The organism is Selenomonas sp. WCT3 (assembly GCA_900100835.1).
Classification (GTDB): Bacteria; Bacillota; Negativicutes; order Selenomonadales; family Selenomonadaceae; genus Selenomonas_A; species Selenomonas_A ruminantium_E.
Genome location: FNCM01000005.1, coordinates 1 through 215,898, shown reverse-complemented (window position 1 = coordinate 215,898; position 215,898 = coordinate 1). Strand labels below are relative to the sequence as shown.

The window sequence follows — 215,898 nt, the reverse complement described above, 5'->3', positions numbered from 1 at the left end:
CCCGTCTCGAGATGAAGTATCTCATAGAGTTAATCTAGTAAGACTCCTTGAAGAAGACAAGGTAGATAGGTTGGGAGTGGAAGTGCCGTAAGGCATGCAGCGGACCAATACTAATAAGTCGAGGGCTTAACTTTTCATCTAAAATGTTCGAATTTCTTCTGTATAGTTTTGAGTGGACATAGTTCATTCAAAGAAAATCTGGTGACGCTGGCTATGTGGTTCCACCTGTTCCCATACCGAACACAGTAGTTAAGCACATATACGCCGAAAGTACTTGTCTGGAGACGGACTGGGAGGATAGGGAGTTGCCAGTTAAATTGAGACACCTGCGGTTGTGGGTGTCTTTTTTTGTGTGCTTATGTTATAATAGCATTTGTGACTATATTTAATTTCGGGGTTTCAGATTTATGAAAAATGTGTATTCTTTGGTAGAGTATTTTTATGAGGGAAAATCCGCTCTGGATATGATTCTGCCTCAGGATGTTGTAGAAAAATATCTGCGCCGTAAAGCTTGGCATGGGGTTCACGACAATGAGCTGAAGAAAATATGGACCATTATTTCTTTGGTTATCGTTTACGTGGAGCAGCTCAATCTCTATTCCGTAAGCTCGCTGACGGTAAATGACTATCAAGAACTGGTCTATCGCTATCAGCAGGAGGACAGTGATTTTTGTCTGGATGAAACGTCGGTTATGCATCTGCTGGGGATTTTGGAAGAGTTTTATGCCTATTTACCCCGGCAGGATGATTTTGAGGACCTGACTGGGTTCATGAAAGAGGTACGCGCATCCTTTCGAAAGGGCAAGCAGTTTTCCATGCCGCCGCGTCGTTCCGCCGATGAGTTTTACAGTTCCTTGGAGCATCGGGAAGATGTTTCCGATGAAGAGATACAGCATCTCAATGCATTGATGGATGGACTGCTTCATCGCATGGATGCTTTTTTCCGCAAGCCGAAATACAAAATGGATTTAGACCGGGCGGTCATGATGTACGTGGGGCCGGATGTAACGGAGTTAGGGGATAACCTTTCTGATGAGGAAGCCCGGGCTTTTTGGCTGAGTTTTTGGGATTTTTTCTTATTCGACTATCATCTGTTGAGCTCCGATGAACCCCCGGTCCATCTCTTTTTCCAAAAGGAGCAGGAGAATTTGTCGCCGTCGGAGCGCGATATTCTGCTGGATTTGATGCAGGCGAAGTTTTCGGTGTTTTCCATTGAATATTTTGATGTGGACTTTGTTTCCTGCCGGAACCTGTTGACGGATGAAATCTTGGATTTGCCCATGCCCATTATGATGGATGACAAGGTAGAGGAATGTCTTTTGTATGGTCATATCCACCGCAAGGGCATTATGATGCTGAATTACGTCACGGTGTTGCCGGCCAGCAAAAAATTGCAGAAGCGAATGAAATCGGAGATTCTAAAGCAGTATGAACTCTTTAAATGTCAGGCGCCGGAAGCAACCATGGAGGAGTTTTTGGGACGTGAAGCCGGTGCGGTTCGGCATGCCTTGAATATTTTGGCCCGCTTTGCGCAGCTCAAGGTGGTTCATGCAAATCCCGTGGAAACCGTTGCGGAAGAGGCAACGACGGATTTGGCCATTCCTGAGCATGACCGGCAGGCACTGCATCATTTCGCCATTAAATTTGGCATGAGCCAGTATTCCGCCAAGCTGGCGCTTCGGTTATTTGAGGATTATTGTGCCGTATCCGGCTGCCCCTATCGGGAAATGAATCCATCGATTCTTATTACGGCAGCGCTGCTGAAGTTTGCGGAAATAAATGGTACGGATTTATCCAGTTTGCCAGAGATTGTCAGCTTCCTGGGAGCTGCAATGGACGACGTGCTGAATTGTATGGTGGATATGCGGGAGAAGCTTGGCTGCTCGCTGTTTGACCCACGTTATTTATCGGAAGAGGGATTTATCCGGTCGATGTATTTTGAATGAGCCTAGCAGTATAGCAGGAGGTGCGGTGCATGGAAGAAAAAGAGCCGGAAGTAAGAGTTATGTCGGAGACGGAATGCGACGATTATGATGGGATTACTATTGATGAGAGCACTGGCAGAGAAGAGGAAAAGGTAAAGCAGACGGATCGGCTGGTTTTTCAGACTTTAAGCTGGAAGGATTTGTTGTTTGGCCGTATCAGTTGGGTAAATCGCATTGCTATTGTTCTTACGCTGCTGGCAATTGCGGCCTTTGTCATCTTCGTGTTGGGACCGCTTATGCTGGTGTTAGCTGGTGTTGGCATTGTGGTCTGGTTCATCCTCCATTTATTTTTTCATTAACGATATAAAATGCCCCGTTGACTCGCAGTTGAGTCAACGGGGCATTTTTGCGTTAGTGGAAATTAGAAGCGCAGTTTCGTTTTGATGCGTTCAACAGCGCGCAGGGTGTTCTCACGGTCACCGAAGGCTGTAAGACGGAAGTAGCCTTCGCCGCAGGGACCAAAGCCAGCGCCTGGTGTGCCGACGATATTGACTTCGGTGAGCAGTTTGTCGAAGAAGTCCCAGGACGACATGCCGTTTGGTGTTTTGAGCCAGATATAGGGAGCATTGACGCCGCCATAAGCAGTTATGCCAGCTGCCTCGAGTCCTTCGCGGATGATGCGGGCATTTTCCATATAATAGCCAACGAGTTCCTTGACCTGCTGCTGGCCTTCCGGCGTGTAGATGGCAGCGGCACCGCGCTGAACAATGTAAGCTGTGCCGTTGAATTTCGTCGTGTGACGGCGATTCCAAAGCTTGTTGAATTCCACCAGGGTTCCATCGGCAGCACGGCCTTTGACGGTTTTCGGAATGATGGTGTAACCACAACGGGTTCCGGTGAAGCCGGCGGTTTTGGAGAAGGAACGGAACTCAATAGCAACGTCCTTTGCGCCTTCGATTTCGTAGATGGAACGTGGTACATCCTCTTCGGTGATATAAGCGGCATAGGCAGCGTCGAAGAGAATGACCGACTGATTCTCGCGGGCATAGTCAACCCATTTTTTCAGCTCTGCACGGGAGAGTGTGGTTCCCGTTGGGTTGTTCGGGCAGCAGAGGTAAATCATATCCACATGATCTTTTGGAAGTTCCGGTGCGAAGTTGTTGCTGGCATCACAGGGGAGGTAGGTTACGCCTTCAAAGTGGCCATCGGCCTGCAGGGTGCCAGTACGTCCGGCCATGACGTTGGTGTCAAGGTATACTGGGTATACCGGATCCGTGATGGCGACTTTATTGTCGAGACCGAAGATTTCCTGAATGTTGCCGCAATCGCTCTTGGAGCCATCGCTGACAAAAATTTCATCAGAATCAATGGAAATACCGCGCTTGGTATAATTGTTTTCAATAATGGCGTCGGTCAAGAAAGAATAACCCTGTTCCGGACCATAACCACGGAAGGTTTCCGCCTGGGAAAGTTCATCAACGGCTTTATGCATTGCTTCGATGCAGGCTGCTGGCAGCGGCTGGGTGACGTCGCCGATACCCAGGCGAATGATATCGGCCTGAGGATTGGCTTCTTTAAATGCAGCGACACGGCGGCCAATCTCAGCAAAAAGATAGCTGCCGGCTAGTTTTAGATAGTTATCGTTAATGGTTGCCATAAACAATACCTCCTGAATAGTATGATTTCTAATATAACTTTTTAGCATATTATACCATATCAATATGCATTCTCAATAGTAAACAAAAAAATATTTTTTCTTTATGAGCGGCTTTGCCGGCATTTTGGAGATTATAATTAACATGGGTTAATATATGATAAACAAAAATAATTATTAAATATTTCTATAATAAATAGTGTTTACTTATGAAAAGGTCTCTAGTATAATATACCGTGGGTTCAGGGAGATTGTATTGTAATTGGCACGATTCAGAATAGTTAATCATATTTTTTTCTGCAGCAGCAGGAATTTGATTAAGTATGACGAATTAGTATGCCAAGGGGAATCCGATACAATCCATCTGGGTTGTGTGTCACTCTTATCTATGCTCAAAATAATCATTATTTATATTAGCAGCTTAGGTAAGGGGATGGGCACAGAAGAGTTTATGTTTTTATTTTTTAGGAAGGGAGATTTCACTATGGAAATGCTTCTTGGTTTCCTGGTGCTGCTGGCATGCTTAGTGGTGGGCGTGCGTCATGGCGGCATCGGCCTGGCTGTTGTCAGTGCAATAGGTCTTATTATTTTCACGTTTGGCTTTGGTTACAAACCAGGTACGCCGCCAGTAAGCGTTATGCTTACGATTATGGCAGTTGTTACCTGCGCAGGCTTCCTGCAGACTGCTGGTGGTCTTACGGTTATGCTGAAGTATGCTGAGCAGTTCCTGCGCAGCAACCCGAAACGCATTACGCTGTATGCACCAATCACGACTTGGTTCCTGACGATTCTCTGCGGTACTGGTCACGTCGTTTACACGATGTTCCCAATCATCTATGATATCGCTATCAAAGAGGGCATCCGTCCGGAACGTCCGATGGCTGTTGCTTCGGTTTCTTCGCAGATGGGTATCAGTGCTTCACCGGTATCTGTTGCGCTCGTTGGTTTCATTGGCTTCTTCTCGGCTGCAGGTCTGCCGTATACGGTCCTGAACCTGCTTATGGTTTCCATCCCGGCTACGTTCTGCGGTGTTGTGGTTGCAGCACTTTGGAGCTATCGCCGCGGTAAGGAACTGGCAGATGATCCGGATTTCCAGGAGCTCATCAAAGACCCAGAGTCCAAAGAGTATGTTTACGGTGATTCGGAAAGCCTTATCGGCAAAGAGATTCCGTCTTCGTACTATCATTCCATGTACATTTTCCTCATCGGTATCGTTGTTATCGCAGTACTGGGCAACTGCCCGCAGCTGTTGCCGGCCTTCCCGAATGCTAAAGGCGTTCTGAAGCCGATTTCGATGACTACGGTTATCCAGATGATCATGCTCCTCATGGGTGCAATCATGCTGTTCACTTGCAAAGTCAGGGCAAAAGATGTTGGTAACAGCCAGGTATTCCGTTCTGGTCTCGTAGCTGTTATCTCCGTTTATGGTGTTGCTTGGATGGCAGATACGTATTTCTCCAACCACATGGCATTCCTCAAGGAAGTCCTTGGTTCGGCTGTACAGAATTATCCATGGGCTTACGCGCTGATTGCGTTCTTTACTTCGAAACTCGTTAACTCGCAGGCAGCTGCCGTATCCATTGTTGTTCCGATGGCTCTGGGAATTGGTACCGATCCGGTTATCATCATTTCCTTCATCTCGGCAATCTATGGTTACTTCTTCCTGCCGACTTATCCGTCCGACCTGGCTTGCATCGGTTTTGACCGTTCCGGCACGACGAAGATTGGTAAGTACATCCTGAACCACAGCTTCATGATTCCGGGTCTTCTCGGTGTATTCACGGGCTGCTGCGTTGGTTTCGTAATCGCACATATTCTCTACTAATCATTAGCAGAGGTTAAAGAAAAAGATGACATTTGCTGATGTCATCTTTTTCGCTTATACGGGGGTGATTTCTTGATAAAAGAGTATACGTTCCATTATGGTCACGGGACCAAATCCTTTTCTATCGATGAGTCAAAGGTGATTAAAGAGATTGAGATGCCGGCTGTGAAGCCGCTAACGGATGTTAAGCAGGCGGTGCTTGATGCTATTTATCATCCCATTGGCCAGGCACCTATCAATGAGGTTATCAAACCGGGGGATACGGTTACCTTTATCTGCAATGACCCCACCCGGGTGGCGAATAGTTTCGACTTTATGCCCGTGCTGGTCAACGAGTTTAATAAGCTGGGGGTTCCCGATGAAAACATGCAGATTGTCTTCTCTCTGGGAACCCATCGCCTGATGACGGAAGAGGAAATGGCAGAAGGCGTCGGCGAGGAAGTAGCCAAGCGCATCAAGATGTTTAACAGCGATTGCAATGTTCCGGAGGATTTTGAGTATTTCGGTACTACCAGTCGCTTTACGCCAGTGCTTATCAATAAGCACATTTGCCATAGCGACCATGTTATTCTCACGGGTACTATCGTTCATCATTATTTCAGCGGTTATGGTGGCGGCCGCAAGGCGGTTTTGCCAGGCTGCGCTGCTATGGAGACCGTCAGAAATAATCATAGCTTCATGATGGACCCTAATGCTGGGCTGGGGCGGACCATCGGCAATCCGGTTTATGAGGACCAGATGGAAGGTGTGGCTCTGTGGGCAAAGGGACGCAGCGTAATCTTATTCAATGCGATTCTCGATGCGGAACATCGCTTTCTGAAAATTTTCGCTGGGGATTACATCAAGGCCCATCAAGAGGCCTGCAAGTTTGTCGATGAAGTGTACGGTGTGCCCATTACCAAGCAGGCCGATGTCACCATTGTCAGCTGCGGCGGGTATCCGAAGGATATCAATGTCTATCAGATGCAGAAAACCATGGACAATGCCGTATTGGCCACGCGTCAGGATGGTGTGGTTATCCTGCTGGCAGAATGTGAAGAGGGAAGCGGCAGCAAGGTTCTGGAAGAGACCTGCCGTGAGTTGAAGACGGCTGATGCCATTGAGGCGAAGCTGAAAGAACGCTTCGTCATTGGCGCCAACAAAGCCTATGCCATTACCCGCCTGTCGAAGAAAGCCCATTTTATCCTGGTAACGGGGCTGGATAAACAGCTGGCCAAAGACATGCTCTTTGCCGGTGCTGTTGACAGTGTGGAAGAAGCATTGAAACTCGCCGAGCAGTATGTGGGCAAGGATCCTAGCTATATTCTCATGCCGACTGGCAGCCTGACGGTGCCACTGTTAAAGGCATAAGGGAAATACAAACAAAAAGAACGCATCCATGGATGCGTTCTTTTTGTTTGTACTTATACTTCGTGTTTCTGTTTGAGCAGGTCTTTGCAGAAGTCGATGAAGGATTGAGCTGCCTTGGAAATATAACGGTCTTTTTTCCAAGCAAGACCAACGTCGACAAAAATCGGGTCGGCAAGAGGAATTGCCTTGACACCTGGCGTGTCTTCGACTACCATATCTAAGAGGAATGCAACGCCGACGCCATTGGCAACTAGGCCCTTGAGGGTGATGACCTGGTTGGATTCCAAAACGATGTTGGGCGTTATGTTTTCGGTTTTCATCTTGGTAAGAATGGTCTGCCGGAGGAAGGACCCTTCCTTGAGCATGATGACATTCGTATCAGCGATGTCCTGCAACGAAATGCTTTTTTTCTTGGCCAGAGGGCTGTTTTCCGGCACGCAGCACACGACCTGGTTTTTGGACATGGGGAGAAGCTGCAGATGATTGGAGGCGCCGGAGATGATGATGATACCGAAATCCAAGTCGTCCTGTTCTAACTGTTCCCGGATGGACATGGAACCTTCTTCATGCATGAAGATATCCAGATGGGAATACTGGCGCTGGAAGCTGGAGAAGATTTTCGGGAAGAGGTAGGCGCCCATCATTGGCGGGATGCCGATTTTGATGGTACCTTTCTGAAGCTGTTTGTAGTCGTTGACTTCTAAAACAGCATCCTGAATGTTGCGGAGGGCGAGTTCGACCCGGTTGAGGAAGACGGCTCCTTCCGGGGTCAGAGACAGTTGTTTTTGACTGCGGTCGAAGAGCTGAATGCCGAGTTCCGCTTCTAATTTCTTTATCGCTACGGTGATGTTGGGCTGCGAAACTCGCAGTCGCTCGGCAGCTCTGGTGATATTTCGCAGACGGCTTGCCATCTGGAAATATTCAAGTTGTCGTAATTCCATAGTATCGCTTCTTTCTCTATAAACTAGTTTTATTCGGTTTTTATTATATCATACTTTTCACGAATATATGATAAGATAACAAAAATTTATTATGGAAAAATAAAAAAATATTTTTTAAAGCGGTTCAGTAGGATTTTTTCGCTGAACATGGAATATATAAGTATGTGACATAAGGATGTAATGTGATTCGGGAATCGTTTCCTGTTAATTTACGGAAAAATTAGGGGGGCTATTATTTTGGAAATTTCAACTGTCATAGGTGCGGTGGGCGGTCTTATCTCCGTATTTGTGGGTATGATCATCAAGGGCGCACCGATCAGCTCATTAAATAACCCAGCCGCATTTCTTATCATCATCTGCGGTACATTCTCCTGCTTATTTACGGCATTCAACATGAATCAGCTCAAAAAGCTGCCTGGTTTGATTAAGATGGTTTTCTTCAAACCAGCCCTGCATGAAAAGGCTGAGCTGTTGAGCCTCTTCATCGAGCTTTCCCAGATTGCTCGCCGTGAAGGTATTCTGGCATTGGAGAGCAAAGTTCAGGACATTGATGATCCTTTCTTTCGTACGGGTTTGAGCATGGTCATCGATGGTATGGATCCGGACTTTGTCGGTGATGTCTTAGATGCGGAGCTGGCCGTTATGCAGGAACGTCATGCTGAAGGACGTGCCATGTTGGAGCAGGCTGGTCTGTATGCACCGACCCTTGGTGTATTGGGCGCCGTTATCGGCCTTATCGCAGCTTTGGGTAACTTGAACGACGTTAACAAACTGGGTCACGCTATCGCAGCAGCATTCGTTGCTACGATTCTTGGTATTTTTACCGCATACGTTGTTTACCTGCCTATGGCCAACAAGCTGAAACTCTTGTCCAAGGCAGAGGTTAGCGAAAAACGTATGATTATTGAAGGAATCCTTTCTCTGCAGGCCGGTGATTCGCCGACCCAGATTGAGGCTAAGCTAATGGTATTCATCCCGCAGTCCGAGCGCGAAGGGCTGAAGAAGGAGTGATTTGATGGCTAGAAAGAAACATGCAGCGCCTCATGAAGAACATGAAGGCGAGCCTTGGCTCCTGCCGTATTCTGACCTCATGACCCTGTTGCTGGCACTCTTTATCGCTCTGTTCGCTATTTCCCAGACGGACCAAAAGAAGATGTCAGAACTGTCCCAGGCCTTTAGTTCGGCTTTTAACATGGGCGGTCCTTCCTTCTTTAACCAGATGGGGCCGAATATGGGACGCCGGGCGGAGATGCCCTCGGATGAGGATAAGGGTAATCACGCTTATCTGGCGGAGAATCAGCAGCTGGAGGAAATCCAGAAAAAGATGCAGGAATACATCGAGCAGAATAAACTGGATGACCAGCTGAGCACGGAGCTTAACGAGCAGGGACTTATGATTCGCATTAAAGAGCGGGCACTGTTTCCCTCCGGGTCGGCAACGCTGGCTGGACAGGCACAGTCTATTATTCCGGTGGTAGCGGGAATTCTTTCCTCGGTACCGGAGCGGGTCGTAGTGTCTGGTCATACGGATAACGTGCCAATCAGCAATAGCCAATTCCCGTCGAACTGGGAATTGAGCTCGGCGCGTGCCCTTAATTTCATGAAGGCTTTGCTGGCCAGCAATTCTGGTCTTAATCCGAAGCGGTTTAGTGCTATTGGCTATAGTGAATATCGTCCTTTGGCCGATAATGCCACGGAGGAAGGGCGCACGAAGAATCGTCGCGTAGAAATCTTTATCGCTCGTAATTATCGGTTTAATCCGGATGAAAAGGACCCCAGCAAGCAGACGAGTTCGCCGGACACTGGCGCAGATGGGATGCCCACTAGTGGCACCACCAATAACATTCCAGCTACAAATGGCGCGGCGGGCAGCTCGATGACAGGGACAACATATTGATTTTATAAGCCGGCCTTTAGGCCGGTTTTTTTATGCAGCAAGATAGGAGGAGTATGCTTGATTTTAGGCGTTGGAACAGATATAGTGGAAGTAAGCCGTGTAAAAAAGGCGATAGCGAATCCGCGGTTCTGTGAGCGGGTGTATACGGAAGCAGAACGGCGCTATTGCGAAAGCCGTGGAATGCAGCGGGCACAAAGCTATGCGGCACGGTTTTCTGGTAAGGAAGCGATACTCAAAGCCTTCGGCACTGGCCTTCGTGAGGGAACGATGCAGGAAATTGAAATCCTGCCCGATGAACTGGGCTGTCCACAGGTCAAATTGACCGGTCAATTTGCTAGACTCGCCGACGAAAAAAAGGTGGAAAAGGTTTGGATTTCGCTGAGTCATACAAAAGAATATGCTACCGCACAATGCGTGATGGAGGGGAAGAAATGAAGGTATCGTTAAGCAAGGAGATGCGGGAAATCGACAAGGTTTCCCTGGAACAATATGGTTTGCCAGCTGTGGTTCTGATGGAAAATGCGGGACACCGCGTAGCCGAGGCCTTGGACACGATGTTAAAGGGCGTGGCCGGAAAGACGATATGTGTATTGGCAGGCAGTGGCAACAACGGTGGGGATGCCCTTGGCGCCGCCCGCCATATCCAAAATATGGGGGCCAAGGTAAAATTGTTTTTAGCTGGTGACCATACGCATTTTTCAGAAGCGGCCATGGTCATGTATCGTGCCCTTGCAGCGATGAACATTGAGATGCAGTCGCTGGAAAGTGACCGGGATTGGGACCGCCTTCATTTTGCCTTGAAGTTTGCCGATGGGGCAATCGATGGCATGTTGGGCACAGGTTTTGAAGGGGAATTGCGCAAGAAAAATCTGCGGATTATCGAAGAACTCAACAAGGCCAGCTGCCCGGTGCTGGCAATCGATATTCCCAGCGGCGTTGAAGCGGATACCGGCAAAATTTCCACGGTGGCAGTTAAAGCGGATATGACCCTGGCGTTGGGGTTGCCGAAAATCGGCCATTTGCTGAGCCCGGGGGCGGATATGACGGGGGAACTGCTGGTGGATGACATCGGCATTCCCCGTGAGCTTTTGATGGGAAATCAGATTAAGCAGAATTTGCTCGATGATGCCGTAGCCACGGAACTGCTGCCGGCACGAAATCCTTCGGCCCATAAGGGGACTTGTGGCCGCATTCTTGTGGTGGCAGGTTCCCGGGGCATGACCGGTGCTGCGGTGCTGGCCGCAACCGCTGTCCTGCGGGCTGGGGCCGGTCTTGTTACCTTGGCGGTTCCCCAGAGCGTTCAGCCGGTGGTGGAAGCAAAACTGACGGAGGTTATGACGGTACCCATTCCGGAAACGGAGGATGGCGTGTTAGGCGGCGAAGGGGCCCTTTCCTGCCTGCTGTCCCTGGCCGAATCCTACGATGCCGTGTTGCTAGGCCCGGGGCTGGGACGGGCTGACCGCACCCAGGAATTGGTCCGGATTTTTGCGGCGAAGGTCACAAAGCCGCTTATTTTGGATGCCGATGCCATTGTGGCGTTCCAGCGCCAGCCAGATGATTTGTGCAAGATGCAGCAGGTGCCGGTTTTGACACCGCATCTTGGGGAAATGGCCGGGCTTTTAGGCGTTACGGTTCCAGAGCTTCGGGAGTCGCTGGTTCCCATCGTCCGGGAGGCGGCTACAGAATACCAGTGCGTATTGGTGGTGAAGAGTGAATGCACGTTGATTGCGTACCCTGACGGGGATGTGTTCTTTACGACGAAGGGCAACGCCGGCATGGCTACGGCGGGCTCTGGTGATGTCTTGGCTGGTACGGTTGCCGGATTGATGATGCAGACGGAAAGCGCTTTGGCACCCATGCTGGGGGTATACCTCCACGGCCTGGCCGGCGATTTGGCTTACGCTGAAAAGGGGGAAGGGCTGATTGCCTCGGATATTCGGGATAAATTGCCGGCAGCCCGCCAAGTTCTGCGGAAGAATCAGCAGGCTTGATGAAACAAATGTCTTTTCAAAACGGATTACCTTTATAAAAATATTGCAGGAGAAAGAAAAAAGTTGGTTTACAACTTGACAACTGTATAGGGCGGGGCTAAAATAGAGTTACTTTGATGAAAGAAAAGGGGCTTTACTATGGCAAATGTAAACGTTGACTGGGAGAATCTCGGATTCGCATATCAGCCAATCACAAAACGTTATGTAGCGAACTACAAAGATGGCAAGTGGGGGAAAGGCGAACTCACGGAAGATGCCAATGTAGTTCTCAATGAGTGTGCTGGCATCCTGCAGTATTGCCAGGAGGTCTTCGAAGGACTCAAGGCGTACAAGACGAAGGATGGCCGCGTGGTAACTTTCCGCCCGGATATGAATGCTAAGCGCATGATGGATTCGGCAAAGCGTTTGGAGATGCCGCCGGTATCCGAGGAAATGTTTATGGAGGCAGTGGACCAGGTGGTGGCTGCTAACAAAGATTGGATTCCACCCTATGAGACGGGCGGTGCTTTGTACCTTCGTCCTTATCTTTTTGCCACGGGCCCGGTCATTGGCGTAAAGCCGTCGGATGAATATCAGTTCCGCCTCTTTGGTACACCGGTTGGTTCTTACTTCAAGAACGGTGTCAAACCAATTACGATTTGCGTCAGCGATTATGACCGTGCTGCCCCGCATGGTACGGGCAACATCAAAGCCGGCCTTAACTATGCTATGAGCTTGTATCCGTACATCCTGGCCCATGAAAACGGCTATGATGAAAACATGTATCTTGATGCCGCAACGCGGACCTATGTGGAGGAGACCGGCGGTGCAAACTTCCTGTTTGTCACCAAGGACAACAAGATTGTCACGCCGAAATCTGATTCGATTCTGCCATCGATCACCCGCCGCTCGCTGGTTACGTTAGCGGAGAAAATGGGTTATACCGTTGAGCATCGTCCTGTCAAGTTCACCGAACTCAAAGACTTTGCGGAAGCTGGCCTTTGTGGTACGGCCGCTGTCATCTGCCCTGTGGGCAAGGTGGTCAACCATGGCGAGGAGATTTGTTTCCCAAGCGGCATGGAAAAGATGGGCCCTGTTCTTACGAAACTTTATGATGAACTTCGTGGAATTCAGATTGGCACGATTGAAGCGCCGGAAGGCTGGATTCGTGAAATCAAATAAGGGTATTTTTACCGATGCAGGTCTGCTGTTTGAACAGCAGACCTTTTTTCAGCTAATTTTGAGAATTTAGGATTAAAATTTTTTGACGGTAACAAGGATTTCTATGGAAGGAACTCGAATAGTTTTTTAGATAACGATATACGACAATGGGGAGTTTTATATATGCCGTTTGATATTACAATGCCGATACAATTTCATGGAATCTTATCGACCATTGGCTGGTTCGATTTGATTGACATCTTGATTGTAGCAGCTATTTTATATAAAATTTATGTGATGCTGAAGGATACCCGGGCCATTACCTTGGTGAAGGGTGTTCTTGTTTTGTTGGCCCTTACCATGGTCTGCAGCTGGTTTGAGCTTCATGTCATTTCCTGGCTGCTGCAAAAAGCGGTAACGCTGTTATTTGTGGCTTTACCCATCGTCTTTCAGCCAGAACTTCGCCGGGCCTTGGAGCACCTTGGCCAGGGAACCTTCTTTGGCACCGCTGCCTTGCTAAATGATGAGCAGGCTCGTTCGGTGGTAAATGAATTGACAAAGGCCGTCAAGCAGCTTTCTGCAACGAAAACTGGTGCACTGCTGGTTATTGAACGGGATATGGGCCTTAACGACATCAGCGCTACGGGCATCCAGATTGATGGACTCATAACGGCAGATTTCCTCTTGAATGTCTTTATCGTCAACACGCCCCTTCATGATGGCGCTGCTGTCATTCGCGGCAATCGCCTGATTGCTGCTGGCTGCCTGCTGCCGCTAACGGAGAATCGCACCCTGTCCACGGAGCTTGGCACGCGCCACCGCGCGGCCATCGGCATTTCGGAGCAATGCGATGCGCTGGTGGTGGTAGTCAGCGAGGAGACCGGCACGATATCCGTGGCGGAAAACGGTCATATCATACGCCACCTTGATGGGGAGACCTTAAAGGCCGTTCTGATGCCGGCCTTTGCTTCACCGGATGCTGGCATCAAGGATATGGTTCGGAATTGGAGGAAGAAAAGATGATTTCAAGCCTTCGCCATATGATACAACACAATTTGGTTGCGAAAATCGTGGCCTTAGTCGTGGCCGTTGTCCTATGGGGCTACGTTATGAACGACCAGAATCCGGCAATTGAGGGAACCTATAACGTCCAGATTAAGCTGAAAAATGTGCCGGAAGGATATAAGGTTTCCCAGGAAAATGGAACGGTCAAGGTCAAAGTCCGGGGGGCGCGGTCTCTGTTCGTTTCGACCAACTCGGAGGACTTCAAGGCCTATGTTGATTTGAAAGATGCGGAAAGCGGCAAGAAGGCCTACAAGGTTCAGGTGGATACCCCCCAGGGCTTTGAGGTGGTAGATGAAAAGCCGTCGACGGTTGAGGTGACCTTGGACCGCATTGTGGAGCGCAAGGTTCGGGCTATTGTCAATGTCAATGGCGCACCGGCGCCTGGGGTGGCGGTAGCGAAAGTCAGCCAGGCAAGTTCGGAGGTCGTAGTTGAAGGTCCGGAATCGGCCGTCAACGAAGTGGAGCGGGTTATCGGCTATATCGGCCTTACGGGCAAGAACGACAGCGATTTTGACATTCAGGTGCCTCTGACGGCCATCAATGCCGAGGGCCGTGAGGTACAGGAAGTGGTGGTCAAACCGTCGAAGATGTACGTTACGATTCAGATGGCCCGGGGCCTTATGAAGAAAATCGTTACGGTTCAGGCTGCCATCGGCGATGATTTGGACAAGGGCTATGAATTCGTTGGGTCGAAGGTAGATCCGTTGAAGATTGAAATCGCTGGCAACGAAAAGGCTATCGCTGGTGTGGACACGCTGCTGACGGAGAAGATTTCCCTGGCAGGAATAACGGGAAATACCGACCGCACGGTCAAACTGGTTTTGCCGGAGGGGATTGCCGTTACCAATCAGGAGGTTGTGGTACATCTCCTGGTGAAGGAAAAGAAGAAAGAGTAAAAAGATAATATATTGGAGTGAAGGTTACAAGTGATTCGGATACGAAATTTTCAGGTGGCATTTGACGATGAATCCAGCTTGAAAGCACTTGCAGCCCGACGCTTGAAATTACCACCTCAGGCTGTGCTTGGGGTGGTAATTGTGCGTAAGGCTGTGGATGCAAGACGTTATCGCGGTGCCCCGGTGCAATTTGTTTATATGTTGGATGTAACGGTGACGGAACCGGAGAAAAAGGTTCTGCAGCGGTTGAAGCGGGATAAGAACGTGGAGCTTATCAAGCCAGAGCTTTCTACTGCACCGGCCCTGCGGACTTATTCGGCCAGGGAAAAGCGGCCAGTGGTGGTGGGCTTTGGCCCGGCGGGAATGTTTGCGGCTCTGACCCTAGCGAAAGCTGGCTGGAAGCCCCTGGTATTCGAACGAGGGCAAGACGTGGACAGGCGTCATCAGGATATCCAGAAGTTCTGGCAGGGCGGCGCCCTTGATGTCCAGTCAAACGTTCAGTTTGGTGAGGGAGGTGCTGGCACCTTTTCCGATGGTAAGCTGACGACCCGCATCAATGACAGTCATATGGCAGATGTCATCGAAGCTTTTATTGCGGCGGGAGCACCAGAGGAAATCCGCTACCTGCATAAGCCCCATATTGGCACGGACCTTTTGCGGGGAATTGTCAAAAATATCCGCTTAGAGATTATCCGCCTAGGGGGCGAGGTGCGATTTGGCAGCCAGGTTACGGATATGGAATTTAACGCCGCCGGTGCGGTTGAGGCGGTAATCGTCAACGGGGAAGAACGGTTGGCCGTGGATTCGGTGTTCCTGGGGATCGGTCATTCGGCCCGGGATACCTATCGTATGCTGCTGGGGAAAGGTCTTCGCATGGAGGCCAAACCCTTTGCCATGGGGGTGCGCATTGAACATCCCCAGGAATTTATCGACCGGGCCCAGTACGGCGAGGATGCTGGTCATCCGCGGCTGCCTGTGGCGGATTACTCCTTGACCTATAAGGACCCGGTAACGGGGCGAGGCGCCTACTCCTTCTGCATGTGCCCCGGTGGTCAGGTGGTAGCGGCAACGTCTGAACGAGGGCATGTCTGCACCAATGGCATGAGCAATTACCATCGCGATTCTGGTATTGCCAACTCGGCGCTGTTGGTGCAGGTGGGACCTGATGACTTCGGTCAGGAGGTCTTAGCGGGGATGATGCTGCAGGATAAATTAGAAGCCCTGGCCTTTAAACTAGGCGGCCGCAATTACTTTGCTCCTGTTCAGACCGTGGGGGACTTTTTAGGGGGGACTTCCGGCTCGACGCAGTTTTTGACGACACCGACCTATCAGCCCGGTGTTAAGGCCGTGGATCTTCATGACTGCTTGCCGGAGTTTATGACCAAGACCTTAGAGGGGGCACTTCCCTGGTTTGACCGAAAGATTCCGGGCTTTGCCGATAAAGGGGCTGTGATGACGGGCATTGAGGCTCGTTCGTCGGCACCTTGCCGCATCCGCCGTGACCGGGATACCTTTGTGGCTGAGGCTGCCCCGGGGCTCTATCCCATGGGAGAAGGCGCTGGCTATGCCGGGGGAATCATGAGTGCAGCAGTGGATGGACTGAAAGCCGCACTTGCATTTTTAAGCAAAAATGTGCATACTATTAAGAGTTGATACGAATTTAGAAAATTCTTATTGAGAAATAGGAGGATATACTAATGGCAAGATTATTTGGTACGGATGGTGTCCGTGGAGAGGCAAATGCGGTTTTGATGCCGGAGTTGGCATACCGCCTGGGGCGCGCTGCAACGATTTACTTCGGCCGGGAATCCGAAGAACAGCCCCTCATCATCATCGGCCGCGACACCCGTCTGTCCGGTGAGATGTTTGAGGCTGCCCTGACGGCAGGTATTTGTTCGGCTGGTGGCCGGGCAATGCTGGCAGGTGTCATCCCGACGCCGGCCATTGCGTACCTGGCTCGCCGTCATAAGGCCAAAGCTGGTATCGTTATTTCGGCATCCCACAATCCTTTCCATGACAACGGCATCAAGTTCTTCGGCGGTGATGGCTACAAACTGCCAGATGCGGTGGAGGATGAACTGGAAGAAATCGTTCATCAGCTGGAAAATGATGATAATCTTGCTCGTCCTACTGGCGATAAAATCGGCCATATCGAGTACCGCACAGATCTTTTGAACCAGTACATCGAGTTCGTTCTGAGCACTTGCTCCGAGCGTTTTGATGGCATGAAAATCGTTCTGGACTGCGCAAACGGCGCTTCCTATCAGGTTATGCCCCGCGTCCTTCGCGAACTGGGGGCCAAGGTCAAAGTTATTCATGCTCTGCCCAATGGCGTGAACATCAACGACAATTGCGGTTCTACCCATATGGAATCGTTGCAGAAGGCTGTTATTGAAAATGGCGCAGACTTTGGTATTGCCCATGATGGCGATGCGGACCGCACCCTCTGCGTCGATGAGAAGGGCCAGATTATCGACGGTGACCATATCCTCGTTATGTGTGCCCAGGATATGATGAAAAAAGGCACGCTGCCGTACAATACGGTAGTTTCCACAGTTATGGCCAACATCGGCTTCCACAAGGCCATCAAAGAGGCCGGCGGCCGGGTAGAAATCACCCAGGTTGGCGACCGTTATGTCTTAGAGAACATGATGAAGAACGGCTATAAGATTGGTGGCGAGCAGTCCGGTCATATCATCTTCTCGGATTATGCTACCACGGGTGACGGCCCCATTACGGCGCTGCAGGTGCTTTCTTCCTTGAAACGCAGCGGCCGCAAAGCGTCGGAACTCACAGCGCTGATGACGACGTATCCGCAGCTTCTCGTCAATGTCCGCGTGGCAACGAAAGAGGGCTGGGAAGAAAACGAAGCCATTAAGGCTGCCATTGATGAAGGCAACAAAGAACTCGGCAATGATGGCCGTATTCTGGTTCGCCCGTCTGGTACGGAGCCGCTGATTCGCGTTATGGCGGAAGGTCCGGACCAGTCCCAGCTCGATGTTATTTGCCATCGCATCGCCGATGTGGTCAAGAAAGAGCAGGGCTGAAATTGAGCGTTTTTAAACAGGCGCTGGTCTTTACCAGTTTTGGTGTCAGTGATGTCCGGGCCCGTCAGGCCAGTCTTGACGCTTCGGCAAAGCTATTGGCAGAGCGCTTTCCAGCCTGGGATGTCTTCCAGTGCTATACGTCAAATTTTATTCGCAAACGGCTGCAGGGACAGGGGGTGCTAATTCCGTCCCTGCCGGAGCTGCTGAAAAGCTTAGCCTCGCAGGGATATTCCCGCGTGCTGATTCAGCCCTCTCATTTGACCCCCGGCGAGGAATTTGACGGCAAGATAGTGGCTGCTGCCCAGGAAGCTGAGGGTTGGTTTTCAGCTGGTCTTATGGTCGGCCGGCCGGTCTTTGATGCGGCAGAAGATTATAAGGCGGTGCTATCGGCAATCCTTCCAGAATTTTCCCTGGAGAAGGGGGAGCAGCTGGTGTTTTTGGGCCATGGATCACCCCATCATCATAATCCTGTTTATGAACGGTTCCAGCAAGTGGTGGATGAACGCCGCCTGCCGGTTCATATTGGTGTGCTAGAGCCATCGGATACGCCCAATCTATCCATGGTCATTTCCCGCTTGAAACAGCGGGGAGCCCAGCAGATAATGCTGGCTCCGCTGCTGCTGGCGGGGGGCAGCCATGTGACCCGGGATATGGCCGGGGAGGCCGAGTCTTCCTGGAAAAGTCAGCTGATGGCTGCCGGTTTTGCAGTTCGCACCAGGCTGCAGGGCTTGGGCGAATATCCTTCCTTTCGGGAGCTTTACGTTTCGAAGGCCCAAAAGGCCTTAGCACTTAGTGGATGGTCAAAATAAGAGGAATTTTCGGATAACTTTAGGCTATGATATAAATTCAATAAAAATATTTTTATTTTGCGAAAATTCCTTTATAATAAAACTATGGTTACCTAATATTCGGCATTATAGCCCAAATCTAAATGAGGTGAGTTTATGTCACATCCAGTAACTACTAATCCATTAATCATCATGTTGATAAACATGACAGTCGTATTCTTAGTGTTGACCGCATTGGGGCTTGTGATTAATCTGATTCATGTGATTGACCCGACGAGACCAAAGGAAAAGAAGCAGGAGGAAGCACTGCCGGCAGAGCCGGTGGCAGCAGCAGAGCCTGCACCGGTGGCGGAAGCAGCAGTTGACGAGAAGGGGATTTCTCCGGAGATTGTGGCTGTTATCGCTGCGGCAATTGCCAGCTATGGCTATGGCGTGGAGCAGATTCGTGCCATTCGTCCAATCCAGCGTGATGGTTGGAAGAATTCGGGCCGTATGCGCTTGTCGAATCGTCGGTCGTAAGGCAGGGAAGGAGGAATTATTATGGAGCTTTTTAATGCATTCGCTGTATCCCTGCAGGCTGTTTGGGCTGACAGTGGTTTTTCGGCTTTTGAGGCTGGCAACGGAATCATGATTCTGGTCGGTCTGGTACTTCTCTACATGGCAATCGTTAAGGAATTTGAGCCGTTGCTCTTAGGCCCGATTGCCTTTGGCTGCATCCTGGCTAATTTCCCCCGCACGGGATTTTTTGAGGAGCCGGGTCTCATGCAGGCAATCCATTATGGCATTGCCAATGAGATTTTCCCGCCCCTTATCTTTTTAGGAGTCGGCGCCATGACGGATTTCGGTCCGCTGCTGGCCCGTCCCGTTACGCTGCTCTTAGGGGCAGCTGCTCAGATCGGTGTATTCGTTGCTCTGGTTGGTGCCATGCTTTTGGGCTTCAACGTGCAAGAGGCTGGCGCTATCGGCATCATCGGTGGTGCTGATGGCCCGACGGCTATTTACCTTTCCATTCAGATGGCACCCCATCTCTTAGGTGCCATTGCCGTAGCAGCTTATTCCTACATGTCCCTGGTTCCGCTGATTCAGCCGCCGATCATGAAGCTGCTCACTACTCAAAAAGAACGGGAAGTGGTTATGGAGCAGCTGCGCCCGGTTACGAAGTTCGAGCGTGTCTGCTTCCCCATTGTGGCTGCCATCATCATCAGCCTGCTGCTGCCGCCTATTGCTTCGCTGCTGGGCTGCCTGATGCTGGGCAACTTGTTCCGTGAGTCGGGGGTTATGGATCGTTTGTCGGATACGGCGCAGAACTCCCTGTGCAATATGGTTACGATATTCCTGGCAACAGGTACTGGTATGACCATGAACGCCCATGACTTCCTGGTTCCCCAGACCCTGTTGATTATCTGCCTGGGGCTGGTGGCCTTCATTGCCGGTACTGCCGGTGGTGTCCTCTTCGGCAAGGTTATGTGCCGCGTTTCCGGTTGGAAGATCAATCCGCTGATTGGTTCGGCTGGTGTATCGGCTGTTCCGATGGCTGCGCGTGTCAGCCAGGTAGTGGGCATGAAATCCAAACCGGGCAACTACCTGCTCATGCATGCCATGGGCCCGAACGTCGCTGGCGTTATCGGTACGGCGGTGGCCGCTGGTACGATGCTGGCAATGCTCAAATAATCGATTTGATGAAAGCTGACTGGTCAATTGACCGGTCAGCTTTTTTTTGACCGGTCAAGGGGAAGCGCCGGTGTTTGACATCGGTTATGGACAGGTGTAAAATTTTGTCATGTGCAAGAGATGCAGCAAGAATTTACGAAAAATTTGGAGGTACCTGTAGATATGCGTGGGATTTTTTATGGAATTGGCGTGGGTCCTGGTGATCCGGAACTTTTGACGGTGAAGGCAATTCGGGCCATTGAGAAGGTGGATGTGCTGATTGCGCCGAAAACGGAGAAAAAAGATGGCAGTGTGGCACTTTCCATTGCAAAACCATATCTGAAGGATGATGTGGAGATTGTTTATCAGGTATTTCCAATGGTTAAGGGCTTTGCCGAAAACAGCACGGAGGCCTGGGAGCAGAATAAGAAAGAAATCCTGGAGCTTTTGGAAGCTGGCAAGAATGTAGCTTTCCTGACCCTGGGTGACCCCATGTTCTATAGCACGTATATTTATGTGTACCGGCTGTTAGAGCATGAGGATATTGAGATCCAGACGATTCCGGGGATTCCGGCCTTTGCCGCCATTGGCAGCCTCATGGGCTATCCCATTGTGGAAGGGGATGACGTGCTTAGCATTGTACCGGCTACGGCACCGCCGGAAAAAGTGGAAAAGGCTGTACAGGCCGCTGACAATGTGGTCTTGATGAAGGTCTATAAAAACTTTGATGAGGTTACGGATATGCTGGCGCGAAATGATATGGCCAAGCAGGCGGTTCTCGTGAGCCGGGCCGGCCTTCCCGATGAGAAAATCATTCGGGATATTGAGGAGCACAAAGGAGAAAAACTCAATTATCTGTCAACGATTTTGACGCGGAAAAACTGAGGAAGGGAAGGTCATGGCATGAAAAAGCTACTATTCCTGATGCTGCTGGTGGTGGCAGCCGTTATTTCCGGGTGTGGTTCTTCGCCTAGCAACGGCGGCGCCGATTCTTCTTCCGCATATGCGGTGATAACGGATGATTTGGGACGCGAAGTAGTCCTAGCGAAGAAGCCGGAGCGCATTGTGGTGACGTCGGCCTCGTTTTTAGAGCCGTTGGAAGCGGTGGATGGAGCCAAACTGGTCGTAGGCCGGCCGGATTCTAAGACGAAGATGCCGGCCTTTGCCAAGGAGCTGACAAGCGTTGGCAAGGTCTACCAGATTGATGTAGAAAAGGTGCTGGCCTGCAATCCGGACCTTGTCATCATCAATAAGGGCATGAACGAAAAGCTGGTGGATGCCTTGGAAAGCAACGGGGTTAAGACACTGGTGCTGGATATGAAGAGTTATGAGGACGTCAAGCGTGAGGTTGGCATCTTGTCTAAGGTAACGGGGGCTGAGGAGAAAGGCGAGCAGCTAGTGGCGGATATGGATGCCAAAATAAAGGCCGTCCGGGATAAGATTCCCAAGGATAAGCGCCGGGTATCGGTCATCCATAGCACCAACCAGGGGCTTACGGTGCAGCTGGAAGGCAGCATTGCCGGTTCCGTGGCAAAGATGTTGGGCTGGGAAAATGTGGCGGCCGGTACGACTCCGCTGGAGAAGAACCCAGATGCAGCTCCCTATAGCCTCGAAACCTTGGTGGCCCAGAATCCAGAGCTGATTTTTGTTACCAGCATGGGAAAGCTGGATGCCATCAAAAGTGAGATGGACGAGGATATGAAGGGCAATCCTGCCTGGCAGTCGGTAAAGGCCGTCCGCGACGGAAACGTATATTATCTGCCCCAGGATCTCTTCCTGCTGAGCCCGGGAATTCATTATCCGGACGCGGTGGAGAATATGGCAAGATGTGTTTACCCTGAGGTATTCCAGTAATGAAGACAACAACGGAACAAACCATTCCGAAGGGCAGTCTAAAAGCGGACTGCTCATCCAAGCGGCGGATATCCCTTTTGGTGGTATTTGCCGTTTTGGCGTGTTTGGGATGTATGATAAGTGTAATGAAGGGCTCTGTGGAGATTCCCTTGCAGGAAATCCTGGCGGTTTTTGGGGGCCAAAGCATTGGCACCCATCAGCAGATTCTGATGAATATCCGGCTGCCCCGAACTTTGGTGGCCGCTTTGGTGGGCATCAATCTGTCCCTTTCGGGAGCTATTTTGCAGGCCATTATGAAAAATCCCCTGGCGGACCCGCACATTATTGGCATTTCGTCCGGGGCAGGGCTGGCGGGAATCCTCGTGATGCTATTGCTGCCGGAATTTAGCTGGCTCATTACGCCGGTGGCCTTTGTGGGCGCAATGGGGGCGGCGGTGATGATTTACCTGCTGGCCTGGAAAAATGGCATTCGGCCCATTCGCATCATCTTGGCTGGTGTGGCGGTTTCGGCTTTTTTCGGCGCGGGTATTTCCGCCATGATGATTTTCTACAGTGACCGGGTTCACAGTGCACTGATGTGGATGGTAGGGGGATTATCTGCCAGGAGCTGGCCCCATGTGGAGCTGCTTTGGCCCTATACATTACTTGGGCTGTTGCTGGCTTTTTTCGCCGCCAGGCATTTAAATATCCTCCAGTTGGGGGATGAGCTGGCCCGGGGGCTGGGCCTTTCGGTGGAAAAGACCAGGCTTTTGCTGACGGCGGTGGCGGCAATCCTGGCCGCAAGCGCCGTGTCGGTGGTGGGGCTCTTGGGCTTTGTGGGCCTCATTGTGCCCCACGCCGCCCGGCTGCTAATCGGCTCCGACCATCGCTATCTGTTGCCGGCCTGCGCTCTGTTGGGAGCGGCTGTGGTGACTTTTAGTGACACCTTTGCCCGTACGGCCTTTGCCCCGGTGGAACTTCCCGTGGGCATTATCATGGCCGTGCTGGGGGCGCCGTTTTTCCTGTTCCTGCTCAGAAAGGAGCTGTGACTATGGCGTTAACAGTTGAGAAGCTCGGGGTAAAAATCGGGCATAAAGTGATTTTGCATGACCTATCGGTTACCTTTGCGGCGGGGAAGCGGACGGCGGTTGTCGGGCCTAATGGTGCAGGCAAGTCGACGCTGCTGCGCATGGCAGCAGGACTAAGTGGCAATTACAGCGGCACAATCCGGCTGGATGGTACGGATATCCGAAAGATTTCCCGCCGGGCTATGGCGCAGAAATTGGCGATTCTTCCCCAGGGGGCAACGGTACCGGCGGATACCACCGTGCAGCAGCTGGTGGATTACGGGCGATTCCCTTATCGCAGTTGGTTCCATCCGGGAAATGCGAAAAAAGACCGGGAGGCTGTGGAGTGGGCAATGGCCGTGACGAAGGTGGAGCAATTTGCCAACCGCCAGTTGCAGACCTTATCCGGTGGCGAGCGGCAGCGGGCTTTTTTGGCCATGGCCTTGGCCCAGCAGCCCCAGTACCTGCTGTTGGATGAGCCGACAACGTATTTGGATATTGCTCACCAATTGGAAGTCATGGAGATTGTGACCCATATCAAGGAGCAGTATGGTATGACGGTTATTATGGTGCTCCACGACATCAATCACGCCCTGCAATATGCTGACGAATTGGCGGTTTTGACCAATCACAAGGTGATTGCCCAAGGGACGCCACGGGACATTTTGACGGTGGATATGCTGGCCAAGGTGTTTCATGTAAAAGCAGATATATTTACCAACAGCCAGGGAGCCGCCGTGCTCTCCCCGGTGGAGTTGGTAAAATAGGAGAATCCGCTGGCTCGAAAAGAGGTGGCGGATTTTTAGCAAGTTACAGTTTATCGGTTAGAGTAGCTTTATTCGAAGCAGCTCTTCGCCGCCGCTAGGGGCAGTGCCAACACTACGCGGGAGATGTTTTTCTAAACGAAATTTTTATCTTTAATTAGGCATCGAAAAAGTTGCAAAACGCGCTTCGCTTGAACGGTAGCAATTTTTCGACGAACGGTGAGGATAAAAATTTCGTTCTTCACGAAAAACATCAAACGCTTCGTTTATGGCACTGCCCCTAGCGGCGGCTGAGGATGTGGTGAGTTTCCTCGAGCTTCACCCTCCGAGGGTGTAGTAGCTTCGTGCCGACTCTAACCGAGGCGGCGGGGGCCCCAGTATCATAAGCGTAGCCTTGACATTCCGCGTGAAGCAAGAAATTTTTGCCTGCGTTCTCGTTGGAAAAGCAGTTTCGTCCAAGCGAAGCGCGTTTAACTGTTTTCCAACTCTTAATTAAAAGGCAAAAATTTCTTGTAGCGGGTTGTCACCGGTGGAGCGTTGGTACTGGGGTCCCCGCCGCCGGCGACTTATCTCGAACACGAACTGGGGATTGCTCCCCTGCAAACTGTAATTTGTCCGATTCATAGAAGGATAGTATCATCTTTGCTCGGTATACATTAAAACCAAAATGATTTACTAGAACGAATAAAGGTCGCAAAATATGATAAAAGTACATGTGGAATAGAAAAAAGTATTTATTTGTATATTGGTATAAGATTTTTCTTTACATTATTACTGTAAACTGTTATGATGTAGCAACAAAGAAAAATTTGAGGTGACTTCTATGCATGAGAAATCGAGCAGCTTTTCCGGACAGCTGGGATTTGTTCTGGCTGCGGCAGGTTCTGCCGTTGGTGTCGGGAATCTCTGGCGCTTTCCTTATTTGACCGCGAAAGATGGCGGCGGTCTGTTTTTGTTGATTTATTTGATTCTGGTCATGACCTTTGGTTATGTGTTGTTGTCGTCGGATTTGGCTATTGGCCGCCGGACGCAGAAGAACTCCATTCGGGCTTATCAGTCGATGAACTCCCGCTGGTGGTTCCTGGGGATTCTGACCTTTTTGGTGCCGGTGCTGATAATGACCTATTACGCCGTTATCGGTGGTTGGATTCTAAAGTACGCCGTGGCCTTTTTGACTGGTCAAGGAGGTGCGGCTGCGGCGGATGCCTACTTTGTGTCCTTCATTACGAATCCTTGGGATGCCGGGCTTTATGCGGTGCTCTTTATGCTGCTGACGGCGGTAATTGTCTATCGCGGTGTGGAAAAGGGGATTGAAAAATGCTCCCGGGTCATGATGCCCATCCTGTTGGTGTCCATCGTCCTGATTGCCGGTTATTCGCTGAGTCTCAGCTATACCGATGCGGAGGGGGTAACCCGTACCGGTATCCAGGGATTGGGCGTTTACATGATGCCGGACTTTGCCAATCTTACCCTGGGCAAGTTCCTACAGATTTTGCTGGATGCCATGAGTCAGATTTTCTTCTCCCTCAGTGTGTCGATGGGCATCATGATCACCTACGGCTGCTATGTGCGCAAGGACGTAAATCTCAATCAGTCGGTTTCCCAGATTTGCCTGTTTGACACCTTCGTTGGTTTATTGGCAGGCATGATGATTATTCCGTCGATTTTCGTTTTTTCCGGCATGGAGGGAATGGCCGCAGGCCCTAAGCTCATGTTTGTTTCCCTGCCTAAGGTTTTCGCCTCCATGGGGGCGGTGGGGCCATTCATTGGTATGGCCTTCTTCATTATGGCGGGTTTTGCCGCCCTTACCAGCTGTATATCGGTCTTAGAGGCCATAACGGCCAACTGCATGGAGATATTCCGTGCCCGCCGTGAGACGGTGACCCGGGTGCTGGGGGTCCTCTATACCGTTATCAGCGTCGTGATTGCCTTGGGCTACAGCGTGTTCTATCTGGAGGTGGGCCTTCCTAACGGCACCACGGGACAGCTTCTAGATATCATGGATTACATCAGCAATTCCTGCATGATGCCCGTAATTTCCCTTTGCTCGGCTATTCTCATCGGCTGGGTGGTGAAACCGGAATGGGTAATGGAGGAGATGGAACGGGATGGCAGTGTGATGCCGCGAAAATGGCTCTATCGCTTTATCATCCGTTACGTGGCCCCGGTGATTATGCTGATTCTCTGCTTGCAGGCCTTTGGCATTTTGTTGTAATCGAAAAGCCCCCCTATGGGATACCATCATAGGGGGGCTTTTTAATTGGAAGGAAATGGAAAAATTTCTCTTTGTCAAAAGCGGAACAATAGCGTTATAATAGGAGCGGCGACGAATTTGCAAATCGCTGGGGAAAGATAAAGGAGAAATTTTGATGAAGTGCAAAAGTATCGGGGTGCTGGTGATGGCGCTTACCGTTTTTTTTACAAATTCTGTGCTGGCGGCGGGCAATCCCTTTGCCGATGTTCCGGCAGACCACTGGGCCTATGAGGCCGTAAATAATTTGGTGGCCGATGGCGTGTTGACGGGTTACGAGGATATGACCTTCAAAGGTCATAAGGAAATTACCCGCCAGGAAATGGCCATGATGGTGGCCCGGGCAATGGTGGCAGAAAACAATGTGGAAGTGAGCAGCCGGGATAAGCAGGCAATTGTGCAGCTGGCTGCAGAATTTAGTGACGAATTAAATTCCCTGGGCCTTCGCGTCAACCGATTGGAGCAGCAGACAGACCTTGTCACTTGGCAGGGCAAGGCAGAGTATACCTATAAGCAGGCCCGGGGGGATTTACTGGCGGGCCGGGACAGCAGCAATGCCATGCTCCTGCGCCTTGAGCCGGCGGCGAGCCTTTCGGCGAATTGGCAGGTAAGGGCACGTTTGGAGGCGGCCTCGGAGCTTTCCCAGGATGAGACCGGAACGGTGACCCTAAAGCGCCTCTACGCCCAGGGGGATTACGATTCTTGGCAGATGAAGCTGGGCAAACTGCCCCTTTACACCAATGAGGAAGGCCTGCTCTGGGATGGGCAGTATTCGGGGGGACAAGCTTCTTTTGGTGGCGGCTGGAAGCGGCAGCAGGGAGCGGTGCTTACCCTGCTGGGAGGCCGGCTGAGTCCCCAGGAGCTGCCGTCGTCCCTGGGACTGGTAAGTGATGAGGCGGCCGATTTATTCGGCGTTAATCTTGATGGCACGAAAAAGAAGGGAACGGCAGGGGCCGGCGCTTATCGGCTAAAAAGCGACAGCTGGAACAAGGCTTACTTTGCTGGGGAGAATACGGCCACGATTTGGTCTCTGCATGGGGCTTATCGCTTTACCGATCGCCTTTGCCTAAGTGGTGCCTATGGAGAAAATACCAAGGCAAACCGCCAGGATACCGCCTGGCAGACCGAACTTGCCTATGGAAGATATCAGCCGGAAGCTCAGGGCTCCTGGCAGCTTTACAGTGCTTATCGCCAGCTAGGGGAAGCAGTCGCCGCTGCTGGCACTGGTGATGCCCTTCACTATGGACAGAAGGGCTGGGAAGTGGGGGCAAAATACGCTCCCTGGAAGAATGTGGGCCTAATCCTCAAGTATGGGGATGGGGAAGAAATCGATTCCCATCAAGGAGTCAAGCAGTATTTTGCCCGGGTGGAGTGTTTCTTCTAAGCCAACCATAGCGTTTTGACAATTGACTGGTCAAGTTGACCGGTCAATTTTGACAAGTCAGCGGGAATAACCCGGTGGCTTTTTTTTTTGAGAAAATTTCCTAAATGTAATTGATAATCCTTGACAATTGCTATTGATATACGTTATCATGTTTGAAGATAAGCAATATCATTTACACCCGCATCTTTGATGCGTGCACTTATTCAATTCATTTGGGAGGTTTTTCTATGACTCTTAAAGAGGGTAAAACTGGCATGACGTTAAAAATCAAGCAGATTGACGATAGCAGCTTGAAAGAACGTCTCATGACTATGGGCCTTACGCCAGGGACGAAGATTAAAGTCCTGCGGGCAGCTCCACTGGGGGACCCCATCGCTATTAGTGTCCGTTCCTATAATCTGGCCCTTCGCCGCGCGGATGCAGAGAAGGTTACCGTAGAGCAGGTTGGTTAAAAAGGAGACGATTTAGTAAAATGGCAACAATTGCAGTAGCATTAACCGGTAATCCGAATACCGGTAAATCCACGATATTTAATGAACTTACTGGCGCACGTCAGAAAATTGGTAACTGGCCGGGCGTAACCGTTGATAAGAAAGTCGGTTATGCGCGCCATCAGGACCGTGCGATTTCTATCGTTGACCTCCCAGGTACCTATAGCATTAATGCCCGTTCCCCGGAAGAAAAAATCGTCATCGATTACCTCATGAACAACAAGCTGGATTTGGTCATGGACGTAGTGGACAGCTCGAACATTGAGCGTAACTTGTTCCTGACGGTTCAGCTGCTGGAAAAAGGCATCCCTCTTTTGATTGATCTCAACATGGCCGATGATGCAGAGCGCCGCGGCATCAAGATTGACTGCCGCCGCCTCGAAGATGCACTGGGTATGCCGGTTGTGCAGACGGTGGGCCGCAGCAGCAAGAGTGCGAGAAAGCTGTTGGATGTGTTCACTTCCACGGTTATGTCGAACTACGAACCGAGCCAGCTGGTAAAGGATCACATCATCAAAGTTCAGGAAATTGAAGCCAGCAGCAAGTCCGAATCCCAGAAGCAGGAAGAAATCATCGAGGCTCGTTATGCGCTGATTGATACGGTTATCGCTCAGTCGGTGACCATGTCCAACGTGGGTCAGACTAAGTCGGAAAAAATCGATCGGTTCTTGGCTAATGGCGTTTTGGCCCTGCCGATTTTCCTGGCCATCATGTATGGTGTTTTCATGATTACCTTCGAGTGGATTGGCCAGCCAATTGCCGATGCTTTGGATTCGCTGATTAACGAAGACTTCTTGGATTTTGCCACGGACTTCCTCACCGATGCCGGTGTGGCTGATTGGATGGTTTCCCTGGTATGCGATGGCATCATCGGTGGTGTTGGCGCTGTGCTGACCTTCGTGCCGCTGATTTTCGTGCTGTTCTTCTGCCTGTCCTTCCTGGATGGCACGGGTTATATGGCCCGTATCGCTTTCGTCATGGACCCGATTATGCGCCGTTGCGGCCTCACGGGTAAAGGCGTCATGCCGCTGATGATGGGCTTTGGCTGCGGTGTTCCGGCAATCATGGGCGCTCGTGCCTTAGATTCCGAGAAGGATCGCATGGTTTCCATTCTCGTAACGCCGTTCCTCACCTGTGGTGCGAAACTGCCAATCATGGCTTTGTTCGCTGCCATGTTCTTCCCCGATAATGCCGCTAACGTGGTCTTTGCTATGTATATTGCCGGTGTCATCATGGCAATTGTTGCGGCCAAGGGCCTGGGTTCCTCCATCTTCAAAGACAAGGGCTCCACGTTCCTGCTGGAACTTCCGCCGTACCGCATGCCGGACATGAAATCGGTACTCTTGGAGACTTGGGATAAAGGTAAAGGCTACCTGGTTAAAGCCGGTACGATTATCTTTGCCGCTTCGGTTCTCCTGTGGGTAATGTCCAACTACAACTTTGATGGTCCTTGCGAAATTGACGAGTCGATTCTGGCTACCTTGGGCGGCTGGATGTCTAATCTCTTCGTATTCCATGGCTTTGCTACTTGGGAATCTGGTGCTGCTCTGCTTTCGGGTATTATGGCAAAAGAGACGGTTGTTGCAACCATTGGTGTCCTCTATGGTGCTGCTGATGTATCCACGGAAGCAGCCGATGCCGTTGAGTCTGCTGGTCAGATGATGGAGACGGGCATGGCTTCGAGCTTCACGGCATTGTCGGCGCTGGCCTTCATGGTATTCTCCCAGCTCTACACGCCTTGCGTAACGGCTCTGGGTACCATCAAGAAGGAAGCTGGCGGCTGGAAGTGGATGATTTTCTCGGCCGTTTACATGTTTGTCATTGCTTGGCTCGTATCCCTGCTGGTTTATCAGGTAGGCAGCCTGCTGGGCTTCTGATTGTTTCCGTAAATTTCAGGTTACCGAATATCTTAGTTAGGAGGGATTTATATGGCAACCTTTATCGTAGCTGCGGTATTAGCTGTGGCTCTGTTCTTTGCCCTTAGGCATATCTATCACAATTTCCATGAAGGAAAATCTGACTGCTGTGGTGCATCGGAGTGCGGTGGCAGCTGTTGCGGGTGCCATTCTGTCCCCGAAAAAAAATAATAGTCTGTCCGGCCTTGGCGTATCGTGATGATGCGTCAGGGCCGGATTTTTTATTTTTGGGGGGAGAGATTTCAGCGAGTATTCAGATGATTGTCATAAAATTATTACAAGTTACAGCAGGAGAACAATTCCTTCTGTCGAAGGGTAATGGTGTAACGAGATAACTAAATAACATCACGGGAGGTTACAGTATGAGGATCAGCAAGCTTAGAAACATGTCAAAGTCGTTGTTCTGGGGCGACAGACCTTTACCTGAGAATTCCGAGATGAAAGGAGTGATTGAGACCGACAATGGCCGTACAGGATTACTTTTGCGGCTAAAGGATGGTATGTACGTGCTGGGGACAGCGGGCAGCCTATCCAAACTGAACCAGGATAAAATTCGCCGGAAACTCAAGGAAGCATAAGGGCGATACATAGAGCAAGGGCCGCCTTCAGAAGAAGGCGGTTTTCTTATGGCGGTGTTTAAGTTTTGTGGCTTTTTTGACGATAAAATAGATAGCACAAGGATGTGGATTAGGAGGTGCTTTCTATGGATATGAGTATTGCCGCTATGTCGGTAAGCATGCATCAAGCCCAGGCCGGACAGGATATGGGAATTGCCGTTCTCAAGATGGCAATGGAGACGGCTGAGTCAGGACCGATGGAACTGCTGGAAGGTATGGAGCAGAGCCTTGACCCGAATCTTGGCGCGTTGGTGGATATCCAGGCCTAAGCGGAACAGCCCTTGTCTTTGGGGACAGGGGCTGTTTTTTTTGACGGCTTTTGCACTTTTGGGGCGTCTAGTGTAAACTAAGGATAGTTGTTTCTATTTTTTAGGAGGATTATACGATGGCAAACGTTCGAGCAGAAAAAGCAGTGGAGTATAAGAAAACATGCAATTGCGCCCAGGCGGTATTGCTGGCTTTTAAAGACGAGATGGGAAAATCTGAGGAAGAACTGCTGGCCTTGGGGTCCGGGTTCGGTTCCGGTATGGGCGGCATGGAAGCAACCTGTGGCGCTTTGTGCGGTGCTGCCATGGCAGCAGGCTTTTTGAATCAGTCGGATACTCTCACCAAGATGATGACGAAAGCCATGCTTCAGGAATTTAAGGAGAAGGCTGGTGCCACCATTTGTGGTGACCTCAAGGGAATTAAGACGAAAAAGATGCTCTGCTCCTGTGACGACTGCGTGCGTCATGCTGTCGTTGCTTTGGAAAATCAACTTTGATAGGAGGGGCTGGAATGCTTCATATTGGCAGTCATTTATCCTTTGCCAAGGGTTACAATGCTATGGGGAAGGAAGCCCTGGAACTAAAGGCGGATACCTTTGCCTTTTTTACCCGCAATCCCCGTGGTGGCAGGGCAAAGGCCATCGATGCTTCGGATGTGGAGGCGTTTTTGGCCCTGGCTGCGGCCCATGGTTTTGTGAAGCTAGTGGCCCATGCCCCCTATACGATGAATCCCTGTGCGGCGAAAGAGGAACTGCGTACCTTTGCCCGGGAGACTATGGCCGACGATTTGCAGCGCATGGAGTACACGCCGGGCAATTACTACAATTTCCATCCGGGCAGTCACGTTAAACAAGGGGTAGCGGCGGGCATTGACCTTATCGCTGCCCAGCTAAATGAAGTGCTGGTTCCGGAACAGACGACTACGGTACTGTTGGAGACCATGGCCGGCAAGGGTACTGAGGTGGGCCGAAGTTTCGAGGAGCTTCGGGCAATTCTTGACCGGGTAAATCTTCGGGATAAGGTGGGGGTCTGTCTTGATACCTGTCACGTTTGGGACGCCGGTTATGATCTTGTAGCGGATTTGGATGGGGTACTTTCTGAATTTGACCGGATTATCGGCCTGGATAGGTTAAAGGCCATCCATCTAAATGACAGCCTCAACGCTTGTGGTTCCCGTAAGGACCGCCATGCCCGCATTGGGGAAGGGCAGATTGGGCTGGGGGCATTGGTTCGTGTTATCAATCATCCGGCCCTGCGGGAGCTGCCCTTTATCCTTGAGACCCCCAACGACCACGATGGATATGCCGCGGAGATTGCGCTGCTTCGCAGTCATTGGCAGGAATGATAAAAGCCGTTGCTCGTAAAAGAGGCAACGGCTTTTCTTGGCAGGCAGGTTTTTCGGGAAGAAGGGCGAATACTGTTTAGAAACAGTAAGATTCGGATTTTGGTGGATGGGGATCTGAGAAAATGAAACTTTTAGCGTATAATATCGACGACCTGAAAAAATTGGATAGTTGTTTGGAACAGTTTCGTTTCGAGTGCCCGGAAAAGGCATCGGCCATTCTCTGTATGGTCATTACCAGTTTGAATCAGCCCCAGGAACTTGCGGCCATGACAGCCCATATCAAAAAGGTACTGCCGGAGGTACAGGTTTGCGGCAATACGACTTCCTGTGAGATTAGCAATGCAAGGGTCCATCACCACAGCCATGAGCTTTGTTTTTATGTGTTTGAATCCTCCTCGGTGGAACTTTGTTTCTACGATGGGCATAAGGAAGATTTGGCCAAGGCGGCGTCGGCAGTGGTGGAGCGGGCCAAAGCCCATGAGCCGGCGGCGGTTGGCATGATTATCACCATGAAATCCCTCCATGGGGCGGCGGAGGTCTTTCGCAATCTGCGCCACTTGCCACCGGCGGTGCCGATGTTTGGCGGAGCGGCGGATTCCTATACCGATAGGATTGACAACGTAAAGACCACTCCCACCCATGTATTTACCGACCAAGGCTGTACGGACTGCGGTTTCTTTGTGATTCTGTTCTATGGAAAGGATTTGCACATTCACATTGATTCCTATTTGGGTTGGCGTTCCCTGGGCAACGAAGTCACGGTGACGGAGCTGGAATCCGACATCAGCGTGTTAAAGGTCAACGACATAACGGTGGCGGATTTTTACAAGAAATATATCGGCGTTGCACCGGGCCCAAACTTTTTCACCTCCATCATGCCCTTCCCGCTGATGCTGAGCCGGGAGGGCCACGACATTGCCCGGATCCCCATTGGCTACGGGGAATCGGGTTCGGTGCTGTTTACCAGCAGCATCCACAGAGGGGAGACGGTGCGGCTGGCCTATGGTGACCCCATGGAAATTTTAAACCAATCCCATCAGGCCCAGTTAAAGCTGCAGCGATTCAGCCCCGAGGGAATTTTGTTGATTCCCTGCTGCGTGCGGCAGATGTATTTGAAGGATGATTTTCAACTGGAGCTTACCCCCTTTGGGGATATTGCGCCTACGGTGGGCTTTGCCTCCTATGGCGAAATACAGCGCTTTGATGACTGCGCGGAGCCCCAGCTGTTAAATGGTGCCATGCTCATTGTGGCCTTCCGGGAGGGGGGACGGGAGCAGGTGGAGCCGGAGGATCGATGGACCAGCCAAAGCGACCACATCTTCAAGGACGACCGCATTACCCTCGTAAGCGGCCTGGCACACTTCGTTTCGGTTACCACCGGACTGGAAGAAGAAAACCGGAAGCTAGAAGAGTCGCTGACCCGGCAGGAATTGCAACTGCAAAAGATACGGGAACTCAACCGGCTGTTAAAGGAACAGCAAGAGCATCTGGCCAAGGCCAAGGAAAAGGCCGAAGCAGCTAATCAGGCCAAGACCACTTTTTTATTCAATATGAGTCATGATATCCGCACGCCCCTTAATGCCATTATCGGCTTTACGGAGTTGGAGGAGCGTCATCCCGAGGCGGTGGAAGTCAATCGGGAGTATCGCAAGAAGGTAAAGCTGGCCAGCCGGCAGCTGCTGGATATCCTCGACAATGTGCTGGAAATGGCCAGAATCGAAAGCAAGCAAATCATCATTGACGAGGAGTTAAATAATGTCCGGGAGTTCTATGAGGCTTGGATTTCAGTCTTTGAAGGGGAAATGAAGAAGAAAAATCTCACCTTTACGACCAGCTATGAAGTTCAGCATCCCTATCTGTATTTTGACCGCACCCATGTGATGGAACTCTTGATGAATATCCTCAGCAACGCGGTGAAATACACCGCCAACAATGGCGAAATCTTTGCCGGCGTCCGGGAGCTGCCTGGGAAAAAAGCGGGGGAATGCATCGTTGAGACCACCGTTCGGGATAATGGCATCGGCATGTCGAAGGCCTTTCAAACCCAGATTTTTGAACAGTTTTCCCGGGAACGGAATTCCTCCCAAAGCGGCATTCAAGGCACAGGCCTTGGAATGGCCATCGTCAAACGGATTGTGGAGATGATGAATGGCACGATCTCCATCAAGAGCAAGTTAGGCGAGGGAACGGAAATCATCATTTGCCTGCCCCATCATATTGGTGAAGAACCGGAGGAGCAAGATACCGTCGACAATCCGGAAGCGGAGTTTGACTTTTCCGGGAAACGCATCCTGCTGGTGGAGGATAATGACCTCAATGCGGAAATCGCCGAGGAGCTATTAACGGCCTATGGCTTCCAGGTGGAACGGGCTTGTGACGGGGTGGAATGCGTGAATATGGTGACCAAGGCTCCGGCCGGCACCTATGATTTGATTCTCATGGACATTCAAATGCCCAATATGAATGGCTATAAGGCCACCCAGAAGATTCGCCGCCTGGATGACCCCGCCAAAGCTCAAATTATGATTCTGGCCATGACGGCCAACGCCTTTAAGGAGGATCAGCAGGACGCCATCCAGGCGGGCATGGATGGTCATATTGCCAAGCCCATTGATATCCATAAAATGTTCCAGACTATAAAGAAAGTATTGTCGTAAAAATTTTTGCCAACAAAGCAGGGGGCTTTTTGATGAATACAGCACTGACAATTGCCGGCAGTGATTCCAGCGGTGGCGCAGGGATACAGGCCGATATTAAGACCATGACCATGAATGGGGTTTATGCCATGAGCGCCATTACTTCGCTAACGGCGCAAAATACCATGGGCGTGACGGGCATCTTTAACGTGACGCCGGAATTTCTGGCTAGGGAACTGGATGCGGTCTTTGCCGACATTTTTCCCGGCGCGGTAAAAATCGGCATGGTTTCCGAAGCCGTCTTGATAGATGTCGTGGGGGAAAAATTGCAGCAATACGGGGCCCGTCATATTGTTCTGGACCCGGTGATGATTGCCACCAGCGGTGCCCGGCTGCTGGCAGAGGAGGCGGTAGCGGTTCTCGTGGACAAACTGCTGCCCCTGGCGGAGCTGGTGACGCCCAATATCCCGGAAGCTGAGGTGCTGTCGGGCTGTACCATTAAAAGCAAAGACGATATGGAACGGGCGGCGGCAGGGATAGCTGACCGCTATGGCTGTCAGGTGCTGTTAAAGGGTGGCCATAGCGTAAGCGATGCCGACGATTTCCTCTATGAACAGGGCAAGGGCCGCTGGTTCAAGGGAGAGCGGATTGATAACCCCAACACTCATGGCACCGGCTGCACGCTGTCTAGTGCTATCGCTGCCAATTTGGCGAAGGGCTATTCTCTGGAAGATTCCGTTTGCCGGGCAAAGGAATACCTATCCGGCGCCCTTTCGGCTATGCTGGATTTGGGGGCTGGTTCAGGGCCACTGAATCACGCCTTTGACCTTAGGGGAAAATTTGCGGCAGACAGCAGGACCGAAAGCTTTGACAAGGGGAATTGACAACTGCTTGCCGGCATACTATAATGTAACGCAAGAAGACACGCAATGGAGCGGCAACGTTCATTGCGTGTCTATTTTTTTATATTTTGGGAGGTTTTATTATGCGCAGTTTTCCGACTTTTGCTGAACTTGAGGTCAAACGAAATGAAATCAACAGCCGCTTTCATCGTGAGACGAAGCCCCTGCTTATCGAACGATTTCAGGAATTTGGCTTTGTGCCGGTGAACTCCAATACCAAGGAATACATGGTGCTGACGGAAGCCAGCACGGGCAATCATTACCTGCTGAACATCACTAAGTACGAAATCCGGGTGGAGTTCGAGCATGTATCCCGTCATGAAATCGTAAAAATCTGCGAAATCAGCAATCTGGCCCTGTCAGCCCATACGATTATGAACATTATCATCCAGGCCATCGACTGCTGGCTCCAGTATGGCGTCGTCATGGACTACGTAAAGGGTCAGCATTTAGGCGTCGATGGCTGATGGTCAGCGCTGGCAGGCGCGGTTTACCACCGGCAGCAAAACAAGGGCGGCGATGGTGTTGATAACACCCTCCAGGAACAGCCCCGGGGCTGAAGCCAAGCCGGCGTCAAGGCTGTTGTAGAGCAGGGCGCCAAAGGCGGTATAGCCAACGGTCATCCAGAGGGAGGCAAGAAAGAAGGCAGCGGTGGTGCGCAAAAGATTTGCGGCACCGCCGTTTAATTTCCAGGCAATCCAAGCCATGACGAATTTAATTAGGATAGTTGGCAGAATCCACAGGGGAAAGCCTCCCAGCAAATCCGAGAGAGCGGAACCTAAGCAGGCGGCCAGAAAGGCCGGACGCTTAGGCAAAAACAGTACCAGCAGAAAGATGGCTGCATCTCCAAGATGAGCATAGCCTAGGGGAATGGGAATCCGCGGGACAAAGGTGGTCAAAAAAACAAAAGCGGTCATAACCGCCGCCAGGCAGATGGTCTGGGGGGTCCACTTTGTCTGGTCAGAAAAGTCTTTTGGTGCAGAAATAAGATTGGTATTCACAATAATTCCTTCTTTCTTGTAAAAATGACAACTTTATTGTATACTTTTACTGACCATAAAGAAATATTCAAATTCAGATAGTTTTTAAGGTCAGAAAGAAAGGAAGATTGCCCATGCTGACCTATCCATTGGAGCAGGCCGGGGACATGCCCCTCTATGAATATCTATACGATTGCATCCGCAAGGACATCCTGTCCGGCCGCTTGCAGGCGGGGGAAAAGCTTCCCTCCAAGCGTGGTCTGGCGGCCCATTTGGGAATCAGCACCATAACGGTGGAAGGGGCTTATGGCCAGTTGATGGCAGAAGGCTATTGCCAGTCTGCTCCCCGGCGGGGCTTTTTTGTTTCCGCAGTGCAAAGCCCCAGCGTGGAAAAAACGGACCTTCTGGCAAAAGCCAAGGCGGAGACCCCAAAGGCCAAGCCGGAATGGCTGGCTGACTTTGTCAGCAACAGTATTTCGCCGGAGCTTTTTCCCTTTGCCACTTGGACCAGGCTGCTGCGGCGGGTGGTGGCCGAAGATGCGGAGTCCCTGCTGGCGCGGTCTCCGGGCTTTGGGGTGTTGCCGTTGCGGCAGGCCATTGCCGATCATCTGCGAAGCTTTCGGGGCCTAAAGGTATCGGCGGAGCAGATTGTCATCGGTGCCGGAACGGAGTACCTCTACAATTTACTCGTGCAGTTTTTGGGCCGGGACAAGCGGTTCTGTGTGGAAAATCCCGGTTATGAACGAGTGCGAAAGATTTACGAGGCTTGTGGGGCGGATTATGTTTTGGCAGCTATGGATGCCAAAGGGGTTCGCCTTGAGGAATTAGAGCGGCTCCAAGCCCAAGTCCTTCACATCAGTCCCTCTCATCATTTCCCCACAGGCATCATCATGCCCGTGAGCCGGCGCTATGAGCTCTTGGGCTGGGCGGCCGCGCGGCCGGAGCGCTATATCATCGAGGACGATTACGATAGCGAGTTCCGGCTCACCGGGCGGCCCATTCCCACGGTGATGGGGATTGATGTCAGCGACCGGGTCATTTACATGAACACCTTTTCCAAAAGTCTTACGCCGACAATTCGCATCAGCTACATGGTTCTGCCCGAGAAACTCGTGGAACCCTTTAAGGAAAAATTGGGCTTTTACAGCTGCACCGTATCAAACTTTGAACAGTATACCCTGGCTAAGTTTATCGGTGAGGGCTACTTTGAAAAGCATATCAATCGCATGCGGGCCTATTACCGCCGGAAGCGGGAGGAGCTGCTAGGCCTCCTCAAAGCCTCGCCAGCCGCCAAGAAGCTAAAGGTCATCGAGCACGGTTCCGGGCTGCATTTTTTGCTGCAATTTGACTTGTCAATTGCCGATAACCTATTGCAGCAAAAATTCATGGCCGAAAAAATACACATGAAGCCCTTAGCGGATTATTACGAAGGCGAGCCTCTTTCCTGCCCGCATACTTTCGTGCTGAATTATTCCGGTGTTCCTGCTGAAAAACTCGAAGCGGCGGTGGCTGCCATCAGCCGCGTGGTGATGAAATAAAAAAACTCTGTACACAGGAAGCTCTGTGTGCAGAGTTTTTTATTGGCTTTAGGACTGCGCCTCTGGGGCGAGATCCTCGCTGTTTTCTTCGGTGGGGGTGTCATACATGTTTTCTAGCCGGGCGACAGCCAAGGTGCTGACCACGTCGCCGGTTACGTTGAGGGCGGTGTGAATCATGTCGATGGGGCGGAAGATGCCGACAATCATACCCATGATGGTGGCAGGCAGCCCCATGGTGTTTAGCAGCATGACTGCCAGGACAATGCCGCTGGCCGGAATGCCCGGCGTACCGATGGAAATCATGGTGGTGATGAAGATAAACATGGCCTGCTGGGCAAGGGTCATGTCCATGCCGTAGATTTGGGCCACAAAGATGATGGTAACGGCATAATAGACGGCAATACCGTTCATGTTGATGGTGGCACCAAGGGGCAGGGAGAAGGAAGCTAGTTCGTTTTTGACATGGAATTCCTCTTCGGTGACTTTAAGGCTTACCGGCAGAGTGCCCGAGCTGCTGGTGGTGCTGAAGGCAACCAGCCAGATGCTGAGGATTTTGCGGAAAAAATCCGTCAGCGGATAGCGGGCGATGACTTTGATGATGAAGAGATAGAGCAAAATGATGACGGAGATAGCGCCTACGTAATGGGTGAGGATAAACATGGCCAGCACGCTAAAGAGGGCGGTGCCGTATTCGCCAATGCTGCAAGCTGCCAGGGCAAAGACGCCTAGGGGCGTGGTCTTCATGACCAAATCTGTCAGCGTGAACATGATTTGCGTTCCTTCGTCTACGAATTTTTTTACGGTGCTGACCTTATCCCCCAGCATGGTCATGACGATGCCGAGGAAGGCGGCGAAGATGATGACCTGAATCAGATTGCCTTCGCTTAACGCGTGCAGGGGATTGGCGGGAATCATGCTGAGAATCGTGCCGCCAACGGTCATGGGAGCCGCTTCTTTGATGGGGTCGCCCGTGGCGACAATCATATTGGCATCAAAGCCCTTGCCGGGCTGCATTAGGTTTGCCACCACGAGGCCGATAATCGTAGAGAGAATGGTGGTGATGACGTAAAAGCCGAGAATCTTCGAACCGATGCGCCGCAGTTTGCGGATGTCGCCGATATTGGCGATGCCGCCGATGATGGACAGGAAAATCAGCGGTACTACAATCATTTGAATCAGCCGCAGGAAAATATCCCCCACGGGCTGCAAAAACAGGATATCCTTCTGGAAGAGGATACCGAGAATCGTGCCGGCAATAAAGGCAATCAGCACTTGGGTTGCCAAATTCATTTTTTTCATAAAACCGTCTCCCTATAAATAACTGTCCACAATGTAAAGAAGAAGCTTTACATATGCAGCGTTTTCTTTAGGAGTATATAATACTATGAATCATGTGTCAATTGAATTGACGGATTTTGTGGCGGCAGCGGCGGTGGTTTGGTGAGAAATGCCTTTGTTGAGGAGACAAAAGCAGGATTTTTCATGGGGGTGGGCGAATTAGGCGATAGGTAATTTTGCCAAAAAGCGTATGAGGGGAGTTTTAGGATGCAGGACATAGCGGATAAAAACTATAGCAAAGGAAAGGCCAATAAGCTGCTGCGGCTGTTGGCGGAAAAATATCCCAACAAGCAGGCCGTTTACGAGAAACTCGTATATCTTCAATCGCGGCTGTCCCTTCCCAAGGGCAGTGAACATTTTATGAGTGATCTGCACGGGGAATACGAATCCTTTTTCCACATTTTAAACAATTGCTCGGGCATCATTCATGAGAAGGTGGATTATGTTTTTGGTGACCGGCTCACTCAGGAGGAGAAGGCGGAGTTCTGTACCCTGATTTATTATCCCAAAGAAAAAATGGAGCAGATAACGGCACTGCACGCCAATACACCGGAGTGGTACCGGCGCAATCTGGCCCAATTGCTGGAGCTGTCCCAGGTCATGAGTTATAAATATCCGGCGTCCCGGGTAAATGGCTTCATTCCGGACTGCTATGCCTCGGTAATCTTTGAATTGATGAATACGCATCCCACGGTGGACAGTGCCCAGCGGGTTTATTACAATCGGCTGCTCAATACCATTGTGCAGATTGATAGTGGGGCGGATTTTATCGAGGCCTTTACGGTGCTCATCAAGCGGTTGGCGGTGGACCGGCTGCATATCGTGGGAGACTTTTACGACCGGGGCAATCGGCCCGATGCGATTTTGAATCTGCTGATGGAATATCCCTCGGTGGATATCCAATGGGGCAATCACGATGTCCTGTGGATGGGCGCGGCGCTCGGAAGTGAGGTCTGCATTGCCAGTGTGGTGCGCAATTCGCTTCGCTACAACAATACGGATGTGCTGGAGCGGGGCTATGGCATCAGCCTGCGCTCCCTGTCCACCTTTGCTTCCCGGCTCTATCCCGACGAAAATCCCATTAAGGCGGCAGAGCGGGCCATGACCATCATCATGTTTAAACTGGAAGGCCAGCTCATTCGCCGCAATCCGGATTTCCAGATGGAGAGCCGGCTGCTCTTGGATAAGATTGATTTTCGGGTGTCGGCAGTTACCCTGGGGGATGGCAAACGGTATGAACTGGAAAATGCCTACTTTCCGACCATTGATGAAAATACCCAAGACCCCTATGTGCTGACGGAAAAGGAACAGGAAGTAGTTGATGATCTTAAATCCTATTTTGTGGAAAGCCTGATGCTCAAACGCCATGTGGATTACCTCTACCAGAAGGGGAGCATCTATACCCGTTTTAACGGCAATCTGCTTTTTCATGGCTGTGTGCCCCTAAATGAAGATGGCAGCCTGCGGGTGGTTAAGTTTGGCGGTCAGGAGTACAAGGGGCGCCAGTGGTTTGACTTTTGCGAGAAAATGGCCCGGGCTGCCTGGCTTCACGGGGATGAGACGGCGAAGGACTTCATGTATTTTCTGTGGTGCGGCCGCATATCGCCGGTATCGGGCCGGGAGTTTAAAACCTTTGAGCGGGCGATGATTGCCGACGAAAGCACTTGGGTGGAACCATCAGACCCCTATTTCCGCTATATTGATAAGGCCTCTGTTTGTGAGAAAATCCTGGCGGAATTTCATCTAGAACCGAAACGGGGCCATATCATCAATGGCCATGTGCCCGTGAAGGTGCGAAAAGGCGAAACGCCGGTGAAGGCTGGCGGCAAGGCCATCATCATCGATGGTGGTTTTTGCAAGGCCTATCATAAGAAAACGGGTATCTCTGGGTTTACCTTGATTTCCAATTCCCGCGGACTGCGGCTGTTAGAGCATCAGAAGATTCCCGATGTCCGGGAGGCCCTGCGGGAGAATCAGGACATCGAGTCGGTGTCGGAGACGGTGGAACTGCAGTCTTATCGGACCACCGTGGGGGATTCCGATGAGGGCCGGGCCATCAAAGAGGAAATCAGCGACCTTTATAAATTGCTGCTGGCTTATCAAAATGGGCTGTTAAAATAAAGCCGGAAAACTATCGCAGATATATTTTTGCCGCTGGCAGGAAGCCGCCAGGAAATGTCGAAGTATTACAAAGCAGGAAAAAGATTTTACGCAACTATATTGCGGTCTTTTTGCCTGGGGAAAGCCTTTTTGTGTATTAGTTTGGCGGGAGGCGGTTTTATGGCAAAACGGTTCTTTATCTGTAAGCTTTGCGGCAATATTGTCGGCGTGGTCAAAGAAGGCGGCGGAACGCTTTCGTGCTGCGGTCAGGCGATGACCGAGCTTACGGCCAATACCACCGATGCGGCTCAGGAAAAACACGTGCCGGTAATCTCGGTGGCCGAAAATGCGGTGAAGGTGTCGGTGGGGAGTGTAACCCATCCGATGACGCCGGAACACTTCATTGAGTGGATTCATCTCGAGACGAAACAGGGGGCCCAGATGGCCCATCTGACGCCGGATGATGCTCCGGAGTTTGTGTTCAATATGGCGGATGGAGATGAAGCAGTGGCAGCTTATGCCTATTGCAATCTGCATGGCCTGTGGAAAGCAGAAGTGTGACGAGTCAGGAGGATATTGCTATGAGTAAATATGCGGGAACCCAGACGGAGAAAAATCTGCAGGCGGCTTTTGCCGGAGAGTCCCAGGCACGCAATAAATATACGTATTTTGCCTCGGTGGCCAAGAAAGATGGGTCGGAGCAGATTGCGGAATTGTTTTTGAAAACCGCGGCCAATGAGTCCTATCATGCGAAGATGTGGCTCCGGGAGCTGGAAGGCATTGGCAATACGGAAGAGAACCTGGAAGATGCCGCCAACGGGGAGAACTATGAGTGGACAGACATGTATAAAGGCTTTGCTGAAACGGCGGAAAAGGAAGGCTTCCCAGAGCTGGCAATGAAATTCCGCATGGTGGGCGAAATCGAAAAACACCATGAGGAACGCTATCGGAAGCTCTTGCAAAATGTCAAGAATGGCGAAGTGTTCAAGCGAAGCGAAGTAAAGGTCTGGGAGTGCCGCAACTGCGGTCATATTGTGGTAGGCATGCAGGCGCCAAAGCTTTGCCCGGTATGTCAGCATCCACAGACTTATTTTGAAATTCAGGGGGAAAACTTCTAAGCGTGTCCAAGTGAAAAGCGGACCAGGTCAATAGTTGGCCTGGTCCGCTTTTTATTGGCGGCTGGGATTGATTTGGGCGGTGATGGCGGTTAAGATGTCGAGAAATTCCAGGGTGAGCCGGGACGGGCGGGTGGACTTTGGCAGGATGTAGCCGATTTCCATATAGTCATCCACTGCCAGGGGGCGGGCCACGATGTTGGACCCGTTTAACTCCTCGCTGATGCTGCCGCTGCAGATGGTGTAGCCGTTGAGGCCGATGACCATGTTGAACAAGGTGGCCCGGTCGCAGACGATGAGTTCTTTGTCGCAGTCTTCGGTGCTTAGAATCTCCTCGGAGAAGTAGAAGGAGTTATGGCTGCCCTGTTCGTAGGAAAGCCGCGGGAAGGGCTTTAGGTCCGCTAAGGTGACCTGGTCTTTTTGCGCCAGGGGGCTGTTCTTGCCCACAAAGACATGGGGGCTGGCGGTAAACAGCGGCGTAAAGGTGAGCTGGTTGTCCTTTAGGGTTTTGGTGATGATGGAGCGATTGAATTTGTTCCGATAAAGGATACCGGCTTCACTGCGCATATGGGCCACGTCATCGATGATTTCATAGGTTTGGGTTTCCCGCATGTGAAATTCGTATTTGTTGCCTTGGAACTGACGGATGAGTTCGACGAAGGCTTCGACAACAAAGGAGTAATGTTGGGAGGAGATGCAAAAATGCTGGCGGATGGGGGTTTTACCTGTGTAGCGTTCATGCATGAGGTCGGCCTGCTCTAGCACCTGCCGGGCATAGCCTAATAATTCATCCCCGGCAGGGGTCACTTCGATGCCCTTATTGGATCGGGAAAAAATGGTGATGCCGTATTCCTCTTCTAGGGAGTGGATGGCGGCGGTGAGACTGGGCTGGGCGATAAAGAGTTTTTTGGCGGCTTCGGTGATGTTTCCTGTCTCGGCCACTGTGACGGCGTAGCGAAGTTGTTTTAGTGTCATAAGAATCTCCTGATGAAATGTTTTGATGTAATTATACCATGGCCCATAGAAAATAACTATGGTGTGCCGATGCTTTTTCATATTTTACAGAAGCCTGCCGATTGCCTAAGATAGGTGTATACGATTCAGAGACACACCCGAAAGAAAGGATGATCGTTATGAATAAAATACAGACACCATGCCGTTATGATTTTGTGGGGAGCTTTTTGCGGCCGGCTAAGTTAAAAGAAGCCCGGGAAGCCTTCAAGGCGGGGAAAATTACCCAGCAGGAATTGGATGAAGTGACGGATGAAGCCGTTACCCAGGTGGTGGCCAAGCAAAAGGCCGCAGGCTTCCACGTGATTACCGATGGCGAGTTCCGCCGGGCTTACTGGCATCTGGATTTTATGTGGGGCTTTGAAGGGGTGGCCCATAAAGCCGGTGGCGGCGTCCAGTTCAATGGTGAGGTGGCAGAGCTGGAGGATACCTGGCTGGTGGGCAAGGTGAAAGCGAAGCAGCATCCCTTTGTGGCGTATTTCCGATTCCTCAAGCAGTTTGAAGATGAGCAGACGGTGGCCAAATACACGATTCCAGCACCGGCCCAGATGTTCCAGCAGTTCATCATTCCCCAGAACATCGAATCCACCCGGAAAATTTATCCCGATAACGAGTCTCTTATCCAGGATATTGGCAAGGCCTATCAGCAGGTCATCCGCCAGTTCTACGAGGCAGGCTGCCGGAATCTGCAGTTTGATGACTGCACCTGGGGCGCCGTGGTGGGGGATGCCGCGCAGCAGCGCTATCAGGCGCTGGGGCTTGACTTGCAGCAGGTCAAAGAACAGCTGCTGGCTGTGAACAATCTGGCACTGGCGGCAAAGCCTGAGGATATGGTAATCAATTCCCATATTTGCCGTGGTAATTATCATTCGACCTTCTTTACCAGCGGCCCTTATGATTCGGTGACGGATTACGTCTTTGCAGAGGAAAAGGTCGATGCCCTTTATCTGGAATACGACGATGAGCGGTCGGGGGGATTTGAGCCTCTGGCCAAGGTATCCCCAGACAAAAAAGTGGTCTTGGGTCTTATCACGACGAAAAAGCCGGAGCTTGAGGATAAAGCAAAGATTATTGCCAGAATCCGGGAGGCCGCCAACTACATTCCCCTGGAGCGGCTGTACCTCAGCCCGCAGTGCGGCTTTGCCTCCTGCGAAATCGGCAACAAGCTTACCGAAGAGCAGCAGTGGGCGAAATTGGCCTTGGTAAAAGAGATTGCTGAGGAGGTTTGGGTGTAAAGTATACCGAAAATAGACATTTGTCTAGAATAAGTATATTTTATGCAGAGAAAAGGTTTACTTGTAATTAAAAATACATTATGCTATAATTTTGTCTTAATGAAACATGAGTGGGATTTATCGCGTATATGTTATAGCGTTAAGTTAAATCCGGGCTGCCGATGGGCGGCTCGGATTTTGTGTAAACATGGGATAGTTTACTTTTATCAAGCAACTAAAATGGAGCAACGATTTTAGCAGGTAAGAACAGCCCTGGCTGTTTTTATAAATACTACTACATATACAAAGGAGAAGGGTAAATGGGAATCAGACAAAAGTTTATCGTGTTGGCTGGTATCGTAGGAGCGTTGATGGCTGCGGTGTCCATCATCGGCTACTACCTGGCAAGTTCGGATTTGCAGCAGAGCGTCGATAACGAGCTGCGGGCAGTTGTTGCCAAAGAGGTGTCCGATATGGACGGCTGGCTGATGGCAAAGCAGTCGTCGACGGCGCATACGGCCAATGTCATGACGGCTTACAATGGGGACAAGGCCAGCATGCAGACCAATGCGGCGCTTCAGGCGGCATCCTCGGAGGCCGATGTCATGGGCGTGACCTTGGGCATGGAGGATAAGTATTTTGCCTCCTCCACCGGTGGCAATATGACCGGTCAAAAGGACCCGACCCAGCGCCCCTGGTATCAGCAGGTGAAAAAGGATGACAAGGTGGAGTTTACCGAGGCCTATGTGGATGCCATCACCAACAAGTTGGTGGTATCGGCCATTGCACCAGTCAAGGCCAATGGTCAGTTCGTCGGTGCAGTCTGCAACGATATCGCTCTCGATGCGCTGGGGGAACAGGTAAAGAATATCGAGTACCATGGCGAAGGCCAGGGCATCATCATGGAGAAATCCGGCAACATCCTGGCAACGGCTGGCCTTGGCAAGCCTATGCAGAATTTTGCTGAAGTCGATGGCTTTGGTGAGCATTTCAAGGAAATGCAGGGCAAGGATTCGGGCTACTTTACCACGAGCAGTGACGGCCAGGATGTTGTCTTTGCCTATGCCAAAGTGCCGTCGACGGAATGGCTTATCGGCATTGCGGTGCCGGAGGATTTCGTCTTTGCCTCGCTGAAGCACATGCGCTGGGTATTTGGCCTGTTGACCCTCGTGGGCTTTGCTCTCATGATGGTTGTCTGCCAGTATTTTGCCCAGAAGATAACGCGTCCAATCCTGGGGCTTAACGAGCATGCTATGCAGCTGGCTGATGGTAATCTGCGCATGGCCGAGCTGCCGGTGGAAAGCTCCGATGAAATCGGTCAGCTCACCCAGGCTTTCAATACCATGAACAAGAACATCCGCAGTCTCATCCAGAAGATGAGCGCCGCCGCTGAGCAGGTGGCAGCATCCTCCGAAGAACTCACGGCCAGCGCTCAGCAGTCGGCAGAGGCCGCCAACAGCGTGGCCGTATCCGTCGGTGACGTGGCTCAGGGTGTCAGCGACCAGGCGGAAAGCGTGGACAATGCTAAAAATGTGGTGGAGGAAGTCGTAGGCCATATCGATGATGTGGCAAAAGGCATGGAGCATGTCAACGATCGCACGAACGAGACCAACGAAACGGCTACGGCAGGCAGCCAGCTTATGCAGGATGCCATGGACAAGATGGCCCTGATTGAAAAGGCTTCCCAGGAGTCGGCAGCCATCGTCTCTCAGCTGGGCAAGAACAGTGAGCAGATCGGTAAGATTGTGGAGACGATTTCGGCTATTGCTGAGCAGACGAATCTTTTGGCCCTCAATGCGGCTATCGAGGCAGCCCGGGCCGGTGAACAGGGCCGCGGCTTTACCGTTGTAGCTGAGGAAGTTCGCAAGCTGGCGGCTGAATCCCAGGAAGCTGCTGAGGATATCAAGCGCCACATCACGACGATTCAGAGCGATACGAACCAGGCAGTGGGCTCTATGGAGTCCAGCACGGAGCAGATCAAGCTTGGTACCGATGCGATTCGCGAGGTCGGCGAGCAGTTCGGCCGCATCATCGCGAAGGTTCATGACATCAAGGAAGAAGTCGAGAATATGAACGCTCGGGTGCACAAGGTTTCTGCCGGTGCCAGCTCCATTGTGGGTACCATGGAGGAAATCGACGAGGTCAGCAGCAAGACCGCTGCCCATACCCAGACGATTTCGGCAGCAACGGAAGAGCAGTCGGCATCCACCGAGGAAATTGCCTCGGCATCCCAGGCCCTGGCTAACATGGCGACAGAGCTGCAGGATGCTACGGCGAAATTCAAGTTCTGACAATAATTATTGATAGAAAGTATAAAAGCGTGCTATAATAAGACGTGAGATTTGTCTTTGAGGCGGGGAGCATTTCCCCACCGGCGGTATAGCCCGCGAGCCCTTGGGAGCATGATCCGGTGAGATTCCGGAGCCGACCGTATAGTCGGGATGAGAAAAGGCATGTTGGTTTTACATGCGATTTAGGCCAGCGAGAAGAGAAATCTTTTCGCTGGTCTTTTTGGTCTCAATCACAAACCTAAGATGAAGGAATCTGAGGTGATAGGATTGCAGGATGAAGATTTTATGCGCGTAGCCCTGCAAATGGCTCGCAATGCGGAGGGGCGTACCTCGCCCAATCCCCTGGTGGGAGCTGTGATCGTAAGGGAGGGCCGTATCGTGGCGGCGGGCTGGCATCGCAAGGCCGGCACCCCCCATGCGGAGGTTCATGCGCTGAATATGGCAGGAGACCTTGCGCGCGGCGCAACGCTTTACGTGACGCTTGAGCCCTGTGCCCACTATGGTCGCACGGGCCCCTGTGCCAAGGCAGTGGCCGAGGCAGGCATTGCCCGGGTGGTCATTGGCATGCGGGATCCCAATCCTCTGGTGGCAGGCAAGGGCATCAAGATTTTAGAAGATGCCGGCGTCGAGGTTACCTGTGGAGTCCTCGAAGAAGAGGCTGTGGCGTTAAACGAAGTGTTCCTCAAGTGGATTACCACGAAGATGCCCTTTGTGGTGCTCAAGACTGCCATGACGCTTGACGGCAAGATTGCAACGGCTGCGGGAGAGTCCCAGTGGATTACCAATGAGACTTCTCGGCGCCGGGTCCACGAGCTGCGGGATATTTATGATGGCATATTGGCTGGTATCGGCACGGTGTTAAAAGACGACCCGAGCCTTACGACGCGGATTCCAGGGTGTGAAGGGAAAAATGCCATCCGCATCATTGTCGACAGCAAGGCCCGCACGCCGCTTACGGCTAAGGTGGTAACGGACGGGGCGGCGCCGACTATTGTGGCGGTGACGGAGCAGGCACCTAAGGAGCGCGTACAGGCTTTAAAGGCTGCCGGTGCAGAGATTATCACGGCGGGCAGCGGCGAGCAGGTTGACTTAAAGCTCCTGATGGCAAAGCTTGGTGAGAGGGAAGTCTGCTCGGTATTTGTCGAGGGCGGCGGCCGCGTAAATTTCTCGCTGCTTGAAGCAGGCCTGGTGGATAAAGTCCATGCCTTCATCGCCCCGAAGCTTATCGGCGGGCGGGAGGCGCTGACCCCGGTGGAGGGGGAAGGCTTTGCGCGACTTTCCGATGCCGTGGAGCTTAATCGGGTTACGACGGAGTCGATGAATGGCGATATTTTGCTCACAGGTTATGTGACGCGGAGGTGAGACGTTGTTTACAGGAATCATTGAAGAGGTCGGGCATATCCGGCGCATTGGCGGCGGGCAGCTAGCCATTGACTGCCAGAAAGTGGTGGAGGATGTGGCCTTAGGCGACAGCATCGCCGTAAACGGCGTCTGCCTTACGGTGACCTCCTTTGACAAGAATCATTTCACGGCGGATGTGATGCCCGAGACGGTGCGGCGCACGTCGCTTTCGGAGCTTTCCAAGGGCAGTCCTGTAAATCTTGAGCGGGCACTGACCCTTGCCAGCCGCTTGGGCGGCCATATCGTCAGCGGCCATATCGACGGCACCGGCGAGATTGTTTCCTTTAAAGAGGAAGGCAATGCCATCCTGATGAAGATTGCGGCAGGGGCGGACCTTTTGCGCTACATCGTGGAAAAGGGCTCGGTGGCTCTCGATGGCATCAGCCTGACGGTGGCGGCCGTAAACAATACGGATTTTACCGTGAGCCTTATCCCCCATACCCGGGAGGTCACGAATCTTGGCAGCAAGAAGGCGGGCAGCAGGATAAATATTGAAACCGATGTGCTGGGAAAATACGTGGAAAAGATGCTGGCAGGAAAGGAAGAGCAGAAGAAGGCCGGCGGTCTTTCCCGGGCCTTCCTGCTGGAGAACGGTTTTTAAGTGAAGGAGAAAGATTATGGCAGATTTTGCAACAGTAGAGCAGGCCATTGAAGATATCAAGAATGGCAAAATGGTGGTGGTGGTCGATGATGAGGACCGCGAAAACGAAGGCGACCTTATCGTGGCCGCCGCAACGGTGACCCCCGAAGATGTCAACTTTATGGCCAAATACGCCAAGGGGCTCATCTGCACGCCCATTGACGGCAAGCGCCTCGATGAGCTTAACATCGGCCAGATGGTGGTCAACAATACGGATAACCATGAGACGGCGTTTACGGTTTCCATTGACGCCCATGAGACGGATACGGGTATCTCGGCTTATGAGCGCTGCCTGACCATTCGCAAGCTTTTAGACCCCAAGGCGCGTCCGTCGGATTTCCGCCGTCCGGGCCACGTGTTCCCGCTGCGCTCTGTGGAGGGCGGTGTCCTGCGCCGTGCCGGTCATACGGAGACGACCACGGATTTGGCGCGGCTGGCTGGTTTCTATCCGGCAGGCCTTTGCTGTGAAATCATGGACGACGATGGTCACATGATGCGCACGCCGAAACTCATCGAGTTTGCCAAGAAGCACGGTCTGCACATGATTACGGTACAGGCTCTCATCGAGTACCGCAAGCGCACCGAATCCTTTGTGGAGCTGGTGGCTGATGTGGATTTCCCCAGCAAGTTCGGTCATTTCCGCATCAAGTCCTATGAGAGCAAGCTGGACGGCAAATGCCATCTGGCCATCGTCAAGGGCGACGTCAAGGGCAAGAAAGACGTGCTGGTGCGCGTCCATTCCGAGTGTCTGACGGGTGATGCGCTGGGCTCCATGCGCTGTGACTGCGGTGACCAGCTCCATGCGGCCTTGGAAAAAATCGAAAAGGCCGGCGAGGGCGTCGTGCTCTACATGCGTCAGGAAGGCCGTGGCATTGGCCTTGCTAACAAGATGCGGGCCTATGCCCTGCAGGATAAGGGCCGCGATACGGTGGAGGCCAATGTGGAGCTCGGTTTTGCACCGGACCTGCGGGACTACGGCATTGGTGCTCAGATTCTGGCGGATCTGGGGCTTACCAGCATCCGGCTGATGACCAACAATCCGGCTAAGCGGGCTGGTCTTGAGGGGTATGGTCTTACGATTACCGAGCGGGTACCGCTGATGATTCATGCCAACAAGTTCGACAAGAACTATCTGACAGTCAAAAAAGTAAAGATGGGCCATCTCTTGAACGAAGAGACGTTGAAGTAAGGTTCCTATAGGAGGTAATATATCATGGCAAATGTAATCGAAGGTTTTATCACAGCAAAAGGGCTGAAATTCGGCATCGTCGTAGCCCGTTTCAATGAGTTCATCACGAGCAAGCTCTTAGGCGGCGCCCTGGACACGCTGCACCGTCACGAGGCCAACGATGCTGATATCGATGTGGCCTGGGTACCGGGGGCATTTGAAATCCCGGTGGTGGCTAAGAAAATGGCCGAAAGCGGCAAGTACGACGCCGTTATCTGCCTGGGTGCGGTCATCCGTGGCTCGACGACCCATTACGATTATGTCTGCAACGAGGTTTCCAAAGGTACGGCTCAGGTTGGCATGCAGACGGGGGTGCCGACGATTTTCGGCGTCGTGACGACGGAGAACATCGAGCAGGCAGTGGAGCGCGCTGGCACGAAGGCTGGCAACAAAGGTTCCGACAGCGCTATGGCCGCTATGGAAATGGCGAACCTGCTCAAGAAAATCGGTTAATCGCGTTTAGGAAAGAAGCTGAATTTCGATGAAAATTGGTATTATCAGTGACACCCACGGCCATGAAGGGGCTTGGCAGACGGCCTTTGACAAGGCTTTCCATGATGCCGATATGATTCTGCACGCAGGGGATGTGCTCTATCACGGCCCCCGCAATCCCATGAAGGCGGACTACAATCCGGCGGGCCTCGTGGCCAAAATCAACAGCTGCCCGGTGCCGGTCATCATCGCCAAGGGCAACTGCGATTCCTCGGTGGATGCCAGCTGCCTGGAACTTCCCGTGCAGGCACCTTATGCCTATGTGGTTTACGAGGGGCTGCGCATCATCGTCACCCATGGCGACAGCGTCATGACCGATGAAGAAAAGGACAAGATGGCGGCCCATTTAAAGGCGGATCTCTTCATCAGCGGCCACATCCATACGACGGTGCTGGAAAAGCGTGGCCAGACCGTATTCTTAAATCCTGGCTCGGCGGCGCTCTCCAAGCGGGAAGATGGCCGCAATACCTATGCGGTGCTCGAAGACCGCACAATCCGGATCTACGATATCGATACGGATGAAGTGCTTATGCAACATACGATTTAAAGATTAGCCTTCCCCAGCGGGGAAGGCCTTTTAGGAAGGAAATATTCATGAAAGACCATTTAGTAAAAGCAACGGCTGAGGGTGTGCGCATCTATGCGGCGGTGACGACGGACCTGGTCAACGAGGCCATCCGCCGCCATGACTGCTATCCGGTGGCGGCAGCAGCCCTGGGCCGCACCATGACGGCGGCGCTCTTGATGGCAGCCAACCTCAAGAACCAAGAAGCCCTGACGATAAAATTCGATGGCGATGGCCCGCTGGGCAAGGTGACGGCTGATGCAACGCCGGAGGGCTTTGTGCGCGGCTATATCGACGAACCCCATGTCAATCTGCCTCTTAACAGCCTGGGCAAAATCGATGTGGGCGGCGGCGTCGGCAAGGGCATGGTATCGGTCACGCGGTTCACGGGACTCAAGAACCCCATCACGGGCAGCACGGAGATCACCGATGGCGAGATTGCCGACGACCTCACGAAGTACCTCTACGTCTCCGAGCAGACGCCGTCCAGCGTCGGCCTGGGTGTGCTGGTGAATCCTGACTTCAAGTGCATCGGTGCGGGCGGCTTCATCATCCAGCCGCTGCCCGATGCCACCGACGAATGCATCGATAAGCTCGAAGCCAATCTGCGCACGGTAAATTCCGTCTCGCACATGGTGGAGCGCGGTCTCGATGCCAAGGGCATCATCGCGGAGCTCCTGCAGGGCTTTGATGTCAACTACATGACGACGACGGATCTGGCCTTTAAATGCCAGTGTTCGAAGGAGCGCATCAGCGAAGTGCTGCTGAGTCTGGGCAAGGCGGATCTTCAGACCTTAGTGGATGATGGCCATGCTGAAGTTTGCTGTCATTTCTGCAACGAGAAATACGAGTTTTCCGGTGAGGAACTGCAGGCAATCTTTGACGAGTCCGAAAAGCGCCGCCAGGGATGACGGAGGAAATCTTTCCCTTCGCTGGGCAGGTCATATACCTAAAGCGCAAGCGAATCAAAAACATGTACCTGCGGGTGCAAAAGCCCGCTGGCCGTATTGAGGTAACTGCGCCTCTTCGCATGAAGCGGGAACGTATTACTGATTTTTTGCGCCAGCACTGGCAGTGGGTGGAAAAAAAGCAGCAGGCCATATGGGAAAAGGCGGAGCAGAAAAAGTTGACCCGTCAATATCAGACGGGGGATAAAGTTCCCCTTTGGGGTGTCTATTATGACCTGGTGGTGCGGGATTCCGCCAGCCGCCGGGCTTCGGTGGTTTGCAAGGATTCCCGGATTATCCTCACGGTTCCAGCTTATGCAACGGTGGAACAGCGACGGGAAATCGTCAACGGTCTCTACCGCCGCCAGCTGGAGCAGGCTATCCCTAAGCTGCTGCCGCGCTGTGAGGCCGTTGTCGGCAAAAAAGCCGCCGAGTGCCGCATTCGCAACATGAAGACCCGCTGGGGTACCTGTAACATCCTAAAGGCCCGGGTTTGGCTTAACTTGCAGCTGGCCAAGTATAAGCCGGAGGCTTTGGAGTATGTCATGCTCCATGAACTTACGCATCTTTGGGTGCATAATCACGGCCCGGCCTTCAAGGCAAGGATGGATAAGGTTTGCCCCGATTGGCGGCGCATCCGGCAGGAGCTGAATCAGCTGGCAGATTTTGCGTAAAGTATACTACTAAAGTGGTAAAACACCAATAACTCCTACTACCGATGAATTGTAAAGGTGGAAAAGGTCTCTTATAATAGAGAAGCCATCGGAATGGATTAAGAGGGATGAATTGTTTCCTGGTACGTTTAGCGAAACGATTCTCCGGTGGCTGCTATGAGGCTTGGGGAAGCTGAGTGGTATAGGGGATTATATGTTTTTGGGGGCGGGCCTTTAAGGGCTCGCTTCTTTGTTTTGTGGGGAAGTTGGCGGGGCTCCGAACCGATGCGGGGATTTTCGTTATAGCAAAATAGGGATAATGGGGTTATAATAAAATGAGAATGAGAGATGAGAGAGGCAAGGGATATGCTTTATTTGGATGAAAATGAATGCCGCGTGATGACCATGGCTGTGCTGAAATGTTATGAGGCCAGCGTCGACGAATATCGCCAGGCGGTTTTTGAAGCATTGGAAAGCCTGGTTCCCTTTGCGTGCGGCGTTTCCTTTATGATGATGAATGAGGCGGATGCAAAATGCCATGTGCGGCCCCTGAGTTATAAGTGGAGCCCGGAGGCACCGGCTTTTGAAGAGATGGCCGCTAGAGCCATCCGCCTGGGGAAATCCTATCCGTACCGCTCCCTGGAGTGGCGCAAGGAGTCCCTAGTGTTTCGGGATACGGATGTGTTAAGCGAAGAATTCCTGCAGAATTCGGATTTTTACCAGCAGGTGCGAAAGCCTATTGGCATGCATTACAGCTGCAAATTGTGGCTGGTAAAAAACAATCTGTTGCTGGGGAAATTCGGATTGTTGCGGCCAAAGGAAATGGGAAATTTCACGGACTTGGAGCTGATGAAGCTTCGCTGCATTGAGCCCCATATTGCCCAGCGCTTGTATCGCTTCCATCCGCAGAACGACACGAACCAGCGAATCCGGTTGGTGTTAAAGCAGCGTTTTGGGCTAACGGAACGGGAAATCGAGATTACGAGTTTGTTGTGCCGCGGCTGGTCGAACCGTCAGATAGGCGAACGGGTGAACAGTGCGGAAAGCACTGTCAAAAAACACGTCTATGCCATCTGCAAGAAGATGAAGGAACCCAATCGCGCCTCGGTGATGTGCCGCTGTGTATTGGAAGGCGTAATGCCTAAGTGTATTTAAGGGAAAATAGAATCGAATGGTTCAGAAAAGCATGAGCCCCACCGCGATAGCAGTGGGGCTCATGCTTTTCTGATAGCGATACGATACAAATAAAGAAAGCGAAAGAGACGAGCTCTTTCGCTTTCTTTATGATATATCAGCTTCTGATATTATGCGCAAATCAGAGGGCACGCTGAACCTTACCGGAACGCAGGCAACGCGTGCAGACGTTAACACGTTTGACTTCGCCGTCAACAACAGCGCGGACACGCTGGATGTTCGGTTTCCAAGCACGTTTCGTCTTCAGGTGGGAATGGCTGACGTTGTTACCAGACAGCTGACCCTTTGCACAAACTTCGCAAACACTTGCCATGTGTTACACCTCCTTAACGTAGGAGCATAGTTACCCCTAACAACACAATACAAATATTCTAGCATAAATTCCCACAGGTTGCAAGTAGTAAACCTTGACAGCCGGAAATTATTTGATAATTTTTTCAAGCTGATCGAGACACTGGCTGAATTTGCGGAACGTGATGGCAAACGGCTCGCGGCTCGTCATGTCGACGCCGGCCCTTTGCAGTAGCTTGATGGAGTAGTCGCTGCCGCCGCTGGCGAGGAACGAAAGATAAGCCTGCTGCGCTGGCTGGCCCTGGGTGCGGACTTTCTCCGAGAGCGTCATGGCAGCCGCATAGCCCGTGGCGTACTGGTAGACGTAGAAGGGGCGGTAGAAGTGCGGGATGCGTGACCACTCAGCGCGTAGTTCATCGTCGAGCACGACGCCGTTGCCGTAATACTTCCGGTTAAGGTCCATCCAGATGCCTTCGAGTTTGTCGGCGGTCAGGGCCTCGCCGTTTTCGACGGCCTCGTGGGTGAGTTTTTCAAACTCGGCAAAGAGCACCTGACGGAATACCGTCGTGCGAATCTGCTCGAGGTAGAGGTTTAGATAGTAGAGACGTTCTTTTTCATCGGCATGTTTTAGCATGTACTCCAGCAGCAGGTTTTCGTTGGTGGTGGAGGCGACTTCGGCGCAGAAAATCGTGTATTCGGAATTGGTGTATTCCTGATTCTTGGCGCTGTAGAAGCTGTGCATGCTATGGCCCATCTCGTGGGCGAGCGTCGAGACGGCATCATAGGTATCGTGCCAGCTCATGAGTACGAAGGGGTGCACGCCGTAGACACCCCAGGAGTAAGCGCCGCTGCGCTTGCCTTCGTTTTCAAGACGGTCCACCCAGCCGCCATCAAGACCCGCAAAGAGGTCGGCAAGATACTGCTGGCCTAAGGGAGCCAGCGCTTCTTTTAAGATATGGCGGGCCTCGTCGTAGGTATACGGCGTTTTCGGCTTTTCTACTACTGGCACGTAGAGGTCATACATATGGAGCTCGTTGATGCCTAAGAGTTTTTTCTTGAGCTTCATGTAGCGATGGAGCTCGGGCAAAAACTCGTGGGTGACCTTTATGGTCTGCTCGTAGACGCTGACGGGAATATTGCCCGCATCGAGGGCCCCAGCAAGCATCGAAGGATATTTGCGGGTGGTGCTTAGGAATTGGCTGGCCTTCACCGAGGAGCTGTAGAGGCTGGCAAAGGTGTTGCGGAACGAAAGATAGGTGGTAAAGAGCTTGTGAAAGGCATCGGCGCGCACTTTGCCATCCTGGGAGCGGATGAACTGCATGTAACGGCTCTCAGAGAGGGTCGTAAGCTTGCCATCTTCGCCCAGAGTGTCAGGGAATTTCATATCCGCATTGGTCATAACCGTGTAGGTATTGCGGGCCGTGGCGCGGATTTCGCCGGTGCGGGCGAGGAAGGCCTCCTGCTCCGTGGTCAGCACATGCTCCTTGCCCCGCAAGAGGTCCTGGAAGCGGAACTGGTATTTTTTTAGGCCCGGTAGTTTATCGGCCATGGTATGCAGGGCTTCTTCGGGCAGGGACAGAAGCTCAGGCTCGATGAAGGCGCAGGCCGCCGAGGCTTTGTCTAGGAGCGGCAGGCAGCTGGCGGTATCGGCCTGATATTCCTGATTGGCCGTATCGGTATCGGCCATCATGCGCGCATAGGCAAAGACGGCGCTAAGATTAATTTCCATGGTGTCGACGGCGGTCAGGCAGTCCAGGAGCTGCTGGGGGACGGAGAGCTTTCCGGCAAACTGCTGGATGGTTTCCAGCTGACCTTCGATGGCATCCCGGGCCTTTTGCCAATCGGCGTGGGTGGCGAAAATATCATGAAGATGCCATTTGTCTGCTGCAGGAATGTCCTCCCGGCGGGCTAATTTATTTTGACTTGTCATACTATCGTCCTCTCTATTAGAAAGTTGTTCTCAATTATTATAACACATACCAAGGGGAAGCGTAATGTGGTAGAATAAGTAGATATTATATAGAAAGCATTTGCTATAGTAAGGAGAACGATTTTGACAGAAGATATTTTATGGCTGGGCATCAATGCCAAATATTCCCATACGTCCCTGGCCATTCGTTATTTGCGCGAGGCCGTGCCGGGATCGCGGATTTTGGAGCTTACCATCAATCATCAGCTTTTGGACATGCTCGGGGAAATCTATGAGCAGCAGCCAAAAGTCTTGGGGATTTCCTGCTATATCTGGAATATCGAGGTGGTAAAACGGCTGTTGCGTTTGCTGCCAGCGGCCCTTCCGGATACCATCATCATCTGTGGTGGGCCTGAGGTGTCCTATGGCACGGCGGACTTTATGCGGGAATTTCCCATGGTGGATTATGTCCTGCGGGGCGAGGGCGAAGAGTCAATCCGCCAATTGACAAGTCAGCTTTTGACTTGTCAATTTGACCGGTCAAAAGTCAGTGCCTTGCTTGACCAGTCAGAAATCCGCGGCATCGCCTGGCGCGGCGCCGATGGTGCCGTTCATGAGGGGCATGATGTGACGGTGGCAGATCTTGCTGCGGTGCCCTTTGCCTATCGCGAAGAAGAAATGGAAGATATTTGCGAGCGCATTCTCTACTATGAGACGTCGCGCGGCTGTCCGTTTTCGTGTGCTTACTGCCTGTCCTGTGCGACGGCGGGGGTTCGCTTCCTGCCGCTTGCGCGCGTTTTTTCCGAGCTTGACTTTTTCGTGCGCCATGATGTGCGGCAGGTAAAGTTCGTCGACCGCACGTTCAACGCCAAGAAGAGCCATTTCCTGCCGATTTTGAAATATTTGCTGGCCCTGCCGGATTCGTGCCGCACGAATTTTCATTTTGAGGTGGCCATCGACTATTTAGACGAAGAAGTGCTGACGGTGCTTAGCCAGCTGCCCAAGGGCCGCGTGCAGCTCGAAATCGGCATCCAGTCCACGAATGAGCAGACGCTCAAGGCTGTCTCCCGGGTCAATCACTGGCAGGACATCAAGGCGCATATCAATCGCATCATGAGTTTTCACAATATGCATCTGCATGTGGACCTCATCATCGGCCTGCCCGGGGAAGGCATGGCGTCGTTCCAGCGTTCCTTTAACGATGTCTACGAACTGCAGACCGATATGCTTCAGCTGGGCTTTTTGAAATTCCTCAAGGGGGCAACGATGATGAATCTCGTAACCCCCTATGGCTATCAGTACATGCCCATGGCCCCCTACGAAGTGCTCGTGACCGATGCCCTAAGCTATGGGGAGATTCGCTGGTTCCACAGCTTTGAGATGGTCTTTGAGCTCTACTACAACGCAGGCCGCTGCCGCAAGACCGCTGCCTATATCATCCGGGAGCAGGAGGCGGGCGATGCCTTTGCCTTCTGGCAGAAATTCACCGACTGGTGGGAGAAAAAAGGGTTCCATAAAATCGGCCATAGCACGAAAAATCTCTATGGCTATCTGCGGGACTTTGCCTGCGAAGTCTACGCCCTCGATGAAGAACTGCTCGACAATCTCCTGCGCTTTGATGCCCTGCTGGCCGACGGCGGCCGCATCCGTCCCGAGAATCTTGGCTGGAACCGCCAGCGCTATCAGGATATCACCGCGGACTTCTGGAAAGGCGCCCCGAGCCGCGTACGCGAGTACCTGCCGGGCTATGAATTTACCAACTGGCGGGACGTCAACAAGAAGTACCATATTGAAATCTTTGGCTACCATGTAATGGAGGCAGAAGACAAAACATTGACTCGTCAACAGACGGCGGTATTGTTCGACTACACGGCGGGCGAACCAGTATGTCAAAGGATAAATTTGGAAATCGATGACAGGGCGAATAAGTGATTGGTTTTGATTGTAAAAAAGATAAATTAGTGGTGAGATATATGATAGTTTTAAGGCACTTTGTGCTGCGTGATGCGGCAGTTGTTCAGGAAAAACGATATCCTGCGAAAGCGCGGGCGGAAATTGAGCAGCTGATTCGCGAGTGGAATGAGAAGACACGTTGTGGCAGGCGGTTTGCGATGCTGGCCATTGTGCATGACGATGAAATCGTGGGGGGTTGCTCGTGGTTTGAACATAGCAAAAGCGTCGTTTCCTTCGGTGTTGACGTATGGGAAGGCGAACGGAAAAAAGGCTATGCGTTTATGGCTTTGACACAGCTGGAGAAATGCGTGCGGGAAAAAGGTTTTGCCATTGTTCAAGACCAGGTAAGGGCGGACAATGTCGCGAGCATCCGGCTGCATGAAAAATTGCAGTTTGAAACGGACGGATATGTTTATAGGAATCAAAAAGGTGGAAAGGTACTGTTGTTTTTAAAAGCACTGACAACGGCAGCATGAGCACGGAAAACAATCGCTGGGGGATAGGACATGGAACATGATATATATCGGACTTTTTCGGATTATTTGAAGGAACGCTATGGGGAAAAGGTTTATAAGCTGCCGGTGGCGCTTCCGGTCAGTTGCCCGAATCGGGATGGCTCCTGCGGCAATGGCGGGGCTGGCTGCACCTTTTGTGGTTCGATTGGTGCAGGTTATGAGAATCTGCCGGCGGATATGACGATTACGGCGCAGATTGCGGCCAATAAGGCCCATATCATCCCTAAGTATAAGGCTAAGAAATTCATTCCGTATTTCCAGAATTTCAGCAATACCTATGTGCCGCTGGAAAAATTGCGGGCCTGGGTGCAGGAGGCCGGCGCTGGCGAGGATATCGTGGCGATTTACATTGCCACGCGGCCGGACTGCGTCAGTGATAAATATTTGGCGATGCTGCGGGAGGAAGCGGATAAGCTTGGCATGGATATCTGCGTGGAGCTTGGCCTGCAAAGTGTCAACTATCATTCGCTGCAGAAAATCAACCGCGGTCATACGCTCGGGGAGTTTATCGATGCGATTTTGCGCATCAAGGCATATGGTTTGCAGTCCTGTGCACATCTTATCCTGAATCTTCCCTGGGATACGATGACGGACGTGGTGGAAGATGCCAAGGTGCTCTCGGCCTTGGGTGTCGACCAGGTCAAGCTCCATGCCCTCTACATCGTCAAGGGGACAGAGATGGCGCGGCAGTATGAGGCGGGGGAGCTTACGCTCATTTCCCGAGAGGAATACGAGGCCCGGGTCATCAACTTCCTGGAGCATCTGTCGCCGGACATTGTGCTCCAGCGCATCATCGGCCGGGCCCCGGAGACGAATACGCTGTTTTCCAACTGGCACACAGGCTGGTGGAAGATTCGCGACAACATCACCGCCACTATGGCGGCAAAGGGACAGTATCAGGGAAGGCTTTGCAAGTATCTCAATGGGCCGGCTGTAAGAAAGTTTTTGTCCGTATAAGCAGGATATTACCCGATGAATGTCTAATACCACAGTATCAACGATATGCACGGTGTTTACTGTGAAAGGGGCGATATTATGCGGGTATGGATTGAACGGATTGGGCCTTTGGGGGAAAATGAGCTTTATGCCTTTGGCCCCTCTTGGCAAGATGTGACGGGACGAGTGGAGCTTGATGCCATAGGGAATGGAATCATTCGCCGCAAGCATCAAGCCTTTTCCGAAGCGCAGCTATCGGTCATCGCTGACCAGATTGACGGGTGGATCCGTGATTTGGGCAGCTGCCAGCTATCCTGCATCAATGCGCCGGACAAAGAGAGCGGAGAACCTGAACGGCGCTGCCGTTGGAGACCGCGGGCGGCAGATTTAAGACCCTTGGAGCTTCCTATGCGGTCGGTGGAAATCGCCCCGAAGCTCGAGGACTGGTCAGGTGGCGAACAATGGCTTTAATGCAAGAACACCTCTTGGGATTTTTTCCTAAGAGGTGTTCTTTTCGTTGTGGGGAAGTTATGCTATAATGCGTAAAGTAAGTTTGTAGGACCTTGAAGATTAGGAGTAGTGTTATCGAATGAAAGTTTTTCAAAGCCTGGGCAGACAGAACCATATTGCGGGATTGGATGCACTTCGCGCGTTGGCTATTGTCGGCGTCACGCTTTTTCATATGTTTCCGGATACGGTGAAGGGCGGCTATTTGGGTGTGTCGCTTTTCTTCGTGTTGACGGGGTTTTTGCTGGCCTTCACCAGTGTGAGAAGCTGGGAGAATGGTTCCTTTTGCGTGCTTCGGTATTACGGGAAGCGGTTAAAGCGCATTTATCCGTCCCTGGTGATTATGATGCTCACGACGATTGGACTGTTTCATTTTCTGGTGCCGGAGGTCATTGCGGCAATCCGTCCCGAGGTGGAGTCGGTACTCTTAGGCTATAACAACTGGTGGCAGATTGAGCAGAATGCGGATTATTTTACCCGCATGGCTAATGCGTCACCCTTTACCCATTTGTGGTTCCTTGGTATCGAACTGCAGTATTATCTGCTATGGCCGGTATTGTTCTTTGTTTATATCCTCTGGGCCAGTGTCTTTGGCAAGCGGAGCGGGGCGGTATTCTTTGCCCTGCTGGGGCTGGCGGCAGCTTCCTTGATGCCCCTTCAGTATGAGCCGGGCATGGACGTCACGCGTCTTTATTATGGAACGGATACCCGGGTATATGCCCTGCTATTGGGGTCGGCCTTGGGATTTTGGCGCGGAGGAATGAAGCCGGCGGGCTTGCGGTTCCGCGCAGATGGCGGTTACAGCTGGTTAAAATATTTGGCCTTTGTCGGGATTCTCATGGTGACCTTTCCGGCTTTTGCCCTAATGGATGGCCAGGCAGCGTCTACTTATCAGTGGGGGATGCTCGTGATGACGCTGCTATTTTGCTGGCTGATTCAGCTGGTGGCCGATAATCGATTGGAACTTGGCCGCGGCCTTGACCAACCGGTACTGTGTTGGATTGGCCGCCACAGTTATGGCATTTTCCTTTGGCAGTATCCAGTAATCTTTTTGTTCAATCGTATGGGCTGGACGAAATGGCCGGAGTATTGGGTGCTGGAACTGGCGGCAATTGTGCTGTTGACGATTTGGTCCGATGCCATCGTGGCCTTTTTGTTAAAGCAGAAGAAACCGGCTTTGGGCCGTTCCTTTATCGTGGCCCAGTGCGTATTTTTCCTGATTGTCACCATGCCAGGAGTGGCTCTTATGGGCTACGGCGGTTATGGTATTGTGGCCTCGTCGAATCAGAAGACCTCAGAGCTCAAGGCAAAGCTTGAGGCACAGAAAGCCGTCCAGGCGGAGGCCAATGCCCGCGCGGCTGCAGAGGCAGCAGAACGGGCGAAAAAACAGCAGGAGGACCAGGAAAAAATGCTGGCTCAGCAACTGACGGGAGTAGCCTGCATCGGTGACTCGGTGTTGTTGGGGGCTTCGGGGGATGTGCGCAAGGCCCTTCCCGGAGCGATTGTGGACGGCGAGGTGTCCCGCTATGTAGGCGGCGGCATTCCTGTGGCGCAGAGCTTGGCGGCACAGGGGCAGTTAGGAAATGTAGTCGTCGTTGCATTGGGTACCAACGGGCCAATCGCGGGGCAGGAGCGCTATGAGTCGCAGACCAAGGAATTGCTCAGGATTCTCGGAACAGAGCGCAAGATTTTCTGGGTCAACATCTATGGGCAAAACCTCACTTGGCAGGATACCAACAATACCTATCTTAAGCAGGTGGCCGCTACCCATCCCAACGTCACGATTGTTGACTGGTATGGGGAAGTATCTAAGCATCCGGAATGGTTGTCCGCCGATGGCATCCATCCCAATGACGCTGGCTGTGCAGCTTATGCCCGCATCATTCGGGAGTGCCTGGAGCGGACGCTGGCCGCTTCGATAGCCCAGTAAAAAAATCAGCAGATTATTCTGACAAAAGTATTGCTTTTCTTCGAAAGAACATTTATACTGATGGTAGATAGAGGGATAGATGTTCGATAGGAGGAACCTAAAATGAAGAAGGCATTTGTCGTAGTGATGGCTGTCTTGTTCATTAGCCTTGGGGGAATGAACGCCGAAGCAGCCGAGAAGAACTGGAATCTCGTGGAAGTGACTGTTACGGTTAAAAGCGGCGATACGCTGGAGAGTATCGCGCGAGAATATATGAAGAAAAATACCTATGGGCCCCGGGAAATTCATGAATTCATCGATGGCATCCGGGAACTCAATGAATGGTTGCTGAAACGGGATATTCGTACGGGAGATACGTTGCGGATTAACTATTGGGAAAAACGAAACTAAAAAGGATTTGGGACGAAAAGTCCCCGACCCTGCGAAGTGTTCGCAGGGCCGGGGACTTTTTTATCGTTTGTTATTTGGCAACTTTTACGTTGTAACCATAGATGGTCTTCCAGTCATCCCGCATGGATACCGGAATCCAGCCATTCTTCTGGCAGTCTGCTTTCATTTTGTCGGCTTTTTTGATATTGCCGAGGTCGTCTTCCAGATCATCGCAGCAGAGCGAGAAGGCTAGTGCCTTATACTTGTTCTTGCTGATGGTGTAGTTGAACATGGAAGCATCACCAGAGCTGTTGCCGAAGGCGAGAACCGGCTGGCGGCCGATTTCGCGGGCAATGTTGGATACTTTGTTCATCTTGACATCCTTGAGGACAAACTGTCCACGGACCAGCGTGTCTTTATCTTTATCATAGACGTATTCCAGACCGTCCGTATTGCCCTGCCCGGAAGCAATGGTCATGATGTCCGTGCCGATGAAGTGGTCGCGTTTAATGGGCAGTACGCCGTCCATCAGAACGCGCTGAGCATCACGATCGGAGCCGGATACAATCCAGATATCAAAATCGTTTTCTTTGAGGTAGGAGACAACTTCTGCCATGGGCAGGTAGAACTCCTCGCCACGTTTGAGGTTCGTGAGGCCTTCGGCTGGCGTTTCCATGAATTTCTTGACGAAGGCGTTGTATTCCTCCTGGGTCATGCCAGCAAATACGGAAGCTTGGGATTTTGCCTCCTTGCCTTCCATGTCCTCTGGAATCGACTGGTTTTCGATGGCCTTTTTGACTACCAGCGCATATTCACGGTCTTCTTTGGAGGGGGTGTAGGTCGGGTCGTTAAGGGCGCGCTCCAGGTACATCATCCACTCGAAATAGCAAGGGGTGCGTTCACCGAGCAGCGTGCCATCCATATCGAATACGGCAATGCGGTCTTCCTCTGGAATGTAGTTTTTGCTCTTCTTGTTGGTTACGTCTTTGACATAGCTGGTGAGAGCTTTGAAGGAAGCCGAATCCTTATTCCAATATTGGAAGTTGCTTCCGTTTTCCTTCACACTGATTTTGGCGATTTCGGCGCGGCTGGCAGCATCGACATTCATGCTCATGCCAGTTCCTACGACAAAACTCATAGCTACCAGTGCTGCACAAAGTTTCTTCTTGTTCATAGAATTTCCCCTTTCTTCTAAAACGCTCAAGAATCACAAATGTGTAATGGTGAGAGTGTCCCCATTTACCCCCGATTTTCTATATTCGCTTAGAAATTGAGAAATCCTCCTAGTAAACTATGGAAAAATTGCGAAAATGAATCAGGTGGTTTTGATGTAATCCTGTAACATGAAATTTCCAGGCTCGACAGGTGCTTTTGGACGTTCTGTCGAAATGTATCGTCAGAAAAGACAATCCGATTCGTATCGGTGGAGGCCGGTAGGAGCTCAAAGGAGGCATGGATATGTGTGACCATGATAAGTTGGAACGAAGGTTAAATGAGTTTTTCTCGGAGCGGCATTTTGAGGAGTGGATTCCGGAGCCGCGAATTGAAAGCTTGGAGACAGGACTGCGGAACTTTGCCCATGAGTTGGCATTGGCTTTAGATGGGACAGAGGCAGCGGAGCATCCTTTGGAAAAAGCAGCGATTGCTGCCGATGCCGTCGATGAAATCATCAGCGGTCACTTGCGGGGAAGAACTCCACTGGCCTTTGCGACGTTGGCAGATGAGACCAAGGCATTGCTATGGGCAGAAATTAGCCTGCTAGATGAACTGATGCCCCGCAGTCATCAGATTTCGCCCAACTGGCTGGAGAAAAATCTCTATCCGGAGTGTCGGCGGTATGCAGCCTTTTAATTGTTTTTTATCTGATTTTTAGCTGAAAGCCATAAACATCTAAGAATTTCGGTTTACCCTAAAAAAGGAAATTTTTGACAGTCGGATTAGGCCGCTGTCGGTAGGCCGAAATGGCAGAAAGAGGGATGTTTAATGGATGATAAGAACGAACAGTTACAGCAGGAGGCGGAACGGCTGGCTTTAAAGGTCAAGGCCACGGAGGAGGAAGGGGCGGAAGCGCCTGCAAAGTCATCAGGAGGTTCCAAGATTTTGCGCGGACTGGCCAAGGGAATATTCTGTTTGGCGTTGAGCCTGCTTATGATTCATGTAATCAAGCCGATGTATTATCAATACATCGATGCCTCGGCGGCGCAGGAAATGACCGACGGGCAGAAACAAGAGGCGATGGGATTGCCGCTAAAAATGACCAAGCCCCCCAAGGGCAAAAAGAGCACTTGGAGCCGGGAAGAACTTCGCTGGATGGCGTTTATGGACATCAAACTCGACGAATTAAAAGCCTGTGTGAACGAACGAAATGAGACGGGAGCCCAGGAGTACAACAAAATGGCAAGGGATTATAATGAACGCTGTGGAGAGTATTATTATAAAGAGTCCGATTTGAAGGCTGTTCGTCTGGAAGTGGAAAAATACCGCGATCAGATTAAGCAAAAGACAAGGGAAGAAGTGCAGGCGAAAGGCTGGGATAAACCAGCGAAAAAATAATGTTTGACAAATCAAACACTCGATGCTATACTAATATTCGTTGATGACGCATGTTTGAAAGTCATTTTGCCGGAATGGCGGAATTGGCAGACGCAGCAGACTCAAAATCTGCCGTTGGCAACAACGTGCCGGTTCAAGTCCGGCTTCCGGCACCATTAGTGCTATCAAGGCCTCGCGATGTTTTCGCGGGGTTTTTTTTCGTGCTTTTGGCAGGGATTGTATGGCCAATCGTGTTTTGACCGTTCTGAAGGGCAGATTAATCTGCCCTGAAACGGTCTTATACAGGCGGGCGGCTGACAAGTCGATTTTGACAAGTCAGCCGTCCGCCTGTTATGAGCTGGATTATAGTTTAGGTGATTTTTGGTTGTCCTTTGCAGATTTTGGCTTAATTTGCTTATAATAAAATGGATGGATAAATATTAGACAAGGACAAAATTGTAGCTAATTTAATACGAATTGAGAAAAATATAAGCATCTCGAAATCCTTAATTCATAGGTTTTCGAGGTGTTTTTGTATTGTGGGTAATTTATGAAATTGGAAGATTTACCTTTGCAAGGAGTGGATGAATCATTGTTTGAAGCAAGGGGGTACATCAGGTAAAACAAATCGTTTGCAAGTTACAAGGGGATTCAGGGGACAAATAGGTTTGGCCATTCTATCTGATATTCGGTGGTTAACCTATCGACTTTCATGCTTATTTAATATATAATATAAGCACGAAAGTTGGTGATACCATGGAAGCAATCGCACAATTTATCGATGAATCGGGGCTCCTGTTGACCAAAGAAGCCCTTCGCGGCGGCATAAAAAAGGACACCTTTTATCGCTTTGTCGCAGATAACCACTTTGAGAAAGTTGCACAGGGCGTATATCTTTCCCCCGAAGCCTGGGAAGACAGCGCCTTCGTCCTGCACCAGCGGTGCCCACAGGCCGTTTTTTCCCATGACGAGGCACTTTTCTACTACGAGCTCATCGACCGTGAACCTATGGAACAGACCATAACCATCTATTCCGGCTATAACACCCAAAAACTCAAAGCATCTGGAATAAAGGTTTTCACAGTAAAAAAAGAATTACTTAACATTGGCCGGACGGAATATAAAAACTCCTTCGGACACATGATTCCCATCTACGACCTGGAGAGAACCATCTGCGACCTTGTACGCAATCGGAGCAGTTTTGAAATCCAGGACTTCCAGACTGCCATAAAAAACTACACCCGCCGTACCGACAGGGACTTAAACAGGCTGATGTCCTATGCCCCGCTCTTTCGTGTGGAAAAACTGATACGCCAATACATGGAGGTACTTTTGTAATGAAACTCACCTCAGCCCAGTTAAAGGGCCGACTAAAGAAGCTTGCCACCCAGCATCACGCAGATGCCCGCACTCTCATGCGCCTGTACATGATGGAACGCTTCTTGGAAAGAATCGCTGCCTCGGATTACCGGGACAACTTCATCATCAAAGGCGGCATACTCGTCACCTCCCTGATTGGTGTGGCCCTGCGTTCTACCATGGACATTGACACCACCATAAAGAATCTAAACCTATCCGATGAGGACATCCGTCGTATTGTCGATGAAATCTGCACCATTGACTTGCAGGACGATGTGAAATTCCAGGTAAAACAGCTAAGCCGGATAATGGACGAAATGGACTATCCTGGCATCCGTGTCACACTGAATGCCTTTCTCGGCAATATGCCTGTCCCCATGAAAATTGACATTTCCACCGGTGATGTAATCACCCCACGCGAAATACATCATCAGTATAAGCTGCTTCTGGAAGACCGTACCATCCTGTTATGGTCGTATAATCTGGAAACCCTGTTATCCGAAAAAATCCAAACCGTTCTTGCCCGTGGCCAGCTGAACACACGGATGAGAGACTTCTACGACCTGTACGAACTCTCCAAAATTTACCGTGATAAAATAGACGTTGCTACGCTCAAATCTGCATTCACAGCCACCTGTGCCAAACGCAATACCCAAAATCTGCTCCAGGATGCTCCTCAGGTAATTACGAAGATACAGCAGGACAATAATCTGATGGTGCTCTGGAAATCCTATCAGAAAAAATACACATATGCTATCAATATATCCTATGATGATATTATGCTTAGTCTGACACAGTTGTGGGAGCTAATAAAAGGTTAATAAGAAAAAATAAAATCTTTAGAATCTAATTCCGCAAATTTTTTGTCGAAGAAAGCGAGCAGCTATGTGAGGCTTGTTGGAATAAGATGTACGAAAGGAAACAATCAGATGAGTTCTCATGTGAAAAGGAACAATCCCCCAATAGATAAGGATACTAATAAAACAAGAGGTGATCGAATGAAAAAAATATTAGCAGCAATGACGGTAGCAATTGTAATAACGATGTCCGTTTGGGGACGAGGTGAATGCAGTCCAGTAAGTGTGCCACTCAATGATACGCGGGATATGTTTGAAATCATAAGATCATACAATAGAATGGTAGGAGTGGCAAGTTCGAAATGTGAGATTTCGTTAAGCTTTAGTAAAGTAAGGAATAATTCGAGTAAATATGTGAGCTTTAATGAATCCAACCGTGTGATGGGCGGCGTTGAGGTAAGCTCAAGTGGCGATGGTAAAGTGATTAATTATGTGGTAATGATTCCGAAGCAGAATATGAATCAAGTAATGATGGAATTAGTTCCTTATGCTATGATATGTTCCGTGTCTGATGTCATAGGAGGTAAGGATATAAAAATTATAGCAGCACAAACTAAGATGCTTGTACAAGGAAAAACAAACAAAATATTTGCTAAACCTGAAGCGGACAACCGGGTGTATTTGGTTAGCTGTCATTATATGCCTGAGGAACAATGTTATGTGTTTATGATACATGCTGGTAGCGTCGATTAAGAATCCGATTCAGGGACAAGGCCAAAGAACTTATGGATTCGGTTATTTTCATGGCCAAGCTGGGTGTGGGATGAATAAAAGATAAAAAGGAATTGATTATTATGTTAGGTAAAAAAATAATACTCTTAATGGTGGTAGTGCTGTTGAATTGTATGACGGCAATGGCTATGGCTGAAATCAAAGCAGAAGAGGTCCCCCTTGGCGTGAAGATTTATCATGCTAATATTGATGGAGTTGAGTCAAGAATCGAGATCCCCGTGGATGAGGTTTTTTATAATTTTGATTTTTATGTTTTAAAAGGTGGGTTTTGTAATGGATTGATTCCAAATGTGAAAGTTTATAATGAAGATGATATAGCTAACCCAATTGATGGGGAGAATATTTTATATCGGGAAGAATGTTGGACGTTTGTCTTTAATAAAGATACAGACAATGGTAAATATCCTGCTGTTTCTTTTTCTTGTGGTGGACGATATATTGATGCGCAAGGAAAAGCGATAAAAGACTATCCGTCAAGGGAGGTAAGTATATCGGAACCGCGTGCACAGATTATAATGGATATTAAAGAGAACGTTGTTGCATGGAACAAGGGGAAACCGAAATACAAAGTGATGTATGGTAACAAGCCATATATGTATTGGTATACTCATAGCAAACATAATCTCGATGGATAATAACAAAGGCAGTTCGAATAAATCGGGCTGCCTTCTTATTCGTAAGAATGATGTGGCTAGCCGGATAATAAAACAGATGGTTAAGAAAATTACCGTATAATATTTCTTCGCTTTGAGGGAAGCTATCTACTGTATACATCATCATGCAAATAGTTGAAAAATCTTATTCTATAAGCCAAATAAAAGGCCATTTACCCAATGTTTCGCATTTCAGTGTTTACGGCTTCAAAGCTGGTGGGCTGAATATAAATCCATTCGCCTGCTCCTCGATAATACATATTTTTATTATCGTATTCATAGAAAAATTTATTTGTATATTTATTAGTAACATTGCCGTCAAAGTCGCCTACGAGAACTTCAATGGAAATAGTATATTCTGGAGGTGCATACTTTATTACATTAACACTGCTTTTTCGGATATAAGTGTTTTGATGTATTTGGACAATATCACTATCGTCATTTAAATGTTTGGGAAAAGGTCCAGCACTGCAGGTGACTATTAATATGAGTAAAATAGAAGCTGAAAAAATAACAGTTATTTTTTTCATAATAGATACACTCCTTTGCTTTTTATTCCCTTATTCGCCGCGAAGTTTAGCTTTTTCTTTCAGTGTGACATGTAATATATCGTTGGCTAATGGGAAATCCTTTACATATTTCCGTGGCGAAGGTTGATTAGAAGAATTCATGCCACCTAGCCAATTTTGATACATATATTCACCATCATAATCTTGAAAACACCAAGTCGAATGGTCGCCTATGTTGGTATATACGCCAACATAGGTTAATCCGCTTCTGGTTCCGGAAAGCTCATCCGTTTCTATGAAAAAATTAAATCCCTTATCTGATGTAGAGCAGTAAACGCGTCCTGCATTTACCGTAGAGTAATAACAGTTAATAGTAGAAAAGAAAGCGAAACAAATGAAACAAACAATTATTCTTTTCATGGCAGTACCTCCTTCGTTACAAAATCTGTTCGTGATATGCTTTTGGGGGGATTCGACATAAGCTCAATAAATCCTGCATGTATGGGGATGAGCAGACTGTAGTCGGGGGATTCTTGAGAAGGAAATTACTGTCTTCCTATGGTATAATGTAGGTAGTACAATTACGGGAGGATGCAGGCATGGAATTTGGAAACATTGGGCAGTATATACGAGCAAGGCGCAAAGAGGTAAAGATGTCGCAGGTTGAGCTAGGGGGGAAGGTCGGCAAGTCTTCGCAGGTAATTTCCAAATGGGAGCGCGGCTATACCCAGAATGTCAGCGTGGACGATTTGGCAAAAATTGCGCAGGCCTTGGAGGTGTCGCCCGCGTATTTTTTCCCGGAGCAGCCAAATACCAAAAATCAATGCCCCTCCGTAGTGGACAAACGCCTGCAATATGTGATTGACAATTACCCGCAGCTGAATGACAAGGCCAAAGACCTTATTGATTCGGTCATTTTTATGGCCAAGCTGGGAAAACGGTGAAGAAAAAGATAGTCATATTTTTACCAAGGGACCTACTTACCGATAGTTGGTTTATATTCTTCATTTCCTGTTGCGATAAAAAGCAAGAGTGCCTTGGTAATCATATTATTGTGTAACGCAGATATAATAAAAACGAGGCTGTTTTTGGCCTCGTTTTTATCGTATTTCCTATTAGTCGTTGTCAGGTTCTTTTGGCGCAAGACCGCAGTCGTCGATGGTGACTTTGTTGCGGCCCTGGCGTTTGGATTGGTAGAGGGCGTTGTCGGCGCGGGAGTAGAGGCTGGTGAAGGTATCCTGGGGATGGGAGATGGTGCCGCCGACGCTCATGGTGACAGGGTGTTCCTGGGTGCCGTAATGGATAGCCGAGGGAACGGTGTCACAGATTCGCTCACAAAGGCGCTGAGCGTAGTCTTTGGAGGGGATGTTGGGAAGGTATAGGCAGAATTCATCGCCGCCCATGCGGCCAATGATATCTGTGTGGCGGATGTGTTCGCGGAGAATCTGTACGATATCCTGCAGGACTTTATCGCCAGCTTGATGGCCTGACGAGTCGTTGATGGACTTAAAATAATCGATATCTAACATGATAAAGGCACTTGGGATGCCTTTTTTTAGTGCAATCTGAATGAGGTCGTGAATGGCACCGCGGTTGTAGACGCCGGTCAGCTGGTCGGTGGCCGCTTTTTGTTCTAACTGTTGCTCTTTTACGGTGTTGGCTGTAACGTCGGAAAAGAATCCGGTGATGCGCAGGACTTTTAGATGGTTTTGGTCGTAAAATCTATGGCTGTTGACGCGGTAGAAGCAAGTGCGGTTGTTGGCATAGGTAAGGCAAAGCTCCTGGGTGATATCGTTTTTCTGGATTGCCTGCACGAGAAAGTGGAGGCCAATCTTTTCTAAGGGCGTATGGAACCGCTTAGAGGCTGTATGGAATGTGGGAATTGTCTCGGGCAGATGCAATACTGAGGCACAGCTGGGGGAAAGGTGCATTTTGTCGCTTATGGGATCGTAGTCAAAGACGAAGAATCCGGCCGTATGACTCATCCATAGGAAAAAATCCCATTGGTTCATACGGCGGTGATGCTCCCGATAGAGAAGTCCAGATAAAATGAGTGCGATTATTGTTAGAAATATATTGGCTTCAATCATAAGGTTCATAGTCCTTTTCTTTTTGCAGTCTCAGCTGTGCAAACCGTATTTTTCATTTGATTCTCATGATATCATAATTTTCGGGGGGAGTAAATAAAATCAAGCGGGCAAAAGTCAAGACTTTTTCTTGAATTTTTATCGTGCTATACTTTTAGACGTGTTGATTATGTCAGCTTTAGGGGTAAAGCTGATGGTTGAAAAGAAGTGGATAAAGGAGATTTGTGATGACGGTAACTACACAGGGAAAGGAACTTGCTTGCATCGATAAATTGGGGACGATGTGCGCTATGAGTCACTGGACCGATGACCAATTGCAGGACGTGCTGGATTTGCTGCGGGACTATGGCCAGAGCTGCGAACAGGATGGGTTTGAGGCTGGGTATGAAGCGGCCTTGAATGATGCAGTGGCTGCGGCGGAACGCACGGCTATGGGCTGAAATCTGACGAATTTTAGAAAAATAATTGACTATTACAAGATAATTCGCTATAATACGCTTGTTATTAAAGTGAAAGGGGACAAACTCACTATGGCAAAAGAAGTACTTAGCAAATCCGCACTGGTAGATAAAGTTGCAGAGGCAGCTGGCGTTTCCAAAAAAGATACGAAGGCTGTTGTTGATGCACTGCTCGAAACGGTAAAAGAGAGCGTTAAAGCTGACGCTGAGATCCGTCTCATCGGCTTCGGTACGTTCAAAAAAGCTCATCGTAATGCACGTCAGGGCCGCAACCCGCAGACGGGTGCTACGATTGAGATCGCTGCTAGCGATAGCCTGGCATTCAAATCCAGCGTTAAATACTAATTTTTGATTAGTAGAACGACGAAAGGGCATGACATGTTGTCATGTCCTTTTTGTGTAGCAGGATTTTTCTGCTGGCAGGGATGAGTGGATTTTCGTAGAATCTTTCATGGGAATAGAATTTGATGTAGGGAAGGAAGCAGGTTGAAAAAGTCACAGATTATCCTTGCAGCCGTCATCCTATATTTGCTTATCATGGTCATGGGCGGGGCTGCTTACTATGCCTATAGCGTCCAGCATGATGCGCGGCAGGCTAGGATTGAGCAGGAAGCCCAGGATGAGGCGGCAGAGCACAAGGCAGTCCAGGAGAAGGCTGCGGAACAGGAAAAGAAACCAGAAGAAGAGTCTAAGGAGCAGCGCACGTCAAAACGTGCAGGTTCGATGGAGGTGGAGACCCGGGGTGGTGTGGATTACTATAAGCATCCCTGGCCGGTAAAACCGCCCAGTGGCGTTTATCTGCGTCCCTTTGTAGCAGAGCGGAACGGCGTCTGTGTGTTCAAGAGCGATATTTATTATTTCTATGAAATCACGGACCCTGCGCAGACGGCCTGGATATTTGGGGACCGGCTGGCAATCCATGCTGGCGGGCAGACTACGACTTTGGAACTGGATCCGTCGAAACTTCATAAGCACATGGCCTCCGATGCGAGCTGGCTAGCGGAGAATTATGTGATGAATGCGGATAAGAAGACGCTGGCGGCCTATCGCCGCATTGCAAAGTCCGATTCGGCGTATATCGTGTATTACAAGGTGGGCGGCAAGGAGCGCCGGCATGATTTGAGTGCCCAGGAAATCAAGCGGATTCGCGAGATGGTGGAGCTTTACGATACCCTAAGTCAGCCGTGATGGTAGTGTCCGTATAGCGGTTTGACAGATACGGGGAAATCGAGTAATCTAATAGGAGTATTTTGTTTTATTTTTCTAGGAGGGATTTTTTCCATGAAAAAGACAGCTCTGCTGACTCTTGGCGCTCTGATGATGAGCTCCGCTGCAGTTATGGCTGCTCCGATTAACCAGATGGCTGCCAATGAGACGGCTATCGGTGTAGGTACGAATGAGTCCTACATTGAGCACAAAGTGACGAATAAGATGACGGTTGGCTATCAGTATGCAGACCGCGACCAGTATGGCGACCATAGAGATGCTTATCTCCAGTACGATATCGTTGGTTCTGAGGTCAAGATGATTGGCGGCTACCGCTGGAATCTGCCGGGGGACAAGGACCAGGCTTTTGGTGGCGTTGCTGTAAGCACGCCGAAGGTTCTGGGCTTTGAGGCTTATGCTTCCTATATCGCTGGCAAGGACTTCAACGAAACGACGGTGGGTGTCAACAAGAACCTGTTGTTCAATGTTGATGTTAACGTTAATTATCATAACTTCAAACCGGAATACGGCAAACGTGAAAACGGCGTTGGCGCTGGTGTAACGGTTAAGTTCTGATTGAAAATTTGAATACGAAAAAACCGCAGGGAATTATCCTTGCGGTTTCTTTGTGTCTGGATGTTAGTTCTGGGCGTCAAATAACGGCAGCGGCTCTAAGAAGATGATATCATCCCGGGAGGATGCATCGCCTTCAGCGAGTACGCAGGCCTGACCGATGACTTTGCCGCCGGCTTTTTCTGTCAGCTCCGTCAGGGCCTTCATGGAACCACCGGTGCTGATGACATCGTCGAGCAGCAGGACGTTCTTGCCTTTGAGGCGGTCGACGTCGACGCCGTCCAGGCAGAGGTTTTGAACGCCCTTCGTGGTGATGGAGATATCTTCAACCCAGATGGCGTTTTCCATATAAGCTTTAACCGATTTGCGGGCTACGATGTAGCGAGCCATGCCCAGCTCCCGGGCAAGGTCTGCGGCCAAGGGAATGCCCTTCGTTTCTGCCGTCAGGATAACATCCGTTTCTGGCGGAATCTTCTTGGCCAGTGCTTTGGCGCAAGCCAGGGTCAATTCCTGGTCGCCGAGCATGATGAAGCCGGCAATGGCCAGTTTATCCGTGACGTTCAGGATTGGCAGGGAGCGTTTGCAGCCCGCTACCGTTAATTCATAAAATCTATCAGCCATAGTACACCTCTCTTATTAATACGGAACTATTATACGCTCTTTATATCTAATGTGCAAATTTTAATGTAGGAATTCGAAACTTTGACGAAAAAAATTCAATTTTATATTGTGTATCTTGCTGGATTGTACTAAAATATTTTCATAAGACCCTTTGGGCCTTAAATTTATCAAAAAGGTCGTGTTAATGTGTTATGAAGAGTTTCAGACTCACCGAAAAAGAAATGAACAAGATGGCAGAGCGGATTCCTACACCGTTCCTGGTCGCATCGCTGGACAAAGTTGAGGAAAACTACCAGTTTATGCGCAAGCATTTGCCAAGTGCTGGTGTTTATTATGCCATGAAGGCAAATCCGACACCGGAAATCCTCAAGCTGCTGGCTTCTCTTGGCTCCCACTTTGATGTGGCTTCGGCTGGCGAGATGGAAGCGCTGGCAGAGCTTGGCATCGAGGGTTCGCGGATGATTTACGCCAATCCTGTAAAGGATGTGCGTGGCCTGCAGGCGGCGGCTGTCTATGGTGTGCGCCGGTTCACCTTTGATGACGTGACGGAAATCGACAAGATGGCCAAATACGTGCCAGGGGCTGATGTGCTGGTGCGCATCCAGGTCCGCAACAACAAGGCCCTTGTCGACCTCAATACGAAGTTCGGCGCGCCGATGGATGAGGCCCTTGATTTGCTGGAGAAGGCAGAGAAGGCTGGCCTCCATGCGATGGGCATCTGCTTCCACGTTGGCAGCCAGTCGCTGTCGACGGCGGCTTATGAAGAGGCCCTGCTCTTAGTTCGTAATCTTTTCGATGAGGCGGAAGCTCGCGGAATGCACCTTACCGATCTCGATATAGGCGGCGGTTTCCCGGTACCCGATGCGGATGGGCTTACGGTGGATCTGGCAGCCATGATGGAGGCCATCAACCGCCAGATTGACCGCTTGTTCCCGGAGACGGCAGTATGGACGGAGCCAGGACGTTACATGTGCGGCACGGCGGTCAACCTCGTGACCTCGGTTATCGGCACCAAGGATCGGGCGGGCACGCCGTGGTATATCCTCGACGAGGGTATCTATGGCTGCTTCTCCGGCATCATGTATGACCATTGGACTTACCCGCTCCATTGCTTTGGCAAGGGGGAGAAGAAGCCGTCGGTCTTTGCCGGCCCGAGTTGCGATGGCATCGATGTGCTCTATCGCGACTTTATGGCGCCTCAGCTCCAGGTGGGGGATAACCTTCTCGTAACGGAGATGGGTTCCTATACCAGCGTCAGCGCAACGCGCTTCAACGGTTTCTACCTGGCCCCGACGGTTATCTTTGAGGATCAGCCCGAGTATGAGGCACGTCAGAGCACCAGCAATGACGACGATGCCGAGGCGGCTGTCTGACTTTTGACATCTGACAATTGACATTTGACAAGTCAAACTGGCAGCAGTATAGAAAGGAAGAAATACAGAATGGAATTAGCAGAGATCGAGCATATGCTGCTGCATGCCCTGACGGAAGAATCTGTAGGGGAAAAGCTCGATGGTGCCAAATCCCAGCAGGAAGTATACGAGGCTTTAAAAACGCTGCCGTACTTCACGCTGACGATGGAGGAATTCCAGCAGGGAATCCAGGCACTCAAGAACGAACAGGCCGAAGTGCATGAGCACGAGGCCGAGTAAATGACATAGAAATAACCCCGCTACGATGTAGCGGGGCTATTTTTATGCGTGGTATCAGAGGTTTTTCTCCGTCAGAACCATATCGATGGCGTTGAGCACGTCGTCGACGTTTTCTTTTGTGATGACAAGGGGCGGCTGGAAGGCCATGACGTTGCGGCCTACGCCGTTCTTGCCGATGATGAAGCCGCGGTCTTTGAGGGTCTCCAAAACATCATCGAGGATTTCGGGGGCCTCGGAGCCGTCGGCATGGATGAATTCGGCACCGTCCATGAGGCCAAGGCCGCGGACGTCGCCGATGACGGGATGTTTCTTCTGGAGTTCGCGCAGGCCGGCTCGCAGCTGCTCACCGCGCTCCATGGCGTTCTGGGCAAGCTTATGCTCCTCGATGTAGTCGAGGACGGCCAGGGCTGCTTCCGAAGAAACCGGGTTGCCGCCGAGGGTCGAGGCGCCGGGGCGGGTATAGGTATCAGCAATCTTGGCACTGGCGATAAAGGCCGAAATCGGCGTGCCGTTGCCGAGGGCTTTGGCCATGCACATGATGTCAGGGACGACATCGTAGTTTTCGATGGCAAAGAGCTTGCCCGTGCGCGCAAAGCCCGTCTGAACCTCGTCGATGATCAGCAGCGTGTTGTACTTCTCCAGGATTTCCTTGACGCGCTGGAAGTAGCCCTTCGGCGGTACGACGCAGCCGGCGTTGCCCTGGATCGTCTCGGCGATGAAGGCACCCGGATGGCCCGATGTCGCCGTCTTGATGAGGTCTTCGATGGCGTTGGCGCAGGCGTAGTCGCATTCCGGGAATTTCTTGTTCATGGGGCAGCGGTAGCAGTTGGGGTTCGGGGCAAAGTGGATGCCGCCTACTGGCGTCGGTGCCGTGCGCCACATGGTAAGGCCCGTGACGCTCATGCCGAGCTTCGTGCGGCCGTGCAGGCCCTGGCGCAGGGAGATGATCTCGCTGTTGCCGCTGTATACTTCTGCCAGCAGCAGGGCGCCCTCGGTGGCCTCGGAGCCCGTGGAGCAGAAGAAGGATTTCTGCAGGTCTCCCGGCGTGACTTTGGCCAGCTTTTCGGCGAGGTTGACGAAGTTTTCGGTCAGGTAGATGTTGCAGACATGCTGGAGCTTATCGACCTGCGCCTTGATTTTTTCGGTGATCTCGGGATTGCAGTGGCCGCAGTTCATGACCGATACACCGGCATACATGTCGAGATATTTCTTGCCGTTGCTGTCCCAGAGGTACTGCATCGATCCCTTGACCATCTGCTGCGGGTTCGAGTAGAAATGCGCGAGGCATGGCATGATATATTTCTTTTTCTTTTCGATGATGGCCTCAGGGCCAATGTATTTCTGTTCTTCCATTTATACGTATCCTTTCTGAAGACACCCTCCGGCACATCACTACCGGAGGGCGTTTTGCTATATGGGTCAGATGGAATTGCGGCTCTGGCGGAAGCGGTAGGTACCAAGACCAAGCTCACGCGGGCCCTGTTTGAGTTCTGCCAGTCTTGACTGGTCGATTTCCTGGCCGCTGGCCAGGGCGTCAAGGGCTTCGCGATAGATTTTCGTGACCTTGCCCGTGAATTCCGGCGTGTAGTCCTGCGCCTCGATGCGGTAGGAGGCGATGCCGTTGAATTTTTTAAGATACGGATAGAGGCAGAGATCCTTGGCGAAATAGATATGGTTGCGGCCGAACTGGTCGATGCGGATGGAATGTTTTTCCTTGGCATTGTCCAACAGGGCATAGCGGCGGTCAAGTACCTCGGGGTTGTCGAGTTCGCTGTAATGGGGCAGCGACATGCCTGGGATGTTGTGGTCGCAGATCATAGACTCATAGGAGCCATGGACGATGGTCTCGACGGGAAGCTCGGAGTTTTCGACAATTTCGCGCAGCTGCTCGAAGGAGAGCTCCAGCGAGGAGCAGGCCTGGGTAAGGCCATTTTCCTTGAGGAATTTGGCGGCCAGATGATTGAACAGGTTGAAGGAGACATCGGCCTGGATTGGCAGCTGGGTGTACTGCTTGGCAAGCTTCAGCGAACCGAGGTTGCTGACCATGATGCCGTCGGCGGCAAGCTCCGGGCGGGAGGCAAGCGCCGTCAGGAACTGCTCAAGCTCGCCACATTCGCGGCGCATGGTCGTGCGCGGCGTATTGATGACGACTTTGGCCTTGCCCTTGGCATAGGCGATGATGTCGGCGTATTCGGACAGCTTCCATGGATGGAAGGGGCGGAAGGCCTCGCCGCCTACGTAGATGACATCGGCGCCGTTATCGACAGCAGCCTTTGCCGCGTCAAGGGTGTTCACGCGGACACTCAGCGTGCGGTGAGCAGCGTTCTCCTTCTGGATGTCAGCTTCTTTCTTGAGGATCTCATCCTGGAAGCCAGCTTCCTTGACGGCATCGCTGAAGAAACGCGGTTCGCGTTCACCGGTCATGCCGATATCTTTCTTGGTCGGATTGCCGAAGGCAAAGGTCGTCGTGAAGTCGCGGGCGCGGTTCTCGTAGAGGCTCTTCCAGCCTTCCTCGTCGACCTGATAGCCCATGGGGTCAGCCAGATAGGCATCGATGGCCTTGCGGTAGGTGGAGACGATGCGGCGGATGAACGGTGCCGGACGCATGCGGCCCTCGATCTTGAAGGAGAAGACGCCAGCCTGGATAAGCTGAGGAATTGAGCGGTACATGCACATGTCCTTGAGGGCCAGCTTGTAAGCGCCGTCGCTGTCCTTGTCCAGGACTTCGCCCGTTTCCTCGTCAATCAGCGAGTAAGCCCAGCGGCAGGGTTTGAGGCAGCGGCCGCGGTTGCCGCTCTGGCCGAAGACGACGCCCGAGTGGATGCACTGGCCGCTTTCACTCATGCACATGTCGCCATGCATGAAGTATTCGACCTCGATGCCCGTGCGCTCACGGAACAGGCTGAGCTCGGAAAGGGTCATCTCACGGCCGACAACGATGCGCGTGATGCCGTATTCCTTGAGCTTCTCGATGGCGTGCTCGTTGTGGGTGTTCATCATGACCGACGTATGGATGGGGATGTCGATACCCATCTCATGGACGAGCTCGAGAACGGCGAAATCCTGCACGAGCAGAGCATCCGGCTTGATTTCGTTGAGGTAGGCGAGGTACTCGCGCAGGGCCGGAATTTCTTCGTCGCTGATGAGGTTGTTGAGGGTGATGTAGAGCTTGACATCATGCTCGTGGGTATAGGCGATGGCCTTCTTGAGCATCTCGTCGTCAAAGTTGAAATCGCCTTCGTGCATGCGCATATTAAAGTGCTTGCCGCCGAGGTAGCAGGCATCAGCACCTGACTCAACACCAGCTACAAGCGCATCCCAAGTGCCCGCTGGTGCCAAAAGTTCAACAGATTTACGATTCAAAATCATAATAGGTAAAATACTCCTTTAAAAATAAATGATATCTATATATGATAGTCCTAATTCATAAGTATAACAGGAAAAGGAAAGAGCTTCAATATATATGAAAGGATAAAGCAGAAATGCCCCAAAAAACAAAAAGCCTCTGCCGCTGGGGCAGAAGCTTACAAGAGGAAAATGTCAGCTGATGGTGCCAGTCAGACTGATATCCTGGCCGCTGGCGGCTTTCCATTCGGTGTTATCTGTGTAATGGAGATAGATGACTTTGGCACGGAATTTTTGCCCGTTGTCAAAGCCGTGAAGCGTCCAGGTTCTGGTGTTTTTCAGCGTTTCGCCCGGAGCAATTGGCGATTCGCCGCTGCCGTGGTAACATGTAGCCTCATTGATACTGCTCTTTATCAGCAGGCCGTTACTGTCGAAGGCATAGACAACGATGCGATATTTATCGATGGTCTTTTCGGCATCGGTGTTGCGGATATCGAGGTGCAGCTGCGGTTCACCCCAGGAATTTTTTTTGATTTGGATTCCGTCCAGGGCGATTTGTGGCGTATTGGGGGCTGGCTGAGCTTTTTTCGGAGCTTCTTTTTGCTCCTGCTTAGGCTGCTGCTGTTGTTCTGCTGCTGTTGGCTGTGCTGCCGGGGGGTCGGCATGTTTTTTGTTATGAATTCCGATGGAGCCGAAAATAAGGATAATAAGTACGAGGATTCCTAGCATAATTTTTTTGCCTGTGGAATATGGTTTAGCTGGAATATTTTTTTTTGACGGCATAGCGGGTGGGGAAGAAAGTGTGTTGACAACTTTTGTGCCGCATTTTTTACAGAAAATGGCATTGTCGGGGAGCTGTTCCCCACAATTTTTACAGAACATATTGAAACACTCCTTTATAAAAATAAAGTCCATAGTTAAAAGTAGCATGGAAGATTAAAAATAACCCTTGAAGAACTTTAAAAGTTTCTTGGAAATCGGGAAATGGGATATTCTCGGTGGTGAGCAAAGGAATAATCTTAAGGTAAACCAAAGAGAAAACAATTAGTTGACGATACGAGCGGAGGTGTTTATAATGAAAATTGTTTGCGGGAGGTTATTATGGAACAAAACTTTTTTCGCGAGCTGGCGCGGACGTTGTCGCGCCTGCAAGGCGGACGGTTTGCTGGCGCAGTTATCATGCGGGCCGATTGGCAGCTGATGGAGGATGAATCCGTGGCGACGGCTGGCTTGGAGGTGCTAAAGGACCGGCATGGATTATTCCAGGTGCGATGCACAGCTGGAAAGGAAGTGCTTGAGGTGACGATGCTGTTAGGCCGCTATCAAAAGCAGCTGCCTGACAAGTCAAATTTGACAAGTCAATTGACCGGTCAAAATGACTTGTCAAATTGGCAGGTGGGATCGGCAGTAGTGCAGGCGTTTACGGAGGCCGTTGGCGATACGAACTGGATTCATCAAGGGGAACAGCCGATCATTCCGGGGCTTTTGCTCATGGAAAAGCTGCTAGGTGAGCGCCCGGCAGGAAAAAAGCTGCTTTCGCTGCGGTTTTATCATGCGATGACAGCCGGAACTGTTTTGGTTGACTGGTCCGCGGGAAAATTTTTCCAGCAGGAGCAAATGACGGCGGCTTTTCGTTGGCAGTAACGAGGCATTGATTTTATTTTTTGAGGATAAAGGCAGGTTTTTGACATGCAGAGAGAAACAACCATGACGTTAACAGAAGAAAAATTTACGACGCGGCAGCTGACGAAGATGGCACTTTGTTTGGCCTTCTGTTGTGTATCGGCATTCATTTCGTTTCCACTGCCGTTCACGCCGGGACTCGTGACGGCGCTGACGGTGGCGCTGACGGTGACGGCGCTCGTGCTGCCGCCAAAGCTTACGTTTATCACGATTGCGGCCTATGTGTTCTTAGGCGCGGTGGGCCTGCCGGTATTCCCGGGCGGCATGGGCGGCCTGGGCCGTCTCTTAGGGCCGACGGGCGGCTTTTACTTTGGCTGGCCGTTTGTCTGCCTGCTCGTCAGCCTGCTCAAAGGCAAGGCCATTTCATTTCGCCGTTATGCGCTGGCAGCTGTGCTCGCCGGTGTGCCGCTCACCTATGTCGGCGGCCTTATCTCGATGATGCTCGTCATGAAAGTCGGTCTTTGGCAGGGGCTTATTATGGCAGTGTTCCCATTTATCCCCGGCGATATCATGAAGGCACTGCTGGCGGCATTTATCGGCGTGCGCGTCAATAAGATGCTTGAGAACTTTTAAGCATGCAGGACGTATATGTACTCGATGTGCTGCGGACACCGATTGTCGGCAAGAACGGAAAGTTTAAGGCGATACGGCCCGAGGTGCTGGGCGCTGAAGTCATAAAATCACTGTTGCAGCGTTGCAGGCTTACGGCAGTTGATGGTATCCTCGGTGGCAATGCCGTCGGCACGGGCGGCAATATCACGCGGCTTATGGCGCTGCTGGCGGGGCTGCCCGAGGCGGTGCCTGCCTGCACCGTTGATATGCAGTGCGCGTCAGCGGCCGCAGCTATGGCGATGGCCTATGCAAATATCGCCTGCGGGCAGGGGGAGCTTTGGCTCGCTGGCGGTATGGAAAGTTCGTCGCTGCAGCCACTGCGGACGTATGCACCCGCCGATGAGCGCTATAAACTCGTGCCGGATGGTAATGGGGAATACTATACGGCGCAGTTTGCACCCGGTGATATGGCGCCCGATACGATGCTGCGCGGGGCAGAGCGGGTGGCGGCTGAGGAAGGTATTACGCGCGCAGAACTTGAAGCATGGGCAATGCGGTCGCACGCGCGCGCGGCAGCAGCTGCAAAGACTGGCGTCCTGCAGGATAGGATTGTGCCGGTTCAAGGCTGGTCGTGTGACGACGGCATCCGTCCGCGTATGAGCTGGCGGTTGCTCAGCCGTTTGCCGCTGCTTTTGGGGAAAGGCACGACACTTACGGCGGGGACGGCCTGCTGCATCAATGACGGAGCGGCCTTTGCGGTGCTGGCATCAGGGGATTATGTGCGGCGTCAGGAACGGCGGCCGCTCGCGCGTATCGTCGGGAAGGCAGCGGTTGGCGGCGATCCTACCCAGAGTCCGCGCGGGGCCATGCGCACGGCCGATGTATTGCTTGCGCGGCTTGGCTGGCGCTACGAGGATTTGCAGGCTATTGAGTTTAACGAGGCCTTTGCGGTCATTGATGTGTTGTTTGAGCGTGTGCATCCGGACTGCGTGGCAAATTACAACCGCTTTGGCGGAGCGCTGGCCTATGGTCATCCGTACGGCGCGTCGGGGGCAATACTGCTCGCGCATCTGGTGGAATCTTTGCGCTCTGCTGGCGGTGGCCGCGGCATCCTGTCGATTGCCGGTGCGGGTGGCATGGGTGAGGCAATTGCATTGGAGTTGGTAGAATGAATTATTATACGTTATTACAACATGGGGCATCACGCCAGCCGGAGAAATTGTTTCTCGTTGTGGATGGAGAGGAATGGAGCTATCAACGGTTTTTGCGGTTGGTTCGGCAGCTGACCGGTCAACTCGCAGAACGCCTGCCGCAGGGGTTGGCTGGGGCCGATGTTTTGCTGCTGGCGGATACCTTTGCCGGTCAGTTGGCGGGCTTTTTGGCCTTGCAGGCAGTAAAGATGCGGCCTATCCTGTTGCATCATGGTTTGTCCCCTGGGGAAGTGCAGGAAATCCTGCGGGAAAACCGCTTGCAGGGGCTTTTGACCCTTTCGGTCAAATCTGACAAGTCAGCTTTTGACCAGTCAAAATTTGACCTGTCATGGGAAGAAAACGCGTGTGAAAGGGTGAGACATGAGGCGCCGGATATTCTTGGGGTACTGAGCTCTGGTACGACGGGGGCGCCCAAGGTAATGTATCGTACCTACGAGAGTTGGGCGGGGTTCTTTCCCGTACAGAATTCGATTTTTCATGTCGGTCATGATTCGCGGCTCTTTTTGCAGGGGAGCCTTAGCTTTACGGGCAATCTCAATTCCCTGCTGGCGGTTCTCTATGAAGGAGGCAGCATCATTACGAGCGAGACGATGCACTGCCGCCGCTGGGGGAAGCTTATACGCGGGTGGGCGGTGGATGTAATTTACCTGATTCCCACCAAATTGCAGCTGCTGGCGGCGGCGCTAAAGGAACCATTGCCCGATGTGCAGTCCCTGTTTACAGGTTCCCAGCTTTTGAGTGCGCGCAATATCTGCGATTTACAACGGCTTTTGCCCCAGGCGCAGCTCCTTCTCTACTATGGGGCAAGTGAGCTAAACTACATCTCCTATGCGATTTGCGCGGATCCCGGGCGCGACAGCCGCAATTTGGGGCGGCCCTTCCCGGGAATTGGGGTTACGGTGCACGATGGCCTTATCTATGTGGATACACCCTATCATGTGAGTGGTGCAAAGATTCCCTTTACGGTAAAGGATACGGGCTATCTAAATGAAAAGGGAGAATTGATTTTTGAAGGCCGCCGGGATGCCTGGGTGAATAAGGGTGGCGTCAAAATCAGCATACTGCGGGTAGAGAACGAATTGCAGGCGGTGGTTGGCATCCGCGAAGCGGTGGTGTTGCCTTGTGCCGATAAGCTGCGTGGCAGTACGTTGGCGGCCTTTATCGTCCGCGATGAAGGTGCTGAGGAGTCTGCCCTGCGGCGGGCAATCCGAAAATCGCTAAAGCCGGTGGAGGTTCCCAGTGTCCTTTGTTTTCTGTCCCAAATGCCTTTAAATGACCGTGGCAAGGTAAATCGTCGTGCATTGCGAGAAAAATTGGAAAATTATTTGACAATAAGCGAAAACAATAGTAAAATAAGTGTCAGTTAAAAAAGAATATCGCGATTGGATCAGGTGTCGAAAGACTTAATAGGGAAGCCGGTAAAGTCCGGCGCGGTCCCGCCACTGTAACAGCGAGTGACTCCGCAGATATGTCACTGGAGAGGGAAAAAGCCTCTTTGGGAAGGCGCGGAGAAGCGATGAACTGGAGCCAGGAGAACTGCCTGATTGACGATCACCGTTTGACCTGCGAGCGATGGGGATGGGGATCTTGAACGATTTAGTTTAGAAAGAGTCAGGCTTTTACCTGACCGTTAGGACTGAATGTTTTTCAAGATGAGCCCATTTCCGCATGCCGCAGGGAATGGGCTCATTGTGGTATGTATTCTCGCTGTTCTTGACTTTAGGCGAAAGGTTTTTCCTCATGGAATCTTCTGTGGGGAAGAAATTGCTCATACATTTCATTCAGTTCTATGTATTGGCTGCCTTTGTTGCAGCAAGGGTCTCGATTTGTGGAAGGATCGAGACCCTTCTTTTTTTGCCTGGGCGGATGAAATGGAGCATATATTATTCTACCTTTAAAGGGGGAAATGTATATGAGTAATGAAACAAAGACACAGACAGAGTCGGAACTCGACCTGCAGGCCATCTTGAAGAAGGCTGAGCAGCAGACCGAGTTCCCCGATGTACCGCTCGACGAGTTTACGCCGCCGACGTATGAAGAATGGAAGGAGAACTGTATTACGCTCCTGAAGGGAGCACCCTTTGAAAAGAAGATGTTCACGAAGACCTACGAGGGCATCACCTTTGATCCCATGTACTTCCGCAATACCACCGAGGAAATCCTTCCACGCACGTCCTTCCCCGGCATGGATGATTTCCTGCGTGGGTCCCGGCCCAATGGCTACATCAAGTCGCCCTGGGGCATTGCCCAGGCCTGCGATGAGACGATGCCTGCCGAGAACAATGAGCTGCTAAAATACGAGCTGGAAAAAGGCTCGACGATTTACCATATCAAACTTGACCAGTCAACGCTTACCGGTCAGGATGCCCGTGAGGCGGAAAAGCCCGGGGACGAGGGCTGCAGCGTAACGACGCTGGATGACCTCCATGTATTGCTGGATGGCTTAAAGCTTGACGAGCATCCGCTGTACATCTATGCGGGGCAGACGGCCCTGCCAATGCTTTCCATGGTGGCGGCGGTGCGCCGGGCATCGGGGAAAGACATGCAGGCGGTCCGCGGCTTTATCGGTGCTGACCCCATTGGCGAGCTGGCCGAGCGGGGAACCCTGGCGGCAGCCCTTAGCGACCGCTATGACGAAATGGCGGAGTGCGCCAAATGGGCTATCGCCAATGCACCGGGCCTGCGCACCATCATGGTTCGCAGTGACGTCTACAGCCGCGGCGGTGCCAGTGACATCCAGGAAGCCTCCTATACGATTGACACGGCGGTAACCTACCTGCGGAAACTGCAGAAACGGGGGCTTTCCATTGATGAGGCAGCCAGCCAAATCTTGTTCGGCTTTTCCATGGGGGCCAATTTCTTCCTGCAGATTGCCAAGCTCCGCGCTATGCGGCCCATCTGGGCACAGATCATCGCGGCTTTTGGCGGCAATACCGAGTCCCAGCGCATGCATGTCCATGCCAGACCAGCACTTTTTTTCAAGACGGTCTATGACCCTTATGTCAACATGCTGCGCAATACCACGGAAATCTTTTCGGGGGTTGTCGGTGGTATCGACTCCTTTGAAAATGCCCCCTTTGACGAACCGATTCGCAAGGGCGACGTGTTCTCGCGCCGCATTGCCCGCAACGTGCAGATTATCCTGCAGGAAGAGTTCGGCCTCTTGCAGCCCATTGATCCGGCCGGTGGTTCCTGGGCAGTAGAAACGCTGACGAAACAGGTCAAAGAAAAAATCTGGGTGGCCTTCCAGGAAGTGGAAGGCGCCGGCGGCATCGTGGAGGCGCTGAAGGCGGGGACACCTCAGCAAGCCATTGGCGAAGTGCTGGCGGAGCGGTTCAAGAATGCGGAACTCCGGCGCGATCGCATCGTCGGCAACAACATGTATCCGAATATGACGGAAAAACTTCTCGACCCGCGCACGGAGGATTGGGCCGAGAATAAGAAACAGCGTACCCAGGCCATTGAAGCCTATCTGGCCGATATCGACGGCAAGTACCATGAGGAGAAACTGGCGGCAATGTCGGCAGCCGAAACGGACCGGGTGCCGGCGGCCATCGCAGCTGCTGAGGCAGGCGCAACTCTGCCCGAGCTCTGGGGCACACTTTCTAAGGCTGGTGACGTGCCAAGTGTCGAGAAAATCGCACCCCATCGCTGGAGTGAACGCTTTGAGGCCCTGCGTCACCGCACGGAAGAATATGCGGCGGACAAAGGCGACAACGTGCGCATCTTCCTGGCTAACATGGGCCCAATTCCTCAGCATAAGGCCAGGGCAGATTTTACCACGGGCTTTTTGCAGGTGGGTGCCTTCGAGGTACTGCGCAACGATGGCTTTAAGACCACGGATGAGGCGGCCGCCGCTGCGGCTGAGTCCGGGGCTGATGCCGTGGTTATCTGCTCCACCGATGCGACGTATCCGGAAATCGTTCCCGATTTAGCTCCCAAACTTCATAAGGCGCTGCCAGCGGCAACGGTCTATCTGGCCGGTGCCGCACCGAAAGAATTGCTCGAGACCTATAACGCGGCGGGCATCGATGATTACATTTCGGTACGGGCTAATTGTTACAAAATCCTGCAGTTCCTGCAGCAGAAGAAAGGAATGATGGCATAATGGCAGCGTTTAAGAATCCTGATTTTACGAGCATGGACCTGCGGGAGGCACCGCAGCATACGAAAGAAGAGTGGCAGAAACTCTTTGAAGAGCAGGTCAGCGCCAGCTATGACGAAATGACCGCGCGTACGATGGAGCACATTCCGGTAAAACCCTTCTATAACCATGACGAATACGACCACATGAATCATCTCGATTTTGCCAGCGGCATCCCGCCGTGTCTGCGGGGACCCTATTCGACGATGTATGTATTCCGTCCCTGGACCGTCCGCCAGTATGCCGGCTTTTCGACGGCGGAGGAGTCCAATGCGTTCTACCGCCGCAACCTGGCCGCTGGTCAGAAGGGCCTGTCCATTGCCTTTGACCTGCCGACCCATCGCGGCTACGATGCCGATAATCCGCGCGTGCTCGGCGATGTTGGCAAAGCCGGCGTTTCGGTCTGCTCGATGCTCGATATGAACATCCTGTTTTCGGGCATTCCGCTCGACCAGATGTCGGTATCGATGACGATGAACGGTGCGGTGCTGCCAATCCTCGCGTTTTATATCCAGTCGGGAATCGAGCAGGGCGTTGACAAGTCAATTATGGCGGGCACCATCCAGAACGATATCCTCAAGGAATTCATGGTGCGCAACACCTATATCTATCCGCCTGACATGTCCATGCGCATCATTGGTGATATCTTTGAATATACGACCAAGAACATGCCGAAGTTCAACAGCATCTCGATTTCGGGCTACCATATGCAGGAGGCCGGTGCTACGGCGGATATTGAGCTGGGATACACCCTGGCAGATGGGCTAGAATACCTGCGCACGGGTATCAATGCCGGGCTGGCTGTTGATGCCTTTGCTAAGCGTCTGTCCTTCTTCTGGGCTATCGGCAAGAACTACTTCATGGAAGTGGCCAAGATGCGGGCAGCCCGCGTGCTCTGGGCCAAGATCGTCAAATCCTTTGGCGCCGAGAATCCAAAATCCATGGCCCTGCGCACCCATTGCCAGACCTCGGGTTGGTCCCTTACGGCCCAGGACCCCTTCAACAACATTTCCCGCACCTGCATGGAGGCTATGGGCGCAGCCCTTGGGCACACCCAGTCCCTCCATACCAATGCGCTGGATGAAGCCATCGCCCTGCCGACGGACTTCTCGGCTCGTATCGCCCGCAACACCCAGCTCTACATCCAGGATGAGACGCGGGTCTGCAAGATCATCGACCCTTGGGGCGGCTCGTATTATGTTGAGGCATTGACCAACGAGATCATCCGCCGGGCCTGGGCCCATATCCAGGAGGTCGAGTCCCTGGGCGGCATGGCCAAGGCCATCAGCACGGGGCTGCCGAAGATGCGCATCGAGGAGGCGGCGGCCCGCCGTCAGGCCAAAATCGATTCGGGCAATGAGACTATCGTGGGCCTCAACAAATACCGCCTTGACAAGGAAGACCCGCTGGAAATCCTTGCCATCGACAACACGGCGGTGCGCCAGGCCCAGATTGAGCGCCTGGAGAAATGCCGCAGCGAGCGCAACGACGACGATGTGCGCCGCGCGCTGGAGGCCATCACGAAGGCCGCCGACAGCCGCGACAACGGCAACCTGCTGGAATGCGCCGTGGAAGCTGCCCGGGTGCGCTGTACCCTCGGTGAGATTTCCGATGCCGTCGAGAAGGTTTCGGGCCGCTATCAGGCCGTCATCCACACGATTTCGGGGGTTTATTCGTCGGAATTCACGAACAAGAGCGCGCTCGAAAAAGCCCGCCATATGGCTGATGAATTCGAGGAACTCACGGGCCGCCGGCCGCGTATCTTTGTCGCCAAGATGGGCCAGGATGGCCACGACCGCGGCCAGAAAGTCATTGCGTCAAGCTTTGCCGATATGGGCTGGGATGTCGATGTAGGGCCGCTGTTCCAGACGCCGGAGGAAACCGCCCAGGATGCCGTCGACAACGATGTGCATATGGTTGGGTTCAGTTCCCTGGCTGCTGGTCATAACACGCTCTTGCCGCAGCTAGTCGATGAACTCAAGAAACTGGGCCGTGAGGACATTATGGTGGCCATCGGCGGCGTCATTCCGGTGCAGGATTACGATTTCCTCTATGAGCACGGTGCCGTGGCCATCTTTGCCCCAGGTACCAATATCCCTGAGGCCGGCTGCAAGCTGCTGACGCTGCTCATCGACCGGGCGAAGGAGGAACTGGCGGAAGAATAGGGAGGTAATAAGCATGGCACAGAAATATTCGGTCAGCAAGCCGAGCTGGGTGCCAGAAGAAAAGGATGAGAAATTTGCCTGCTCGGTCATGGGCGGCATCGAAGGCATCAAGGACACGACCGTCGGCAATATCAATCCGGCCATCCAAAGCGGCAAGCTGCGCCCGAAACGGCGCCTGGTGCTGACGGAGGACGAGTACGTCGAGGGCGTGGCGCGCGGTGACCGCATGACCCTGTCCCGGGCCATCACGCTCATTGAGAGCAACAGCCCGCGCCATTTCAAGAAGGCCCAGCGGGTGCTCCAGCGGCTCCTGCCGCGCACGGGCAAGGCTCTGCGCATCGGCATCACAGGCGTTCCGGGTGCCGGCAAAAGCACCATGATTGAGGCTCTGGGCAATATGCTTTGCGATGAGGGGCATCGCGTGGCCATCTTGACTGTCGATCCGACGAGTTCGGTCACCAAGGGCTCTATCCTTGGGGACAAGACGCGGATGGGAACGCTGTCAAGACGGCCCGAGGCCTTTATCCGTCCGTCACCGGCCGGCGGGACACTTGGGGGAGTGGCCCGCAAGAGCCGGGAGACCATGCTGATGTGTGAAGCTGCCGGGTATGATATCATCCTCATCGAGACCGTAGGCGTCGGCCAGTCAGAAACGACGGTGCGGTCCATGGTGGATTTCTTTATGCTTGTCGTATTGACCGGAGCGGGGGATGAGCTGCAGGGCATCAAAAAGGGCATCATGGAACTGGCTGATGCCATTGTCATCAACAAGGCCGACGGGGATAACCTCGTAAAGGCTAAGGTGGCCAGGGGCGAATTCGAGCGCATGATTGAATACATCCGTCCGGCTACACCAGGCTGGCCTACCCATGCCTATCTGGCATCGGCCATCGAAAAGACAGGACTCAAGGAACTATGGGAAGTCATGCAGGCCTTTGAACAACTGACCAAGAAAAGCGGCGTATTCCAGAAACGCCGCGATGGTCAGCTGCTGGATTGGATGCACAGCATGATTGACGAGCATTTGCATAACCTGTTCCTCGAAGACCCGGTCATCAAGGGGAGAATGCCGGAGATCAAGGATGCCGTGTTGGGGGGCACGATTTCCCCGACCCAGGCGGTGGCCGAGTTCATCCGCATGTTTGATGTGCAGCGGGCGGCCGCAAGGCAGGACGATTTGTTCCATCCGCGGGAAGAGAAGGGAGGCGGCCGTTAGGCATGTATACGAAAAAGATTTACTTTTCGGGGGGCGATTTCCACGAATTGCAGGCCGTATTCACTGGCTTGCCCGGCGTCCTATCCACGCGGACAGGCTACCTAACGGGAGAGGGTAACGACGATGAGGTGCATGGCATCGAAGTCGAGTACAATCCGAAAAAAGTGGATCTCTCCATGCTTATGGATATCCTGTTCACCGTCGTGACGCCATACCGTCCCGACGGTCAAGGCAAGGCGGTGGGCAAGGCTTTCCGGGCTGGTGTCTGGTATACCGATGCCGAAGACGAGCCACATCTGCAATTTTACATGCACTTTTTGGCCAATCGCGGCAAAGCTCCGGCGGCAACAGCAGCTGGACTCACCATCAACGACCCCAACAGCAAAGCCGTGCGCAAATGCTACGCCAAAGCCACCTCGCTGAAAACCTTCCGCGAAGCCGCCGAAGAGCATCAGCAGTACTTTGCCAAACACCCCGACGCCGAATCGTTTATCGACTGGAAATCGTTTCGGGAGCAGGTACGGTATTAGGTAACAAAATAAATATGGGAAGCAATCGGTAGAGGATAAAGAGAGCCGGCAATCAGAGTAGTCAACTAGACAGCTCTGATTGCTGGCTCTTTTGGTGGGGACAGAAAACTTCTTGACGAGGGATAAAATCTTTCTAAATAGAGGAAAAAATAGTATAATTATTATCAGCAAATTATGGTTGGTTTAGTACGGCAGGAGGAATGGAAATGAACAAGACTACAATGGAATTTGTTGTTTATATGATTCATGCCTGTGCGAATATGTGGAATTTGTCCCCTAAGCAGGTTTACCAAAAACTTCAGGCAACAGGTTGCATCGACGAGTATCTTGTTCCCAATTACGATATCCTCCATACACAAGGGAGCGGTTATCTGGTCGATGATATTAGGGAATATTTACGGATAAGAGGGGTGAAGGTATGATCGTATATCATGGTTCCACAGAGATTATTCGGCAGCCTGATGTTCAGCATTCCTATCGTCCGCTTGACTTCGGGCAAGGATTTTATGTCACCACGGTAAAAGAACAAGCCATGCGTTGGGCACGAAGAAAATCTGCTTTACAGAAGGGAAAAGATGCTATCGTGAATTGTTACCAGATGGCAGATGATATTGGCGGTTTGAAGTATAAGACATTCCCTGACGATATGGTGGAATGGATTGATTTTGTATGCCGCTCTCGTGATGGTGCGCTTGATTATAAAGAGTATGATATTATTTCTGGTAAAGTGGCCAATGATAAAGTTTTTCGGGTAGTGGATTTGTATCGTACCGGCATTTGGGAAAAGGATAGGGCGTTGAAAGAAATCAAAGCATATCCTAATTATGATCAGATAGCATTTATCACTCAAAAAGCTATTGACCAGATATTGGTGTATGATTCTTACTTTGAGGTGTGAGCCATGGACGATAAAATCTTGGAACAAGTATATCAGGAAAAGCTAGAAGAACGCATCATTGCCCGAATTGCGGAAGAGAAAGCAATCCCATTGGAAAAAGCTATGAGTATCTATTACAGCAGCGACTTGGCGGATAAGATTCACCAAGGGGTAGAGGGAATCCAGTATCTTGATTATAAGGTATTAGTGCAGTTGCTGGAAGAAACAGAAGGTTAGAACTGATAACTTTGTTAAGACTGCTGCCTTAGCGGATGGATTTACAATCTATGTGCAACAGCACATAGCGTAAAATAAAATAACGCATAGACCTCTGGTATAATGGTGTTTGCTACAACCCATTTCCAGGAGAAACTATGCGTCATTACAAACATCTTACACTATATGAGAGAGAAAAGCTACTATTTCTTCGAGCCAAGGGCTATTCCATAACAGGCTGGAATACACCAGTCTCTTGGAGCATGTGAAGCACAGGCTGCTCGAATGTCAGTGGTCTCCAGAAGAAATCGCCGGACGGCTGAGAGCCGAATATGGCAAGTGCGTAATAAGCACCACGACCATCTACCGTGCAATATACAGTGGATGGCTGAACGCCCCCAAAGCCTCCACGGCAAGCGTCATAAAGAAATTGAGGCACCGTGGCAAGCGCAGGAGGAAGCGCTCCGCTGATGAGAAGCGTGGCAAAATCCAGATCAGCCACGATATTACAGAACGCCCGGTAGGAGCCGAAAACCGTTCAGAAATAGGTCATTGGGAAGCTGATACTGTTGTTGGCCAGCAAGGAAAAGCCTGCCTTGTAACCCTTGTCGACCGAAAGAGCCGCTATCTTATGTGTGGCAAGGCTGACAAGAAAAACGCTCAGGCTGTCAGCAGGACAATGATAGACCTGCTTATTGGTGCTAAGGCTCTGTCTGTAACGCCCGACAGGGGCAAGGAATTCGCCCGTCATGCTGATGTAACAGAATACCTAGATGGCCTGCCATTCTATTTCCCGCAGCCGCACCAGCCGTGGCAGAGAGGTTCCAACGAGAATACCAACGGCCTGCTTAGAGAATATTTCCCTAAGGGCAAAGACATAACAGAAATCTCTGATGACTACATACAGAGAAAAGTAGCTATGATGAACTTACGCCCTAGGAAATGTCTTAATTACAAAACACCATATGAGGTCCATTTTGAGAAAGTGTTGCACTTAGCTTGACAATCCGTCGTATATTGACGACTCAACTCCCGAATGATGATTATACGGATGTTGATAAGGAACGTGTCGTTGTAGGCTTGTTTATCATAGGAAGGATAGAACCAGCCGAAAATGATAACGACCGTATTTATGCCGTGGAAAAGGATGATTATCTCCTTTCTTTTACATTCGAGGAAGCAAAACGATTTAAGTATTGGGATATTGCAAGCACTAGCACCAATCCAGATAATTTATGGGGAAGTGGATTGTATAGAAATTTGGATGATGATATGGCGATAGAGTTTTTGAAAAAAGCCATTGATATTAAAAAGGATGTGGCAGAGAAAGAAAAGGCTAGGAAATTCCTGCACCATTATTGTGAAATCAATGGACTAACAGTTGAAGCAGTATAGGGGGAATATGTGATGAGTTACGCGGGTAAATGGGCAATTACTATAAATACGACAAAATCTCGTACTGATGGACGCAAATTGATGATGCCGCACCAACAAAATGCAGTGGACGCATTAAATGAATATTACGATATGTCTGGGACACAGAAATCTTCTCAAAGTGGACTGTTGATAATGCCAACAGGAAGTGGAAAAACTTTTACCACAATTACCTGGCTTATGGAAACTGCAATTCCTGCGGGATATCGTATAGTATGGTTTGTACATAGACAAGGTCTTGTTGAACAGGCGGTACAAGAATTTTGCAGAGTGGCACCGATTCTCTCTGAGCGTGGCATTAGCAAGATTAAAATACTGCCTGTTTCAGGTCAGCATGCCAGTATGTCGCAAGCATGTGGGTTTGATATTAATGTTTGCTCGATACTGTCAGCTGCCTCAAAGAAAGGTTGCCGATTTATAAAACGAATGCTTGGGGCTCAAGGTGCACGTAAAGTTGTAGTTGTTATTGATGAAGCACATCATGCACCAATGAATTCATACCAAAAGGTATTGGAGGTTATTAGACGTGTAAATCCTGCCATGGTGTTATTGGGGCTAACTGCAACTCCAAAACGTTTACAGGATAATCAGCAATTACTCAAGATGTTTAACGTTGAAAAGAATGTTGAAAAAAGAGGCAAGGGATTTATTTATGAAGTTACACTGCAGCAACTAATACAGTATGGATATCTTGCTGTACCACATTATGAACGTGTGGATACAGATATCCATGGTGATAGTGCATATTCATTAGACGCAAAGAGTATTGAGTTTTTTGAGAAATTTGGAGAATTGGGAGAAGGCATACTTGAGAAAATTGCACAATCTAAAGCGAGAAATATGTGTATTGTTAATCATTACCTTAAAAATAAGAAACTCTACGGAAAGACGCTGATATTTGCCATTAATCAAGAACATGCTCAAAAATTATGCGAAGAGTTTCAGAAAGCTGGAGTGTCATGTAACTATGCAATATCTAACCGCCCAGATAGTCGTGAAGTTATAGAGGATTTCCGGAGAAATAAATATAGCGTATTGATTAATGTACAGATTATGACTGAAGGTAGCGATGTTCCTGACATACAGACTGTCTTTATGACACGTGAAACTAATAGTGATACATTATTTATGCAAATGGTAGGGCGAGGGTTACGGGGCACGTATGCAGGTGGAACTAAAGATGCGTATATTGTAGACTTTCATGATAATTGGGAGTTGTTGCATTTCTGGTTTAAGCCCGAAGGATTGGATATTTTTAATATTGAGGATGAGAGTATAGAGGAAAGATTAGCTGATCAGGATCCTATAATAGAGGAATCTGATTCTGAAAAAGATGAGGGAGAGGAGAATGAGGAGGAAGAGCAAGAGGAAAAAGATGGCATTGAAGAAATTCCTGAAGAAGTCATAAAAGAAATGCATAAGATTGTTGATGAGAATTTGAAAACAAATTGGGAGGTTACGAATGAAATTCCGCATTGGCCAGTTGGATGGTATGGATTAAATAACCATAATGCAATTCTCGTAATGAACGATCAGCTGGAAGGATACCATGATATGCAGAAATTCCTTCATACGATTATTGCTGGCCGTATTTCAAGTGCGCAGATACAACAGAATTATTTTATTGAAGGTTCTATCCCGTCTGACGCAGATATGAAGAATATAATTGCACATATCAAAGAATATAAAGAAATGCCACCTTATTTCGAGCTGGCCTATATAGATGAATCAGACCCACATTCTGTAGCAGATAGCCTAGTGGATATTGACAAAAACAATATAGAAAGATTAACCAAAGAAGCACTTTTGTTGATTCGTGAATTTTATAATATGTCCCATCAAATGCAGAAGTTATATCCTACAATAGGGGCGTACAAACGAGCGATTGAAAATGTTCTTTCCGCTTACCGTCAAGCAGCTTTGATTGAAGAGGATGAGCGCAAGGAATTTAATTGCATACCTGACTATTATGATATAAATGAATTAGCAGACGAAGTATATAAGGCATATCCAAAGTTAAGGACGGCAAATTTGCAGAGCATTACTTGGAGTGAACGGGTAGTAAAATCATGGCTTGGTAAATGTTATAACCTTGGTGATAATAAATTTAAGATTCGAATCAATAAATTGCTGTCTTCACCAGATGTTAGTAGAGAGGCTATCAAGTATGTAATTTATCATGAATTGCTTCATGCGAATGGACTTTGGAATCATGATGGAATATTCCGAGATACAGAGTGGTCATATCCAGACTCTGAGATGTGGGACAGTGAACTGGATACGCTATCTGAGCGTTATAAAATTGACTATCAGAGATTGAAGAAAGAAAATAGCCCTGTGGTATCGAAATCCAGCCAGGGGGTGGGCAAGTCGTCTAATCTTACGGATAAAGATGAAATGTTCAATCCCAAAGCTAAGGGAGTGGAGGCTGGATATAAATATTGTCGAAATTGTGGGCATAAGCTTCCAGAGGCAACAAAGTTCTGCGACAAGTGCGGAGCGTCAACGCAGTATGAGTAAGATTGAGGCTTCAACATTAGGTCACTTGGGAAATGCTGAATAATAAACTTTAAGCCAGCCAGCCTCCGTCCTCCGATAATGTCCTGACAGCTATCAGTGACGGAAGGTGGGCTGGCACCTGAGGGGGGTGAGCTGCCCGTCCCCCGATAGCCAAGCGTCAACCCTGAAACCGGAGTTTGTCAAGAGAAGTGTGTAAGTTTTTTTGCCATAAGAAAAGCGGTCCGAAAGGGCCGCCTTTTCTATAGGGAAAAAGCTTAATATTGCTCGTATTTTAACATCCGTGCCTGAATCTTCTCATCTACTGCAAGCTGGTTTCGTACCATAGACCACCGCATAATGGGATGCCCCTGCCATTTTTTGTATAGCTCCAGAATACGCAGATAAAGAATCTTGCGAACGGCGTTTTCATGGGGGAATGCACCTTTTCGGGTTACTTTGCGGAAGCTGGAATTAACGCTCTCAATGGCGTTGGTGGTATACATTACGCGGCGTACGGCACTGCCGTAACGGAAAAGCTGCTCTACATGCATCCAGTTCCTTTCCCATACGCCCACAGCTCCAGGATATTGTTTCCAAGCTTCCTTGAACCGGTCAAATTCAGCAATGGCCGTTTTGAGATTAACGGCACCATAAATTTTCTTAAGCTGGGCTGTAAATCCTTTGTAATCCTTGGACGGGATATACTTGATGGAATTGCGAATAAGGTGCACAATGCAGCGTTGTACTACGACCTGCGGGAAGATGGCCTTTGCCCCTTCTTCCAGACCAGAAACGCCGTCCATGCTGATAAAAGCCACGCCTTCGACACCGCGGGCCTTGATTTCGTCAAAAATCTGCATCCAGTTGTGCTTTCCTTCGGTGTCGCTAATCCATAAGCGACGGATTTACAATCTAAGTGCAACAGCACATAGCGTAAAATAAAATAACGCATAGACCTCTGGTATAATGGTGTTTGCTACAACCCATTTCCAGGAGAAACTATGCGTCATTACAAACATCTTACACTATATGAGAGAGAAAAGCTACTATTTCTTCGAGCCAAGGGCTATTCCATAACAGGCTGGAATGCACCAGTCTGTTGGATCATGTGAAGCACAGGCTGCTCGAATGCCAGTGGTCTCCAGAGGAAATTGCTGGACGGTTGCGAGCTGAATATGGCCAATGCGTCGTAAGCACCACGACCATCTACCGTGTTTCCGCAGCCTCATCAACCTTGGCAAAGGGGCTCCAACGAGAATACTAACGGCCTGCTTAGAGAATATTTTCCCAAGGGCAAAGACATAACAGAAATCTCTGATGATTGCATACAGAGAAAAGTAGCTATGATGAACTTACGCCCTAGGAAATGTCTTAACTACAAAACACCATATGAGGTCCATTTTGAGAAAGTGTTGCACTTAGCTTGACAATCCGTCTCCTTTATGGACTGGGAAGTGAAATGATGATAAGTGAAGGGAAAATACTTGGGGTGAGTGATGATATGATTAAATTGTTTATAAAACTTTCCATATTGATTATGGCTTTGATGTTTTCAACAGCGTCTTATGCACTGGCTGATGGGGCTCCGGCTGATTATACGGTTTGGGATAGAATGCCTGCTGAAGCTGAAGTTAATGTGAGAATAAAAATCGAGAATCCGTTAACGCTTTATGCGGCTCCTAATAGTGATAACGTAACGGGGAATATTTCTTCAGGAGAAATTGTGAATCGCATCTCTTGTGTAGTGTATACCCACCCCAATCGGCATGCCGTTCGAGTGGAAAAAACTGTGCAGGCGTATAAATATCAATCGGCATCATCTGAAAAAATAACGCTTTATCCGGGGACAATTATCTATTTGTTGCAGTACACAGGCGAGGGAACGTATCTCGGATACTGGAATGGGCAACTCCTTTGGTGGCTGGAAGGCTATAATATCAGAGGGGTCAATACTGCGAATTCATATGCAGTTTGGGGAAGTTATATTGGTGAGGCAACAGATCGTTCTCTAGGTATTGATTTTTGGATGTGCCTTAGAAAGGCAGATGGAACGGTCGGCTGGGTTCATCCTAAGGAATACCCGCAAAGTACTTTCAAGTATTATTGGAAAGATTGATGTTTTTGACATGCTTCATGATGGCGATTTGCAAAATACGGCTATCTATGTTACACTTTAACGTATCGTGACGATGAAAAAGAAGAGTAGGCTCGCAGAACATCTTTAGAGAGTCCCCGGTTGGTGGAAAGGGGACGGTGCGGCGGGGTGAACGTTCGCTTTGGAGTCTTTCGGAGGAAATGCCGGACGTAGGACTGCGTTAAAGTCATTTGAGTGAAAAATCAGGGTGGTACCGCGAATTTATGCCTTCGCCCCTCGTGCGCTATTGCGCAAGGGGCGAGGGCTTTTTTGATATTAGGAGGTTATTCGATGGAAGAGAAGATTGCACAGCTGAAGGCCGAAGCTGCCGCAGCCGTCAAGGGCGCCGCTGATGTGGCTGCCTTAAACGATATCCGCGTCAAATATCTGGGCAAGAAGGGCGAGTTCACCGCGATCCTGCGCGGCATGGGCAGCCTTAGCCCGGAGGATCGTCCGAAGGTCGGCGCTATTGTCAACGCCGCTAAGGGCGAGATTGAAAGCCTTATCGGTGAGCAGAACAATGTCCTCAAGGCCAAAGAGCTTGAGGCACGCCTTGCCAGCGAGAAAATCGATATTACGTTGCCGGGCCGCAATGTGCCGATGGGCCATCTGCATCCGCTGACGCTGACTCTTGAGCGCATCAAGGACATTTTCGTGCACATGGGTTTCAGCGTTGAGGAAGGCCCAGAGATTGAGCGCGACTACTTTAACTTTGAGGCACTGAATCTGCCGAAGGATCATCCGGCCCGCGATATGCAGGATTCCTTCTATATTACGGAGGAGATTCTCATGCGTTCGCAGACCTCGCCAGTTCAGGCTCGCACGATGCAGAGTAATGAACCGAATAAACCGATTCGCATGATTGCACCGGGCCGCGTCTACCGCCGCGATGAGTACGATGCTACCCATTCCCCGATGTTCACCCAGGTCGAAGGCCTGGTCATTGATGAGGGCATTAGCCTGGCAGACCTTAAAGGCACGCTGGAACTCTTCCTGCATCAGATTTTCAATGAGAACGTCGGCGTTCGTTTCCGTCCGAGTTTCTTCCCGTTCACGGAGCCGTCGGCTGAGGTCGATATTTCCTGTGTCATGTGCCATGGCGAAGGCTGCAAGGTCTGCAAGGGCACGGGCTGGCTCGAGATCCTCGGTGCTGGCATGGTTCATCCCCATGTCCTCGAGATGAGCGGCTACGATCCGAAGAAGGTCAGCGGTTTTGCCTTCGGCATGGGCGTCGAGCGTATTGCCATGCTATCCTACGGTGTCGATGACCTGCGCTTGTTCTACGATAACGACACGCGTTTTCTGAGCCAGTTCTGAGATTGAGGAGGTTATACGATGCAGGTTTCCATTAAATGGCTGAACGATTACATTAAATTTAACGAGACGGCAGAAGAGCTTGCCGATAAATATACCATGTCCGGCGTGCCGGTCGAAAACGTTATCCGTGCGGACGAAGGTCTTGACAAGGTGGTCACGGGCCGCATTGAAAAGCTTGAGGCTCATCCGGATTCGGATCATCTGCAGATCTGTCAGATGAATGTGGGCGAAAAAGATCTCATCCAGATCATCACGGGTGCCCAGAATGTCAAAGAGGGCCAGGTTGTGCCGGTAGCTATGATTGGCGCCCATCTGCCCAACGGTCTGCACATCAAGAAGGGCAAACTGCGCGGCCTGCCGTCAAACGGCATGCTCTGCTCGGCGGACGAGCTCCACATGGATCTTGATAAGCTGCCCGAGGAGCAGAAGAACGGTATCTATATCCTGCCTGCTGATACGCCGGTAGGGGTTCCGGCTAAAGATGTGTTGGGCCTTGACGATGTGGTGCTGGAGTTTGAGCTCACGGCCAACCGCGGCGACTGCTTCAGCGTTATGGGCCTTGTGCGTGAGGCCGCTGTGCTTACGGGCAACGAGCCCCACTATCCGGAAATCAAGGTCAACGAGGACGATGAGGCAAGTGCTGCTGACATGGTCAAGATTGACATCGAGGCCAATGACCTCTGTGACCGTTTCTCGGCCCGCGTGCTGAAAAATGTCAAGATCGGCCCGTCGCCGGAGTGGATGCAGCAGCGCCTGGAAGGGGCTGGCATCCGCGCCATCAACAACGTCGTCGATGTCACGAACTTTGTCATGATCGAGCTGGGGCAGCCGATGCATGCGTATGACTATGATGAAATCAAGGGCCATCACCTGACGGCTCGTGTCGCCAAGGCTGGCGAGAATCTCCATACCCTCGACGATTCGTCGCGGGTAGCCAAGGGCACGGAGCTCGTCATTGCTGACGATGAGAAGCCGGCTGGCCTGGCTGGTGTCATGGGCGGCCTGGAGACGGAAGTCACCGAGAAGACCACGACGGTCGTTCTCGAGGCAGCATCCTTCTATGGCCCGAACATCCGCCGCACCTCCCGCAGCTGCGGCCTGCACTCCGAGGCATCGGGCCGCTTCGAGCGCGGTGTCGATGTGACGAATACGCCGCGTGCTCTCGACCGTGCTGCCCAGCTCTTGCAGGAAATGGGTGCCTGCACGGTTACGAAGGGCATCGTCGATGTCTATCCGGCACCGAAGGCCCCGGTCACTATCGACTTCACGGCGGAGCAGATCAACAAGCGCCTGGGCACGAAGCTGGCTGGGGCCAAGATGGTGGAAATCCTCGAGAGTCTGGGCTTTGGCGTTGAGGAGAAGGGCGCGGAGGTCTACACGGCTACGGTTCCGTCCTGGCGCAATGACTGCACCTATATGGAAGACCTTTCCGAGGAAGTTTCCCGCATCTATGGCTTTGACAACATCCTGTCGACTTCGCCGCGGGGCAGCATCATGCAGGGCCGCCAGAGCGACCGCCAGAACTTCATCGATAAGATCAAGCATGTGCTGGCAAGCCTGGGTATGACCGAGGAGCTGTCCTTCAGCTTCACGAGCACCGAGATGTTCGACAAGATGCAGGTGCCGACAGACAGCCCGCTGCGCCAGGCTATCCCCATCATGAACCCGCTGAACGACGATGCACCGCTGGTCCGCACGAGCCTGCTCACAAGCATCATGGAAAATACCGTGCGCAACTTTGCGCGCAAGAATACCGATATCCGACTGTTCGACGTGGCGCCGGTATTCTTCCCGAAGGCACTGCCGGTCACGGAGCTTCCCGATGAGGTCGTGAAGCTCACAGGCCTTATCACGGGCCGTCGTCATCCGTTTGGCTGGAACCAGGGAAATGAGATGGTGGACTTCTACGATATGAAGGGCATCGTCGAGGAGCTCTTCCGTGCTCTGTCGATCTCCGGCTACACGGTTGAGGCGGGCGAGCATTTCGCCCTGCATCCGGGCAAGACGGCCCTCTTCAAGAAGGGCCGCGAGGTGATCGCTACGGTGGGCGAGCTGCATCCGGCAGTCGCTGCCAACTTTGGCATCAAGCAGAAGGTCTACCTTTTCGAGATGGATGTCGAGACGCTGATGAAATACACGGCGAAGAACTTCCACTACGAGTCCCTGCCGAAATATCCGGCCATCGCCCGCGACCTGGCTATCGTCGTTGACGAGTCGGTGGCCGAAGGCGATATCAAGACGGTCATCGAGAAGAATGGCGGCAAGTTCTTCTGCGGCGTGACGCTGTTTGACGTTTACACGGGCGAGCATGTGGCCGCAGGCAAGAAGAGCCTGGCCTTCAACCTCAAGTTTCAGTCCAAGGACAAGACCCTGACCGATGAGGAGGCCGATGCAGGCTTCAACAGCATCCTCAAGGCCGTTGAGGACAAGTTCCAGGCGGAACTGCGCGCGTAAGAGGGAAATCATGGCAGAAGAAATGAAAAAACAAGCGGAACGGGTTTTGGTGGAAATCTACGGTAATACGTATCCGCTGAAAACCGATGACCCAAAGCATATGCTTAAGCTGGCAGCTGACCTCGATAAGCGTATGAAGCAGATGGCACGGGTAGTGCGCAGCTTCGATGAACGCAAAATTGCCGTTTTGACTTGTTTGCAGCTGGCAGAAGAATTTGATAAGCTCAAGCAAGACTATAATGAACTTGTAGAGCTTCTCGAGGAAAAATAAATAATACCAAATGACTCCCAGACGTAAAGTCTGGGAGTTTTTCTATCATATAGCAGGAAAATAGTGAAGTTTGTCGAATTGTAAAAATAGTCCCAAGATGTGAGAGAAAAATAAAGGTTGTATACTATGGGAAGCAAATGACCTTTTAGGAAAAGGAGTGTTTAAACATGGGATGGATGAATAACTTAAAGGTGGCTTACAAGCTGCTGATCTTAGCGGTAGTGGCCGTTATCGGCATGAGCTTTATCGGCTGGAATGGCTACTCGGCTGTCACGAAGGCACAGCGGGATATGGAAGTGATGTATGAAGGCACGGTCAAGGGTATCGATGCGGTCGGCAAGGCCGGCTATGGGATCCGTTATGCCCAAGGCATGGCGGTTATTGCAACGACGGTCAAAAACAATCCGCAGCGGCTGCAGGATCTCAAGGGCAAATATGAGGCCGGCGTCAAAACGGTAGATGACAGTATTGCTGCCTATGATGCAATCCCGCATAAAATTGCTGGCGAAGAACCAATCATGGACAAAGTCAAGAAAGATTGGGCCGCTTTGAAGACGAACCTTGGCGAAGCGGTGGCTTTAAGCATGGAAGGCAAGAACGAAGAGGCGTTGGCTCATTATGAGAAAATCGGATCGCCGCTGGCAGCAGCTTTGGGAAAGGAACTAGGTGAACTGTCAGAGCTCAACAGCAAGCATGCCGAGGAGCTCAATACGCAGAATGATATTGACTCAGCTGCGGCTGTTCGCAATACGATCATCCAGCTGCTGGTCACGCTGATTGTACTGATTGCCTGCGCACTTTGGATCACGAAGGAAATCACGAATCCGCTCGAAAAGATGATGCTGTCCCTGAATCGTCTCGAGGGCGGTGATTTCAGTGATCATCCGCGTACCATCATGCGTGGTGACGAGTTCGGCCAGATGGCGGATAAAGTGGCGTCGGTACGTATGAACCTTAACAAACTCATGCGTAATGTCAGCACGACGGCAGAACAGCTGGCGGCTTCTTCGGAAGAACTTACGGCAAGTTCGCATCAGTCGGCACAGGCTTCGGAGCAGGTCGCACAATCCGTTACCAATGCAGCTGGCACCGTGGCGGAACAGCAGCAGGATGTGGGCGATACCATTGCGGCCATCGATAACACGGCTGAGGCTATCGGCCGTTTGAATCAGACGGCTCAGCGTGTTTCGGATCATGCGACGGTTACCAATGATGCGGCAACCAGCGGCAATGAATCCGTTAAGGTAGCGGTAGAACAGATCGAAAGCGTAGCTCGTATCGTTAATTCTTCGGCGGCTACGGTAGATAAACTGGGGCAGAGCTCTCAGGAAATCGGTCAGATTGTGGAGGCCATTTCGGCTATTGCCGAGCAGACCAACCTCCTGGCACTTAATGCGGCTATTGAGGCAGCTCGTGCCGGTGAGCATGGCCGCGGCTTCGCCGTCGTTGCCGATGAGGTAAGAAAGCTCGCCGAGGAATCCCAGGAGGCCGCTCAGCGCATCACGAGCCTTATTAATGGTATTCAGGGCGATACGGCTGAGGCTGTTCGCTCCATGCAGGAAGGCAGCCAGGCAGTCAAAGAAGGCACCCAGTCGGTTGAAGAGCTGCGGGAAAACTTCGCTCGCATTCGTGAAGCCGCACTCAGCATGGCAGAACAGGCCAAGGTTATGTCCAATGAGATTAAGGCTGTTTCGGATGAAACGGTTGTGGTGAAAGAGAAATCCGATGGCATTTCCCGCAAGGGCGGCATGGTAGCTTCCGAGATGGAGAGCGTATCGGCTGCCTCGGAACAGCAGTCGGCATCGGCTACGGAGATTGCGGATGCCAGCACGTCCCTGGCTAATCTGGCCCAGGGCTTGCAGAATTCGCTGCAGCAGTTTAAATTCTAACGAAATAGAAACGAAATCCCCCGATGGAGCAGTACATTCCTGCCCCATCGGGGGATTTTTTTAGTAAAATTTGTTGTAACTTTAAGAAAGAAATAATCCATCTTTTGTAAGATAAACAATGGATTAAATGTTTTTATAACAGGAATATGAGGTGAATGTGATGGTAGAAAACAAGGAGAAATTTGATTGGGAAGCTGCATTAGAATCGGTGGATTTTGCCCAGCATAACTATGGCGCGTATCGTTAAGGCAGGGAAGAATATGAAAAAATCAGTAAGAGGTGTTTTGATTGGCTGCCTGCTGCTCACCACTACGGTCACTTCGGGCTGTTCGGTGTGGGAGACTTTTGCCATTGCCCGGGCGGTGGTAACGGCGGAGAAAATTGCTTCCCGGCATGATGATTTGCCGAAGAACCCGCCGGTAGAGTATCGAAACTACACAGCCAAAGTCCTTCGTCAGAAGGATGGGAAGGGTTTGTCGGTAGATTTGCCCTTTAAGCTTGATTATGCATCCCTGCCTGCCGACGGCACTGTTAAGAATCCCGAACGATATTATCATCATGAGGACCGTTGCTTTGTGGATATCTATCATGGTACCATGGCGGACCCAGGGCAGAAGATACCCTTTAACCTGAAAAGTTTCATGAAGTCTTATAAGGATGCGGACAAGCTGCATCCAGTGCTTAAGACCTGTGAGAAGCGAACCGTAAATGGTCAGGAAATGACTTATGCGGTAATCAAAGTCAATGGGGAGCAGGATAAGCAAAAGATGGAATGTCTCGGTGTTTATGCTGGCAACGATTTTTGGATCATCAGTTACGGCTATAAGGAGGACGATACCAAGGCGGCGCAGATGGTGGAGCGGTCCATGAAAAGCGTGAAGCTTTTATAAGAATAACAGCAAACGTCACGGAGAAGATTTATCCGTGGCGTTATTTTTTTGGGAAAAATTTAATCATTAAAAGATTAGAAGGAGATTTGTCTCCTGTCACGAAGTTTACAGACGGAAAATCCTCATAGAGGGGATGTTTTGTCAAGGTATCAAGTAGTGAAAAGGAGGATATCGATGAAAGGTTCAAGACAAGCTGGTTTTTCGTTGCTGGGAATTATGATTGCCATGGCGATTTTGGCTATTTTGGCTACGATAGCCGTGCCAAAATTTAATTCAGCTATTGCCATGGCTAACACCACCAAGGTCAAGGCAGACTTGACCACCTTGGATTCGGCTATTGCCATCTACGCCACCCAGACCGGGCGCTGGCCCGACCATATTGAGGATTTGTCCGATTATGTGGCGGACTTGGCGAAATTAAAGCCACCCCAAGGTAAATGCCAGCTGAAGAATGGCAAGGTGGTGACTATTAGCGCGGAAGCCTATGAAATAAAAAAGGAGGCTTCCGCAGTAGAGCTCGAGGGGGCAGATTGCCGGGCGGCCTGCAATGGCTATACGGCAGGAGATTTTGGCAAATGATGGGAAAGGAGTTTGTCTTTGTCTTGGCAGGCTTGTGGCTGGTCTGGCGGTTAGGAGAATTGGCTTTGCTGGATATCCACTGTGGTCTTTTATACGACCGGCTGGTTCTGATTGTGGCCCTATCGGCAGTTTATCCTTGGCTTTTGGGGATGAATTCCTTGGATGATATGCTGGCAGGTGGCCTTTTCGGGAGCGGGCTCCTTTGGGGGATACGCTGGCTAAGCCGCGGCGGTATGGGCTGGGGGGATGTGAAGCTAGCCGGTGCCATTGGCCTTTGGCTGGGAGTTAAGCTCATGGTGATGGCACTGCTATTGGCCTTTTTGCTAGGCGGCATTGTTGCCCTGGGGTTGTTATTCGGGCGGGGGTATTCCTGCTCGGCGAGGATTCCTTTTGGTCCCTTTTTGGTGGCAGGGACCTTGGCGGCTTACTGGTTCGGCCGAGAATGCTGGCAGTGGTATGAGGGGCTGTTATGAAGAAACAGGAGAATAAGCAGCAGGCAGGCTTTGTGCTGATGGAAGTGTTGATGCTCATGGCCATTATGGCGCTCCTGGGGCTGGTGGCGATACCGTCGGCCATGCAGTTTTATCGGGAGGCGGCCATCGAGTACGAGACGGAGCATTTGCTCTCAGACCTTCGTCGGACGCAGTCCCTGAATCGGCTGATTGAAGGGGCAAATCACGGCTTTTACGTCCGGGATGGCGTGGTCAAAAAGGCTGTTATGGAAATTCGTAGCGAGGATTACTGTGTGACGGTGAGCAGCAGCCAGGAGGAGACCAGCATGTCCCATCATTATTTGCCACTGGTGCGGGTGAGTCGCCAGTGGAATGGGACGAATGTTGACAGCGGCCCGATTACCTTTAAGGACAATGGCGAACTGAAAAATGTCGGGCTGGGTATGATGACCCTGCTCATATGCTGTGAAGGCTGGCCCCAAGAGGGGCGGAAAATCATGATTAGCAAGGCGGGGCGAATCCGTGTGGAAAGGGTGAGCTGGTGAAGCGGGGAAAACAGCAAGGGTATATTTTGCTGGAAGTGGTGGTGCTAAGTGTGGTGGTCTTGGCCATGGCGACAAGCCTTCATTTGTTCCGGCAAGCCCAAGTGGTGATGCAGCAGGATTCGGCACGGCTGGCTGGCGTGTTTTTGGCTCAGGAGGAAATGGCCCGGTTAGAATGGGCCATGGATCAGGATAGCCTCGCGGAAGGCCAGTATGGCTGGTTGGGGGAGGCAGGGCTGCTGACTCAGGAAAATGCTTCCTTTGTCGTGGCGGCCAGCGTTCGGGTCGAAACGGCCGATATTTGGCGGGCACAGGTGTCGGTGGATTGGCAAGTAAATGGCAAGGCTGGCGCCCTTAGTTATGAGCGCCTGTTGTGCCGGCATCAACCGCAGAAAGGAATGAGGACATGAACGAAGGCAAGGGGCAAAGGGGGATTATCCTGCTGGAGATCGCCATATCGCTGCCCATAATGATGCTTTTGCTGACAGCGGCCGTGGCTATGCTGTTGCTCAGCCTTCGGAATTACTTTCGGGTGCTGGCTGATGCAGAACTTCATCAGGAAATGCAGATTGCCTTTACCCGGATGGTTCAGGACTCCACCGAAGGAAGGTACATAACGCCCTATCAGCAAAATTATCCAGGGATAGAGATTCACAAGCGCTGGTATGCGCTGCGGGATTATAACGGCAGTACCGATCTATGGAATTTTTATTGGATTGCCGAAGTGCGGGAGCGGAAGAAATTGATTTGGGGCGCAGATCGTTCCGCTCCCATGACCGGGGATTATTCTCTGGCGGGGGTGGAGATTCATGAAATCGCTGGCGAAGAGCAGGCGGCATGTCCGGGACTTTATGTGCTTCGGCTCACGGGGCGAAGTGTACTTACCAATCATTACTATACCCTGTCGACAGCCGTCTATTTGCCGATGGGAGAAGGGGAGGCAAAGCATGGGGGAGGATAGACAACAGGGGGCCGTTTCGCTGCTGCTGCTTTGCATGCTGCTGGTGGTGATGGTCTTTTCCTTTGGCCTACTATATTTTATTCGGGCCGGGCAGCAGGCTAATGACAGCTATGCCTGTGAGACAAGGCTCCGGCTCGCGGCAGAAAGTATGGTGGAATTGGTGGCCCTGCGGATTGAGCAGAATCCGCAGCTTCCTTCGTCTTGGCCGGAAGACAAGGTGGTGGATATTAAATTGGCGGCGATGCATTTGGCGGAGGTGGCACCGCCGGAGGGGGTGGCCTGGAAGGCTGGCGGCATCAAGCGCAGGGATAAACTCTATTTGCTAGGCTATGCAAAAAATAACCGAAACAAGAAGCCTTGGGAAGAATGCCGGCTGGTCAAAGGGGAAATGCAGAAAGTGGGGGAGCGGTATGTTTGGCTTGGTTGGGCGCCTTAAAGATCGTTTGCAGATAAAGTGGCGCCATATTATTGGCGTGGCGATTCAGGATGATGGTTCGGTGTGTTTGCTTGAATTAATTGAAGGAACGGAAGGAAATGGTTGGCAGGTGAAGGAGCGGATGGAATTGCCAGCGGAAGCTGGCGGTGACCTTTGGGGGCAGGCCAATCGGATTGCCGCAAAGCTGGCGGCAGCGGGGCTGTCGGATATCCCCGTGGTGCTGTTGGCTAAGAAAGAAGAGGAGCATATGCTACCGGTGCCGCCAGGAATGACGGAAGGGGAGCGGCAGGAAGCCGCTTACTGGGAACTTGATGTCCGTTTAGCGGCAAAAGGACTGGAACGTGAAGATTATGCGGCCGCGATTTGTTCGCTGCCCCAGAACCCTAGGCTTTGGGGCGGCATTGTGCGCCGGGAGTATTTGGACGAGGTGCGGGCGGCCTTTGAACAGGCAGGAGTTAGGCTGATAGATGTTTTTATTACGCCGGACACCGAAATGGGAAAAGCTCTTTGTAGGGGAGTGAGCTATTGGCAAAAACAGGGGGGCAGGAAATGGGGCTGTGCGCTTCTTCACCAGCAGGAATCGCCGGTGGAGTGGAACTGGCCGGTTATGGCCGCTATCGTAGCTGGCATGGCGATTTTTTTGAGCTGTGCCGTCATCGGTTGGGATTCTTGGATGCTTTATGCGGCTAGGCAGGAAAATTGGTCAGCCAAGCAGGAAATGGTTCGCCTGGCCTCGGAGCAGAATAAAATGAAGCTTTTAGAACGCATCGGGCAGGAAACAACGGGAAAGGAAAAACTCTTGCAGGAATTATCGGCGAAAACTATTCCGTGGTACAGCGTGCTGGTTCATTTGGGCAGCCGGACGGTGGAGGGGGTATGGCTGGAACGGTTGGAGTTTGAGGGCCGCAATAAACTTCATTTGACAGGCCGGGCCGCAAGTTATGAGGCCGTGGCTGCCTTTGTCCAAGCCTTCGAGGAGGACAGGGATTTCTTTCCCCAGGGGGCCGTGCTGGAATCCTCCGGCGAGGCGGAAAAGCAAAGTCCTCAGCCAGAAGGGGATGGAAGCATATCGTTTCAGCTCAGCATAACCTTATGAGGGGGAGGATGGATTGGATGGTCAAGATGATTGGGATGGATTGGCTGCAGAAGGCTAAAAAGCCAAAGGGGAAAGAATGGCTGTTGCTTTCTCTTGGCATTTCGCTGCTGTGTTTCGCATTGGTTTATTTTTTTGTTCATGGGCCAATGCAGGCGCGAAGGGAACAGGCACAGACAGAAGCTTTGGCTATGCGGCGGGAAATCCAGGCGGTGGAAGCCTATAGGAAGGCCCATGCGGCAGAACCTTCCTACGAAAAGGATTTATTGGCGCGGCAGGCTCGGGCCGATCAAGCATTGCCAGACCGCTTGGAGCAGGGGGTGTTTTTAGGAAAGTTGCAGCAATTGGCCTTTCAACACAAAATCAAATTGACTCAGGTGGCACCAAAGGCGGCAGTGGTGCGAGATGGCTTACAGGTCATGCCGGTAGAGGTGAGGTTTCGCAGCAGTTATTTCGAGTTGTTGTCCTTTTTGCGCAGTTTGCGGGAAGATGATCGTTATATTCAGGTGGCGCGGACAACGGTACAGGAAAAGGATGGTGCCCTCAATTGTCAGCTGGAACTACGGATTTATGCGGTGAAAGAGGGCTCTTGAGGAGACAGGAGAAGAAAAAGTTTTTGATAAATGGACAGGGATTAGCTCTAGAAGGACTTGATTTATATAAAACGATAAATTAAACTAGTAAATAAAGAAATTTGAAATCCTGCGAGGTGTATCCTGTTATGAGTATGTTACGTTTTATGACGGCCGGAGAGTCCCATGGACCCTGTCTGACCGCTATCCTCGAAGGCCTGCCAGCGGGCTTGAAACTTGATGTTGAGGCGATTAACCGCGATTTGGCGCGCCGCCAGCAGGGCTATGGCCGTGGCGGACGTATGAAAATCGAAACCGATCGGGTGGAAATTGTCTCGGGGGTTCGCTTTGGCGAGACCCTGGGGGGGCCGGTGACGCTGCGCGTCGTCAATAAGGACTTCGAGAATTGGACGGACCGCATGGCGGTGTTTGGGCAGCCGGCAGGGGCGAAGGTAACGGCGGCAAGACCGGGCCATGCCGACCTTACGGGAGTCAAGAAATACAACCGGCAGGATGTGCGGGATATTCTGGAGCGTTCCAGCGCTAGGGAGACGACTATGCGGGTGGCTGTTGGTGCAGTCTGCAAGGAGTTTTTGCATGCCCTTGGCATTCAGGTTGTATCCCAGGTGACCAATATCGGTGGGGTGGAAGTTGACCCGTCAAAAGTCAATCGTCATTTGCTGGGACCGGAGACGGAGTCGGAGCTTAACTGCTTTGACCCGGCTGCCGAGGAGAAGATGAAGGCGAAAATCGATGAGGCCAAGAAGGCTGGCGATACTCTGGGAGGCATCTTTGAGGTAACGGTTCGCGGTCTGCCCGCAGGTCTTGGCAGCCATATCCAGTGGGACCGCCGTCTCGACGCCAAAATTGCCGGTGCTATGATGTCGATTCAGGCGATAAAAGGCGTGGAAATTGGTGCAGGGTTCCAGTGTGCGATTTTGCCGGGCAGTCAGATTCACGATGAGGTATTCCTCGATGAGGAGGGCGAAGTGTTCCGCAAGACCAATCGGGCAGGGGGCCTTGAAGGCGGCATGACCAACGGCGAGGAAGTAGTGGTCAAAGCGGCCATGAAGCCCATTCCGACGCTGATGACGCCGCTTCGTTCCATCGATATCGAGAGCCGGGAGGCAGTTCTAGCCTGCAAGGAGCGCAGTGACACTTGTGCCGTGTCCGCCGCTTCGGTGGTGGGCGAGGCCATGATGGCCTTCGTCATGGCTGAGGCCATCTGTGATAAGTTCGGTTCTGATGCCATGGTGGATGTAAAAGCTTCGCTGGAAGCGTATAAAAAACGCATCGGAAAGGACTGGTAACATGAAAAATGTGATACTTATCGGTTTCATGGGAACCGGCAAGACCAGTACCGGCAAGATGCTGGCCAGTAAGCTTGGCTGTGCCTTTATCGATATGGATCAGAAAATCGAAGAGGAAGCTGGCAGGCGCATTCCGGAGATATTTGCCCAGCAGGGGGAGGAGCATTTTCGCCAGCTGGAACGAGAGTTGGTGGAACGGCTCTCAGCCCGGCGCAATGCGGTGATTTCCACCGGTGGTGGGACGGTCAAAAATCCCGCTAATGTGGCTGCCTTTAAAAAGAGCGGCATTATCATTTGTTTAAGTGCCAGCGTGGATGCGGTGCTGGAGCGCACGAAGCGTCATGGTACCCGGCCGGTGCTGGATCAAGCCGACCAGGGAGATCGTCGCAAGGCAGTGGAATCGCTGATGGAGGAACGGAAGACTTTATACCAGCAGGCAGACTTTACCATTGACACCAGTGATTTGTCTCCCTTGCAAGTGGTTGAAAATATCGTGCGTTATTTAAAGACGAGAGGTGTACTCCATGCGTGAAGTCCGAGTAGAGTTAGGGGAAAAAAGTTATAGCATTTATATTGGCTATGACCTGGATGAAAAGCTGCGTTCCTTTGTGAAAAATGCTGCCTTTTCGAAAACGGCAATGGTGATTACCGATACCAATGTGGGCCCGCTTTATGGCGAGAAAATCGTAAAACTGCTGAATGAGGCGGGGCTGGAGGCGGCGCTGGTGACGGTCCCTGCTGGCGAAAGTTCCAAGAGCCTTACCGTGGCCGAAGGTCTCTATACCAAGGCCATTGAACTGGGGCTTGACCGTAAGTCGCCGATTTTTGCTTTGGGTGGCGGCGTAGTCGGGGATTTAGCCGGCTTTATCGCGGCCACGTATATGCGCGGTGTGCCCTTTGTGCAGCTGCCCACGAGCCTTTTAGCCCAGGTGGATTCAAGCGTGGGGGGCAAGGTGGCCGTCAATCACAAGCTGGGTAAGAATCTGATTGGTGCCTTTTATCAGCCTAAGGCCGTTTTTATGGACCTGGAACTCATGAAAACGCTGCCCAAGCGCGAAATCTATACGGGCCTTGGGGAAATTATAAAGTATGGAATCATCTACGACCGTGAGTTCTTTGACTTCCTCGAAGCGAATCAGCAGGCTGTGTTGGATTTAGCGCCTGAGGCCACAATCCATATGATTGCCCGCTCCTGTGAAATCAAGGCCGCGGTAGTCAGCCAGGACGAACAGGAAGCCGGCCTTCGCCGTATCTTGAACTTTGGTCATACCATGGCCCATGCCATCGAAAAGGAAACCGGCTATACGCGTTATAATCATGGCGAGGCCGTGGCCATTGGCAGCGTCGGGGCGGCAGACATCAGCTGTGAACTGGGCATGATTTCCCCTAAAGAGTTCCAGCGGGTGGTGCAGCTTACGGAAAATCTTCAGCTGCCGACTAAGGCGGAAGGCTGCACCGTGGATGCCATGTATGGGGATATTTTCCACGACAAGAAGACGGTGGCAGGCAAAGTCACTTGGGTGCTGATGGATGCTATCGGTTCCGTTGTTTGCCGTAACGATGTGCCCGCTGATGTGGTGAAGAAGGCCATGGGGGCACGGCTTATCCAGTGAGTTTTCAGCAAAATTTAATCTTGACGGGGTGTTGAAACGACCTTCCTTTTATGGTAAACTATCAGAGTATATGTGGGCGGTCCTCTGAGTAAGCCGTGAGTAATCACCAAAGTAGATGCTTGCCACGAACGTCTATAGAAGGAGGAAATATACAAATGAACATTATCGAGACTTTAGAGAAAGAACAGCTCCGTTCCGACATTCCGGCGTTTGCACCTGGTGACACGGTTCGCGTTCATGCGAAAATCGTCGAGGGTTCCCGCGAGCGTATCCAGATGTTCGAGGGCGTTGTCATCTCCCGCCAGGGTACGGGCGTTCGTGAGACGTTCACGGTTCGTCGTATTTCCTACGGCGTAGGTGTTGAGCGTATGTTCCCGGTTCATTCCCCGCGCATTGAGAAGATCGACGTTGTCCGCAAGGGTATCGTTCGTCGTGCTAAACTCTATTATCTGCGCAACCTTACGGGTAAAGCTGCTCGTATCAAAGAGAAACGCTAATTGGCGTAACGGTAGGGACTGCTTTTTAGCAGTCCCTATTTGTTTGAAATTTATTATGAGGAGGACACTGTAATGAGTTCATTAGGAGAAGAGGCTAAAGATTGGATTGTTTCGATTGTCGTGGCCGTCGTGCTGGCGTTTATCATCCGTCAGTTTGTAGTCGAGCTTTATATCGTTGATGGTCCGTCTATGCGGCCAACCTTGCAGTCTCAGGAGCGCCTCGTAGTCAATAAATTTATCTATCAGTTCCGTGAACCCCAGAAAGGCGAAATCCTGGTATTCCAGTATCCCCGTGACCCGAAGCGTGATTTCATTAAACGCGTTATCGCAACGGCAGGGGACACGGTGGAAATCAAAGATGGCCGCGTATTCGTCAATGACCAGCTCTTAAATGAGGATTACATTCTGGAAAAGACGAAGAGCGAATATCCGAAATCCACGGTACCGAAGGGGACGATTTTTGTCATGGGCGATAACCGCAACAATTCCGAAGACAGTCGTTTTGCTGACGTAGGTTTTGTTCCCCTTGACCTCATTAAGGGCAAGGCTATGATGGTCTTCTGGCCATTGGATTCCTTTAAGGCACTTCCGTAATGGGGAGGGTGAACCGATGAAATTTATTTCTTGGAACGTCAATGGCCTGCGGGCCTGCCTCAAAAAGGGCTTTATGGAGTCCTTTTGCAAGCTTGATGCCGATGTATTTTGCTTGCAGGAAACGAAGATGCAGCCGGACCAGGCCATCCTCGACCTGCCGGGTTATAAGCAGTACTGGAACAGCGCCGAGAAGAAGGGCTATTCGGGGACGGCGGTCTTCACGCGCATCGAGCCCCTTTCGGTAAGCTACGGGCTCGGCATCGAGGAGCACGACCACGAGGGCCGTGTAATCACGCTGGAGTTCCCGGAATTCTACTTTGTGACGGTCTATACGCCAAACTCCAAGCGGGAGCTGGAGCGTTTGGCCTACCGCATGGAGTGGGAGGATGCTTTCCGTGCCTATCTGCTTGAGCTTGACAGCAAGAAGCCGGTTATCGTCTGCGGTGATCTCAACGTGGCTCACACGGAGATTGACCTTAAGAATCCCAAGACGAATCATCACAATGCGGGCTTTACCGATGAGGAACGGGCTAAGTTCACGGAACTTCTGGACGCTGGCTTTATCGATACCTTCCGCACGCTGTACCCGGAGCGCACGGGCATCTACACCTGGTGGTCGTACCTGCGCAAGGCCCGGGATACAAATGCGGGCTGGCGCATCGATTACTTTGTGGCATCAAAACGCCTCAAAGACTGCATCGCTGATGCGACTATTCATAATGAAATATTTGGCAGTGACCATTGCCCCGTGGGCTTGGAGCTCAAATAAAACAAACGGCAGCAGCAATCTTATCATAGGATTGCTGCTGCCGTTTTTGACTGGTCAATTTTGACTTGTCAAATGCTGACATGTCAGATTTGACCGGTCAATTTTGTGATATTGACTTTGACATCGTAGAAGGTGCTGCCATCGTCTTTGTCGGTGGTGCGGGCATGGGTCAGCTGGTTGGTGTTGCCGGTTTTTGTCAGCGTGTTCCACCAGACGCCCTCGCTGACGACGCGGCCTGGTTGGGTGCGTGCCGATAGGGTAAGCGTAAACTGCGCACTTCCCTGGGCATTGCTGGCCTGCACGGTATCGCCTTCGCAAAGGCCCAGGCGCTGGGCATCGTCTGGATGCATCAAAAGCTCCATAATATGGCCCCGGGTAAGTTCGGGGCGCTCGTTAAAGGAGCTGTCGAGGATGCGCGGGTCCGGGGCGTTGATCAGCAGGAATGTTTCGGTGTCGTTGGCATAATGGGGCGGACGGTAGTCGGGCAGGGCTGGCTCGATGGCGGGATTTTTGATTTCGATTTTGCCTGAGGGTGTTTTAAAATCGAGTTTGTAATTATCGGGCAGAGGCAGGTCGACTGGCTCGCCGTTTGCTAGTTTTGCTTTGTCGACAGGCAGAGGCCAGGCGGTGTCGGTGCTGGCGATGAATTTATCAATCAGTTCCGCTTCCGTCTGCTGGAAGAAGGTATCGTCGATGCCCATGGCCTTGGCCAGTAGCGAGAAGACCTGCCAGTTGGCTTTGCTTTGGCCGACCGGCGGAATGGCGGCATCGCCGCGCTGGACGGTATAGTGGCCGTAAGAATAGTAGATGTCGTCGTGCTCCAGGGAAGTCGTCGCAGGCAGAATGATATCGGCATAGCGGGCCGTGTCGGTCATAAAGCGCTCGTGGACGACGGTGAAGAGGTCCTCGCGCAAAAGCCCCTGCTGGACGAGGGCCTGCTCGGGAGCCGTGCAGGCAGGGTTGGAGGAATAGACATAAAGGCTCTTGATGGGGGGCGCTAGTTTTTCATCCGTCAGGGCTTGGCCGAGTTTTATCATATTGATATGGCGGACGCCACCCTTTTCCTTTTCGGGGCGGCGGATGATGCTCTTGTCAAAGGCATGACTGCCCGAGGCTGAGGTCAGCAGGCCGCCGCCAGTATGGGCATAGGCGCCGACGATGGCGGGCAGGCAGGTGATGAGACGGGAGGTCATCGCGCCGTTGCCGTAGCGGGATTGGCCACTGCCGAGGCGGATGAAGGGGGCCCGGGCGCGGCCGAAGGCCTTGGCAAGCTCCTCAATGGCTGCGGCAGGAACCTCCGTGATGGTTGCTACGTCAGCTGGTGAATAGCGGGGAAGGACGTTGTCGCGAAGTTCCTCCCAGCCCGTGACATATTGCTGGATGAATTCCTCGTCGACAAGTCCGTCGCGGCTAAGCACATGCATAAGGCCCAGGGCCAGGGCACCGTCGGTGCCGGGCTTCACGCAGGTGAAGTGGTCGGCATAGCGGGCCGTCGGCGTCTCATAGGTGTCGATGCACCAGATTTTGGCGCCGTTCTGGCGGGCAAGCTCCACATCGTGACGGAAGTGAATATCGGTGGCCAGCATGCTGATGCTCCAGAGAATGATGAAGTCACTGCAACCGGCCTCCTGGGGTGCCGTGGGCAGCGTGCCGCCCATGACGTCGCGATAGCCGCGCGATTTTGCCGGCGCGCAGATGGTGCGGTCAAGGCTCGTGGCGCCCAGCTGAAAGAAAAAGCTATGACCGGCGCTGTACTGAATTGTTCCCATGGTGCCAGCGTAGGAGTAAGGCAGGATTGCCTCAGCGCTGTACTTACGGATAATCTCCTTCCACTTGCTCGCGATGGTTTCAATCGCGGTGTCCCAGCTGATCGGTGCAAATTCCCCGCTGCCCTTGGGGCCGACGCGTTTGAGGGGCGTCGTAAGGCGTGCCGGCGAGTGCACCGTGCGCTCGTAGCGCGCCATCTTGGGGCAGAGCGTGCCGCGAGTATAGCTGTGGCTCGGGTCGCCCTTTACTTTGATAACTTCATCGCCCTCGGTATAGACAAGCAGCCCGCAGCAGTCGGGGCAGTCGTAGGGGCAGGCGGATTTCTTGATTTCCATGTGGACACCTCCATTGTGTTCATTACTCTCTATTATACGACAAGAAATTAATTATTGCGATGATAATAGTCCTTGTAAGGATGGATAGATTAGCAGGATAAGCAAACGGAATAAAAAGATAGTAGCATATTGGCCAAAATGTGTTTGGGCGAGTCCTGTGCCAATGGCTGGCTCCTTTTGCTACGCAATTCGTGATATGGCTTTATTTGATTACTATACGGTTAAATTGTATAATGAAAAACGTGCTATTAAATTTGATAGTATTCGCTAATTGACAAATCGGCGATTCAATGCGTAGAATTAGGATTTGTTTGGGAGAAAGTGGGGAAGAGACATGCAATGTAAACATTGTGGGAAGATAATACCAGATGATTCTGTATATTGTCAGTATTGTCGAGCAAAGACGGATGCTGTAATTAATCAAGTGGCAACAGTAGATGATGGCTATCAAGGGATAAGGTGTGTAAATTGTGGTTCACATGATTTGCAAGTTATTTCCGAAGTTCGTGGTACTGGCGTTGATGGCAATAAAGTTTGTGGATATGGTACTTTAGGATTTTTATCAGGTTGTTTGTGTTGTGGCATTTGTTCGCCTTTTATGGGAATGCTCGGGGCCCTTTGTGGTATGGATGGTGCTGGAGAAACAGAAACAGACACGTTATGGGTTTGTAAACGGTGTGGGAAAAAATTCCGGTTATGAGAGAAGAAAGCAAAATAAAGCTATGGTCGAAATCGATGGCTCTTTTTCGCAAATATTGGGGATGCCATCAATTACCGAATCGTAGTTTTTTTATAGGTAGTTATCAATTACCACTTTGTGCGCGTTGTACAGGGATATTGCTAGGAGAGCTAATAGCTATCATCATGGTAGCAGATAATTTTATTCTTTCTTTGGCGTATAACTTTTTGTTGCTTATCCCCTTGATTATGGATGGCAGCATTCAATTACTAACTGCGTATGAGTCAAATAATACCAAAAGGATTCTTTCTGGATTGTTGTTTGGATTTGGTTTAGTTGGACTACTATTTGAATCGATTGTAAGGATGTGGAATTATGTATTGTAGAAAATGTGCGGAGGAGATTCCTGAAGGTGGTTCGTTTTGCCCTAATTGTGGAGCAGAGGTGTTGTCCACAGGGGAAATGACACGAATACTACCGCAAAAAGTCGAGATTCAACGGACGAAACAATATTATGTTTCCTCAAAAAATAGAAATGTTGCATTGCTGTTAACATTTTTGGGCTTTTTTGGATTTGCTGGATTGCAGCGCCTTTATGTTGGCCGTATGGTTTCAGGAGCTATCTATCTATTTACTTTTGGTTTGGGGGGCTTGGGGACAATTTATGATTTTTATACGATAGCTAATGAGACTTTTAAGGATGGCGATGGATATCCATTGTATACGGATTCATCCATGAAGTGGAATTATCATCGGCGCGCTCTCAAGATGGATATCAGAATACCGATTGCTATTGTATTGGTATATATTGTAATGATTACAAATATGTTTGCTGACAAGTAATTATATATGCTATTGTGGTTGGGGCAGTCCTGCAATTATGTTGCTAGCTGTTGTGAGGGTGACGAAAGGGGATAGTAGGAGCAAGGCAGTGCGGAAAAAGTCTCGTGCCAATTTTTGTTTTTTATGGTAAAATGGTTGGTACGTGAGTTTGTAAGGGGGAAACCCTTTAGTAGCGAATAATGTGTTGGTATCAAAAATATATGACAATTGGAGGATTTACTTTGTCAGCATTAAGTGAAGAACTCAATAAAGAAATAGAAAAGCGCCGCACCTTTGCCATCATCTCCCACCCGGATGCTGGTAAGACGACGCTTACGGAGAAACTCCTGCTCTACGGTGGCGCCATCCATCTGGCTGGTTCCATTAAGAGCCGCAAGACTCAGCGCCATGCGGTATCCGACTGGATGGAAATCGAGAAACAGCGTGGTATCTCGGTCACTTCGTCGGTGCTGCAGTTCGACTACGACGGCTGCCGCATCAACATCCTCGATACGCCGGGCCATCAGGACTTCTCCGAGGACACCTACCGCACGCTGATGGCCGTTGACAGTGCCGTCATGGTCATCGATGTGGCCAAGGGCGTCGAGGCCCAGACCAAGAAACTGTTCAAGGTCTGCAAGCAGCGGAACATTCCTATCTTTACCTTTGTCAACAAGCTGGACCACTATGGTAAGGCTCCGATTGACCTTATGGACGAAATCGAAAACGTGCTGGGCATCCGCTCTTATCCGATGAACTGGCCAATCGGTCAGGACGGGCAGTACATGGGCGTCTACGACCGCCGCAACGACAAGGTGCTGCTCTTCGCTGAGGATACGACCCATGGTCAGGAGGCGCGCATCGCTGATGTCTATGAGCCCGATGACCCGGCAGTCATCGAGCGCGTGGGCGAAGATGTCTGGGAAGCTCTGCAGGAAGATTTGGAGCTCCTCAATGAGGCTGGTGAGGAATTCGATATGGAACTCGTCAATGCCGGTGAGCTCACGCCCATGTTCTTTGGTTCGGCCATGACGAACTTCGGTGTGCAGGACTTCCTGGAAGGCTATATCCGCATGGCGCCGATCCCGCAGCCCCGCAAGTCTTCAGAGGGTATGATTCCGGCCAGCGATGAGAAGTTCTCGGGCTTTGTCTTCAAGATTCAGGCCAACATGAACCCGGCCCATCGCGACCGTCTGGCCTTCATCCGCATTTGCTCGGGCAAGTTCGAGCGCAACATGGAAGTCTGGCATGAGCGCACGGGCAAGATGTTAAAGCTCGCTCAGCCCCAGCAGTTCCTGGCTCAGGACCGCCAGATTGTGGATACGGCATACCCGGGTGACATCATCGGTCTCTTCGACCCGGGTGTCTTTGGCATCGGCGACACGGTCTGCGATGCCAGCCATAAGTTCAAATATGCGGACTTTCCGGTATTCCCGCCAGAAAAATTCGCCCGCGTCCAGGCGAAGGATACCATGAAGCGCAAGCAGTTCGTCAAGGGCATCGAGCAGCTCACTCAGGAGGGCGCAATCCAGCTCTTCCAGCAGGCTGGCGCCGGTACCGAGTCCTATATCGTCGGCACCGTCGGCACGCTGCAGTTCGAGGTGCTGGAGTACCGTCTCAAGAACGAGTACAACGTTGACATTGAGATGAACATGCAACCCTTCGAAGTTGCTCGTTGGATGGCCTTCGAGGATGGCCGCGAAGTAACGCCGGCAGAGCTCAAGGGCGCGGACCGTGGCATGTTCGTCTATGATCGCAACCAGAATCCGGTATTGCTTCTTAGCAATGAGTGGGCCATCGGCTGGATTACGGACAACAATCCGGATCTCGTGCTCAACCACGTTCCCTTTGACAAGAAAGAAGCATAAGTTTTTTCGTTTCAACGATTCAAAAAGGTTCCAGCCGTTTGCAAGGGCAAATGGCTGGAACCTCTTTTTATTTCCCGTACAGGTTATGAAATTCTTCGGCGATGGTTTCGTAATTGGTGGGACGCACGCGGATGCCGTAGCCCACAAATACCGGCGGGGTGGCGAACCGGGGCATGAGCTTGACGTAGATGGTTTTGTCCCGATGATAGAAGAAAATGTTATAACTGTTGCAGCGCTTGTGAAAGTGATGGGTAAGATAGTCCGTGACGATTTGCAGATAATCGGCCAAAGTATCAAGGGATTGGTCGGTAAGCTTACGGACTATCAGATTGAACTCCCAAAAACCGATGCGGGGTTGGTCCGATACCGTCATGGTTACGTTGTTTTGGGCGTAGATGACTGGGCCGTCAAATTCCTCGGGAGAAACTGCAATCGCCACGGACAAGTTGGGGATTGCGATAAGCTGCATGTGGGGGTGGCGAATGGTGCCGCCGGACAGGGGGCCGAAGTTTTTGAAGAAGAGAACCTCCTGATATTTGCCGCAGTGGAGAAGCTGCCGCCAGTGCTGAATGCCAAAGCGGATGAGTTTTCGCATGTGTTCGGTGGTGTATTCGGGCATATCGCTGTGGCAGGCGTCGCCTTCAATCAGCACGAATTGGTCAGTTCCTTTCAGTACGTTGTATTTGTTGCGGACCAGCAGGATGGAGCCATCGCTGTCGATGATGTTTTCCAGGTTTTCGCGGTCGCAGAATGGGCAGTAATGGTCGGTGTGGACGATGGTTTCCGGTTTCTGGCGCCCCAGGGCCATATCGAATTCAAGCAGGTTGTGATTCATGATTGCTCCTTGCCGTTTTCGGCTGATGCCATAAAAAAATGTGGCATACCAAGGCTATAAATGATATAATTCATATGTTACGTACCAATATTATAGCGATATTGGTGAGATTTTGCAAAACGGGCATGCTGTCAGGTGCAGTATGCCTTTGTACATAGGCGGTGTTTCCAATTAGTAACCAGGAAGTAAAAGAAGAAAAGAAATCCAGCAAGGGGGAGTCCTTCCTTAAGGGAACCTTCATATTGACGGTGGCCGGTTTTGTGGTCAAGGTCATCGGTTCTTTGAACTGGATTTTCGTATCCCGAATCCTTGGCGGTGAAGGTATTGGTCTTTACCAGATGGCCTTCCCTATTTATTTCTTTGCCATGACGGTGTCGCAGGCTGGTGTGCCGGTGGCTATCTCCATCATTACGGCAGAGAAGGTGGCGTTAAAGGATATCTTCGGGGCAAGGCGCGTGTTCCACATCTCCATGGCGTTGATGCTGGTGACAGGCCTGGTATTCTCGTTTTTGACCTATTTCGCGGCGGATTGGCTTATCGATTGGCAGTTTGTCCGTGACCCGCGCGCTTATAAGTCCATTGTGGTGTTGGCACCGACGGTATTCTTCGTCACCTTGCTGGCGAGTTCCCGCGGCTATCTACAGGGTTGGCAGCGCATGACGCCGACAGCGGTTTCCCAGATTGTTGAGCAGATTTTTCGCGTCATTACCATGATTCTCTTGGCGGAGCTCTTGCTGCCCTGGGGCCTTGACTATGCATCGGCGGGTGCATCCCTTGGTGCGCTAGCGGGAGCGGTGACGGGCCTCATGGTGCTGGTCTACTTCCACTGGAAACTCGACCGGGACATTGAGCGGGACTATGGCAACGATTTGCAGCCTCTGCTGGGCAAGGAAAGCGAGCCGGCCTGGGATATCATCAAGCGCATCTTTAAGTTGTCCTTGCCGGTATCGGCAGCCAGCATCATGCTGCCGGTGGTCTCCAACCTTGACCTTATGATTGTGCCCCAGCGCTTGGAAGTGGCAGGCTACAGCGTCAATGAAGCCACGGAGCTCTTCGGTTACCTTACGGGCATGGCTGTGCCGCTGGTCAATCTTTCCTGCATCATCACGGCCTCCATGGCTATGAGCATTGTGCCGGCTATTTCGGAGGCTCGGGCCTTAAAGGACATGAAGCGGGTTTACAATCAGACGGCGGCTTCGGTTCGCATCTCCAATTTCGTCTGCTTCCCGGCCTTTGTCATCGTATTCGTGCTGGCAACGCCAATTTCGTCCCTTATCTACAATGCGCCTGGCGCTGGTCCGGCCGTTATGATTTCGGCAGTCAGCATCATTCTATTGGGACTGCATCAGGTATCCACAGGCATCCTGCAGGGCCTTGGCCATCCGACCATTCCGATGGTCAATATGATCTTGGCTGCGGTGGCCAAAGTCGTCCTTAACTGGGAACTTACCGCAATCCCCTGGCTCGGCATCATGGGTGCGGCCTGGGCTACGGAAGCCGATATGGGGGTCGCTGCCATCATCAATCTGATCTTCATCTACAAGTTCATCGGGTATCGCATGGAGATTCCCCAGCTGTTAAAGACTATCATCGCTTCGGCGGTCATGGCAGCGGCGGTCTACTTCTTCTACGATTGGACCATGGCCTGGTGGCAGATTGGGGTTATCTCGACCTTCGGTGCGGTGTTCTTTGGCTGTGCGGTTTATATCGCCGTTATGTTGCTGATTGGCGGCTTGCGGGAAGACGACCTGGAGCGTATGCCCATGCTCGGCCGTATTGGCATCAAGTTCCTGCGCCGTATCGGTGTTTTCAAGACGACGGCAAATTGATTCGATGAAACGAGCAGTACCAACCTGCTCGTTTTTTATAGGAGGAGAAACATTGAAAAAGCTGGTCCTTTTCTATAATCCAGTATCGGGGCATGCAGCCTTCAAGAATAAACTCGATAGTATGATTGAGGCCTTTCAGCGCCGCAACATTCTGTTGCTCTTGTATCGGACGAAAAAAGAAGGCAATGAGGATTTTGTCGATTTTGTCCGTGAGACCCAGCCGGAAGGGGTGCTGGCTGCTGGCGGTGACGGAACGGTTCACGAGTGCGTCAATCTGATGGTGAAAAACGGCATCGACCTGCCCCTGGGCATCATCGGCAGTGGTACGTCCAACGATTTTGCCACCTATCTCAAAATCAATGAGGACATGGAGAGGTATTTCGACATCATCGCCGCTGGCAAAGCCTGTCGCATGGACCTGGGCAAGGTGGGTGAGGACTATTTCATCAACGTGGCCAGCGCTGGCATGATGACAGGCATTGCCCACGAAGTGGACGCGCGGCTCAAAAATGCCATGGGCAAGATGGCCTATTATATCAAAGGCCTGGGCGAGATTCCAAAATTCCACGCCGTACCGCTGAAAATTGAAGCCGATGGCGTGCTTCATGAGCTGGAGGCTTTCCTGTTTGTGGTCATCAACAGCGCCGTGGTGGGCAGCATGAAAAATGTGGCCAAGGACGTATCGGTCACCGATGGGAAATTGGATCTGTTGGCTATCCGCAAATGCGGCGTGCCTTCCCTGATGGCTGTAACCGCTGACCTTATCGCAGGAAAGCCGGTGTCGGAGAAGGATAAGGTTCTGCACATTCAGGCAGAAACCTTCCGCATTGAAGCGGCAGAACCCTTGCAGAGTGATTTGGATGGAGAAATCGGCCCATTGCTGCCCTTAACCATCGAAACGGTGCCGCAGGCCATTGCGGTTTACTGTGATGGAAAAAGATAAGCAGAATGGTTAAGCGGGTGGTTGAAAAGTCAACCACCCGCTATTGCATTGCTGGTTTATTGTGTTTTTGCCTGCAGTTGACCGGTCAAATTGACAAGTCAAACTCCAGTTTTTGACGGTATATATGTGGTTGTTATCGAAAAGTACCAACCATGCTTTAAGAAAAGAAGCGTGGGGATTGTTGGAAGTCGTTGCGCTTTTTGTTTGTTTGCGGGGTAATCAGCTGGCGCAGTTCGGTGGACATGGTGTCAAGGGTAAGCTGTTGCTGCAGGGGCGATAAGGTGTCAAGGCCCTGGGCGCGCTGGGTGCTGGTTAGGTAGGCACTGGTTTTGGTGATGAGCGGAAGTGTTTCCGCTTTTTTTATGCGATGGAGTAAGTCGCGCCCGCGGTGGCCGCAGGCGAGTATGCGGGCGTAGAGCGGTCCGGACTTGTCGATAGTATCCAGTTGTGTCTGTGTGACGCCGAGCATTAGGTGGATGAGGGTGCGGGCGATGCGGCTTCGGGAATAGCGCTTGGTGGTGGCGGCAGCTAGGAGTTCCCCATAGGTTGTAGTTGTTTGCAGGCAGTTCCGCAAGCGGTTTTCCAGGCCTTCGTTGATACCGGCAAACTTGCCTAGGGCTTGGTTATCGGTGCGTAGCATTAGGGCCTGCAATGGCAGAAGCAGGCGGTTATGGTCTGGCAGCTGGGAGACTGCGAGTCGCTGGAGTGCGTCTAAGCTGGCTGGTGGTAACGACTGGCGCAGCGCGTGAGCGTCGTGTTCTGTTAGCTGGGCCGCGAGCAGTTTGCCGTCGGCGGCTCGCGCGGCGACAGCGGCTTTATGCAACAACTGTCGGATGGCTGTTGCGCTGGCGTTGGTGGCGCTGATGTCCTTGTCATGATAGCCGGCACCGGCCCGGGGAATCAATAGTGGCTTGATGCCGGGCGTTTTTTCCAGTGCCCGCAGGTACTCGATGGCAAGAATGTTGTTTGGCTCGTGCAAAAGGGTTGCGTCGGCACCGGCGGCCGTGGCGGTAAGTTCTGTAAGTGCTTGGGCGTAGGAGGCTCCGTCATTTATCCGCTCGTGCAGCTGTCTTTGGACGGCATCGGAGTCAATGGCCGCTGCAATGGTCTTGAGCGTGACTAGGGACGGGCATTCGGCGCCAAAGGCCAGCGTGTCGACGCAGCCAAGCCGCGTTAGCAGGCGTACGCCACCGCGGGCAAAGTCCTGGGCACTGCGGCAGGAGAAGGCGAAGGGCAGCTCAAGGACTAGGTCGCAGCCGCCAGCAATGGCCAGCTCGGCACGTTGCCATTTGTCGAAAAGCGCTGCCTGCCCACGCTGGACAAAGCTGCCGCTCATGACAGCAATGACGATACTTTTGGGATAGGTCTGGCGAATTTGTTCGATTTGATAGCGATGGCCGTTATGGAAGGGATTGTACTCGGCGATGATACCGGTAACGTGCATGACGATGCCTCCTGTGCTAGTTAACGAGAATAGGTTCTTTGTTTAGTTTAGCATTTGCGGGGCATTTGTGACAAGATTCCTTTGGGTCTGGGCGAGAATATGTTATACTTAAAGATACGAATGCGATTATAGCGCATGATATTTCGTACGGATATAGGAGATTGAAATAGATGGAAAAGAAAAAAGTAGTAGTGGCCATGAGCGGCGGTGTGGATAGTTCCTTGACGGCAGCGCTGCTTGTCGAACAGGGCTATGAGGTCATTGGCATCACCATGCGCCTCTCGGAGGAGAGCCGCGACTTTGATTGTAACGATCGGGGCTGCTGCAGTCTGGCCAGCGTCGACGATGCCCGCCGGGTGGCGGAGACCATCGGTATCCCACATTATACGGTCAATTTTAAAGAGGCCTTCCAAAAGGATGTTATCGATTATTTTTTGGCCGATTACGCCAAGGGGTGGACGCCAAATCCCTGCATTGCCTGTAATCGCTATATGAAGTTCGGTCTGCTGCTTGATAAGACGCTGGAGCTGGGGGCAGAGTTCTTGGCTACGGGGCATTATGCCCGTATCGAGCAGGAGGAAAACGGCCGCTTCGTTCTCAAGAAGGGCGTTGACACCCATAAGGACCAGTCCTATGCGCTCTATCATCTGAACCAGAAGACGCTGCGTCATTTTCTGCTGCCGCTGGGTGGCATGACGAAGGTGCACACCCGCGAATTGGCGGAGAAGTTCAATCTGCCGGTGGCCCATAAACCGGACAGCCAAGAAATCTGCTTTGTGCCCCACGACGACTACAAGGCCTTCCTGCGGGATAAGAATCCATCCTGTCTGAAGCCGGGCAATATCGTTGACCGTGATGGGAAGGTGCTGGGCCGTCATGACGGTGTACCGCTCTATACCATTGGCCAGCGCAAGGGCCTTGGTATTGCGGCACCAGAGCCCCTTTACGTGACGGAACTTGACATGAAGAACAATCAGGTAATCGTTGGCGGCGCCAGCGATGTCTATGCGGGTGGACTCATCGCCGGGGATCTTAATTGGATTGCCTTTGACGAGTTTACTAAGCCCTGCCGCTATGCCGCCAAAATCCGTTATGGCAAAAACGAAAGCATGGCCAGTCTCACCCTGCGCGAGGACGGCCGTTTGCAGGTGAACTTTGATGAGCCCCAGCGGGCAGTGACCCCGGGACAGTCCGTGGTGTTCTACGATGGGGATACCGTAGTGGGCGGCGGTGTCATTGAGGAAGCCTGTCGTCCGGTTTGCTAAGCCAAAGCAGGATTTTTCGCGAGCAGGTCGAATAGATACATTTGTGACTATTATGAGACAAGAAATAGCGAAAGAAGGATTGTATGACACTCGATTCGAGTAATGAAACAGTAGCAATACTATACGATATCGAAAACGCGCCCTTTGAGATGCTAAATTACACCTTGGGCAAGGCACGGCGGTTCCAGCCCTGCCGGACCATCGTTGTATCGGACTGGGAGGCTCATCCGGAGCAGAAGCGTTGGGAAAAACTCATGCGCCGCCCGGGCTTTACCTTCCGCCAGATAAGCCGCACGTATCAGGGCAAGAATTCGCTGGATTCGGCGATTTACGATTCAGCGGCGCTGCTTTATCAGGAGGGCGTTCGCAAGTTCTTCATCATCACGACAGATTCGGATTTTGTCCGCATCGCCGAGCTTTTAAACTCGAAGACGCCGTCCTATATTATCGGTGTGGGGACCAAGCAGGCCAGCGAAATCCTGCGGAACGCCTACAATGAGTTTATGGTCTATCCGCCGGAAGAAAAAAAGAAGCCGGTCAAAAAGGCTGAAAAGAAAAAGGAAGCCGTGACTGAGGATAAGAAAGCCAAAGCGGTAAAGCCGGCTAAGAGTACCAAGAAGAACAGTGCCAAGGCTAAGGTTTTGGAATTGGAAAAGGCCAAGGCTGAGCCTAAGGCCAAGGCTGAGCCAAAGAAGAAGGCAGAGCCCCCCAAGAAGGCGGCGGTAAAGAAACGCGAAGCTTCTGCCAAAGTGGCAGAAGTTAAAACTGTATCTCCAACAGGGCAGTTAGCCGATGGCATGATGACGGTCAAGCTGCCCAAGAGCCTGCGCAAGTCGTTAGAAGAGCGCAAGCAGGAAGAAGGGGTATCTTTAGATGAACTCGTTACCTATCTGATTATGAGGGGCTTGGCCCACTGATAAAGGAGCACTTTGGATGAAACGACAAGAACAAGTTTTATTCTATCAATTTCGCGATATGGAAAAATTACAGCTGGCCCGCAAGGTGCTCAGCCGTATGGGGGTTGTTTCAAAGGTGATTCCGGTGGACGATTGGACCCAAAAAGTCGGCTATCTGTTGGGGATGAAGGGATTCAAGGCAGCGGAAAAACCTGATGCCGATGACGACTTTGTCTTTCCCCATGAAGTGATGGTGCTGCAGAATATTCGCAACAAGCGCCTGGATGAGGTGCTGTTGGCGCTACGGCGTGCCGGTGTGTCGAAGGTGCAGTACAAATCGGTGGTAACCCCCTTTAATACCCTGTGGACCCTGCGCCGTCTCTGTGAGACTATGCAGAAGGAGCATGCCGTTATGGTCCAGCAACAGGAAAAGGAAAAACAGAAAACGGAGTAAGAGCAAGAACCATGAAAAACGAAGACCTGGAAAAAACGCAATATATGAGTCCGGAGGATATGGAGGCGCTGAAAAAAGGCAAAAAGCCGCAGCTCTCCGATACCCAGGAACTGCCAGCCTTAGGAGATGATTTGGGGATTAAGCCTCCCTTCCCGCAAGCTGGTCAGGCTGCGGGCAAAGTGCGGGAGTTGTCGCCGGATGGCAAAAAGCCCAAAGCGGAGGAACAGAAGAAGAAATTCCTGACGCCGAAGCGTAAACGGGCTTTGCTGCTTGGTGGTGGTTTTGCTGCCGCCCTTCTTATCGGCTTTATGATTGCTGGTTATAATCAGGACAAGTCCGAAGCGCAGCATGCACGGCAGGTGCAGGAACAGCAAATGAAGGACAAGGAAAAGCAGATTGCCGAACAGGAGACAGACCTTAAGGCACGCCGGGCGGAATTGGAAAAACAGAAGAAGGAACTGCAGGAGCGCCAGCGGCAGTTGGAAGAGCAGTCCAGCCGGGCCAAAGGCCGCAATGAGCAGCTGGATGACAGTGCTCCGAGTTCTACCATCGGCAAGATAATCGATAAGGTGACGGGCAAAGAAGCAGACCGCCGGCAAAAGGTGGAGCAGAACAAACAGCAGAGTGCGCAAAGTGATACGGCGGCAGCTGATGTGGGCAAGTCCATCGAGGATGCTCAGCGCATGCTGGATGAAGTTAATTCCAAGCTGGATTCGGTAGAAGCCATGAAGGCCGAGGCCAGTCAGCTAAAGGATAAAGCGGCGGCTGCCTATGAGGAGAACAAGGGCGTTATCAATCAGGCCATCCATTATGCCAAAGTCGGTGCTGACCTGCTGGAGGGCTGGTTGTCCCACTGATTGCCCTAAGACGATAAGAAAGAAGGCATAACCTTGAAAAAGATAGTTGCGATAGTATTGGCGGTCCTTTCCATGGCCGTCGTTGCTGGCTGTGGCACTTCTAAAGAGGCTGGCAGCAACAAGCAGAACCTTCAGCCGATTACCATCGGCTTGATGCCGGATACGGATTCGGTCCCCTTTATCATCGCCCAGGAAAAGGGTTACTTTAAAGAAGAGGGGCTGGACGTAAATCTTCAGCAGTACAAGAGTGCCATGGACCGGGATTCGGCTCTGCAGAGCGGCAACTTAGACGGTGCGGTTTCCGATATGCTGGCTGTTGCCTTTGCGAAATCCGGCGGTTTTGACGTGAAAGTCACCTCCTTTACCGATGGCAGTTATAAACTGATTGCCAGCAAGGATTCGGGCATCAAGGATGTCAAAGGTCTAGCTGGTAAAGACGTATCGGTATCGCGCAATACCATTATCGAATACGTGACGGATCAGATTCTTGCCAAGGAAAACATGGATGGCGACAGCATCAACAAGGTCATCATTCCGCAGATTCCCACGCGGCTGGAGATGCTTCAGAATGGCAAGCTCGCCGCCGCAACCCTGCCGGAACCGATGGCAAGCATTGCCGTCCATAATGGCTGTAAGTATGTGACGGGGTCTGATGAGCTGGGCATCAATCCCGGCGTCATCATGTTCACGGCGAAAGCAACCGATAGCAAAAAGGCAGAGATTCAGGCCATGTATCGTGCCTATAACAAGGCAGTGGCCTATTTGAATCAGGCGGATCGTTCCGAGTACATCGATCTCGTCATCGAAAAAGGGGGCTTCCCGCCGGCAGCCAAGGATGCGTTGAAGTTGCCGAAATATCACGAAGCAGCTTTGCCCAAGGAAAGCGATGTGATGGATTGCCTCAGCTGGCTCAAAAGCAAAAATCTGATTTCCGAAAGCTACAGCTACAAGGATATCGTTCTGGATTTGTTTGGCAAATAATTTTAGTGAAAGTAAGAGATTCATAACATGATTGAAGTAGAGCATTTATCTGTCGGGTATGATGCCGATGGAAGCGAACAGAGTGCCCTTCATGATGTAAGCTTGACCGTTCCGAAAGGGACGGTCTGCGCCGTTATAGGGCCTTCTGGCTGCGGCAAGTCCACACTCATGAAGGTAGTGGCAGGCTTGATCCGGAAGTTTCAGGGCACCGTGCGGATAGACGGCTGCCCCGTAAATCCCCAGGAAATGAAAATCGGATTTATGCCGCAGAATTATGGGCTTTTGCCTTGGAAAACAGTGGGTGAAAATATTTATCTTGGCTGCCGTATCAAGGGGGAGGAGTCCGCGGACTTGGAAGCCCGCGGCCAGGCCCTTTGCCAGCGGCTGGGTATTGCCGGTCTTGAAAAGAGGTTTCCCCATGAGCTGAGCGGAGGTCAGCAGCAGCGGGTGGGACTTGCCCGGGCCTTTTTGCTGCGCCCGGACATCCTGCTGATGGATGAGCCCTTTTCGGCGCTCGATGCCATTACCCGGGAAGAGATGCAGGAGGTGTTTTTGGACCTTTGGCAGGAAAATCACATCACGACAATGCTGGTGACCCATTATGTGGAAGAAGCCCTGTACTTAGGGCAGCAGATTGCCCTGATGTCCGCTCATCCTGGCTCGGTGCAGGAGGTAATGGATAATCCGTTGGCCGGCAGTGCCGAAGAGCGGCATAAACCGGAGTTCTTTGCTATGGGGCAGAACCTTCGGGAAAAAATCCGAGAAATGGGGGCTGAGGCATGAGGAAAAGCAAGTTAGTATTGCGCTCTTATGTGCTGGGCGCTGTCTTTTTGCTGCTGTTCTGGTGGGCAGTGGCTTTGCTAGTCGAACTGCCAATTATTCCCACCCCGGATAAGGTATTTACAAAACTTGGTCATGTCTTTGTGAGCGCCATTGCCATTCACAGTGCCTACAGCCTTTGGCGCATTGCCGCAGGCCTTGGGTTGGCGGTGCTTATCGGCTATCCTTTGGGGCTTGTCATGGGATATTTTAAACAGGCGGACCGGTTATTAGCGCCGCTGGTGTATCTTACCTATCCCATACCGAAAATTGCCCTGCTGCCGATTTTGATGTTGCTCACGGGCGTGGGGGAATGGTCAAAAATCCTGATGATTTTTTTGATTATCGTCTTTCAGGTGGTCATTGCCCTGCGTGATGGCATCCGGGCAATTCCCGAAGAGACCTACTACCCGCTCTACTCGCTGGGGGCGTCCTTCTGGCAGCTTTTCCGCCATGTGATTTTTCCGGCATCCTTGCCAAAATTTTTGACGGCTGTTCGGGTGGCAATGGCGACAGCGGTTTCGGTGTTGTTCTTTACCGAAACCTTTGGCACCCAATATGGAATGGGCTACTACATTATGGATGCCTGGCTGCGGGTAAATTATTTGGAGATGTATGCAGGGATTGTGGTTCTGAGTTTGCTGGGGCTTTTGCTCTTCGGCATGCTGGACTTGTTGGAATACATAACCTGTCGTTGGCAAAAGTGAGGTGGTGACAATGAAAAAATTCGGCTGTCTCGTTCTGTTGCTGCTGCTGGCAGCGGCTGGCGTGGCTTGGCTTATGGGGCGCGGCGATTGGCTGCCCTTTGGCCAGCAGGCGGGGGATGGCTCCATCAAAGTCATGACGGAGGGCCAGCCCAGTGAAGCGATGATGCGGGATGTTCATCAGGCCTGCGAAGCCTTTAACCGGACCATTGAACAGACCATGGGCGTCCGGCTTCAGCGAAATGTCAAAGTCTTTGTGGGCGGTACCGAAGGGGACTATCAGCAGATTCTTCAGCGGGAATTTGGCTTAGAACCGGAGGAGGCCAAGGCCATTGCCGATATTTCCGGCGGCTGGACTGGTGGCAAAAAGGCCATTACGGCCATCAACGGCAAAGCTGGCGTCATGAACAGCAGCAGTGACCGCATCAGTACTACGGGCCACGAGCTTTTCCATCAGGTGCAGTATGAGCTCAGCGATGGCAACGATACCGATGAACAGGCACTGTTTTGGCTGGAGGAAGGTTCGGCAGATTACGTGGGGGCTGATTTGGCCGCAAGGCTGGGGGGCAAGTCCATGCAGAAATGGATTTTAGACGTCAAGGCCGAGCTCATGGGGGCGCCCCGCACCGTTTCACCGGAAAATTTGCAGCACAATACCTTAGAGCAGCGCAAGGCCTTGATGGGAAAAGACCTGCATTCCTATCAGATGTCAGACCTTATGACTTGGTATTTGCTGGTGACTAGAGCCAAGGGCCACGAAGGCGAAAAACTGGCCCAGTATTTCCGGCAGTTAAAGGAAACTAAGCAAGGCGAGGTGACTTTCCAGAACACCTTTGGCATCAGTCTCGAGGATTTTTTGCGGCAGTTTGACCGCTGGTGGAAAGAAGAACAGACGAAGCCTGCTATTCTCCATTTTGAAGCTCGGGAGGGCGTGAGCCAGGCCTTGGTTCGTTCCTTGGAGGCTGAGACCAGCGCTGTGCAGACCATGTTCCAAAATCGTTTGGGACAGCAGCTCCACGGTGAATATCAGATTGTTCTGGCCAATAATCAGGAGGACCTGGCCGAAGCCGTCACGACCTATTGCAGTATTCCTGAGGACCAGGCAAAGGAGCTGGCCGCTTCGAGCCTCTGGATTGAAAATGGCAGCACGGTTCTTTTGAATGCCTCCCAGATTGAATCCGACCGTCAGCAGAGTTTCACGGTGGGGGTCATGCTGATGCGAGTGATGCAGGGACAGCGGATGGGCCAGCCGGAGCGCGGCATTGAGTGGCTTATGCGTGGGTCTGGGTACCTTATGGGAGTGGCTCGCTTGGGCGAAAAGGGACTGGGAACCTTGCCGCAGTATCAACGGGCGTGGCTGGATTCCCTGCGCAAGGCCGGACGCATTCCACAATTGGCCCAGATGACTTCGGTGGACGGTTTCCGTCAAGTTTCCCAGAGCTATTCAGACGATACGGCCTCGGTAATGGCTGAATACGCCACGGCTGAGCTGGTGAATCGCCGGGGCTGGCCGTCGCTGGTGCGCTGGGCCGAAGCCACCCGCGCAACGGGAGATGCGCAAAAGGCCTTTCGCCAGGTGTACGGGCAGAGTAGCGCGGATTTTGAAGCGGAACTTCAAAGCCGTGTCCAACGGCAGGTGGTCAATGCCCGCTAGGAGGCTATTATGTATACAAAAAATAGACCTTTACAAACCTTTTAGGCTGTGCTAAGATATCATCTGTAAGTAAATAGCTTATGGCAATGGAGCCATACAGGATAAGACCTGCGGACATTATCGTCTGGCGGATTATTCTGTATGGCTTTTTCGTTTGTGTTGATTTATGAAAAGGATGGTACACGATGGAAGATTTACTCTATGTAATCCCGGCAAACTCCAGCAAAGAAGAAGTACTTGAACTCGTCAAGTCGCATCCGGAAATCAAGTTTGTTTCCCTCGTCGGTGTCGATATGGCCGGCAATGATACGGATGAAAAAATTCCGGTCCGTATTTTCCTTAAAGATATCGATGATTTCTATGCTGGCACGGCTGTCCAGACCGATGGTTCTTCCGTCGTACTCACGGGTATCGCTACGCTGAACAACGCCAAAGTCGATATGCCAATCGATCCGTCTGTCAACTGGTTCGTTGACTACAACATGGAATACTACGATGACGAAACGGGCAAGCCGGTCGGCACGCTGCGCATCCCGTCCTTCCTCGTGCATGAGGGCAAACGCGTTGACTCCCGCGCCGTCCTTGCTGACTCGATGGAATTCGTCAAGAATGAGCTCTTGAAGCTCTTCAAAGAGAATCCGAAGATGTCCGGCCTTGAGAGCATCGATGGCAACGACGTGGTCGACATCTCCTTCACCTCGGCTACGGAGCTGGAGTTCTGGGTCAAGACGCCGCTGGAGGAGGCTGCTATCGAAGAGATGTCCGCTTCCCAGGTCATGCAGGAGCAGTATTGGGAGCGTACTCATGGTGCTGTCCGCACGGCTATGGAGACCTGCCTGCTGGAGCTCGACAAATACGGCCTGAGTGTTGAGATGGGCCACAAAGAGGTCGGCGGACTCAAGGCACAGATCGATGAGAACGGCCATATGACCCATGTCTGCGAGCAGCTGGAGATTGACTGGCGCTTCGCCGATGCCCTGCAGGCTGCCGACAACGAGATCTTCGTCCGCACGGTGGTCAAGGAAGTATTCCGCTCCATGGGCCTCGAGGTAAGCTTCAAGGCGAAACCGATGATCGGCCTTGCTGGTAATGGCGAGCACACCCACATCGGCATGGCTACCATCACGAAGGACGGCAAGCTCCACAACCTGTTCACGGCTGATGATCAGCTGAAAGACTTCATGAGCTCCGTCGGCTATGGTGCCATCATGGGCCTGCTCAAGAACTATGAGACCATCAACCCGTTCGTATCCGCTACGAATGACTCGCTGAACCGCCTCAAACCGGGCTTCGAGGCTCCGGTCTGCATCGTTACCTCCCTGGGCCACAAACCGGATCAGCCGTCCCGTAACCGTACGATCCTCGCCGGCCTTATCCGCGACCTGGGCAACCCGTATGCTACGCGTTTCGAGCTCCGCGCTTGCAACCCGTACACGAATACCTACCTCGTCCTCGCTGCCATCTACTCGGCATGCCTCGACGGCATCAAGGTCGCTGTCAAGCACACGACGGCAGAGCTCTTGGCTGAGCTTTCTAAGGAAGCTGGCGAGGAAGGCTTCTACCTCGAGAAAGACCGCGCATATCGCTCCGAGAAGGATGTTTTCGAAGACTACACCGAAGAAGAGCGTGACCGCCTGTTTGGTGCTCCGCCGGCTACGGTTTGGGAGAACATGCAGAACTTCGAGAACTATCCGGAGAAGAAAGCTGTCGTAACGAGCGGCGGTGCCCTCAACGACCAGATCATCAACGCTTTCCGCGATGGTGCCCTGATCCGCTGGAAGACCGAGCTCATCGCCCGCATCATTCCGGAGAACCGCGACATCGTCCGCAAAGCCCGCGAAATCAAATCCGATTTCGTCACGGATCAGGATTCCTACAACTGGAACAAGATCAACGGCATCCGCACCTATCTGGCGAAAGACAGCATCGACGAGAAATCGCTGTTCACGCTGCTCATCAACGCCCTCAACGAAGGCGACTATGCAACGGCATCTGGCCTGCAGGTCGAGATGTACGACAAGGTCGAGGAGCTCAAGGCTCTCTACGATTCCTATTCCAAGAACATGATCTGATAGATTCCTATCAGTATGACGAGACCATCTTTCGGGATGGTCTCGTTTTTGTTTTGAGAAACTTTTATGGAGCAGCCTTATAACTTTTCCGAAATATCCGATATATAGGGGAGAGGGGAAATCTGCACCAAGGAGGATGATCGCATGATGATTGGAACCAAAGAGTCGGCCAGTGCTGGTTTTATCGACTATCAGCTAAGTGCTGCCCACAAGGCAGACAGTAAGGCAAAAAATCAGAGCGATGCGGCCGCTGCGCCGTCTTTTCTGACGGCACCGGCTTACCAGGTGGATATCGCCGCCAATTTGCTGGAAGGCATATCGACACGCGTACAGGGAGGGAAGGTCTGGCTGGAGCCAGCCAATGGTGCTTACGCACCCTATACGCCCTATGGAAAGGGCTGGACGCGGGACGATGAACTGGCGGCACTGGAGCGCGGCATTGCCTATTATCAGCAGTGCAATGAAAGGTACTATTCACAGGGCAGTCCTTATGACCCCGAGGCGGATAAAAAGCGGCTGGAGCAGATCGTTTCAGAGATTCCGATGGGCGAATTTTCGCAGGTGCCGGCGACTTATAAGGAGTTAGGTTTGCCGGCAATCGAGCAGGATTTTGCCATAGCGGACAAGCCGCCAGCAACGGCTGCGGCTACGTCTGCCGAGGTTCTTGATACATCGGCAAGCCTCTATACGCCAGTAACGGAAATCGCTACGAAGCATTACCGTTGGACGGAGGCGACGGGCATCGAAGAAACCCTGACGCAGGAGCAGGAGATTGCAAACGGGAAGTCCGTAGTCCGTCAGTGGATGCAGGGATATATCACCGATACCGTCGGCGAGATACTAAAACCCCATGCGACTTATGAAGACGCCTATGCGGCGCTTTATGGGGATGCGGTGTCGGCACCCGTAGTGACCTTCAACGAAGAGACGTTTTGCTATGATATGCGGATGAAAAATACGCAGGGTGGTGCCTTTGGCGTACTGGCCACGCAGCTGAACCGGTTCTTGGAGGATTACGGCAAGGATGACTCGTTTTACGATACATTAGCCAGCGCCTTGAATGAACTAGACCCGCAAGGGGAGAATGACATCGTCAATCAAATCCGCAAGATGATAAATCAGGTAAAGGGTGGCAGTCCCATTGACACCGAGAGCGAATCCTTCGAGGAAGAAGTGCAGGAGGCTATCGCCAAGACCTTTGGCGGTTCGGTACAAACTGCCAAGGCCAAGCAGAAGCAAAAGCAGGACCACAAGCAGGAAGAAGCGCAGGGACTTGACTATCTCGCTATGCAGCGCCGCCAGGCTGAGGAGGAAGGACAGCTGTTGGATGCTCTGCTGGGCAAGGAGAACGATAAGCAGGCGGAGTCCGCAGGAGACGTGCTGCGCGGCCGCAAGCCAGAGGGCAAGGATATGGAGTTTACCGATAAGCTCCGGCGCGTAGACGAGCGCGAGGCACCACGCCAGCCCTTTGTGTTTATCACCGATGAGGATGATAAGGGGCCAGGCCTGCCGGCTGAAGAAATCCAGCAGCAGGCGCAGCTGCATACTGCCTGGCTTAAGATAGGAAAGCAGCTGGCAGAAAAATTTGTGGTTGAAAAACAGGCACGAATGGGCAGCAGTGCAGATTGACGAAGAAGGAATATCGTAATAGAATATAAGTGTTGAACGAGTTTGTTCAACTGTGTATTGATTATTCGTATTAAGGAGATTGCTGTTTGAAACACAACACCTTGGAGATTGTAGGCTGATCGGGAGGTTGGCGTAACTACAATTTCGCGCAAACCTCCCTGTATTGCAGTCAACAATCATCAGGAGGAAATAAACAATGAGTAAAAATGACTATAGTATCCGTTTGGAAAAACGCGAAGAACAGCGCGATGTGGAAAATCTGGTACGGGAATCCTTTTGGAATGTCTATCGTCCTGGCTGTTTGGAGCATTATGTCCTGCACTGCCTGAGGACCGATGCGGACTTTGTACCAGAACTGGACTTTGTCATGGAGAAGGATGGCCGGTTGATTGGCCAGAATATCTTCATGCGGGCTAAAATCATGGCCGATGATGGCCGGGAAATCCCCATCATGACCATGGGCCCCATCTGCATTTGCCCGGAGTTAAAGGGAAAAGGCTATGGCAAGAAACTGCTGGACTTTAGTCTCGAAAAAGCTGCCGAGCTTGGCTGCGGTGCCCTGTGCTTTGAAGGAAATATTGGCTTTTACGGCAAGAGCGGCTTTGACTATGCCAGTAAATTTGGCATTCGTTATCATGGCCTGCCCGAGGGGGAGGACTCGTCCTTCTTTTTGTGCAAAGAGCTGATACCAGGGTATCTTGCTGGAATCACCGGCGAATATGCCACGCCGCAAGGGTACTTTGTGGACGAATATGCGGCCGAAGACTTTGATAAAACCTTTCCCTATAAGGAAAAACTGGTATTGCCGGGGCAGATTTTCTAAAGGTTTTCGTTTATCGGTAACCGTTCTATGACAAAGAAAGCCGTTATTGTGTGAAGCGATTCATACAATAACGGCTTTTTGCATGGGGAAAAATCTCTGCAGATGACTAGAATGAAACGTCATCGCGGATAGGGGAAATTTTTTTTATGTCGAAATAATAAGGGAAAATGTTGTAGTATAAAAGGATGGTGGCGGCAGATGACAAAGGAAAAGGCGTATATTGATCATGCGGCGGTTACGGTGGCCGATATTCATTGGAGCGTGTCATTTTTTGAAGAGGTGTTGGGCATGACTGTGACCCGGCGGCGGGAAAATGATGGCAAATTGCAGCAGGTTTGGCTCGATGGTGGTATTCAGCTCATCGAGGCTCCCGCTACAGTTCCAAGCGGTCAGGCCCATCACTTGGGGATAAGGGTGCGTGACTTTACGGGTACGCTGGCGAAAATGCTGGCTTATGAGGGCGTGCATTCCGTGGAGGGAAAGCCGGAAAAGTGGGTGCAGCTGCCAGATGGCTTGCTATTGGAGCTGTTTCCCATTGAGACATAATCCAAAATAATATAAGCAACGAGATGCTCGTCAGGTGGTACAACTTTGACGGGCTTCTTTTTTTACGGCAAGGCAACAAAAAACAAAAAAAAGAAAGAAAAATATCTGTCTTTGCTATTGATTTATCTGTTATTGTGTTGTATTATGAGCATGTAAGCAAAAATAAGACGAAAGAAAACGAACAAAAACAACATGGTTTTCTTTAGGGGAGTTGGCAAAATGGCGAATACGTACTATCTGGCCATTGATATTGGGGCATCTTCCGGGCGGCACATCCTGAGCTGGCTGGAACATGGGAAAATCAGGCTGGAGGAGCTATATCGGTTTGAAAATAAGCTGGTGAAGCGGAATGGCCATCTGTGCTGGGATATCGAGCATCTCTTTGCAGAGGTGGTGGCAGGGATCAAGGAATGTCAGCGTCGGGAGAGGATTCCCGCCAGCATCGGCATTGACACTTGGGGCGTTGATTTTGTGCTGTTGGACAAGGAGGGGAAAATCCTTGGGGACACGGTGGCTTACCGCGACAGCCGCACCCAGGGCATGGACGAGGAAGTCCGCCGGGTAATTAGCGATGAGGAACTTTACAGCCGCAACGGCATTCAAAAGCAGCTGTTCAATTCCATTTATCAGCTGTTGGCCATTAAGAAGGAAACGCCGGAGCTATTGGATGAAGCAGAAAGCTTCCTGATGATTCCTGAATACCTCAACTACCGGCTGACAGGCATAAAGAAAAACGAGTACACCAACGCCACCACAGGGCAGCTGGTCAATGCTCAGACCCGGGATTGGGATTATGAACTCTTGGAAAAGCTGGGGATTCCTACTAATATATTTGGTGAGCTGAATATGCCTAAGACGGTGGTAGGGAAATTAAGCCCGGAGATAGAGGCAGAAGTTGGTTTTCAAACTGAGGTCGTACTGCCTGCTACTCATGATACGGGTTCGGCGGTAATGGCGGTGCCGTCCATCACGGACGACAGCATTTACTTGAGTTCCGGAACCTGGTCGCTGATGGGCATTGAACGCCTGATTCCCGACTGTACGGAGAAGAGCCGTGCCTACAACTTCACCAATGAAGGGGGCTACCATTACCGTTACCGTTTCTTGAAAAACATCATGGGTATGTGGATGATGCAGTCCCTGCGACGGGAGTTCCGGCACAAATATACCTTCGAAGAGCTCTATCAGCTGGCCTATATTGGCAGGTATTTCACTTCTGTGGTCAATGTCAATGACGAATCCTTCTTAGCACCGAACAGTATGATTGAAGCCATTAAGGATTACTGCCGCAAGCATAATCAGGAAGTGCCGGAAACGGAGGGGGAACTCCTCTACTGCGTGTATATGAGTCTGGCTCGCTGTTACGCACAAACAGTGGCAGAAATTGAAGAGGTCACGGGAAAAAAATATGGCCGCATCCATGTGGTGGGGGGCGGCTGTCAGGATAAGTTCCTCAATGCTCTGCTGGCTACAGAAACGGGCAAGGAAGTTTTCGCCGGGCCTGTTGAAGCTACGGCTATCGGGAACTTGTTGGCTCAGATGCTTAGAGATGAATGTTTTGCCGATTTGCGTGAGGCACGGCAGGTAGTAGCCAAGTCCTTTGCCATGGAAAAAGTGGAAGGCAAATTGGTATTTTGATAAATGGAGGCGTAATCATGTCCAGATTTGAAGAAGCGGCAAAAAAATATGCCACCTTAGGCATTGATGTGGAAAAAGTACTGGCAAAGCTGAAAGATGTCAGTATTTCCCTGCATTGCTGGCAGGGGGATGATGTGCGGGGCTTTGATACGGACCCCAATAAACCCCTAACCGGCGGCATTCAGACCACGGGAAATTACCCGGGCAGAGCTCGCAACCCTGAGGAACTGATGGCGGATATCGATGAGGTGATTTCCCTGGTGCCGGGGAAGCCCAAGATGAACCTCCATGCCAATTATGCGATTTTTGACAAGGACGAATGGGTAGATAGGGACAAGCTGGAGCCCAAGCACTTTGCCAAATGGGTGGAGTTCTGCAAGGAGCGTGGACTGGGCTGCGATTTTAACCCTACATTCTTTTCTCATCCCAAGTGTGACCCGCTGACCTTGTCTTCGCCCAATGAGGAAACCCGCAAATTCTGGATTGATCATGGCAAGGCCTCGATCCGCATCAGCTCTTATCTGGCCAAAGAACTGGGTCAGCCCTGCGTCATGAACATTTGGACAGGGGATGGCTTCAAAGACATTCCCGGTGACCGCCTTGGCCCTCGGAAACGCTATAAGGAAAGTATCGATGCCATTTTAGCCGAGCCCTTTGACTTCAAGCAGGTCAAGCCTTGTGTAGAAAGCAAGGTCTTTGGCATCGGCGTGGAATCTTACACGGCAGGCAGTGGGGAATTTGCTCTGACCTATGCCGCCATGAACAAGGATAAGTGCATCCCGCTGATGGATAACGGCCATTATCATCCCACGGAAGTGGTCAGCGATAAGATTCCGGCGCTCCTGACCTTCTTTGATGAAATTGCCCTCCATGTGACCCGCCCGGTACGTTGGGACAGTGACCATGTGGTGCTCTTTGACGATGAAACCAAGGAAATCGCCCGGGAAATTGTCCGTTGCGGCGGTTTAGACGGCCGGGTAAAGATGGCTTTGGATTACTTCGATGCTTCCATCAACCGCGTGTCGGCCTGGACGGTGGGGTACCGTAACTTCCAAAAGGCTTTGCTCTTTGCCCTGCTGCAGCCGGTGGATGAACTGAAGGCCTTGCAGGATAAAGGCAATTTCACCAAACTCATGGTGATACAGGAAGAATTAAAGACCCTGCCTTTCGGTGATGTCTGGGCAGAGTATTGCAGCCGCAGTGATGCCCCTCAGGATGGAGAATGGTTCGCCAAAGTTGAAGCATATGAAGAAAATGTACTGGCCAAACGCCGATAAGGGGGAATAGATTTTATGGATATCAAGCAGGCGAAATTTATGGAGGGCTTTATCCGACTAACGTCGGATGCCTTCAAAAAGGGGTGGCACGAACGCAACGGGGGAAATCTGACCTACCGTGTGGCTGAGGTTGAGGTGGAGGCCGTGAAGGACAGCCTGCACGAAGTAACGGAATGGCTGCCCATTGGGAATAAGGTACCGGGCCTTGCCGGAGAATATTTCCTAGTCACCGGTAGCGGCAAGTACATGCGGAATGTGGAATTGGCTCCCGAAGAAAATGTGGCTCTGATTAAGATTGATGATAAGGGGGAAAACTACGGAATTGTCTGGGGGCTGGAGAGTGGCGGCCGGCCCACCAGCGAACTGCCCACGCACCTGGCCAATCATGAGCTCAAAAAGAAGATGACGGATGGGCGCAACCGTGTTATCTATCATGCCCATCCCACTAACCTGATTGCCTTGACCTTTGTACTGCCCTTAAACGACAAGGAATTTACCCGGGAGCTCTGGGAAATGGCCACGGAAGATCCGGTGATTTTCCCCGAAGGATTGGGGGTTGTTCATTGGATGGTGCCCGGTGGTAAAGCCATCGCCGATGTGACCACCAAGCTTATGGAAAAATATCGGGTGGTTGTTTGGGCGCATCATGGACTATTTGTCTGCGGGGATGATTTCGATGAAGCCTTCGGCCTTATGGACACAGTGGAAAAGGCCTCGGAAATCTGTGTTAAAGTTCGCTCCATGGGGGGCAAACGCCAGACCATCACCAAGGAAAATTTCTTGGATTTGGCTGAGGATTTTAATATCAACTTGAATAAAGATCTGATAGATTGATTTTAGTTGTATAGGCGGGGGAGTCTTAGAGACTTCCTTGGCTTATCATAGAAATTATCACAATATTTATTTTTTTAATAACATTGAGATGAGAGAGCGAAAGGAAGGGTAAGATGTTTAACGTAAAACTCGATTACAACATGTCTGCCTGGAAAAAGACCCTGATTGCGGGCCTTATCAGCTACATCGACGCTGGTTCGATTGTGGCCGGAGCTTCAGGCCTCACCATGTGGCAGGATTATCTGGGCATGAGCAGTGTTCAGATGGGGCTTCTGGCGGCACTGTCTTCCAACACTGGTGGTGCAGCCATCGGTGCGCTTATCGGCGGTAAAATCTGCGATAAGTATGGCCGTAAGTTTGTGTACAACTGGGCGTTGCTCATCTATATGATTGGTGTGGCAATCATCTGTCTGGCAACGAATTATCCCATGTTCCTGTTGGGGTACGTTATCGTAGGTTTGATGGTTGGTGCTGATGTGGTTGCTTCCTGGACCTTTATTGCGGAAGAAGCACCATCGAGGAATCGAGCGAAACACTGCGGCTCGGCCCAGATTGCGTGGATGCTTGGCCCTGTGGTAGTGTTTGCTGCATCCATTCCCATGAATGAGATGTTTGGCCTGCTGGGCAACAGGATTATCTTCGCTCACCTTATCGTGGTGGCTGCCTGGATCTGGTATCAGCGTCTGAAGATGCCGGAATCCACGGAATGGGTCGCTGCTAAGAAACAGGAAGAAGAACTGGTTGCCAAGGGCATTCAGCAGAAGAAAGTCCGCTATGCCGATATCCTGCGCGGTACTAGCTTCAAGACAGTGGCACTGTGCGTCTGCGTTTATGCATTCTGGAATCTGGCTGCCAGCACCAATGGATTCTTCATGCCTTATGTGTATGAGCATGTAGGCAATCTTAGCAACTCCATGGCTTTAGGGATGACAGCGTTGAATTTTGCCGTATGTATTCTCACCACGATTATCTTCATGTACACGGCGGATAGATTTAATCGTCGCAAGGTCTACGCGATTTTCTCCGGCTTGGGTGTCATCAGCTGGTTCGTCTGGGCACTGCCCGGGGAAATGCTCCAGACCTGGATGCTGTTCTTCTTTACCATTGTATGGGGCTTCTCCATGCAGCAGCAGTTCTATCAGCTTTGGAGCTCCGAACTCTTTCCCGTGCGTTACCGCGCTACGGCGCAGGGCTTTACCTTCTTCGTTACGAGATTTTCCGCAGCCATTTGGGGCTTTGCGGTTCCCCTGATTATGGAGGCACTGGGCTTCCAGATTGCTGCAATGCTCATGATTGGCTTTTGCGTAATCAGTTGGCTGGCCGGTACCCTTTGGGGCGGCGATGATCGGGGCAAGACTCTTGACGAAATTACCCGTGACCGCTACGGCGATGAGATTGACGCAAACGGCTGGCTGGTTGACGATACCAGCCCGGAACATGTTATGGTTCATAAATAACGGGAGATGACGAATATGGAACGCTTTGCCTGGAAGGCAACAGTTAAAGAGGGTAAACTTGCCGAGTATAAGAAACGCCACGACAACATCTGGCCAGAACTCAAGCAGGTGCTCAAAGATGCTGGCATTGGCAACTATACCATCTGGAATGTAGGCAACGAACTCTTTGGCTACTTCGAATGTGATAAGGGTGTTGCCTATGCTGAACAACAGCAGGCGGCCAGTTCGGTGGTGGACAAATGGAATGAATACATGAAGGATGTCATGGTCATGGAAATGGACCCGGAAACGGGAGCCCAGCCGAAAATGCAGCAGGTATTTTTCCTAGCGTAAACAAAGAAAAATCCCTGAGATGCAAATTGCATCTCAGGGATTTCTTTGTTCAGGTTAACAGATGAGTTCGACCTGTGCCTGGGCCAGAGCCTTCTGCCAGGTTTTTTCAGGAGCGGTGTTGGTAACGATGGTATCGATATCGGCAAGGCTGCAGGTTTGGACGAAGGCGGTTTTGTCGAATTTTGACTGGTCAACGAGGAGCAGGGATTTCTTCGCCTGGGCCAGCATGACCTGCTTGACGGCGGATTCTTCCTCGTTGGATTCCATGACTCCCCGTTTGGGGTCGAGGCCTTTGCAACTGATGAGAACCACATCGGCATAGTAGCGCTGCAGGGCATTGCAGGTAGCCGTGCCGGTCAGGGCCATGGAATTGGCCCGCAGAGTGCCACCTGTGGAGATAATGCGGAAGGGGGAGGCGGAAAAATCGTAGGCCAGACGGATGGAGTTGGTTATGATGGTAATATTACGGCGTTCTTTCAAGTGATGAAGCAAGGTGAGACAGGTGGTGCTGGAGTCTACCATAATAGTATCGCCGTCATTTATCAGTCCCTGCGCTTTCTGGGCGATGGCTTCCTTGCTTTCACTGTTGATGGTGCTGCGCTTCACAAAGGAAATATCCTCGCCGGTCTGCTGCTCGTTAAGGATGGCACCCCCATAGCTTCTACGCAGGAGGTTTTCGTTTTCCAGCTTTTCCAAATCTCGGCGGACGGTTTCCTCCGTTACCTTAAAGAGTTGGCTGAGTTCGGAAACATAAACTTTTTTATCTTGTTTTATCTTATCAACAATTCGTTGACGCCGTTCGATACCAAGCATAAAATCACTCCTATAATGAAGATTTATACCTATATTATAACGAATAACAGAATGGTATGCAAGGAAACGGAATAAAAACAACATAAAAACAGATTGGCGTTTTTTTACGCTTCCGTGACGCAGATGGTGTTCATTATAGCCGATTAGTGGTATCCTATCTTTAGGAGTTGACATGTCAAAAATGAGGGGCATGAGATCAGTATTGAGGATGAGTGGTTAATGATACGGACAGACGAGTGGCATGACCTGACAGCAGGAGAATTGCCGAAGCTGCTGCCAGATAAGCTGGAGTCCTTTGGCTTCACCCATGATGGCAGTACATATAGCTACTGTGAAGATTTACTGGCGGGCAGTTTTCGGCTGTATGTCAGGGTACAAGAAAACGGCGCGATAGCAACTCTGCTGCTGGATACGGAGTCAGAGGAGCCCTATGTGCTGCATCTGGTGGAAAATGCCCAGGGCGCCTTTGTGGGGGAAGTCCGGGCAGCTTACCGGGCAGTGCTTGACCGCATTGGGGAGGCCTGCGGCGAGCATGGCAGCTTTCATGGGGATTATGTAGAGGAGCTCCTGGGTTATGTAAAAGATACTTATGGAGATGAAATCGAATATCCCTGGAAGGATACGGATGCGGCGGTTATCCGCTCCCATCTGAGCAGGAAGTGGTATGCGGTCTTTATGAAGGTTCATCCCAGTAAGATTGGCCTGGGCGGCAGCCAGCCCATCCGCATCATGAATCTCCATGGCACGGCCGAGCAGGTGACGGCTCTGGTGGATGGAAAGCGTTATTTTCCTGGCTGGCATATGAACAGGAAATACTGGTATACCATCTGTCTGGACGGCAGCATACCGAGGCTGGAACTGCAGCAGCGAATCGATGAGAGCTTCGCCTTATCCCAGCCGAAGAAACGGCGTTGATTGATGCTATAGCGAGTAAAGGTAGAGGGAAAATGCAGATAGTATATGATCATGGCAAAGGAGGTACTGCCGGGGAAAGCGAGCATTGGTTCCATACCGAGGAACAGATGGCCTTTTTGGATGATTGGATAAGAACTGATTGGAATATTATACAGGAGGAATGATGAAAACTGAGATTTTGCCACAGGAAAGCCCTCGTGCGGAGGCTTTTTCCCTATGGATGACGTCGCCCATGCCAATGGTAACATTAGTTAAGACGCTAAATGTCAGTCGCTTGTTGAAGCTGAGCAAGAAGAGCGGCATAAAATTCACAGCGCTAATGTGTTGGTGTATTGGCAGGGCTGCCAGCAAGATAGAAGAGTTCTATTTGTTGCCGGAAGATGGAAAACTATATCGTTTCGACAAAATGGGGATAAATGTTATTGTGGCCAACAAACAAGGCGGGATTAGCTCTTGCGACATTCCCTTTTCTGCTGATTTGGAGCAATTCAATCGGGACTACTTGACATTAACGGAAAAAGCGGCGCAGGAATGTAAAAGCAGTTTCCTTGAAGACTGCATGATTATTGGCACATCAGCCATGATACAGACAGAACTGGATTGTATTGTGAATCAGTATACGGAAAAATTCTCAAATCCAATGGTTATGTGGGGAAAATATCGTAAAGGTTTTTTCAAAACCGTTTTACCGGTGTCCTTTCAGTTTCATCATGTGCAAATGGATGGGGGGCATGCAGCGAAATTTTTAGAACAGTTGCAGGGGGAATTTCAATATTGTGGCAAAGAAAGTTGAGCTGGATTGATGCAATATCATAAGATAAAACAGGCGAAATTTTTGGCCCGGCCCAATCGTTTTGTGGCCAAGGTTGAGATTGACGGCAGTGAGGAAACGGTTCATGTGAAGAATACGGGCCGCTGCCGGGAACTCTTGCTGCCCGGGGCTAGAGTCATCTTGTCGGCGGCGGATAATCCCAACCGCAAAACGCGTTACGATTTGATTGCGGTGGAGAAAGCAGGCCTGGGCCTGGTGAATATCGACAGTCAGGCGCCCAACAAAATCCTGCAGGAATGGCTGGCGGGGCAAGGTTTTGATTACATCAAGCCGGAGTATAAATATGGGGATTCCCGCATAGATTTCTATATGGAGCGGCAGGGACAGAAATATCTGCTGGAGGTCAAGGGCTGTACCTTAGAAATCGATGGTGTGGGCTATTTTCCGGACGCGCCCACCGAGCGGGGCGTAAAGCATATCTATGAATTAATCAAAGCTAGGCAGGAAGGTTATCGGTGCGGCTTGGCTTTTGTCATTCAGATGCCTAGGGTAAAAGAAGTACGGCCAAATATGGAGACTCATCCAGCCTTCGGTGAGGCATTGGAAAAGGCCAAGGCGTCAGGCGTTAAAATCCTTATGCTGGGCTGTGAGGTTTATCCGGATTCGCTGACCATTGATGCTGGGCGCATAAGTGATAAGTGGGGAGCATGATCATGGGTACTGCAAGGAGAATACTCTTGCGGAAGTAGTGATGGATTTGCCAATAAATAGATATATGGAAGGCAAAAATGACAGGTCAAATTTCAATTTGACCTGTCATTTTTTGATTGGTTAAAGATTTTATTGCGCAAGTGCCAGGTGATGCTGCTGCCAACAAAAGCCACGATTATGCCGCCCAATACATCGGTGGGATAATGAACGCCTGCATAGAGCCGGGAAAAGGCCATGACAATTGCGAAAAACATAAACAAGAATCGCTGCCAGCCTGTGCAGGTTCGCCAAAGGATAAAGGCTGCGGCGAAGGCACAGACGGTATGCCCGGATGGGAAGGAAAAGGAATGGGGAGGCAGCCCTAAAGGGAGGATTTCCGGAATTTGCAGAAAGGGACGCGGACGCATGACCAGTTGCTTTAGGCAGGCCGCTATACCGCCACTAAGCAGCAGGGCGATCAGTGACAGTATTCCCTGCTGGCGGGTAGATTGGTGCAGGGAAAAAAGGACTGCGATAAGTAGCCAGATGGCTCCATAATGGCCAATACTGGTGATTAGCATCAATACAGGCGTCAGGAAATCGGTGCGGATATTTTGCTGTAGGAATAGGAGTAGTGATTCGTCCATAAATTACCTCGTATTATGTACTATGTCAGAAAGACATGGTGGTCTATTATAGGGGATACCCTTGTCAATGTGCAGACGATTCTGGTCATGTATTAATTGGTGATACTGCGGATGTTCAATAATATGACTCCGACGATGATAAAGACGATGCCTAGTCCGGTGGTGAAGTCCATCTGCTCATGCCAGATAAATACTGCTACTAGTGCTGTAAGGGCTGTTCCTACGCCGGCCCATATTGCGTATGCAATGCCGAGGGGGAGCAGCATCAGGGATTTGGAAAAAATGTAGAAACAGGCGCCCATCCCGGCAATGAAAGCAACGCTGGGCATCAGTTTGGTAAAACCGCAGGAGGCCTTCAGCATGGAGGTGGAAACGATTTCCAGGGCAATAGCGATGGCGAGCAGAATATAACCTTTTAACATGTGTTTAAAATCCTTTCGTTCTGGTTGAAAAAAATCAGGCCAGATAAGAATGTGATCTTATCTGGCCTGAATAACCCGTTCCGGTGTTTTTTGACACCTTATCTGGCAAGTAGTCGTATACTTGCCGTCCGATACGGATATACATTCTAGCAGATAGGCTGATGGCTGTCAACCGCGGCTTTTGAGGATAGGCCGGATCAGCAGCGGGGGCGTATTTTCTGGCTGCATTCTTGTTGGAAGGAGCAACATGGGTACAGAAATCAGCGATGGATGTATCCATGCTTTTGGACCAGGTGTAAAACAATAGATCCAAGAAGGCCGCAGCTTATTGTCTCGCCAATAAAAAATTGGAATGCGAGCAAAGGCCAAAAGGATTCGACAGCATAAACGTAAATGATTATGGGCGGGATAATAAGCGTGTTGCTGATAACCGGAGCAATCCAGGCTAGCCAGGGCTTGTTTCGCAAGGCATAGGTCCCCCAGGCGCCAAGCAGGGTGGCCAATGAACCAAACACGATATCAAAAGGGGCACATCCTGTCAGCAGTAAGTATATTTTACATCGGCAGGAAAAAACTGTCACGGAAAGAATCTTGCCAGTAAATCCTCGTCAATCAAACCTAGGTTAGGGGAAGGGAAAATATTTTGCCAATGGGGTTTTACTTTAAGGCAATAACTCGTTATAATCAAGGTCAAAGAGAAAATTTATTGCGTATAAGGGGGCTGCGTTATTAATAGGAGAAGGCTGAAATTGGAAAATGACGATATTGGTTGATGCAGCTGCTTGCCAATTAGAAACATCCGCAGGTAGAATAGAAATATCGATTTGAGTGCAGGGAATGGATCCTTGGTTAAAAATAGGAGGAGATAAAATGAAAGAATTGATTTGCAAGCCGATTGGTTACATACAGTCCCCTTATCAGACGCGGGAAACAACACCGAAAAGTGGGGATGAGTATCCTGACCAGGAAGCTGTGATGGAAATCTCGGAGGAATATGCTGAGGCTATGGCTGATATGGAAGCTGGCAAGAAATATGAAGTGTTATTCTGGTTTGATAAAGTCCCTGACGTGAAGCTTAAAGTGCCGTTCCGGGGCGTTGGTCCTATGATGGGGATTTTTTCTACCCATGCGCCATATCGGCCGAATCCCATTGGAGCTTCTGTCGTAACCGTAACGAAAATCGAGGGGCAGCGTATATATTTTACTGGTGTTGATATGATGGATGGTACCCCTGTGTTAGATATAAAACCTTTTGATTTTTAAGCGGGGAAGTATATCCTATGGATAATATATTCGTGGCGGGATGGATAATACGCTGTTAATGTCTTTCAGGAATTGTCCGGATTTGGGGCGGTATAATGCCCGAAGAAAAAGCGTGTTTTACAGGAAATAAATCGGAAAAATTGCAGAAGGGAAAACCTGATTGTTGATAAGGCAGTCAGGTTTTTGTATCTTGGCGTAGTGTCTTCGATGCCTATAAAAAGGTTTTGTGAAGGAGGATATGCTTATGCTGGCAGATTATCATGTGCATACGGAGTTCAGTGACGATTCCCATGAACCGATGGAGGAGCAGGCTAAACGGGCGGTTTCGCTGGGATTGCAAGAAATGTGTTTTACCGATCACGTGGATTATGGCATCAAGAAGGACTGGGATGAGGGTGGTATCGAGTACCGCGGCGGCGATGGCATAGGTCTGGCGGCAGAGGAACTGCAGCCCTTGGCCAATGTGGATTATCCTAAGTACTTTGCGAAGTTCAGCCGGGTCAAGGCCGAGTTTGCGAAGGAAATCGCTTTACGCTGTGGTTTGGAATTTGGCGTGCAGGTTGGCACTATCCCGAAATATGAGGCGTTGTTTGCGAAATACGCGGACAAGCTGGACTTTGTGCTGCTCTCCATCCATCAGGTGGAGAACAAGGAATTCTGGAATCAGGAATTCCAGCAGGGACGCAGCCAGCAGGAGTACAACGAGCGGTACTATCAGGAAATGTATGACGTGATGAAGAACTTCAAGCATTACGCGGTGCTGGCCCATCTGAACCTTATCAGTCGCTATGACAAGCAGGGGAAATATCCCTTTGCAGCCGTCAGGGATATGATAGCCGAGATCCTGAAGCTGGCCATCGCCGACGGCAAGGGCATTGAACTTAATACTTCTTCCTGGCATTACGGCCTGGATGACACTATGCCTGCCCGCGATATCCTGCGGCTCTACAAGGATCTGGGCGGCCGCATCATCACGATCGGTTCCGATGCTCATTCCACCAAGTATCTGGCCGACCACATGGAGGAGGCCCGGGCTATACTGCGGGATGCGATCGGCATGCAGGAAGTCTATACGTTCAGGAATATGGAGCCCATCGGGCATAAATTATGAAGAAAATGGAGTGGGTCGCGTGAGCAGGATTATTTTCATTGATGTGGATGGTACGCTGGTGGATTATGACAATGCCTTGCCGGAATCGGCAGTGGCGGCTATCCGCCAGGCCAGGGCAAATGGGCATAAGGTATATATTAGCACGGGCCGCAGCCGGGCCGAGGTCTATCAGGAAATCTGGGACATCGGCCTTGACGGCATGATTGGCGGCAACGGCAGCTATGTGGAGGACAACGGGCAGGTGGTCATGCACCAGCTGCTCACGGCAGAGCAGAGTCGCCGCATCGTGGACTGGCTCCATGAGCGCCAGCTGGAATTTTATCTCGAAAGCAACAATGGTCTCTTTGCCAGCGAGAACTTCGAGACCCGGGGCGAGCCTGTCATGCAGGAATATTCGGCCCGCAAGGGACAGGACAATGCCGCCAGGATGACCGTGCGGCAGGCTTTCCCCGAAATGATTTTCGGCGGGGAGCTTTACCGGGACGATCTGAACAAGGTCAGCTTCATCCTCGAAAGCTATGAGGACTTCCTGGCAGCCAAGGAAGCCTTCCCGGATCTGCAGGCAGGTACCTGGGGCGGCGTCGGGGAAACGGCCCTGTTCGGGGACCTGGGCGTCAAGGGCATCACCAAGGCCCATGCCATTGATGAGCTGCTGAAACATATCGATGGCAAAATTGAGGATACCATTGCCTTCGGGGATGCCAAGATCGATATTCCGATGTTTGAATACTGTGCCGTAGGCGTAGCCATGGGCAACGGCGGTGAGGAGATCAAGGCGATGGCAGATTTCGTGACGGATGCCGTGGCCGAGGATGGCCTCTTCCATGCGTTTCAGCGGCTGGGGTTGATTTGATACAGGCAACGTGGTAACATAGGAGCATAAGAACATAAAAAGGTGCCTGTTGCCACCGGGTAGCAGGAAAGACGCCATATCTTTATCGTTAGGTCAGCGAAGATAAAGATATGGCGTTCTTTGCATATTGAAGGGGGATAGGATGATGTTCAGAAAGATGAGACGCTTTAAGCAGCAGATCAGTGAAGAGGAATGCCGTGAGGTATTGAACAATGCCAAGCGGGGAGTGCTTTCTCTGCTGGGGGAGGATGGCTATCCCTATGGATTGCCTATCAATCATTGGTACTGTGAGGAAGATGGCAAGCTGTATTTCCATGGAGCCAAGACGGGCCATAAGCTTGAGGCCATCAAGAAGTGTGACAAGGCCAGCTTCTGTGCCTACGATGAGGGCTACCGCAAAGAAGGGGAATGGGCCCTCAATATCAAGAGTGTCATCGCCTTCGGCAGAATCAGCCTGGTGGAGGACGAAGCGGTGGCTAAAAGGATATGTACCCATCTCGTAGGCAGATTCACCGACGATCAGGAATATCTGGAGAAGGAATTAAAAAATGCCCTGCCGCGGGTGCAATGCCTGGCGATGGGCATCGAGCATATGACGGGCAAGCTGGTGAATGAGTCGTAAGGAGGGGGAGCAGATGGAATTGAAACAAATCGAAGGCCGGCTGACGGTTTGCAAACTTAAAACGACGGCAGAAATTGACTTGAATCAAGATTTTTATTTTGTTGGCAGGACGGATGAGGAAATATCCCTGGTCTGCAAGACTGAGAATACTCCAACTAAAACACTGGAGCGTGACGATGGCTGGCGGGCCTTTCGTATAAAGGGAATACTTGATTTTTCACTGATTGGCATCCTGTCGAAAATATCATCCATATTGGCAGAAAATAAGATAGGGATATTCGCCGTATCCACCTACAACACAGATTATATCCTCGTTAAGGAAGGCGATTTTAATGCAGCATTAACGGCATTGGGGGAACACGGCTACAAAATCGTGTAATCGTTGGAGAAGGTTACAGTAGTTTTCCTGATTTAGGATAAACTAGGGCTATGATCATGTTTTTCAACGATTGCCTGATCGATTTCCTGTCCATTGGGCAGGAAGCACTTGATGATCAGGCGGTTTTCCTCTGCCGTAAGGGTCAGGTAATTGTCGGTCTCCGGCTGGGGAGCCACCTTTTCGTCCAGCGCGTGGTCAACCCACAGGCCGGGATAGCGGACATTACCGGCCACGCCCGTGAGGATATACAGCGGGCCGCTGCTATCCCGCTGGAAGTTGCGGATATGTCCCCGGTTGCGGTAGGTGTGCAGATGGGCCGTGAAGACTGCATCGATGCCCAGCTGGTCAAAGAGGGGCATGAAGGCCTCGCCCAAACCGGAAATCCCTTCTTTCCTCTCCGGCCGCTTGGTGATGCGGTATTGCAGCACGTCCTTGTGGATGAGCACGAGCTGCCAGCGCTTTGTGCTGGCAGCTGCGCTTTGCTGCAGCCATTGCTTCTGTTCTTCCAGCAGGCCGGGCTTGAAGGCTTCCGTCTCATCCCACTGGCTGTTGAGCACCATGAAATGCACATCGCCATAGTCGAAGTCGTAATAATAGCGGGCAAAATCCCTGCTGCCGTTGTCCGGCAGGGCAAAGTAATGGAGATAGGCCTCGGGCAGGCGCACCTTCCAGTTCTGGTCATAGGTCTCATGGTTGCCCATCAGAGGGGCAAAGGGGATGCGGTCAATGATGCCGTCCACACCATGGAACCAGGCCTGCCACTGGGTGTGGTCTTCGCCATTGTCCACGATGTCGCCCATGTTGATGAAAAAGGCCGCATCGGGGTTGCGCTTCGCCGCCGCCTGAGCCAGATTTTCCCAGTCGCTGTAATCGCTGGACTGGGAGTCGGGGAATATCAGGCACTGGAAGGTCTTGGCTCCGGCAGTTTTGAGACTGTGCCAATCGCTGGCATGGCTTTCCGACACCAAACGATATTCGTAGTCCGTTTCCGGGGTAAGGTTTTCCAGCCGGGCCAGATACTGCAGGTTCTCCACACCATCATCGGTGAAAAAGTCTTCCTGTGCATCAATCGTCAGCGAATCATGCTGCCCCCTGAGCCGGTACTCCACCTGTGGCTGGGAAAGCCTGCTGGCCGCCTGCCACATCAGCACCCGGCTGGTGGAGGCATTCGCTGTCATCAGCTGCCGCAGGAATCTGGCCTGTAGGTCTTCGGTCAGAGCCCGTACGCCGGTGACGGCCTGCCGGTAGAGAGGTCCCTTGGCAAAGTAAGCACCGCCGGCCAGCAGCAGCCCCCCGGCGGCAATCCCTTTCAGAAACCTGCGGCGTGAGAGCAGGTTGTTGTTCTTTGGTTCGTTTTTCATGCGTCCATCCTCAAATATAAATGATTCATCAACTATACTTTACTACTTGGAGCCAGCTTCAAGTCAAGGAAAAAATTCGGAGGACTGTTGGCGGAAATTCTCCTAAAGGCGCAATAAAAGGAAAACTGGTGTCAGCTTGCGGCTGGCACCAGTTTTCTGTATTTTGGGTTAATAAGGAAGATGGGGATTATGATTTGAGTTTTTCCGAGCATTTGAGAATCTCATCATAATGGGAAATCTTGTAGTCCAGCCGCTGCATGGTGGTTTGCAGGTTTTCCAGCTGTTCCTGCAGGCGGGCACGCTGCTCCACGAGGATATCCTTGCGGGCAGCCTCGGTGCCTTCCTGGAAGAACAGAGCGACGTAGTCGATAAGGGCTTCTACCTGCACCCCGGCACCGCGCATGCACTTGATGAATTCCACCCAGCCGCAGGAGGCCTCGTCAAAGTCCCGGATGCCGTTCTCCTTGCGGGGGACGTGGGGGATAAGGCCGATCCGTTCATAATAGCGGATGGTGTCAGCAGACAAATCGTATTTCTCACTTACTTCTTTGATGGTCATAATCTCACCTCATTATCGGGAACCGCTTGCTATGCCTTTAGTGTAGCATTTGGAGTCCACTCGAAGTCAATAGGTTTTGGGAAAACTTTTGTTGCTTTCGAGGCATTGAATATCTTGAGGGTTAGCAATCGATAAGGATTACAAAGCGTACTCCGCCAACTGGCAGGTTTTCGGCTTTTATAGTACCGCCGTGAATCTCTATATAATGGCGGGCTAAGGCCAGACCAATTCCCGAGCCGCCGTTTTTTCGGTTGCGGGATTTTTCCCCGCGATAGAATTGTTCAAAGATATGGGGCATATCTTCTGGTGGTATCCCAGGCCCGTTATCCTGTATTTCCATGCACAGGGAATGATCTTTTTGCTGGATTCGAAGCTGCACGGTACTTCCCGGGCCGCTGTAACGGCTGGCATTAGCTAACAAGTTGCCGATGACTTGACGCATGCGGTCTTGGTCTACGGATACGATGGGCAGATTATCCGCTACGTCAAGCAGCAGTTTTTGGCCGGATTCATCAAATAATGGCTGCATGAACTGGCCAAGCTGCAGGACTAACTGGCCGAAATCGGTGGGCTCTCGGTGAAGTTTCAGTTCCCGGATTTCGGCCAGGGACAGGTCACGCAGGTCCGTCACCAAACGGCTCAGGCGCATGACTTCCTCCTGCATGGAGAAGATGATTTCCGGTTCCGGGGGCGTGATGCCGCTGCTGATGTTTTCCAGATTTCCCTGCAGGATGGCTAGGGGCGTCCGTAGTTCATGGGCAATGCCAGCGAAAAACTCACGCCGTGATTTTTCATTGCGTGATAGGTCCTCAGCCATCTGGTTGAAGACCTGGGTCAGTTGGCCTACTTCATCATGGGCCGAAGCTGGCAGCTGCTGGTTGAAATTTCCCTGACCGATTTCCTTAGCCGCCTCAGTTAGGCGGCGCAGGGGCTTGGTGATGCTGGTGGATAGGAGATAGCTGGCCACCAGACCTAGGGCGATGAAAAACAGCCCCACCCACCAAAGGGATTGATGGACAGAGTGCAGGAACATCATTTCGGCTGTATCCTGCATTGGTGCTGCGGAATGATGAAGTTGCAGGAAATCATGGAAGGCTCGCTCCATTTGACCGTTCACTAGCACAATTAAGCTGCATACGGTGATGAGCAAAAGGAGAAAGGTACCTCCGGCCAATTTTAGGCGGATGCTTTGCCATTTATTCACTAGCGTCACCTCCAAAGCGGTAGCCTACGCCATACACGGTCAAGATATACATGGGCTTGCGGGTATCCTGTTCAATTTTGCGGCGCAGGTTGCGGATATGGGCGTCAATGGTTCGTTCATAGCCATCAAAGGCAAAGCCATGGCTTTGTTCCATCAACTGCAGGCGGTTCATCACCTGTCCAGGATGGCGCATCAATACTTCCAGCAGGGTAAATTCGATAGGGGTAAGCTCCAGCATTTTGTCGTTGAGTTGCACGGTATGCCTCAGGTTGTCTAAGACAAGGCCGCCGGCGGCAATTTGTTGTGTCTGGGGGGATGTATCGGCAAGTGAGCCGGAGGTTCGCCGCAGGACTGCCCGTATCCTGGCAGCTAGTTCCCGCATGCTGAAGGGCTTTGCCATGTAATCGTCTGCGCCTAAATCCAGACTTTCCAGTTTGTCTGCTTCTTCGTCCAGTGCAGTCAGCATAATGATGGGAACTTGGCTGATTTGCCGGATACGGCGGCAGATCTCTTTGCCATTCAGGTGAGGCATCATAATGTCTAGGACGACCAGGTCTGGCTGTTTCATCATCAGCGTCAAGGCTTCCAGCCCATCTTGGGCCCGGATGGTGGCAAAGCCCTCGTTGCGGAGAAATGGTTCCAGAACATCCAGCAGTTTTTCATCGTCATCTACCAGCAATATTTTTTTCTGCATTCTGTTTCCCTCGTATACGCAAAAGACGGACTCAATCATCAAGAGTCCATCTTCCTTGCTGTATTAGTGGTTCATTCCATGGGCGGCACCATTCGTATGATGCATGCCGCTCATATTGCTATCCATCATATCATATTGGGGGGCTGGCTGCCAACCACCTAATGAAGGGGATACCATGCCGAAAACCATAGCTACATGGCTGACAATCAGGAAGGTGACCAGCAGCAAGATATGACGGTGCATTTTTCTTTTTTCGTCAAAAGCCTTGCTTATGACGCCCATTTCCTGCAAGGCAATGGCTCCCAAGGGAATGACGCCTAGCATATAAAAGCCTACAGCCAGCAGGTCAATCCAGCCACGGAATTCAATCTGCGGTATCACGGCTGTGGCCAGGTACAGGAACACCCCGGTAAAATAAACGCCTAAAATCATGCCCAGATAGTGGCTAAGTTTTTTCCAGCTCTTATGTTCCTGGACATCGGACAGGATAAAAAATTCCGCCATGGTGATGAGTTCGGCCATTGCCACCGGCAGCACCATAAAGGCGATGAGATTCCAAGGCTGATTCGTCATCAAAAGTTCCATATAATTTGTCATACACTAATTCCTCCTCAAGGGTTGTTTATATTGACTGTTTACAGTATAGCGGCGAAATATGCAGAACTTTTGCAGAGAATGTGAAGATATTGTGAAGGTTTTTGCTTCCCATAGTATTGACAAATTTTATGTGTCCATATAAACTATTGGCATTGAAAAAGATTATAGGATTAGCGGATTCCCGCAGGTCATTCGATAGCGAAAGCCTATGGAGCCGTACAGCATTTTTGCTGTGCCGCTTCATAGGCTTTTCTTTATAAAAAACATAGGAGTGATTGGTATGAAGACAAAGAAATGGTTGGGCCTGGCGGCAGTAGGTGTGATTCTGGCAATGGGAACGTTGACGGGATGTGGCGGCGACGTAGCGGCAGAAAATGAGATAGCGGGCAAGGAATTTCTTAATGTTTCCTATGACCCCACCCGGGAACTCTATGCAGATTTCAATGACGTATTCAAGGAAGAATGGAAAAAGGAAGCCGGTGAAGATGTAACCTTCTCCCAATCTCATGGTGGCTCCGGCAAGCAGGCCCGTTCGGTGCGGGATGGACTGCAGGCTGATGTGGTGACGTTGGCGCTGGCGTATGATGTTGAGGAAATTGCCCAGGCGGGCCTTATTGACAAAAATTGGAGTAAGAAGTTCCCGGATAATTCCTCTCCTTACACCTCGACAATTGTATTTCTGGTGCGCAAGGGAAACCCAAAGAACATCCACGACTGGGATGACCTCATCCGCGATGATGTGAAGAGTGTGACGCCAAATCCCAAAACCGGCGGCGGCTCTCGGTGGAATTATCTGGCAGCCTGGGAATATGCCAAGGAAAAAAATAACGGCGACGAGGCAAAGATCAAGGAATTCATGAAAAAGTTGTTCAACAATGTGGTGGCTCTCGATTCCGGTGCCCGCGGTTCAACGACCTCCTTCGTACAGCGCGGTCAGGGGGATGTGCTGATTGCCTGGGAAAATGAAGCGCTGCTTTGCGTGAAGGATGCTCCAGACTCCTATGAGATTGTGGTACCGTCAATCAGCATTCTGGCAGAGCCCTCCGTGGCTGTGGTTGATGATGTGGTAGACCGTAAAGGAACGCGGAAGTTGGCAGAAGCCTATATCAATTTCCTCTATTCCAAGATGGGACAGGAGATTGCGGCGAAACATTTTTACCGTCCCCGGGATAAGGAAATCGCTGCCAAATACGCCAACATCTTCCTGCCGGTGAAATTGGTAACTATTGACGATGCCTTCGGTGGCTGGGCCAAGGCACAGAAAGAACATTTCTCCGATGGTGGAACCTTTGATCAAATTTATGAAAAGAAGTAATTCGAACAGAGAGGGGGAGAAATTTATTCTGCGAATTTTTTTTTGGAAGAAGTATTGACTTGAAGTTTACTCCAAGGTATAGACTTACAAACATCAGTTGAGATTTTGAAGGTTGTAAGCTAGAGCAAAGGAGCGATTTCATGTATTTGGAGAAAGTCACTGGCCCTGAGGATATCAAAGGTTTTTCCGCAGAACAGCGTAAGGTGCTGGCTCGCGAAATGCGGGAGGCTATGCTGAAAAGAGCCAGTATCCATGGCGGCCATTTCGGCCCCAATTTCGGTATTGTGGAGGCCACGATTGCCTTGCATACGGTGTTTGACTCGCCGAAGGACAAGTTTGTTTTTGACATTTCCCATCAGGCCTATCCCCATAAGATGCTGACGGGCCGCAAGGATGCCTATCTTTATGAGGAGCACTATGATGATGTGTCGGGCTATACCAACCCGGAGGAAAGTGAGCACGATATGTTCAATGTGGGGCATACTTCCACTTCCATCAGTCTGGCTACAGGCTTGGCTAAGGCCCGTGATTTGAAGGGCGACAAGGAAAACATCATCGCCATTATCGGCGATGGTTCCATGAGCGGCGGCGAGGCTTTGGAAGGGCTCGATACTGCGGGGGAGATGAAGTCCAACCTCATTATCCTCTTCAATGACAATGACCAGAGCATTGCCGAGGTGCATGGCGGCATGTATAAGGGCTTCCAAGAACTGCGTGATACCAACGGTAAGTCGGAACGCAATCTGTTCAAGGCTATGGGACTTGATTATCGCTTCGTGGCCGATGGCAATGATGCCGAGGCGATGATTGCGGCTCTGGAGGAAGTCAAGGATATCGATCATCCTGTGGTGCTGCATATCGTCACCCAAAAAGGAAAAGGCTATAAGTTTGCCGAAGAGAATAAGGAAGAGTGGCACTGGCATATGCCCTTTGATATCGAGACCGGTGAAGTGACACAGCCGTTGATTGACCCTTATGCGGAGCAGACGGCGGAGACCTTCCTGCGGCTAGCCAAGGAGGATAAGAAGTTTATCGCCATCTCGGCCGCTACGCCTGCCAGCATGGGGCTTACCCAGGCACGCCGTGAGGAGCTGGGTGAGCATTACATTGATGTGGGTATTGCCGAGGAGCAGGCGGTGGCTATGGCATCCGGTTTGGCGAAAAATGGTGCCCATCCGGTCTTTGGGGATTATTCCTCGTTCTTCCAGCGTACCTATGACCAGCTGGCACAGGATGTATGTGTCAATAACAGCCCCGCAACCTTCCTGGTGTTCTGGGCCTCCATGTACGGCATGAATGATGTAACCCATCTGGGCTTCTACGACATCCCCATGATGAGCAATATCCCCAATCTGGTTTACTTGGCACCGACCTCGCCGGAGGAATATCAGGCCATGCTGGACTGGTCGGTGGCGCAGGAAAAATACCCGGTAGCCATCCGGGTGCCCCATATGATGGTGGGGAGCTCCAATCGTCCTGTCCGCAAGAGCTATGACGAGCTGAACAAGTACGAGGTGGTCCGCCAGGGCAGCCAGGTGGCTATTCTCGGTCTGGGCAGTTTCTGCAATCTGGCGGAAGAAGCGGCGGCCAAGCTCAAAGAACAGGGCATGGAGGCTACGGTAATCAATCCGCTCTTTATCACGGGGCTGGATGAGGAACTGCTGGAAAGCCTGAAGGAAAACCACGATATGGTGGTGACGCTGGAAGATGGCGTGCTGGAAGGCGGCTTCGGCGAGAAGATTGCCCGCTTCTATGGTGCTGACAGGATGAAGGTGCTGAACTTCGGCCTGCCCAAGAAATTCTATGACCGCTATGATTATGGCAAGTTGGCGCAGGAACATCATCTGACTGCTGAACAGATTGCCGAGGATATCATAAAGACTTTATAAGTGTAGAAGGGAGAAGGATCCATTATGAGCAAAGCATTAGTCGCGTATTTTTCTGCCAGCGGTGTGACGGCCAAGGTTGCCAGCAATCTGGCCGAGGCCGCAGGGGCAGATCTTTTTGAGATCAAGCCGGAGGTTCCCTACACAAAAGAAGACCTGAACTGGCAGGACAAGAACTCCCGCAGCAGCGTGGAGATGCGGGATACTGCCTCCCGTCCGGCGGTGACGGGCAAGGTGGAGAACATGGGAGATTATGATGTGATTTTCCTGGGCTTCCCCATCTGGTGGTATGTGGCTCCTCACATCACCAACAGCTTTCTGGAAGAATATGACATGTCAGGCAAGAAAATCATTCTTTTTGCCACTTCCGGTGGCAGCGGCTTCGGCAAAAGTGTCGCAGGCCTTCAGGATAGCTGCCCAGGGGCGACAGTCATGGAAGGAAAAATTTTGAACGGCGGTCCTTCAATCGATGCGTTGAAAGAATGGGTGGAAAGTCTGACGCTTTGATTTATAATGGGGAAAAAGATGAACCGCAGAACATTTATTATGGGAGGTATCGGTGCTGTGGGCATGTTGTCTGCCGGCGGCTGGCTCTTTACCAGGCGGCCGGAGTTTGGCCGCCTGCCCCAAGGGCAAAGGCTGGCCCGCGTGCAGGTCTCGCCCCATTATAAAAACGGCCAGTTCCAGAATCTGGTGCCGGTGCAGGTGATGAATGAGGAGAGCGGGGAGAACCGCTTCGTGGCTATGGCGAAATTCCTCTTTGGGGATAAATCCGAGCTATCTCCCAAGGAAACCATGCTATCTCAAAAGACAGATCTGAAGGCTTTGGACAAAGACAAGGATGCCGTGGTGTGGCTGGGGCATTCCAGCTTCTTTTTGCAGCTGGGAGGACGCAGGATACTGATTGACCCGGTATTCAGCGACTATGCTTCGCCGGTGTTCTTCATCAACAAGGCTTTTCCGGGCAGCAATGTCTACACGGCTGATGATATGCCGGAGATTGATGTGCTGGTCATATCTCATGACCATTGGGACCATTTGGATTATCCTACTGTCATGGCCCTGAAGCCCAAGGTGAAGCAGATTGTCTGTCCTTTGGGCGTAGGAGAGCATTTTGACTTTTGGGGATTTGACATGTCAATTATGCGGGAGGAAGATTGGGATACGGAAATTAGGCTGGCGGAAGATTTCTCTGTCCATATCCTGCCCTCCCAGCACTTCTCTGGCCGCTTCCTTGACCGCAATCCAACCTTGTGGTGCGGCTTTGCCTTTGTGACGCCCCAGCGGAAGGTCTATTATACCGGCGACGGGGGCTATGGCGAGCATTTCAAGGCCATCGGCGAAAAGTTTGGCGGTTTTGATCTGATGCTTGGCGAAAACGGCCAGTACAATATGGCCTGGCATGCGATTCATATGCTGCCAGAGGAAACGGCCCAGGCAGCATCGGATGTGGGAGCAAAATTGCTTCTGCCTGCCCACGGCGGCAAGTTTGCCCTTTCCCGTCATCCCTGGCAGGAACCTTATCGGGAACTGACTCGTTTTAGCCAGGGGCGGGGGTATAAGCTGCTGACTCCGGAAATTGGCGAAGCGGCTTATCTTGACAGTGGCAGCACTCAGAACTTTGGGCCCTGGTGGGAGGACATGAAATAACAGCAAAAGAGCGTCATCGATGTTGATGACGCTCTTTTACTGCATTGAGTTTTTTATTCTTGTTTTTCAACCATCGTCTGGTCAATAGCAGAGAAAATGTTTGAGGAATGTTCCTGTTTACAGAAATCTATTTTTCAGAGCTTCTAAAAACTTCTGAGAGGCTTTGGAAAATACCTGATTCTTTTTCCAGGCGATAAATGGCTGGGCAAAAATCTCTGGCTTCAGGGGGCGACAGCAGATGTCGCTCCCTTTTGTATTGATGATGTTTTCGAAGGCCAGAACACAGCCAAGTCCCTCCCGTACCATCAGGGAGGCGTTGTAGAGCAGGGTGTAGGAACCAGCGATATGCAGCTCTTCCAGAGGCTTGCCTAACCAGTTTAGCAGTTCATCTCCGTGGGTGCTGGGAGAGAGGGTTTGTCGTGAGATAAGCAAAGGCTGGTTATGCAAGTCAGTAGGGGAAATGGTTTCATTTTGGGCCAGTTCGTCCTGATTATTCATGAGCACTACCCACCGGTCTCGGGCTGGCAGGGAAAGTTGATGATATTTCGCCGGGTCAAGGTCACCATAGACATAACCAAAGTCGATAAGGCCCCTGTCCAGACGATGCAGGGTGGTTTCGCCATCGCCGCTGATGATATGGAAGCGGATGTCCGGATAAGTGTTGCGGATTTCCTTTGCCACCTGCATGACCAGGCGGAAGTTTACCGATTCCCCGGCTCCGATGCGGATGTCACCGGAAATTGACCGGTCATTGCTCAAGAGTTCTCCCTCGGTTTTTTCTACTAAAGAGAGAATTTCCTCAGCCCGGCGGCGTAAGAGTTCGCCGTCTTCGGTGAGCAGAACTCGGCGTGGCTCTCGGATAAGCAGCGTCTTGCCATATTCATCTTCCATATCCTTTATCTGGCGTGAAAGTGTTGGCTGGGAAAGATGCAGTTTCTCCGCTGCCCGGGAAAAGTTGCCTTCCCTGGCTACGGTCAAAAAATAATTCAATACCCGCAGTTCCATCGCTTAAAGCCTCCTTTGTGTGTGCGTCTTTTTCCTTAATTATACCGAGGGAAATCTATTATTGTAAAGCATAGAATGATATTTGATATAGGTATTGGTATTAGAAGAGTCCTTTTGCTATACTCAAATCATCAAGCAAGAGTGAAGCGAGCAAGGAGGATTCAACATGAGAAAATCTTTGAAAATAATGCTGGCTGGTATCGTGTGTACAGGAGTGATGACTATGGGCATGAGTGCAGAGGCAGCTGTAAAGGATAGAAATATGATGCAAAGTGCAGAAAAGCAAGGAGACCGTGCCATCAAGGCAGAAAAGCTGAACCTTACGAACAAATGGGACAAGGTCTTTGCCAAGAGCGACAAGGTTGACCACCGCAAGGTGACCTTTGTGAACCGTTATGGCATTACACTGGCGGCAGATATGTATGTGCCCAAGAATGCCTCAGGCAAGCTTCCGGCCCTGGCTGTAAGCGGCCCCTTTGGTGCTGTGAAGGAGCAGTCTTCCGGTCTGTATGCCCAGGAAATGGCAGAGCGTGGTTTCCTGACCATTGTCTTTGACCCCTCATTTACTGGCGAAAGCGGCGGCCAGCCCCGTTTTGTGGCATCACCTGATATCAATACGGAAGACTTTTCTGCAGCTGTGGATTTCCTTTCCACTCAGGAGAATGTTGACCCGGAACGCATTGGCATTATTGGTATCTGCGGCTGGGGAGGCATGGCCATCAATGCCGCGGCTATGGATACCCGCATCAAAGCCACAGTTGCTTCCACTATGTACGACATGAGCAGGGTTATGGCCAATGGGTATTTTGACAATGACAAGGATGCCGAGACACTTGCCAAAGAACGCTATACTAACCGTCAGGCACTTAATAAACAGCGTACAGAGGATTATAGGAACGGCTTTTATAAAAATGCCGGGGGTGTGCCAGACCAGCTGCCGGATGATGCTCCTTGGTTTGTAAAGGACTACTACACTTACTACAAGACCGAGCGTGGCTATCATCCCAGGTCCTTGAATTCCAACGGTGGTTGGAACCAGACTACGGCACTTTCCTTTATGAACATGCCCATTTTGTCCTACAGCAATGAGATACAGAATGCAGTCATGGTGCTTCATGGTGAAAAGGCTCATTCTCGCTACTTTGGAGAGGACACATTCAAAAAGTTGCAGGGGGACAACAAGGAACTGGTTATCGTGCCTGGAGCTTCTCATATAGACCTTTATGACAACAGGGACAAGATTCCCTTTGACCGTCTCGTGGCCTTCTTTGACAAGAACCTGAAATAAGCTTTGGCTGAGCCTTCCCTGTGGGGAAGGCTTTTGTAAATCAAGGGAAATTTTTATCCTGAAAAACCATAATTTGTTGACTTAGAGTTAGCTCCAGGTGTTAGAGTAAAAGAAGATTGTAGGAGGAATGCGAAATGCAAACATATAGAAATGAAACGTTTGATGAAGAGAGAGCCTTGTACGGCAGCCAGGGAGTAACGCTGGTTGAGTGCCACTTTGATGGGCCTGCTGACGGGGAGAGTGCATTGAAGGAGAGCCGGGATATTGATGTGCAGGATACATTTTTCAATCTCCGTTATCCATTTTGGCACGATGAACATTTGCAGATAGCAAATTCTGAGCTTACGGAGTTTTGCCGGGCCGCTATCTGGTATTCGCGAGGAGTGCGGATAAAAGATTCTCGGTTGCATGGGATTAAGGCTTTAAGGGAATGTGCTGATGTAGTCATTGCAAATAGCGATATAGATTCTGCTGAGTTTGGTTGGTCAGTAAATGGCATCAAAATGCTGGATACCCACGTAAAAAGTGAGTATTTCATGCTGCGGTCCAGCAATTTGCAATTTGATCAGGTAACCATGCAGGGAAAATATTCTTTCCAGTATATTGAGGATGCAGTATTTACCGCTTGTAACTTTGATACCAAGGATGCTTTTTGGCATGCTGAAAATGTAACGGTAAGGGACAGTGTTATCAAAGGAGAATATCTTGCATGGTATGCAGAAAACATCACCTTTGAAAATTGCACGATTATCGGCACGCAGCCATTTTGCTACTGCAAAAACCTGAAACTGATTAACTGCCGCATGATAGGTACTGATTTGGCCTTTGAAAAATCCACGGTGCAGGCAACAATCCTGACTGTGGTAGACAGCATTAAGAATCCGCAAGCGGGGACGATACAAGTAGCTGGCGTGGGAGAACTTATTATGAATGACCCGGAGGCTCAAGGCCGGGTTATACTGACGGATGGCGAAGATAAAGCCATGAAGATAACGGCCTGAAACAGGGGAGATAGTCATTTTCCCTTTCGTTTAGGTTTGTCAGGGATATTATAAGTCTGCTTATCTATTACTGTAAAGCATAGATTGATATTTTTTATAAGTATTGGTAATTTGAGCCTGCTGCCCGTATACTAGAACCATAGAAACGCAACGAACTGGCTGAAGAAAGGAAATGGCTATGAAGAAGATTGCAAATAAGAAAAAGATGGTTTTGGCAGCTGCATTGGCAGGCATCATGTCCTTTGGGGTGATGGGAGCTTCTGTAAGTATGGCAGCAACGCCTGCCAAGGTGTTAGGGGAAAATTCCCAGATGAAGAATTCTTCCATCCGTGATCTGAAAAACGATACCCGTACCTTTGCTGTGGACAAGGATATTGAAACCAAGATGGTAAAGTTTACAAACTGCTATGGTTTCGAGGTAGCTGGGCATATGTATCTGCCCAAGGGCTTTGACGCCAGCAAAAAGTATAAGGCTGTGGTGGTCACGGGGCCTTTCGGTGCCGTCAAGGAACAGTCCTCTGGCCTTTACGCTCAGGAACTGGCGAAGCATGGTTTTGTGACGGTGGCTTTTGACCCGTCAACTACGGGTGAAAGCAGTGGCAGCCGCCGTAATATGGGCTCTCCGGAAATCTTCACAGAGGACTATCACGCCGCTGTGGATTTTGTCACCAACCTGAAATTTGTAGACCCGGATAAGGTGGGGGCCATGGGAATCTGCGGTCTGTCCGGCATGGCCATTACCGCTGCGGGCAGCGACAGCCGTATCAAGGCGGTGGCTACTTCGGCTATGTACGATATGAGCGAAAGCATCAGCGACCATTATGCCGGTGCTTATTACAGCCCCGAGCAGCGGGAACTGGTCAAGCAGCATATTGCCAAAATGCGGGATGAAGAAGCCAAGACGGGCAAATCCATCCGTGGGGCTCATGAGCTGGGGGTAAACAATGAGGGACAGGTGGAAACCTTTGATACCATGTTCCCGGATAAGCTGCCTGCCGATGCCAATGCGGTCATTCAGGATTTCTATGGTTATTATGTGGGCCGGGCCTATCATCCCCGGGCCATCAATTCCAATACTTCGGCCTGGGATTCCACTACACCATACGGATTCTTTGATTTCAAGCTTATGAGCAATATTGATGAACTGGGAAAAACGCCGGTGCTGCTGATTACCGGAGACAAGGCACATTCCAAGTATTTCTCGGATAATGTCTATGCCAGGATAAAAGGGGAAAAGGAAGAAATCATAGTGCCCGGGGCTACCCATGTTGACCTTTACGACCAAATGGACAAGATTCCCTTTGCCCGTCTGGTGGACTTCTTTGATAAAAACTTAAAGTGAGTTGCCGACGAGCCTTCCCTGCGGGGAAGGCTCGTTTGCGAAGAGGGAGTATAATTGTGAAAAACAAGAATCTGTTGCTGTTCATCCTGGCTGTGGGGGTGTTCAGCATACTGAACACGGAGATGGGCTTTATCGGCATTCTGCCCTACATTGCCGAAGAATACAATGTGACCATTGTGCAGGCAGGCTGGCTTATCAGTCTCTTTGCCCTTGGAGTAGCGGTGGCTGGGCCTACCATGCCACTTATGATGTCCAGATTTAACCGAAAGCACGTGATGGTTTTTATTTTGGGACTGTTTACCTTGTGCAATGTGGTGGCGGTCTTTGCAGAAGATTTCTATGTGCTGCTATTGGCGAGGGTCATACCTGCCTTTTTCCATCCCGTCTACTGTGCCATGGCGTTTTCGGTGGCGGCAGCATTGGCACGACCCGGCGAAGCACCAAAAGCGGTAGCAAAAATCAATGTTGGCGTTTCTGCCGGTATGGTGGTGGGAGTGCCCATCAGTAATTTCTTGGCGGAACAGATATCCCTGTCTGCCTCTATGACTTTTTTCGCCGTGGCAACTCTGTTGGTGCTCCTGGCCACCTTATGGCTGGTACCATCCATGCCTGCTAAGTCACGCATGAGCTATGGCAGCCAGCTGGCTGTGCTGAAAAAGCCACAATTGTGGGCGTCTATTATGGCAGTGGTGTTTTTGAACGGCTCGATTTTTGGCGTATTCAATTATCTGGCTGATTTTCTGTCTGTGGTCTCCGGGGTAACACCCGCTCTGGTCAGTTTATTGCTTCTTGTTTATGGGCTGTGCAATATTCTGGGCAGTTTGTTGGCGGGAAATCTTCTGACCATACGCCCCTTGTCTGTGGTTAAGGCATTTCCTTTAGCTACGGCTATGCTGTATGGGGTTATGCTTGGCGGTGGCAGTGTCTGGCCTTTTATGGGAGTTTTTGTAGTTATGTGGGGCATCTTGGGGGGGATCAATGGCAATATAAACCAGTATTGGATAACCAAGGCAGCTCCCGAAGCCCCGGATTTTGCCAATGGTCTCTTTCTTACTGCGGCCAATATCGGCTGTGTTTTGGGGACAACAGTTGGCGGCTGGTTTATAGAGGGATGGGGAACTGAATATGTAGTGTTGGCTGGCCTTGTGCTTTGCGGTGCAGCAGTTCTGGTTGTATGGGGGCAGTGCCTGATGATGAAAAGTGCGTCTGGTTTGCGTATACAGGCTCAAAAAGTATAATAATTCCTTGACTTGGAGTTTGCTCCAGGTGTTAGAGTGGAAAAAGGGGGAGAGACATTGGGCAAGCTTTGGTTTATAGCTGCATTGGTGGCAGTGCTTTGTGTATCCGGCTGCGGTGCGGAAAGCAGCCGGGCAGAACAGAAAAATGCATCGGCTGTAGCGGTTAAATCTATAGAACCCATAGAGACTAAAGGAGAGAGCACAGTGGCTAACCATATAAAGCTGAATATTTCTCAGCAGGAGTATACGGCGGTTTTGGAAGATAATCCGGCAACCAGGCAGCTTATGGCAAAATTCCCCATGACTTTGGAGATGGAAGAGCTTAATGGCAACGAAAAGTATTACCAGTTTACTGAAGGTTTTCCTGCCAATGATGAAGATATAGGCCAGATTCATGCCGGGGATATTATGCTGTTTGCCGGGCATTATGTGGTGATATTCTATAAGGACTTCCTCAGTCAGTATCGCTATACCAGGCTGGGGCATATTGAAAATCCCCAAGGCTTGGCCGAATCATTGGGGGCGGGGAAAGCAGTGGTGAGTTTTCGGAAATGATTGTGTATGGAGGAGAGCGTATGAGCAAGAATGTATTAGTGATTTCCACGAGCCTGCGGAAAAACAGCAATTCAGAACAGCTGGCGGCAGCGTTTGCTGATGGAGCCAGAGAGGCGGGGCATGAGGTAGAGGTGCTATCCCTGCGTGATAAAACCTTGGGCTTTTGCCGTGGTTGTCTTGCCTGTCAGAAAACGTTGCAGTGTGTAATCAAGGACGATGCCAATGATATTGTGGAGAAGATGGGGAAGGCCGATGTACTGGTATTTGCGACACCCATCTATTACTACGAAATGTGCGGTCAGCTGAAGACGCTTTTGGATAGGGCAAATCCTCTGTTTCCGACAGAGTATGCATTCAGGGAGATTTATCTTTTGACCACGGCTGCTGATGAAGATGCAAGTGCTGTAGATGGTGCCCGTAAGGGGCTGGAAGGCTGGGTAACATGTTTCCAAAAAGCCTGCTTAACGGATGTGCTGTTTTGTGGTGGCGTGACGGATGCGGGAGACATTGCTGGAAACACGGCTTTGACAAAAGCTAAAAAACTGGGAACCAGTTTGTAATTATGAAATGTTTCAGGAAGGTTTAGGTATGAACAAAACCAACCATATATTGACACGCCGCAATTTCTTAAAGGCTCTTATCGGTGGCGGACTGCTCTTAGGTGGCGGAGTCTTTCTTGGGAAAGGGACATGGTATCGGCAAGTGGCCAATGGCATGCGAAATCTGACCAATGACCTGGATTTTCAGTGCCTAATTTTCCCGGATTCCCAGTCCAGCGATTACAGTGATTGGGAGCATTGGGCCCAGGAGGCGGCATGGCGTAATCCTGAGGCGGCCTTTTTCGTCAATATGGGAGATATCGTGGACAATGGCGAGGACCATACCCAATGGCAGGCCTCATCATGACAGCAAGGGGCCCCTCTATATCCTTACGGGGGTGGCAGGGAACGTGCGTTATCCGGGACTTTGGATAGACCATGCATTGGATGAGCGGGTTGCTCCACAGCCGGAGACAGACAATTACCTTACTATGGATGTGACGAAAGAGCGTATTGTCATCAAATGGTTCCTGCCGGACGGGCAGGAAATAGACCAGGTGGAAGTGGCAAAGAAGTAATAAGGGAAAGGTGGCAAGGCTATGGAAAAGCGAATGTCCAGACGAAAATTTGTTAGATTGGCCGGGGCAGCTCTGGCCGTTGTAGCACTGCCAGGGTGCAGTCTGGCAGCAGATAAACTTACCGAAGAAAAAAAGACGCAGGTACCAACAGCCGTAAAAAGTGGCGATATCTATGTACCGTACAGTGAGCGTCAGGGGAAAGAATCCGTAGTCTATTTTACCCGTGACCTGTCGGCGGCAGGCCTCTTAAAAATCTATGACAGGATAAGTCAGAACCTTAGGGGCAAGGTGGCGGTGAAGCTGCACACCGGCGAGCCCCATGGCCCCAATATCATTCCCCGTCCCTGGGTAAAGAGACTTTTGGCTGATCGCTTGCCTGAGGCTCATATCATCGAAACCAACACCTATTACAATGGTGGCCGTTATACCACGGAAGACCACCGCAGAACGCTGGCCATTAACGGTTGGACGGAGTTTGCCACAGTGGACATCACCGATGAGCCAGGAACTGCCATGCTGCCGGTGCCTGGGGGTAAGTGGTTTCAGGAAATGAGCGTGGGTCAGAATATGCTGAACTACGATTCCCTGCTGACACTGACCCATTTCAAGGGGCATGCCATGGGAGGTTTTGGCGGCTCCAACAAGAATTTGGGCATTGGCTGTGCCGATGGTCGCATTGGCAAGAAAATGATTCACAGCGGTGACAGTGGCCAGCAGTGGGGCATCGTGCAGGAAGAGTTTATGGAACGTATGACCGAGTCCACCAAGGCCACAGTAAATCACTTTGCCGGGAAAATCGCCTTTATCAATGTTTTGCGGAATATGAGTGTGGACTGCGATTGTGCAGGTACTGGGGCCAAGTCCGTGGTAACTCCCGATGTGGGCATGGTGGCTTCTCTGGATATTCTGGCTGCCGACCAGGCTAGCGTGGATTTGGTCTATGCTCTGCCAGAAGAAAGCAAGCATGACTTGGTGGAGCGGATGGAATCCCGACATAGCATGCGTCAGCTTACCTATATGAAAGAAATGGGTATGGGCAATGACCGTTACCAGCTTGTAGATATTGATAATAGCGATGAGATAATCGATGTACAGACAGCAGTCCAGGGGATTAAAGGTACCTGGGCTGGCGAAAAAATTTGATGGGGGTGTGTTATGAAAGGCAGGACGTTCCTGGCGGCAGGACTGGCCGCTGGCTTATTATGGAGCAGCAGTTTTTTTACGTGGGAGGCAACAGTTATGGCAAACAGTGCAGGTAATCAGAAAGCTGTGAAGGTAGTACAGACCGCAGGAAGGCAGCAACTGGGGGAATTTGCCCCGGACTTTGCCCGCTATAATGATGACATTCTCTTTGGAGAGGTTTGGTCGAAAAATGATGTGCTTTCCCTTCATGACCGCAGTATCGTGACGGTATCGGCTTTGGTAGCCAGCGGCATGGTGGATAGCTCACTGAAATATCATTTGCAGTCTGCCAGGAAAAACGGCGTGACGAAAGAAGAAATGGCAGAAGTCATCACCCCGCTGGGGGTTTATGCCGGTTGGCCAAAAGCCTGGGCAGCATTCAACCTGGCCAAGGAAGTATATAACGAAGATGCGGCAAAGAATACCAGTCGCGAAGGAGATGTCAATATGGATTTGGAAACCATCAAGCAAACCAGCTTATTCCCCGTAGGGGGCGAAAACGTCAACTACGCCCAGTATTTTGATGACAAGAGCTATCTTCATATGATTTCCTTGGACCAGGTGGTTATTGGCAATGTGACCTTTGAGCCGGGCTGCCGCAACCATTGGCATATCCATCATGCCGACAAAGGCGGCGGGCAGATGCTGCTGGTCACTGCCGGCCGTGGCTGGTATCAGGAATGGGGCAAGCCTGCTCAGGAATTGAAGGTGGGAGATGTCGTGCATATCCCCGCAGGTGTCAAGCACTGGCATGGCGCCGCCAAGGACTCCGCCTTCCAGCATATCGCCATCGAGGTGCCGGGGGAAAATACTTCCAATGAGTGGTGTGAGCCGGTGGAGGAAAAGGAGTATAACAAGTTGCCCTGAAAATATAAGGATTGATGTGTATGAACAGACGGGAGTTTTTGAAAGTCAGCGGCATGGGGGCGGTAACCTTCTTTTTGACAGGCTGCGGTCTGTCGGCCCTGACTGGCGATGAGTCAAAAGCAAATGTTGTCCCGGAAAAGGGCAGCATATCAGGAGGCACGAAAATGAAAATTGTGGTAATCACCAGCAGTCCCCATCCGAAAAATGAATCAACATCTATTTATCTGGCTGACCGGTTTACGGATGGAGCCAGAAGTGCCGGACACGAGGTCTTTACCTTTGATGCGGCCAATGAGGAAACGCACCCTTGCCGTGGCTGCGACAAATGCGGTATGGACGGTCCGTGCATTTTTAAGGATGCCATTGAAAACGCGTTGATGCCCAAGATGCTGGAGGCAGACTTAATTGTGTTGACCACACCGCTTTATTACTTTGGCATGTCGGCTCAGTTAAAGACGATTATCGATAGGTTCTATTCCCGGACCGAAAAGCTCCATGGCAAGAAATCCATCATGATGGCCACAGCTTACAATAGTGCCGATTGGACGATGGAAGCATTGGTCAATCACTATAATACGCTGGTGCGTTACATGGAATGGCAGGATGTGGGGCAGGTGATGGCTACAGGCTGCGGTGCCCGCTCCCTGGTGGAAAAATCCCAGTTTGCCGATATTGCCTACAAAATCGGAGCGAATCTCTAACGAGGCTTGACTTAGAGTTGGCTTTAAGTGATAGAGTTTATCCATAAGTGTTGATGTAAGCTGACTGGAAAGGAGCAAGATGTATGAAGAAATTATGGATTGCCTGTTTGTCTATGCTGATAGTACTGGGGCTGATGGGCTGCGGTGCAGATAATGGCAAGGCTGAGGAAAAGGCTCCGCCAACGAAAACTGTGGCACAGGCGGCTGATAATAATGCAACGGGAGATAAGATCTTAGTCGCGTATTTTTCCGCGACGGGCAACACGAAGCAACTGGCGGAGAACACCGCCAAGGCGCTGGGCGCAGATTTGTATGAAATTCGGCCGGAATCCCCCTATACGGCCGAAGACCTGAATTACAATGACGAAACCACCAGAGCCACGGTGGAGCAGAAGAACGACAGCGCCCGCCCTAAGCTGGCCGATAAGAATGCTCCTATTGCGGGCTACAAGACCATTATCCTGGCCTATCCCATCTGGTGGGCCCAGGCTCCCCGCATCATGGATACCTTCGTGGAAAGCTATGACTTTACAGGCAAGAATATGACGGCTATCTGCACCTCCGGTGGCAGCGATATTGGCAGCAGTGCAGATTACCTGGCCAGGATTACCAAAGGCAAGGCCAACTGGAAACCGGGCAAGTTATTCAGCCCGCAGGCTGGCGCCGATGAAATCAAAGCCTGGTACAATGGCTTAGGCCTATGAATTACCGGAGCATAAATCGGCGCATGGCCGTAACGGCGCTTTTGCCGTTGCTGTTTGTGCTGACCATGAGTTTTCACTATATCCCCAAGCTGCTGCATGAAATCATAGGCGTAGTCTGGTTCCTGCTGGCAGGCGTTCATCTCTATCAGAATCGTCACTGGCTGAAAAGCTTGCGGCAGGGCAAATGGAATTTTCGGCGGGCTTTGGGAACGGTCATTGATATATTGCTGATTGCCGTGGTGCTGGTGACTGTGTTTGCCGGTCTTGGCATATCCAACTTCCTGCTGAAAGATATCATGCCGCTGGAAATCCAGCGCAGCATTGTCATTCATCAGTATCATGTGTCCCTGCCCTATGCCCTGCTGATTTTATGCGGCCTCCATTGGGGGCTGCATTTCAAAGGCTGGCTGGGGCAGTGGCAAAAGGTCTTTGACTGGAAACTGTCTGCTGTGGCTAAACGGACAGTTGTGGCAGCTTTGAGTCTGGCGGCGCTCAGTGCAGGGATTTATGCGTCCTTCCTGAACCGCATCGGCGACCGCCTGCTGATGAAACATATCTTTGCCACGGCAGCCACCAACGAACCGGCGGTCATCTATGTACTGCTGCTCTGTGGAACCATCGGACTCTATGTTTTGCTGGGAGCCGCATTGCAGCGCTATCTAAAAGCATGAACATTTGATATGGGAGGTAATCACATGAGTAAGAAATTAGTTGCCTATTTTTCCGCTAGCGGTGTAACGGCAAAGGCTGCCAAGAACCTTGCCGAGGCGGCTGGGGCAGATTTATTTGAAATAAAGCCGGAAGTGCCCTATACCCAGGCTGATTTGGATTGGCATGATAAAAATTCCCGCAGCTCCGTGGAGATGCGGGATAGTAAATCTCGTCCGCAGATTGCGGCAGGTGACGCCAGGATTGCGGACTATGATGTGATATTTGTGGGCTTTCCCATCTGGTGGTATGTGGCGCCCACCATCATTAACACATTCCTGGAAAGCTATGATTTTGCCGGCAAGACCATTATTCTCTTCGCCACCTCCGGCGGCAGCGGCTTTGGCAAGGCCGTGGAAGGACTGAAAGGAAGCGTGGCAGACAGTACCGCTATCCGGGAAGGCAAGCTGCTGAATGGGAATCCTTCGGTTGCTGACCTTAAAAACTGGGTGGAGAGCTTATAAGCGTGACAAGCATCAGGCAATGTGCATGAAATATGTGCATTGCCTTTTGTCGTTGAGGAGGCAGGTAATTGGACGGTGAAAATTGAATTATACAATCGGAAGATGGAGTTCAAAAGCGTATAAGTGGAATAGGAGCGTGGTGGATATGAGGAAATTTTTTCGCATGAGAGCAAAACTGGCTTTATCATTGGCATGTATGCTATGTTTTACGGCCTCCACGACTATGGCAGAAGAGAAGGTGATTCCCTATCCGGCTGGGCTTGATACGGTTACAGAAGGTGCTTCATCTGCTCCAGCCGAAATAAATCATAAGAATTCACCGTATTTTACAAAAATGGATTTCTACAACATGGAAAGTATCCCGGGACGCCGTATTGTACTTTCCCACTATAAGACCTATCAACAGGCAAGAGAGTATACCTGTGGCCCTGCCGTTGCCTTGACCGTGCTTTATTGGTATGGGAACAGGGATTATGATGAAATGAGCTTGACAAAGGCCATGAAAACCCAGGGGTATCCAATCGGTACCGGGCTTAGAAATATGGTTGGATTCTTTAAAGAAATCGGCTGGGAGGTGCGCAGCAGCCTGAACAGCGATAAACTTAGCCGCTATGAGGATTTCCGTACCTTTATCCTGGAATCGCTGGCTCATGGGAAACCGGTACTGGTGGAAAATATAGAGTGGGGCGGTCATTGGCGGGCTATTATTGGCTATGACAACATGGGAACGAAGTCAATGCTGGATGATATGCTTATTTTTGCAGATCCTTACGATACTTGTGACCATAAACAGGACGGATATACCGCTGGCAATGCTACAAAATTCTACTCCATGTGGTTTGACCATTCCATGCTGCCTAAGAAGGAGCGCTATCAACCTTGGATTATAGCTTATCCGAAGGACGCTGATACTGTAGGAAAATAGGGGATTGATTATGAATAAGATGAAAAGAATATGGTTCTAGGTATTCTGGGTTTGCCTGTTGATTGTGCCCAATTAAGGAAATCTGGGTTATGCACTGGCTGAGTATCTTTCATAAGTCGTGAAACTGGTGGTTTCCTTAGCGTGCAATATACAGCTAGAGGCGTAGTGAAATACTAATAGCAAAAGCCATCAATAAGGCAGATATCTCAATCTGTGCTTATTGATGGCTTTTGCTATCTGATAACGGTTAATCTTACTGTTCTACTTCAGCATCGTCTGCAGTATATTCCTCCAGGGAATTTTCTCGCACCTGAATGCAGATGAAGCTGATGCCTTCATTGGCAGCCGCCGAGAATTGACGCCGCGCAGCCGGGGCAATGCGCAGCCAATCGCCAGCTGCGAGTTCTACGGTCTGCCCGTCAATCACAGCTGTGCCCTTACCGGCCGTGACGAAATAAATCTCCTCGTTTTTCTTGTGGTAGTGTACAAAGGGAACACCGGCTCCGGCGGGCAGGTTGTTGACGCTGATCTCTGCCCCCGTCAGATTCAATTTGTCATGCAGCTCAGTTCTTGCATCGCTTGCCACACTGATTTTGTTGAAATTTGCCATTTGATTTTCCTCCAATGAGTTTGTGTTGTAATGATATCGATTACAATAAGATGATAACATCGCTTTGATGTAATGTCAATGGTTACAATGGAAAAATTTGCGGCACATGCTTTCCTAATTGTCATAGGTTGCTGGAGGGTTTTGGTTGACATTTTACAGATGATGTAATATCGTATGGTACAACGACTACATAACGGAGGTTTTTGCATGCAGTTTTCTTTTCGTTTGCCAGTCGCGACACATATATTGCTTTGTATCGAGCGATTCAAGGATGAGTACAAGGCTACTTCCACCTTTTTGGCCAGCAGTGTCAATGTCAACCCGGTCATTATCCGGAAAACATTGGGCCAGCTCAAAGCTGCCGGACTGGTGGATGTGGCAGCAGGTGTCGGTGGGGCAAAGTTGACAAAAAGCCCGGAAGACATCACCTTGTGGGATGTCTTCCAGGCTGTGGAAGAGGACGAGGATCTATTTCACTTTCAGGAGAATCCCAATCCGAAGTGCCCGGTGGGCAGGAATATCCATGGGGTGTTAGGGGACAGACTCGAAGAGGTCAGACAGCATATGCTGGCCGATTTCAAGAAAGTCACCATTGCCGATTTATTGGCGTCTATCGAGGCGAAAGAAGCGGCAGAGTGAGAAATTATGCATGACATCTGGAATCCATGGCATGGCTGCAGGAAAATCAGCCCCGGCTGTGCCAACTGTTATATGTATACGCTGGATAAGCAAAGAGGCAAAGATGGCGCTGTCATTTATCGTACGGAAAATTTTGCCTATCCGCTGCAGAAAGACCGTTACGGCAGTTATAAGATAAAGAGCGGCGAGCTTATCCGCGTGTGCATGACTTCGGATTTTTTTCTGGAAGAGGCGGACAAATGGCGGGAAGAGGCCTGGGAAATCATGCGGCAGAGGCCGGATGTCATTTTCTATCTGCTGACCAAGCGGCCGGAACGGGGAGCGGACTGTCTGCCCCGGGACTTTGGCAGCGGCTGGGAAAATATCTGGTTCAATGTCACCTGTGAGAATCAGCAAATGGCCGATAGAAGGCTGCCGCTGCTCAGGGATTTGCCCTTCAAGCACAAAGGCGTGATGTGTGCTCCCTTGATTGGCGCCGTAAGTTTGAAGCCCTATCTGGAGGAAGGTTTCATCGAGCAGGTTATCTGCGGTGGCGAGAACTATGAAGGGGCACGGCCCTGCAACTTTGATTGGATACTAGCTTTGCATGAAGAGTGCCAGGAAGCCAGTGTATCCTTTTCCTTCATTGAAATCGGCTCAGATTTCATTAAAGACGGCAAGCATTATCGTTTGCAAAGCAAGCAGAAACAGGCGGAGCAGGCATTTAAGGCAGGTTTGAATTTCAAGGGCAAGCCCATGCATTTTGACCTGCGGTATGCCATTGGCATTCCGGTATCGTCAGAGGATTGCTATAGCGCAGCTTATGATGGCCCGCATTGTCATGCCTGCGGCAGCAGGTTGATATGCAATGGATGCAGCCATTGCGGCAAGTGCTGATAATTATTCACAAAATCCCCTTGCTTAATATTGGGCTTTTAGCCGATAAAAGTAGCAGTTTGACGAGTCAATTTGCCCCGTCGAATTGCTGTTCATATATACGTTGATTTTGCCAGTAATCAGTATGTTTTTTGACATGTGAAAAATTCAGTGGTGATCACAGGACATTATCCATAGAGATTACGAACAGAAAACTGGCATTTCATTTAATTTGATGCTGGTTTTCTGTTGTCCGGAGACAGTATGTATGGGGGGCAGAATGATATTGAGTCTATGGAGCGAATAATAATCTTGTAGGTGCAATAATCTGACCGATGGAAAAGACACTTGTACTGTAGAAAATTATGATGTTGTACCATGCAACTCAGGATGACTTATGGGCACTGCCATATCGAAAAAACTTGACACTTACCCTTAATGTAGAAGAGTTGCCAAAAGCATTGCAAGTTTGCTAAGATAATAGTGCTAAAGTTTGGCGGTTTTGAGCTGATGCTGGGGGAAAACGGCCAGTACAATATGGCCTGGCATGCCATCCATATGTTGCCGGAGGAAACCGCTCAGGCAGCGTCGGATGTAGGGGCAAAACTGCTTCTGCCTGCTCATGGCGGCAAGTTCACCCTTTCCCGTCATCCCTGGCAGGAACCTTACCGGGAACTGACCCGCTTTAGCCAGGGGCGGGGGTATAAACTGCTGACTCCGGAAATCGGGGAGGCGGCTTATCTTGACCGTGGCAACACCCAGAACTTTGCGTCCTGGTGGGAGAATATGAAATAAAAGAAGAGGCTATTGCATGTAAGTGATATACTCACACATGCAATAGCCTCTTTAATTATGTCTGCTTTTAGGGAACTTAGCACGGGGAGACGAACCCCAGGGAGTTGCGGAAAATTTTCGTGAGGCTATTTCCGGTCAAAGATGGTGTTGCGCAAGTGCCAGGTCAGGCAGCTGCCAACAAAGGCTACGATTATGCCGCCTGCTACATCGGTGGGATAGTGGACACCTGCATATAGCCGGGAAAAGGCCATGTTGACCGCGAAAGCTTCGTCCATAACTTACCTCGCTTGGTGTACTGTGTCAAAAAGACATGTTCGCCCATTATCGTTCATTTATGGGTTTATTGTCAATGAGAAAAGACACCGTGCATTATTCCTTTTTTTCTTTCTTTAAGGGCGAGCCTTCCATGGACAAATTCTCTTTGGCGTAAGCCTGCAGGTCATCATGATTTTCCACCACATCTTTTACATAGGCTTTGATGTCTTTTTTGAGGCCTTCCGTATCGGCCGCAGACATTTCTCCGAGTTTTTGGAATGTCTGTTTGTTTTGGCGGGTAAACTCATAATCGTCATCGTATTTGCGGAACAGCAGGCGAATCATCTTGCGGCGCAGGAATTTTTCTCGGATGATATTGTCCCGCTCCTGAATCCAGGCAATGGACAGCACCGCCAAAACCAGGAATCCCATATAGCCCAGCAAGGGATACATCCAGGATACCAGCTGGGTGAAACCGCCGAAGCTGCAGATATAGCCCAAGATTACAATGCCAATGATATAACGGTGCATTTTGCGTACATCATCATCGGCGAAACGGCGGGCGGTGGCGTAATAAAGACTGAAGGCCGTGTTGAAAATCAAGGCAAAGATGACCAGCGCATAGGCAAAGGCAAACAGAGGATGGATGTGGTTGACAATCATGAGCATGGGGATTTCGGCATCCTTGACCATGTCCAGATTGGCAAAGAGGGCCAGTGCCGCGCAGGTAACGATAACACCGATGATCACGCCGCCTAAGGCACCGCCTTTTTCTGCATCGCCGATACGGATGACGGAGCCGCCGAGCACCAATGCCATGGAAACGCCATTCATTACGCAGAGAGCAAAGTAATTCATAACGGATAGGTAGATATTCGGCATAACAGGTTCCATGGTGTCTGCCACCGCATTGAGCGCCGTAAAGTCATAGGTTTTTCCAGCAAAGGTGTAGGCCGTTACCACCAGGATCATCAAAATGATAAGGGGGGTAAAGATTCCCAACACCCGTGTGATTTTGTTGAAATCCATAAAGGAGATGACAATGATCAGCAGGGAGCAGAGCAAAGCTCCTGCCCAGCTGGGCAGCCCGAACTGCTGCTGTAAATTGGCCCCGGCACCAGCCACCATGACAAAGCCGACAACAAAACAGGAAATGATCAACGTAACGTCAATGATGCGATTGATGACGGGATGGGCGATTTGTTCCAGCACTTCCTGATGGTTGCTGGATTGATAATGCGAACCAAGCGTCACAATGATCCGGCCAAAAATGACATTTAGCAAGCCGAGGGCAATCACACCCCAGATTCCTGCTTGTCCGAAACTCAAAAAGTATTGCAGCATATCCTGGCCGGAAGAAAGCCCAGCTCCCACCAAAACGCCCACATAGGCCATGGCTATGGATAAGGCTTCTTTACTGATACGCAAAAAATTCATGGAATCACCTCGTATAGCAAAAAATGAAAAACATATAAATATAAATTGATTTATATCCAAATGACCTGGGATACTCCATAATGTATTAATCTGTTTCTGGTGTAATTCGCAGGATAAAATTTACGGGAAGTTCAGCTTCAGCATTTAGCCATTTTTGCAAGCGGGCTTGTTCGTCTTCGGTAAGTGGTGATTTGCATGTAATGACGGCCAGGAATCCTGTGGGGATGATTTGGCCATCCTTGTTTTCCGTGGCAACGGTGGCTCCTTCAACGCCGGTGAAGGAGGGGAACAGGATAGGGGCTTTTTCCCGTATGCTGGCCAGCAGCTTTTGGTCGGTCTCGAATCGCTGGTAGGCGGGGCTGTAACGCATGCTCAGTTCCTTGTACTTGCGCAAATCTTCCTGGGCCTTGGCAAGGCTGGCCCCGCCAGCGGCGTTCCACTGGGTGTTGATGAGGTTTTGGACATCCTCAGCGCGGACGGTGCCGGACAGATCGTTCTGAATGATATGCAGGTTCCAGTCTGCAAAATGGGAATAAGTCTGCAGCTTTTTTTCCAGTTCGGCCTGTTCTTCATCGGTAACCGTCCGGCCGATAAGAGTCAGATCCAGTTTTTTCTCCTGGGGATTCAGATGAAAGGCGACGACCTGTGGGTTTCCCTGCTGGAAATTGCTTTCGATATAGGCTTTGACCTGAGCATGTTCCAGATTGTTGAGGATGCTCTGGTAGGCCATATACATGCTGGGCAGGATGATGAGCACGCCCAACAGAGAGAGAAGCCAGCGCTGGCGGCGGAAAACTTGCTCGGATACATAGGTCTTGGCAGGAATCTTGATGAATTTCAGCACGATAAAGGTGGTCAGGCAGATGAAGAAACTGTTGATAAAGAAGAGGTAGAGCGCGCCAAAGAAGAACTTGGGCGAATAGGTGGCCAGTCCATAGCCTGCCGTGCACAAGGGCGGCATCAGGGCGGTGGCGATAGCTACGCCGGGAATAACATTGCTCTTTTCGATGCGGGTGCTGCCGATGATGCCGGCTAGGCCGCCAAAGATGGCGATAAGCACGTCCCAGATGGTCGGCTCCGTGCGGGCCAGAAGTTCTGTGGAAGCGGTGTCAATGGGGGAGAGGGTAAAATATACCGCTGAGGTCAGGACGGAGAGACTGACCTGAAACACGAGCTTCAGGAAGGATTCCCGGACATAGGCGCTGTCATAAGTAGCCATGCCATAGCCTAGGGACATGATGACCCCCATCAGGGGCGAGATCAGCATGGCACCGATGATGACGGCGGTGCTGTTCATGTTCAGACCAATCGAGGCAATGAAAATGGCAAGAATCAGGATGCACATGTTTGTGCCTTTGAGGGTGCCGCCGCTATAGATGCGCTCCGCGATTTCTTCCAAGGGAGCGCGGTCCTTTTCCAGGTCAAAGATATTGGCGGCGACGGTTTTGAGGGTATTCATAGATATTCCTCCTTCGATGGCCGTTGCGTGTCTCAAACGCCGTATAGCTCCTTCATGAAATACCTTCTGGGAACGAAAAATGGAACGTCCGCTTCTCCATAACTTCGTGATACAGGCTAGATTTCCTGCTGTCCAATGGATTGCTTCAAAATAAAATAGAGGGCCGGGAAGATTCTGCGTATGGTAATTTATAAAATCTATATATAAATTTTTATATAGATATAAAAATTTATTCAACAAGGAGGAAGTATCATGCGAAATGTTGGACCAGTAGGGGTAAAGGCTATGGGGCATTCCTGCCCGAAGACTTGACCACCATTGATCCCTTGGGGGTAATCATCCTGCTGGCCTCAATCGTGGCTGTGCGCAGGAAAGTCGGCGTGATAAAGCTATTGGCTGGCACGGGCATAGCCGGTTTAGTGCTGGGCATAATCCAGCAGACTATGCATTGATATGTACACGAGAAAACACTAAAAGCGGCCGTATAAACAGTACGGCCGCTTTTAGGCTGCGCAGTATATTTCAGAGTATAATGATATGATCTATTATACTGAGCAAAGTGATTGAATCACGAACGATTATCCGGTAAATTGCTATAATCATAACAACTTCGAGAAATTGATATTCGTTTGGAGGTATGATTATGGCAAAATATATCGTAGTTGGTGGCGTGGCAGGCGGTGCTACGGCAGCTGCCCGTCTGCGGCGGTTGGACGAAGGGGCAGAAATCATTCTGGTGGAGCGTGGCGGCGATATTTCCTTTGCTAATTGCGGCCTGCCCTATTATGTAGGGGGCGTTATTCCTCGGCAGGAAGATTTGCTGGTGATGACACCGGCCAAATTCCGCGGGCTTTTTCATGTGGATGTGCGGGTGCAGAGCGAAGTCACAAAGGTGGATACGGCAGCCCGTCAGGTAGTCATTCGCCATGGGGAGGAAGAATATCCGGAAAGCTATGATGCCCTGCTGCTGTCTCCGGGTGTCCAGCCCCTGCGGCCGCCGATTCCGGGCATCGACCATGAACGCATTGTAACCCTGCGCAATGTACCAGATGCTGCGGTTTTGAAGAAGCTGGCCGGGGATTATCCTCAGGGGCGTGCCGTGGTGGTCGGCGGCGGTTTCATCGGCGTGGAAGCGGCGGAGAATCTGCAGGCCCAGGGCCTGTCCGTGACATTGGTGGAAGCAACACCCCATATTCTGGCTCCCTTTGATACGGATATGTCAGCCCTGGCAGAAGCTGAACTGCGCCAGAACGGCGTGAAGCTGCTGTTGGAGCAGGGCGTACAGGAATTCCTTCATCATGAGGATGGCACCATTGGCGTTAAATTTCCTCAGGAGGTGTTGACGGCTGATTTTGTGGTGCTGGCCATCGGCGTGCGCCCGGATACGGCATTCCTGCAGGATAGTGGCATCGAGCTGGGGGAAAGGGGGCATATTTTAGTTGATGAATATATGCAGACCAGCGCCCCGGCAGTCTTTGCCGTAGGTGATGCGGTGATGACCTTTGACGGCCTGACGGGGAAGAAGGCGGCGCTGCCTTTGGCTGGTCCCGCCAACCGTCAGGGGCGGCTGGCCGCTGACAATATTGCCGGCAAAAAACGCAAGTATGCCGGTGTGGTGGGTAGTTCAGTGCTCAAGGTCTTTTCTTTGACTGCTGCCGCTACCGGCAAAAACGAGCGGGCCCTGCAGCAGGCGGGGCTTGTTTATGGCAAGGACTATCGTTATACCATCACTTATCCCAATGACCATGCGTCCTATTATCCCCAGGCGGAGCCCTTCGCCCTTAAAGTGCTGTTCAGCCTGCAGGATGGCAAGGTCCTTGGTGCCCAGGCAATTGGTAAAAAGGGCGTGGATAAGCGGATTGATGTATTGGTTGCTGTTTTGCGTTTAGGCGGCACGGTGTATGATTTGGAAGATTTGGAGCTTGCCTATGCGCCGCCCTTCTCTTCAGCCAAAGACCCGGTGAATATGGCCGGATACTATGGCGATAACATCCTGCAGGGCCTGACCAATCCCCTGTTGCCGGTGGAACTGGCGGCAGAACAGGAACGGGGGGCATTGATCATCGATGTGCGTCCGCCGGAAATGTTTGCGGCAGGCCATGTAGAGGGAGCAATCAATATCCCGGCAGCCAAAATGCGGGAACAGCTGGATAAGCTGGATAAAAAACGGCCTCTGGTGGTCATCTGCAAAATTGGCATGAACGGATATTTCATGGAACGTATGCTGAAGCAGTCAGGCTTTGAGGTTCGCAATATGATGGGTGGTTTTACCTATCTGCAGGGAATTTTGCCCTAAACGACAACAAAGAGGATTGACATGTCAATGCTTTGCTGTTAATATACTATCCATATATTGGTCACCGGAGGACAGAGTGCCGTAGCACGGGGGATAGCAGGATTTCCTGCAGGCCGCCTGTCGGATAAGGTGTCGGGTGAGCCCGGATTCTGTATTAAATGCAGAACCCGGGCCTTTTTGTATGCCCGGGCTGCTGAAGGAGATTGTATGCATTCAGAAATCTTTTCGAAAATGCCGCCGATAGCCAGCCTCTTCAGCGGTATCTTGGCCCTGTTTCTCTACAGGAACAGTCAGTCTGATTTGACCAGGAAGCTGCAGATCAGTCATTCCTGAGAAAACGGTGTAGTCCGAGCTAAACTAATGGGAAAAGCTAGGTAAAACGATGTGTTTGCCGCTTGCTGGCAGCCAATCCAAGATAAACTGACGGAATTTCTTGCTGGCCGTTGTGGGCAGAGTGTATTTATCCGTGATAAGGTAAACACTCTGTCCTTTTTCTGTGCCTTCACCCAAAGGGCGAAGAACGATATCCTCATGGGTATTTAAAACTGCTGCATAATCGTAGCCGATGTTGATGGCGTGATTCTGAGCCACCAGTTCCGTGATGATTGATTCATCTGCTGTTTCGCCAAGAATCTTTACATTCAGCCCTGGCAGGAGAATGTGCCGGTCAATGTTATCCCGGAAACATTGATAAGCCCGGCCTTTGCTGATGATGGTTTCTCCATCCAAATCGGCATAGCATAGTTCTTGTTTGGCGGCCAGGGGATGGTTTTTATGGAGACGGACACAGTATCGAGAAAAGAATAGCTCATCACCCTGGAAACGGCTGTTGTCCAAAGGGCCTGTCACTATGGCGAAATTGCATTTCTTGGCGGCAAGGCCGTCGAGGGCAGCATCATCTGTGGTATCCACAACGCTGAGGATAATATCGGGGTGGGCCGCATGGAAGTCCAGCAGGAAATTGGCACCCAGGTAGGTCAGGATATGGTCAAGGGCATAAATGGTAACGACGCTTTTTGACTGGGAGGCCAGGGTATTCATGCCCTCGATATAGCGATAATCTTCCAAAAGACGCTGGGCATGGGGAAGCAGTGTGGTGGCATAATCTGTTGGTTCCAGACCGCGTGGTGTGCGGGTAAAAAGAACTTGACCAAGCTCTTTTTCCAACTGGCGGATGATTTTGCTGATGCCCTGACGGCTGACATATAGTTTATCAGCCGCAGCTTGAATATTGCGGCTGCGATAGGCCTCGATGAAGTATTCCAGCTGTTTTTGATTCATGGGAAACACCTCCTAGTTTTAGTTTACCGCAACAGAATGGTTGCGGCAAGTGCCGAAGCATTTGCTTGTTGACGGATTATTCGATTGTTAGAATAGCAGTAAGAGATAAGTCAGCAATCTATGTGTGAGAGGAGTTTTTTACATGAAATTGACACAGATACGTAATGCCACCAACCGTTTGGAATTTGCCGGCAAGACCTTTTTGATTGACCCATGGCTGTCACCCAAACATGTGCTGTCGTTTGTTGACATACCGGGGATGCCCTTCCATGTGCCAGATCCTGTAAAGGAGAACATGGCTATGCCCTTTTATGACCTGCCCATGTCCGTGGAAGAAATATTGCAGGGGGTGATTATTATGTGGTAACGCATATTCATCCGGACCACATTGATATGGCAATGGATGGCACAGTGGGGGCTCCCTTAGACAAAAATGTACCAGTCATCTGTCAAAATGAGGAAGATGCAGCTGTTTTCGAGAAATCTGGCTTTAGGAAGATTATCGTCCTTTCCCGTGAGGGGATGGATTTTGGTGCGGCAAGGCTGACGCAGGTGCCTGCTCGTCATGGCACTGTAGTTCCTTGTGGTGAAGCCATGGGGATCATGTTTACCTCTCCTAAGGAGAAAACATTCTACCTGGCTGGGGATACAGTTTGGTATCCTGAAGTGCAGGAAAATATTCGCAAGTTCAGCCCGGAGGTTATTGCCCTTAACTGTTCTGCTGCTGAATTGGTAGAAAATGGCCGTTTGATTATGAATGATGAGGATGTTTGGTCTGTGGCCATGGAAGCACCGCAGGCTAGACTTTATCTTACGCATTTGGATAATGTTGCTCACGCTACCATTACCCGTCATACGATGCGTTCCCTGCTCATGGCCCGTCATGTGGAAGACTATGATATGCCTGGCGATGGTGAAAGCCTTTGCTACTAAGCAATATTGTCTTAGGAAGAAGCGTCTCCATAGAATACCTGCCCTGGGAGGCAATTCGCCTGCGGAGGTCAGCAAGCAAACCTTCTATCGCTGCTATAAGGACAAGCATGAGCTGGCCAACGAAATATACGTCCAGCTTACCCAGCAGGGGATTATCGAGCCAGAGAAAATACAAACCGAGGATGACTGGCGGGATATGTACCTGAAGATTGTTGTTTGCTGGAATTGTATCAGGACCCATGATGAAGAATTGACCATTGAAGCTAGCGGGGGAATGTTGATGCGCATGGTGGTGCAGGGCATGATGCGCTATGGGGCGTCCTGGCTGGGATGATGTGCCGCTATCAACTGGTGATGCTGCGGATGTTTAACAGGATCACTCCTATGATGATGAACAAGATGCCCAAGCCGGTGGTAAGGTCCATCTGTTCATGCTAGATAAATACCGCCACCAGCGCCGTAAGAGCTGTCCCGACGCCAGCCCATATTGCATAGGCAATGCCCAGGGGGAGCAGCAGCAAGGATTTGGAAAAAATGTAGAAACAGGTTCCCATTCCCGCTATGAAAGCAACGCTGGGCATTAGTTTGGTAAAACCGCAGGAGGCTTTCAGCATAGAGGTGGAAACAATTTCTAGGGCGATAGCGATGGCGAGCAGAAGATAACCTTTTAGCATGTGTTTAAAATCCTTTCGAAAAAAAATAAGGCCAGATAAGAATGCGATCTTATCTGGCCTGAATAACCCGTTCCAGTGTCTATGGACACCTTATCTGGCAAGCAGGCGATTGCTTGCCGTCCGATACGAGTATTGATTCTAGCAAATAGGCTGATGGATGTCAACCGTGATTTGATTTTTTGACATGTCAAATTAGCTGAGGCAGGAATCTTGATTGGAATCTTGGCAGGATCTGCATAACGATGTTAGGGAGTGGAATGAAGCGGGAAGAGAAAAGTAAAGATATTCGCGGGAGTGGCAGAAGTTCTGAGCTGGACAGCTTTGGGCGTATGCTTTATGATGTTTACATATTGATTTACCATTGGAGGTATTTGTCATGGCATATGAAGCAAAATATACGTTAAGGGTCCTGATTGATGATTGGGTGGAGGAAACGCCTTGGGAACTGGAGGGGGAGCATGGCCTTTCCTTTTACGTCGAGACCCCGGAGAGCAAGTTCCTCTTCGACTGCGGGCATACCGGGGCGGCCTGGCGCAATGCGGAGAAGATGGGCGTAGACCTATCTGCCGTGGATTTTGTCGCCTTGAGCCACTCCCATTATGACCATGCGGGGGGGTTCCCTGCGCTGCTGGCGCACGTAAAACCCAAGGTGCTTTATACCGGCCCGGATTTCTGGCAGGAGAAGTATTCCTATGATCGGGAGAAGGATGAATACCTGTATAAGGGCTGCGGCTTTACGGCGGACAATCTGGCTGCCTGGGGTATCGAGCAGCGCGAATGCCAGGATATGATAAGGCTGGACAATCATGCAACCCTCTTCACTGGTTTTGCGCGAACGACGGACTTTGAGCATATCCCTGAAAAATTTGTGCGTGGGGCAGCGAAGGAACCGGATTCCTTTACCGATGAGGTCTGCCTGTTGCTGGAGGAGGGAAATGGCCTCTGCATGGTCGTAGGCTGCTCCCATAGGGGAATTGTGAATATGGTGGCAGCCGTCAAGGCGCGGACGGGAAAGCAAGTCCTTCGTGTGGTTGGCGGCATTCATCTGGCAGGGGCCAGCGAGGCGTGTGTCAGTCAAACCGTTAACGAGCTTAAAAATCTTGGCGTAGCGTATTTCAATCTGTGCCATTGTTCCCTGGATGCGTGCCACAGCTCTGGTGTTTGGCCCATGTATCTTGATACTTTTGCTGCCGGCTCGGCAATCTGCAGCGGACAGGAGGAGGGGGGGCCATTGTTGGCGGCCATCCTCTATGATTCGCGCACGCATACCACGGAAAAGGCGGCCGCCTTTATCGCCGAAGGCGTGCAAAGGGCAGGATTGCAGCCTGCTTGTTTTCATATCGATGAGGCGGATGCAGAATATATCGAAAAAGCAGACCTTATTATCCTCGGCTCGCCTACCTATATGGCTTCGGTCACCGCTAAAATGAAAACCTGGCTCGAGGAGAAAGGCTCCAAGCTGGATCTGGCCTATAAAGTGGGCGGAGCCTTTGCTACGGAGCAGTATATCCACGGTGGCGGGGAAAATGCGATCCGGGAAATGCTGACGTTCATGATGGTGCAGGGCATGATGACTTATTCGGGGGGCAAGGCTTATGGCAAGCCAATCATCCATCTCGGCCCTGTGGGCATGAGCCAGGATATCGGATCCTTCCGGGATCTGTTCGTGGCCTATGGGGAGCGCATGGGGAAACTGGCAGCCTGGCTGGCCTGACGCCGGCAAGATTCCGCGGGCTGGATTTACTTTATACCAGCAACGCGTTATAATCGAGGAACAAAGGAGGAGGAATCTATTGCGTAATCTGCTTATCGGCTCGGTACTGTTGTCACTGGCGGGCAGTATCTGGGGCGCCATGTTCATCGCCGTCCGGCTGACGACAGGGGTTATTACGCCTGTGGCCTTGGTCTGGATGCGGTATGGCGTGGCGCTTATCCCCTTGGTATTTCTCATGTACCAGCAAAAAATCTCGTGGAAGATCGAGCGCAAGGACTGGAAACTGCTCCTGCTTTCGGCCCTTACGGGAAACACTTTGTCGATTGTCACCCAGGAATCCGGCACTATGCTGACTTCTGCGCAAATGGGGTCTGTTATAACAGCAGCTACCCCGGCGTTCATGGTGGTCTTTGGCTGTCTGCTGCTCCATGAGCGGTTCAATCTCAGCCGCTTGTTGTCGGTGGTTCTGGCCACCGTTGGGGTACTGCTCATCGTGGTTGATCCCGATAATATGCGCAGCGGCAGTCTGCTGGGCGGGCTCTACCTCAGTATTGCCGCCGTTACCTGGGCCCTGATGTCCATATTGCTCAAGCTGCTGAGCCGCTATTCGGTGTTTGCCCTGACTTTTTACAGTGTGCTGATTGCCTTTTTGGCGCTGAGTCCTTATGGCCTCTGGTGGCTGGCTGCTGAAGCGGATCTTGCCGCGCTGGCCCGGCCGGAGATAGGGGGCTCGGTGCTCTATGTGGGAGTGGTTTCCACGACTGCCGGCTTTGTCCTTTGGAGCAAGGGCCTTACCTATATGGATGCCTCTATCGGCGGCCTTTTCATGTTCTTCCAGCCGGTGGTGGGAACGCTGCTGGGGCATTTCCTGCTCGGCGAGGCAATCACCAGCTATTTTGCGCCAGGTTTTGCCCTTATTGCCAGCGGGGTGGTGCTGGCTATGCGGGGCGGCAACACCACCGCCGCAGAAAAGCTGGCCCTGGCAAATCCAAGGCAAGGAGCTTCGCTATGAAAATATTTGTCGATGCAGATGCCTGCCCGGTGGTCAAGGAAACAGAAGAAGTGGCGGCAAAATATTCGGTGCCAGTGGTTTTGCTATGCGATACCAATCACATCCTGCAGTCTGCTTATAGCGAGGTAAAGATAATCGGCGCGGGAGCCGATGCGGTGGACTTTGCACTGGTCAATTGCTGCCGGTCTGGCGATTTGGTGGTTACGCAGGATTATGGAGTGGCAGCCATGGCTTTGGGCAAGAAGGCGTATGCTATTCACCAGAATGGCTGGCAGTATACCAATGAAAATATCGAGCGGCTGCTGATGGAACGCCATCTGGGGAAGAAGGCACGCCGCGCTTCGAGTAAAAGTCATTGGAAAGGGCCACGGAAGCGATCCGTGGAGGACAACTTACAGTACCAGGCAAAACTGGAAGGATTGCTGAAAAAGATTATGGAGGAAACCGATGGATAAACAATATGGGCGGCCAATCCCGCAGGCGGGCGAGATATGGCAGCATTTCAAACACAACGATTACAAGATCATCGCCTGCCCGGTGATCCATACCGAAACGGAGGAGCTGTACTGCGTGTATCAGGCGCTTTATGGGGACTATGGCATATTCTGCCGGCCGCTAGCCATGTTCATGAGCGAGGTGGATCATGCGAAATATCCCCAGGCAGAGCAGAAATACCGGTTTGAATGCAAATGATGCCAAGAGGTGGTGCCGATGAAGGTTTTAGCAGTAGACGATGAACAGAGCATACGGGAGCTGCTGGCGTTCCAGCTGCAAAAGCATGGCAAGGAATGACTTCAGATTTCGTCCTCATCCATAATTCCCAGTTTCCGCTTCCAGTAGCGGGAATAAATGGCACCCAGAGGATTGTGGGCCAGCAGCCGGTCTTTTACCACTAAGGTAGTGACAGGGCCGGGGCAGCTGGCATTAAATATGGTATCATGTCCCACGCAGAGGCCGCAGGAGATGAAAAGTTCTGTGCCTTTTTCCGCTAGAATCCTGGCTTGGAATTTTGGATTGCACATGGCTTCATGCGTAAGTTCGGGCTTGACCTGTTTTAGGTCAAGCTCTTTTTTGTTGAAACTGCAATTTTTACAGCAGACGCTGTAAAAGGTAAAGCCTTGTTGTTCGTAGTAACGGGCAATATAGCGGGCTTCGGCGTTGAGGCCGATGCAAAAGGCCATGCCGAGTTTCTTATAGCCCATGGCTTTAGCAAATTCCGCTGTTTCCTGCAGACGGGTGATGTTGCTGTAAAAGGTTCCCTCGACATAGGCGGCAGCTTTCATAATGCGGCGCTCTTCCTCATCGTAGGCGGCAAGAATCGTTTCCCGGTCGATGCCGGTGCAGTTTGTTCCTTTGGTGTAGCAGACATGGGAGTGACAATTGGCACAATCCGCTTTCATAGTAAAACCTCCTAAAACTATTCGCTTGGCAAAAAAGGTGCCCAAACAAAATCGTCGGGCACCTTTTGGTCTTATCGTTGGTATTAGTGGCAACTGTGGCTGCCGCAGCCATGACTGCCACAGCTATGGCCTTCGCCATGGCTGTGATGGTCGCAGTGAACGGCCGGATCGTAAGCCAGTTTTCCCGCTAAGAAATCCTGTACTGCTGCATCAGCGTTACCCTGAACACCGCCATACAGGGTAATGCCCGCCTGAGCCAGTGCGTTCTGAGCACCGCCGCCAATACCACCGCAAATCAGGGTGTTGATGTTTTCTTCCTGCAGCAGGGTAGCCAAAGCACCGTGGCCGGCACCGTTGCTGGAAATTACATGGGATTCCTGAATCGCATTGTTTTCGATGGTATAAACTTTGAAGGTCTCCGTGTGGCCAAAATGCTGGAAAATTTGGCCGTTGTCATAGGTAACTGCAAGTTTCATAGGTCTGTTGCTTCCTTTCTGCATAGCTGCTCGGACTGGATGGGGGCTGCGCGGACAAGCCGGACAGAGTTCAAAATTTCCGCCGCGAATGACCAATGGGCGGCCTTCTACCAGACAGCCGGCGATGCGTTTGCGGGCTGCTAGATAAAGAGCCTGTACCGTGGTGCGGGCTACTCCCATTTGTTTGGCGCATTCTTCCTGGGTCATGCCCAGGTAATCGAGCAACCGGATGCACTCATATTCTTCTAGGGAAATGATAACTTCTGGTGCTTCCGTTGCTTCCTGCGGAACAAAATGTGTGCAGGGGGGGAGCCCGCCGATACGGCGTTTTTTTAATGGTCTGCTCATCGTTAGCCTCCGTTTTTGACATATGTCTTAATGAAATTATAGCATGACTTTTTGACATATGTCAATTTATTGGGACGCAGTGATGAAAAAACTATCGATTGCGCCACTGGTGAGGTGTCACCCCATAGTGCCGTTTGAAAAGCCGGGTAAAATAGCCGCCATCGTTAAATCCCGTTTCGTACGCTATCATTTGGACGGAGGAATCACTGGCGGTAAGCAGTTGGGCGGCTTTTTCCAGTCGCAGCTGCTGAATAATCTGCCCCGGTGTTTTTTGATAGCGTTTTTTCAGGAGGCGGATTACATATGATGGATGGAATGAGAAGTGTTCGGCTATATCTGCAAGGCAAAGGTTTTCTTTGTAGTGATCGTTCAGAAAGGCAAAGATTTCGGCTGCTGCATCGTGGGATTGTATTTCCGCACTTGATTCGCCAATGTAGGTAAGAAGGGTGAAGAAAAGCTGCTGGAGTTTTAATTGGGGAATGGTGTTATCCGAAAAGCGTTTGCTGTTTTCCTTGCGGTCGATGCGAACCTGGGTGATTTGCTCCATGATGTCCAGCATATTGGGCTGCAACTCATCCAGGATAGTTCCGTATTGGGGCAGCGAGATGTGGAAGGGCTTCTTTTCGAATTGTTGGGAGCTTTTCTGGATGACATTGGAATCGCGAATCGGTGTTTCCGAGCAAGAAAAGCTTCCAGTCGTATAAAAGTGCAGCCAGTGAAAGACGGTTTCCGTGCGGCAGGTTTTGGTGCCTCGATGAAGCCGGTGAGGCGGCAAAATGAGAAATTGTCCTGCAGTAACGGTAAAGGGCTGTCCGTCTTCTTCCATGAAGAGTTCCCCTTGGTGAACGTAAATGAGGTCAAAGGTATGGGTAAGCGTTCGGCGGAGATGGCGGTCGCCACTGCGAAAAGTGGACATGCCGCCGACAATCAGGTAGGGAAGGGGCGGACACGAGAAGATTAGATACATTTCGGACTACCTCCTGTGGTCAATTTTCTCCTATAATTCAGATTGTTTAATCGAGTAGTTTATTGTTTTATCGAAATGATTATAGCATGTTTGGAACGAATTAGTCTAATTTTGTGATATTATTTAGGATTATTTTGTCCTATAAGTTGCAAACGGACTGACTATCTCGGAAGGGGATGGGAACTTATAATAAAAGCATGAAGAAGACGCGTCAAAATTTTTATTTTGGAGAATCGGAAGGAGGAGTTTTAATGTCTGAGGATAAGGTCACGGGGAAAACAGAACTGCGGGGCCGTTTAAGTTATGCTCTTACGGATGGATGCGGGAACCTGCTATATTGTATAATCGGGTCTTTTTTGCTCTATTTCTATACGGATGTATTTGGCTTGTCCGTAGCGGTTACCGGTACGCTGCTGTTGGCAACCCGCTTGCTGGATGCCATTGATGCACCGTTATGGGGCTTTATCGTAGATCATACGAAAACCAAGTACGGCCAGAGCAGACCATACTTTCTATGGCTGTGCGTGCCCTTTGCCGTGTTTATGTGGCTGACCTTTACCACGCCAGATTTAAGCGGTACGGCAAAGGTGGCTTATGCAGCGGTTACTTATATTGCGGCGGGTGTTATCTACACAGGGATACAGACGGCGATTACCTCTATCTTGCCGAATCTGTCCCATAACTCGGAGGAACGAGTGGTTCTCAACACCTTTCGCATGGTGGGGGGCAATGTTGGGGCGTTTATCTGCATGACCTTCACCCTGCCTTTGGTGGCTTACTTTGGCGGTGGCAATGACCAGCTGGGCTTTTCCATGACACTGGCATTTTTCGGCGTGATTGCCGCGGTGCTCTTATTTGTAGCTTTCCGAAATCTGCGAGAAGTGAATGTGGAGAAAATCAAACGGATTCCCATCAAGGATAGCATCCGGGCGATTAAGGGAAACTGGCCATGGATGATTCTCGTGGCCGCGAATCTGATTTTCTGGATTGCCCTTACAATCCGCCAGTCGACGGTGGTTTACTATTGCCAGTATGTGCTGGGAGACAAGGGCATTGCTGCCATGATCAATGGCTTTATGGTGATACAGGTATTGGGGATGCTGTCCATACCTTTCCTTGTTCGCCATACCAGCAAGCATACAACCATGATTATCGGGTTCGTGCTTGCCATTCTGGGGCATATCGGCATGTACTTTGCTGGCGCTGATTTATCCGTACTGGTTCCCTTCTGGTGCATCAGCTGCATTGGCCAGGGGATTGCCTGCTCCATGCCCTTTGCGATGCTTTCCGATACAGTTGATTATGGTGAGTGGAAGACTGGCATAAGAGCCAGCGGCTTCCTTACCGCTATCGGCAGTGCCTTTTGTATAAAAGCTGGTTCGGGCATAGGTGGTTTCATTCCGGCGATGGTGATGGATGCCTTTGGCTATGTTCCCAATGCGGTTCAGTCAGCAACGGCACTTATGGGGATTCAGGTGGTATTTATCTGGCTGCCGGCGATTATCTTTGCCGTAGGCATTATCCCCATGCTGTTCTACAGCCACTATGAAGCAAAGGAGGAAGAGGTCTTGAACGCCCTCGCACAGTCATGATGAAACATTCAGCAGCAGTAAATCATAGGATTATGGATAACAGCAGCCAGGTAAAGGTAACGGATAAGTTTTGGCTGAACTATATGGAGCTGATCCGCACTGAGATGCTGCCATACCAGTGGCGGGTACTCAATGACCAGGAAGATATCGAGATCGCCAAGGAACGCGATGCGGATTATATTCCTTCGGAAAAAAGCCACGCCATCGAGAATTTCAAAATCGCGGCAGGGCGCAGCCAGGGAAAACACTATGGTATGGTCTTTCAGGACAGTGATGTGTATAAATGGCTGGAAGCTGTGGCCTATACACTGGCCAGGGTGCCGGAAGACAAAGTGCTCCGAAAAGCCGCCGACAGCGTGGTGGAATTGATCGCTGCAGCCCAGGAAGAGGATGGATATCTGGGCACCTACTTTACCACAGAGGCCCCTGCGCGTAAGTTTAAGCGCCTCTACCAGAGCCATGAACTCTATTGTGCCGGACACTTTATCGAAGCCGCCGTGGCCTATCATAAGGCAACGGGAAATCAGCTGGTGCTGGATACTGCCTGCCGTCTGGCCGATTGCCTGGATAGGCACTTTGGGCCGGAAAAGGATAAGATTCATGGGTATGATGGTCATGAGGAAATCGAGCTGGCATTGTTCCGCCTATACGAAACGGTGGGCAATAAGCGGTATCTGGAGCTGGGGAAGTATTTCCTTTATCAGCGGGGCAAAGATCCGGACTTCTTCCGTAAACAATGCCAGGCGGATAAAGACAAGTCCGTGCTTATCGAAGGCATGGAAGGATTCAAGGACAGCTACTATCAGAACCACAAACCGGTTTTGGAGCAGGAGACGGCAGAAGGCCATGCAGTAAGGGTTATGTATATGTGCACAGGGATGGCCATGCTGGCACGGTTGAAAAATGATGAAAAAATGCGTCAGGCAGCCCAGAGGCTCTGGAAGAATATCACCGAAAAACGGATGTACATAACGGGGGCTATTGGCTCGACGGTTATTGGTGAGGCCTTCACGGCAGACTACGACTTGCCAAACGATTCCATGTATGGGGAAACCTGTGCCTCGGTGGGGCTGATGTTCTTTGCGCATAACTTGCTGAAGGATGAGGCTGGCCATGGGGATTATGCCGATGTTATGGAACGCGCACTGTACAATACGGTGCTATCCGGTATGGCTCTGGATGGCAGGCATTTCTTCTACGTGAATCCCTTGGAGGTTGTCCCGGAATTAAGCCGTAAAGACCCCGGCAAGAGTCATATCAAGACGACACGGCAAGCATGGTTTGGCTGTGCCTGCTGCCCGCCAAACCTGGCCCGCCTGATCAGTTCGCTCGATGAGTATATCTATACAGTCGGTGATGATACCGTCTATGTGGATTTGTATGTTGGTTCTGAAGCAGAGATTTCCCTGGGCGATAAAACGGTGAAACTATCCATGAGAAGCCAGTTCCCCTGGGATGGCAACGTGGAGCTGGCCACCAAAGCGGATGGCCGATACGGGATAGCCCTGAGGATTCCCTCCTGGGCAAAGACTTATAAGATTGCCGTAAATGGCAGTGCAATAAAAGAAGAAAAGCAAAATGGCTATGTAACAGTGCGCAGGAACTGGCATAAGGATGACAAGATTACTTTGGAAGTTCCCATGGAGGCCACCCTTTATCAGGCAGCACCGGAAGTGCGGGAAGACATTGGACGGCTGGCTGTACAAAGAGGGCCGCTGGTATACTGCGCCGAATCCATTGACAATGGAGAAGGGCTGGAACGCATCCGGCTTATGGATGGCATGGAGTTTATCTATGAATACAGCGACAAACTCTTCAAGGGGGCAGGTATACTTCGTACGGATGCGGTGAGGGAAGCAAAGGGCAACCAGCTTTATAGCCTTTATGGCAAACCACGTTCCCTCCATCGGCAGGAACTCAAACTGATTCCCTATTACTGTTGGGGAAATCGGGGAGAAAATGAAATGATGGTATGGCTATACCACAAATGATTTATAATCCAAAAGCAAAAGGGGCAGCTGCAGCTGTCCCTTTTGCTTTTGGGCATAGCTTGCGGATGATGGGAGGGCTTAGAATGAGCAGGATAGTGGTTTTGGTGGGCAGCAACCGAAAGGGAGGCAATACGGATTTACTGGCAAAGGCATTTGCCGATGGTGCCAGTGACCGTCATGAATGTCGGGGATTTCAGGCAATGTAGAAAGAAATAACGGACAGAGGTATAATATCCGTAGGTATAAATGAATCGGTAAAATGAGGTGAGAGAAATTCGTACGGTAATTTACTATTATTCGGCAACCGGCAACTCCTTGTATGTAGCCCGGGAATTACAGCAGGCTATTAATGGTGTTGAGATACGTTCCATTGCCCAAGACATACAGGAGGATAAGCCGGAGGCCAAGGCAGATTGTGTAGGTTTTGTATTTCCGATGCATTACTTCGGTCTGCCATTGCAGGTGGAGGAGTTTTTGCATAAGCTTACGATTCTAGAATCTCCGTACATTTTTGCCATCGCTACCTGTGGTGTGCCTTATTGGGGAAGGCCTTTTGTGGATGCGGCAAAGATATTGCAGGAAAAGAATCAGCAGCTGCAGGCTGCCTGGTATGTGCGGTTGGTGTCCAATTATATTCCCTGGCGTGATATTGCAGCTGATTGGCAGATAGCGGTGAGAGCGTGGCTGGCAGAGCGGAAGCTGAAGAAAATCGCCAGTGCCATCGGAAACCGGGAACAGCATGAGACCTGGCAGCTGCTCAGGAAATTCTGTGCAGGTTATCATGATAAGTGGAAGGCAAGACAGCAGGAAATTGCAGAAAATTTTCTGTGCGATAAGGAAGTGTGTACGTCCTGCGGGCTTTGCGAGCGGATTTGCCCCAAGGGAAATATCCTGCGCCCTCAGGGACAGCCTATTTGGCAGCAGGATTGTGTGGAGTGCTTGGGCTGTTTGCATATCTGTCCTACCGAGGCTATCAATTATGGTGAGCAGACAAAGGGGCGCAAGCGGTACAGGCATCAGCTGGTGAAACCGGCGGATTTGCTTCAACGATGATAGGGGAGATGGCAGGATTACAGTTGTATCGGAGCTTTATCCGTTTTATAATGAGAGTAGTTCTAGATAAGGAGGGTTTCTTTTATGTCAAATGTAGAAAAGGTGAACGAATTCCTAGATAAGGCTAAGACCTTCTATTTTCTGACTACGGATGGAACGCAGCCGAAGGGCCGGCCGTTTGGCTTCCATATGCTGGTGGATGGCAAGCTATACTTTGGTTGTGGCACCTTTAAGAATGTCTATAAGCAGTTGGTTGCCAATCCGAAGGTAGAGGTATTGGCGCTGGCTGGGGATGAATTCCTGCGCTACGATGGCCAGGCTAAGGTGGTTAAGGATGATGCCCTGCTGGCCAAGGTGCGGGAGATTATGCCGCAGATCATGGATATATATGATAAGAATGGTTGGGAGATGGGGCTCTTTTACCTGGAAAAGGGCCATGCCGAGATTCGCGGGATGTTAGACCTGATAGAGGAATTTCCTGTTTGATTTTGTAAAAGAAACCGCTATGACACAGCACAAAGCGTGTGGGTCATGGCGGTTTCTTTTTTTATTGCAATTGAGAATAATTCGCGTTATAATAAAGAGGTAGTTGAGAATGTATATCAACAAAATAAAAGAGGTGGTAGCATTTGGCCAAAGAAGATTTTGAACAGGTGATGGGAATGCACGCTGCGCCCATGCTTTGGGGAGTTAAGGCTGCGAATATGGTTTCGTTCCGCAAGAGCAGCTTTGATGATTTTGATGCGTTGCTGGCGTCGTATGAGCCCTGTTTCCGCTGCAAAGGGATTTCGGTATTCCGGGTATCGGAAGGAGAGGAATACGTATTGCTGTTATTTTATCGCCAGGAGGCGATGTGGCGTACGCTTCATCAGCCTAAAGCCATGGAACTTTTAGAGCGGTTTGGATATCGGCGCGAGGATACGCTGGATGAATTGCTTGAACGCTTGAAAATTCGGATGCAGGTTCGTAAGACCTTCCCCCATGAGGTAGGACTGTTCCTGGGCTATCCGCCAGATGATGTGGCCGGGTTCATTGAGAACAAAGGCCAAAACTACGCCTTTAGCGGCTATTGGAAAGTCTATGCAAATGAGGACAGGACCAGAGCGTTGTTTGACCTCTATACGGATTGTTCCCAGAATTTCTGCATGGAACTGGAAAAGGGCCGCCGGTTTGAAGAATTGGTTCGCGCAGTATAAGAAGCAACGATTAGAAAGAGGGATAACAATGAAAAAAATGGCAATTATCTATTGGTCGGGAACTGGCAACACCCAGGCGATGGCAGAGGCTATTGCCGAAGGGGCGAAAGCTGGCGGTGATTCGGTAGAACTCTTTGAGGTGGAGCAGTTCGATAAGAAAACGCTGGAACAGTATGATGGCCTGCTCTTCGGCTGCCCGGCCATGGGCGATGAGGTGTTAGAAGAGGGGACCTATGAGCCCTTTTTCACGGAGGTGGAAAAGGGCCTTAAGGATAGGCCGGTGGCTTTGTTTGGTTCCTATGGCTGGGGCGGTGGTGCCTGGATGAAGGATTGGGAGGAGCGCGTCCGAAACGACGGGGCAAAACTCTTTGCCGATGGGCTGGCAATCGAGAATACGCCGGATGATGAAGGCGTAGCTGCCTGCCAGCAGCTGGGCAAGGATTTTGCTGCTTCTCTTTAAACGATAGCAAGAAAGAGGCTTAGTGAGCCCGTGGTAAATCCACCGGCTCACTAAGCCTCTTTGTTTTATAGGTATTTTAACAGCCAGGAAATCGTGAAGAAGATAATCAGCACGGAAGTGAACATTTCAATGGATTGGCGGCTGCGGTCCTGTTCGTAATGCTTTTCGAAATCTTCGACTGCCTTGAGGTAGCAGTTCATGGTCAGAACAGAAAGCTCATTGATGTTTTTTCGTGGCGTATCCTTGGTTTTCCACTGCTGGATATCGTTTTGTTCCACCAGGCGGAAAAGGCCGATAAAACGGAGTTTTTCCCGGCGGTAGGAACTGCGAAGTTCAAAGGCGTTTAGGGCGACCAGACCGAAGTTTATCCAGGTGGCGGCCGTAAAACCGACCTGGAGCAGGTCGATAAAAGTCACGGACAGGATGAAGAGATGCAAGAGCCAGATATGGCGCAGCGCAACGCGCAAAAAAAGCAGTTTTGGCATATGGCAGGGCTCTCCTGGCCATAAGATATAAACGGAACGAAACATAGAAACACTCCTTTACATACTATCTGTATTATACCGCGATAGCGTAAAGTTTGCCAAGGCAAAATGTGTTAAAGCTGTGTTTGCGGTTCGTGGTTCCCTTCGTCGGAAGGGGGAGCATCCTGGATGCTTTCGGCCGTGCCCTGTTCTTTTTTCAGCATGGCGTTATCTTGCATACGTACGAAGGGGTAATAGACGATGGTCGACATGACGATCGTGGCCAGCTGTACGACAGCACCCTGCCAGCCGTTTAAGAGGAAACCAGCGATGATGGGCGGAGCGGTCCAGGGAACCTGTACGGCACTGAACGGAGCCATAAAGCCAATGACAATGGAAACATAAGTCATGACCAGGGCAATCAGCGGCACCAGCACGAAGGGAATCAAGAGGTAGGGGTTAAAGACAATGGGCAGGCCAAAGATGATAGGTTCGTTGATGTTGAAGAATCCCGGGACGGTTGCAAGTTTTGTCAGGGATTTGAGTTGGGAGGATTTGGCAGAAAGCCAGCTGGCAATCAGCAGGCCAAAGGTTAGGCCGCAGCCGCCGGTCTTAACCATGAAGTCCACCTGGCAGGTGATGATTTTTGCATCGGGATTGCCGGCCAGCTGCATGCCCATGTCAAGAATGTGCTGGTTGTCCAGAGAGTTGGCGATGAGAATTGGGTTTACTACGCCGCCGACGAGGCTTGGCCCATGGATGCCAGCCCAGAACAGGATGCTTTCTAGGGCTTCGATAATCGAACCGCCCACCAGCGTATCGGAAAGGCCCTGCAACGGCGTTTGGATGATTTTGAAGATGAGTTCCGGTAGGGTGGTAGCCCCAAGGTAATGGCAGATGCCGTAGAGAATGGAAGCCCCCGTGAAGAGTACCATGCCTGGCGTCAGGGCTTCAAAGGCTTTGGCAACGCCACCTGGGACAGCATCCGGCATCTTGATGCCGATGTGATGCTTTTCGCAGTAGCAGAAAATCCAGGAAGCGGCAAAGCTTACGAGAATAGCCGTGATGACGCCATTGCTGCCAGCCCAGGCCTTCGGAATGATATCGGCAACGGTGTCACCGCCTTTGGTAACAAGGGAAGGGGGCAAAAGAATCAAGAAGGTGGAAAGGGAGAGGATGGAGGCCATGATAGCGTCGCAGCCTTCGGATTCCACGTATTTGTAGGTAACTGCCGGTACTACAATTAGAGCGAGTACACTGAAGGTACCACCGGCCACGGCGTTGAGGGGAGCTGTCCAATCCGGGCCAAAGAGACTGGCCATAAATTCTGGATAGCCGGGAATCGGCAGGTTGGCCAGCAGCAGGAATACTGAGCCGCAGACCGTAAAGGGGGTGGTCATGATGAAGCCGTCGCGCAGGGCAACTACGGCGCGAATTTCGGCGAAGCGGCCCATGAAATCGACGAACTGGTCAAATAATTCTTGTTTCGTCATGTTAATCCTCTCTTTCCAGGTTGATGGAGAAATAATTACTTGATGTGTCTTACTGTAGCATGATTTTTCTTATTGCTTCAACGGATTAGCGCTAGGTTGAGACGATGTTTTACGAAAAGCAATAAAAAAGACGAAACAATTGTAACAATGCTTCGCCTTTTTGTAAGAAACAGGAATCAATCCCGGAACTTAATCGTTGCTGAGGTCTTCACCGTTGGTGGCGATTACCTTTTGGTACCAGTGGAAGGATTTTTTGCGGAACCGTTTCAGGGTGCCGCGGCCTTCGTTGTCCTTGTCGACGTAGATGAAGCCATAGCGTTTTTCCATCTCCCCGGTGCCGGCTGACACGAGGTCGATGGGGCCCCAGGGGCAGTAGCCCCAGAGGTCGACGCCATCTTCATCGATGGCTTTTTTCATTTCCTCGATATGGGCTTTAAAATAGGCAATGCGGGCATCATCCTGGATTTCACCATTTGCGTCAGGCTCCTCGTGGAGGCCAATGCCGTTTTCGACAATCATCAGCGGCAGCTCATAGCGTTCCTGCAAAGTGTTTAGCATAATGCGCAGTCCCGTGGGGTCAATGGGCCAGCCCCAATCGGATTTTTGGAGATAGGGGTTGTCGATGCCCGTGGAGAAGCCGCCCTGCAACTCTTTAAACCGGCTGCGGTCACCGGAGGTGGCGGAGCTCATGTAGTAGCTGAAGGCAAAGTAATCTACCGTACCCTGCTGCAGGGTTTCTAAGTCGCCTTCTTCAATTTCCACGTTGTAGCCCTTGTTTTCCCAGAGCTTTAAGATATAGGAAGGATAGTGGCCGCGGGCCTGGACATCGCCGAAGAAATAGCTCTTGTCCATTTCCTTGATGGCTGCCAGCTGGTCAGTGGGGTTGCAGGTTTCCGGATAGCAGGGCCCCATGGCCAGCATGCAGCCAATCTGGAAATCCGGATTGATGATGTGTCCCTCGATGACAGCTTTTGCTGAAGCGACAAACTGATGATGGGCAACCTGATAGAGAACCGCGTATTTATCCTCGTCCTCCTGATATAGTACCCCCGAATTTGTAAAGGCCATGAACGGGACGTTGACCTCGCGCTGGTTGTTGATTTCGTTGAAGGTCATCCAGAATTTGACTTTATCCTTGTAGCGCTTGAAGCAGGTTACCGCAAAGCGGACGAAGAAGTCCACCAGTTTGCGGTTGCGCCAGCCGCCGTATTCCTTGACCAGGTGATAGGGCATTTCAAAGTGGGAGAGGGTGACGACTGGTTCCATGCCATTTTTGTGCATTTCGTCAAAGAGGTCGTCGTAGAATTTGAGGCCTGCTTCGTTTGGCTCCAATTCATCGCCATTGGGAAAAATCCGCGTCCAGGCAATGCTGGTGCGGAAGCATTTGAAGCCCATTTCGCCGAGCATGGCCAAATCTTCTTTATAGGTATGATAGAAGTCAATGCCTTCGTGGTTCGGGTAGTTTTTGCCCGGAATGACACCATCGGTGATTTCACGCGGTACGCCGTGGCGTCCTGCGGTCATAACATCGGCAACGCTGATGCCTTTGCCGCCTTCCTGCCAACCACCTTCGAGCTGATGCGCGGCAACGGCGCCGCCCCATAAAAATCCTTTTGGGAAACCCATACTATTACCTCGCTTATTTCTTTGCTATTTTTTGTTCCAGGGATTCAATGCGTTTGTAAGCATCCATGAATTCCAAGGCGATGGTTTTAAAGCCTTCGGCACTCATGAGCTGGTCCTCTGCATGAAGGATCAGCAGGGACAGGGTGCTGCCGGGGCCGTCTTGTGCTTCCTGCGTAAGCAGATTGGCATGGGCGTCATGTCCTTCCACGAACATTTCGTCACCTTCTGCAATCAGCGACTCGGCCTTGACAAAATTTCCCTGTTTGGCTTCCTGGATTGCCTCGATGTAGCAGCTGCGAGCCGAGCCCACCGAGGAGATAATCTGAAATGCTGTGAGTTCAAGTCCTTCCATTGGCTCTACCTCACGCCATAAGGCTCTTGGCATAGTTCAGCACACCGGCGCCGTCCATGCGGCCATACATGCGCATGTCGATGGCGTCCACCGGAATGCCCGGGCAGAGTTCAGCAATTTTATTTTTCTGGAAGCGGACCTGGGGCCCGAGAAGGATGACATCGGCATCGGCTGCTTTGGCATTGGCCTCAGAAGTCGGGTAGGCAGCAATGGAGCATTCATAGGATTCGGCGGCAGCCGCTTCCTGCATTTTTTTGACTAGCATGCTAGTGGACATTCCCGCAGCACAAAGCAATACAATCTTTTTCATGATAATCTTCCTTTCCAAAGTGGATTCCTTTTCAAGACAAGTTCACTATAACATAGCGTTTGTTATCGTTTCAATACGTTTGGGGCATCTTGGTAGTTTGTTTTGAATTATTGCAATAAAAAAGTGAAACACTTGAAACAGCGTTTCACTTTCGTAGTAGTTTAACGGAAATAGGTATTGGCGGCGGTACTGAGGCCCAGCAGCAGACAAAAAACCATGATGCCGCCGGCAAAGTAGGCCGCGCAGATTTTGAATTTGCCCTCGGCGTAGTAACCCTTGATGTTGGTCCAGACCACATCGGCTGTGACCATGAGCACAATAAAGGAGATGATATGAACAATGTTGCGAAGAATATCCATGAATGTAAACTCCTATCAATAGAGATGATAGACTTTCCAAGGAATCTGGTCGACGCGGATGGTCTTTAGAAAGTCTACGATATCTTTTCGTCCGTAGTAATGCGGGGTGCCGTTATTATCCTGACTCATGAGGATGATGGGCATGTTGGGGAAGAACTGTGAAAGTTCCTGGCGTGTCTTGATGAGACGGGTGGTGTACATGGTTACCGATTGTTTGACCGCAATGACGGCAAAGGTGACGCCTTGCTCAATGATGACAGCACCATGAATATTCATAGAATCCTCCTTTCTGACAAGTCAAATTGACCGGTCAGATTGACTTGTCAATTCGTTACTTTTATTTTAACAAAGGGGAAAAACAGCATCAAGAGAAAAAATGTTCGACAAAAGTATTGCAAGAATAAATGTTCTATGCTAAGATAAGAACATGAATTTGACAAAACTATGTTCGAAGAAAACATGTTTTACATATTTTCGCTTGGGAGGTTTACTGTAATGAAGAAAAAACTTTTGTCGATTGCCGTTGCTGTTTTGCTGTTCGCTGTCGTTTCCCCGTTTAATCTGACGAACGAATACCTTCGTGCCAGTGACTTTGATACGGTGACCGTTAAGCAGAACGATAGCGTTTGGAATCTGGCCCGGCGTTATACCACGGATGAAGCCCGGGCTATGGACTTGCAGCAGGCCATAATCGAAGTAAATGGCCTGGCCCCGGACGGCAGCAACCTGCGGGTAGGACAGCAGATTCAGGTGCCGGTCGTCAAAAAAACAACGGGAACGCAGATGGCGGAAAAATAATCGGCAAATCCCTTGACAGGAGCGGGGAAGGCTCCTATAATAGGGAACATCAAATATCAAAGCAAAGACGAAGACACGACGGCAGACCGGCGTCTCTAAGAGAAGGATGCATTTGGTGCGAGCATCCCGGGATAGCATCTGCGGCCACCACTTCGGAGCTGTTTGGCTGAAGCCTTCGGGTGTGTAAGCGGAACCGGAGACTTTTCCGTTATCAAAGACTAAGTGGCTTTCCGATAGTTAGGAGAGCAATTTGGGTGGAACCACGATGCGTTAGCTTCGTCCCTATTTCGGGACGGAGCTTTTTTATTTTAAGGAGGGTTTATCATGTTGAAGATTACGCTCAAAGACGGCGCAGTCCGCGAAGTCGAGGAAGGCAAGAGCATTCTCGAGTTCGTCAAAGAAGTAAGCAACAGCCTGGCTAAGAAAGTCCTGGCTGCGAAAGTAGATGGTGAGACGAAAGACCTCACGACGGTCCTGACGAAGGACTGCCAGGTAGATTTCCTGACCTTTGAAGAGGCCGATGGCCGCTGGGCACTGCGCCACACGGCATCCCATATCCTGGCACAGGCGGTAAAACGCCTTTACAAAGACCAGAACGTCAAGCTGGCTATCGGCCCGGCTATCGACAATGGTTTCTACTACGATATCGATATGGACAAACAGCTCGGCGAAGCTGATCTCAAGGATATCGAGAAAGAAATGAAGAAGATCGTCAAAGAGAACCTCAAGCTCGAGCGCAAGGAAGTCAGCCGTGCCGATGCCCTCAAGATGTTCGAGGAGATGGGCGAGAGCTACAAGGTTGAGCTCATCAACGACCTGCCGGAAGATGCGCTGATCACGCTCTACACCCAGGGCGAGTTCACGGACCTCTGCGCTGGCCCCCATGTCGTATCCACGGGCAAGGTCAAGGCTCTGAAGCTCCAGAGCGTTGCTGGTGCTTACTGGCGCGGCAGCGAGAAGAACAAGATGCTCCAGCGTATCTACGGTACGGCCTTCGAGAAGCAGGCTGACCTGGATGAATACCTGCACATGCTCGAAGAGGCAGCCAAGCGCGACCACCGCAAGCTCGGCAAGGAACTCGACCTCTTCAGCCTGCATGAGGAAGGCCCGGGCTTCCCGTTCTTCCATCCGAATGGCATGGTTGTCCGCAACGAACTCATCAACTATTGGCGCGAAGTTCATCGCCGCTATGGCTATCAGGAAATCAAGACGCCGATGATCATGAACCGCAAGCTCTGGGAGACTTCCGGTCACTGGGATCATTACAAAGAGAACATGTACTTCACGAAAATCGACGATGAAGACTATGCCGTAAAACCGATGAACTGCCCGGGCGGCATGCTGGTCTACAAATCCCACCAGCACAGCTACCGTGACCTGCCGCTGCGTCTCGGCGAGCTCGGCATCGTTCATCGCCATGAGCTTTCCGGTGCGCTCCACGGCCTGTTCCGCGTTCGCAACTTCACGCAGGACGATGCGCATCTCTTCATCACGCCGAACCAGATCGAGGGGGAAATCCAGCATACGATTGACCTGTTCGATGAGGTTTACAGCACGTTCGGCCTCACGTATACGGCGGAGCTCTCCACGCGTCCGGATGACAGTATGGGCTCCGATGAAATTTGGGAGAGTGCAACGGAAGCCCTGCGCAACGCCCTCGAGCATCGTGGCCTCAAGTACATCGTCAACGAAGGCGACGGCGCTTTCTACGGCCCGAAAATCGACTTCCATCTGCGGGACTCCATCGGCCGTACGTGGCAGTGCGGCACGATTCAGCTCGACATGCTGATGCCGGAGAAATTCGACCTCACGTATGTGGGCGAGGACGGCGAGAAACATCGTCCGGTCATGCTGCATCGCGTTGTCTATGGCTCCATCGAGCGCTTTATCGGCATCCTCATCGAGAACTATGCCGGTGCCTTCCCGACGTGGCTGGCTCCGGTACAGGTCCGCATCCTGCCGATTACGGAGAAACATGCTGACTACGCTTACGAGCTCAAGAAGAAAATGTTTGACCTCGGCCTGCGCGTAGAGGTGGACGACCGTAATGAGAAGGTCGGCTACAAGATCCGTGAGAGCCAGGTCAAGAAAACGCCGTACACGCTGGTTGTCGGCGACCAGGAAGTCGCCGATAAGACGGCAGCAGTCCGCAAACGCGGTGTACAGGAAAGCACGACGATGAAGATTGATGACTTCATTGCCTATGTACAGGAAAAAATCGCCAGCAAGAGCGAAGAATTTTAATTGATTCGGTAAGAGTATGACCGGTCAAATTGACAGTTATTGACATGTCAATTTGACCGGTCATTTTTGTGCGGGAACACTTCGTTGTTGCGATTGATAAGGGCTGTGGTAGAATTAACGTAGAGAAAGCGAAACGGAGGGATTGGCATGAAGAAAGTAAGGATAACGATAGTACGGAAAGCCTGTTATCACGATTTGATCGAACAATACGAAAATCCCATCGAGCATGCCTGTGATATGGAGGAAGGTGATGTGTATATCGCCAACGACTGGCAGCGGCCAGAGGGCATGTGCGAAAGCGCTTGGGAATCCATGTCTCCCTTTGTCATGGGGCTGGCCCATGGTGCGGAGGACTTTTACGATGGCTGGATGAAAAATCCCCGTTCGGCTATGATTTCCTGCAACGATGGTTTTCGTCCTGTAAGCTTCCTGCTGGAAACTCTGGATGAGGATGCAGAGCCATGATTGTAAGTGCCAGCCGCCGGACGGATATTCCGGCCTTTTATTTCGACTGGTTTTGCCGGCGATTGGAGGAAGGCTACGCGGATGTGGAGACGAACCTGCACGAGCTTTTTACGGAGGAAATGCAGGCTTTGGCAAAGGGCCTTGTCAGGATAGCCCAGGGCAGCGGCGTAACGCTGCAGACCTGCTCCGAGGCGGTTGACTTGGAGGAGTATGGCATCATCCATGGTGCCTGCATCGACGGCGCACTTATTGAACGCATCACCGGCAGGCCCGTTAAGGCCGGCAAAGCCAAGAGCCAGCGCCCGCTCTGCAACTGCGTGGAAAGCTTTGACATCGGCCAGTACGATACCTGCATCCACGGCTGCCGCTACTGCTACGCCAACACCAGCATGGAAAAGGCCCAACAGGGCTTTGCGATACATACGCATGAAGCAACGCTGCTGGGGGGGAAATTGGTGGGGGATGAGAAGATTACTTTCCATGAGTAATATAACCCACCACGCGGTTGCGGCCATTTTCCTTAGCCATATAAAGGGCTTCGTCCGCCCGTTTCACAAAGGAATTCATATCATCGCCCTCCATGATGCTGGTGACGCCCAAACTCATCGTCACGTGCCGCACCACCGCATAGCAGTTGGCTTCCACCTGCAGGCGCAGCTTTTCCGCAAACTCATTGGCTTTTTCCAAGTCCGTATCTGGAAGTAAATATAGAAATTCCTCTCCGCCCCAGCGCCCGAAAACGTGCTGGGGCTGTAAATTATCCTTGATTAAATCCACAGTGGCCCGCAAGACCATATCCCCCACGTCATGGCCATAGGTATCGTTGACGTGCTTAAAATGGTCGATATCCATAAAAATCAGGGAAATCGGCGTGTGGTCATCTGCGCTGAGCTCTATCGCCTCTGTGATTTTGTGCTCCAGCTCCCAGCGGTTATAAATCCGCGTAAGGCGGTCGGTATAAGCAATCTTCCCCAATTCCTTGTTGAGCTGGTCCAGCTCCAGCGATGTTTTCTCAAGAAAATGCAAAATCCTGTCCACAAAGGGAATCACTTCGTTTTCCTGTTCCTCCGGGCTGTCATTTTCTTCTGTGACCTTTATGCAGGAACGAATCTCGTCCGGAGAAGTTGCGTCTTCTGTGAGACCCACGGCCACCAAAGCACTGTTTAAGACACCGCCGCCGGTGGGGGAAAAGAACAGTTCGGCATATCCCACCGCCACGGATAACTCCGGGGAAACCTCCCGAAATTTGTCCGGCTCGTGCCTTGCTTGGTCTTTGAGAAAGCGAACCCGGTTTCCGCATTCAAATAAGAAAATAGCTTCCGGTTTGAATTTTTTCAGGTTCTGAACCGATTGGTCAATGATGTTGAACAGGTTGGCCGGATTCCCATAGGAAAGCCGGAATCTTGCGCCTTTTTCCACACCGGAAGTAAAGTAGATGGAACCATCATCATCACAGGCAAAGGGGACACGGGCAAGGCTGCAGTCATCTTGAGAAAAAATCAGGGGAAATTCACATACATTATGGACAAAATACTTGTTTGGCTTGACATTCAGGTATTTGGAATAAACCTCCGTTGCCGGCTTGTGGTCAATCTCGGTGATGATGTTGTCGCCTTCCGTTTTGGTCACCAGCATTTCCAGGCCGATTTCTTTGAAGCCCAGGCAATTATCCATATAAAGATGCAAATCTTCTCCAGCAAAGACAATGGCAACAATGCCATTTGCATGGGTACTTTTGCCATATACCAGCGCCGTATTCAAGGCCCTTATGCTGCGCCCTGCCTTGGCACCGAAGAGGGGCAGCTTATGGTGGCTGAACTCGTTGATAAAGGCATCGATGACGGCACTGCCGCAGGAATAGCAGACGAGCATACATCTGGCATCATAGATATCCTCCAGTTTATTGTTAAGGATGCGCCCCGCCACGAACCCGGTTTCATGGTTCATATCAAAGTCAAAGGCCAGAACCCTTGTGGTGCGAAAATAGGTGACATTCAGCTCGATGGGCTCATCCTTGATATCAAATTCCTGATCTGCGATATTGGCGCAGGTAAGCCCGACGAGACAGGCTTTTTCACAGGCATCATGAAGGTACGTGATTATTTCCTCATCAGCAGCGTCAATCTTGGGATTGTAGAGCTGGAAAAGAACACCGGATGCATTTCTATAAGCATTGCTGGCCGTTATCTCGGTGGCAATGCCCGTTAGTTCATCAAATGTATGAAACACATATTTTTTCTGAAGCATAGGTTTTCGCTCCTTTGTCGGGCGTATATGTCATGTGTCGATAGTATTCTAATTCAACATGGTGGTTTTTAGTACCTGCATATACGACATACAATTTTGCAAAATTAGAATAGGCGCCTGCTTTTCGATTATGAGCTGTAAGGTGTTATATTACGCTGAACTATGATAAAATAATAAGTGCTGGAAAAACAGCAAAAATTGGAGTTGGCCATTTCGATATGGCCGACTCTTTATATGCGTGGATTGCCTATATCGTGAGTAAATGGATAGGATGAAGGGCAAGGGATAGATTTTATGAACATTAGAGATTTAATTGGAGAAGCAACGGAATATGATAAAAAACAGTCTTTGGAAGTGAAGAAGCCAAAGTGCTGGTTGAAAAGCATTAGTGCATTTGCTAATACCTTTGGCGGTAAGCTGATTTTTGGTATTCGTGATGATGATACGATAATTGGGCTGGAAAATGCCAGGGCAGATGCGGAAATAATCAGTGAGACGATTAAGAATCGCATGAATCCCATTCCAAAATTCAAATTGTCGTTTGAAGCCGTGGAAGGTAAAGAACTGATAATTGTTGAAGTTATGACCGGTGAGGAGACACCGTATTATTACTCTGGCGAAGGGCAACTTGTTGCCTTCGTGCGTTTGGGAAATGAGAGTGTACCTGCAAATCCCATGCAGCTGCGTGAGTTGGTGATTCGGGGAAGTGGGCAGAGTTATGACAGTCTGCCTTCCCGGTTCAAGTTTGAAGATATGGCCTTTACGAAACTGCGCTCCGTATATAAGCAGAGAACGGGAAAATCTTTTGAGGAAACAGATTTTGAATCCTTTGGCTTGGTTGATTACAATGGCAAACTGACTAATGCCGGCGCTTTGCTGGCTGATGAATCACCCGTAAGGCATTCGCGGGTATTCTGTACCAGATGGAATGGATTATCCAAAGCATCTGGTTTGATCGATGCCATCGATGATGAGGAGTATTCAGGTGGATTGATTTCCCTTTATCAAGATGCGCTGAGTTTTATCATGCGCCATAACAGGAAAGCATGGCGGAAAACACCTACTCATAGGATTGAATATCCGGACTATCCTAAGCGTGCTGTGATGGAGGGATTGGTCAATGCCTTGATTCACCGCGACTATCTGATAGTGGGCAGTGAAGTCCATATTGATATCTTTGATGACCGTCTGGAGATTTATTCTCCCGGTGGAATGGTAGATGGCTCGTCGTTAGAAGGCCGCGACCTACGGCATATATCGTCCCAGCGCAGGAATCCAGTTCTGGCTGATGTGTTTAGCAGGTTGCAACTAATGGAGCGCAGAGGCAGCGGCTTCAAGAAAATACTGGAAGACTACGATTTCCAAGAGCATACGACAGCAGATTTGATGCCGAAATTTATGGCAGAACATAGAGATTTTTTGCTGACGTTGTATAATTTGAATTACGGTGAGGGGCAGAATAACAGCGATAATGTTGCAAATGACGGTGAAGTGGCGGTGAATGACGGTGAAATGGCGGTGATTGGCGGTAATATACAGGAGAAGATTATTGAAGCCATAAAAGCTGACAATACCATCTCTGCAACACAATTAGCAGAATTACTAGGCGTTTCCAAGCGGACAACAGAAAGAAATATTAAAGCGCTGCGGGAGAAGGGGCTCCTTATTAGGTATGGTGCTGCTCGTGGAGGATATTGGGAAATTACAGAATAATACATGTTTATGATGGAAAAATAAGAATTGTAAAGAGAAAATGTATGATATCTATGGGAAAGGAATGGAATAAGTGAGTGCGAATGTTAATGATATGACGGAAGATGAGATTATATCCCAAAAGAGTAATAACTATGGCGGATATATTTCAAAAATAATTTTTAATAACGGGACTGAACTAGAAGTAGAAGAAAATGATATAGTTATTTTCGTTGGCCCTAATAATGCAGGCAAAAGTCAATCGTTAAAAGATATTTATGAATTATGTGATGCAAAGAAAAATACTGTTGTTGTTAATGATATAGAAATCTCTATACAAAATGGGGATGTAAAAGAATTATTAGAGTCCGTTTCTAAAGTGAGTGATTGTGGACTATCTAAAAATTATTCTGGCTTTGGATTCAACGTTAACACATATTCAATACCAGATTTCAGCTCGGAGAAGCATTTTGGGTCTGTTAGACCATTGTTTGTAGCATACTTGGATACTTTACAAAGATTAGTAATTAGCAATCCTGCCCCATTAACTAATCGTCATGAAATAAAAACCAGCCCTATACATTATGCGGCATTTAACCACGAATATAGAAAGTGGTTAAGTGATAATTTTAAACAGGCTTTTGATAGAGAATTAATTCCGTATACGTTAAATGGTGGTAATATCCCATTGTGTATAGGTGAAGCTGTGAATTTAAGTGGGGATTATCTTGATGAGCAAGAACGTCAAGAAGCTTATGCGGCTGTATTGGATACGTATAAGCAAGTGCAAAATCAAGGAGATGGTATAAAGAGCTTTACAGGGATATTGTTATATTTGATGATAGATTACTATCGTACTTTTTTGATTGATGAACCAGAGTCTTTTTTACATCCGCCGCAGGCTAATATTATGGGAAAAATAATTGGAAAGACATTGCGGCACAATCAACAAGCATTTATATCAACGCATAGTGAAGAGTTAATTAAAGGTCTATTGGATGTATGCCCGGAAAGAGTGAAAATTGTCAGAATAACGAGAATGGAAGATTCTAATTCTTTTTCTATACTGGATAATGATACTTTTTCTAGTGTTTGGAATGACCCTTTATTGAAATATTCTAATATTATGAAAAGCTTATTTCATAGAGAGGTAGTATTGTGTGAAAGTGATTCTGATTGTAAAATGTATTCAATAATCGATGATTATGTTAAGCGATTAGAAGGACGCTATTCGGAGACATTGTTTATTCATTGTGGAGGTAAACAACGAATGGCGAAGATTGCAAAGGCACTTCGCTCACTTGATGTTTCTGTAAAACTAGTCCCTGATATAGATGTTTTAAATGATGAAAAAGTATTTAAGGGGATTATAGAAGCTTTTGATATGGAGTGGGATTATATAGAACCTCTATATAATGTGGTAGTTTCTAATGTTAGTAGTTCTATAAAAGGTGTTAAATTATGTGATTTTGAGTCCTGTATCGATAAGGTTCTCAAGGAATCAAAGGGAGATTACTTATCGAAGAGTGATATTAGAAAAATTCAGGAAGCTATTAGAGTACCTTCGAAATGGAATGAGATAAAAAGAGGAGGAATTTCAGCATTGCCAGGAGGGGATGCGACAGAAAGATTTAAAAAGATGAATAAAAAATTAAAGGAGAAAGGAATATTTATTGTTCCGGTTGGAGAGCTTGAATGTTTTATAAAAGAAGTTGGTGGACATGGTCCTGAATGGGCTAATAGTGTTCTTGAGAAATATCCAGACTTACATGATGAAGTTTATAATAATATTAAAGAGTTTATAAAAGAAGTTTGTGTGTAGTCGGTCTTTGGAAATAAAATAAAAAAATAGTGATTGAAGAGGGATATATGTCATCACAGGAATTGAATCAGGCGCTTTGGAGTGCCGCTAATGTTATGCGCAGTACGATGAGTGCGGATGAGTATAAGGATTATTTGCTGGGGTTGATTTTCTATAAGTATCTGTCTGACCGTCAGCTTTATGCTGTGGTTGACCTGTTGGAGGATCGGAAGCCGGAGAGCTTGGATGAGGCGCAGCAGCTTTATGAGGAAGCGCGGCAGAGTGAGGATTGGGAGGATTTGAAGGCGGAGCTGGAGGAAAATTACAGCTTTGCTATTGAGCCGCAGTATACTTTTACGGCTTTATATAATGAAATCAACAACAAGACCTTTACCACCGACCATCTGCGTCAGGCGATGCGTGATGTGGAGCAGGGCGGCGAGGCCATCCGTGGGCAGAAGCTTTATGAGGATTTATTCGAGGACTTTGATATTGACTCCAAGAGTCTGGGCACTACGCCAGCCAAGCGCAATGCGATGCTTTCGGATGTGATGAAGGAGCTCGCACATATTGACTTCACCCAGTATGGCGCGGATGCCTTGGGGGATGCTTACGAATATCTGATTGGCCAGTTTGCCGCCGGTTCCGGGAAAAAGGCCGGCGAGTTCTATACCCCGCAGGCTGTTTCGGAGCTTATCACGCGTATTGTAACCAAAGGCAAGGAGGGGGAGCCTGCTTTTTCCATTTATGATCCGTGCATGGGGTCTGGTTCTTTGCTGTTGCATGCCCGCAGTTATATCAACGAGGACTGCCGCAATGGCATCCAGTTCTTCGGGCAGGAAATCTCCCATACCACCTACAACTTGGCCCGCATGAATATGATTCTGCATAATGTGCCGTTCCAGTATCAGCATTTCCGTAATGGCGATACCTTGGGGGCTGACTGGCCGACGGAGGAGCCGACGAACTATGACGGAGTATGTATGAATCCTCCCTATAGCCAGCATTGGAGTGCGGCGGCAGGCTTTTTGACTGACCCGCGGTTCCAGCGGTATGAGAAGCTCGCGCCGAAGTCCAAGGCGGATTTTGCCTTCTTGCTTCATGGCTTTTATCATCTGAAGGAAAACGGCACCATGGGTATTATCTTGCCTCATGGTGTATTGTTCCGCGGGGCGGCGGAAGGGACAATACGCAAGCATTTGCTGGAAGATGGCAATATTTACGCCGTTATCGGCCTGCCTGCTGGGATTTTCTTCAGCACGGGCATACCGACCTGCATTATCGTGCTGAAAAAAGACCATGTGAGCCGTGATGTGCTCTTTATTGACGCGTCAAAGGAGTTTCGCAAGGAAAAGGCGCAGAACTTCATGGATGCGGAGCACATTGACAAAATTATGGCGGCTTATAATGAGCGCAAGGATGTGGACAAGTTTGCCCATCTGGCTACCTATGAAGAAATCAAGGAAAATGATTATAACCTCAATATCCCGCGCTATGTGGATACCAGCGAGCCAGAGCCCGAAGTCGACCTCAAGGCGGTGTGTGCCGAAATGCGGGCGCTTGATGCAGACATTCAGCAGGCGACGAGGGATCTTTTTGACCTGTCAACGAATTTGACTTGTCAAGATAGTGAGACCCAAGACGCTCTGGCCGAGTTCCTTAACGTGCTGCAGGAGGAAACGCCAAATGGGTGACACGGAAAATAAAGATCCGTTTGCCAGCTATTATAAGTCTGGGGAGCCGGATAAGGTTGCCAAAGCCTATGCATGGCAAACGGCCATTGGGTTGCAGAAGGTGGATAACCTGCAAACCTCAGACTATCTGCTGGCAACGGCGCAGGATAATATCGAAGGACGTATCAGCATAGGTGAGGCTCAAGAACTTATCGACAGCTATTATAAACAAGACCGGGCCCAAAGCGCACCAGAGCGCACCGAGGAAGCCGATAAGGTTGCGGCGAGGATTACAGAAATTCTGGCCGAGGATTCCTTTGTGTTCTCCCCAGCGCAATATCTTGCGATTCATAAACGGCTGTTTACAGGAATATTTTCCCATGCAGGAATAATCCGTGATTATAATATTACGAAAAAAGAATGGGTGTTGAACGGTGCATCGGTCACCTACGGTGGAGCCTTGGAACTGAATGCTACGCTGGATTACGATTTCCGCATGGAAGAGGATTTTCGCTATGAGGGCTTAGGAATGAGCGAAATCGTAAGGCATCTGGCGAAGTTTGTCGCGCGCCTTTGGCAGATTCATGTATTTGGTGAGGGAAACACGCGCACAACGGCGGTGTTCTTTATCAAATATTTGCGCAGTCTTGGGTTCGATGCTACGAATGATATATTTGCCGCGCATTCCTGGTATTTTCGCAATGCCTTGGTTCGCGCCAATTATAACAACTTGCAGAAGGGCATCCATGAGACCACGGAATATCTCGAGCAGTTTTTGCGCAATCTCTTGCTGGGCGAGGCCAATGTGCTGAAAAATCGCTATTTGCATGTGGATTGGCAGGCAGAAACAGCACATTCATTGAAAAAACAGCACATTGAACAGCACATTGAGTCGAATAACAGCCTATTGGTGTTGCTGAAAACAGTTAAAGGAACTGAGAGGACGAAAAATAATATTGTTGCCTTGTATGAAGCTTTTGGCAGGGAAAAGATTTTTAGCCGTAGCGATGTGCTGTCAGTTTTGTCAATCACAGAACGTCCCGCCACAACATTATTAAAAAAGATGTTGGAAGCAAAGTTGATTGAGAGTGTGTATGGTTTGGGAAAAGGAAAATATCGCTTTGTGGTCAAGGAGGGATGAGAATGGCGAAAGTACCGAATATACGGTTTCAAGGATATACGGACGATTGGGAACAGCGGAAGTTGGGTGATTTGGGGACTATACAAACCTGCAAGCGTGTATTCAAGGAGCAAACCAGTGAGGTTGGGGAGATACCTTTTTACAAGAACGGAACCATTGGCTTGCAGGCTGATGCATATATCTCTAGGGAACTGTTCGAGGAGTTTAGGGCAGCGTATCCTTATCCTGAAGTTGGGGATATTCTTATTTCGGCGGTTGGCAGCGTTGGAAGAACCGCTGAATATACTGGCGAAGACGAGTATTTTCAGGATTCCAATGTTGTGTGGCTCCATACTGACGGCAGGGTGGCCAAGAAGTATCTGAAAGCCTACTACCAGGTCATTGACTGGCTCATTGAAGGCTCTACGGTTAAGCACCTGTATAACGACAACATACTGAACAGCAAGATAAATATGCCTGCTGACCTGTCAGAGCAACGCAGGATAGGGGAATTTGTAGAGCAGATGGATAACCTTATCACCCTTCATCAGCGTAAGTGTGATGAACTGAAAAAAGTAAAGAAGTATATGCTTCAAAAAATGTTTCCGAAAAAAGGAGAAAAAGTTCCAGAGATTCGCTTTGCTGGATTTACTGGCGATTGGGAACAGCATAAGCTGGGAGATGTCGGTTCTGCAAGGTCGGGGGTTGGTTTTCCTGACGCAGAACAAGGCGGTACAAGCGGAATTCCTTTTTTCAAAGTTTCGGATATGAATATAGATGGTAATGAGAATGAACTTGTAAAAGCGAATAATTATGTTAACAAAGAACAAATTGAACGGAAAAGATGGAATGTAATTGACCAAGTACCAGCTATTTTCTTTGCTAAAGTTGGGGCGGCTGTTATGCTTAACCGTAAGCGATTAGTAAAGACGCCGTTTTTACTTGACAATAATACAATGGCATATATTTTTACTAAGAATACATGGGATTATGATTTTGGGAAAACATTGTTTGAAACATTAGATTTAGCAAAGTTAACACAAGTTGGTGCGTTGCCTTCTTATAACTCTTCTGATGTTGAAAATATTTCTATTATGTTGCCTACGTTGAAGGAACAGGAGCGAATTGGTACATATTTTTCCAATCTCGATAGTCTTATCGCCCTTCACCAGCGTAAGTGTGACACCCTTAAAGAAATCAAGAAATATATGTTGCAAAATATGTTTCCAAAGAAATAAAGGCATTGGGGGGGAATTGGTATGAATGAAATCGAGAAGGTATCGCAGGATATTTACGGCGAAATCCGACAAAGTATAATTCATGTACAGCATAAGGTACAGCAGACAGTAAATGCTGGCATGGTGCAGATATATTGGGAGATTGGTCAGCAGTTGGATAAGGCCTGTGATGGCCAGCATGCAGAGTACGGAAAAGGAGTTTTGCAACAAGTTTCCGCTAAGCTGACGGCTGAATTTGGCAAAGGTTATTCTTATGCCAATTTGCGGAATATGCGGCAGTTTTATCGGTGCTTTCCAAATCGCTACGCACTGCGTAGCAATTTGAGCTGGACGCATTATCGTATGCTAATGCGGGTAGTGGATTCTAAGGCTAGGGCGTTTTGATGCAGAAGACTTATAAAAAATAGAAGAGCGTTTCGATGTTGTAGTTATCGTGACATCGAAACGCTCTTTGTGTTATAATATCCGTGGTGCTATCACACAGGAAGCGGTTAGCCCTCTGCGGAGGGACTGTGACCCTCCGATTACATAGAAATCCCTTTCGGGAAATATGATATGCTCCCCTTATGAGAGACAGTAAAAAATAAAACTGTCATCATAGGGGGAGTTTTTCATGCCTCATAAGCAAAAAGCAACAGCAGAAGAGAAAACCAGAGTTACCCAGAAATGCCTCTCAGGTAGAATGACACGTAGTGAAGCAGCAGCATTATTACAAGTAGA

At 50.6% G+C, this 215,898-nt stretch carries 225 protein-coding genes, 1 tRNA gene, 2 rRNA genes, 3 pseudogenes, 2 riboswitches and 1 other annotated feature; of the genes and pseudogenes, 184 read left to right on the top strand and 47 right to left on the bottom strand.

From position 1 onward, the window contains the following. The 4 genes from BLQ36_RS06820 to BLQ36_RS06805 form a co-directional block, all read left to right on the top strand. A 23S ribosomal RNA gene (locus tag BLQ36_RS06820) occupies window positions 1-134 on the top strand; the annotation flags it as partial. A gap of 63 nt (window positions 135-197) precedes the next feature. Next, window positions 198-314 (top strand): 5S ribosomal RNA (gene rrf, locus BLQ36_RS06815). Between the two features lie 93 nt (window positions 315-407). After that, entirely contained in the window at window positions 408-1,946 is a 1,539-nt protein-coding gene (locus BLQ36_RS06810; RefSeq protein WP_074514809.1) for a hypothetical protein, read from the top strand. Between the two features lie 29 nt (window positions 1,947-1,975). After that, a complete protein-coding gene (locus BLQ36_RS06805) occupies window positions 1,976-2,284 on the top strand; it encodes a hypothetical protein (protein WP_074514808.1) in 309 nt (102 codons plus the stop codon). Window positions 2,285-2,346: 62 nt separating this feature from the next. Here BLQ36_RS06805 and BLQ36_RS06800 read toward each other — a convergent pair whose 3' ends face one another. After that, a complete protein-coding gene (locus BLQ36_RS06800) occupies window positions 2,347-3,582 on the bottom strand; it encodes an LL-diaminopimelate aminotransferase (RefSeq protein ID WP_074514806.1) in 1,236 nt (411 codons plus the stop codon). Window positions 3,583-4,063: 481 nt separating this feature from the next. Between BLQ36_RS06800 and BLQ36_RS06795 the strand changes: the two genes are divergently transcribed. Together BLQ36_RS06795 and larA are read left to right on the top strand one after the other, a co-directional pair. After that, window positions 4,064-5,404: an anaerobic C4-dicarboxylate transporter gene (locus tag BLQ36_RS06795; RefSeq protein WP_074514805.1), complete on the top strand. Its 1,341-nt coding sequence runs from the start codon at window positions 4,064-4,066 to the stop codon at window positions 5,402-5,404. A gap of 72 nt (window positions 5,405-5,476) precedes the next feature. Continuing rightward, window positions 5,477-6,754, top strand: coding sequence for a nickel-dependent lactate racemase (gene larA / locus BLQ36_RS06790; protein ID WP_318260934.1), 1,278 nt, complete (start codon window positions 5,477-5,479; stop codon window positions 6,752-6,754). A 53-nt stretch (window positions 6,755-6,807) separates the two neighbouring features. Here the strand turns inward: larA and BLQ36_RS06785 are convergent, their stop codons facing one another. Next, complete coding sequence (locus BLQ36_RS06785) at window positions 6,808-7,695, bottom strand: LysR family transcriptional regulator (protein ID WP_074514803.1); 888 nt, start codon at window positions 7,693-7,695, stop codon at window positions 6,808-6,810. 237 nt (window positions 7,696-7,932) lie between these two features. Here BLQ36_RS06785 and motA point away from each other — a divergent pair, with 237 nt between their 5' ends. The 28 genes from motA (at window position 7,933) to BLQ36_RS06645 (ending at window position 36,108) form a co-directional block, all read left to right on the top strand. Next, window positions 7,933-8,706 carry a flagellar motor stator protein MotA gene (motA, locus tag BLQ36_RS06780; RefSeq protein WP_074514802.1) on the top strand — a complete coding sequence of 258 codons (774 nt, stop codon included), beginning with the start codon at window positions 7,933-7,935 and terminating at the stop codon, window positions 8,704-8,706. Window positions 8,707-8,710: 4 nt separating this feature from the next. Further along, window positions 8,711-9,592 carry a flagellar motor protein MotB gene (locus BLQ36_RS06775; protein WP_074514826.1) on the top strand — a complete coding sequence of 294 codons (882 nt, stop codon included), beginning with the start codon at window positions 8,711-8,713 and terminating at the stop codon, window positions 9,590-9,592. 57 nt (window positions 9,593-9,649) lie between these two features. Next, a complete protein-coding gene (gene acpS / locus BLQ36_RS06770) occupies window positions 9,650-10,027 on the top strand; it encodes a holo-ACP synthase (RefSeq protein WP_074514801.1) in 378 nt (125 codons plus the stop codon). Next, window positions 10,024-11,583, top strand: coding sequence for a bifunctional ADP-dependent NAD(P)H-hydrate dehydratase/NAD(P)H-hydrate epimerase (locus BLQ36_RS06765; protein WP_074514799.1), 1,560 nt, complete (start codon window positions 10,024-10,026; stop codon window positions 11,581-11,583). Before acpS ends, BLQ36_RS06765 begins: the two co-directional genes overlap by 4 nt. 138 nt (window positions 11,584-11,721) lie before the next feature. Beyond that, on the top strand, window positions 11,722-12,744 hold the full coding sequence (locus tag BLQ36_RS06760; RefSeq protein WP_074514798.1) for a branched-chain amino acid aminotransferase: 1,023 nt from the start codon (window positions 11,722-11,724) through the stop codon (window positions 12,742-12,744). A 162-nt stretch (window positions 12,745-12,906) separates the two neighbouring features. After that, the gene (cdaA, locus tag BLQ36_RS06755; RefSeq protein ID WP_074514796.1) at window positions 12,907-13,746 is read left to right on the top strand and encodes a diadenylate cyclase CdaA; all 840 of its coding nucleotides are present in this window, start codon (window positions 12,907-12,909) and stop codon (window positions 13,744-13,746) included. Further along, window positions 13,743-14,684 carry a YbbR-like domain-containing protein gene (locus tag BLQ36_RS06750; protein WP_074514795.1) on the top strand — a complete coding sequence of 314 codons (942 nt, stop codon included), beginning with the start codon at window positions 13,743-13,745 and terminating at the stop codon, window positions 14,682-14,684. Before cdaA ends, BLQ36_RS06750 begins: the two co-directional genes overlap by 4 nt. Before the next feature lie 30 nt (window positions 14,685-14,714). Next, window positions 14,715-16,337: an NAD(P)/FAD-dependent oxidoreductase gene (locus BLQ36_RS06745; protein ID WP_074514794.1), complete on the top strand. Its 1,623-nt coding sequence runs from the start codon at window positions 14,715-14,717 to the stop codon at window positions 16,335-16,337. 44 nt (window positions 16,338-16,381) lie between these two features. Continuing rightward, the gene (gene glmM, locus BLQ36_RS06740) at window positions 16,382-17,731 is read left to right on the top strand and encodes a phosphoglucosamine mutase (RefSeq protein WP_074514792.1); all 1,350 of its coding nucleotides are present in this window, start codon (window positions 16,382-16,384) and stop codon (window positions 17,729-17,731) included. A 2-nt stretch (window positions 17,732-17,733) separates the two neighbouring features. Then, window positions 17,734-18,540, top strand: a complete 807-nt coding sequence (locus tag BLQ36_RS06735; RefSeq protein WP_074514791.1) for a sirohydrochlorin cobaltochelatase — start codon at window positions 17,734-17,736, stop codon at window positions 18,538-18,540. Window positions 18,541-18,675: 135 nt separating this feature from the next. Then, window positions 18,676-19,038 (top strand): OadG family protein, encoded by a 363-nt coding sequence (locus tag BLQ36_RS06730; protein ID WP_074514789.1) that lies wholly within the window; start codon window positions 18,676-18,678, stop codon window positions 19,036-19,038. A 21-nt stretch (window positions 19,039-19,059) separates the two neighbouring features. Further along, window positions 19,060-20,190 (top strand): sodium ion-translocating decarboxylase subunit beta, encoded by a 1,131-nt coding sequence (locus BLQ36_RS06725; protein WP_074514788.1) that lies wholly within the window; start codon window positions 19,060-19,062, stop codon window positions 20,188-20,190. Window positions 20,191-20,352: 162 nt separating this feature from the next. Further along, window positions 20,353-21,054 carry a precorrin-2 C(20)-methyltransferase gene (cobI, locus tag BLQ36_RS06720; RefSeq protein WP_074514786.1) on the top strand — a complete coding sequence of 234 codons (702 nt, stop codon included), beginning with the start codon at window positions 20,353-20,355 and terminating at the stop codon, window positions 21,052-21,054. Between the two features lie 18 nt (window positions 21,055-21,072). After that, the gene (locus BLQ36_RS06715) at window positions 21,073-22,023 is read left to right on the top strand and encodes an ABC transporter substrate-binding protein (protein ID WP_074514785.1); all 951 of its coding nucleotides are present in this window, start codon (window positions 21,073-21,075) and stop codon (window positions 22,021-22,023) included. Next, a complete protein-coding gene (locus tag BLQ36_RS06710) occupies window positions 22,023-23,051 on the top strand; it encodes a FecCD family ABC transporter permease (RefSeq protein WP_074514784.1) in 1,029 nt (342 codons plus the stop codon). Before BLQ36_RS06715 ends, BLQ36_RS06710 begins: the two co-directional genes overlap by 1 nt. Window positions 23,052-23,053: 2 nt before the next feature. Then, a complete protein-coding gene (locus BLQ36_RS06705) occupies window positions 23,054-23,836 on the top strand; it encodes an ABC transporter ATP-binding protein (protein ID WP_081342253.1) in 783 nt (260 codons plus the stop codon). A gap of 820 nt (window positions 23,837-24,656) precedes the next feature. Beyond that, the gene (locus BLQ36_RS06700; RefSeq protein WP_074514781.1) at window positions 24,657-26,048 is read left to right on the top strand and encodes a sodium-dependent transporter; all 1,392 of its coding nucleotides are present in this window, start codon (window positions 24,657-24,659) and stop codon (window positions 26,046-26,048) included. Between the two features lie 154 nt (window positions 26,049-26,202). After that, entirely contained in the window at window positions 26,203-27,468 is a 1,266-nt protein-coding gene (locus tag BLQ36_RS06695; protein WP_074514780.1) for an S-layer homology domain-containing protein, read from the top strand. A 227-nt stretch (window positions 27,469-27,695) separates the two neighbouring features. After that, window positions 27,696-27,920 (top strand): FeoA family protein, encoded by a 225-nt coding sequence (locus tag BLQ36_RS06690; RefSeq protein ID WP_033169014.1) that lies wholly within the window; start codon window positions 27,696-27,698, stop codon window positions 27,918-27,920. A 20-nt stretch (window positions 27,921-27,940) separates the two neighbouring features. Then, complete coding sequence (gene feoB / locus BLQ36_RS06685; RefSeq protein WP_074514778.1) at window positions 27,941-29,836, top strand: ferrous iron transport protein B; 1,896 nt, start codon at window positions 27,941-27,943, stop codon at window positions 29,834-29,836. 51 nt (window positions 29,837-29,887) lie between these two features. Next, complete coding sequence (locus BLQ36_RS06680; protein ID WP_074514776.1) at window positions 29,888-30,046, top strand: FeoB-associated Cys-rich membrane protein; 159 nt, start codon at window positions 29,888-29,890, stop codon at window positions 30,044-30,046. Window positions 30,047-30,237: 191 nt separating this feature from the next. Further along, window positions 30,238-30,453, top strand: coding sequence for a hypothetical protein (locus BLQ36_RS06675; protein WP_033169016.1), 216 nt, complete (start codon window positions 30,238-30,240; stop codon window positions 30,451-30,453). Window positions 30,454-30,578: 125 nt separating this feature from the next. Continuing rightward, the gene (locus tag BLQ36_RS06670) at window positions 30,579-30,761 is read left to right on the top strand and encodes a YjfB family protein (RefSeq protein ID WP_033169017.1); all 183 of its coding nucleotides are present in this window, start codon (window positions 30,579-30,581) and stop codon (window positions 30,759-30,761) included. A 116-nt stretch (window positions 30,762-30,877) separates the two neighbouring features. After that, window positions 30,878-31,255, top strand: a complete 378-nt coding sequence (locus tag BLQ36_RS06665) for a C-GCAxxG-C-C family protein (protein WP_074514774.1) — start codon at window positions 30,878-30,880, stop codon at window positions 31,253-31,255. A gap of 14 nt (window positions 31,256-31,269) precedes the next feature. Further along, a complete protein-coding gene (locus BLQ36_RS06660) occupies window positions 31,270-32,103 on the top strand; it encodes a deoxyribonuclease IV (protein ID WP_074514773.1) in 834 nt (277 codons plus the stop codon). Window positions 32,104-32,225: 122 nt separating this feature from the next. Then, the gene (locus BLQ36_RS06655) at window positions 32,226-34,760 is read left to right on the top strand and encodes a response regulator (protein ID WP_074514771.1); all 2,535 of its coding nucleotides are present in this window, start codon (window positions 32,226-32,228) and stop codon (window positions 34,758-34,760) included. 32 nt (window positions 34,761-34,792) lie between these two features. Beyond that, a complete protein-coding gene (gene thiD, locus BLQ36_RS06650) occupies window positions 34,793-35,623 on the top strand; it encodes a bifunctional hydroxymethylpyrimidine kinase/phosphomethylpyrimidine kinase (RefSeq protein WP_074514770.1) in 831 nt (276 codons plus the stop codon). A gap of 101 nt (window positions 35,624-35,724) precedes the next feature. After that, a complete protein-coding gene (locus BLQ36_RS06645) occupies window positions 35,725-36,108 on the top strand; it encodes a hypothetical protein (protein ID WP_074514768.1) in 384 nt (127 codons plus the stop codon). Window positions 36,109-36,111: 3 nt separating this feature from the next. Here the strand turns inward: BLQ36_RS06645 and BLQ36_RS06640 are convergent, their stop codons facing one another. Next, complete coding sequence (locus BLQ36_RS06640) at window positions 36,112-36,642, bottom strand: ECF transporter S component (RefSeq protein ID WP_318260932.1); 531 nt, start codon at window positions 36,640-36,642, stop codon at window positions 36,112-36,114. A gap of 113 nt (window positions 36,643-36,755) precedes the next feature. Between BLQ36_RS06640 and BLQ36_RS06635 the strand changes: the two genes are divergently transcribed. After that, complete coding sequence (locus BLQ36_RS06635; RefSeq protein WP_074514765.1) at window positions 36,756-38,159, top strand: PLP-dependent aminotransferase family protein; 1,404 nt, start codon at window positions 36,756-36,758, stop codon at window positions 38,157-38,159. A 48-nt stretch (window positions 38,160-38,207) separates the two neighbouring features. On the opposite strand, the gene BLQ36_RS06630 is transcribed toward BLQ36_RS06635, so the two are convergent. Next, window positions 38,208-39,458 carry a dicarboxylate/amino acid:cation symporter gene (locus BLQ36_RS06630; protein ID WP_074514763.1) on the bottom strand — a complete coding sequence of 417 codons (1,251 nt, stop codon included), beginning with the start codon at window positions 39,456-39,458 and terminating at the stop codon, window positions 38,208-38,210. 246 nt (window positions 39,459-39,704) lie between these two features. Here BLQ36_RS06630 and BLQ36_RS06625 point away from each other — a divergent pair, with 246 nt between their 5' ends. From BLQ36_RS06625 to rbr, 3 genes are all read left to right on the top strand, one after another. Further along, on the top strand, window positions 39,705-41,618 hold the full coding sequence (locus tag BLQ36_RS06625; RefSeq protein WP_074514762.1) for a fructose-1,6-bisphosphatase: 1,914 nt from the start codon (window positions 39,705-39,707) through the stop codon (window positions 41,616-41,618). 159 nt (window positions 41,619-41,777) lie between these two features. After that, entirely contained in the window at window positions 41,778-42,158 is a 381-nt protein-coding gene (locus tag BLQ36_RS06620) for a desulfoferrodoxin family protein (RefSeq protein WP_074514760.1), read from the top strand. A gap of 20 nt (window positions 42,159-42,178) precedes the next feature. Then, window positions 42,179-42,715, top strand: coding sequence for a rubrerythrin (rbr, locus tag BLQ36_RS06615; protein WP_074514758.1), 537 nt, complete (start codon window positions 42,179-42,181; stop codon window positions 42,713-42,715). Between the two features lie 51 nt (window positions 42,716-42,766). Here rbr and BLQ36_RS06610 read toward each other — a convergent pair whose 3' ends face one another. Then, window positions 42,767-43,687 carry a LysR family transcriptional regulator gene (locus BLQ36_RS06610; RefSeq protein WP_074514757.1) on the bottom strand — a complete coding sequence of 307 codons (921 nt, stop codon included), beginning with the start codon at window positions 43,685-43,687 and terminating at the stop codon, window positions 42,767-42,769. A 158-nt stretch (window positions 43,688-43,845) separates the two neighbouring features. Here BLQ36_RS06610 and BLQ36_RS06605 point away from each other — a divergent pair, with 158 nt between their 5' ends. The 10 genes from BLQ36_RS06605 (at window position 43,846) to BLQ36_RS06560 (ending at window position 54,309) form a co-directional block, all read left to right on the top strand. After that, on the top strand, window positions 43,846-44,958 hold the full coding sequence (locus BLQ36_RS06605) for a 5-methyltetrahydropteroyltriglutamate--homocysteine S-methyltransferase (protein WP_074514755.1): 1,113 nt from the start codon (window positions 43,846-43,848) through the stop codon (window positions 44,956-44,958). A 299-nt stretch (window positions 44,959-45,257) separates the two neighbouring features. Further along, window positions 45,258-47,228 carry a methyl-accepting chemotaxis protein gene (locus BLQ36_RS06600; protein WP_074514754.1) on the top strand — a complete coding sequence of 657 codons (1,971 nt, stop codon included), beginning with the start codon at window positions 45,258-45,260 and terminating at the stop codon, window positions 47,226-47,228. A gap of 49 nt (window positions 47,229-47,277) precedes the next feature. Next, a riboswitch (FMN riboswitch) is annotated at window positions 47,278-47,394 on the top strand. 101 nt (window positions 47,395-47,495) lie between these two features. Beyond that, window positions 47,496-48,590 (top strand): bifunctional diaminohydroxyphosphoribosylaminopyrimidine deaminase/5-amino-6-(5-phosphoribosylamino)uracil reductase RibD, encoded by a 1,095-nt coding sequence (ribD, locus tag BLQ36_RS06595; RefSeq protein ID WP_318260936.1) that lies wholly within the window; start codon window positions 47,496-47,498, stop codon window positions 48,588-48,590. A gap of 4 nt (window positions 48,591-48,594) precedes the next feature. After that, entirely contained in the window at window positions 48,595-49,230 is a 636-nt protein-coding gene (locus BLQ36_RS06590) for a riboflavin synthase (RefSeq protein ID WP_074514752.1), read from the top strand. Between the two features lie 16 nt (window positions 49,231-49,246). Continuing rightward, window positions 49,247-50,458 (top strand): bifunctional 3,4-dihydroxy-2-butanone-4-phosphate synthase/GTP cyclohydrolase II, encoded by a 1,212-nt coding sequence (locus tag BLQ36_RS06585; protein WP_074514750.1) that lies wholly within the window; start codon window positions 49,247-49,249, stop codon window positions 50,456-50,458. A 24-nt stretch (window positions 50,459-50,482) separates the two neighbouring features. Continuing rightward, a complete protein-coding gene (gene ribE / locus BLQ36_RS06580) occupies window positions 50,483-50,950 on the top strand; it encodes a 6,7-dimethyl-8-ribityllumazine synthase (RefSeq protein WP_074514749.1) in 468 nt (155 codons plus the stop codon). Window positions 50,951-50,978: 28 nt separating this feature from the next. Further along, window positions 50,979-51,536, top strand: coding sequence for a phosphodiesterase (yfcE, locus tag BLQ36_RS06575; protein WP_074514747.1), 558 nt, complete (start codon window positions 50,979-50,981; stop codon window positions 51,534-51,536). 47 nt (window positions 51,537-51,583) lie between these two features. After that, entirely contained in the window at window positions 51,584-52,465 is an 882-nt protein-coding gene (hslO, locus tag BLQ36_RS06570) for an Hsp33 family molecular chaperone HslO (RefSeq protein ID WP_074514746.1), read from the top strand. Further along, window positions 52,462-53,175 carry a M48 family metallopeptidase gene (locus BLQ36_RS06565; RefSeq protein WP_074514745.1) on the top strand — a complete coding sequence of 238 codons (714 nt, stop codon included), beginning with the start codon at window positions 52,462-52,464 and terminating at the stop codon, window positions 53,173-53,175. The genes hslO and BLQ36_RS06565 overlap by 4 nt, the downstream gene beginning before the upstream one ends. A 345-nt stretch (window positions 53,176-53,520) precedes the next feature. Further along, the gene (locus BLQ36_RS06560) at window positions 53,521-54,309 is read left to right on the top strand and encodes a response regulator transcription factor (RefSeq protein ID WP_074514743.1); all 789 of its coding nucleotides are present in this window, start codon (window positions 53,521-53,523) and stop codon (window positions 54,307-54,309) included. A gap of 160 nt (window positions 54,310-54,469) precedes the next feature. Here BLQ36_RS06560 and rpmB read toward each other — a convergent pair whose 3' ends face one another. Both rpmB and pepF read right to left on the bottom strand, forming a co-directional pair. Beyond that, window positions 54,470-54,661 (bottom strand): 50S ribosomal protein L28, encoded by a 192-nt coding sequence (rpmB, locus tag BLQ36_RS06555; protein WP_033169802.1) that lies wholly within the window; start codon window positions 54,659-54,661, stop codon window positions 54,470-54,472. A gap of 108 nt (window positions 54,662-54,769) precedes the next feature. Then, a complete protein-coding gene (gene pepF / locus BLQ36_RS06550; RefSeq protein ID WP_074514742.1) occupies window positions 54,770-56,569 on the bottom strand; it encodes an oligoendopeptidase F in 1,800 nt (599 codons plus the stop codon). Between the two features lie 123 nt (window positions 56,570-56,692). Here pepF and BLQ36_RS06545 point away from each other — a divergent pair, with 123 nt between their 5' ends. From BLQ36_RS06545 to BLQ36_RS06520, 6 genes are all read left to right on the top strand, one after another. Continuing rightward, window positions 56,693-58,480: a B12-binding domain-containing radical SAM protein gene (locus BLQ36_RS06545; RefSeq protein ID WP_318260929.1), complete on the top strand. Its 1,788-nt coding sequence runs from the start codon at window positions 56,693-56,695 to the stop codon at window positions 58,478-58,480. After that, window positions 58,477-58,977: a GNAT family N-acetyltransferase gene (locus BLQ36_RS06540; RefSeq protein WP_081342251.1), complete on the top strand. Its 501-nt coding sequence runs from the start codon at window positions 58,477-58,479 to the stop codon at window positions 58,975-58,977. Before BLQ36_RS06545 ends, BLQ36_RS06540 begins: the two co-directional genes overlap by 4 nt. Window positions 58,978-59,007: 30 nt before the next feature. Further along, on the top strand, window positions 59,008-59,973 hold the full coding sequence (locus tag BLQ36_RS06535) for a TIGR01212 family radical SAM protein (protein WP_074514737.1): 966 nt from the start codon (window positions 59,008-59,010) through the stop codon (window positions 59,971-59,973). Window positions 59,974-60,051: 78 nt separating this feature from the next. Further along, window positions 60,052-60,423, top strand: a complete 372-nt coding sequence (locus BLQ36_RS06530; RefSeq protein WP_074514736.1) for a hypothetical protein — start codon at window positions 60,052-60,054, stop codon at window positions 60,421-60,423. A 118-nt stretch (window positions 60,424-60,541) separates the two neighbouring features. Further along, the gene (locus BLQ36_RS06525) at window positions 60,542-62,389 is read left to right on the top strand and encodes an acyltransferase family protein (RefSeq protein ID WP_074514734.1); all 1,848 of its coding nucleotides are present in this window, start codon (window positions 60,542-60,544) and stop codon (window positions 62,387-62,389) included. Window positions 62,390-62,491: 102 nt separating this feature from the next. Then, entirely contained in the window at window positions 62,492-62,779 is a 288-nt protein-coding gene (locus tag BLQ36_RS06520; protein ID WP_051635194.1) for a LysM peptidoglycan-binding domain-containing protein, read from the top strand. A gap of 70 nt (window positions 62,780-62,849) precedes the next feature. Here BLQ36_RS06520 and BLQ36_RS06515 read toward each other — a convergent pair whose 3' ends face one another. Next, the gene (locus tag BLQ36_RS06515) at window positions 62,850-63,932 is read right to left on the bottom strand and encodes an HAD family hydrolase (RefSeq protein ID WP_074514733.1); all 1,083 of its coding nucleotides are present in this window, start codon (window positions 63,930-63,932) and stop codon (window positions 62,850-62,852) included. 284 nt (window positions 63,933-64,216) lie between these two features. Between BLQ36_RS06515 and BLQ36_RS06510 the strand changes: the two genes are divergently transcribed. From BLQ36_RS06510 to BLQ36_RS06480, 7 genes are all read left to right on the top strand, one after another. After that, window positions 64,217-64,609, top strand: coding sequence for a hypothetical protein (locus BLQ36_RS06510; protein ID WP_074514731.1), 393 nt, complete (start codon window positions 64,217-64,219; stop codon window positions 64,607-64,609). Between the two features lie 132 nt (window positions 64,610-64,741). Then, a complete protein-coding gene (locus BLQ36_RS06505) occupies window positions 64,742-65,311 on the top strand; it encodes a hypothetical protein (RefSeq protein ID WP_074514730.1) in 570 nt (189 codons plus the stop codon). 68 nt (window positions 65,312-65,379) lie between these two features. Next, window positions 65,380-65,466: transfer RNA gene (locus tag BLQ36_RS06500), tRNA-Leu, on the top strand. A gap of 580 nt (window positions 65,467-66,046) precedes the next feature. Next, entirely contained in the window at window positions 66,047-66,628 is a 582-nt protein-coding gene (locus BLQ36_RS06495) for a type IV toxin-antitoxin system AbiEi family antitoxin domain-containing protein (protein ID WP_074514728.1), read from the top strand. Continuing rightward, window positions 66,628-67,470, top strand: a complete 843-nt coding sequence (locus BLQ36_RS06490) for a nucleotidyl transferase AbiEii/AbiGii toxin family protein (RefSeq protein WP_074514727.1) — start codon at window positions 66,628-66,630, stop codon at window positions 67,468-67,470. The genes BLQ36_RS06495 and BLQ36_RS06490 overlap by 1 nt, the downstream gene beginning before the upstream one ends. Before the next feature lie 177 nt (window positions 67,471-67,647). Then, window positions 67,648-68,199 carry a hypothetical protein gene (locus BLQ36_RS06485; protein ID WP_074514725.1) on the top strand — a complete coding sequence of 184 codons (552 nt, stop codon included), beginning with the start codon at window positions 67,648-67,650 and terminating at the stop codon, window positions 68,197-68,199. A 101-nt stretch (window positions 68,200-68,300) separates the two neighbouring features. Continuing rightward, window positions 68,301-68,873, top strand: coding sequence for a hypothetical protein (locus BLQ36_RS06480; RefSeq protein WP_074514724.1), 573 nt, complete (start codon window positions 68,301-68,303; stop codon window positions 68,871-68,873). 191 nt (window positions 68,874-69,064) lie between these two features. Here BLQ36_RS06480 and BLQ36_RS06475 read toward each other — a convergent pair whose 3' ends face one another. Continuing rightward, entirely contained in the window at window positions 69,065-69,421 is a 357-nt protein-coding gene (locus BLQ36_RS06475) for a hypothetical protein (protein WP_074514723.1), read from the bottom strand. 30 nt (window positions 69,422-69,451) lie between these two features. Continuing rightward, complete coding sequence (locus BLQ36_RS06470) at window positions 69,452-69,820, bottom strand: hypothetical protein (RefSeq protein ID WP_074514721.1); 369 nt, start codon at window positions 69,818-69,820, stop codon at window positions 69,452-69,454. 179 nt (window positions 69,821-69,999) lie between these two features. On the opposite strand from BLQ36_RS06470, the gene BLQ36_RS06465 reads away from it, so the two are divergent. Further along, window positions 70,000-70,344, top strand: a complete 345-nt coding sequence (locus BLQ36_RS06465; RefSeq protein ID WP_074514720.1) for a helix-turn-helix domain-containing protein — start codon at window positions 70,000-70,002, stop codon at window positions 70,342-70,344. Between the two features lie 171 nt (window positions 70,345-70,515). Here the strand turns inward: BLQ36_RS06465 and BLQ36_RS06460 are convergent, their stop codons facing one another. Then, a complete protein-coding gene (locus BLQ36_RS06460) occupies window positions 70,516-71,412 on the bottom strand; it encodes a GGDEF domain-containing protein (RefSeq protein WP_074514718.1) in 897 nt (298 codons plus the stop codon). Between the two features lie 302 nt (window positions 71,413-71,714). Here BLQ36_RS06460 and BLQ36_RS06455 point away from each other — a divergent pair, with 302 nt between their 5' ends. The 4 genes from BLQ36_RS06455 (at window position 71,715) to BLQ36_RS06440 (ending at window position 73,727) form a co-directional block, all read left to right on the top strand. Then, window positions 71,715-71,927 carry a hypothetical protein gene (locus BLQ36_RS06455; protein WP_074514717.1) on the top strand — a complete coding sequence of 71 codons (213 nt, stop codon included), beginning with the start codon at window positions 71,715-71,717 and terminating at the stop codon, window positions 71,925-71,927. 90 nt (window positions 71,928-72,017) lie between these two features. After that, window positions 72,018-72,290 (top strand): HU family DNA-binding protein, encoded by a 273-nt coding sequence (locus BLQ36_RS06450; RefSeq protein ID WP_033169776.1) that lies wholly within the window; start codon window positions 72,018-72,020, stop codon window positions 72,288-72,290. Between the two features lie 141 nt (window positions 72,291-72,431). After that, complete coding sequence (locus tag BLQ36_RS06445) at window positions 72,432-73,133, top strand: hypothetical protein (RefSeq protein ID WP_074514715.1); 702 nt, start codon at window positions 72,432-72,434, stop codon at window positions 73,131-73,133. 93 nt (window positions 73,134-73,226) lie between these two features. After that, on the top strand, window positions 73,227-73,727 hold the full coding sequence (locus tag BLQ36_RS06440; protein ID WP_074514713.1) for a hypothetical protein: 501 nt from the start codon (window positions 73,227-73,229) through the stop codon (window positions 73,725-73,727). A gap of 63 nt (window positions 73,728-73,790) precedes the next feature. Here BLQ36_RS06440 and BLQ36_RS06435 read toward each other — a convergent pair whose 3' ends face one another. Beyond that, the gene (locus BLQ36_RS06435; protein ID WP_074514712.1) at window positions 73,791-74,345 is read right to left on the bottom strand and encodes a phosphoribosyltransferase family protein; all 555 of its coding nucleotides are present in this window, start codon (window positions 74,343-74,345) and stop codon (window positions 73,791-73,793) included. 191 nt (window positions 74,346-74,536) lie between these two features. On the opposite strand from BLQ36_RS06435, the gene BLQ36_RS06430 reads away from it, so the two are divergent. Together BLQ36_RS06430 and BLQ36_RS06425 are read left to right on the top strand one after the other, a co-directional pair. After that, window positions 74,537-75,718: a type III PLP-dependent enzyme gene (locus BLQ36_RS06430; RefSeq protein WP_074514710.1), complete on the top strand. Its 1,182-nt coding sequence runs from the start codon at window positions 74,537-74,539 to the stop codon at window positions 75,716-75,718. Between the two features lie 69 nt (window positions 75,719-75,787). Further along, entirely contained in the window at window positions 75,788-75,997 is a 210-nt protein-coding gene (locus tag BLQ36_RS06425; RefSeq protein ID WP_074514709.1) for a hypothetical protein, read from the top strand. Window positions 75,998-76,051: 54 nt separating this feature from the next. Here the strand turns inward: BLQ36_RS06425 and BLQ36_RS06420 are convergent, their stop codons facing one another. From BLQ36_RS06420 to BLQ36_RS13655, 4 genes and pseudogenes are all read right to left on the bottom strand, one after another. After that, window positions 76,052-77,350: an aspartate aminotransferase family protein gene (locus BLQ36_RS06420; protein WP_074514707.1), complete on the bottom strand. Its 1,299-nt coding sequence runs from the start codon at window positions 77,348-77,350 to the stop codon at window positions 76,052-76,054. Between the two features lie 66 nt (window positions 77,351-77,416). After that, window positions 77,417-79,366 carry a peptidase U32 family protein gene (locus tag BLQ36_RS06415; RefSeq protein WP_074514706.1) on the bottom strand — a complete coding sequence of 650 codons (1,950 nt, stop codon included), beginning with the start codon at window positions 79,364-79,366 and terminating at the stop codon, window positions 77,417-77,419. Window positions 79,367-79,537: 171 nt separating this feature from the next. After that, window positions 79,538-80,071, bottom strand: a complete 534-nt coding sequence (locus BLQ36_RS06410; protein ID WP_318260928.1) for a hypothetical protein — start codon at window positions 80,069-80,071, stop codon at window positions 79,538-79,540. An 87-nt stretch (window positions 80,072-80,158) separates the two neighbouring features. Then, window positions 80,159-80,224: pseudogene (locus BLQ36_RS13655) on the bottom strand (zinc-ribbon domain-containing protein); the annotation flags it as partial. Window positions 80,225-80,443: 219 nt separating this feature from the next. Between BLQ36_RS13655 and BLQ36_RS06405 the strand changes: the two are divergent. From BLQ36_RS06405 to BLQ36_RS06335, 14 genes are all read left to right on the top strand, one after another. Next, window positions 80,444-80,986: a hypothetical protein gene (locus BLQ36_RS06405; RefSeq protein WP_074514703.1), complete on the top strand. Its 543-nt coding sequence runs from the start codon at window positions 80,444-80,446 to the stop codon at window positions 80,984-80,986. A 45-nt stretch (window positions 80,987-81,031) separates the two neighbouring features. Beyond that, a complete protein-coding gene (locus BLQ36_RS06400; protein ID WP_074514702.1) occupies window positions 81,032-81,598 on the top strand; it encodes a biotin transporter BioY in 567 nt (188 codons plus the stop codon). 2 nt (window positions 81,599-81,600) lie between these two features. Then, window positions 81,601-82,749 carry an acetyl-CoA C-acyltransferase gene (locus BLQ36_RS06395; RefSeq protein WP_074514701.1) on the top strand — a complete coding sequence of 383 codons (1,149 nt, stop codon included), beginning with the start codon at window positions 81,601-81,603 and terminating at the stop codon, window positions 82,747-82,749. Then, complete coding sequence (locus BLQ36_RS06390) at window positions 82,746-84,155, top strand: AMP-binding protein (protein WP_074514699.1); 1,410 nt, start codon at window positions 82,746-82,748, stop codon at window positions 84,153-84,155. The genes BLQ36_RS06395 and BLQ36_RS06390 overlap by 4 nt, the downstream gene beginning before the upstream one ends. A 5-nt stretch (window positions 84,156-84,160) precedes the next feature. After that, a riboswitch (cobalamin riboswitch) is annotated at window positions 84,161-84,347 on the top strand. Window positions 84,348-84,700: 353 nt separating this feature from the next. Continuing rightward, the gene (locus BLQ36_RS06380; RefSeq protein ID WP_074514696.1) at window positions 84,701-86,896 is read left to right on the top strand and encodes a methylmalonyl-CoA mutase family protein; all 2,196 of its coding nucleotides are present in this window, start codon (window positions 84,701-84,703) and stop codon (window positions 86,894-86,896) included. Further along, entirely contained in the window at window positions 86,896-89,097 is a 2,202-nt protein-coding gene (gene scpA, locus BLQ36_RS06375) for a methylmalonyl-CoA mutase (RefSeq protein WP_074514695.1), read from the top strand. The genes BLQ36_RS06380 and scpA overlap by 1 nt, the downstream gene beginning before the upstream one ends. Before the next feature lie 13 nt (window positions 89,098-89,110). Next, on the top strand, window positions 89,111-90,313 hold the full coding sequence (gene meaB / locus BLQ36_RS06370) for a methylmalonyl Co-A mutase-associated GTPase MeaB (protein WP_074514693.1): 1,203 nt from the start codon (window positions 89,111-89,113) through the stop codon (window positions 90,311-90,313). A gap of 2 nt (window positions 90,314-90,315) precedes the next feature. Then, a complete protein-coding gene (locus BLQ36_RS06365; protein WP_074514691.1) occupies window positions 90,316-90,843 on the top strand; it encodes a peptide-methionine (S)-S-oxide reductase in 528 nt (175 codons plus the stop codon). A gap of 206 nt (window positions 90,844-91,049) precedes the next feature. Continuing rightward, entirely contained in the window at window positions 91,050-91,265 is a 216-nt protein-coding gene (locus BLQ36_RS06360) for a DUF3791 domain-containing protein (protein WP_074514689.1), read from the top strand. Further along, the gene (locus BLQ36_RS06355; RefSeq protein WP_074514687.1) at window positions 91,262-91,741 is read left to right on the top strand and encodes a DUF3990 domain-containing protein; all 480 of its coding nucleotides are present in this window, start codon (window positions 91,262-91,264) and stop codon (window positions 91,739-91,741) included. Before BLQ36_RS06360 ends, BLQ36_RS06355 begins: the two co-directional genes overlap by 4 nt. A 3-nt stretch (window positions 91,742-91,744) precedes the next feature. After that, on the top strand, window positions 91,745-91,957 hold the full coding sequence (locus tag BLQ36_RS06350) for a hypothetical protein (RefSeq protein WP_074514686.1): 213 nt from the start codon (window positions 91,745-91,747) through the stop codon (window positions 91,955-91,957). Between the two features lie 244 nt (window positions 91,958-92,201). Next, window positions 92,202-92,939 carry an IS30 family transposase gene (locus BLQ36_RS06345; RefSeq protein ID WP_318260935.1) on the top strand — a complete coding sequence of 246 codons (738 nt, stop codon included), beginning with the start codon at window positions 92,202-92,204 and terminating at the stop codon, window positions 92,937-92,939. After that, window positions 92,936-93,331, top strand: a complete 396-nt coding sequence (locus tag BLQ36_RS06340; RefSeq protein WP_074514684.1) for a hypothetical protein — start codon at window positions 92,936-92,938, stop codon at window positions 93,329-93,331. The genes BLQ36_RS06345 and BLQ36_RS06340 overlap by 4 nt, the downstream gene beginning before the upstream one ends. Window positions 93,332-93,343: 12 nt before the next feature. Continuing rightward, window positions 93,344-95,890 carry a DEAD/DEAH box helicase family protein gene (locus BLQ36_RS06335; RefSeq protein ID WP_074514682.1) on the top strand — a complete coding sequence of 849 codons (2,547 nt, stop codon included), beginning with the start codon at window positions 93,344-93,346 and terminating at the stop codon, window positions 95,888-95,890. A 254-nt stretch (window positions 95,891-96,144) separates the two neighbouring features. Here BLQ36_RS06335 and BLQ36_RS06330 read toward each other — a convergent pair. After that, window positions 96,145-96,765, bottom strand: a pseudogene (locus tag BLQ36_RS06330) (transposase); the annotation flags it as partial. 318 nt (window positions 96,766-97,083) lie between these two features. Between BLQ36_RS06330 and BLQ36_RS13590 the strand changes: the two are divergent. The 21 genes and pseudogenes from BLQ36_RS13590 to BLQ36_RS06225 form a co-directional block, all read left to right on the top strand. Then, a pseudogene (locus tag BLQ36_RS13590) lies at window positions 97,084-97,296 on the top strand (transposase); the annotation flags it as partial. Between the two features lie 35 nt (window positions 97,297-97,331). Beyond that, window positions 97,332-97,985, top strand: coding sequence for a hypothetical protein (locus tag BLQ36_RS06320; protein WP_318260927.1), 654 nt, complete (start codon window positions 97,332-97,334; stop codon window positions 97,983-97,985). A gap of 64 nt (window positions 97,986-98,049) precedes the next feature. Then, window positions 98,050-98,244 (top strand) — a binding site (T-box leader). Between the two features lie 50 nt (window positions 98,245-98,294). Beyond that, window positions 98,295-99,320 (top strand): phenylalanine--tRNA ligase subunit alpha, encoded by a 1,026-nt coding sequence (gene pheS, locus BLQ36_RS06315; protein ID WP_074514681.1) that lies wholly within the window; start codon window positions 98,295-98,297, stop codon window positions 99,318-99,320. A gap of 18 nt (window positions 99,321-99,338) precedes the next feature. Further along, entirely contained in the window at window positions 99,339-101,774 is a 2,436-nt protein-coding gene (pheT, locus tag BLQ36_RS06310) for a phenylalanine--tRNA ligase subunit beta (RefSeq protein ID WP_074514680.1), read from the top strand. A gap of 10 nt (window positions 101,775-101,784) precedes the next feature. Continuing rightward, entirely contained in the window at window positions 101,785-102,045 is a 261-nt protein-coding gene (locus BLQ36_RS06305; RefSeq protein ID WP_074514679.1) for a cell division protein ZapA, read from the top strand. Between the two features lie 167 nt (window positions 102,046-102,212). Continuing rightward, window positions 102,213-103,934, top strand: a complete 1,722-nt coding sequence (locus tag BLQ36_RS06300; RefSeq protein WP_074514677.1) for a methyl-accepting chemotaxis protein — start codon at window positions 102,213-102,215, stop codon at window positions 103,932-103,934. Between the two features lie 260 nt (window positions 103,935-104,194). After that, window positions 104,195-104,824 carry a hypothetical protein gene (locus BLQ36_RS06295; protein ID WP_074514676.1) on the top strand — a complete coding sequence of 210 codons (630 nt, stop codon included), beginning with the start codon at window positions 104,195-104,197 and terminating at the stop codon, window positions 104,822-104,824. Between the two features lie 174 nt (window positions 104,825-104,998). Continuing rightward, entirely contained in the window at window positions 104,999-105,403 is a 405-nt protein-coding gene (locus BLQ36_RS06290) for a type II secretion system protein (RefSeq protein WP_074514674.1), read from the top strand. Next, entirely contained in the window at window positions 105,400-105,876 is a 477-nt protein-coding gene (locus BLQ36_RS06285) for a prepilin peptidase (RefSeq protein ID WP_074514673.1), read from the top strand. Before BLQ36_RS06290 ends, BLQ36_RS06285 begins: the two co-directional genes overlap by 4 nt. After that, complete coding sequence (locus BLQ36_RS06280) at window positions 105,873-106,400, top strand: pilus assembly FimT family protein (RefSeq protein ID WP_074514671.1); 528 nt, start codon at window positions 105,873-105,875, stop codon at window positions 106,398-106,400. Before BLQ36_RS06285 ends, BLQ36_RS06280 begins: the two co-directional genes overlap by 4 nt. Continuing rightward, window positions 106,397-106,807 carry a hypothetical protein gene (locus BLQ36_RS06275; protein ID WP_074514670.1) on the top strand — a complete coding sequence of 137 codons (411 nt, stop codon included), beginning with the start codon at window positions 106,397-106,399 and terminating at the stop codon, window positions 106,805-106,807. The genes BLQ36_RS06280 and BLQ36_RS06275 overlap by 4 nt, the downstream gene beginning before the upstream one ends. After that, a complete protein-coding gene (locus tag BLQ36_RS06270; protein WP_074514669.1) occupies window positions 106,804-107,358 on the top strand; it encodes a PilW family protein in 555 nt (184 codons plus the stop codon). Before BLQ36_RS06275 ends, BLQ36_RS06270 begins: the two co-directional genes overlap by 4 nt. Further along, the gene (locus BLQ36_RS06265; protein WP_074514667.1) at window positions 107,345-107,794 is read left to right on the top strand and encodes a hypothetical protein; all 450 of its coding nucleotides are present in this window, start codon (window positions 107,345-107,347) and stop codon (window positions 107,792-107,794) included. The genes BLQ36_RS06270 and BLQ36_RS06265 overlap by 14 nt, the downstream gene beginning before the upstream one ends. Then, on the top strand, window positions 107,769-108,890 hold the full coding sequence (locus tag BLQ36_RS06260) for a PilN domain-containing protein (RefSeq protein ID WP_074514666.1): 1,122 nt from the start codon (window positions 107,769-107,771) through the stop codon (window positions 108,888-108,890). Before BLQ36_RS06265 ends, BLQ36_RS06260 begins: the two co-directional genes overlap by 26 nt. A gap of 17 nt (window positions 108,891-108,907) precedes the next feature. Then, the gene (pilO, locus tag BLQ36_RS06255) at window positions 108,908-109,480 is read left to right on the top strand and encodes a type 4a pilus biogenesis protein PilO (protein ID WP_074514664.1); all 573 of its coding nucleotides are present in this window, start codon (window positions 108,908-108,910) and stop codon (window positions 109,478-109,480) included. 128 nt (window positions 109,481-109,608) lie between these two features. Beyond that, complete coding sequence (gene aroC / locus BLQ36_RS06250; protein ID WP_074514663.1) at window positions 109,609-110,769, top strand: chorismate synthase; 1,161 nt, start codon at window positions 109,609-109,611, stop codon at window positions 110,767-110,769. Between the two features lies 1 nt (window position 110,770). Continuing rightward, complete coding sequence (locus BLQ36_RS06245; RefSeq protein ID WP_074514661.1) at window positions 110,771-111,301, top strand: shikimate kinase; 531 nt, start codon at window positions 110,771-110,773, stop codon at window positions 111,299-111,301. Then, window positions 111,294-112,382, top strand: coding sequence for a 3-dehydroquinate synthase (gene aroB / locus BLQ36_RS06240; protein ID WP_074514660.1), 1,089 nt, complete (start codon window positions 111,294-111,296; stop codon window positions 112,380-112,382). Before BLQ36_RS06245 ends, aroB begins: the two co-directional genes overlap by 8 nt. Window positions 112,383-112,537: 155 nt before the next feature. Continuing rightward, window positions 112,538-112,879, top strand: coding sequence for a 50S ribosomal protein L19 (gene rplS, locus BLQ36_RS06235; protein WP_074514658.1), 342 nt, complete (start codon window positions 112,538-112,540; stop codon window positions 112,877-112,879). 72 nt (window positions 112,880-112,951) lie between these two features. Further along, a complete protein-coding gene (gene lepB, locus BLQ36_RS06230; protein WP_033169740.1) occupies window positions 112,952-113,473 on the top strand; it encodes a signal peptidase I in 522 nt (173 codons plus the stop codon). Window positions 113,474-113,489: 16 nt separating this feature from the next. Then, on the top strand, window positions 113,490-114,242 hold the full coding sequence (locus BLQ36_RS06225) for an exodeoxyribonuclease III (protein ID WP_074514657.1): 753 nt from the start codon (window positions 113,490-113,492) through the stop codon (window positions 114,240-114,242). 83 nt (window positions 114,243-114,325) lie between these two features. Here BLQ36_RS06225 and BLQ36_RS06220 read toward each other — a convergent pair whose 3' ends face one another. Continuing rightward, a complete protein-coding gene (locus tag BLQ36_RS06220) occupies window positions 114,326-116,344 on the bottom strand; it encodes a molybdopterin-dependent oxidoreductase (RefSeq protein ID WP_074514656.1) in 2,019 nt (672 codons plus the stop codon). Window positions 116,345-116,678: 334 nt separating this feature from the next. On the opposite strand from BLQ36_RS06220, the gene BLQ36_RS06215 reads away from it, so the two are divergent. The 4 genes from BLQ36_RS06215 to BLQ36_RS06200 all read left to right on the top strand — a co-directional run bounded on the left by BLQ36_RS06215 (window position 116,679) and on the right by BLQ36_RS06200 (window position 119,713). Next, window positions 116,679-117,044: a zinc ribbon domain-containing protein gene (locus BLQ36_RS06215; RefSeq protein ID WP_072022731.1), complete on the top strand. Its 366-nt coding sequence runs from the start codon at window positions 116,679-116,681 to the stop codon at window positions 117,042-117,044. Further along, window positions 117,041-117,409: a DUF2085 domain-containing protein gene (locus BLQ36_RS06210; protein WP_081342246.1), complete on the top strand. Its 369-nt coding sequence runs from the start codon at window positions 117,041-117,043 to the stop codon at window positions 117,407-117,409. The genes BLQ36_RS06215 and BLQ36_RS06210 overlap by 4 nt, the downstream gene beginning before the upstream one ends. Next, window positions 117,399-117,866 carry a TM2 domain-containing protein gene (locus BLQ36_RS06205; RefSeq protein ID WP_074514655.1) on the top strand — a complete coding sequence of 156 codons (468 nt, stop codon included), beginning with the start codon at window positions 117,399-117,401 and terminating at the stop codon, window positions 117,864-117,866. The genes BLQ36_RS06210 and BLQ36_RS06205 overlap by 11 nt, the downstream gene beginning before the upstream one ends. Before the next feature lie 221 nt (window positions 117,867-118,087). Next, a complete protein-coding gene (locus BLQ36_RS06200) occupies window positions 118,088-119,713 on the top strand; it encodes a peptide chain release factor 3 (RefSeq protein ID WP_074514653.1) in 1,626 nt (541 codons plus the stop codon). Between the two features lie 67 nt (window positions 119,714-119,780). Here the strand turns inward: BLQ36_RS06200 and BLQ36_RS06195 are convergent, their stop codons facing one another. After that, complete coding sequence (locus BLQ36_RS06195; RefSeq protein WP_074514652.1) at window positions 119,781-120,548, bottom strand: DUF4931 domain-containing protein; 768 nt, start codon at window positions 120,546-120,548, stop codon at window positions 119,781-119,783. Between the two features lie 161 nt (window positions 120,549-120,709). On the opposite strand from BLQ36_RS06195, the gene BLQ36_RS06190 reads away from it, so the two are divergent. Both BLQ36_RS06190 and BLQ36_RS06185 read left to right on the top strand, forming a co-directional pair. After that, entirely contained in the window at window positions 120,710-122,377 is a 1,668-nt protein-coding gene (locus BLQ36_RS06190) for a putative polysaccharide biosynthesis protein (protein ID WP_074514651.1), read from the top strand. A gap of 52 nt (window positions 122,378-122,429) precedes the next feature. Continuing rightward, window positions 122,430-123,320 (top strand): diacylglycerol/lipid kinase family protein, encoded by an 891-nt coding sequence (locus tag BLQ36_RS06185; RefSeq protein WP_074514650.1) that lies wholly within the window; start codon window positions 122,430-122,432, stop codon window positions 123,318-123,320. A 157-nt stretch (window positions 123,321-123,477) separates the two neighbouring features. Here BLQ36_RS06185 and BLQ36_RS06180 read toward each other — a convergent pair whose 3' ends face one another. Next, entirely contained in the window at window positions 123,478-124,764 is a 1,287-nt protein-coding gene (locus BLQ36_RS06180; protein ID WP_074514648.1) for a nucleotidyltransferase family protein, read from the bottom strand. Between the two features lie 170 nt (window positions 124,765-124,934). On the opposite strand from BLQ36_RS06180, the gene mnmA reads away from it, so the two are divergent. The 17 genes from mnmA (at window position 124,935) to BLQ36_RS06090 (ending at window position 143,003) form a co-directional block, all read left to right on the top strand. Further along, the gene (gene mnmA / locus BLQ36_RS06175) at window positions 124,935-126,029 is read left to right on the top strand and encodes a tRNA 2-thiouridine(34) synthase MnmA (protein ID WP_074514647.1); all 1,095 of its coding nucleotides are present in this window, start codon (window positions 124,935-124,937) and stop codon (window positions 126,027-126,029) included. A gap of 83 nt (window positions 126,030-126,112) precedes the next feature. Continuing rightward, window positions 126,113-126,946: an NYN domain-containing protein gene (locus BLQ36_RS06170; RefSeq protein ID WP_074514645.1), complete on the top strand. Its 834-nt coding sequence runs from the start codon at window positions 126,113-126,115 to the stop codon at window positions 126,944-126,946. Window positions 126,947-126,962: 16 nt separating this feature from the next. Beyond that, window positions 126,963-127,379, top strand: coding sequence for a DUF3783 domain-containing protein (locus BLQ36_RS06165; RefSeq protein WP_074514644.1), 417 nt, complete (start codon window positions 126,963-126,965; stop codon window positions 127,377-127,379). Between the two features lie 11 nt (window positions 127,380-127,390). Continuing rightward, window positions 127,391-128,236 carry a hypothetical protein gene (locus tag BLQ36_RS06160; RefSeq protein WP_074514643.1) on the top strand — a complete coding sequence of 282 codons (846 nt, stop codon included), beginning with the start codon at window positions 127,391-127,393 and terminating at the stop codon, window positions 128,234-128,236. A 33-nt stretch (window positions 128,237-128,269) separates the two neighbouring features. Further along, window positions 128,270-129,217, top strand: a complete 948-nt coding sequence (locus BLQ36_RS06155) for an ABC transporter substrate-binding protein (protein WP_074514641.1) — start codon at window positions 128,270-128,272, stop codon at window positions 129,215-129,217. Window positions 129,218-129,244: 27 nt separating this feature from the next. Further along, a complete protein-coding gene (locus BLQ36_RS06150; protein WP_074514640.1) occupies window positions 129,245-130,000 on the top strand; it encodes an ABC transporter ATP-binding protein in 756 nt (251 codons plus the stop codon). After that, the gene (locus tag BLQ36_RS06145) at window positions 129,997-130,743 is read left to right on the top strand and encodes an ABC transporter permease (RefSeq protein WP_074514639.1); all 747 of its coding nucleotides are present in this window, start codon (window positions 129,997-129,999) and stop codon (window positions 130,741-130,743) included. The genes BLQ36_RS06150 and BLQ36_RS06145 overlap by 4 nt, the downstream gene beginning before the upstream one ends. A 10-nt stretch (window positions 130,744-130,753) precedes the next feature. After that, on the top strand, window positions 130,754-132,394 hold the full coding sequence (locus BLQ36_RS06140) for a hypothetical protein (RefSeq protein WP_074514638.1): 1,641 nt from the start codon (window positions 130,754-130,756) through the stop codon (window positions 132,392-132,394). 185 nt (window positions 132,395-132,579) lie between these two features. Then, window positions 132,580-134,466 carry a glutamine synthetase gene (locus BLQ36_RS06135; protein WP_074514636.1) on the top strand — a complete coding sequence of 629 codons (1,887 nt, stop codon included), beginning with the start codon at window positions 132,580-132,582 and terminating at the stop codon, window positions 134,464-134,466. A 144-nt stretch (window positions 134,467-134,610) separates the two neighbouring features. Then, complete coding sequence (locus BLQ36_RS06130; protein WP_074514635.1) at window positions 134,611-136,095, top strand: hypothetical protein; 1,485 nt, start codon at window positions 134,611-134,613, stop codon at window positions 136,093-136,095. A 196-nt stretch (window positions 136,096-136,291) separates the two neighbouring features. Beyond that, a complete protein-coding gene (locus BLQ36_RS06125; RefSeq protein WP_074514634.1) occupies window positions 136,292-136,918 on the top strand; it encodes a GNAT family N-acetyltransferase in 627 nt (208 codons plus the stop codon). A gap of 198 nt (window positions 136,919-137,116) precedes the next feature. After that, entirely contained in the window at window positions 137,117-137,464 is a 348-nt protein-coding gene (locus tag BLQ36_RS06120) for a VOC family protein (protein WP_074514633.1), read from the top strand. A 219-nt stretch (window positions 137,465-137,683) separates the two neighbouring features. Continuing rightward, entirely contained in the window at window positions 137,684-139,102 is a 1,419-nt protein-coding gene (gene rhaB, locus BLQ36_RS06110; protein ID WP_074514630.1) for a rhamnulokinase, read from the top strand. Between the two features lie 17 nt (window positions 139,103-139,119). After that, window positions 139,120-140,379, top strand: coding sequence for an L-rhamnose isomerase (locus BLQ36_RS06105; protein WP_074514629.1), 1,260 nt, complete (start codon window positions 139,120-139,122; stop codon window positions 140,377-140,379). A 15-nt stretch (window positions 140,380-140,394) separates the two neighbouring features. Further along, window positions 140,395-141,213, top strand: coding sequence for a rhamnulose-1-phosphate aldolase (gene rhaD / locus BLQ36_RS06100; RefSeq protein WP_074514628.1), 819 nt, complete (start codon window positions 140,395-140,397; stop codon window positions 141,211-141,213). 113 nt (window positions 141,214-141,326) lie between these two features. Next, window positions 141,327-142,670: an MFS transporter gene (locus BLQ36_RS06095; protein WP_074514627.1), complete on the top strand. Its 1,344-nt coding sequence runs from the start codon at window positions 141,327-141,329 to the stop codon at window positions 142,668-142,670. 15 nt (window positions 142,671-142,685) lie between these two features. After that, a complete protein-coding gene (locus BLQ36_RS06090; protein WP_074514626.1) occupies window positions 142,686-143,003 on the top strand; it encodes an L-rhamnose mutarotase in 318 nt (105 codons plus the stop codon). Window positions 143,004-143,057: 54 nt separating this feature from the next. Here the strand turns inward: BLQ36_RS06090 and BLQ36_RS06085 are convergent, their stop codons facing one another. After that, window positions 143,058-143,816 carry a DeoR/GlpR family DNA-binding transcription regulator gene (locus BLQ36_RS06085; protein WP_074514624.1) on the bottom strand — a complete coding sequence of 253 codons (759 nt, stop codon included), beginning with the start codon at window positions 143,814-143,816 and terminating at the stop codon, window positions 143,058-143,060. A gap of 219 nt (window positions 143,817-144,035) precedes the next feature. Here BLQ36_RS06085 and BLQ36_RS06080 point away from each other — a divergent pair, with 219 nt between their 5' ends. Genes BLQ36_RS06080 through sfsA form a run of 4 tightly spaced genes read left to right on the top strand, consistent with a single transcriptional unit; the run spans window position 144,036 to window position 146,214 of the window. Beyond that, on the top strand, window positions 144,036-144,731 hold the full coding sequence (locus BLQ36_RS06080) for an MmcQ/YjbR family DNA-binding protein (RefSeq protein WP_074514623.1): 696 nt from the start codon (window positions 144,036-144,038) through the stop codon (window positions 144,729-144,731). Window positions 144,732-144,763: 32 nt separating this feature from the next. Then, window positions 144,764-144,895, top strand: coding sequence for a hypothetical protein (locus BLQ36_RS13585; protein ID WP_318260926.1), 132 nt, complete (start codon window positions 144,764-144,766; stop codon window positions 144,893-144,895). Continuing rightward, a complete protein-coding gene (locus BLQ36_RS06075) occupies window positions 144,895-145,524 on the top strand; it encodes a CatA-like O-acetyltransferase, family 2 (protein WP_074514622.1) in 630 nt (209 codons plus the stop codon). The genes BLQ36_RS13585 and BLQ36_RS06075 overlap by 1 nt, the downstream gene beginning before the upstream one ends. Window positions 145,525-145,533: 9 nt before the next feature. Beyond that, window positions 145,534-146,214, top strand: a complete 681-nt coding sequence (gene sfsA / locus BLQ36_RS06070) for a DNA/RNA nuclease SfsA (protein ID WP_074514621.1) — start codon at window positions 145,534-145,536, stop codon at window positions 146,212-146,214. Window positions 146,215-146,306: 92 nt separating this feature from the next. Here sfsA and BLQ36_RS06065 read toward each other — a convergent pair whose 3' ends face one another. The 3 genes from BLQ36_RS06065 to BLQ36_RS13650 all read right to left on the bottom strand — a co-directional run bounded on the left by BLQ36_RS06065 (window position 146,307) and on the right by BLQ36_RS13650 (window position 147,843). Further along, entirely contained in the window at window positions 146,307-146,840 is a 534-nt protein-coding gene (locus BLQ36_RS06065; protein WP_074514620.1) for a phosphatase PAP2 family protein, read from the bottom strand. 92 nt (window positions 146,841-146,932) lie between these two features. Next, window positions 146,933-147,262: a DMT family transporter gene (locus tag BLQ36_RS06060; protein WP_074514618.1), complete on the bottom strand. Its 330-nt coding sequence runs from the start codon at window positions 147,260-147,262 to the stop codon at window positions 146,933-146,935. Between the two features lie 260 nt (window positions 147,263-147,522). Then, a complete protein-coding gene (locus BLQ36_RS13650; RefSeq protein WP_074514617.1) occupies window positions 147,523-147,843 on the bottom strand; it encodes a QueT transporter family protein in 321 nt (106 codons plus the stop codon). 289 nt (window positions 147,844-148,132) lie between these two features. Between BLQ36_RS13650 and tsaA the strand changes: the two genes are divergently transcribed. The 5 genes from tsaA to BLQ36_RS06030 all read left to right on the top strand — a co-directional run bounded on the left by tsaA (window position 148,133) and on the right by BLQ36_RS06030 (window position 151,490). Beyond that, window positions 148,133-148,525: a tRNA (N6-threonylcarbamoyladenosine(37)-N6)-methyltransferase TrmO gene (gene tsaA, locus BLQ36_RS06050; RefSeq protein ID WP_074514616.1), complete on the top strand. Its 393-nt coding sequence runs from the start codon at window positions 148,133-148,135 to the stop codon at window positions 148,523-148,525. A gap of 244 nt (window positions 148,526-148,769) precedes the next feature. After that, window positions 148,770-149,636, top strand: a complete 867-nt coding sequence (locus BLQ36_RS06045) for a histidinol-phosphatase HisJ family protein (RefSeq protein WP_074514615.1) — start codon at window positions 148,770-148,772, stop codon at window positions 149,634-149,636. A gap of 19 nt (window positions 149,637-149,655) precedes the next feature. Beyond that, window positions 149,656-150,489, top strand: coding sequence for an HAD family hydrolase (locus tag BLQ36_RS06040; RefSeq protein WP_074514613.1), 834 nt, complete (start codon window positions 149,656-149,658; stop codon window positions 150,487-150,489). Between the two features lie 142 nt (window positions 150,490-150,631). Continuing rightward, entirely contained in the window at window positions 150,632-151,111 is a 480-nt protein-coding gene (locus BLQ36_RS06035; RefSeq protein WP_318260925.1) for a pyridoxamine 5'-phosphate oxidase family protein, read from the top strand. A 13-nt stretch (window positions 151,112-151,124) separates the two neighbouring features. Further along, window positions 151,125-151,490 carry an ACT domain-containing protein gene (locus BLQ36_RS06030; protein WP_074514610.1) on the top strand — a complete coding sequence of 122 codons (366 nt, stop codon included), beginning with the start codon at window positions 151,125-151,127 and terminating at the stop codon, window positions 151,488-151,490. A gap of 32 nt (window positions 151,491-151,522) precedes the next feature. Here BLQ36_RS06030 and BLQ36_RS06025 read toward each other — a convergent pair whose 3' ends face one another. The 5 genes from BLQ36_RS06025 to BLQ36_RS06005 all read right to left on the bottom strand — a co-directional run bounded on the left by BLQ36_RS06025 (window position 151,523) and on the right by BLQ36_RS06005 (window position 155,905). Continuing rightward, window positions 151,523-152,851 (bottom strand): purple acid phosphatase family protein, encoded by a 1,329-nt coding sequence (locus BLQ36_RS06025; RefSeq protein ID WP_074514608.1) that lies wholly within the window; start codon window positions 152,849-152,851, stop codon window positions 151,523-151,525. Between the two features lie 187 nt (window positions 152,852-153,038). Then, window positions 153,039-153,410 (bottom strand): MerR family transcriptional regulator, encoded by a 372-nt coding sequence (locus tag BLQ36_RS06020; RefSeq protein WP_074514607.1) that lies wholly within the window; start codon window positions 153,408-153,410, stop codon window positions 153,039-153,041. 121 nt (window positions 153,411-153,531) lie between these two features. Further along, entirely contained in the window at window positions 153,532-154,614 is a 1,083-nt protein-coding gene (locus BLQ36_RS06015) for a sensor histidine kinase (protein ID WP_074514605.1), read from the bottom strand. Continuing rightward, window positions 154,607-155,308 (bottom strand): response regulator transcription factor, encoded by a 702-nt coding sequence (locus BLQ36_RS06010; RefSeq protein ID WP_074514823.1) that lies wholly within the window; start codon window positions 155,306-155,308, stop codon window positions 154,607-154,609. Before BLQ36_RS06010 ends, BLQ36_RS06015 begins: the two co-directional genes overlap by 8 nt. Window positions 155,309-155,371: 63 nt before the next feature. Then, window positions 155,372-155,905, bottom strand: coding sequence for a DUF6803 family protein (locus tag BLQ36_RS06005; RefSeq protein ID WP_074514603.1), 534 nt, complete (start codon window positions 155,903-155,905; stop codon window positions 155,372-155,374). Window positions 155,906-156,185: 280 nt separating this feature from the next. On the opposite strand from BLQ36_RS06005, the gene BLQ36_RS06000 reads away from it, so the two are divergent. From BLQ36_RS06000 to BLQ36_RS05985, 4 genes are all read left to right on the top strand, one after another. Beyond that, a complete protein-coding gene (locus BLQ36_RS06000) occupies window positions 156,186-157,220 on the top strand; it encodes a sulfate ABC transporter substrate-binding protein (RefSeq protein WP_074514602.1) in 1,035 nt (344 codons plus the stop codon). A 140-nt stretch (window positions 157,221-157,360) separates the two neighbouring features. Next, a complete protein-coding gene (locus BLQ36_RS05995; RefSeq protein ID WP_074514600.1) occupies window positions 157,361-159,109 on the top strand; it encodes a 1-deoxy-D-xylulose-5-phosphate synthase in 1,749 nt (582 codons plus the stop codon). Between the two features lie 24 nt (window positions 159,110-159,133). Further along, window positions 159,134-159,613, top strand: a complete 480-nt coding sequence (locus BLQ36_RS05990) for a flavodoxin (RefSeq protein ID WP_074514599.1) — start codon at window positions 159,134-159,136, stop codon at window positions 159,611-159,613. An 18-nt stretch (window positions 159,614-159,631) separates the two neighbouring features. Further along, window positions 159,632-160,756, top strand: a complete 1,125-nt coding sequence (locus BLQ36_RS05985; RefSeq protein ID WP_074514597.1) for an MBL fold metallo-hydrolase — start codon at window positions 159,632-159,634, stop codon at window positions 160,754-160,756. Between the two features lie 117 nt (window positions 160,757-160,873). On the opposite strand, the gene BLQ36_RS05980 is transcribed toward BLQ36_RS05985, so the two are convergent. Next, complete coding sequence (locus BLQ36_RS05980; RefSeq protein ID WP_074514596.1) at window positions 160,874-161,761, bottom strand: LysR family transcriptional regulator; 888 nt, start codon at window positions 161,759-161,761, stop codon at window positions 160,874-160,876. Window positions 161,762-161,927: 166 nt separating this feature from the next. On the opposite strand from BLQ36_RS05980, the gene BLQ36_RS05975 reads away from it, so the two are divergent. From BLQ36_RS05975 to BLQ36_RS05905, 15 genes are all read left to right on the top strand, one after another. Beyond that, window positions 161,928-163,049: an alpha/beta hydrolase gene (locus BLQ36_RS05975; protein ID WP_074514594.1), complete on the top strand. Its 1,122-nt coding sequence runs from the start codon at window positions 161,928-161,930 to the stop codon at window positions 163,047-163,049. Between the two features lie 134 nt (window positions 163,050-163,183). Further along, window positions 163,184-164,050: a DUF3737 family protein gene (locus BLQ36_RS05970; RefSeq protein WP_074514592.1), complete on the top strand. Its 867-nt coding sequence runs from the start codon at window positions 163,184-163,186 to the stop codon at window positions 164,048-164,050. 178 nt (window positions 164,051-164,228) lie between these two features. Beyond that, on the top strand, window positions 164,229-165,392 hold the full coding sequence (locus BLQ36_RS05965; protein WP_074514591.1) for an alpha/beta hydrolase: 1,164 nt from the start codon (window positions 164,229-164,231) through the stop codon (window positions 165,390-165,392). Window positions 165,393-165,448: 56 nt separating this feature from the next. After that, window positions 165,449-166,630 (top strand): MFS transporter, encoded by a 1,182-nt coding sequence (locus BLQ36_RS05960; RefSeq protein ID WP_318260924.1) that lies wholly within the window; start codon window positions 165,449-165,451, stop codon window positions 166,628-166,630. 57 nt (window positions 166,631-166,687) lie between these two features. After that, window positions 166,688-167,185, top strand: a complete 498-nt coding sequence (locus BLQ36_RS05955) for a cyclophilin-like fold protein (protein ID WP_081342242.1) — start codon at window positions 166,688-166,690, stop codon at window positions 167,183-167,185. Window positions 167,186-167,205: 20 nt separating this feature from the next. Then, the gene (locus BLQ36_RS05950; protein WP_074514590.1) at window positions 167,206-167,745 is read left to right on the top strand and encodes a flavodoxin family protein; all 540 of its coding nucleotides are present in this window, start codon (window positions 167,206-167,208) and stop codon (window positions 167,743-167,745) included. A gap of 28 nt (window positions 167,746-167,773) precedes the next feature. Beyond that, window positions 167,774-168,091 (top strand): hypothetical protein, encoded by a 318-nt coding sequence (locus BLQ36_RS13645; protein WP_074514589.1) that lies wholly within the window; start codon window positions 167,774-167,776, stop codon window positions 168,089-168,091. Then, on the top strand, window positions 168,054-168,302 hold the full coding sequence (locus BLQ36_RS13240; RefSeq protein WP_412582550.1) for a hypothetical protein: 249 nt from the start codon (window positions 168,054-168,056) through the stop codon (window positions 168,300-168,302). The genes BLQ36_RS13645 and BLQ36_RS13240 overlap by 38 nt, the downstream gene beginning before the upstream one ends. 21 nt (window positions 168,303-168,323) lie before the next feature. Further along, window positions 168,324-169,445 (top strand): DUF362 domain-containing protein, encoded by a 1,122-nt coding sequence (locus BLQ36_RS05935; protein ID WP_074514587.1) that lies wholly within the window; start codon window positions 168,324-168,326, stop codon window positions 169,443-169,445. A 96-nt stretch (window positions 169,446-169,541) separates the two neighbouring features. Next, window positions 169,542-170,351, top strand: coding sequence for a carboxymuconolactone decarboxylase family protein (locus BLQ36_RS05930; RefSeq protein WP_074514586.1), 810 nt, complete (start codon window positions 169,542-169,544; stop codon window positions 170,349-170,351). Between the two features lie 20 nt (window positions 170,352-170,371). Beyond that, window positions 170,372-171,052, top strand: a complete 681-nt coding sequence (locus tag BLQ36_RS05925; protein WP_081342240.1) for a flavodoxin family protein — start codon at window positions 170,372-170,374, stop codon at window positions 171,050-171,052. An 83-nt stretch (window positions 171,053-171,135) separates the two neighbouring features. Continuing rightward, window positions 171,136-171,756: a flavodoxin gene (locus tag BLQ36_RS05920; RefSeq protein WP_074514584.1), complete on the top strand. Its 621-nt coding sequence runs from the start codon at window positions 171,136-171,138 to the stop codon at window positions 171,754-171,756. After that, window positions 171,753-172,427 carry a hypothetical protein gene (locus tag BLQ36_RS05915; RefSeq protein WP_074514582.1) on the top strand — a complete coding sequence of 225 codons (675 nt, stop codon included), beginning with the start codon at window positions 171,753-171,755 and terminating at the stop codon, window positions 172,425-172,427. Before BLQ36_RS05920 ends, BLQ36_RS05915 begins: the two co-directional genes overlap by 4 nt. A 24-nt stretch (window positions 172,428-172,451) precedes the next feature. Beyond that, window positions 172,452-172,928, top strand: a complete 477-nt coding sequence (locus BLQ36_RS05910) for a flavodoxin (protein ID WP_033169338.1) — start codon at window positions 172,452-172,454, stop codon at window positions 172,926-172,928. Window positions 172,929-173,073: 145 nt separating this feature from the next. Next, window positions 173,074-173,853, top strand: a complete 780-nt coding sequence (locus BLQ36_RS05905; RefSeq protein WP_074514581.1) for a C39 family peptidase — start codon at window positions 173,074-173,076, stop codon at window positions 173,851-173,853. A 253-nt stretch (window positions 173,854-174,106) separates the two neighbouring features. On the opposite strand, the gene BLQ36_RS05900 is transcribed toward BLQ36_RS05905, so the two are convergent. Further along, complete coding sequence (locus BLQ36_RS05900) at window positions 174,107-174,463, bottom strand: cupin domain-containing protein (RefSeq protein ID WP_014431083.1); 357 nt, start codon at window positions 174,461-174,463, stop codon at window positions 174,107-174,109. Between the two features lie 207 nt (window positions 174,464-174,670). On the opposite strand from BLQ36_RS05900, the gene BLQ36_RS05895 reads away from it, so the two are divergent. The 3 genes from BLQ36_RS05895 to BLQ36_RS05885 all read left to right on the top strand — a co-directional run bounded on the left by BLQ36_RS05895 (window position 174,671) and on the right by BLQ36_RS05885 (window position 176,752). Beyond that, complete coding sequence (locus tag BLQ36_RS05895) at window positions 174,671-175,102, top strand: Rrf2 family transcriptional regulator (RefSeq protein ID WP_074514579.1); 432 nt, start codon at window positions 174,671-174,673, stop codon at window positions 175,100-175,102. Window positions 175,103-175,108: 6 nt separating this feature from the next. Beyond that, window positions 175,109-175,978, top strand: a complete 870-nt coding sequence (locus tag BLQ36_RS05890) for a DUF5131 family protein (RefSeq protein ID WP_081342238.1) — start codon at window positions 175,109-175,111, stop codon at window positions 175,976-175,978. Between the two features lie 462 nt (window positions 175,979-176,440). Continuing rightward, window positions 176,441-176,752, top strand: coding sequence for a hypothetical protein (locus tag BLQ36_RS05885; protein WP_074514578.1), 312 nt, complete (start codon window positions 176,441-176,443; stop codon window positions 176,750-176,752). Window positions 176,753-176,877: 125 nt separating this feature from the next. Here BLQ36_RS05885 and BLQ36_RS05880 read toward each other — a convergent pair whose 3' ends face one another. From BLQ36_RS05880 to BLQ36_RS05870, 3 genes are all read right to left on the bottom strand, one after another. Then, window positions 176,878-177,027 (bottom strand): phosphatase PAP2 family protein, encoded by a 150-nt coding sequence (locus BLQ36_RS05880; RefSeq protein ID WP_074514576.1) that lies wholly within the window; start codon window positions 177,025-177,027, stop codon window positions 176,878-176,880. A 94-nt stretch (window positions 177,028-177,121) separates the two neighbouring features. Beyond that, window positions 177,122-178,444 carry a hypothetical protein gene (locus BLQ36_RS05875; protein ID WP_074514574.1) on the bottom strand — a complete coding sequence of 441 codons (1,323 nt, stop codon included), beginning with the start codon at window positions 178,442-178,444 and terminating at the stop codon, window positions 177,122-177,124. 85 nt (window positions 178,445-178,529) lie between these two features. Further along, window positions 178,530-179,903, bottom strand: a complete 1,374-nt coding sequence (locus tag BLQ36_RS05870) for a DUF389 domain-containing protein (RefSeq protein ID WP_074514573.1) — start codon at window positions 179,901-179,903, stop codon at window positions 178,530-178,532. Between the two features lie 308 nt (window positions 179,904-180,211). Here BLQ36_RS05870 and BLQ36_RS05865 point away from each other — a divergent pair, with 308 nt between their 5' ends. Further along, entirely contained in the window at window positions 180,212-180,355 is a 144-nt protein-coding gene (locus tag BLQ36_RS05865) for a hypothetical protein (RefSeq protein WP_318260922.1), read from the top strand. A 191-nt stretch (window positions 180,356-180,546) separates the two neighbouring features. Next, on the top strand, window positions 180,547-182,199 hold the full coding sequence (locus BLQ36_RS05860) for an FAD-dependent oxidoreductase (protein WP_074514571.1): 1,653 nt from the start codon (window positions 180,547-180,549) through the stop codon (window positions 182,197-182,199). Between the two features lie 357 nt (window positions 182,200-182,556). On the opposite strand, the gene BLQ36_RS05855 is transcribed toward BLQ36_RS05860, so the two are convergent. Next, window positions 182,557-183,480 carry a LysR family transcriptional regulator gene (locus tag BLQ36_RS05855; RefSeq protein WP_074514570.1) on the bottom strand — a complete coding sequence of 308 codons (924 nt, stop codon included), beginning with the start codon at window positions 183,478-183,480 and terminating at the stop codon, window positions 182,557-182,559. Window positions 183,481-183,622: 142 nt separating this feature from the next. On the opposite strand from BLQ36_RS05855, the gene BLQ36_RS13580 reads away from it, so the two are divergent. From BLQ36_RS13580 to BLQ36_RS05845, 3 genes are read left to right on the top strand one after another with little or no spacing between them, the layout of a single operon-like run. Further along, on the top strand, window positions 183,623-183,847 hold the full coding sequence (locus tag BLQ36_RS13580; protein WP_318260921.1) for a hypothetical protein: 225 nt from the start codon (window positions 183,623-183,625) through the stop codon (window positions 183,845-183,847). Further along, window positions 183,841-184,413, top strand: a complete 573-nt coding sequence (locus BLQ36_RS05850; RefSeq protein ID WP_318260920.1) for an MBL fold metallo-hydrolase — start codon at window positions 183,841-183,843, stop codon at window positions 184,411-184,413. The genes BLQ36_RS13580 and BLQ36_RS05850 overlap by 7 nt, the downstream gene beginning before the upstream one ends. Then, window positions 184,376-184,747 (top strand): TetR/AcrR family transcriptional regulator, encoded by a 372-nt coding sequence (locus BLQ36_RS05845; protein WP_143558691.1) that lies wholly within the window; start codon window positions 184,376-184,378, stop codon window positions 184,745-184,747. Before BLQ36_RS05850 ends, BLQ36_RS05845 begins: the two co-directional genes overlap by 38 nt. A 100-nt stretch (window positions 184,748-184,847) precedes the next feature. Here the strand turns inward: BLQ36_RS05845 and BLQ36_RS05840 are convergent, their stop codons facing one another. Then, a complete protein-coding gene (locus BLQ36_RS05840; protein WP_318260919.1) occupies window positions 184,848-185,087 on the bottom strand; it encodes a DMT family transporter in 240 nt (79 codons plus the stop codon). A 376-nt stretch (window positions 185,088-185,463) separates the two neighbouring features. On the opposite strand from BLQ36_RS05840, the gene BLQ36_RS13575 reads away from it, so the two are divergent. From BLQ36_RS13575 to BLQ36_RS13320, 5 genes are all read left to right on the top strand, one after another. Continuing rightward, window positions 185,464-186,801 (top strand): MBL fold metallo-hydrolase, encoded by a 1,338-nt coding sequence (locus BLQ36_RS13575; protein ID WP_318260918.1) that lies wholly within the window; start codon window positions 185,464-185,466, stop codon window positions 186,799-186,801. A 79-nt stretch (window positions 186,802-186,880) separates the two neighbouring features. Then, complete coding sequence (locus BLQ36_RS05825) at window positions 186,881-187,813, top strand: DMT family transporter (protein ID WP_074514567.1); 933 nt, start codon at window positions 186,881-186,883, stop codon at window positions 187,811-187,813. Continuing rightward, complete coding sequence (locus BLQ36_RS05820) at window positions 187,810-188,268, top strand: YaiI/YqxD family protein (RefSeq protein ID WP_074514565.1); 459 nt, start codon at window positions 187,810-187,812, stop codon at window positions 188,266-188,268. The genes BLQ36_RS05825 and BLQ36_RS05820 overlap by 4 nt, the downstream gene beginning before the upstream one ends. Then, window positions 188,261-188,506 (top strand): DUF1653 domain-containing protein, encoded by a 246-nt coding sequence (locus tag BLQ36_RS05815; protein WP_074514564.1) that lies wholly within the window; start codon window positions 188,261-188,263, stop codon window positions 188,504-188,506. The genes BLQ36_RS05820 and BLQ36_RS05815 overlap by 8 nt, the downstream gene beginning before the upstream one ends. 9 nt (window positions 188,507-188,515) lie before the next feature. Further along, a complete protein-coding gene (locus BLQ36_RS13320; protein ID WP_143558689.1) occupies window positions 188,516-188,605 on the top strand; it encodes a response regulator transcription factor in 90 nt (29 codons plus the stop codon). A gap of 2 nt (window positions 188,606-188,607) precedes the next feature. On the opposite strand, the gene BLQ36_RS05810 is transcribed toward BLQ36_RS13320, so the two are convergent. The 3 genes from BLQ36_RS05810 to BLQ36_RS05800 all read right to left on the bottom strand — a co-directional run bounded on the left by BLQ36_RS05810 (window position 188,608) and on the right by BLQ36_RS05800 (window position 191,004). Continuing rightward, complete coding sequence (locus tag BLQ36_RS05810; RefSeq protein ID WP_074514561.1) at window positions 188,608-189,213, bottom strand: DUF1847 domain-containing protein; 606 nt, start codon at window positions 189,211-189,213, stop codon at window positions 188,608-188,610. Window positions 189,214-189,296: 83 nt separating this feature from the next. Next, complete coding sequence (locus BLQ36_RS05805; protein ID WP_074514560.1) at window positions 189,297-190,037, bottom strand: DUF134 domain-containing protein; 741 nt, start codon at window positions 190,035-190,037, stop codon at window positions 189,297-189,299. A 91-nt stretch (window positions 190,038-190,128) separates the two neighbouring features. Further along, a complete protein-coding gene (locus BLQ36_RS05800) occupies window positions 190,129-191,004 on the bottom strand; it encodes a helix-turn-helix transcriptional regulator (RefSeq protein WP_074514558.1) in 876 nt (291 codons plus the stop codon). 251 nt (window positions 191,005-191,255) lie between these two features. Between BLQ36_RS05800 and BLQ36_RS05795 the strand changes: the two genes are divergently transcribed. The 7 genes from BLQ36_RS05795 (at window position 191,256) to BLQ36_RS05765 (ending at window position 197,296) form a co-directional block, all read left to right on the top strand. Then, window positions 191,256-192,596, top strand: coding sequence for an MFS transporter (locus BLQ36_RS05795; RefSeq protein ID WP_143558687.1), 1,341 nt, complete (start codon window positions 191,256-191,258; stop codon window positions 192,594-192,596). A gap of 32 nt (window positions 192,597-192,628) precedes the next feature. Then, window positions 192,629-194,587 carry a beta-L-arabinofuranosidase domain-containing protein gene (locus BLQ36_RS05790; protein ID WP_318260917.1) on the top strand — a complete coding sequence of 653 codons (1,959 nt, stop codon included), beginning with the start codon at window positions 192,629-192,631 and terminating at the stop codon, window positions 194,585-194,587. 83 nt (window positions 194,588-194,670) lie between these two features. Continuing rightward, entirely contained in the window at window positions 194,671-194,793 is a 123-nt protein-coding gene (locus BLQ36_RS05785) for an NAD(P)H-dependent oxidoreductase (protein ID WP_218970067.1), read from the top strand. A 58-nt stretch (window positions 194,794-194,851) separates the two neighbouring features. After that, entirely contained in the window at window positions 194,852-195,640 is a 789-nt protein-coding gene (locus tag BLQ36_RS05780; RefSeq protein WP_074514555.1) for an EFR1 family ferrodoxin, read from the top strand. An 84-nt stretch (window positions 195,641-195,724) separates the two neighbouring features. Continuing rightward, window positions 195,725-196,126: a pyridoxamine 5'-phosphate oxidase family protein gene (locus BLQ36_RS05775; protein WP_074514554.1), complete on the top strand. Its 402-nt coding sequence runs from the start codon at window positions 195,725-195,727 to the stop codon at window positions 196,124-196,126. Between the two features lie 170 nt (window positions 196,127-196,296). Further along, window positions 196,297-196,836, top strand: a complete 540-nt coding sequence (locus tag BLQ36_RS05770; protein ID WP_074514812.1) for a DUF3793 family protein — start codon at window positions 196,297-196,299, stop codon at window positions 196,834-196,836. A gap of 28 nt (window positions 196,837-196,864) precedes the next feature. Further along, complete coding sequence (locus BLQ36_RS05765) at window positions 196,865-197,296, top strand: flavodoxin (protein WP_074514552.1); 432 nt, start codon at window positions 196,865-196,867, stop codon at window positions 197,294-197,296. A gap of 65 nt (window positions 197,297-197,361) precedes the next feature. Here BLQ36_RS05765 and BLQ36_RS05760 read toward each other — a convergent pair whose 3' ends face one another. The 7 genes from BLQ36_RS05760 to BLQ36_RS05730 all read right to left on the bottom strand — a co-directional run bounded on the left by BLQ36_RS05760 (window position 197,362) and on the right by BLQ36_RS05730 (window position 202,176). Next, a complete protein-coding gene (locus BLQ36_RS05760) occupies window positions 197,362-197,781 on the bottom strand; it encodes a hypothetical protein (protein WP_074514550.1) in 420 nt (139 codons plus the stop codon). 113 nt (window positions 197,782-197,894) lie between these two features. After that, complete coding sequence (locus tag BLQ36_RS05755) at window positions 197,895-199,253, bottom strand: PTS sugar transporter subunit IIC (RefSeq protein WP_074514548.1); 1,359 nt, start codon at window positions 199,251-199,253, stop codon at window positions 197,895-197,897. A gap of 189 nt (window positions 199,254-199,442) precedes the next feature. Beyond that, complete coding sequence (locus BLQ36_RS05750) at window positions 199,443-200,879, bottom strand: 6-phospho-beta-glucosidase (protein ID WP_074514547.1); 1,437 nt, start codon at window positions 200,877-200,879, stop codon at window positions 199,443-199,445. Window positions 200,880-200,892: 13 nt separating this feature from the next. Beyond that, window positions 200,893-201,231 (bottom strand): PTS lactose/cellobiose transporter subunit IIA, encoded by a 339-nt coding sequence (locus BLQ36_RS05745; RefSeq protein ID WP_074514545.1) that lies wholly within the window; start codon window positions 201,229-201,231, stop codon window positions 200,893-200,895. Window positions 201,232-201,241: 10 nt separating this feature from the next. Continuing rightward, entirely contained in the window at window positions 201,242-201,541 is a 300-nt protein-coding gene (locus BLQ36_RS05740; protein ID WP_074514544.1) for a PTS sugar transporter subunit IIB, read from the bottom strand. A 161-nt stretch (window positions 201,542-201,702) separates the two neighbouring features. Beyond that, window positions 201,703-201,900, bottom strand: coding sequence for a hypothetical protein (locus tag BLQ36_RS05735; RefSeq protein WP_074514543.1), 198 nt, complete (start codon window positions 201,898-201,900; stop codon window positions 201,703-201,705). 15 nt (window positions 201,901-201,915) lie between these two features. Continuing rightward, window positions 201,916-202,176, bottom strand: coding sequence for a hypothetical protein (locus tag BLQ36_RS05730; protein WP_033171075.1), 261 nt, complete (start codon window positions 202,174-202,176; stop codon window positions 201,916-201,918). Window positions 202,177-202,395: 219 nt separating this feature from the next. On the opposite strand from BLQ36_RS05730, the gene BLQ36_RS05725 reads away from it, so the two are divergent. The 4 genes from BLQ36_RS05725 (at window position 202,396) to BLQ36_RS05710 (ending at window position 205,895) form a co-directional block, all read left to right on the top strand. Beyond that, a complete protein-coding gene (locus BLQ36_RS05725; RefSeq protein WP_074514541.1) occupies window positions 202,396-202,698 on the top strand; it encodes a LysM peptidoglycan-binding domain-containing protein in 303 nt (100 codons plus the stop codon). A gap of 324 nt (window positions 202,699-203,022) precedes the next feature. Beyond that, on the top strand, window positions 203,023-204,942 hold the full coding sequence (thrS, locus tag BLQ36_RS05720; RefSeq protein ID WP_074514539.1) for a threonine--tRNA ligase: 1,920 nt from the start codon (window positions 203,023-203,025) through the stop codon (window positions 204,940-204,942). Between the two features lie 147 nt (window positions 204,943-205,089). Continuing rightward, a complete protein-coding gene (locus BLQ36_RS05715) occupies window positions 205,090-205,407 on the top strand; it encodes a TIGR04076 family protein (protein WP_074514538.1) in 318 nt (105 codons plus the stop codon). Next, window positions 205,404-205,895, top strand: a complete 492-nt coding sequence (locus BLQ36_RS05710; protein ID WP_074514536.1) for a DUF1848 family protein — start codon at window positions 205,404-205,406, stop codon at window positions 205,893-205,895. Before BLQ36_RS05715 ends, BLQ36_RS05710 begins: the two co-directional genes overlap by 4 nt. Here the strand turns inward: BLQ36_RS05710 and BLQ36_RS05705 are convergent. After that, window positions 205,879-207,654, bottom strand: a complete 1,776-nt coding sequence (locus BLQ36_RS05705) for a diguanylate cyclase (RefSeq protein WP_074514534.1) — start codon at window positions 207,652-207,654, stop codon at window positions 205,879-205,881. The genes BLQ36_RS05710 and BLQ36_RS05705 overlap by 17 nt on opposite strands. A 294-nt stretch (window positions 207,655-207,948) precedes the next feature. Here BLQ36_RS05705 and BLQ36_RS05700 point away from each other — a divergent pair, with 294 nt between their 5' ends. The 6 genes from BLQ36_RS05700 to BLQ36_RS05675 all read left to right on the top strand — a co-directional run bounded on the left by BLQ36_RS05700 (window position 207,949) and on the right by BLQ36_RS05675 (window position 215,562). After that, window positions 207,949-209,367: a helix-turn-helix domain-containing protein gene (locus BLQ36_RS05700; protein ID WP_074514533.1), complete on the top strand. Its 1,419-nt coding sequence runs from the start codon at window positions 207,949-207,951 to the stop codon at window positions 209,365-209,367. Window positions 209,368-209,440: 73 nt separating this feature from the next. Then, a complete protein-coding gene (locus BLQ36_RS05695) occupies window positions 209,441-211,168 on the top strand; it encodes an ATP-dependent nuclease (RefSeq protein ID WP_218970066.1) in 1,728 nt (575 codons plus the stop codon). A 47-nt stretch (window positions 211,169-211,215) separates the two neighbouring features. Further along, a complete protein-coding gene (locus BLQ36_RS05690) occupies window positions 211,216-212,841 on the top strand; it encodes a type I restriction-modification system subunit M (protein ID WP_074514531.1) in 1,626 nt (541 codons plus the stop codon). Next, window positions 212,834-213,961, top strand: a complete 1,128-nt coding sequence (locus BLQ36_RS05685) for a Fic family protein (protein ID WP_074514530.1) — start codon at window positions 212,834-212,836, stop codon at window positions 213,959-213,961. The genes BLQ36_RS05690 and BLQ36_RS05685 overlap by 8 nt, the downstream gene beginning before the upstream one ends. A 2-nt stretch (window positions 213,962-213,963) precedes the next feature. Beyond that, window positions 213,964-215,178, top strand: coding sequence for a restriction endonuclease subunit S (locus BLQ36_RS05680; protein WP_143558685.1), 1,215 nt, complete (start codon window positions 213,964-213,966; stop codon window positions 215,176-215,178). Between the two features lie 21 nt (window positions 215,179-215,199). Beyond that, the gene (locus tag BLQ36_RS05675; protein ID WP_318260916.1) at window positions 215,200-215,562 is read left to right on the top strand and encodes a DUF1016 N-terminal domain-containing protein; all 363 of its coding nucleotides are present in this window, start codon (window positions 215,200-215,202) and stop codon (window positions 215,560-215,562) included. The last annotated feature ends 336 nt before the right edge of the window (window positions 215,563-215,898 follow it).

What these genes read in the sequence shown, in the direction of transcription:
- BLQ36_RS06810 (WP_074514809.1), top strand. Translation starts at nt 408, where the DNA reads ATGAAAAATGTGTATTCTTTGGTAGAGTATTTTTATGAGGGAAAATCC.
- BLQ36_RS06805 (WP_074514808.1), top strand. Translation starts at nt 1,976, where the DNA reads ATGGAAGAAAAAGAGCCGGAAGTAAGAGTTATGTCGGAGACGGAATGC.
- BLQ36_RS06800 (WP_074514806.1), bottom strand. Translation starts at nt 3,582, where the DNA reads ATGGCAACCATTAACGATAACTATCTAAAACTAGCCGGCAGCTATCTT.
- BLQ36_RS06795 (WP_074514805.1), top strand. Translation starts at nt 4,064, where the DNA reads ATGGAAATGCTTCTTGGTTTCCTGGTGCTGCTGGCATGCTTAGTGGTG.
- BLQ36_RS06785 (WP_074514803.1), bottom strand. Translation starts at nt 7,695, where the DNA reads ATGGAATTACGACAACTTGAATATTTCCAGATGGCAAGCCGTCTGCGA.
- BLQ36_RS06775 (WP_074514826.1), top strand. Translation starts at nt 8,711, where the DNA reads ATGGCTAGAAAGAAACATGCAGCGCCTCATGAAGAACATGAAGGCGAG.
- BLQ36_RS06765 (WP_074514799.1), top strand. Translation starts at nt 10,024, where the DNA reads ATGAAGGTATCGTTAAGCAAGGAGATGCGGGAAATCGACAAGGTTTCC.
- BLQ36_RS06760 (WP_074514798.1), top strand. Translation starts at nt 11,722, where the DNA reads ATGGCAAATGTAAACGTTGACTGGGAGAATCTCGGATTCGCATATCAG.
- cdaA (WP_074514796.1), top strand. Translation starts at nt 12,907, where the DNA reads ATGCCGTTTGATATTACAATGCCGATACAATTTCATGGAATCTTATCG.
- BLQ36_RS06750 (WP_074514795.1), top strand. Translation starts at nt 13,743, where the DNA reads ATGATTTCAAGCCTTCGCCATATGATACAACACAATTTGGTTGCGAAA.
- glmM (WP_074514792.1), top strand. Translation starts at nt 16,382, where the DNA reads ATGGCAAGATTATTTGGTACGGATGGTGTCCGTGGAGAGGCAAATGCG.
- BLQ36_RS06730 (WP_074514789.1), top strand. Translation starts at nt 18,676, where the DNA reads ATGTCACATCCAGTAACTACTAATCCATTAATCATCATGTTGATAAAC.
- BLQ36_RS06725 (WP_074514788.1), top strand. Translation starts at nt 19,060, where the DNA reads ATGGAGCTTTTTAATGCATTCGCTGTATCCCTGCAGGCTGTTTGGGCT.
- cobI (WP_074514786.1), top strand. Translation starts at nt 20,353, where the DNA reads ATGCGTGGGATTTTTTATGGAATTGGCGTGGGTCCTGGTGATCCGGAA.
- BLQ36_RS06715 (WP_074514785.1), top strand. Translation starts at nt 21,073, where the DNA reads ATGAAAAAGCTACTATTCCTGATGCTGCTGGTGGTGGCAGCCGTTATT.
- BLQ36_RS06710 (WP_074514784.1), top strand. Translation starts at nt 22,023, where the DNA reads ATGAAGACAACAACGGAACAAACCATTCCGAAGGGCAGTCTAAAAGCG.
- BLQ36_RS06705 (WP_081342253.1), top strand. Translation starts at nt 23,054, where the DNA reads ATGGCGTTAACAGTTGAGAAGCTCGGGGTAAAAATCGGGCATAAAGTG.
- BLQ36_RS06700 (WP_074514781.1), top strand. Translation starts at nt 24,657, where the DNA reads ATGCATGAGAAATCGAGCAGCTTTTCCGGACAGCTGGGATTTGTTCTG.
- BLQ36_RS06695 (WP_074514780.1), top strand. Translation starts at nt 26,203, where the DNA reads ATGAAGTGCAAAAGTATCGGGGTGCTGGTGATGGCGCTTACCGTTTTT.
- BLQ36_RS06690 (WP_033169014.1), top strand. Translation starts at nt 27,696, where the DNA reads ATGACTCTTAAAGAGGGTAAAACTGGCATGACGTTAAAAATCAAGCAG.
- feoB (WP_074514778.1), top strand. Translation starts at nt 27,941, where the DNA reads ATGGCAACAATTGCAGTAGCATTAACCGGTAATCCGAATACCGGTAAA.
- BLQ36_RS06680 (WP_074514776.1), top strand. Translation starts at nt 29,888, where the DNA reads ATGGCAACCTTTATCGTAGCTGCGGTATTAGCTGTGGCTCTGTTCTTT.
- BLQ36_RS06675 (WP_033169016.1), top strand. Translation starts at nt 30,238, where the DNA reads ATGAGGATCAGCAAGCTTAGAAACATGTCAAAGTCGTTGTTCTGGGGC.
- BLQ36_RS06670 (WP_033169017.1), top strand. Translation starts at nt 30,579, where the DNA reads ATGGATATGAGTATTGCCGCTATGTCGGTAAGCATGCATCAAGCCCAG.
- BLQ36_RS06665 (WP_074514774.1), top strand. Translation starts at nt 30,878, where the DNA reads ATGGCAAACGTTCGAGCAGAAAAAGCAGTGGAGTATAAGAAAACATGC.
- BLQ36_RS06660 (WP_074514773.1), top strand. Translation starts at nt 31,270, where the DNA reads ATGCTTCATATTGGCAGTCATTTATCCTTTGCCAAGGGTTACAATGCT.
- BLQ36_RS06655 (WP_074514771.1), top strand. Translation starts at nt 32,226, where the DNA reads ATGAAACTTTTAGCGTATAATATCGACGACCTGAAAAAATTGGATAGT.
- thiD (WP_074514770.1), top strand. Translation starts at nt 34,793, where the DNA reads ATGAATACAGCACTGACAATTGCCGGCAGTGATTCCAGCGGTGGCGCA.
- BLQ36_RS06645 (WP_074514768.1), top strand. Translation starts at nt 35,725, where the DNA reads ATGCGCAGTTTTCCGACTTTTGCTGAACTTGAGGTCAAACGAAATGAA.
- BLQ36_RS06635 (WP_074514765.1), top strand. Translation starts at nt 36,756, where the DNA reads ATGCTGACCTATCCATTGGAGCAGGCCGGGGACATGCCCCTCTATGAA.
- BLQ36_RS06630 (WP_074514763.1), bottom strand. Translation starts at nt 39,458, where the DNA reads ATGAAAAAAATGAATTTGGCAACCCAAGTGCTGATTGCCTTTATTGCC.
- BLQ36_RS06625 (WP_074514762.1), top strand. Translation starts at nt 39,705, where the DNA reads ATGCAGGACATAGCGGATAAAAACTATAGCAAAGGAAAGGCCAATAAG.
- BLQ36_RS06620 (WP_074514760.1), top strand. Translation starts at nt 41,778, where the DNA reads ATGGCAAAACGGTTCTTTATCTGTAAGCTTTGCGGCAATATTGTCGGC.
- rbr (WP_074514758.1), top strand. Translation starts at nt 42,179, where the DNA reads ATGAGTAAATATGCGGGAACCCAGACGGAGAAAAATCTGCAGGCGGCT.
- BLQ36_RS06610 (WP_074514757.1), bottom strand. Translation starts at nt 43,687, where the DNA reads ATGACACTAAAACAACTTCGCTACGCCGTCACAGTGGCCGAGACAGGA.
- BLQ36_RS06605 (WP_074514755.1), top strand. Translation starts at nt 43,846, where the DNA reads ATGAATAAAATACAGACACCATGCCGTTATGATTTTGTGGGGAGCTTT.
- BLQ36_RS06600 (WP_074514754.1), top strand. Translation starts at nt 45,258, where the DNA reads ATGGGAATCAGACAAAAGTTTATCGTGTTGGCTGGTATCGTAGGAGCG.
- BLQ36_RS06585 (WP_074514750.1), top strand. Translation starts at nt 49,247, where the DNA reads ATGGCAGATTTTGCAACAGTAGAGCAGGCCATTGAAGATATCAAGAAT.
- ribE (WP_074514749.1), top strand. Translation starts at nt 50,483, where the DNA reads ATGGCAAATGTAATCGAAGGTTTTATCACAGCAAAAGGGCTGAAATTC.
- yfcE (WP_074514747.1), top strand. Translation starts at nt 50,979, where the DNA reads ATGAAAATTGGTATTATCAGTGACACCCACGGCCATGAAGGGGCTTGG.
- hslO (WP_074514746.1), top strand. Translation starts at nt 51,584, where the DNA reads ATGAAAGACCATTTAGTAAAAGCAACGGCTGAGGGTGTGCGCATCTAT.
- BLQ36_RS06565 (WP_074514745.1), top strand. Translation starts at nt 52,462, where the DNA reads ATGACGGAGGAAATCTTTCCCTTCGCTGGGCAGGTCATATACCTAAAG.
- BLQ36_RS06560 (WP_074514743.1), top strand. Translation starts at nt 53,521, where the DNA reads ATGCTTTATTTGGATGAAAATGAATGCCGCGTGATGACCATGGCTGTG.
- rpmB (WP_033169802.1), bottom strand. Translation starts at nt 54,661, where the DNA reads ATGGCAAGTGTTTGCGAAGTTTGTGCAAAGGGTCAGCTGTCTGGTAAC.
- pepF (WP_074514742.1), bottom strand. Translation starts at nt 56,569, where the DNA reads ATGACAAGTCAAAATAAATTAGCCCGCCGGGAGGACATTCCTGCAGCA.
- BLQ36_RS06535 (WP_074514737.1), top strand. Translation starts at nt 59,008, where the DNA reads ATGGAACATGATATATATCGGACTTTTTCGGATTATTTGAAGGAACGC.
- BLQ36_RS06530 (WP_074514736.1), top strand. Translation starts at nt 60,052, where the DNA reads ATGCGGGTATGGATTGAACGGATTGGGCCTTTGGGGGAAAATGAGCTT.
- BLQ36_RS06525 (WP_074514734.1), top strand. Translation starts at nt 60,542, where the DNA reads ATGAAAGTTTTTCAAAGCCTGGGCAGACAGAACCATATTGCGGGATTG.
- BLQ36_RS06520 (WP_051635194.1), top strand. Translation starts at nt 62,492, where the DNA reads ATGAAGAAGGCATTTGTCGTAGTGATGGCTGTCTTGTTCATTAGCCTT.
- BLQ36_RS06515 (WP_074514733.1), bottom strand. Translation starts at nt 63,932, where the DNA reads ATGAACAAGAAGAAACTTTGTGCAGCACTGGTAGCTATGAGTTTTGTC.
- BLQ36_RS06510 (WP_074514731.1), top strand. Translation starts at nt 64,217, where the DNA reads ATGTGTGACCATGATAAGTTGGAACGAAGGTTAAATGAGTTTTTCTCG.
- BLQ36_RS06505 (WP_074514730.1), top strand. Translation starts at nt 64,742, where the DNA reads ATGGATGATAAGAACGAACAGTTACAGCAGGAGGCGGAACGGCTGGCT.
- BLQ36_RS06495 (WP_074514728.1), top strand. Translation starts at nt 66,047, where the DNA reads ATGGAAGCAATCGCACAATTTATCGATGAATCGGGGCTCCTGTTGACC.
- BLQ36_RS06490 (WP_074514727.1), top strand. Translation starts at nt 66,628, where the DNA reads ATGAAACTCACCTCAGCCCAGTTAAAGGGCCGACTAAAGAAGCTTGCC.
- BLQ36_RS06485 (WP_074514725.1), top strand. Translation starts at nt 67,648, where the DNA reads ATGAAAAAAATATTAGCAGCAATGACGGTAGCAATTGTAATAACGATG.
- BLQ36_RS06480 (WP_074514724.1), top strand. Translation starts at nt 68,301, where the DNA reads ATGTTAGGTAAAAAAATAATACTCTTAATGGTGGTAGTGCTGTTGAAT.
- BLQ36_RS06475 (WP_074514723.1), bottom strand. Translation starts at nt 69,421, where the DNA reads ATGAAAAAAATAACTGTTATTTTTTCAGCTTCTATTTTACTCATATTA.
- BLQ36_RS06470 (WP_074514721.1), bottom strand. Translation starts at nt 69,820, where the DNA reads ATGAAAAGAATAATTGTTTGTTTCATTTGTTTCGCTTTCTTTTCTACT.
- BLQ36_RS06465 (WP_074514720.1), top strand. Translation starts at nt 70,000, where the DNA reads ATGGAATTTGGAAACATTGGGCAGTATATACGAGCAAGGCGCAAAGAG.
- BLQ36_RS06460 (WP_074514718.1), bottom strand. Translation starts at nt 71,412, where the DNA reads ATGAACCAATGGGATTTTTTCCTATGGATGAGTCATACGGCCGGATTC.
- BLQ36_RS06455 (WP_074514717.1), top strand. Translation starts at nt 71,715, where the DNA reads ATGACGGTAACTACACAGGGAAAGGAACTTGCTTGCATCGATAAATTG.
- BLQ36_RS06450 (WP_033169776.1), top strand. Translation starts at nt 72,018, where the DNA reads ATGGCAAAAGAAGTACTTAGCAAATCCGCACTGGTAGATAAAGTTGCA.
- BLQ36_RS06440 (WP_074514713.1), top strand. Translation starts at nt 73,227, where the DNA reads ATGAAAAAGACAGCTCTGCTGACTCTTGGCGCTCTGATGATGAGCTCC.
- BLQ36_RS06435 (WP_074514712.1), bottom strand. Translation starts at nt 74,345, where the DNA reads ATGGCTGATAGATTTTATGAATTAACGGTAGCGGGCTGCAAACGCTCC.
- BLQ36_RS06430 (WP_074514710.1), top strand. Translation starts at nt 74,537, where the DNA reads ATGAAGAGTTTCAGACTCACCGAAAAAGAAATGAACAAGATGGCAGAG.
- BLQ36_RS06425 (WP_074514709.1), top strand. Translation starts at nt 75,788, where the DNA reads ATGGAATTAGCAGAGATCGAGCATATGCTGCTGCATGCCCTGACGGAA.
- BLQ36_RS06420 (WP_074514707.1), bottom strand. Translation starts at nt 77,350, where the DNA reads ATGGAAGAACAGAAATACATTGGCCCTGAGGCCATCATCGAAAAGAAA.
- BLQ36_RS06415 (WP_074514706.1), bottom strand. Translation starts at nt 79,366, where the DNA reads ATGATTTTGAATCGTAAATCTGTTGAACTTTTGGCACCAGCGGGCACT.
- BLQ36_RS06410 (WP_318260928.1), bottom strand. Translation starts at nt 80,071, where the DNA reads ATGCTAGGAATCCTCGTACTTATTATCCTTATTTTCGGCTCCATCGGA.
- BLQ36_RS06405 (WP_074514703.1), top strand. Translation starts at nt 80,444, where the DNA reads ATGGAACAAAACTTTTTTCGCGAGCTGGCGCGGACGTTGTCGCGCCTG.
- BLQ36_RS06400 (WP_074514702.1), top strand. Translation starts at nt 81,032, where the DNA reads ATGCAGAGAGAAACAACCATGACGTTAACAGAAGAAAAATTTACGACG.
- BLQ36_RS06395 (WP_074514701.1), top strand. Translation starts at nt 81,601, where the DNA reads ATGCAGGACGTATATGTACTCGATGTGCTGCGGACACCGATTGTCGGC.
- BLQ36_RS06390 (WP_074514699.1), top strand. Translation starts at nt 82,746, where the DNA reads ATGAATTATTATACGTTATTACAACATGGGGCATCACGCCAGCCGGAG.
- BLQ36_RS06380 (WP_074514696.1), top strand. Translation starts at nt 84,701, where the DNA reads ATGAGTAATGAAACAAAGACACAGACAGAGTCGGAACTCGACCTGCAG.
- scpA (WP_074514695.1), top strand. Translation starts at nt 86,896, where the DNA reads ATGGCAGCGTTTAAGAATCCTGATTTTACGAGCATGGACCTGCGGGAG.
- meaB (WP_074514693.1), top strand. Translation starts at nt 89,111, where the DNA reads ATGGCACAGAAATATTCGGTCAGCAAGCCGAGCTGGGTGCCAGAAGAA.
- BLQ36_RS06365 (WP_074514691.1), top strand. Translation starts at nt 90,316, where the DNA reads ATGTATACGAAAAAGATTTACTTTTCGGGGGGCGATTTCCACGAATTG.
- BLQ36_RS06360 (WP_074514689.1), top strand. Translation starts at nt 91,050, where the DNA reads ATGAACAAGACTACAATGGAATTTGTTGTTTATATGATTCATGCCTGT.
- BLQ36_RS06355 (WP_074514687.1), top strand. Translation starts at nt 91,262, where the DNA reads ATGATCGTATATCATGGTTCCACAGAGATTATTCGGCAGCCTGATGTT.
- BLQ36_RS06350 (WP_074514686.1), top strand. Translation starts at nt 91,745, where the DNA reads ATGGACGATAAAATCTTGGAACAAGTATATCAGGAAAAGCTAGAAGAA.
- BLQ36_RS06335 (WP_074514682.1), top strand. Translation starts at nt 93,344, where the DNA reads ATGAGTTACGCGGGTAAATGGGCAATTACTATAAATACGACAAAATCT.
- BLQ36_RS06320 (WP_318260927.1), top strand. Translation starts at nt 97,332, where the DNA reads ATGATAAGTGAAGGGAAAATACTTGGGGTGAGTGATGATATGATTAAA.
- pheS (WP_074514681.1), top strand. Translation starts at nt 98,295, where the DNA reads ATGGAAGAGAAGATTGCACAGCTGAAGGCCGAAGCTGCCGCAGCCGTC.
- pheT (WP_074514680.1), top strand. Translation starts at nt 99,339, where the DNA reads ATGCAGGTTTCCATTAAATGGCTGAACGATTACATTAAATTTAACGAG.
- BLQ36_RS06305 (WP_074514679.1), top strand. Translation starts at nt 101,785, where the DNA reads ATGGCAGAAGAAATGAAAAAACAAGCGGAACGGGTTTTGGTGGAAATC.
- BLQ36_RS06300 (WP_074514677.1), top strand. Translation starts at nt 102,213, where the DNA reads ATGGGATGGATGAATAACTTAAAGGTGGCTTACAAGCTGCTGATCTTA.
- BLQ36_RS06295 (WP_074514676.1), top strand. Translation starts at nt 104,195, where the DNA reads ATGAAAAAATCAGTAAGAGGTGTTTTGATTGGCTGCCTGCTGCTCACC.
- BLQ36_RS06290 (WP_074514674.1), top strand. Translation starts at nt 104,999, where the DNA reads ATGAAAGGTTCAAGACAAGCTGGTTTTTCGTTGCTGGGAATTATGATT.
- BLQ36_RS06285 (WP_074514673.1), top strand. Translation starts at nt 105,400, where the DNA reads ATGATGGGAAAGGAGTTTGTCTTTGTCTTGGCAGGCTTGTGGCTGGTC.
- BLQ36_RS06280 (WP_074514671.1), top strand. Translation starts at nt 105,873, where the DNA reads ATGAAGAAACAGGAGAATAAGCAGCAGGCAGGCTTTGTGCTGATGGAA.
- BLQ36_RS06270 (WP_074514669.1), top strand. Translation starts at nt 106,804, where the DNA reads ATGAACGAAGGCAAGGGGCAAAGGGGGATTATCCTGCTGGAGATCGCC.
- BLQ36_RS06265 (WP_074514667.1), top strand. Translation starts at nt 107,345, where the DNA reads ATGGGGGAGGATAGACAACAGGGGGCCGTTTCGCTGCTGCTGCTTTGC.
- BLQ36_RS06260 (WP_074514666.1), top strand. Translation starts at nt 107,769, where the DNA reads ATGTTTGGCTTGGTTGGGCGCCTTAAAGATCGTTTGCAGATAAAGTGG.
- pilO (WP_074514664.1), top strand. Translation starts at nt 108,908, where the DNA reads ATGGTCAAGATGATTGGGATGGATTGGCTGCAGAAGGCTAAAAAGCCA.
- aroC (WP_074514663.1), top strand. Translation starts at nt 109,609, where the DNA reads ATGAGTATGTTACGTTTTATGACGGCCGGAGAGTCCCATGGACCCTGT.
- BLQ36_RS06245 (WP_074514661.1), top strand. Translation starts at nt 110,771, where the DNA reads ATGAAAAATGTGATACTTATCGGTTTCATGGGAACCGGCAAGACCAGT.
- aroB (WP_074514660.1), top strand. Translation starts at nt 111,294, where the DNA reads ATGCGTGAAGTCCGAGTAGAGTTAGGGGAAAAAAGTTATAGCATTTAT.
- rplS (WP_074514658.1), top strand. Translation starts at nt 112,538, where the DNA reads ATGAACATTATCGAGACTTTAGAGAAAGAACAGCTCCGTTCCGACATT.
- lepB (WP_033169740.1), top strand. Translation starts at nt 112,952, where the DNA reads ATGAGTTCATTAGGAGAAGAGGCTAAAGATTGGATTGTTTCGATTGTC.
- BLQ36_RS06225 (WP_074514657.1), top strand. Translation starts at nt 113,490, where the DNA reads ATGAAATTTATTTCTTGGAACGTCAATGGCCTGCGGGCCTGCCTCAAA.
- BLQ36_RS06220 (WP_074514656.1), bottom strand. Translation starts at nt 116,344, where the DNA reads ATGGAAATCAAGAAATCCGCCTGCCCCTACGACTGCCCCGACTGCTGC.
- BLQ36_RS06215 (WP_072022731.1), top strand. Translation starts at nt 116,679, where the DNA reads ATGCAATGTAAACATTGTGGGAAGATAATACCAGATGATTCTGTATAT.
- BLQ36_RS06210 (WP_081342246.1), top strand. Translation starts at nt 117,041, where the DNA reads ATGAGAGAAGAAAGCAAAATAAAGCTATGGTCGAAATCGATGGCTCTT.
- BLQ36_RS06205 (WP_074514655.1), top strand. Translation starts at nt 117,399, where the DNA reads ATGTATTGTAGAAAATGTGCGGAGGAGATTCCTGAAGGTGGTTCGTTT.
- BLQ36_RS06195 (WP_074514652.1), bottom strand. Translation starts at nt 120,548, where the DNA reads ATGAATCACAACCTGCTTGAATTCGATATGGCCCTGGGGCGCCAGAAA.
- BLQ36_RS06180 (WP_074514648.1), bottom strand. Translation starts at nt 124,764, where the DNA reads ATGCACGTTACCGGTATCATCGCCGAGTACAATCCCTTCCATAACGGC.
- mnmA (WP_074514647.1), top strand. Translation starts at nt 124,935, where the DNA reads ATGGAAAAGAAAAAAGTAGTAGTGGCCATGAGCGGCGGTGTGGATAGT.
- BLQ36_RS06170 (WP_074514645.1), top strand. Translation starts at nt 126,113, where the DNA reads ATGACACTCGATTCGAGTAATGAAACAGTAGCAATACTATACGATATC.
- BLQ36_RS06165 (WP_074514644.1), top strand. Translation starts at nt 126,963, where the DNA reads ATGAAACGACAAGAACAAGTTTTATTCTATCAATTTCGCGATATGGAA.
- BLQ36_RS06160 (WP_074514643.1), top strand. Translation starts at nt 127,391, where the DNA reads ATGAAAAACGAAGACCTGGAAAAAACGCAATATATGAGTCCGGAGGAT.
- BLQ36_RS06150 (WP_074514640.1), top strand. Translation starts at nt 129,245, where the DNA reads ATGATTGAAGTAGAGCATTTATCTGTCGGGTATGATGCCGATGGAAGC.
- BLQ36_RS06145 (WP_074514639.1), top strand. Translation starts at nt 129,997, where the DNA reads ATGAGGAAAAGCAAGTTAGTATTGCGCTCTTATGTGCTGGGCGCTGTC.
- BLQ36_RS06140 (WP_074514638.1), top strand. Translation starts at nt 130,754, where the DNA reads ATGAAAAAATTCGGCTGTCTCGTTCTGTTGCTGCTGCTGGCAGCGGCT.
- BLQ36_RS06135 (WP_074514636.1), top strand. Translation starts at nt 132,580, where the DNA reads ATGGAAGATTTACTCTATGTAATCCCGGCAAACTCCAGCAAAGAAGAA.
- BLQ36_RS06130 (WP_074514635.1), top strand. Translation starts at nt 134,611, where the DNA reads ATGATGATTGGAACCAAAGAGTCGGCCAGTGCTGGTTTTATCGACTAT.
- BLQ36_RS06125 (WP_074514634.1), top strand. Translation starts at nt 136,292, where the DNA reads ATGAGTAAAAATGACTATAGTATCCGTTTGGAAAAACGCGAAGAACAG.
- BLQ36_RS06120 (WP_074514633.1), top strand. Translation starts at nt 137,117, where the DNA reads ATGACAAAGGAAAAGGCGTATATTGATCATGCGGCGGTTACGGTGGCC.
- rhaB (WP_074514630.1), top strand. Translation starts at nt 137,684, where the DNA reads ATGGCGAATACGTACTATCTGGCCATTGATATTGGGGCATCTTCCGGG.
- BLQ36_RS06105 (WP_074514629.1), top strand. Translation starts at nt 139,120, where the DNA reads ATGTCCAGATTTGAAGAAGCGGCAAAAAAATATGCCACCTTAGGCATT.
- rhaD (WP_074514628.1), top strand. Translation starts at nt 140,395, where the DNA reads ATGGATATCAAGCAGGCGAAATTTATGGAGGGCTTTATCCGACTAACG.
- BLQ36_RS06095 (WP_074514627.1), top strand. Translation starts at nt 141,327, where the DNA reads ATGTTTAACGTAAAACTCGATTACAACATGTCTGCCTGGAAAAAGACC.
- BLQ36_RS06090 (WP_074514626.1), top strand. Translation starts at nt 142,686, where the DNA reads ATGGAACGCTTTGCCTGGAAGGCAACAGTTAAAGAGGGTAAACTTGCC.
- BLQ36_RS06085 (WP_074514624.1), bottom strand. Translation starts at nt 143,816, where the DNA reads ATGCTTGGTATCGAACGGCGTCAACGAATTGTTGATAAGATAAAACAA.
- BLQ36_RS06080 (WP_074514623.1), top strand. Translation starts at nt 144,036, where the DNA reads ATGATACGGACAGACGAGTGGCATGACCTGACAGCAGGAGAATTGCCG.
- BLQ36_RS13585 (WP_318260926.1), top strand. Translation starts at nt 144,764, where the DNA reads ATGCAGATAGTATATGATCATGGCAAAGGAGGTACTGCCGGGGAAAGC.
- BLQ36_RS06075 (WP_074514622.1), top strand. Translation starts at nt 144,895, where the DNA reads ATGAAAACTGAGATTTTGCCACAGGAAAGCCCTCGTGCGGAGGCTTTT.
- sfsA (WP_074514621.1), top strand. Translation starts at nt 145,534, where the DNA reads ATGCAATATCATAAGATAAAACAGGCGAAATTTTTGGCCCGGCCCAAT.
- BLQ36_RS06065 (WP_074514620.1), bottom strand. Translation starts at nt 146,840, where the DNA reads ATGGACGAATCACTACTCCTATTCCTACAGCAAAATATCCGCACCGAT.
- BLQ36_RS06060 (WP_074514618.1), bottom strand. Translation starts at nt 147,262, where the DNA reads ATGTTAAAAGGTTATATTCTGCTCGCCATCGCTATTGCCCTGGAAATC.
- tsaA (WP_074514616.1), top strand. Translation starts at nt 148,133, where the DNA reads ATGAAAGAATTGATTTGCAAGCCGATTGGTTACATACAGTCCCCTTAT.
- BLQ36_RS06045 (WP_074514615.1), top strand. Translation starts at nt 148,770, where the DNA reads ATGCTGGCAGATTATCATGTGCATACGGAGTTCAGTGACGATTCCCAT.
- BLQ36_RS06035 (WP_318260925.1), top strand. Translation starts at nt 150,632, where the DNA reads ATGATGTTCAGAAAGATGAGACGCTTTAAGCAGCAGATCAGTGAAGAG.
- BLQ36_RS06030 (WP_074514610.1), top strand. Translation starts at nt 151,125, where the DNA reads ATGGAATTGAAACAAATCGAAGGCCGGCTGACGGTTTGCAAACTTAAA.
- BLQ36_RS06025 (WP_074514608.1), bottom strand. Translation starts at nt 152,851, where the DNA reads ATGAAAAACGAACCAAAGAACAACAACCTGCTCTCACGCCGCAGGTTT.
- BLQ36_RS06020 (WP_074514607.1), bottom strand. Translation starts at nt 153,410, where the DNA reads ATGACCATCAAAGAAGTAAGTGAGAAATACGATTTGTCTGCTGACACC.
- BLQ36_RS06010 (WP_074514823.1), bottom strand. Translation starts at nt 155,308, where the DNA reads ATGCAGAAAAAAATATTGCTGGTAGATGACGATGAAAAACTGCTGGAT.
- BLQ36_RS06005 (WP_074514603.1), bottom strand. Translation starts at nt 155,905, where the DNA reads ATGACAAATTATATGGAACTTTTGATGACGAATCAGCCTTGGAATCTC.
- BLQ36_RS06000 (WP_074514602.1), top strand. Translation starts at nt 156,186, where the DNA reads ATGAAGACAAAGAAATGGTTGGGCCTGGCGGCAGTAGGTGTGATTCTG.
- BLQ36_RS05995 (WP_074514600.1), top strand. Translation starts at nt 157,361, where the DNA reads ATGTATTTGGAGAAAGTCACTGGCCCTGAGGATATCAAAGGTTTTTCC.
- BLQ36_RS05990 (WP_074514599.1), top strand. Translation starts at nt 159,134, where the DNA reads ATGAGCAAAGCATTAGTCGCGTATTTTTCTGCCAGCGGTGTGACGGCC.
- BLQ36_RS05985 (WP_074514597.1), top strand. Translation starts at nt 159,632, where the DNA reads ATGAACCGCAGAACATTTATTATGGGAGGTATCGGTGCTGTGGGCATG.
- BLQ36_RS05980 (WP_074514596.1), bottom strand. Translation starts at nt 161,761, where the DNA reads ATGGAACTGCGGGTATTGAATTATTTTTTGACCGTAGCCAGGGAAGGC.
- BLQ36_RS05975 (WP_074514594.1), top strand. Translation starts at nt 161,928, where the DNA reads ATGAGAAAATCTTTGAAAATAATGCTGGCTGGTATCGTGTGTACAGGA.
- BLQ36_RS05970 (WP_074514592.1), top strand. Translation starts at nt 163,184, where the DNA reads ATGCAAACATATAGAAATGAAACGTTTGATGAAGAGAGAGCCTTGTAC.
- BLQ36_RS05965 (WP_074514591.1), top strand. Translation starts at nt 164,229, where the DNA reads ATGAAGAAGATTGCAAATAAGAAAAAGATGGTTTTGGCAGCTGCATTG.
- BLQ36_RS05950 (WP_074514590.1), top strand. Translation starts at nt 167,206, where the DNA reads ATGAGCAAGAATGTATTAGTGATTTCCACGAGCCTGCGGAAAAACAGC.
- BLQ36_RS13645 (WP_074514589.1), top strand. Translation starts at nt 167,774, where the DNA reads ATGAACAAAACCAACCATATATTGACACGCCGCAATTTCTTAAAGGCT.
- BLQ36_RS13240 (WP_412582550.1), top strand. Translation starts at nt 168,054, where the DNA reads ATGGCGAGGACCATACCCAATGGCAGGCCTCATCATGACAGCAAGGGG.
- BLQ36_RS05935 (WP_074514587.1), top strand. Translation starts at nt 168,324, where the DNA reads ATGGAAAAGCGAATGTCCAGACGAAAATTTGTTAGATTGGCCGGGGCA.
- BLQ36_RS05930 (WP_074514586.1), top strand. Translation starts at nt 169,542, where the DNA reads ATGGCAAACAGTGCAGGTAATCAGAAAGCTGTGAAGGTAGTACAGACC.
- BLQ36_RS05925 (WP_081342240.1), top strand. Translation starts at nt 170,372, where the DNA reads ATGAACAGACGGGAGTTTTTGAAAGTCAGCGGCATGGGGGCGGTAACC.
- BLQ36_RS05920 (WP_074514584.1), top strand. Translation starts at nt 171,136, where the DNA reads ATGAAGAAATTATGGATTGCCTGTTTGTCTATGCTGATAGTACTGGGG.
- BLQ36_RS05915 (WP_074514582.1), top strand. Translation starts at nt 171,753, where the DNA reads ATGAATTACCGGAGCATAAATCGGCGCATGGCCGTAACGGCGCTTTTG.
- BLQ36_RS05910 (WP_033169338.1), top strand. Translation starts at nt 172,452, where the DNA reads ATGAGTAAGAAATTAGTTGCCTATTTTTCCGCTAGCGGTGTAACGGCA.
- BLQ36_RS05905 (WP_074514581.1), top strand. Translation starts at nt 173,074, where the DNA reads ATGAGGAAATTTTTTCGCATGAGAGCAAAACTGGCTTTATCATTGGCA.
- BLQ36_RS05900 (WP_014431083.1), bottom strand. Translation starts at nt 174,463, where the DNA reads ATGGCAAATTTCAACAAAATCAGTGTGGCAAGCGATGCAAGAACTGAG.
- BLQ36_RS05895 (WP_074514579.1), top strand. Translation starts at nt 174,671, where the DNA reads ATGCAGTTTTCTTTTCGTTTGCCAGTCGCGACACATATATTGCTTTGT.
- BLQ36_RS05890 (WP_081342238.1), top strand. Translation starts at nt 175,109, where the DNA reads ATGCATGACATCTGGAATCCATGGCATGGCTGCAGGAAAATCAGCCCC.
- BLQ36_RS05880 (WP_074514576.1), bottom strand. Translation starts at nt 177,027, where the DNA reads ATGGACGAAGCTTTCGCGGTCAACATGGCCTTTTCCCGGCTATATGCA.
- BLQ36_RS05875 (WP_074514574.1), bottom strand. Translation starts at nt 178,444, where the DNA reads ATGAATTTTTTGCGTATCAGTAAAGAAGCCTTATCCATAGCCATGGCC.
- BLQ36_RS05870 (WP_074514573.1), bottom strand. Translation starts at nt 179,903, where the DNA reads ATGAATACCCTCAAAACCGTCGCCGCCAATATCTTTGACCTGGAAAAG.
- BLQ36_RS05860 (WP_074514571.1), top strand. Translation starts at nt 180,547, where the DNA reads ATGGCAAAATATATCGTAGTTGGTGGCGTGGCAGGCGGTGCTACGGCA.
- BLQ36_RS05855 (WP_074514570.1), bottom strand. Translation starts at nt 183,480, where the DNA reads ATGAATCAAAAACAGCTGGAATACTTCATCGAGGCCTATCGCAGCCGC.
- BLQ36_RS13580 (WP_318260921.1), top strand. Translation starts at nt 183,623, where the DNA reads ATGAAATTGACACAGATACGTAATGCCACCAACCGTTTGGAATTTGCC.
- BLQ36_RS05845 (WP_143558691.1), top strand. Translation starts at nt 184,376, where the DNA reads ATGATATGCCTGGCGATGGTGAAAGCCTTTGCTACTAAGCAATATTGT.
- BLQ36_RS05840 (WP_318260919.1), bottom strand. Translation starts at nt 185,087, where the DNA reads ATGCTAAAAGGTTATCTTCTGCTCGCCATCGCTATCGCCCTAGAAATT.
- BLQ36_RS13575 (WP_318260918.1), top strand. Translation starts at nt 185,464, where the DNA reads ATGGCATATGAAGCAAAATATACGTTAAGGGTCCTGATTGATGATTGG.
- BLQ36_RS05820 (WP_074514565.1), top strand. Translation starts at nt 187,810, where the DNA reads ATGAAAATATTTGTCGATGCAGATGCCTGCCCGGTGGTCAAGGAAACA.
- BLQ36_RS05815 (WP_074514564.1), top strand. Translation starts at nt 188,261, where the DNA reads ATGGATAAACAATATGGGCGGCCAATCCCGCAGGCGGGCGAGATATGG.
- BLQ36_RS05810 (WP_074514561.1), bottom strand. Translation starts at nt 189,213, where the DNA reads ATGAAAGCGGATTGTGCCAATTGTCACTCCCATGTCTGCTACACCAAA.
- BLQ36_RS05805 (WP_074514560.1), bottom strand. Translation starts at nt 190,037, where the DNA reads ATGAGCAGACCATTAAAAAAACGCCGTATCGGCGGGCTCCCCCCCTGC.
- BLQ36_RS05800 (WP_074514558.1), bottom strand. Translation starts at nt 191,004, where the DNA reads ATGTATCTAATCTTCTCGTGTCCGCCCCTTCCCTACCTGATTGTCGGC.
- BLQ36_RS05795 (WP_143558687.1), top strand. Translation starts at nt 191,256, where the DNA reads ATGTCTGAGGATAAGGTCACGGGGAAAACAGAACTGCGGGGCCGTTTA.
- BLQ36_RS05790 (WP_318260917.1), top strand. Translation starts at nt 192,629, where the DNA reads ATGGATAACAGCAGCCAGGTAAAGGTAACGGATAAGTTTTGGCTGAAC.
- BLQ36_RS05785 (WP_218970067.1), top strand. Translation starts at nt 194,671, where the DNA reads ATGAGCAGGATAGTGGTTTTGGTGGGCAGCAACCGAAAGGGAGGCAAT.
- BLQ36_RS05775 (WP_074514554.1), top strand. Translation starts at nt 195,725, where the DNA reads ATGTCAAATGTAGAAAAGGTGAACGAATTCCTAGATAAGGCTAAGACC.
- BLQ36_RS05770 (WP_074514812.1), top strand. Translation starts at nt 196,297, where the DNA reads ATGGGAATGCACGCTGCGCCCATGCTTTGGGGAGTTAAGGCTGCGAAT.
- BLQ36_RS05765 (WP_074514552.1), top strand. Translation starts at nt 196,865, where the DNA reads ATGAAAAAAATGGCAATTATCTATTGGTCGGGAACTGGCAACACCCAG.
- BLQ36_RS05760 (WP_074514550.1), bottom strand. Translation starts at nt 197,781, where the DNA reads ATGCCAAAACTGCTTTTTTTGCGCGTTGCGCTGCGCCATATCTGGCTC.
- BLQ36_RS05755 (WP_074514548.1), bottom strand. Translation starts at nt 199,253, where the DNA reads ATGACGAAACAAGAATTATTTGACCAGTTCGTCGATTTCATGGGCCGC.
- BLQ36_RS05750 (WP_074514547.1), bottom strand. Translation starts at nt 200,879, where the DNA reads ATGGGTTTCCCAAAAGGATTTTTATGGGGCGGCGCCGTTGCCGCGCAT.
- BLQ36_RS05745 (WP_074514545.1), bottom strand. Translation starts at nt 201,231, where the DNA reads ATGGAAGGACTTGAACTCACAGCATTTCAGATTATCTCCTCGGTGGGC.
- BLQ36_RS05740 (WP_074514544.1), bottom strand. Translation starts at nt 201,541, where the DNA reads ATGAAAAAGATTGTATTGCTTTGTGCTGCGGGAATGTCCACTAGCATG.
- BLQ36_RS05735 (WP_074514543.1), bottom strand. Translation starts at nt 201,900, where the DNA reads ATGGATATTCTTCGCAACATTGTTCATATCATCTCCTTTATTGTGCTC.
- BLQ36_RS05730 (WP_033171075.1), bottom strand. Translation starts at nt 202,176, where the DNA reads ATGAATATTCATGGTGCTGTCATCATTGAGCAAGGCGTCACCTTTGCC.
- BLQ36_RS05725 (WP_074514541.1), top strand. Translation starts at nt 202,396, where the DNA reads ATGAAGAAAAAACTTTTGTCGATTGCCGTTGCTGTTTTGCTGTTCGCT.
- thrS (WP_074514539.1), top strand. Translation starts at nt 203,023, where the DNA reads ATGTTGAAGATTACGCTCAAAGACGGCGCAGTCCGCGAAGTCGAGGAA.
- BLQ36_RS05715 (WP_074514538.1), top strand. Translation starts at nt 205,090, where the DNA reads ATGAAGAAAGTAAGGATAACGATAGTACGGAAAGCCTGTTATCACGAT.
- BLQ36_RS05710 (WP_074514536.1), top strand. Translation starts at nt 205,404, where the DNA reads ATGATTGTAAGTGCCAGCCGCCGGACGGATATTCCGGCCTTTTATTTC.
- BLQ36_RS05705 (WP_074514534.1), bottom strand. Translation starts at nt 207,654, where the DNA reads ATGCTTCAGAAAAAATATGTGTTTCATACATTTGATGAACTAACGGGC.
- BLQ36_RS05700 (WP_074514533.1), top strand. Translation starts at nt 207,949, where the DNA reads ATGAACATTAGAGATTTAATTGGAGAAGCAACGGAATATGATAAAAAA.
- BLQ36_RS05690 (WP_074514531.1), top strand. Translation starts at nt 211,216, where the DNA reads ATGTCATCACAGGAATTGAATCAGGCGCTTTGGAGTGCCGCTAATGTT.
- BLQ36_RS05685 (WP_074514530.1), top strand. Translation starts at nt 212,834, where the DNA reads ATGGGTGACACGGAAAATAAAGATCCGTTTGCCAGCTATTATAAGTCT.
- BLQ36_RS05680 (WP_143558685.1), top strand. Translation starts at nt 213,964, where the DNA reads ATGGCGAAAGTACCGAATATACGGTTTCAAGGATATACGGACGATTGG.
- BLQ36_RS05675 (WP_318260916.1), top strand. Translation starts at nt 215,200, where the DNA reads ATGAATGAAATCGAGAAGGTATCGCAGGATATTTACGGCGAAATCCGA.